Source organism: Pigmentiphaga sp. MLSB6-MA01 (assembly GCF_058793475.1).
This window is the reverse complement of the sequence record NZ_JBXAFV010000008.1, coordinates 1-217905: the sequence shown is the minus strand read 5'-3', so window position 1 is coordinate 217905 and position 217905 is coordinate 1. Positions and strand designations below refer to the sequence as shown.

Sequence of the window (217905 nt, the reverse complement as noted above, 5' to 3'; positions counted from 1 at the left end):
CTATGTCAAGCAGGCCGCGGCGCTGCACCAGCGGTCCGTCGACCATCTGGCGGCGCTAGACGATAACCACCGCCTGCGCCAGCTTCTTGCGGCCAATGGCATTGATCCGGAACTGCGGCCATGAGGTCCATTCACTTTTGGTTTTTGGGAAGGTCTGGCGCTTTCCATCCGTCATAGACTTTTTCAATGCGCGCAATGGCGTCGTAGCACGCTTTCCCATTGGCGGCATCAGTCCGCAACAGATCCAGACGTATTTGAAAGCGTGCATTACCTTCTGGAAGGTCAAAGCGCAAATCCGCTATCGACTGCGCAATGTCGAGGGCGTGGTCCATCGCGTTGCGCAGGTTGAACGCGCGATGTCCTATGTACGCGTAGGGGATTTCATGGAGAGGCATGGCGTCAATGGCGCTTATGCACGCCGCCAAAGCTCGCTTGCGCTCTCCAGCGTAGAGCCGGGCATTCTCGGTGAATCCCTTACTTTCCAGCTCCTTGAGCGTGTCAGCCAGAGTGATCTCAAACTGTCGAAATAACTCGACAACCGCTTCGAGCGATTGCTTTCGCCGTGCTGCCTCCTGGCGACGGGCCGCCTGAACCTGATGCAGGCCAATCCAGGCGGCGCCGGCAATCGCAACGATTGCACCAAGCGCTTGTACCCAAGCAGCCCAGTTGCCTGCGTTCGCGCCGAAATGGCTCACCAAGCGCTCGAAGATCCACGACAGAGCGATGACCGCCAGAAGTGCACCACACAAGTAAGCAATTCGGTCCAACACGTCGAAAACTTTCATCATTCTCCCCTTCGGACTGGATCGTATGCGAACTCCCGCGAGGTGTCAGCATGAGCACACGTCGATGTGTCGTTCCACTTGGTGGCGGGGCAGCGGTTCGACCCCAATGGGCAGTGGGCACAGGGCAAGCCGACCGTGCGCACTGCCAAAGGCCGGCCGGTCCTGGAAGCGCACGAGGTTTGTGTTGGAATCAATCTGAGCCTGCCGCGTGGCTTGTTCGTTCGGCCCGCGCTGCGCGCGAATCTTGTCGTGCCCGATGCGGCCGCGCCGATTCAGATCACGCCTGAGGTTGCATCAAACATTGTGGAAGTCGTGCGCGACCAGCTCGGCATCGTTCTGCATGTCCAGGCACCAGCATTGCCGGAGGATCAACTATGACTTTCAGTTTCATCGTGGGGGTGGTCGTGGGCGTGCTGTTTGGTGGCACGGTCGGCCTGGCGGTCGCCAGCCTCTGCGCAGCAGCCCGCGATATGGATGATGCCCGGCCCGAAGACGATAGGGCAGACACCGCCGCATTGGGCGCGCTGCGCGTTGGGGGGGTGACGGACGGGCGGAGCTACGCCGGCAGGCCCGCGGCCCCGCAGGAAGATGTGCCCAAGTATCGCGTGTTGCAACGAGGCGAAGTTATTCAGGCAGACGACGAATTCCTCTCTGATGACGGCGCGATGTGGCTGGGAGACTCCGCCGGTGTTTTTATCGGGATGCCGCATGCCTCAGGTGTTCTGAAAGGCGCGCGTCGGTGGATCGACGCTGCCCCCGCACCCCCGAACGGGGAGGCGAACATGCATGACCTAGCGCCGGCGATAAACCTGCGCTGCGAAAAAGCAGTCTGCGACACTTTTCTCGCTGCCGTCGGTTCGTGCTTCGCACGCGGCTCGAATGGCCTTGTCGTTGTGGGTAAGCCCAAGGTAGATCGAGAGAGCTACCACGCAAAGCCCGATCAGCAGTGCCCCCGCGATCAGTTTCGGTTTTTCCATGTCACGCCTCGCGCCCCTTCATTCGAATCGAGATGCTACAGCAACTGTCGCCGGCTCCTGGCCCTTGCGAGTAAGACGGAGGGAGCATGACCGAAGCACTGAAGCGCACTCGCCCCCTGCCGCGTGTCCGCAAGGCCTGGGGAACAAGCGCCAACGTGGACGGTGAAGTGCTCCAGTATCCCGAGGGCGAAATAGCTAGCTTCGGCGATGTCTGCTTTCGGGATGGATATCGGGCTGCCATGGACGCCGTGCGCGGTGCCATGAAGGGCCAGGGGATGGAGCTGGTGGAGTCCTACTCCGACCATCAGCGGCGAGAGGATGACGCCTGGGCCGAATACAACGCAGGCCGCGGGCCGCATCCGACGAGGCGGTAATGGCGCGCGAGTCCATCCAGATCGAGCAGGGCGAAGAATTGCAGTGCACGCGATGCCGCGAGTTTTGGCCCGCCGATGATGAATTTTTTAGCCGCACCAGCGACAACCGCGATGGGTTCAAGAGCTGGTGCAAGGCATGTTTGAACGGATACGACCGCGACTGCGCGGCGCAACGGAGATCCATGGAGGGAGCACGATGACCTACACCCTGGCCCAGCTCGAACTGTCGGCCGGTGCCTACTGCGAGATCGCAGACAAGCTGCGGGCCGCCGGCTACGAGCACGCCATCGGCGACGACGGCATGCTGGACATGACCGGCGTGGGCGTGACGTGCAGCGCGCCAACGGGCGATCCGTCGCCCGAATGCCACCCCACCGACATCTGCGCCGGCTGCCGGTGCAAGTTCGCGCGAAGGGGAAGGTGATGATGGCCCTTGCTCCAGATATCCCCGCAGGCTGCGAAATGACCCGGAACTGGGCCGTAACAGTACGGGCCGAGGGCGCCGACATCCTAACCATCTCGTCTGAGCACCTGGCTGGCGTTGCCGACATCGCGCCCTGGGCGTTCACGATCCGCGGGTGTGCGCGACACCTGGTGGCGTTCGTCGGTCCACAGACAATCGACATCGACGCCATCGCGCTCGACGTGGCCCGCGAAATCAAGAAGCTGGACCCGATCGCGATGCGCGGGGGGCATACGCAATATCTGGCCGCCATCCAGGACCTGGTGGCCGACGGCATCCGCGCCGTCCTATAAACCGAGGAAGGGAAATGAGCAACACCAGCCAGCACACCGAATCGCTCTTGAGGCTCGAACGAGTCATGGACCGTGTAGGCCTGGGGCGCACTTCCATCTATGACGAAGTGAAGGCGGGAACCTTCCCCAGGCCGGTCAAGCGGGGGAAGCGCTCCCTCTGGGTTGAGTCCGAGGTTGATGCCTGGATTGCCGGTGCGATCACCGAGTACCGAACCGGCAAGAATCCGTAGATGTCCGCTGACAGCCGCGACGCGGTGTACCCATGGAGCGGAAAAGACAAAGGCCTTAGACGGGTTGAAGCGTCTAAGGCCTTGATTTCATTGGTCGGGGCGGCGGGATTCGAACTCGCGACCCTCTGCTCCCAAAGCAGATGCGCTACCAGGCTGCGCTACGCCCCGACGGACCCGCATTGTACCTGATGCTCAACCCCTTCACGGCTCCGCCGGCCATTTCTTGAACGCGAACACCCAATAAGCCACGAGGTTCGCCACCGGGACCAGCAGCAGCAAGGCCCACCAGCCCGAATGGCCGGTGCGTTTCAGGACCTTGCCCGCCGGTACGCAAACGATGACCGCGTAAAGCAGGGCCACGACCACTTTCCAGATGATGTCCATGCATCTCCCCCGTGGGTGCCGGCCTGCCGGGCCGGAATGGCCGGCGCGCCAGGGTAATATCTTTCCATGCGGGCCGGGCCGCGTCCATCCGTCAGATGGGCGCGGCGGCAGATCGGCCAAGGAGAGCTTCATGAACGAACAAGGGACCCTGGATCGCCTGGAACCGGGGATGGTGATTCCTTACGGCGGCAATCGGTATACGCGGGTGGACGCGGAACTGGCGCGCGTTTTCGAGGCGGGCGACCGCCTGTTGGTGGCGCAGGAAAGCGGGGCGCTGCTGCGGATTCCCGGGCAGGTGGACGAGGTCGTCCGTGCCCGGGTGGGCGAAGCGCGCGCGGCTTTCGATGCGCTGGCGCAGGCGCGGCCGGGGGCGGTGGACCGGTTTTACGAGACGTTTGCCGACGCGCTGGAGCGCGACGAGGTCTGGCAGCAGGTGGTGGCGGCCAACGAGGAGGACGTGCGGCGCGCGCAGCAGCGCGGCCGTTCGACGACGCGGCTGAGGGTGTCGGACAAGATGCGCGCCGCGATGGTCGAGGGGCTGCGTGTCTGGCCCGGTCTGGCGGCGCAGGACGACCGGGTGCTGGGCAGGGTGGACCATGGCGACTGGCAGGTCGATGTGCTGCGGGTGCCGCTGGGCGTGGTGGCTTTCGTGTTCGAGGGCCGGCCGAACGTGCTGGTGGACGCCTGCGGTGTGCTGGCCAGCGGCAATACGGCGGTGCTGCGGATAGGCAGCGATGCGCTGGGTACGGCCAGCGCGCTGTTGCGTTGCGCGTTGCGGCCGTCGCTGGAGGCGGCGGGGCTGCCGCAGGGCGCGGTCAGCCTGGTGGAGGTCGAGGACCGCGCCGCGGGCTGGGCGATGTTCAGCGACAACCGGTTGGCGCTGGCGGTGGCGCGCGGCTCGGGCACGGCGGTGATGCAGTTGAGCAGCGTGGCGCGCCAGGCCGGCGTGCCGGTCAGCGCGCACGGTACGGGCGGCGCCTGGCTGGTGGCGGATACCAGCGCGGACGGCGAGCGTTTCGAGCGCGCGGTGCGCCATTCGCTGGACCGCAAGGTCTGCAATACGCTGAATGTATGTTGCATCGTGCGGGAGCGTGTGGCGGACCTGATGCCCCGTTTCCTGCGCGCCATCGACGAGGCGGGGGCGGCCTTGAGCGGGACGCCGCGCCTGCATGTCGCGCCTTCGGCCGAGTCCTTCGTGCCGGCGGAGCTGTTCCAGCGCCGCACGCTGGTCCGGCGCGCGGAAGGCGACCTGGACGAGCCCTATGCCAGCCCGTTGCCCGAAGCGCGGCTGGGGCAGGAGTGGGAGTGGGAAGAAACGCCGGAGCTGTCGCTGGTGGTGGTGGAGTCGGTGGACGAGGCGGTCGCCCTGTTCAACCGCTACAGCCCGCGCTTCGTGGCCAGCCTGATCGCCAGCGAGCCGCAGGCGCACCAGCGTTTCCGGCTGCGCATCGATGCGCCGTTCGTGGGCGATGGCTTCACGCGGTGGGTGGATGGCCAGTATGCGCTGGGCAAGCCGGAACTGGGGCTGTCGAACTGGGAGCACGGCCGCCTGCTGGGCCGCGGGGGCGTCCTGACGGGCGCCGATCTGGCCGCCGTGCGGCTGGTGGCCACGACCGCGCAGGAGCAGCACCGCTAGCTCCCGCCGTGTCCGGGACCGCCTATAGCGTAGGCAGCCGGGCGGCGGTATGCGCCGCCTCGGCGCGCAGCAGGGCCACCACTTCGCGCTGGCGCCTGCCCGAGAGGCGTTCGGTGACGGCGGCGACGCTGAGCGCGGCCACGGGGCGTCCGGCGGCATCGACGACCGCCACGCCCACCGCGCTGACCCCGGGGATGATCATGTCGCCGTTATAGCCGTATCCCAGCCTGCGCGAGGTGTCGACCATGCGCCGCATGGCCGCCGCGCGCTCGGCCGAGAAGCGGGCCAGGTAGGAGGTGCTGGCCGCCGATGCCGCCGCCGCTTCGTCGGCGGGCAGGCGGGCGAGGATGGCGGCGCCGCCGGCCGAGACGCACAAGGGACGGCGCGCGCCCACTTCCACGGTCAAGGCCTTGAGCGGATAGCCGCCCTCGCGGCGATCCACGCATACCGATTCGTGTCCGCTGCGGATGTTGAGAAAGGCCGTGTCGCCGGTGTCGGCGGCCAGCCGGTCGAGCGAAGGCCCGCCCACGGCCCGCCAGTCGTGGCGGGGAGCGGCGGCGACGCCGAACTCGAACGCCAGCCTGCCCAGCGTGTAGTGCTGGGTGTGGGGCAGGCGGGCCGCCATTTCTTCGCGCATGAGCGCGGCCAGGATACGGTGGACGGTGGCATGGTGCAGTTCGCAATAGTCGGCCAGTTCGGACAGCCTCCAGCCGGAGCGGCGGCTAGAGAGTGCCCGCAGGATGCGGAATGCACGTTCGAGCAACTGGGTGCCGGGAACGGGAACGTCGCCCGGGCCGTGCCCGCCGGTGGCAGGCGGTAGCCATCGTTTGTTCATGATGTAAACATCCAGCCTCTGCGAATGTTCATGAAAGACCGCTGGAAACCCATAATCCTCATCATCGTATTGAACCTGTCACGAGGATTTTTTCGAATCATGAACACATTGTCGCAGAGCGGGCCGGTGTCCCGCGATACCGGCATGCAGGACGAGCGGGCCGACGTGGTGGTGCTGGGGGCCGGGGCGGCGGGCGTATGCGCCGCGTTGGCCGCCGCCCGGGGGGGCGCGCGCACCGTCCTGGTCGACGCCGGGCCGATGCCGGGCGGCGAATTGCTGACCGGCATGGCGGTCGATGGCGCGTTGAACGCGCGGGGCGAGTGGATACTCGGCGGCGTCGGGCGCGCGCTGTTCGACGAGTGCGCGCGCCTGGGCGGCTACATCGGTCCGCTGAACGACTGGCGCCTGATCCACTACGTGTGCTTCGATCCCGAGGTGATGAAGCTCGCGGTGGCGCGGCTGCTGGCCCGGAGCGGCGTCGAACTGTGGCTGCAGAGCTTCATGACCGGCGTCGAACAGGAGGCGGGCGAGGTGCGGGCGGTGCGTGTCCAGAACAAGCACGGCACCGTCCGGCTGGCGGCTCCCGTGTTCATCGACGCATCGGGCGACGGCGACCTCGTCGCGCAGGCGGGCGGGACGTTCGACATTGGCGGGGAGGGCGGGGAGTTCCAGCCGCTGTCGCTGATGTTCCGCATGAGCGGCGTCGACACGCCGGCGCTGCTGCGCTTCGTGCGGGAGGCGCCGCGGCATTTCGCCCTGGGGGAGAGCGAGGCGATACGCGGCGGGAGAAGCGACGACGAGATTGCCCGGGCGTTGATCGAGCAGGCGCAGCCCACCGTGTTCATCAAGGGCGATGGTCCGCTGCTGGCGCAGGCCATCGACCAACAGCGCATGTATCCGACCGCGCTGATCATGATCCAGCCGACCTCGGCCGCGCGGCGCGAAGTCTGCCTGAACACCACGCGCATCGCCAACGTCAATGCCTTGCACACCCGTGAATTGGGGCGGGCCCTGGATACGCTGACCGGGCAGATCGAAACATGCGTGCGTTTCATGCGTGACAGCGTGCCGGGTTTCGGCGATGCGGTTTTTTCAGGCATGGCGCCGCGCATCGGCATTCGCGAGACCCGCCGCCTGCACGGCGAAGCCACCCTGTCGCGGGAGGACGTGCTGCGGGCCCGCAAGCGCGAGGACGGCATAGGCAAGGGCAGCCATCATGTCGATATCCACCAGGACGGCACCGGCCAGATCCGGATTCCGGTGGACGGCGGCGGATCGTACGACATCCCGTGGGGCTGCCTGTTGCCTGTCGGCCTGCGCAACGTGGCGCTGGCCGGCCGCTGCGTCTCGGCGGATCGCGCCGCGCACGGCTCGGTGCGTGTCATGGGGCCCTGCATGGCCATGGGCGAAGCGGCGGGTACGGCCGCGGCGCTGGTCCTGGCGCAGGAGGCGCGCGCGTTCCGGTCCTTGCCGGTATCGCGCCTGCGCGCCAGGCTGAAGGAAAACGGCGCCATTCTCGATGGCACGCATTGATCGACGCACGAACAGACCGGCGGACATGCCGGCGCGAGGGAGGAGTTCCGCATGAAGCAGACAATCGCATTCCGGTGGCGCCGGGGCCTGCTGGCCCTGGCCGCGGGCCTGGCCGCGCAGGCGGCGTGGAGCGCCGATTATCCGTCCGGCCCGATACGCATGATCGTTCCTTTCGGGGCGGGAGGGTTGACGGACATCCTGGCGCGCCTGATCGCCGAGAAGCTCGGAGAACAGCAGGGCTGGACGGTGGTCGTGGAGAACCGGCCGGGCGCGGGTGGCAACATCGGCGCCGAGGCGGTGGCGCGCAGCGCGCCCGACGGGCAGACCCTGCTGATGGGATCGATCGGGACCAATGCCACCAATCCCTTCGTCTACAAGAGCACCCGCTACGACCCGCAGAAGGATTTCGCCCCGGTCGCGATGGCCGGCGCCGGGACGCTGCTGCTGGTGGTCAATCCGCAACTGCCGGTACATGACATGAAGGAGCTGATCGCCTATGCCAAGGCCAATCCCGGCAAGCTGTCCTACGCGACCGGCGGGCAGGGCGCGTCGCAGCACCTGGCCGGGGAGTTGCTGCAGGCCATGGCCGGCATCCGCCTCCAGCACGTGCCCTACAAGGGCATCGCGCCCGCCATGCCCGACCTGTTCAGCGGGCGGGTGGACATGACCTTCGACATGGCGACGGTGCTGCCCTATGTCCAGCAGGGCAAGCTGCGGCCGATCGCGGTGGCCAACGCCAAGCGCTCGGTCTCGCTGCCCGACGTGCCGACCATCGCCGAGGCCGGGGTACCGGGCTATGCGGCCAGCGCCTGGTACGGCGTCTTCGCGCCGGCGCACACGTCCCCCGGAATCGTCCTGAAGCTGAACCAGGCCATCAACAAGATCGTGTCCTCGCCCGCGGTGCGGGATCGCCTGGTCACGCTGGGGGCCGAGCCCAATCCGATGTCGGTGGCCGAGTTCGGCGCTTTTACGAAGGCCGAGTCGGTCAAGTGGGAAAAAGTCCTGCGGCAGTTGAACCTGCAGCTCGACTAGGGCGTGGCCGCCGCAGGCTAGCCGCCAGCCACGCCCTGCGTATTGACGTACAGCGCGTAGATGGATGTGCTGGCGGCCATGAACAGGCGGTTGCGGTGCCGTCCGCCGAAGCACAGGTTGGCGCAGCGTTCCGGCAGCGCGATGTGGCCGATCGCCTCGCCGTCCGGCGCGAATACGCGCACGCCGTCCAGTTCCTCGCTGCCCATGCCCCAGCCGCACCACAGGTTGCCGTCCACGTCCACGCGCAGGCCGTCGGGGGTGCCGGGGCCGGCATCGATGGCGACGCGCCGGTTCGACAGCTTCCCGTCCGCCGCGACATCGAATGCCAGGATGCGGCGCGGCTTGGCGCGCGACTCCACCACGTACAGCACGGACTCGTCGGGCGAGAAGGCGAGGCCGTTGGGGCTGGCGATGTCGTCGGCCATCACCTCGGCCCGGCCGGTGTCCGGGTCGAGCCGATAGAGGTTGGCCGGCAATTCCTGCTCGGCCGGGAGGCCCTGGTAGTAGCCTGCGATGCCAAAAGGCGGATCCGAGAACCAGACCGTGCCGTCGGATCTGACGACGACGTCGTTGGGGGAGTTGAGCGGTTTGCCGTCGTGGCGGTCCATCAGCACGGTGACGGCGCCGTCGTGCCCGGTGCGGATCACCCGGCGGCCGCTGTGCTCGCAGGTGACGAGGCGGCCCTGCCGGTCGCGGGTCATGCCGTTGGCATGGCCGGACGGCGAGCGGAAGACGCTGACCGCGCCGGTGATCTCGTCCCAGCGCATGACCCGGTCATTGGGGATGTCGCTCCAGAGCAGGTAGCGGCCGTCGCCGAACCAGACCGGGCCTTCGTTCCAGCGGCAGCCGGTGGCCAGGCGCTCGACCGCGGCCGAGGGCAGCCGGTATTGTTCGAACCGGGCGTCGAACGCGCGGACGGCGGGGTCGGGATAGCGCTGCGATGCTTGCCACATGGTTGCTCCTGGCGGGGCGCGGGAACGCCCGGATCCCTCGATTGTCGATGATCGGGGCGCGGGCCGCCAGCCCGCCGGGGCGGTCCGCTAGGCGCGATGGCGGCGCCGGTCCAGCCACGCCGCCAGCTCGCCCACGATGCCGCGCCGGAAAGCCAGCACGCAGACGACGAAGATCAGGCCGGTCACGATGGTGACGGCATCCCCCAGGTTGCCGAACCAGCCGATGCCGGTCGTGTCCGCCAGCGCGGTGCCCCATTCGCCTATCTTGTTTTCGACCAGGACGATGATGAGCGCGCCCACCATGGGGCCGGTCAGGGTGCCCATGCCGCCCACCAGCGTCATGAGGATGACGAGGCCGGACATTTGCCAGACCACGTCGCTGAGCGTGGCCGAGATGAACACCACCGATTTCGTCGCGCCCGCCAGTCCGGTCAGCGCGGCGGACAGCACGAAGGCCAGCAGCTTGTAGCGGTTGACGTCGTAGCCCAGCGAGGTGGCGCGTGCCTCGTTATCGCGTATGGCTTTCAGGACCTGGCCGAAGGGCGATTGCACCGTGCGGTAGATCAGGAGGACGCCGAACAGGAAGATCGCCAGCACGACGTAGTACAGCGCCATGTCGTTGCCCAGGTCGATGTGGCCCAGCAGCGTGCCGCGCGGGATGGCCTGCAGTCCGTCCTCGCCGCCGGTGAAGGGGGCCTGAAGGTAGAAGAAATAGAGCATCTGCGCGATGGCCAGCGTGATCATCGCGAAATAGATGCCGCTGCGCCGGATGGCGAGCCCGCCCATGACCAGTCCGATCGCGGCGGCGACCGCCACGCCGAACAGGATGCCCAGTTCGGTGGGCAGTCCCCAGGTCTTGAGCGCGTAGCCGGTGGCATACGCCGCGCTGCCCAGGAAGGCGGCGTGCCCGAACGACAGCAGTCCGGTGTAGCCCAGCAGCAGGTTGAATGCGCAGGCGAAGAGGGCATAGCACATCAGCTTCATCGCGAAGATGGGATAGACGCCGAGGTAGGGCAGCACGCCCAGTCCCAGCGCGAGCGCCAGGCAGCCGGCGAGATGTCGGTTCATGTGGCTTTTCCAAACAGGCCAGCGGGCCGCGCGAGCAGCACGAGGGCCATCAGCACGAAGACGACGGTGTTCGACGCCTCGGGATAGAACACCTTGGTGAAGCCCTCGATCACGCCCAGGCCCAGCCCGGTCAGGATAGAGCCCATGATGGACCCCATGCCGCCGATGACCACCACCGCGAAGACGACGATGATCAGGTTCGAACCCATCAGCGGCGACACCTGCTGCACGGGCGCGGCCAGCACGCCGGCGAAGGCGGCCAGCGCGACGCCGAAAGCGTAGGTCAGCGTCACCATGAGCGGCACGTTGACGCCGAATGCTTCCACCAGGCGCGGGTTCTCGGTGCCGGCGCGCAGGTAGGCGCCCAGGCGCGTGCGCTCGATCACGTACCAGGTGGCCAGGCATACCGCCAGCGACGCCGCCACGACCCAGGCCCGGTAGTTGGGCAGGACCATGAAGCCCAGGTCGGTGGCGCCCTGCAGCAGGTCGGGCACGGGATAGGACTGCCCGGAGACCCCATAGAAGCTGCGGAACAGCCCCTCTATCAGCAGTGTCAGGCCGAAGGTCAGCAGCAGGCCGTAGACGTGGTCGAGCTTGTACAGCCAGCGCAGCATCGTGCGTTCGATCACGATGCCCAGCACCGCGACCGCCAGCGGCGCCAGCACCAGCATCCACCAATAGCCCAGCCCCAGGTACTGCAAGCCCAGCCAGGCCAGGAAGGCGCCGACCATGTACAAGGCCCCGTGCGCGAAGTTGATGACGTTGAGCAGGCCGAAGATGATGGCCAGCCCGAGCGACAGCACCGCGTAGAAGGAACCGTTGACGAGCCCGAGCAGCAACTGCCCGAGCATCGCCTGCAGCGGGACGCCAAAGATCGTCATGACTTCTTCAGCAACGGGCACTTGGATTCGGCGGGAGTGGTGTAGACCTTGTCGCCGGGCAGTTTCTGGGCCACCTTGTAGTAGTCCCAGGGGCCCTTGGATTCCTTGGGCGTCTTCACCTGGAACAGGTACATGTCGTAGATCATGCGTCCGTCCGCGCGCACGTAGCCGTCACGGGCGAACATGTCGTTGATCTTGTTCGACTTGAACCATTTCATGATGGTGTCGGGGTCGTCCGTGCCCGTGGTCTTGACCGCCTTCAGGTAGAAGGAAGCCGCCGAGTAGTCGGCCGCCTGCAGCGACGAGGGCTTGCGCTTGAGCTTCTGTTCGAACTTGGCGGCCCAGGCGCGCGACTCGTTGCTCTGGTCCCAGTACCAGCCGTCGGTCAGGTAGAGTCCTTGCGTGGCGTTCAGCCCCAGCGTGTGGATGTCGTTGATGAATACCAGCAGGCCGGCGATCTTCATGGTCTTGGTGACGCCGAACTCCGCCGCTGCCTTGGTGGCGTTGATGAAGTCGCCGCCGGCGTTCGCCATGCCCAGGATCTGCGCCTTGGAGGCCTGGGCCTGCAGCATGAAGGACGAGAAATCCGAGGCCGCGAGGGGGTGGCGGATCGACCCCACCACCGTGCCGCCGGCCGCCTTGACGACCGCGCTGGTGTCGGCTTCCAGCGAGTGGCCGAAGGCGTAGTCGGCGGTCAGGAAGAACCAGCTCTTGCCGCCCTGGGCCACCACGGCCGACCCGGTGCCCCGCGCCAGCGCGACGGTGTCATAGGCGTAGTGGACGATGTAGGGCGAGCAGTCTTCGTTGGTCAGGCGCGACGAGCCCGCGCCGATGACGATGTAGGGAATCTTTTTTTCGGTGGCCACCGTGGCCATCGCCAGCGCGGTGGAGGAGTTGGTGCCGCCTATCAGGAGATCCAGTCCCTGCTGGTCTATCCATTCGCGGGCGCGGGCCGACGCGATGTCGGGTTTGTTCTGGTGGTCGGCGTACAGGACCTCGATCTTCTTGCCGTTGATCTGGCCGCCGGCGTCGGCAACGGCCATGCGTATGGCCTCGGCCCCCGCCGGGCCGTCGATGTCGGCATAGACGCTCGATCCGTCTGTGATGAAGCCTATCTTGATGACATCGCCGGAAATCTTCGGCGCCTGCGCCAGCGTCGGCGCGGTGGATCCCAGGACCAGGCCGGCCGCGATGGCCGCTACTAGGGCTTGCTTCTTCATGCGCGTCTCCTAAGAGGTACTCCTCATACGCCAAGCAGCTCGTGCAGGGTGTCCTGCTTGGCGGCCAGATCCGACGATGCGAAGGCTTCGATCACGCGGCCGTGCTCCATCACATAGAAGCGGTCGGCCAGCGGCGCGGCGAAGCGGAAGTTCTGTTCCACCATGACGATGGTGTAGTTCCGGGCTTTCAGGGCGAGGATCATGCGCGCGAGGGCCTGTACGATGACCGGCGCCAGCCCCTCGGAGATCTCGTCCAGCAGCAGGAGGTCGGCGCCCGTGCGCAGTATCCGCGCCACCGCCAGCATTTGCTGCTCGCCACCGGACAGCCGGGTGCCGGGGGAATGCCGGCGCTCGCGCAGGTTGGGGAACATCTCGTAGATTTCCTCGACCGACATGGCCCGCTCGCCGGTGCCGCGCAGGGGCGGGGGCAGCATCAGGTTTTCTTCGCAGGACAACGAGGCGAAGATGCCGCGTTCCTCGGGGCAATAGCCCACCCCCAGGTGGGCGATGCGGTGGGTGGGCATGGAGATGGATTCCACGCCGCCTATGCGCACGGATCCCCGGCGCGCGCCGGTCAGCCCCAGGATGGCGCGCAGCGTGGTCGTGCGGCCCGCGCCGTTGCGGCCCAGCAGCGTGACGACCTCGCCGCGTGCTACGTCCAGGTCCACGCCGTGCAGGATATGCGATTCACCGTACCAGGCATGCAGGTTCCGGATTTCCAGGGCCGGAGCATGGCTCATGCATGGGCTCCCTGGAGTTCGCCTTCCACCGTGCCCATGTAGGCCTGCATCACCTCCGGGTTGCGCGACACGGCTTCGTAGGGGCCTTCGGCCAGTACCATCCCGCGCGCAAGGACCGTGATGGTGCTGGCGATGGAAGACACGACCTTCATGTTGTGCTCCACCATCAGGATGGTCCGGCCGGCGCTGACTTTCCTGATCAATTGCGTGACGCGGTCCACGTCCTCGTGGCCCATGCCTTGCGTGGGTTCGTCCAGCAGCATCAGCTCCGGCTCCATGGCGAGGGTCGTGGCGATTTCCAGGGAGCGCTTGCGTCCGTAGGGCAGTTCCACGGCCGGCGTGCCGGCGAACTCGGCCAGTCCCACTTCGTCCAGCAGTTCCATGGCACGCGGATTCAGGCGGTCCAGCAGCGAGACGCTGCGCCAGAACCGGAAGGTGCCGCCTTCGCGCCGCTGCAACCCGATGCGGACGTTTTCCAGCGCGGTCAGGTGCGGGAAGATGGCGGAGATCTGGAACGACCGGATGATGCCGCGCCGGGCGACCTGGGCCGGTGCCTCGCCGGTGATGTCGGTGCCGTTGAAAAAAATACGCCCGGAGGTGGGCGTCAGGAATTTCGTGAGCAGGTTGAAGCAGGTGGTCTTGCCGGCGCCGTTGGGACCGATGAGGGCATGGATGCTGCCGCGCGCGACGCGCAGGTTCACATCCTTGACTGCGTCGAATCCCTTGAAGGCCTTGCCGAGGTCCCGGGTTTCGAGGATGAGGTCACTCATGGTTTCCCGTATCAGGCTATGCCGCATGCGCCTGGTGCATTGTGTCGCAAATCCTTCTCTTGGGGGCCTAGGTGTTTGCCCGGAACAAATGGACGGGCGGCCGACAGCAAGGTGGTAAACTTCCGCGCTTCGGGGCGGCGGTAGCTCAATTGGATAGAGCACAGGCCTTCTAAGCCTGGGGTTACGGGTTCGATTCCTGTCCGCCGCGCCAGCCCTTCGTTTCCGTCGTCTGCAGCGGCGCGTCTTGTTTCTCTCCCCCGTTTTCTCTTCCTGTCGTTTCGACCCTCGAACCAGCGAGTAATAGCCCCAAGAGCCATCCGGGATGGAGACGGGTACGCTAGGTCCGCCCGGTGGTTGAACTTTCTCTACCGTGGCGTTGCCTCATGGGCGTATCGTCTGCAGGAGACTTCTATGTCAGAAGGCGCAGGAGAGCATTACAAGGGTTATTACATCCACACCGTGGCCCGTCCGGTCAACCATCCCAAGGGGGGCATGACATCCCTGTTCGAGGGAACCGCCACGGTATCGCTGGATCCGGGCTCGCAGTACCGGCCCATTCCCTCGGACCAGCACCTGGGCGAGGATCAGGTGTTCGGCACCGAGTTCGAAGCCCACCGCTATGCCGAGAAAGCCGCCCGGCGCTACATCGACAAGCTCGACAAAGGAAAGTAGCGCTCCGGCCGGACGCGTCACGCCCCATTTCTCTTGAAACGGCTGGCCAGGACTGGTGCCCTGGCCAGCCCGGACGCGTTGCCTGGACGTCTGCCCGGGCTACTGGCCGGACTTCTGTTGCTGGCCGGGCTTCTGCTGCTCGCCGGTCTGCGGCCGCTGCTGTTGTTGCTGTTGTTGTTGCTGCTGCTGGCCTTGTCCGCGCTGGCCTGGCTGCATGTCGGGACGCGGCGAGGTCGTTCCTTTCTGTCCAGGTTGATTGCCCGCTTGCTGCGGGCTCTGCTGCGGGTTCTGGGGGTGCTGGCCGGCCTGGGCGGGATGGCCGGAGGAAGGTTGCTTCGGTTGATTCATGAGCCTGCTCCTTGATTATGAATGCGGGGTAAGGGCTGAAAAGCCCGCCGGCGATGAGTGCGACACGCCGCTTTCATTTATCCGCAATTCCTGTTCCGCGCCCATCGAATCTCGACGGCATTATTGGAGAGGCCCGTGCATGTAATTATTGGATGGCGGGCTTGTAAATTCTTCTCGGCCGCAAATGCATGGGGACATTTTTCCCGTAGGTATTTTCCTTATGCGGGAAAACGATAGGATTGTGGGATTGATTTCATGAATTCTACGCGTTAACCCTGTCAAAATTGGTTGTGTTTGTCCACTTTGTTGCCGATGCGCCGCGCTATTTCTAGGAGTCCGGCGCGAAGGGGGGCATATCCCGCCATTTATGCCGGGGATATACGGGTAAAGAAAAATTCATATAGACGCCCGTTCTCCGCAATATGGTTGTATCCGAAGGAAACGAAAACGAGTTGACTCGCAGGGCGATGCGCCGCATAGTCATTTTCGAGGTGTCAGGCTAGGGTTCTACTCGGTTGGGTCGGCAAGTCGGCTTTCCATTTGGGCACGTCCCGTTCTTGATTCCGGTTAAGTGATTATCGCGGTACGCACATATTCAAAGAAGGAAATGCATCATGGCCACAGGCATCGTTAAATGGTTCAACGACGACAAGGGGTACGGATTCATCATGCCGGATGATGGGGGGAAGGATTTGTTCGCGCACTTCTCGGAAATCCAGGCTGACGGCCGCAAGACGCTGTACGAAAACCAGAAGGTGAGCTTCGAGGCCGTGCAGGGTCCGAAGGGCCCGCAGGCGTCCAAGATCCGCATCCTGTAGCCGATCCTCGTCCCCGCCTGGCAAAACGCCCCTGCACTGCAGGGGCGTTTTGTTTTTGGCCGTTTGCTAGTGGTTCGCCAGCGATGCGGACAGGCAATAAAAAATCCCCTGAAGCCGGCTTGGCCTGGGGATCGGTGCGGCGTCTTGGGCGGCGCCATGCCTGATGCGGGGTGGGGTGGCTGATGGGACTCGAACCCACGACAACCGGAATCACAATCCGGGACTCTACCAACTGAGCTACAGCCACCACTCGAAACGCCTCGCTTCACCAATGGCTTGGTGAAGCGAGACCGCTATTCTAGCGAATTTCTGGCGATTACGCGAATCGATCCCGCTGCTAGCGTTCCAGCCTGACCTCGAAGTAGGCCGAGTCGGTTTCGCCCAGCGCCGCGAAGCCTTCCTGGGCCGCCTTGGTGGCGGCGCGCTGCCAGCGCAGCGCCAGGGATCTGTCCTCGTCCGAAATCTCGTCCAGGGATTCTTCCGCCCAGTTCCAGGCTTTATAGGCGGCGGCGAGTCCTTCGCTGCCGCCCAGCGCTTTTTCGAGCGTGCGCGCATAGCGGCGTTCGGCCTGGAGCCGGAGTTCCTCGGGCAGGTGGGGGTAGTCTTGCAGCGTGACGGTATACATGGTTGTGGGCACACGTTACTGTATGTATGTACAGTATCCGACGAACATCATGACAAAATCAAGAGGTTCGTTCGTGCGCGCGTGCGTGGGACGAGCCGTTTCGCCCGGCGGTGTCCGGCAAAGCGCCCCGGCCGCACGTGGCCGGGGCGAAGGATCACGAGCTTCCGGGGCTCGCCCGTACCGGTCCCTCGTGGGAAATGTCCTGTGCCTGGACCTGCGCCGACGCCGCGCGGCGCCGCCGGTGGGCGTGGCTCAAGGCTCCCGCGGCCCGGGCTTCCGCGGAATCGAACTCGTGCGCGTTGCCGGACTGGTGGGCGGCGCGGCCCCCCTCGGCGGAAATGGCGCGCTGTTTCTGTGGATCCATGGCGGCAAAGCCCCGGGGGCGTTTCTGGCTCGTAAGCATAGGCATGAGGTCCTCCAAGATCAGGAATGGTTCGGCTGACGAGCCAGCCGGGTCGCAAGCGCCGTGCCAGCCCGGTCGGGCTGTGGCGGGGTGCCCGCGGCCGGGCCGGGGCCATTCCGGGCCCGGAGGGCGCGGGCAGGATTTACACGCGGTCCTGGAGATTCATGCATGCCGCCGGACGGACAGCGCCTGTGCCGGCGCGCGCCCGCGGCGGTGTCGGCTTCAGTGCTGCCCGGTCGTGTCGGACCCGGCTTCTTCGGTCTGGCACAGGGTGGCGATGACGTTCTGCCAGCCTTTCTTGAACGAGGGGTGGGCCTCGTTCAGGGTGGGTTCCACCTGCTGCGCGATGGCCTGCATCACCTGGCGCAGCTGTTCTGCGTTCGGGTGGGCCGAAATCAGCATGCTCACGACGTTCTGCAAGGCGGTGAGTTGTCCCTTCAGGAATTCGGGGTCGGTCACGTTGGCTCCTTCAACGGCTTGTTCTGGGGAATTTGCACGGCTCGGATCGAGTCCAACCGGCATGTTAACGGTTCCCCGTCCGGGGTGTTTCAACAAGGGTTTACGCCAACCTCGGGATAGGTAGATATCCCAGTATGGTGGCGCTGACATCAAGGCCCGGTTGGTCTACGATGGGCGCACGCTGGAGGGCCGTATTCATGGCAACAATGGTGATTGATCGTAAGAAGCTGGTGTGTTTTGTCGTAGCGGCCACTGACCCGGCCGGCGAACCGCGTTGGTGCGCGCTCAACGAAGATCGCGAGTGGCTGACCAACCTGGGCGCCGAACCCGCGGCCGCGGCCGAGAAGGCCGGCGTCTATTGCTGTAACCCCAGCCCCGATGTGCGGCGTGCCGCCGCCGAAGCCCTGGGGGTCGACCCAGGCGCGGAACTCGTCGTCCACCGATTATTCCAATCGTCGGACAGCGATGAGTGCGCCGAGGTCATCGCCCGCAAGGTCGCGCGACTGCACTAGCCGCATAGGCATGCCGGCTGGCCGCCTGGGTACGGGCGGCGGCCGTCCGGCCCGCGCCTCGATGCGTGCCGATTGGCCGTGCGTCTGGCCGGCCTTCGCGCACGGGGTGGATCCGTGCGTGGTGCCGATATTGCGCCGGCCGGCATTTCAGCTCGAGCGGCTTGGCGCTCCGGTCAGCACGCACTCGGCCACCGTGGGGGTGTCCCCCTCCAGCATGGCGCGCCCGCATTCCAGGTAGACCTTGAAGCCGCGCGGCAGCGTGTCCAGTGCCGCCTGTTCCGGGCATCTGCGCGCGCCGTCGCAGGCCGGGTCGGACTTGAGCCAGACCCGGACCGGATGCGCCGGATCCGCCGCTTTCAGATCGAGCCGCAGTTCACCGGTGTCCAGGGCATGGATCTTCTGCAGCCGTCCCGTGACGATGAAGGGCGCTTTCCGGTACTTTTCGAGCGCGCGTGGATCCCGGGCGGTGAAGTCGGCGTAGACCAGCTCCGCGTCGTAGCGGGGCGGTCCGTCGGCCGCCGCCGGCGTGGCGGGAGGAGGGGGATCCGGAGGGGACTTGGTGCAGGCGAGCAGGGAGACCAGCGCAAGGACGAGGAGCGGCAAGCGGCGATACATGAAGTGTCCTGAGGACGGGAAACGGGGCGTTTCCCGGAAGGCGCGCGTCCGCGTCGGAGGCGGCCTAGGGGGTAGTGTAAACGGTGGCGCGCGCCGGCGGCTTGCCGGAGGGGCTGGCCAATGGCGCGCCAGCGGACGTGCCGTTGGCGCGGGCGCGGCCGGCGGGCAGCATGGGCGCGACCTCGGGCCGGACTTCCGTCAGGCTGTTCTGCAGCATGTAGTCGTTCATTTCCTTCCAGCCGGTGAAGATGGCGGCCTTGGACATGTGCGGATTGAACGTATAGCAGTCTTCCAGCGCGCGGCCGGCCTGGCGGCAGGCGCTGCCTATGGCCCGCCCTTCGGAGTCCTTCCTGGCTTCGATCTGCGAGATGGGCTGCAGCCCCAGGTAGTCGCAGCCGGCCGCCGCCAGCAGCACGCACGCGGCCAGCAGCCGGCCCCCTGCGCGCAGCGCGAGGCGGACGGACGGGATGGCGGAAGGGCGGGGGAGGAAGGTTCGCGGACTCATGCACCGTTTATCGGATGCCGGACCGCCGAACTGTAGGGCGAACTCAATTTGCCCGCCGCGATGCCGATAAACGGGACATGACCGGCCATCTACCCTCCCATCTCCCCCCGGACGGCACGCCAGGCGACCTGACCGCCGAGGACCTGGATGCCCTGGCCCGCTCGCCCCTGTTCGCCGGCTGCACGGCCGGGCAACGCGACCTGGTCCGGGGGTTCGCCTTCGCCACCCACCTGGCGCACGGCGCGATCCTGCTGCAGCCGGGCGAGCCCAATCACCACGTCTACGTGCTGGTCGAAGGCCAGTTGGCAGCCTTCCTCGATGCCGAGCAGCAAAAGCGCGTGGCGCGTTTCGTGCCCGGCGACGGGCTGGGCGAGCACGCGCTGGTCGGGCCCGAGGGCGGGACCGTCTACGTGGCCGCGCAATGGCCCGCCCGGCTGGTCGCGCTGGAGGCCAGGCGGCTGCGTACCGTGATGGAAGCCGTGCCGCGCATCGCACTGAACGCGCTGGACATGCTGACCGCCCGGTTGAGGGCCGCCAACCTGCGCCACGACCCGCGGGAGACTACCGCCGGTATCGGTTTCATGGCCAGTCACGATGCCGTCACGGGGCTCTACAACCGCCGGTGGATGGCCACGGCCTATCCCGCCGAGCTGGCGCGCGCCGCGCACGACGGCGAACCCCTGTGCCTGGCGCTGATCGACGTCGACCGTTTCGATCGCCTGAATCAGGCGTTGGGCCGTGTTGCCGGCGATGCTATCCTGCGCCAGTTGGCCGATCTGACAAGGAATCTGCTGCCTTCGCTCGACATGCTGGCGCGGGCGGCCGGCGACCGCTTCGCCGTGCTCGTGCCGGCGTCGCTGTCCGAGACGCTCGCCATGTGCGAGCGCCTGCGCGCGAATGTCGGCGGGCGCCAGTTCGCGCTGCGGGGCAGCCTGGGCACGCAGATCACCTTGTCTATCGGCGTAGCCCCGGCGCAGGGGGATTTCGAGGCGACGCTCGCCAGGGCACAGGCGGCGCTGGCGCGCGCCAAGGAACGAGGCTGCAACACGGTCGAACCTCCGCCGGGCTGAATGGTTTTCTTCCGCAACCTCCGTGCCCCCAAGGAGCGCACCATGGATAGCCCGGGTACCGAATTCGACAGCCTCTTGCCGGCCCTGAGCCTGGACCGGCGCGGTTTCCTCACCACCACGCTGGCCGGCGGCTTCACGCTCGCCGCGGGGCCGGTCATGGCCCAGACGGTGGTCCGCACCGACACGGCCGGCCTGGTCGCGGGCGAGGTCAGGATACCCGTGCGCGACGGCGAGATTCCTGCCTACCGGGCGGTGCCGGCCGGCCGGAAGGATGCGCCGGTGGTGCTCGTGGTGCAGGAAATCTTCGGCGTGCATGAATACATCCGCGACGTCTGCCGCCGCTGGGCCAAGGCCGGCTATCTGGCGGTCGCGCCAGAGTTGTACGCGCGCCAGGGTGATCCGTCCAAGTACACCGAGATCGCCCGGCTGTCCGCGGAAGTCGTCGCCAAGGTACCCGACGACCAGGTCCTGGCCGATCTCGACGCCACCGCGCGCTGGGCCGCCGCGAACGGCGGCAGCCGCTCCCGGCTGGGGGTCACCGGCTTTTGCTGGGGGGGCCGCATCGTCTGGCTGTACGCGGCCCACAACCCCGCGGTGAAGGCTGGCGTGGCCTGGTACGGGAAGCTGGTCGGCAATCCCACGGCCCTGCAGCCGCTCAATCCCGTTGATGTCGCCGCGCAGGTGAAGGCCCCGGTGCTCGGTCTTTATGGCGGGCAGGATGGCGGCATTCCGCTGACGTCCATCAATGCCATGAAGGATGCCCTGGCCAAGGGCGGCCCGGCCGCCCGCGATTCGAGCTTCGTGCTGTTCCGCGATGCGCCTCACGGCTTCCACGCCGACTATCGGCCGAGCTATCGCGAGGCCGATGCGAAGGAAGGCTGGCGGCTGGCCCGGGATTGGTTCGCGCGGCACCTGTGAGCGCGCTACCCCCGGCATCCCGGCCGCAGGCGGGCCATCCGCCGCTGTGGCTGGTCCTGGACGCCTGTGTGTTGATGTCCAGCATCCTGCGGCCGCTGTTCCTCGATCTTGCCCAGTCCGGATGGTTCCGGCCGGTCTGGAGCGAGCGTATCGGACTTGAGTGGCGACGGAACGCGGCCCGTATCTGGGAGGTCGCGCCGGAGGTGCTGGACGAGGAATGGGCGGCCATGGGCCTTCGCTTTCCCGAGGCGAATGCCGGCGATGTCTCGGCCTACGAGGTCGGCCTGCACTATAGCGATCCCAAGGACCGCCACGTGGTCGCCGCGGGGCTGGCCAGCCGTGCCCGGAACGCATCGGCCGTGCGTCCGGAGGTATGTGTGCTGACCTGGAATCTGAAGGACTTCAACCGCTCGGAGCTGCGCCGCCTGGACGTGTCCGTCAGGGATCCGGACCGGCAGCTGGCGGCGTGGGCCGACGCGGACCGGCCAGGCCTCCTGGCCGCGCTACGGCGTCTGCCGGACTATGCCCGGGTCCTGGGGCGCGACGAATCATCGGCCGCCATCCTCAAGCGCGAACGCCTGTTCCGCACGGCACGCTTGCTGGCCGGCGACCTCGATTCGTAAAAAACCACGGAAGTTACGTATACTTCTGTTTCTGCAACTGAGTTTCACGAGCATCCCGTGACCTTACCCTACATCCTGCTCGCCACGCTGGCGAGCGGAGTCCTGTCGGTGGCCGTCGCCGGCTGGCTGGCCTTCCGGTATTTCGCCCGCTTCCTTCACCAGATGATCAGCTTTTCGGTCGGCGTGATGCTGTCGGTGGCGCTGCTTCACACGTTGCCCGAGGCGTTCGACTCCGAGGCCGACACGCGTGTGCTGTTCGCGCTGTTGCTGGCGGGCCTGCTGGGGTTCTTCATGCTGGAGAAGCTGGCGGTCCTGCGCCACAACCACCACCACGAGCACGACGGGCACGGGCATCCGCCCGGCCATGATGCCCACGAGGCGGGGCGGGGCGGGATGGCCGTGCTGGTGGGGGACGGGTTGCACAATTTCTGCGACGGCATCGTCATCGCCGCTGCCTTCCTGGCCGATCCCATGCTGGGGCTGCTGACCACGCTGACCATCGCCGCGCACGAGATTCCTCAGGAGCTGGGCGATTTCATCGTGTTGGTCAACGCCGGCTTCACCCGCAGGAAGGCGCTGTTGTTCAACGTGCTGTCGAGCATGATGGCCATCGTCGGCGGCCTGGTGGGCTACTACCTGCTGGCCGGTTCCCGGCAATGGGTGCCTTATGTGTTGACCCTGGCGGCCAGCAGCTTCATCTACATCGCGGTGGCGGACCTGATGCCGCAGATGCAGCGCCGCACCACGGTGCGCGAGAGCCTGCCGCAGTTCGTGCTGATCGTCGCGGGGGTGCTGGCGATCTTTGCCGTCAACTCCGTGTTTCACCGCCATGCCCATGGGCTGGCCGCCCGGCAGGCCGCCCCGGCGGTCACCGCGGCCGACCCCGGCGCCGCGCCGCCGCCGTCTGCGCCCTGAGTCCTTATTCCCGCGTGCCCGCGGCTTCCGGGGCGCCGCCTAAGGCCGGATCGGAAGCGGGGGCGTCGAGCACGCCCGGCGAAGCATAGGCGGCCGAGGCCACCAGGTGGCTGTTGATGCGGCGCAGATCGCGCAGTACGTCCAGGTGCAGGGCGCTGGTTTCCGTCGTGTCGATCCGGCCGCTGCGCAGGCGTTCGAAATGGGTTTGCGTGGCCTGGCCCTCCATGGTCCGGAAGGTTTCCTTTTCGGCCGCGAGCAGCCGTGCCGCGCGCGCATCGGCCGTCACGAACAGCGAGGCGGCTAGGCGCAGGTTGGCCTCCAGCCGGCCATGCATGTCATCGAGTTCGCGCCGCCCTTCGGGCGAGAAGGCGAGACCACGCTTGGTCAGCTTGCTGATGTCGTTCAGCAGGTTCTTGTCGACGACGTCGCCGGCGTGTTCCAGGTTGGTGATGAAGGTCAGGATCTCGCTGGAACGGCGCCTGTCCTCCTGGGTCAGTTCGTCGGCGTCCAGGCCTGCGACGTAGGTCTTGATCGCACCGTTCAGGCGATCGAGCACGTCGTCCAGGCGGCGTGCCTCGGCGATGCGCTTGCGGTCGCCGCTGGCGAGCGCCTGGCGCGAGTGATGCAGCATGGCTTGCAGGGTGTCCGCCATGCGCAGCGATTCGCGCGCCGCGTTGCCGAGCGCGACCACGGGCAGGTCGCGCGCGGCGCTGTCCAGGTACAGGGGCTGTCCCGGATCGGCGGCGGGGTTGGCCGGCAGCCAGCGGCGCAGCAGCGCGGCGTAGGGGGTCAGCAGCGGCAGGAAGAGCACCGCCAGCACCAGGTTGAAGGCCGTGTGGAAGTTGGCCACTGCGCGGGCGTTGTCTCCCGCCAACTGGGTCATCCAGGGATGGATGTGGTGCAGCAAGGCCAGTCCGATCAGGACGCCCACCACGCGGTTGAGCAGGTTGCCAACGGGCAGCCGGCGGGCCTGGGGGTCGTCCTTGGCGGAGCCTTCCAGCAGCGGGTTGATCGCCGTCCCCAGGTTCGCGCCCAGGACCAGCGCGAAGGCGACGCTGACGGGCAGCAGCCCCTGGGCGGAGAACGACATGACCAGGACGATGATCGCCACGCTGGAGTGCGCGGCCCAGGCCAGTACCGCGGCCAGCAGGATCGCCAGTCCGGGCTGGCCGGACAGCGCCTCCAGCGCCGAACGCAAGGCAGGCAGGTCGCGGTAGGGTTCGAGTTGCGCGAGCAGCAGGTGCAGGGATAGCAGCAGGAGGCCCAGGCCGATGAAGACCCGCCCCAGATCGCGCACGTGCGTGGCATTGCCGCGGCGGAACATGACCACGCCGACCAGCACCAGGATGGGCGCGATGCGGGCGATGTCGAACGACAGCACCTGGACGATGAGCGTGGTGCCGACGTTGGCGCCCAGCATGGCGGCCAGCGCGGGCACCAGGCCCACCAGGCCGTTGGCGGCGAAGCCCGCCACGATCAGGCCGGTGGCCGTGCTGCTTTGCAGGATGGCCGTCACGCCCAGGCCGGCGAAGAAGGCGTACACGCGGTTGCCCAGCGCCACGCCCAGCACGGTGCGCAGGCGCGGACCGAAGGCACGCTGGATGCCGGTCTGCACCATGTGCACGCCCCACAGCAACAGGGCCACGAAGCCGGCGACATCCAAGAGCGTGAGATAGGCGTTCATGGCGGTCAGCGGCCGTCCGCGGGCCGGTGCACGTCGTGGGTGACGAATGGATGGTCGGCGCCGGGTACTTCGAGCCAGGAGGGATGTTCAAGTGTCCGGCGTATGTCGGCCAGGCCTCCGCGCCAGCGCTCTTCCATCCCCAGCCGGCCGAACTGGAAGTCCTTGAAGGGAGCCTCGCATTTTTCGCCGCGGTAGATCAGGTGGAGCACGTTGATGCGCCGGTCGCTGGCAAGTTCGCGCGCCCGCTTCATCCAGGGTTCGCGGCCGTGCCCGGCCGGCATGTGCTTGAGCAGTTCCCGCAGCAGGCCGCGGTATTCCTGCACCTCGCGCATGTAGTCCGTCACCAGGCGAGTGCGGCTGGAATACTGGATATCCTTCTGGCGGATGGGCACTTCGCTCAGGTTGCCGGGCAACTGGCCGTGCGCGCTCCAGAGGTCGACCTGGAAGACCAGTGAATAGCGGCGCGGACTCGATTGCAGGATCTGGTAGAGCGGCGTGTTCGAGACGACGCCGCCGTCCCAGTAGTATTCGCCGTCGATCTCGACCGGCGCGAAGCCGGGGGGCAGGGCGGCCGAGGCCATGATGTGGTCGGCCGTCAGCGTCCGGGTCGTGTTGTCGAAATAGGCGAAGTTGCCGGTGCGGACGTTGACGGCGCCCACCGAGATGCGGGTCCCGCCGTTGTTGAGCCGGTCGAAGTCGACGAATTCCTCCAGCGTGCGCTTGAGCGGGGTGCTGTCGTAGACGCTGGCGGTGTTCGGGTCGTGCTGCGTGGGCCAGGACGGCACCAGCCTGGGCACGAAAAAACCGTTCTGGCCTTCCAGCACGGCGCGCCAGGCTTCCCAGGCGCTGAGCGCGGCGCCGGCCGGACCGGGAAGATGGGCCAGCGCATCGCGCAGCGCGTCGATCGGCGTGGGCGGCAAAAGCGGCGGGCGGCAGATGTGGTCCCAGAACCGCTGCAATTGTTCGACCCGGCGGTCGGGCGGATTGCCGGCGATGACGGCGGCGTTGATCGCGCCGATGGAAATGCCGGCGATCCAGTCCGGATGCAGCCCGGCCTCGGCCAGGCCTTCATAGACGCCGCCTTGGTAGGAGCCCAGTGCGCCGCCGCCCTGCAGGACGAGCGCGACGGTGTCGTAGCCGAGTTCGCCGCGCCGCGGCTGGGGGCTCACCATGCTGGGCGTGCGTCGGCGCGTAGGGGGGGCCACCATCTATTGCATGTACCAGCCGTGGCTGACGACGAACGACTGTCCGGTGAAGGCCGCGGTGGGGAAGGTCGCCAGGAACAGCACGGTCTGCGCGACGTCCTGCAGGGTGGTGAACTCGCCGTCCACGGTGTTGCCCAGCATGACTTTCTTGATCACTTCCTCTTCCGTGATGCCGAGTTCACGCGCCTGTTCGGGAATCTGCTTCTCGACCAGCGGCGTGCGCACGAAGCCGGGGCAGACCACGTGCGAGCGCACGTTGTGCCTGGCGCCTTCCTTGGCCAGGACGCGGGCGAGGCCGAGCAGCCCGTGCTTGGCGGTGACATAGGCCGATTTCAGCGGCGAGGCCTCGTGCGAATGCACCGAGCCGGTATAGATGACGATACCGCCGCGGTCGTCGCGGTACATGTGCTTGAGGGCGGCCTTGGTGGTCAGGAAGGCGCCGTCGACGTGGATGGCCATGACCTTCTTCCAGTCGGCGTAGGCGAACTGGTCGATGGGGTTGACGACCTGGATGCCGGCGTTGGACACCAGGATGTCGACGCTGCCGAAGGTATCGACCACTTGCTGGGTGCCGCGCTCGACCGCGGCCTCGTCGGTCACGTCGAAATCCACCGCCATGGCCTGGCAGCCCTTGAGCTTGAGCTCGTCGACGACTGCCTGAGCGGCCTTCAGGTTGATGTCCGCGATGGCGACGGCGGCGCCCGCCGCGGCCAGCGTGTCGGCGATTTCCTTGCCGATGCCGCTGGCGGCGCCGGTGACGAGAGCGACTTTTCCTTGGAGCTGCATATTGATCCCTTGATATGCGCGTGGGTGGGAAGCGGTCAGGCCATCAGGGCCGTGGCCAGCAATTGGTAGCTGCGGACCCGGTCCTCGTGGCGGTGTATCTGGGAGTTGATCATGACCTCGTCGGCCTGCGTGGCCCGCGCCAGCGCGCCGATCGAGCCGGCCAGCGCCTCGGGCGCGCCGATGTGGATGCGGGTGCGGTTGTACTGGCGCAGGGCTTCTTCGTCGGGCTGGTAGACGTAGGCCATGGCCTCCTCGACGCTGGGCAGCGGGGTGCGGGTACGGCCGCTGCGCGTGCGCATCATGCTGAGGTCGGCGGTGGAGGCCAGGCGCTCGGCTTCGTCGGCGGTGGGGGCGCAGACGGCCGAGACGGCCAGGATGGCGCGCGGTTCGTGGCCGAACGGCGAGGCGCGGAACTCTTGGCGATAGAGCCGCATCGCCGCATGGGCGTTCTCGGGCACGATGTGATGGGCGTAGGCGAAGCCGAAGCCGTTGGCGGCGGCCACGCGCGCGCCGAACAGGCTGGAGCCGAGTATCCAGATGGGCGGGCAGGGCACGCCCACGGGCGTGGCGCGCACCCGCGCATGGGGATGGTCGGACGGCATGACGTCTTTCAGGTAGCCGACCAGGTCGGCCAGTTGCTGCGGGAACTCGTCGGCATCGGCATGGCCGCGGCGCAGCGCGCTGGCGGTCACGGGGTCGGTGCCCGGCGCGCGTCCCAGGCCCAGGTCGATCCGGCCTGGAAACATGGCCTCGAGCACGCGGAAGGTCTCGGCCACCTTCAGCGGGCTGTGGTTGGGCAGCATGATGCCGCCCGACCCCACGCGCAGCCGGGTGGTGGCGCCGGCGATCCGGCAGATCAGCAATTCGGGCGCCGAGCACGCCAGCATGCCCGTGTTGTGGTGTTCGGCCAGCCAGTAGCGGTGGTAGCCCGCGGCCTCGGCCTGGCGCGCGAGGTCCACGCTGTTCGACAGCGCGTCGGTGGGCGTGTAGCCGGCGGGAATGGGGCTCAGATCAAGGACGGACAGCTTCAGGGACATGGGAGGAGAGGACGGCCGTTAACGCATCAAGTGTGAACCCGCCGGCGCTTTGCTGCAACCCAGCATGGCTGGCGGGGACGGTTCTTCGTGGCCCGGCACGCGGCGGCCGGGGGCTCAGGTCCGCCGCGCCAGCGCCAGGGTGCGCCAGGTCGAGACCAGGCCCGCGGCCGCGATCAGCACCATGCCGGCCCAGCCCACCATGTCGGGGTGATCGTCCCAGAACAGGTAGCCGAGCAGGACCGAGAACGGGATGGTGCTGTACTGGAGGACCGACGACAGGGCGGCCGATCCGCGGCTGAACGCCCGCGTCATCGCGAACTGCCCCAGCAGCCCGCTGATGCCGACGCCCAGCAGCGTGAACCAGCCATAGAGCGAGGGGGGCTGCCAGCCGGTGACCGAGGTGGCGACGCCGCCCGTCAGGCAGGATGACAGCGCGAAGAACAGCACGATGCGCCATTCGGGTTCGCCGGACTGTCCCAGCGAGCGCACCTGCATCACGGCGATCGCGGTCAGGCTGCCGGCGGTCAGGCCCAGGAGCGCCGCCAGCCACTGCGAGTGGTCCAGGGTGGGGCGCAGGATCGCGATCACGCCGATGAAGCCGATGACGACCGCCAGCGTGCGCAGCCGGTCGGTCAGGTCGTGCTGGCGCCATATCATCCAGCCGGCGATGAAGAGCGGCGAGGTGTAGTTGAGGGTGATCGCGGTCGCCAGCGGCAGCCGGCCCATGGCGAAGAACGACAGCCAGATCGATCCCACGCCGGCGACGTTGCGCATGATGTGCAGCCGCCAGGTCGGCGGGATCACGATGCGCCGGGTGGTCCAGGCCCAGGCCAGGATGCCCGCCGCCGTGGGCAGCCCGCGGAACAGGATGATCTGTCCCAGGCTGGCCTCTTCCGAGGCGAATTTCACGAACATGGCCATGATCGCGAACATCAGCGAAGCGAAGAGCATCCAGAGGGCTTGCATGGAGGGCGGAGGGCGATGAGGTGGCCCCGATTGTAGCCTTTGGGGTTAACCCCAGTATTCGCCTTGAAATCACCGTCCCGGCTACCATATAGCCCCAACCGGGAAACGGGTATCGTTCCTCTGGCCGTTCTGCGGCGGCCGGAGGGAACTTCCCGATGCCTGCTGCCGTCACATTCGGCGCCGCACGGGGCGGTTCCCGGCGGCCGTGGGGAAACCCCCGCCCCCGGACAAAACATCAAAGATTTTCGGAGCTTCTTGCCCTCATGAAACGCATCGTGCTCTTTCTGGCGACCAACGTCGCGGTCATGCTGGTCCTGACGGCGACGCTGAGCGTGCTTGGCGTCAACCGTTTCCTGACCGCCAACGGTCTGGACCTCCAGGCGCTGGCCATCTTTTCGCTCGTGGTCGGCTTCACCGGCTCCATCATCTCGCTCCTCATGAGCAAGCCGATGGCCAAGTGGAGCACCGGCGCCCGGGTCATCGATCCCAACGCGCCCAACGGCGCCGAGGAACAGTGGCTGGTCGACACCGTCCACCAATTGGCCGACCGCGCCGGCATCGGCCGCCCCGAAGTCGCCATCTACGAGGGCGAACCCAACGCCTTCGCCACCGGCGCCTTCAAGAACGACGCGCTGGTCGCGGTATCCACCGGCCTGCTGCGGGGCATGACCGAAGAAGAAGTCAGCGCCGTGCTCGGGCACGAAGTGGCGCACATCGCCAATGGCGACATGGTCACGCTGACCCTGATCCAGGGCGTGGTCAATACCTTCGTGGTATTCCTGGCGCGCGTCGTCGGCTACGTGGTCGACCGGATGGTGCTCAAGAACGAGCGCGGCGGCGGCATCGGCTATTTCGCCACGGTCATCGTCTGTGAACTCGTCTTCGGCATCCTGGCGTCCATCATCGTCGCCTGGTTCTCGCGCCTGCGCGAATACCGCGCCGACGCCGGTTCGGCCTATCTGCTGGGTTCGCGCGAACCCATGATCCGCGCCCTGTCCCGCCTGGGCGGCATGGAGCCCGGCGACCTGCCCAAGAGCTTCGAGGCCTCCGGCATCGCCGGCGGCGGCAAGGGCTTCGGCGCGTTGTTCGCCTCGCATCCGCCCATCGAGAACCGCATCCGCGCCTTGATGAACGCAAAGGGCTGAGGCCCCCTACGCGCTGGCGCGCGCCCCCTGGGGGGCGCGCGTCAGCGCGTAGGGGCGGACTTCACCCGGAGGTCGTTGCGGACGCTTTGGACGCCGTCCACGCCGCGGGTGATTTCCACGGCCCGGGTGGCCTGGGCCTGGGAGTCGACGAAGCCGGACAACTGGACGGTGCGGCGGAAGGTTTCGACATTGATGTCGAGTGCGCTGACGTCCTTGGCGGCGACCAGGGCCGCCTTGACCTTGGCGGTGATGGCGGCGTCGCTGGCGTATTCCCCCGCGGATTCCTGGGTGCGGGTTGCCGCGCAGCCTCCCATGACCGTGGCGGTACCGATGATGCCGGCGACGAGCAGGGTGCGAACGTTCATGATTTTTCTCCTTGAGCGTATATCATTTTCGGAACAGGCCGCTCAGCAGTGACAGGACCGCGAGCACGATGAAAATGAAGAACAATATCTTCGCGATCGATGCCGCGCCGGCGGCAATGCCGCCGAATCCCAAGACCGCCGCGATGATGGCGATGACGAAAAATACGACTGCATAATGCAGCATGCTTTTTCTCCCGTCTTTTTTACCGATGGCGAAAATCCGGCCTCATATGCATCCGGGCCTGATTCGTTTTAAAAGCTACGCGCCGGCTCCATGGCTGGCAAGGCGGCAGTGTGTGTATTTGTAATGGTGCGCATGCCGCCGGATCGCGATGTATTTTTTGCAGAGATGCCGATAAAGCCTCCAACTCCGCCGTGCGGGGCGGAGGTTTTCCGGCAGTTGAAAAAAGAAAAGCGCCCGGGAAGGGCGCTTTGACGGGCAGGCGGACAAAAGTTACGTCTTTACATATTTTCCGGCTCGTTCATGACCTTTCGATACCACTCGTGGAAATGCTGCATGCCGTCTTCCATGGGAGACTGGTAGGGGCCGACCTCGTTGGTGCCGCGTTCCATTAATGCCTTGCGGCCGGCGTCCATGCGTTCGGCGATTTCGTCGTCTTCGACAGCGGTTTCCATATAAGCGGCCTGCTGGGCTTCGACAAAATCCCGTTCGAAATGGACGATTTCCTCGGGATAATAGAATTCGACGATATTGACCGTTTCCTGCGGACTCTTGGGATAGAGCGTCGACAAAACCAGGGTGTGCGGATACAGCTCGATCATGTGGGTCGGAAAATGCGTGACCCAGATCGCCCCGAATTCCGGCGCGCTGCCATTGCGGTACGCCAGCAGGGCATCGTGCCAGCGCTGGTAGACGCCCGAGCCGGGGTGCGCCAGCGCGTTGTGCACGCCGACCCGCTGCAGGCTGTAGTAGTCGCCGAACTCCCAGCTCAGGTCGTCGCAGGTGACGAAGCGGCCCAGGCCGGGGTGGAACGGACCCACGTGGTAGTCCTCGAGATAAACCTCGATGAACGTCTTCCAGTTGTAGTTGCACTGGTGCACCTGCACCCGGTCCAGGACATAGTCGCTGAAGTCGAACTCGGGCCTGCCGTCCAGGGAGGCAAGCTCGGAGGCGATCCGGCGTCCGCCCGAGCGGGGCGCCTCGAACAGCGAGCCGTTCCATTCCTGCAGCGCGAATCGCTGCAGGTCCAGGCCGGGTGTTTCGCTGAACAGCGGCGCGCCGATAAGCTTGCCGCGGGCATCGTAGGTCCAGCGGTGCAGCGGGCAGACGATGTTGCCCGGGCGGCCGAGGTTGCCGCCGCAATGCGCGGCCTGCCGCTCACCGCCGGCCTGGTACTGGCCCAGCATGAGTGCCTGCCGGTGTCGGCATACGTTGGACAGCAGTTCGACACCGGACTGGTTGCGCACCAGCACACGGCCGTCGTTTTCCTGGATCAGGGTACGGTAATCCCCGACTTCGGGGACGCCTTTCTGGTGCCCCACGTAGATGGGGGCCTGGCCAAAGACGTTTTGCATTTCACGCGCGAAGCGCGCTTCATCGAAATAGGCACTGACTGGGAGCTGCGCTCGGCTCGCCGCCACGTGTGCCACGCGACCGATATCGGTCATGACTTCCCTCCGCGAGAGTTGTGAAGCCAGTCTCCCCGCTGCGAAACCGCCCCTTACGCGACCTGGAGCGGTGGTTGAACTTCGCAGAGGGTACTGGCGCGAAGAAAATGATCTGCCCGATCAAGCCGGGTATTGTACCCCGGACGGCGGGAGAAGTCCCCGCGCAGGCCCGGTCCGCCCCCGCCTGGGGCGGGGGCGGAATCCCGTCATCCCGTACAATTCCGGGTTCGATGCCGTGACGAGATCCAGGAGGCTTGATTGGCCGACAAATTCGTGAATGTTTCCGATGCGCAGGGCGATGCCCCCGCGCAGGCCCTGCCTCAGGACTTCGAGGCCGCGCTGGGCGAGCTCGAGGCGCTGGTGGCGATGATGGAGGACGGCTCCATGCCGCTCGAATCCTCGCTGGCCGCCTACCGGCGCGGCGTCGACCTCGTGCGGGTCTGCCAGGACAGGCTGGCGCGCGCCGAGCAGCAGGTCCGGGTTCTCGAGGGAGAGTTGCTGCGCCCCTTCGAAGAGGCCGGGGATTGATTTGATGGCTGGCAGTCGCGAAGATTTTTCCGCCTGGATGGCGGCGTGCGGGGTGCGCGCCGAACAGGTGTTGGCGCGCTTGTTGCCCGTCCAGGACATTGATCCGCGCACGCTGCATGGCGCCATGCGGTACGCGGTGCTGGGCGGCGGCAAGCGCGTGCGCCCCATGTTGACCTATGCCGCGGGCGAGGCCTGCGCGGCATCCGGCGCCGGGAGCGAGGCGGCGCTGGACGCCGCCGCCGCCGCGGTCGAATTGATCCATGCCTACTCCCTGGTGCATGACGACATGCCGTGCATGGACGACGACGTCCTGCGCCGCGGCCAGCCGACCGTGCACGTGGAGTTTGGCGAAGCCACCGCGCTGCTGGTGGGCGATGCCTTGCAGGCCCTGGCGTTCGAGGCCCTGGCGCGCATGCCGATCGCCCCCGGGCTGACCGTGCAGGCGGTGCAGGTGCTGGCCACCGCGGCCGGCAGCCTGGGCATGGCCGGAGGCCAGGCCATCGATCTGGCCAGCGTCGGCAAGCCGCTCGATCGGGACGAACTCGAAGCCATGCACCGGCTCAAGACAGGCGCGCTGCTGCGCGCCAGCACCGCCCTGGGCGGCATCGTGGTGGGCGCGAGTTCGGTCCAGCGCGCGGCGCTCGACGGCTACGCCCAGGCCGTGGGGCTGGCGTTCCAGGTGGTCGATGACATCCTCGATGTCACGGCGGATTCGGCGCGCCTGGGCAAGACGGCCGGCAAGGATGCGGCCGCCGACAAGCCGACCTATGTATCCATACTGGGCCTGGACGAGGCCCGGACCCTGGCGGAGCGCCTGCGCCAGGCCGCGCACGAGGCCATCGTTCCGCTGGGCGCGGGCGGTGCGCGCCTGGCCGCGCTGGCCGATTTCATCGTGCTGCGCGACCGCTGAACGGAGACTCCGAAACATGCCCACCGATATGCTCGACCGCATCGATTCTCCGGCCGACCTGAAAAAACTGGACCGCTGCCAATTGTCGGCGCTGGCCGATGAACTGCGCGCCTTCGTGCTGGAGTCGGTGTCCCGCACCGGCGGCCACCTGTCCTCGAACCTGGGCACGGTCGAACTGACCCTGGCCCTCCACTACGTCTTCAATACGCCCGACGATCGCATCGTCTGGGACGTGGGGCACCAGACCTATCCGCACAAGATCCTGACGGGACGGCGCGCCGGCATGGCGACCCTGCGGCAGCGGGACGGCATCTCGGGCTTTCCCCGGCGCAGCGAATCCGAATACGACGCTTTCGGCACCGCGCATTCGTCCACTTCCATCTCGGCCGCGCTGGGCATGGCCGCGGCCGCGCGCATCGAAGGTGTCGAGCGCAAGCATATCGCCGTGATCGGCGACGGCGCGATGTCGGCCGGCATGGCCTTCGAGGCCTTGAACAACGGCGGCGTCATGCCCGATGTCGACCTGCTGGTGATCCTGAACGACAACGACATGTCGATCTCGCCGCCGGTCGGCGCGCTGAATCGCTATCTCGCCCGCCTGATGTCGGGCAAGTTCTACGCCGCCGCGCGCAACGTGGGCAAGGCCGTGCTGTCGCACGTGCCGCCCGTGTTCGAACTGGCCCGCCGGATCGAAGAGCACGCCAAGGGCATGGTCACGCCCGCCACGATGTTCGAGGAGCTGGGCTTCAACTATGTCGGTCCCATCGACGGGCATGATCTCGACTCGCTGATCCCCACGCTGCAGAACATGCGCAATCTGTCCGGTCCGCGTTTCCTGCATGTCGTCACCCGCAAGGGGCAGGGATACAAGCTGGCCGAGGCCGACCCCGTCCTGTACCACGGCCCGGGCAAGTTCGACCCCGCGGTGGGCATCAGCAAGCCGTCCACGCCGCCCAGGAAAACGTTCACCCAGGTGTTCGGCGACTGGCTGTGCGACATGGCGGCCGAGGACGCGCGCCTGATCGGCATCACGCCGGCCATGCGCGAAGGCAGCGGCCTGGTGGAGTTCGAGCGGCGCTTTCCGGATCGCTATTTCGACGTAGGCATCGCCGAGCAGCATGCGGTGACCTTCGCCGGCGGCCTGGCCTGCGAGGGGCTCAAGCCGGTGGTCGCCATCTACTCGACTTTCCTGCAGCGGGGCTACGACCAGTTGATCCACGACGTCGCGCTCCAGGACCTGGATGTGACCTTCGCGCTCGACCGCGCCGGGCTCGTGGGCGCGGATGGCGCCACGCATGCCGGCAACTACGACATCGCCTTCGTGCGCTGCATCCCCAACATGGTGGTGGCCACGCCCTCGGACGAGGCCGAGTGCAGGCTGCTGCTGTCGACCTGTTATCAGCATCCCGGCCCCGCCGCCGTCCGCTATCCGCGTGGCGCGGGCACGGGGGCGGCGCCGGCGGCAGGCCTCGGTACCGTGGCCCTGGGCAAAGGGATCGTGCGGCGCGAGAGCGGCCGCACGGCCGGCGTCGCGATACTCGCGTTCGGCACACTGGCCGTTCCTGCCTTGCAGGCCGGGCAGGCGCTGGACGCCACGGTGGTGGACATGCGCTTCGTCAAGCCCATCGACCGCGAACTCATACTTGAACTGGCGGCCCGGCACGGGGCGCTGGTGACGGTGGAAGAAGGCAGCATCATGGGCGGGGCCGGCAGCGCCGTCTGCGAGGTACTGAACGACGCCGGCGTGACGGTGCCCGTGATGCAGCTCGGTCTGCCCGACCGCTTCATCGACCATGGCGACCAGGCCGCGCTGCTGGCGGGACTGGGGCTCGACGCGGCGGGTATCGAGCATTCGGTGCGCGGGCGTTTTCCCGAGCGGGTGAGTTGATGCCTGATACGGAAAGCGCGCGCTTTCCGTATCAGGCGCGCCACGCATGACCGAGGGTTAGCCCCGTAGGTGTCGCTTCCCGACAGGCGCAGAATTACTTTTGCTGAAGCGCTTTGCGAAGCGTTGCAATAGCGTCCAGTAAAGGTGATGTATAAGCGGTAGATATAACGCGCTGTCGTGGGGAGTATGCGTCAATGCCCGCACCTCTGAGATCCCCTAATCCGTCGGCGTCCTTGACGACGCTGCGCGAAATACTCGGCTACAACGTACGAGCGTTCCGAGTCGCGCAGAAGATGTCGCAGGAGCAGCTCGGATTCGCCGCCCATCTCGACCGGACCTTCGTCAGTCAGGTCGAGCGAGCGCGTGTCAACATCTCGGTCGACAACATCGAGAAGCTGGCCAAGGCGCTCGAACTCGAACCCGCGATGCTGTTCAAACGCCCCGTACTCTGACCGCCGGCGGGGCGTCCGTGGCGCTTTGCCGGCCATTCCGCCTCTTGTCCCGGCCAGCCATTTGGTAACCATTGTTGACCTCTTGAGCGGTCCAGGAGGCGGTACCCGATGCGGGCAGGCGCCTCGCCAGCCATGCCTTGCCGCCACGCTTGATTCCGGCTCGGGGAAATCACCGGCCATCGCCGAGGTATCGGGCCAGAATGGCGCCGGCCCGCCTGATGAGTATTTCCGCGATCTTGCGCGCCCAGCCTTCGCCGGGATCTTTCACCGACAGTCCATAGTTCAGCGTCGGTCCGTCGACGATCCGGCAGAACGTCAGATCTGCATTGCCGGCATGATTGTTGGCGGTGAACGGATCGCAAAGGGCCAATCCCAAGCCGGCGCCTGCCATCTGTAGCGCGGACTGGACGGAGCCTGTCTCCAGGGAAATGCTTGGCACGGTATTGTGCATTGCGCACATTTCCTGGAGTTTGTCGCGTGTCGTGAGGCCTGCCCGGACATTCACGAACGCGTGTCCGATCAAGTCTTCCACTTTCACCCGGCGGACATCCTTGAGAGGGTGGTTGCGCGGCATGCCGATCAGGTATTCCGCATCGAACAGCGGGGTTTGCACCGACCACGAGGCATCATGAGGCAGCGTTGCGAAGACGCAGTCGCAGGCCGCCCGGTTGGCCCACTGGGTGAGGCGATTCCTCTGGCGGATGTCCAGGTCGATGCGCAAGGAAGGAAACGCGTGCCGCATGTCCGCCATGACCTGCGGCATCAATCCGTGAGCCAGGTGGGATTGCACCAGCATGCGGATGGGGGCGCGCCGGCCGGCGGAAATGGTGCGGGCGCTTTCCCAGAGTCCCTCGACCTCCGCCAGGGCGCGATCGGCCTGTTCCAGGAACAGCAGTCCCGCGTCGGTGGGGACCAGCAGGCGGCCCGAACGGACCAGCAGCACCAGGCCCAACCGCCGTTGCAACGCGGCCAGCGCGCGGCTGGCCTGGGGCTGGCCCATGCCCAAGGCTTGCGCGGCGGCGGTTACCGTTCCCTCGCGGGCCGTCAGGCGAAAGAGATTCAGCGCGGTCAGGTCGGGATAGAGACTGCTCATGGCGCAACGCCTTGGGAAACGATCAATTCATGCTTTTTAAGCATGCTAACAGCGCAACATCGCATTGGATACATGAAACGTGCATGGATAGACTGGATCGCATCTTGTCTTCCAGGGTGCCGAACATGGGCCGTCCCATTTGCCGCCGAACCTTCTTCAAGCTTGGCGCCGTCGCGGCCGCGGCATTCGCCGCCGGGCCGGGACGCGCCCAGGGCGCGCCGGTTCGTATCGTGGTGCCATTCGCCCCGGGCGGAGGCAATGACATATTCGCCAGGCTTCTGGCGCCCGGCATTTCCCAGGCACTGAAAAGCCCGGCAATCGTGGACAACCGGGCCGGCGCGAGCGGAAACATCGGTGCCAGCTATGTCGCCCATGCCGCGCCAGACGGAAAGACGGTGCTCTATGCATCGTCATCGATCGTGATCAATCCTGCCGTGATGGGAAATATTCCGTTCGACGTGCGGCGCGATCTGGTGCCCGTCAGCCTGGCGGTTTCGCAGCCTTTGACCATGGTGGTCCGCCGCGATCTGGGCATCTCCAGTCTTTCCGAACTGCTGGCACGCATGCGCAGCCAGAAGATCAATCTCGCGTACGGAAATGCGAGCCTGGGATCGATATCGAACCTTACGCCCGAGATCCTGTTCCGGCGAGCCAATGTGAGCGCACTCAGCGTCCCCTACAAAGGCGCGGGGCAACTGATGACAGCGCTGCTCGGCGGCGAGGTGCAGGCTGCCTTCATGATCTATCCGGTAGCCAAGCCGTATCTGGAGAAAGGAGATCTGGTGGCGCTTGCCACGACCGGCCAGGGGCGCCTCAAGCAATTGCCGCGGATTCCCACGCTGGTGGAGGAGGGCTTCGCCGATCTGGTCGCGGACCAGTGGCACGGCGTTTTCATGCCGGCCGGGACGCCGGAAGCGCTCGCCGTCGAGTTCCAGGTGGCGCTCTCGTCCGCGCTTGAAGAGGCGGCGGTGCGCAGGCGGATGGATGACGAGGGGGCGGCGGTGATCGGCAGCGCGCCGAAAGCGTTCGCGGAGTATCTCGACAAGGAGCTGGCTCGCTGGCGCCAGATCGCCAGGGAAACCGGCATCAGGATCTCGGCCTGAGGTATTGCGAGAATGGGAAAGCAGCGGAAAAACCTGATCATTTTTCTTTCGGACAACCATGCCGGCGGACTGATGGGGTGTGCGGGACATCCCATCGTCAAGACGCCCAACCTGGACGGGCTCGCGTCGAGGGGGACATTGTTCCGGAAGGCCTATACCACCAGCCCCATTTGTTGCCCCGCCAGGGCGTCGCTGGCAACGGGCCGGTATCCCCATGAGACGGGATACTGGGACAATGTCCTGGCCTACGATGGCAAAACGCCATCGTGGATGCATCGCGCGCGCGATGCCGGCGTGACAGTCGCCTCGATCGGCAAACTGCATTATCGCGGCGGCGACGACTACGGCTTCACTCAGGAAATCCTGCCGATGCATTTGTACGGCGGCAAAGGCGCCATACGGAATCTGCTGCGTGGATACGACGATGAGCCCGGGAAGAAAGACTCGGCCTGGTACGACATGTATGCGCTGAGTTCGGGCGTGGGCGACACCAAGTACCAGGACTACGATCGGAAAATCACCGCGGCCGCCAAGGCATGGCTTGAAGAAATGGCAGGCAGCCGGAAGCCGTGGATTCTTCTGGTGTCATGGGTGAGCCCGCATCCTCCATTCACCGTGCCGCAGCGGTTGCTCGATCGCTACCCCTATCAGCACATGCCGCTTCCCGTCGGATGGCGGGGAGAGGGGTGGGCGGGGCATCCGGCCTATCGGCACATCCGGCGGCTCGAACAGATCCCGGATCTGATCGAGCCGGACGTGCTGCGGAAAATCTCGTCCGCTTACTTCGGCCTGATCACCCATCTCGACGAACAGATCGGCGAAGTCATGGATGCCGTTGGAAAGTATGCGCCCGCCGAAACGACCAATCTGCTCTACACCAGCGACCACGGCGAACTGTTCGGCTCCCACGGGTTGCTGGGCAAGCGGGTCTTCTACGAGCAGTCGGTGGCCGTGCCGATGATTCTGGCCGGCGCCGATGTGCCCGCGGGTCGCCGATCCGACCAGTTGGCTTGCCATGTCGACCTTTTCCCGACCGTACTCGAAGCGCTGGACATTCCGTTGTCCGCCGAAGATGCGGACTTGCCGGGCCGATCACTCTTCGCGCTCGCCAACCGAATGGCGGCCGGACCCGATGGCCGGCTCGTCTTCGCGGAGTTCCATGCGCACGGATCCGCGGCGGGGGCGTCCATGATCAGAGGCGAGCGATACAAGCTGATCTATCACGTCGGCATGCCCGTCCAGCTTTTCGATCTCGCGGTGGATCCGGACGAGACACGGGACGTGGCGCCTGATCCGGGCTATTCCGAGGTGTTGCGGTGCTTGTTGGATGCATTGAGGGAGCAGGGTAGGCCCGAGGCTATCGACGCGCGTGCAAAGGCCGACCAGCGACGACGGGTGGACGAATTGGGCGGCAGGGAGCAGGTGAGCAAGGGCGAGGCCATCTTGTTTTCTCCTCCGCCGGGTGAAGCGCTCGAGCCGCGGGCGAAGCCGCTGTAGTTTTCGATGCCCCTGTGTGATAGCCAACGTGAACACCGTCGCCATTCTGGGAGGAATGGGGCCTTTCGCCGGCGCCGACCTCCTTTCCAAATTCCTGTCCGCCTGCATCGACGAGATCATCGCGCGAGGCGGCAACGTGAACGACCAAGCCTTTCCCGCACACTACCTGTCGCAGTGGCCGCACCCGGATCGCACGAAAGCCCTGCTCGCGGGGAAGCCGGAGCAAGACCTCGTGTTGTCCAGCCTTTCGCAAAGCGTCAGCGCGTTGCAGACGCTCGATGTGCGCGCGATTGCCATCGCGTGCAATACCGCCCACGCCTGGCACCAGGAGCTCGCCGGGCGCCACGCCGGCGTCGAGTTGCTGCATATTGCCGAGGTGACCGCCCGGGCGGCGTGCCGGCTGGACGGGCGGCCCGTCGGTCTGCTGGCGACGGAGGGCACCTATCGCTCCCGCCTGTACAGCCCGTTTTTCGAATGCCAGGGCCTTGTCTGCATCGAGCCCGATGACGCTGAGTCGACGCTGCTGATGCAAGGTATTTATCGGGGGGTCAAGGCGGGGAACATGGCGCTGGGCCGGCGGTGCCTGTCGGAAGTCGTCGTCAGGATGCGAGACCGCACAGGCGTGGACAAGTTCGCCATGGCCTGTACGGAGATTCCGCTCGCGTTGTCCGGATTCCCGTTCGAGCGGGGGGTGGTGTTGATCGATCCGGCCGTAGAGCTTGGCACCGCGCTTGCGAAACGCGCCTATGCGTCTCGTGGCGCGTGCTGAAAATCCGCGGCGCGGATGATGTTCCATTTCCGGTCCTGAAAACACTCGTCCCGGAGGCGCCGCACGCCTACTTGCCCGCGCGGCTGCTTTGCGAACCCCGCAGGACACCGGTCCAGCGGGATATCTCACCCTCGACGAACTCTCGATGGCCAGCCGGCGTCTGCAAGTTTTCGCTAACGACCAGCGCGCCCAGTCGCTCCTGCTCGCTGACGAAATCACGGCTGGCCAGGATTTCCCTGAGCGTGCCATTGAGTTTCCCGCGGATTTCTGGCGGCGTGTTCCTGGGGGCGTAGAGTCCATGCCATATGGTCACGTTGAATCCCTTGAGACCGGATTCGTCCAGCGTCGGCAGCGCGTCGAGCTCCGGGGTCGGCACGCGCTTCAGCGAGGTGACCGCGAAGCCTTTGATTTTTCCTCCCTTGATTTGGTCCTGCGCGCCGATTGTCATGGTGCACAAGAGGTCGAGCTGGTTCCCCATCAGGTCTATCATCGCCGGGCCCGTCCCCTTGTAGGGGATGGTGGTCAGCTTTATGCCGAGTTTTTCCTGGAGCTGCAGGCCGCACAGGTCGGACGCGGAACCGGGGCCGCCATTGGCCAGGTTGACCTTGTCATGATTGCCCTTGAGCCATGACGTGAGTTCGTCGATGTTCTTCGGGGCGAGCGTGGGGCGGCCCACCAGCGTCATTGGCACTTCGTTGATCAGCCCCAGGTAATCGAAGGCCTCCAGGGTCTTGCGTTCCCACCCGGGGTAGAGGGCCGGCCAGGTTGCCATGCCCACGTGGACAAGCATCAAGGTGTAGCCATCAGGGCGGGCATTGGCCACCTTTCCCGCGCCGATGGTGCCGCCGGCTCCACCGATGTTCTCGACCACAACCGTCTGCCCCAGGCGCTGGCGCATGGCTTCGGACAGATCCCTGGCCAGTTTGTCCGTGGGGCCGCCCGCGGAGAACGGCACCAACAATGTGATGGGCCTGCTGGGAAAGGAGTCTGCCGCCGCGGCGGGCGAGACCGCATGGCCGCCAACCATGCCCATCGATAGCAAAGCGAAAAGTAAACTAGCAACTTGAGCCATCATCATTCCGTCCAATTGCTCATTCCAGGCGAATCCCGACCTTCTTCACGACGGCCGTCCATTGTTCGTTCTCGGCTGCGAGAAACCGGTCGAATTCCTTTCTGGAGATGTCCTGCACGTTCAACCCCTGGGCCGACAACTGCTCCCGGGACGTAGGATCGGCGAGAGCCTTGGAGACGGCGCCATGGATGATGTCCAGCACCTCAGGCGGCGTCGCCCTGGGGGCGACGATGCCGAACCAGTTTTCGACGTTGAAGCCCGCCACCCCTCCTTCCGCCAGTGTCGGCACATCCTCCATGACCGGAGAGCGAGCCGAGCCGCTGACACCGATGGCGCGCAGCTTGCCGCTCTTCACATAGGGAACCCCCGTCGTCATGTTCGCGAACATGGCGGGTACGTGTCCGCCGAGGAGGTCGACGATCGCGGGGGCTTCGCCGCGATAGGGAACGTGGTCGAGCTTGACCTCCAGCTTGCTTGCGAGGAGTTCCATGGCGAGGTGTGGAGGCGTGGCTATCCCTCCGGACGCATAGCTCCTGGTTGCGCCGGGTTTCTTCAACGCCTCCTTGAAATCATCCAGCGACTTCACCGGGGAGTCGGCGCGCACCAGAAGTACCAGCGGTGCGCTGCCTATCAGCGACACCGCGGCCAGGTCCTTGGCCGGATCGACCTGGGGATCTTTCATGGCCGGGGGAACCATCGCCAGGTTGCTGACGGATCCCATCATGAGCGTGTAGCCGTCCGGCCGGGATTTGGCCAGATCCCGCATGGCGATCATGCCGCTGGCGCCGGTACGGTTTTCCACGATGACTGACCAGCCTATCGTCTGCAGTCTCTGCGCGACGATCCGGGCCGCGTTGTCGACGCTGCCGCCCGCCGCGAATCCCACCAGCAAGGTGATGGGCTTTTCCGGATAGTTCCGGGTCGAAGATGCCGCGACGGCGGCTTCCGATAGCGCGCACGCCAGCAGCACCTGGCCTATCAGGAATCTTTTTTTCATTGGGTGCCTCCTCCTGTACAGCGATCTTTTCTTTTAAATGCAATCAAGACGATAAAAACTCGATGCGGTAAGGCTGAATAAACACTCTTTCTCGACGTCCGTTGCCCCGCTTGCCACCCGCTTGAACGCGTTCCACAGAACGCCATAGCTGCAGCTTGATTTCTCAACGGGAAAATTGCTTTCGAACATGCAACGCGAGGCGCCGAAGGCCTCTATGCACGTGTTGAAGTACGGCGACCAGAGCGCCGCCAGTTCATCGGAGCCCGGAGGCCGGGAACGCCGATAAAGTTCGAACCCGCCGAGCCGCATGCCCAGGCCGCCAAGCTTGACGAATACGTTCTCTCTTCTTGCGATATCCCGAATGCTTGCGTCCCACTCTTTCATCGCCCTGGCGCGTTGATTGGCGTAGGGGCCGATGCCGATCGGTCCGCCGCAATGGTTCAGCACGATCCGGCTTTCCGGGAAATGGTCGGCCAGGCTTGCCACTTCAGGGATCTGGGGGTGATAGACCCACGCATCGAAACCCAGTCCCGCCTCCGAGAGCATCCTGAAGCCTCTCCGGAACTCCGGACTTGCAAGCAGGCCCGGCGGCGGAATGGGGCCCGACACCCGCACATCGGGGCTATCGTGGCAAGCCGCGACCTGGCGCACCCCTTTCAGCCTGCCGCCGCCGGCGGTTCGGTGAGCCTGGAGCGCCTCGGCGAGCAACGCTTCCGGCAAACGCAAGTCGATGTTTGCCACGATGCCCGCGCAGAACCTGATCGGCCCGTAGTCGCCGCTGGCGGCCAGGGCTGCCATCCCGTTCGCGAACTCGGTTTCCCCCACGGTGCGCAGGTGTTCCGGGCCACCTTGCCGCCAGGATGCCCGGCTTTCCACGAAAACCGTGGAGATGACGTTGTGCCCCGAGCCCACGTCGCCAAGCAGATCATCAGGCATGTATCGCGGCGAACGTGACCGATCCCAGAGATGATGATGCGCATCGACGATGCGCCGGGCCGGGTCGATGACGTCTTCCCCGTGGCGTGCAAGCCATTCGGCATCGATCGAAGGATGCGCCGCCACGCCGGGATCGGCCGCGCGCATGATCAGGCGACCCGCCAGTTATCGACGATGTCCTCGTTGAGTTCGACGCCGATGCCCGGCCGTTCCGGCACGACCATGAAACCGTCTTCGAATATCTCGACCGGCTGCTTGAGCAGGTCGTGGCGCAGCGGATTCGGTTGATTCTTCGACCAATCGCTTTGCATGTATTCGAACATCAGGAAGTGCGGCAGGGCGACCGAGAACTGCAGCGTGGCGGCAAGGCACACGGCCGAGCAGCTTCCGGTGTGCGGTGCGTAGGGAATGTGGTTGGCCTGGAGCAGGGCGGCGATGCGCCGTGCTTCGGTGATGCCTCCGGTCCGGGATATGTTCGGCTGGAATATGTCCACGGCCTTTTTCGCGATGAACTCGCGCGCGCCGTACATCATGAAATCCGCTTCGCCAAGCGCGATGTTGATGTCGAGCGCCGCGGCGAGCGCCGCGTTGCCGTCGATGTTGTCAGGGCTGAGCGGCTCTTCGAACCAGTAGATGTCCAGGTCCTGCATGGCACGGCCGACGCGCAACGCGGTGCCGATGTCTTCGCCGTATGCGCAGTTCGCGTCGACCATCAGCTTCATCTCGTCGCCGACGTCTTCCCGGATCGCACGCACGAAATCGATATCCAGCTCCGGCCGCTCGAGGTTGCGGCCGATCTTGATCTTGATGGCTTTAAAGCCACGGGTCTTGTAGTCGCGCGCCTGAGCCAGGACCAGATCCATGTCCCGGAAACGGATGGACGACGCATATGCCCTGAGTTTCTCGTGGTGCCGGCCGCCGACCAGCTTGTACAGCGGAACGTCCAGCGTCTTGGCCGCCGCGTCCCAGATGGCGATGTCGAGCCCGCTCATGGCCTCGGTGTAGAAGCCCCGGGAATGGCCCCGGTTCATCATGGTTCCGTACATCAGCTCCCAGAGCGCCTCTCGATCCAATACATCCCGGCCGATCAGCATGGGGGCGATATCCCGGATGATGTCCCGGGTCGCGGTAGGCGCCAGCCGGACCATGCATTCGCCCACACCCTCGATGCCGAATTCGGTCTGGATGCGGACCAAGGTCGTTCGATAGCCGCTGAAGATCGTGTCCGCCAGGACCGAAGCATGGGGAATGCTTATCGGCGCGTCGATTTTCTCTTTCAATGGAACATAGAGGCTGATGGCCTCGATATTCGTTATGCGATTCTGCTTCACGCTTTGTCTCCTCCACTAAAACATGTTCTATAGAACGCTGAGCACCAGTTCCATGGCCGGCGTGACTTCCCGGTCACCTTCCACCGATTGCAGCGTGGAGACGATGCGCCCTCCGGCGCGCAGGATGTGGTTCTTCACGTGGTCTTCCACGGTGCTGGGATTGCATTCCCGGAAAAGCTGGACAATTTCCTTGTGTTCGGCCCAGGACGTCTTGAGGTGGTCTTCGAACGAAAGAGAAATGTGGCGATAACGGACGATGACCGGGCTCAGGTTGGTGAGCAGGTGCTTGATGCGTTTGTTGCCGGATCTCTCCAGGATCAGATCGTGGAACTGGCCGTTGAGCATCGCGGCCGCGTGCAATGCGTTCGTATCGACGATCCTGGCCCCGGCGTCGCAGATGTTTTCGAGCTCTGCCGCGAAGCCCTCGTCGACGTGCAGGGCGGCCAGCCGCGCGGCCATCCCTTCCAGGCTGGCGCGGGTGCAGTAAACATCTGCGAGATCGGCGGCCGTGGGCGAGTAAACCCGGACCCCGCCTTTTTCCGCCACCAATAGGCCGGTATCGACCAGACGCCTCACGGCATCCCGGACGGGGGTGCGGCTGACTTCAAGCTGTTCCGCCAACTGGACTTCGCCAATCGTCTCTCCTGCCCTCAGTTCGCCGCTGACGATCCGCTCTTTCAGGATGTCGTACACCCGGTCGTAGAGCGGCCGTTCGCCTTTGAGTGGCACGGATACCTTGTTTTTTTCTGGATTCATTTGTGTGTTCTTTGATGTATACATCAATGTGTTCAATCTTAGAGCCGATTTTTCGCCGTGTCAAAGCATCATTCGTAAGCGGGGAGGGCCTATGGGGGGGACAAGGTTCTCGAACCCCGGCGGCAGGTCGCCCGCATTCCTCCATGCCCGCCTCACCCGGCCGCTTGCGCCGGCGTGCCAGGCCCGACGGATCGATCGGTGACTGCGATCGGATGCTCCGGTTTGATCCGCTCTCGCAATAGCCGGCGGAACCGTGCCGCGCTGCGAAAGCGGTGTTTTCGGGTTTATCTGAATCCCGGTGGGGTTTTCAGGAAAATGGGCCTGCATTATCTCCAATCGTGCAATTGCCGGTATCGCTGAATTACCGCAACCCGCATCAAACAAGGCTCCGGGGATTTGTTCATATCGACTACCTAAAATGGGCGATAGCCCTGAAGCGGTTCGAGGATAGAATGTCCACGGGTTTTTCCCATGGTGTCGCTGCCTTTCGATTTGGCCGCATCTTTGGCAATCGTTTCCTTGAAAATATAATTTCCGTGGTTTTTATATAAAAGAGAATGCACCCGATGGCCGCGGCCACGTAGCGCTGCTTTTTTTGCCCGCAGGCTTTCGGGAGATGATCGTTTGATGAAAAGAAGAAATAAATTCATGCCAAGAATGGAAAGAAAAAAATCCCTGATCAGCTCGATGTTTCTCGCCCTGGCCCTGTTGGCAGGGTGTGGCAGCGGATCCAATACCGATGCCAGGCTCGAAATATCGTTGACGACGGAACCCAAGCCCGCCAACGATATCCATCAGGCGGTGCAACTGGAGTTGCAAGGCATCAGCAAGTTCCAGGTGGAATTGCTGGATGACCAGGGTAAAGCCCTGAATTTCCAGACGATCGACGTGCCCGCGGGCAGCAAGAGGGTCACGGCGACCTTTCCGGTGGCGAAGGAAGGTTCGTACCAGGTTCGAAGTTCAGCGTTCACGTCGAATGACGCCATGCTTGGAACCACCAGCCAGACTGTCCAGGTGCGGCCGGGAGTCAACCAGCTTGGCGTTGATACGTTGGGCTTGAGCAATCTCTACTACGCCAGCAACACGGATCTGCCGCAAACAAAAAGTGCCGCCGGCCTGGAGAAGTTCTTATCCTTCGACCAGCCTGGCATCGCGTTGCAAGCCTATTGTTTTTTTGGCTACCTGGAGGATGACAGCCAGAATCAGATGGCGTATTTCAGCCTGATCCAGCGGCTTGAACAGCAGATCGATCCTTCCGGCAGCGCCGAGGTCAGGTTGCCGTTCATCATGTCCGGAACAGGGATCAGCACTCCGGGCCTGGGCGGATTCCGCACGGGTGGAACATTGGGGGCCGCCCTGGTGGGCAACGCGATTGCGCTGACCCAGCCTTGGGATCTCAGCGTTACGTCTGAAAATGCCGTGGGAGCGGTCACCCCCAAGAATGAAACCAGGGCAAAGCTGGTTTCGGGCCGCTTTGGGCAAAAAGGGGCCCGCTACAAGATCCAGTCCCATGGCGCGGATAATCTTGGCAAGTTGATGACGACCGAAATTCTGGTGGAAGACACCATGGGCTTTGTCAGCGAGGGTTTCGGAGTCAATGCATTCTTGCCCAATTGGCTGTTGCCCGAGCAGGAAAAAGCCATTCGCAAGAATTTCGGGGGCTCGGTCGAGAAGTATCTGGCGGCTACCCAGAACCCGATGACCGGCCAGGGCTCCTATTACTATTCCGCGCCTTTTCTCAAGGTGATCACGTTCAAAGTGACCTATGACGAAAACGGCACCGTGGTTTCCCAGGGTACGGGTGGCCTGTTGTGGATGGATGTCGTATACCAGACCTTCGACGATGCGGCGACCGAGATCGTGAAGGATTCCACGTGGGCCTTTTTCATCATGCAGTTTCCAGAGCAGCAGAAGGCCATCATGACCACCCTGGTTGGAACCAAGGTCAGCGATTACCGTGTCAGTTCGCTATTCAGCATGGATGCGCCAAAGAATCCAAATGGCGTGCTGGAGCCGGAGCACCGCTGGAACCTGCAGGACATAGTCATGAAACCGATCGCCGGCAGTGAATGGAAAAGCCCGGATTCGGGGGAGATCTACTATACGAAATACAAGATCGTCCTGTCCGGCGAGCGTTCAGCCGATTTGACCGTCACCATGGCCTGGAATGACCAGGAAGTGAACGCCGGCTCCCGGTTTGTCTACGAAGGACTGGGGAATGTCACCGGTACGCTGGATGGTGAAGTGGTGAATGGCTCCGCCTGGCTCGAGATGCAGCCAATTGGCAAGCTCAACTAGGCTGCATGTCCTGCGTTCCAGGAAGGCCGGATAATACCTTCGGCTTTCCTGGCCGGTTTTCATGGGTGCTGTTACGAAGACGGCGGGCTGGGCGGGCGTTCAGTCCCTGAAATTCTCGAAGCCCAGGGGCAGGTCGGTCACGTCCTTCTTCAGCAGCGCGATGGCGCTTTGCAGGTCATCGCGCTTGGCGCCCTGCACGCGCACGGCGTCGCCCTGGATGCTGGACTGGACCTTCATCTTGCTGTTCTTGATCAGGGCCACGATCTTCTTGGCCGCGTCCTGCGGCACGCCGTTGCGCACGGTCAGTACCTGCTTGACCTTGTCGCCGCCCATTTTCTCGACCTTGCCATGATCGAGGAAGCGCACGTCCACGCTGCGCTTGGTCATCTTGTTCAGCAGCACGTCCCGCACCTGGTTCAGCTGGAAATCGCTGTCGGCATAGGCCGTGAGTTCCTTGTCGGTCTGTTCGACACGGGCGTCCGAGCCCTTGAAGTCGAAGCGGGTGGTGATTTCCTTGTTGGTCTGTTCGACGGCATTGCGCAGTTCGACCAGGTTGGGTTTGCAGACGACATCGAATGTAGGCATGGGTGAACTCCTTGCATGTGGCTTGCGGCCTATCTTGGAATAGAGGAATTGTAGTCAAGTAAGATGGCGGGGCCGCGGGAAATCCGTTCCGCGGCGCTTGTTCCCTGCCTGGTGCCCAGATTGGCTGTCGCTTCCGATTCCGGCGCTTGCGCGGGCCTCGTGCCCGGCGCCTGCGATCTTTCGTCTCTCAATACCCTGGGGCTGGCCAGTTCGGCGCCGGCCTGCGTCACGCTGCGCAGCCAGGACGATCTGCCGGCCCTGGCCGGCCTGGCGCGTTCTCACGGCGGTGGCGTCCTGGTGCTGGGAGGAGGGAGCAACCTGGTCCTGCCGCCCCGGGTGCGCGGCCTGGTGGCGCGGATGGCGCTGCGCGGCATCAGGCTGGCCGGCGAGGACGACCAGGCCCGCGTGGTCGAAGCCGCGGCGGGCGAGACCTGGCATGACCTGGTTACCTATTGTGTCGGGCGAAACTGGGGCGGGCTGGAAAACCTCGCGCTGATTCCCGGGACCGTCGGCGCCGCGCCGGTGCAGAACATAGGTGCCTATGGCGTGGAGCTGAGCGATCGCTTCGCCGGCCTGGTGGCCTATGACATGCTGCGCGACGCCTGGGTAGAGATGGACGCCGGCCAATGCGCGTTCGCTTACCGGGACAGTGTCTTCAAGCGCGAACCGGGACGTTGGGTCATTTCCGCCGTCCGGCTGAGGCTGCCCCGGCGGTGGACGCCCGTGCTGGACTATCCCGATCTGCGGCGGCACGAGGGCCTGGCCCGCTCGCCCACGGTGCGCGATGTCTACGAGGCGGTCTGCGCGATCCGCAGGGCCAAGCTGCCGGATCCCGCCGTACTGGGCAATGCCGGCAGTTTTTTCAAGAATCCCGTGGTGCCCGCCGTGCAGTACGACCGGTTGCGCGCGGATTTTCCCGGCCTGGTGGCGTATCCCCAGGAGGACGGCACGTACAAGCTGGCAGCGGGATGGCTGATCGACCAATGCGGCTGGAAGGGCCGCCGCATGGGGCCGGTGGGTGTGCACGAACGCCAGGCGCTGGTGCTTGTCAATCATGGCGGCGCCCGGTCTGGCGACGTGCTGGCGCTGGCGGAGGCGGTGCGGCGCGACGTGCGCGAACGCTACGGCCTGGAATTGGAGATCGAGCCGGTCGTGGTGCCCGGCATCGAGCCCGAGGTCCGTTCCTAGGCGGCTTCTTGCAGCGCGGCGTGCTGCCGGACGAAGCGCAGCAGCAGTTCGCGCGCCTCGGGCGCGGGCCGCAGGCGGGCGCTCAGCGCCGGGACGTCGAAGCCTTCCTCGCCCAGCCTGGGGCCGAAGTGCGTGAGATAGGTGCCCATGATCAGGGGGCAGAATTCCGGATGATATTGGCTGGAAATCACGCGATCGCCGTATTGCACGATCTGGTGCGCATCGTGTTCGGAGCGCGCCAGCACGGTGGCGCCGGCTGGCAGCTCCATCACGCTCTGCTGGTGGATCAGGTGCGCGGGAAAGCGCGAGGGCAGCCCCGCCAGCAGGGGGGATTCGCTGGCGGCGGGTAGCAGTTCGACCGTTTGCGTGCCCACTTCGCGGCCGCGCGGATGGAAGTCGACCCGGCCGCCCAGCGCGTGGGCCAGCAACTGGTGCCCGTAGCAGATGCCCAGGATGGGCAGGCCCAGGTCCACCGCCTGCCGTATCCAGCCGGCCGTGCGTTCGCTCCAGCCGGCCCGGTCGGTGACCATCGCGGGCGAGCCGGTGATGATGGCGGCGCGATAGCTGGAAGGGGGCCGCAGCTCGGCCCCCTGGTGCACGGCAACGACCTCGATATCCCCGGCGCGCAGCCCGGCCGCTTCGCGGATCATGCAACTGAAGGTGCCATGCCGGTGGGATACCGGTTCGGGCGGGAGCCCGGTCTGGATGATGGCCAGGGGTGGAAGGACGTTCTCGTTCATGGCGCTCGAAAAACAAATCGGCGGCCCGAAGGCCGCCGATGGCGGGTCAACGCCAGCCCGTTTCCGGGCTGGTGGCAGGCACGGGTTCGGCCGGCTGGGTCATCCGCGTTTGCGACGGGCGTTTTCCGCGATGCGCATGCGCAGGGCGTTCAGCTTGATGAAGCCGCCGGCGTCGGCCTGGTCGTAGGCGCCGCCGTCGTCGTCGAAGGTCGCGATGGTCTGGTCGAACAACGTGTTCTTCGAATCACGGGCGATGGTGTAGACGTTGCCCTTGTACAACTTCAGGCGCACCCATCCGTTCACGGCCTGCTGGGTGTGGTCGATCAGCACTTGCAGCGCCTTGCGCTCGGGGCTCCACCAGTAGCCGTTGTAGATCAGGCTGGCGTAGCGCGGCATCAGGTCGTCCTTGAGGTGGGCGACTTCGCGGTCCAGCGTGATGGATTCGATCGCGCGGTGGGCGCGCAGCATGATCGTGCCCCCCGGGGTTTCGTAGCAGCCGCGGGACTTCATGCCGACGTAGCGGTTTTCCACCAGGTCCAGGCGTCCGATGCCATGCTTGCCGCCCAGCTTGTTCAGCTCGGTCAGCACTTCGGCGGGCGTCATGCGCTTGCCGTCCAGGGCGACGATGTCGCCGTGCTCGAACTCGACGTCCAGGTACTCGGGGGCGTCGGGCGCGGCTTCCGGGGCCACGGTCCAGCGCCACATCGATTCCTCGGCCTCGGCCTTCGGATCTTCCAGGTGGCGGCCTTCGTAGCTGATGTGCAGCAGGTTGGCGTCCATGGAGTAGGGCGCGCCGCCTTGCTTGTGCTTCATCTCGATGGGGATGCCGGCCTGTTCGGCGTAGGCCAGCAGTTTCTCGCGCGAAAGCAGGTCCCATTCGCGCCACGGGGCGACGACCTTGATGCCCGGTTCGAGCGCGTAATAGCCCAGTTCGAAGCGGACCTGGTCATTGCCCTTGCCGGTGGCGCCGTGGGAGACGGCGTCGGCCTTGACCGCGCGCGCGATCTCGATCTGGCGCTTGGCGATCAGCGGCCGGGCAATGGACGTGCCCAGCAGGTACTCGCCTTCGTAGATGGTGTTCGCGCGGAACATCGGGAAGACGAAATCGCGGACGAATTCCTCGCGCAGGTCGTCGATGTAGATGTGTTCCGGCTTGATGCCGAACTTCAGGGCCTTGGCGCGCGCCGGCTCGAGCTCTTCACCCTGGCCGATGTCGGCGGTGAAGGTGACGATTTCGCACTGATACGTATCCTGAAGCCATTTCAGGATGACGGATGTGTCAAGGCCGCCCGAATAGGCTAGTACGACCTTCTTTACTTCGCTCATTGATGTTCCCAGGGCATGGACGGCCCGCGCGTGGCGGTGCGGCTTTCAGGCCGGTCTAGGTCACCGGGGATATGGGGGCGCACCCGGGGGCGCTCCGTGCCATACGCGCGGGATCGTGCAATCGCCCCCCGGCCTCACAAGGGCGATCTGCCATTGTACCACCCCTATGCCTTCGGGCGTAGGGAAGCCCACCCCCCGCACGCGTCAGCGGGCAGGGGGTGGGCTTGTCACAACCTGCCCAGGAGGAGGAACTCCATCAGGGCTTTCTGCACGTGCATGCGGTTCTCGGCTTCGTCCCAGACCACGCTCTGGGGGCCGTCGATGACCTCGGCGGTGACTTCCTCGCCGCGGTGGGCGGGCAGGCAGTGCATGAAGACCGCGCCGGGGTCGGCCACGGCCATCATGTCGCTGTCGACGCACCAGTCGGCGAAGGCGGTGCGGCGCTCTTCGTTTTCGGCTTCGAAGCCCATGCTGGTCCAGACGTCGGTCGTGACCAGGTGGGCGCCTTTGCAGGCTTCCATGGGGTCGGCGAACTGCTTGAGCCGTTCGGCGTCGACGACGCCGGCGCGTTCGGGTTCGAGTTCGTAGCCGGGCGGGGTCGAGACGTGGAGGTTGAAGTCCAGCAGCTCGGCGGCCTGCAGCCAGGTGTTGCACATGTTGTTGGAATCGCCCACCCAGGCCACGGTCTTGCCCTGGATCGAGCCGCAGTGTTCGATGTAGGTAAAGATGTCGGCCAGGATCTGGCAGGGGTGGAACTCGTTGGTCAGGCCGTTGATGATGGGCACGCGCGAATAGGCGGCGAAGCGCTCGATCTTGGTCTGTTCGAAGGTGCGGATCATGACCAGGTCGACCATCCGCGAGATGACCTGGGCCGAGTCCTCGACCGGCTCGGAGCGTCCGAGCTGGGAGTCGCCGGTGGTCAGGTGGATGACCGAGCCGCCCATCTGGTACATGCCGGCTTCGAACGACACGCGGGTGCGGGTGCTGGCTTTTTCGAACACCATCGCGAGCGTGCGGTCGCTCAGGGTGAAGTGCGGCTCGTAGTTCTTGAACTTGCGCTTGATCAGCGCGGCGCGGCTGAACAGGTATTCGATTTCCTCGCGCGCGAGGTCGTTGAACTGGAGGAAGTGGCGCAGCGCGGGGGAGGTCTTCGGATTTTGCTGGGGAGTTGCGGTCATGCGACGCCTCTGACAGAGAGTTGCCGAATCGGCGGGCGGTGCCGTGGCGCCGCGGGCCATCGACTCATCGGCTCGTTTCGCGGAAAGGATCAATGATACCCGAGGCATTGTTACAGGCGGCGGGGGCGCCAAGATGGTGCGCGATCGCGGCGGCGACGAGGGGAGCGTGGGTCCGCGCCAGATCGTGGTCCCCGCCGGGAACGATCTGTAGCCGGGCATGGGGAAGCAGCGATGCCAGGCGCTTCCCGACGGCCAGGGGGCTGATGGGGTCCTGGTCGCCCCAGAGCAGGAGCGTGGGGGCCGTGATCGAGGGGAGGCGCGCCGACAGATCTTCCTGCGGACCGGCGATCCAAGGGGCCGCCCCGGGGTAGGCCAGGAAATAATCGGTGCGCCAATCGGCTCCGCCGAGGTCCGCGACCGGGACGCCGCCCGAGGTGGCGGCGAGAACCAGGCGGTTGACCAGCGAGGGGGCCGCGAGCGCCAGCCGGATCGCGATCAGGCCGCCCATGGATTGCGCGACGATGTCGACCGGTTCGGTGATGTGCCGCAATGCCAGGCGGACGAGGTCGTCGATCCCGTTCACGTCGGGGTGGGGTGGCTCGTTTCCCAGTCCCGGCCACGCCAGCAGGATCCCTTCCGGTCCGAGGCGGCCGGAGACGGGTTTCCAGAACGAGGCGCTGCCCCCGGCTCCGGGCAGGAAGAGGATTTTGGCGGCGCGGGTCGTCATGAGAGTGGGGCGGAAATCGTGCCGCGCGCGTGCGCGCCGTTCAGTGTGCGGGTGGAGGACGGGCGGGTCGATAAGCTACAATGCCGAGCTTCTCTGGCGGGGGTGACCCTGCCCGTCGCGAGCCTTGCCGGGCCCTATCTGGTCTGCCGGGCCCGCGTCGAGTCCCGCCGCCGCGCGGGGCGGTCCGGCTGGTGCGTGCAACACGGGTGTGCGACGGACCGGGCTCAAGATCCATCGGGTTCACGAGACCCATTCACGGCGGACATGCTTCCGCAGACAACGGCGATGGCTGAAAGCGTCAGGCAGTTCATTATTCAGGGTATCACTTCCAGCGGCAGCAAGTTCCGCCCCAGCGACTGGGCCGAGCGCCTGGCTGGTGTCATGTCGCCTTTTCGGCCGAAGGGGAGCGTGGCGAGTCCCTTCACCTATTCCCCTTACGTCGTGCCCACCTTCATCGATGGCGTCAAGTGCGTGGTGGTGGACGAGCGGTTGCGGGCGCTCGAGCCCCTGGCCTGGCAGTTCGTGAGTGATTTCGCGCGCGACAACGATTTGCGCACGGTCGAGGCCTGCCTGATTCCCGATACGCCGCCCAGGCCTCGGCAGCCCTGAGCGGGCGGAGTCCGGTTGGCGGGGCGGGGCCATCTTTGCCATGCATGGACGAACAAAAGCCAGCTTGGCAGGTGGGTATCCTGCCAGGCTGGCGTCTTGCTCGCGCGCAGCGCCGGGCCGCGCTGCGGAATCAGATCAGGCCAGGGCCTTGACGGCGGCGGCCAGGCGGCTCTTGTGGCGAGCGGCCTTGTTCTTGTGAATGATCTTCTTGTCCGCGACGCGGTCGATGACGCTGGTGGCCTTCTGCAGCACTTCCGTGGCGGCGGTCTTGTCGCCAGCTTCCACGGCCTGGCGCACGCGCTTGATCGACGTGCGCAGCATCGAACGCAGGCTGGAGTTGTGCTTGTTGCGGACCACTGCTTGGCGGGCGCGCTTGCGTGCTTGGGCGGTATTAGCCATGAAAATTCCGTATCTGGTAGGGCGAAGTCACGACTTGCTATACGCGGCGGCAGGAGCTTCGCAAAGCCAAAGACTATAGCCCCAAATGACCGTAAAATCAAATACTTCGTGGTCGAGTCCCCGCAAAACCACGAGCAAGGCAACCATACTCGCGCGGTGCGCCGCGTACAAGGCCATCCATGAATTTGCTGCGCGCCGCGGCCACCATCAGTAGTTATACCCTGTTGTCCCGCATCACCGGCCTCGTGCGCGACGTGCTGATTGCCCGGGCATTCGGCGCCGGCAGCCTGACCGACGCGTTCTGGGTGGCTTTCCGCATCCCCAATCTGCTGCGGCGGCTGTTCGCCGAAGGCGCGTTTTCGCAGGCTTTCGTGCCCATCCTGGGAGAGGCCCGGAATCGCCATGCGCCCGAGGATACCCGCCGCCTGCTGGACCACGTGGCCTCGCTGCTGACCTTCGCGCTGATGGCGGTGACGGCGGCGGGCGTGATCGCGGCGCCCTGGGTGGTCAGCGCGATGGGCAGCGGGCTGCGGGGCGCGGAGCGCGTGGCCGACTTCCAGGCGGCGGTCTGGATGACCCGTGTGATGTTCCCCTACATATTGTGCATGTCGCTGGTGGCCTTCGCGTCCGGCGTGCTCAATACCTGGCGGCATTTCGGCGTGCCGGCGTTCACGCCCGTGCTGCTGAACCTGTCGATGATCGCCGCCAGCCTCTGGCTCGCCCCGCACCTGGACGTGCCCCTGTACGCCCTGGCGGTGGGCGTGATGGCCGGCGGCGTGGCGCAGCTGGCGATGCAGTTCGTCGCCCTGGCGCGGCTGGGCCTGTGTCCCCGCATCGGGCTGGGGCTGCGCGCGGCCTGGGCGGATCCCTATGTGCGGCGCATCCTGCGGCAGATGCTGCCGGCCATCGTGGGCGTCTCGGTGGCCCAGGTGTCGCTGCTGATCAACACCAATATCGCGACCTGGCTGGCCCCGGGCAGTGTCACCTGGCTGTCCTTCGCCGATCGCCTGATGGAGTTTCCGACCGCGCTGCTGGGCATTGCGCTCAGTACCGTGCTGCTGCCGAACCTGTCGCAGGCCCATGCCGCCGGCCAGGCCGAGGAATACAGCGCGCTGCTGGACTGGGGGCTGCGCCTGACGCTGTTGCTGGGCTTGCCTGCGTGCCTGGGGATGGCCTTGATGTCCAAGGCCCTGGTCAGCACGCTGTTCCATTACGGCGCCTTTACCGCCGCCGACGTCGACCAGACCCGGATGGCGGTGGTCGCCTACGCGGTGGGCCTGATCGGGCTCCTGTCCGTGAAAATCCTGGCGCCCGGGTTCTACGCCAGGCAAGATATCCGCACCCCGGTCAAGATCGCGCTGGTGGTGCTGGTGACCACGCAGTGCCTGAACCTGGTGTTCGTGCCGTGGCTGCATCATGCCGGGCTCGCGCTATCCATTGGCCTGGGCGCCTGCATCAACGCGCTGGCCCTGCTGGCCGGCCTGCGCCGTCGCGGCGTCTACCGGCCGCTGGCAGGATGGGGCGGCTTCCTGGCGCGGATGGCGGTGGCGCTGGTGGCCATGGGCATCGCGCTGTGGCTGGTGGAGCAGCGGGTCGACTGGCTGGGCCTGCAGTCCCACGCCTGGCTGCGCGTGGCGTTGCTGCTGGGATCCGTGGCCGGCGCCGCCGTGGTCTACTTCGGCGTACTGTTCGTGTTGGGCTTTCGGCCGCGTGATTTCCGGCGCCGGGCGGCGCCCGCCGGGACATAGGGACCACGGACAACCGGGAGTACCGATGCGATGCCTGACGCGCCCATCAACCGCACCAGCGAATTCCTGCCGCGCACCGCGTTCTGGATACGCGATCAGGCCACCTCGGTCGGGCAGCCGCCGCTGCACAAGCACGAGTATTTCCAGATCTATGTGAACCTGGCCGGCCGCACCGAGCACGTGCTGGGCGCGACGGTCCGGCCCATCCTGCCGGGCACGCTCAGTTTCATCATGCCGCTGCGCGTGCATTGCATCCGGCACGTCGAACCCGCGGAGTTCTTCGTCATCAATTTCCGCCGCGATTTCCTGCGGCCGGAGTCGCGCATGGACCTGCTGGAGCTGGAGGACGTGTCCATCGAGGAGATGCCCGAGCTCGCGCCGTTCCTGTACCAGGAGCACCTGGACTTCGAGCTCGGCGCGGACGAGTTGGCCGAGGTGCGTCGGTTGTGCCTGCGCATGCAGGCCGAGCACGGCCGGGGCGGCTTCTACGCCACCGAGTTCATCCGCGCGGACCTGTTCCGCCTGATCGGCCTGGCATGCCGCCGCCACCAGGACGATCTGCAGGCCCTGGCCCGGACCACGATGCTGCAAGGCAGCCGCCGGGCGTCGCTGGCCCGCGTGAGCCGCTTCATGAGGGAGCACCTGGCCGAGCCCATCACGCTGGCGGACGCGGCGGCTGCCGCCTATCTGTCGACCCATTACCTGGCGCACCTGCTCAAGCGGGAGACCGGCAGGACCTTTACCGAAATCCTGGCCGACCAGCGCATGGATCTCGCGTGCCGGATGCTGGTGGGGTCGCCGCGCCCGATCGCCGAGATCGCCGCCAGCGTGGGTTTTCCCGACGAGGCCTACTTCGCCCGCCGCTTCCGGCAACTGCGCGGCGTGACCCCCAGTGCCTATCGCAGCCAGGCCGCCGGCCGGGAGAGCCCGGCCGAGCGGGGCGAGGCCTGGCACGGCCCGTGATTTGTCCAAATTGTCGCCAATCCCGTCCATGGCCGGCGGTGGCCGCGGTTCCTATACTTTTCTTCATGCGCGGGGCGTGCGGGGGCATGCTGTCCGCGTCACCGGAAAAGGGAGGGCGCCATGTATCGACCGTTACGCCGGCTGGGGTTGGCAGCGTGCCTGTGGGCATGCGCGATGGGAGCCGCCGCCGCGGCCGATGCGGATTATCCGGCCCGTCCGGTCCGCATGGTGGTGCCCTATGTCGTGGGCGGCAGCACCGACCTGCTGGGCCGCCAGTTCGCGCAGCGGCTGAGCACCGTGCTGGGCCAGCAGGTCTTCGTCGAGAACCAGGGCGGAGCCGGCAGCACGATAGGCACGGCCACGGTGGCCCGGGCGCAGCCGGATGGCTACACCATCGGCCTGCTGGACACCGCTTTCGCCATCAATCCCAGCCTGTACGCCAAACTGCCGTATGACAGCCTGACGGACTTCGATTTCCTGTCGGTGATCGCCACGGCGACCGGCGTGCTGGTGGTCAATGCCAAGCGGGTCAAGGCCCGGACGCTGCAGGAACTGGTGGCCGAGGCCAAGGCCCGGCCGGACCAGCTCAGTTTCGCGTCCGCGGGCTCGGGCACGGTCGTTCATCTGCATGGCGAGACCTTCAAGACGGCCGCGGGCATCAAGCTGCTGCACGTGCCCTACAAAGGGGCGGGGCCGGCGATCGCCGACCTGCTGGGCGGGCAGGTGGACATGATGTTCAACCTGCCGGTGCTGGTCGCGCCGCAGGTCAAGAGTGGCGTGCTGGCTCCGATCGCGGTGACCGGCGACAGGCGTTCGCCGATGTTTCCCGATACGCCGTCTTTCGCCGAGGCCGGTTATCCGGGCGTCAATGCCGTGTCGCTGTGGGTGGTGGCCGCGCCCAAGGGGCTGCCCGCCGCCGTCCATGACAAGCTGGTGGCCGCCATTGGCCAGGCCATGGCCGGGCCGGAGATGCAGGCCCGGCTGGCCGAGAATTCGTTCGAACGCACGGTGGTGCCGTATCCGCAGAGCGTGGATTTCGTGCGCGAACAGATGGCCAAGTTCGCCGCGGCGGTGAAGGCTTCCGGCGCGACGGTCAACTGATGCGCATCGTCGATATCCTGGAAAGAACGGTCGCGCTGGAGTCGCGCCTGTCCAATGCCCGTTCCGATTTCAGCCAGATGACCGCCACGGTGGTGGCGGTGGTTTCCGATGTCATCCGGGATGGACGCCCCCTGACAGGGTTCGCGTTCAATTCCTTCGGCCGCTATGCCTGCGGCGAACAGATCCGCGACCGGATCGCGCCGCGTATCCTGGGCGCCGATCCGGACAGCCTGCTGGATGGCACGGGGCGTAATTTCGATCCCGCGGCGATCCTGGCTTGCGGACAGCGGCGGGAGCGGCGGGGCGGCTACGCGGAACGCGCCATTCCCATGGGCACGGTGGATGTGGCCGTGTGGGACCTGGTGGCCAAGGTGGAGGGCAAGCCGCTGCACGCCGTGCTGGCCGAGCGTCATGGCGGCGGCCGGGCGCGCACGCACGCACCGGTGTATGTCGGCGGCGGCTGGTATTTTCCGGGACAAACGTCGCGCGACCTGAAAGACGAGATGATCCGCTACCGCGACGCCGGCTACCGGATGGTGAAAATGAAGATCGGCGGCCTGTCGGTGGCCGAGGACTGCCGGCGCATCGAAGCGGTGCTGAGCGAGATGGGCGAGGGCCGGGCCCTGGCCGTGGACGCGAGCTGCGCGTTCGGCCGCGATGCCGCGCTGGACTACGCGCGCGCCATCGCGCCCTATGGCCTGCGCTGGTTTGAAGAGCCCTGCGACTTCATGGAGTACGGTATCTATGCGGACCTGGCCCGCGCCTACGAGGGGCCCCTGGCCACCGGCGAGAACATGGCTTGCGGCAAGGAGCTGGACCACTTCCTGTCCTACGCGGGCTTTCGTCCGGATCGCGACATCATCCAGCTCGATCCCCCGCTGTCCTTCGGCATCACCGAATACCTGAACGTGCTGGCGGTGGCCGGCAGGCACGGCTTTGCCCGTTCCGCGATGTATCCCCATGGCGGCAATCTGATGTGCCTGCATCTGGTCGGGGGCCTGGGGCTGGGAGGCTGCGAATCCTATCCGGATACGTTCGGGATCTTCAGCGGCTTCGGCGAGGAAGTCGCCATCGCCGACGGGCAGGCCGTCCTGCCGCAGTCGCCGGGCATAGGTTTCGAGCGCCAGCCCGGTTTGTACGCCGTGATGAAGGACATGGCGGGATACTGACACCAACGAAGGAGTGAAAATGAAGATCGGACGCATGGCCACGGTGGCCGGAGCGCATGTATGCGCGATCGACGGCGATCGTGTCGTCGACCTGGCGCTGGCGGCCTGTTCGGCCGGGCGGGAATGGATGGCGCCGCTGTTCCGCGACCTGCGGCTGTTCCTGGCGGCGGGCGACATGGCGTGCGAGGAGGCCGCCAGCCTGGCCGCGTCCGGGCCCGCCGTTCCGTTGGCATCGGTGCACCTGCTGGCCCCCATCGAACCGGGATCCAAGATCCTGGCGCACGTGGTCAATTATTTCGACCATGGCGCCGAGGGCAAGCTGACACCGCCCGAACAGCCGTTCTTCTTCACCAAGCTGCCCGGGACGGTGGTCGCCCCCGGCGACCCCATCTGCGGCCACGATTTTTCGAGCAAGGTGGATTACGAAGCGGAGCTGGCGGTCGTCATCGGCAGGGAAGGGCGCGATATCGCCGAAGAGGATGCCTACGCGCACGTGGCGGGATACACCGTTTGCAATGACGTGAGCTACCGCGAGCTGCAGGCCAACGAGGCGGCGCCGACCCTGACCGGCCGCTACGGCCAGAACTGGATACAGGGCAAGAGCCTGGACCGTTCCTGCCCGCTGGGGCCGGCCATCGCGCTGGCGCGGGACATTCCGCGGCCGTACCCGCTGCGCATCATGTGCCGGGTCAACGGCGAAGTCCGGCAGGATGCCTCCACCGAGCAGATGATCTTCAAGATCCCGGCGCTGGTCGCGTATATTTCGCGCGCGATGACGCTGCGGCCGGGCGACGTGATCGCCACCGGCACGCCCGCGGGCTGCGGCGTGGCCGACGGCCGCTATCTGCGGCCGGGCGATGTCGTGGAGTGCGAGATCGAGAAGGTGGGGAGCCTGCGCAACACGGTGATGGCGGCAAGCCGGGCCTGAGCGGCCCGGTTCCCGCCAGGGCGGGCGCCCCCCCCTCGCCAGGGCGGGCGCCCCCGCAAGGGGGGGCGCCGGCCGCTAGAGCAGCGGCACCAGCAGCAGTGCGACGAGGTTGACGATCTTGATGAGCGGGTTCACCGCGGGACCGGCCGTGTCCTTGTAGGGGTCGCCCACCGTGTCGCCGGTGACGGCGGCCTTGTGGGCCTCGGAGCCCTTGCCGCCGTGGTGGCCTTCCTCGATGTATTTCTTGGCGTTGTCCCAGGCGCCGCCACCGGTGCACATGGAGATGGCGACGAACAGCCCGGTGACGATGGCGCCCATCAGCATGCCGCCCACCGCCATGCGCGCCGCTTCGCCGCCCATCAGCAGGCCGATGATCACGGCCAGCACGATGGGCACCACCACCGGCAGCGCCGAGGGCACCATCATTTCCTTGATCGCGGCCTTGGTCAGCATGTCCACGGCCTTGCCGTACTCGGGCTTGGCGGTGCCTTCCATGATGCCGGGGATCTCGGCGAACTGGCGCCGGACCTCGACCACCACAGATCCCGCGGCGCGGCCCACGGCCTCCATCGCCATGGCCGCGAACAGGAAGGGGATCAGGCCGCCCACGAACAGGCCGATGATGACGGCCGGTTCGGCCAGCGAGAAATCGACGTTCTTGCCGAGGTGGTCGAGCGCGTGGGTGAAGTCGGCGAACAGCACCAGCGCCGCCAGGCCGGCCGATCCGATGGCGTAGCCCTTGGTGACGGCCTTGGTGGTGTTGCCGACCGCGTCCAGCGGATCGGTGATGTTGCGCACCGATTCCGGCATCTGCGCCATTTCGGCGATGCCGCCGGCGTTGTCGGTGATGGGGCCGTAGGCGTCCAGCGCGACGATGATGCCGGCCATGGACAGCATGGCGGTGGCCGCGACGGCGATGCCGTACAGGCCCGCCAGCGTGTAGGCGGCATAGATGGCCAGGCAGACCATGATCACGGGCGCGGCGGTGGACTTCATCGAGACCGCCAGGCCGGCGATGATGTTGGTGCCGTGACCGGTGGTCGAGGCCTGCGCCACGTAGCGCACCGGCTTGTATTCGGTGCCTGTGTAGTACTCGGTGATCCAGACGATCAGGCCGGTCAGCACCAGGCCCACCACGGTGCAGCCGTAGAGCCGGCCCAGGCTGTTGCCGTCGTCCAGCGGGGTGCCGGCGAAGACCCAGGCCGTCAGCGGATAGAACGCCACCAGCGCCAGGACGCCGGCCACCGCGAGGCCGCGGTAAAGCGCGGTCATGATGCGCTTGCCGGGACTGGCCTTGACCGCCATGCAGCCCAGGATGGACGCGATGATGGAGAAGCCGCCCAGGACCAGCGGGTAGATGACCGCCTGCAGCGGCGCCACCTCGATCACCAGCGAGCCTAGCAGCATGGTGGCGACGATGGTGACGGCATAGGTCTCGAACAGGTCCGCCGCCATGCCGGCGCAGTCGCCCACGTTGTCGCCCACGTTGTCGGCGATCACGGCGGGATTGCGCGGGTCGTCTTCGGGGATGCCGGCCTCGACCTTGCCCACCAGGTCGGCGCCCACGTCGGCGCCCTTGGTGAAGATGCCGCCGCCCAGGCGCGCGAAGATGGAAATCAGCGAGGAGCCGAAGGCCAGGCCGATCAGCGGCTGCAACTGCTCGTGCAGCCCGGCGCCGGCCGCGCCCGACAGGTTGGTGTCCAGCAATACCCAAAGCAGCACGGTGATGCCGGTCAGCCCCAGGCCCACCACCAGCATGCCGGTGATGGCGCCGCCGCGGAAGGCGACGGTCAGGGCTTCATTCAAGCCCCGTGTGGCCGCCTGGGCGGTGCGCACGTTGGCGCGCACCGAGACGTTCATGCCTATGAAGCCCGCGGCGCCGGAAAGCACGGCGCCCACTGCGAAGCCCAGCGCGCACGGCCAGCCCAGGCCGGGCACGAGGCCGATGACGACGAACAGCACCACGCCGACGATGGCGATGGTCGTGTACTGACGGGCGAGATAGGCTTGAGCGCCCTGCTGCACGGCCGTCGCGATTTCCACCATGCGGGTGTTCCCGCTTTCCTGCTTGAGTATCCAGAAGGTGGAAATCGCGCCGAACGCGACGGCCAGAAGGCCGCATACGAGCGCGAAGGACAGACCGGTTGCCATGCAACTCCTCCTTTTGTTCAACTACGAAAGTTTCAAAAACTACCGAGCAAACAAAAAACAGTGCAAGACATCTCCGCTCCAGGGCACCGCGGATCCGGCTTTGCCGGTCCCGCCAGTGCCGTCCCTTGAGGGGAGCGGCCATCGGCCGCCTGGGGAGGCTTCCCTTCCGGTCCGCCAGTGCCGCCCCTGGGGGGCGAGCGTCGGCGCGCAGGGGGACTCTATTTCAGTGCATCGAACAGGCGGGTCTTGATCTCTTCGACCGAGCCCACGCCCGAGATCTTGCGGTAGCGAGGCGCCTTCGCATCGCCGTCGGCCCACCGCGAGTAATAATCGACCAGCGGCCGGGTCTGCTGGCGATAGACTTCGAGACGCTTGCGCACGGTCTCTTCCTTGTCGTCGTCGCGCTGGACCAGCGGTTCGCCGGTAACGTCGTCGACGCCGGCGTTCTTGGGCGGATTGAAGCGCAGGTGATAGGTGCGGCCGCTGGCCAGGTGCACGCGGCGGCCGCTCATGCGTTCGATGATCTCTTCCTCGGGTACGTCCACTTCGATCACGAAGTCCAGCGGCACGCCGGCCGAGCGCAGCGCCTCGGCCTGGGGGATGGTGCGGGGAAATCCGTCGAACAGGTAGCCGTTGGCGCAGTCCGCTTCCTTCAGCCGGTCCTGGACGAGGCCGATGATGATGTCGTCGGAGACCAGTCCGCCAGCGTCCATGACTTTCTTGGCTTCGATGCCCAGGGGCGTGCCGGCCTTCACGGCGGCACGCAGCATGTCGCCGGTGGAAATCTGGGGAATGCCGTAGCGGTCCTTGAGGAACGCGGCCTGGGTGCCTTTGCCAGCGCCGGGCGCTCCGAGCAAGATTAGACGCATTGATGCTTCCTGATTGAGTTGGTGTTCTTGGCCTGCGGCACTGCCGGCGCACGCACCGCTGGCCCGGCCTGTCGGGGGCCGGGTCGCGAGCTTGCCGCCGGGATGGTGATGAAGGCCGATGCGCTGCGGCATGCGGTCGATGTCGGTATGCCGACCCCCCTGTGGCCGCATGTTTCAGGCACGAATGCCCCCAAACTTACCTCAAGCGCGCGGCGCCGGTCAAATCAGCCTTGGGCGGCTACCAGCCGGCGCACGAATTCCAGATCGGCGGCCGTGTCGACACCGGGCGCGGGGGCCTGCGGCGTGACGTGAACCTGGATGGCGTAGCCGTGCTCGAGCGCGCGCAACTGTTCGAGCGATTCCCATCGCTCCAGGCGACCCTGGGGCAGCGTGGGGAAGCGGCGCAGGAAGCCGACGCGATAGGCATAGAGGCCGATGTGGCGCAGGGCGGGCAGGCCGGGTGCGAAGATGCGTTCGCCGCCGGCCAGCGCATCGCGGGCCCAGGGGATGGGCGCGCGCGAAAAATACAGGGCATGGCCGTCGGCGCCGCAGACGACCTTGACGAAATTGGGATTGAACAGTTCGTCGGCGGTATCGATGGGGTGTGCCGCCGTGGCGATGGCGGCCGCGCTGTGGCGGTCCAGCGTCTGGGCCACATGGGCGACCAGCGCGGGATCGATCAGGGGTTCGTCGCCCTGGATGTTCACCACGATCTGCGTGTCGTCGAGTTCGAGCGCGTCGCAGGCTTCGGCCAGGCGGTCGGTGCCGGTCGGATGGTCGGCACGGGTCATCAGGCTGTCGAAGCCGTGGGCGCGGACGGCATCGCGGATGGCGGCGTCGTCCGTGGCCACGAGGATGCGGGAGGCGCCGCTGGCCTGGGCCTGCCGGGCGACGCGGACGATCATGGGGATGCCGCCGATGTCCGCCAGCATCTTGCCGGGCAGGCGCGTGGAGGCGGCGCGGGCCGGGATGATGGCGGTGAAATCGGCCGGGTCAGGCATGAGGCGTCCCGGCGGCAGGGGTTCCGGCCTCGTCCTGCCACGGCCGGGCCTCGGACTCGAGCATGACCGGAATGCCGTCGCGGATGGGGAAGCTCAGGCGGTCGGCGCGGCAGCCCAGGAGGCGCGCGGCGCGGTCGTGGCGCAGCGGGCCCTTGCAGAGCGGGCAGACCAGGATGTCAAGCAGACGTATGTCCATGGAGTCGGGTTTCCAGCCAATCGAAGAACGCGGGGTCGGACAAATGCGCCGAAACCGTGACGGCCCACACGCGCGGGTCGTCCACAGTCGGGCATTTTACGGCGTCCTTGTCGGTGACGAGTATGAGATCGGCCTCGATCGCCGCGAACGGCGAGTGAGCGTAGTCGTAATGGTCGGGCAGGCCCAGCGTGGTGTCCAGCCGTACGCCGGCGCGGCGCAGCGTGGCGAAAAAGCGGTCGGGGTTGCCGATGCCGGCCACCGCGGCGATGTGGGGCATCGAGGCCAGTTCCGCCAGGGGCAGCCGTTTGCCGTCGGCCAGGCGCCAGGCATGCTCGACGGCGAGATCCATATCGACGGTACGCACGTCATTGGGCGTGGCAGGCACCGGGCCAGGCACGCCGCCGCTGCGGTTCGTGACGATCGCGTCGACGCCGCGCAGGCGCGAGGCCGGCTCGCGCAGCGGGCCGGCGGGCAGCAACCGGCCGTTGCCGATGCCGCGTTCGTCCTGCACCACGATTTCCACGTCGCGGGCCAGCGCCAGATGCTGCAAGCCATCGTCGGACAGGATGACGTCGATATGAGGGTGCGCCGCCAGCAGCGCGCGGGCTGCGTCGGCGCGGCGTGGATGGACCGCCACCGGAACGTCCGCCTGGCGCGCGATCAACGCCGGTTCGTCGCCGAAGGCCGCGGGGTCCAGGTGGCCGCACCCCACGCGGGGGGCGGGGCCGGCCTGCACGCCGTAGCCGCGGCTGATCACGCCGGGGTGGCGGCCGCGTGCCCGCAGGGCGCGCGCCGCGGCCACGATGAACGGTGTCTTGCCCGTACCGCCGACATAGATGTTGCCGACCACGATGACCGGCACTCCCACCTGTTCGGCCCGCAGCCAGCCCGCCCCGTAGGCCAGGCGCTTGGCGGCAACCACGCCGGCGGCCAGCAGCGACAGGGGGGAAAGCAGCCACGATAGCCATCCGCCCGTTTGCCACTGGCGCTGCAGCGTGGTGCGCAGGGCGGCCCCGGGCTTCATCTGCCCGGTCCCGCGGGCGTGGCCTGCGTGGTGAATCCGATGCGGGAGATACCTGCCCGTCCCGCCGCTTCCATGGCCCGCACCACGGCCTGGTGGGTGGCCGCGGCATCCGCGTCGATCACCAACGAGAGATCTTCCCGTCCGGCCGCCGCCCTGCGCAGCGCCTCGGACAATTGGTCGGCGTCGGCGATGGGCAGCGCCTTGCCGTTGAGCGCGTAGCGGCCGTCCGCGGCGACGGTGACGGTCAGGCCCGTGGCCGGTTCGGCGGATTGGGCGCTGGCGTCGGGCAGGCGCACGGACAACTGGCTGAAGCGCGAGAAGGACGTGCTGGCGGCCAGGAAGATCAGGATGACCAGCAGGACGTCGATCAACGGGATCAGGTTGATGTCGGGTTCGTCGGTCCCGAGGTGGCGGCGGAAGTTCATCGGCGGGCGCTGGGGGGCGTCATTCGGCCTGCAGGGTGTCGGCCAGGCGGGCGGCCGCCCGTTCGAGGTCGTGCAGGCTGTCGTTGATACGGGCGCGGAAGTAGCGGTAGAAGATCATGGCAGGGATGGCGATGAAAATGCCCAGCCCGGTGTTGTACAGTGCGATCGATATGCCGTGCGCCAGTTGCGCGGGGTCGCTGCCGGCCGGCGCGTACGAACCGAAGATCTCGATCATGCCGACCACGGTGCCGAACAGGCCCATCAGGGGCGCCACCGCCGCGATGGTGCCGATGGCTCCGACGTAGCGGTTCAGGTTGTGCGCGACCGTCTCGCCCGATTGCTCGAGCGCATCCTTGAGCGCGGGGCGTGAGCGGTGGCTGTTGCGCAGTCCCGCGGCCAGGATGCGGCCCAGCGGCGAATCGGCTTCGAGCTTGCCCACGATCTCCGGGGTGATGCGCCGTTTCTGCACCAGGGCGAGTACGTCTTCCAGCAGCCGGGGCGGGGCGATCCGGCTTTTGCGCAGGGCGAGCAGGCGTTCGACGATGAGCGTCAGCGCGACGAACGAAGTGGCGATCAGCGGCCAGATGGGCCAGCCGGCCTCGCGGACGATGGCGAGCAAGAAACCTCTCCTTTTCGATGAAGGCGAGAATGTACGGGCGCGGGCGGGCGAGGGCAAGTCGCCGGACCGAAAGTATCCACAGAATCTGTGGATAATTATGTGTGTAACTCGGCGCGGGGCCATGAAATACGCGGTTCTTGCTAGGGTGCCCGCTTTTGATTCAGTGCTTGGTGAAGTTAAAAATCCAATCAAATCAATGGCTTATAAGAAAATAATGCCGTCTGTGACAGAGAAATTACTTGACAACCATAGTTTTCAAGCCTGTGGAAAGCTTCTTGCCTGGAAAGCCTCATGAACGCTGGTTTTGCGTCCGCACATGACGATTTTTCGCGGGGGATTCTTACTATCTCCCAGCTAAACCGCGCCGTGGCGGGTTTGTTGGAGCGCAGCATTCCCCTGGTGTGGGTGCGGGGCGAGGTATCGAATTTCACCGCGGCGGCCTCCGGCCATTGGTATTTCACGCTCAAGGATGGCGGCGCCGCCGCGCGCGGCGTCATGTTCCGGGGGCGCGCCATGCTGGTGGGCTTCACGCCGCGGGAAGGCGACCGCATCGAGGTCCGGGCCCGGGTGTCGCTGTACGAGCCGCGTGGCGACTACCAGTTGCAGGTCGAGGCCATGCGCCGGGCTGGCCAGGGCGATCTGTTCGAAGCCTTCCTGCGGCTGAAGGAAAAATTGTCGGCCGAAGGGCTGTTCGATCCCGCCCGCAAGCGCGCGCCCGTGGCCGTGCCGCGTGCGCTGGGCATCGTCACGTCGCTGCAGGCGGCGGCGCTGCGCGACGTGCTGACGGCGTTGGCGCGGCGGGTGCCGCATGCCAGGGTGGTGATCTATCCGGCCCCCGTCCAGGGAGACGAGGCCGGCCCGAGGCTGGCCCAGGCCATCGCGCTGGCCAACCAGCGCGCGGAGGTGGATACCCTGCTGCTGGTGCGGGGCGGCGGCAGCATCGAGGATTTGTGGGCGTTCAACCATGAAGGGCTGGCGCGGGCCATCGTCGCCAGCGCGATTCCCGTCATCAGCGGCGTTGGCCACGAGACCGACTTCACCATTGCCGATTTCGCCGCCGATCTGCGGGCACCCACGCCCACGGCCGCCGCCGAGATGGCCGGCCTGCCCCGCGAGCAGTGGCTGGCGCGCCTGCGCCAGGCGGCCCAGGAACTGCGGCGGGCCCAGCGGCGCCGTGTCGAACAGGCCGGGCAGCGGCTCGACCGCGCGGCGTCGCAACTGATTTCTCCGCGCGAACGGCTGGCGCGGCAGCAGGAACGGCTGGCCGTGCTGGTGCGCGGGCTGGGCGCGGCCTGGACCGGGGCGCAGCGCGACCGCGAGGCCGCGGCCGGATTGCTGCGGCAGCGCTTGATCGCCCAGTTGCCGGATCCCGCGGGGCTTTCGGCCCGGGTGGACGACCTGGCGCGGCGCGTGCGGCAGTGCCAGGCCTATCGGCTCGACCGCCTGCAGCAGCGGCTGGCCTCGCATGCCGCGCACCTGCGGGCGCTGGGGCCCGAGCAGACCCTGGCGCGCGGCTATGCCATCGTGCGTGACGATCAGGGCGGCATCGTGCGCCAGGCACGGAGCTTGCAAACGGGCGCCCGGCTCGACCTGAGCTTCGCGGAAGGTTCGGCCCGGGCGTCGGTGACGGCGATCGAGGCTGACCGCGGACTGGTGTGATGGCCAGTATCCAGGCGGTTGCCGGGGCATGACATGACTGTGTCGCCCCGGCGCGGTAACCTTGCGTCACGCGGGGACTTCCGGGCCAAGCGGCGCGCTTGCCGATAAAATGCCTCCGCAAACCTCCCAACCAGAAAGAAGCAGGAGCTCAGATGGAACACACTCTTCCGCAATTGCCGTACGCCCAGGACGCCTTGGCCCCGACCATTTCCAAGGAAACGCTGGAATACCACCACGGCAAGCACCACCAGACCTACGTCACCAATCTGAACAACCTCATCAAGGGCACGGAGTTCGAGAACGCCTCGCTCGAAGATATCGTCAAGAAGTCGTCCGGTGGCATCTACAACAACGCCGCCCAGCACTGGAACCACTCCTTCTACTGGAACTGCCTGACCCCCAAGAGCACGCCGCCCGCCGGCAAGCTGGCCGATGCCATCAATGCCAAGTGGGGCAGCTTCGACGCGTTCAAGGACACCTTCAACAAGCAGGCCGCCGCCAACTTCGGTTCGGGCTGGACCTGGCTGGTCAAGAAGGCCGACGGCTCGGTCGACATCGTCAACACCGGCGCCGCGGGCAACCCGCTGACCACGGGCGACACCCCGCTGCTGACCTGTGACGTGTGGGAGCACGCCTACTACATCGACTACCGCAATGCCCGCCCGAAGTACCTCGAGAGCTTCTGGGGCATCGTGAACTGGGAATTCGTGGCCAAGAACCTGGGCTGATTCCCGCCGCGGCCCCACGGGGCCGCCGCATGACGCGCGCTGTCGCAAGCTTGGGCTTGCACGCACAGCGCGCGTTTTTCATTGCTTTTCTTCCATGAAAGCTCGACGCTCAGTGCCCTGGCGCGACCAGGCCTCCATCACCGTGCGACGCAAGGGACGGCAGGTCCTGCGGGTATCGCGCAAGACCTTTCGCTACGCGCTCGTCCTGTGCGGGGCGGCGGTCGTGGCCTTGCTGTCGCTGGCGTTCGCCTGGCTGGCCGAGATCGCGCTCGAGTGGAATCGTCACTGGACCTCGGCCACGCCGTGGGCCGCGCTGGTGGTCATACCGCTGGCGATGGCGGGCCTGCGCTGGCTGACCTTGCGGCTCGCGCCGATGGCGCGCGGCAGCGGCATTCCCCAGGTCATCGCGGCCACCGCCATCCCGGTGCCCGTTGCCTCCGCGGGGCTGGTGTCCCTGAGGCAGGCGCTCTGGAAGATTCCGTTGACCGCGGCGGCGCTGCTGGCCGGCGCCTCGGTGGGGCGCGAAGGACCCTCGGTGCAGGTGGGCGCGGCGGCCATGCTGGCCTGGGGCCGGTTCTGGCAGGAGCGCATAGGCGTCAAGCTGGAGTTCCGGGCGAACGAACTGATAGCCGCGGGCGCCGCCGGGGGCCTGGCCGCGGCATTCAACACGCCGCTGGCCGGCGTGGTATTCGCCATCGAGGAACTGGGGCGGGATGCCGCGGTGCGTTGGAACCGCCTGGCGCTGTCCGGCGTGCTGGCGTCGGGTTTCATCGCGTTGGCCATCGCCGGCAACAATCCTTATTTCCATGCCGCTGCGGCGGCCGGGTTCGCCCAGGGGGCGTGGGGCTGGACCCTGGCCAGCGGCGTGTTGAACGGCGCCGTGGGCGGGCTGTTCGCCGCCACGCTGGTGCGGGGCGCGACAGGGCTGGTCCCCGGGCGGTGGCGTCCCTGGCTGCAGCGGCATCCAGTGCGGGTGGCCTTCCTGTGTGGGCTGGTCGTGGCGGTGCTGGGCTGCCTGACGGGCGGCGCCACCTATGGCACGGGCTATGAACAGACCGCCGCGCTGCTGAACGGGCATCCCGCCGAGAGCGCCTGGTTCGGGATCGCCAAGTGGGTGGCGACCGTGGCGTCGTACGTGTGCGGCATTCCGGGCGGCATCTTCACGCCGTCCCTGGCCATCGGCGCAGGCATGGGCGAGCACATCGTGCAGCTGGCCGGGCCTGCCGCCGATCCGCGCACGCTGGCGCTGGTGTCGATGGCGGCTTTTCTGGCGGCGGCTACCCAGGCGCCGATCACAGCCAGCGTGATCGTGATGGAGATGACGCGCAGCCAGGACCTGATGTTCCATCTGCTGATGGCCACGCTCGTCGCGTCGCTGGTGTCCCGGCAGTTTTGTCCGCGACCGTTCTACCACGCGATGGCGCTGCGCTTCCACAAGGAAGTCATGCACTCTCACCATCGGTCACCCTCCGGGCCGGCGGGTGCCGCGCCGCCAAGTGGTGCCCAAATGTAATTTTGTGAAGTGCATGCTTCACAATAGGCGGGCTCTCGCCCTCTAATAGCGGCTGCGGAAAGCACGTACGAAGGCGTGTCCGGGGGATTTCATGGCAGACAAGAAAAAGGCGGCCACCTGGGTCGCGGGCGTGGTATTGCTGGCAGCGGTCGCAGGCGGCGCATGGTGGGCGGGCAAGCAGTCTGGCGGCAGTGGAGGCGAGCCGCCAGCTTCCGAACTGGTCGGCAGCGCCGATCCCTTCACGCTGCTCGAATGCAGGACGCGACTGTTCGACGAGTCGCTGGCGCTGGCCGTGACGTTCTCGCAGCCGCTCGATCGCCGCCAGTCGCTGGGCAAGCTGCTGCAGGTAGTCGACCTGGGCGCGGCTTCCGGCGATGACGAGGCCGCCAAGACCCAAGGCAAGCCGCGGCCTGGCCAGGCCCTGCCCGAGGGCAAGCCGGTGGCGGGCGACTGGTCGCTGGGCGACAACCCGCGCGTTGCCTACTTCCCCTACATCCAACCCAACCGCCGCTATGCGATCGGCGTGGCAGAGTCCGTCAAGGGCGCGGGCGGGCAGGCGCTGCCCGAGGCTTTCGGCTGCGAAGTGGCCAGCGAAGCCATGCCGCCGTCCTTCTACTTCGCCAGCCGTGGCGTGGTCCTGCCCGCGGGCCAGAACGGCGGCCTGCCGGTGGTGACCGTCAACGCGCCGGAGGTCGACGTGCAGTTCCTGCGTATCGATCCGACGCAATTTCCCAGGTTCTTCGAGCAGGTCCTGGGCGTGCGCAGGCCCGTCGCCAAGACCGACCCGGACGCCGAGGAGGACAGCGACGAGGATGGCGACTGGCGCTACAGCGGCAACCGCAGCCTGAAGGGCACGGTGGGAAGCTGGGACCTGGACCGCCTGAAGGACGTGGCGCGCAGCGTCTATGCCGGCCGCTTCCTGACCGACGACAAGGCCAACCGCCGCCACGTCACCTTCCTGCCGGTCGAGGGCATCAAGGAACTGAAGGATCCCGGCATCTACGTGGCCGTCATGAGCCAGCCCGGGCGTTTCCGGGACGAGTACCAGGTCACCTATTTCTACGTCAGCGACATCGGCCTGCATTCGCGGCGCTACGCCGGCCAGCTCGATGCGTTCGCGACCTCGCTCAAGAGCGGCAAGGCGATGGACGACGTCGAGTTCGAACTGCTGGACGCGAATGCGAAGTCGCTGGGCCGTGCCAAGGCCGACGGGCAGGGGCGCGCCGTGTTCTCGGGCAGTTTCGAGGCCGCGCGCATCCTGCTGGCGCGCCGGGGCGCGGAACTGTCGGTGGTGGCGCTGGCCGAGCCCGCGCTGGACCTTTCCGAGTTCGACGTGGGCGGCTATCCGTCCCGCGACAACAAGCTGTTCGTCTATGCCGGCCGCGATCTGTATCGGCCGGGCGAGCGCTTCGACGTTTCCGTGCTGGTGCGCGACGCCGACGGTCGGGCGGTGCAGGCGGCGCCGGTCACGGCCACGCTGAAGCGGCCGGACGGCCGCACCGTGCGCACCGCCTTGTGGCGGCCCGACGCGCAGGTGCCGGGCTATGTCCGCCAGGCCATCGAACTGCCGGCCGACGCCCAGACGGGAACGTGGCTGCTGGAGGCGCGCCTGGACCCGGCGGCTCGCGCGGCCGATGCCTCGTGGAAGTTCCAGGTGGAAGAGTTCCTGCCCGAGCGCATGAAGCTGGACCTGGCCTCGCCCGAGGGAGTCCTGGCGGCCGGGCGGCCCCTGAATGTGAAGGTGCGGGGCGATTATCTGTATGGCGCGCCCGCGGCCGGCAACCGGCTGCTGGGCACGGTGTCCATCGATCGCGACCGCTATGCGCTGCCGCAGCAATGGCCGGGCTTCCTGTTCGGCGATTTCGCCGATGATGATCGCAAGCAGCGGCGCGACCTGGACGAGACCACCCTGGACGACAAGGGCGCGGCGGCGGTTGCCGTGCCGGTGGACGTGTCCGGCACCGCCTCGCCCATGAAGGTGAAGGCGAGCTTCAGCCTGCTGGAGTCCGGCGGCCGTCCCGTGGTGCGCTCGATCGAACGCAGTGTCTGGCCGGCGCCGGCCCTGATCGGCGCGCGCCCGCTGTTCGACCGCGATGTCGCGCGCGAAGGGACGATGGCCGAGTTCGAGGCGGTGCGCGTGGATCCGCAGGGCAAGGTGGTGCCGCTCAAGCAGGCGCAACTGCGTGTGTACCGCGAGGAGCGGGTGTACTACTGGCGCTTCGACGATCAGCGCGGCTGGAACAGCGGGTTCACCGAAACCGAGGAACTGGTCGAGTCGCGCGTGCTGGCGCTGCCCGAGCGCGTGAAGTTCGGCGTGCCGGTCAAGTGGGGGCGCTACCGGCTGGAACTGAGCGACCCGGAAAACGGCGACACGCTGCGCTACCGTTTCTATGCCGGCTGGGGAGCCCAGGACGCCGAGGAGATGGGCAATCGGCCGGACCGGGTACAGCTCAAGCTGGATCACGCGCCGGTGCGCGAGGGCGATACGGTCAAGCTTTCGATCACGCCACCCCACGACGGCGAGGCGCTGATCGCGGTCGAGGGCGGCACGATGCTGTGGAGCCGGCGCACCAGCGTGAAGGCGGCGGGGTCCACGGTCGAGATCCCCGTCGGCAAGGACTGGAGCCGCCACGACCTGTACGTGTCGGTCACGGTGTTCCGGCCGGGCAGCCAGGGCGACCGCGTCACGCCGGCGCGCGCGCTGGGACTGGTCTATCTGCCGTTGTCCCGCGACGACCGCAAGCTGGCGGTGGAACTGGCCGCGCCGCCCAAGGTGCTGCCGGAGAAGCGGACGACCGTGAAGGTCAAGGTGGGCAACGCGGGGCAGGGCCAGCAGGCGTACGTGACGCTGTCCGCGGTCGACGTGGGCATCCTGAACATCACGCGCTACGCGACGCCCGATCCCTTCGATTTCTTCTTCGGCAAGCATCGCTATGCGCCGGAGTTGCTGGACCTGTACGGCAAGCTGATCGAGAAGATGGAGGGCACGCAGGGCAGGCTGAAATGGGGCGGGGACGCCGCGATGCGCGACACCCGCAGCATGCCGGTCAAGGTGCGGCTGGTGGATCTGTTCAGCGGCCCGGTGCGGCTGGACGAGCAGGGCGAGGCGCAGATCCCGCTCGACCTGCCCGATTTCAACGGCACGCTGCGCCTGATGGCCTCGGCCTTCACGCCCGACCGCTTCGGCAATGCGCAGGCGGAGATGGTGGTGGCGGCGCCGGTGGTGGCCGAGCTGTCGACGCCGCGCTTCATCAGTCCCGGCGACGAAGCCGCGATCGCGCTGGACGTGACCAACCTGAGCGGCGCTCCGCAGACGCTGACGGTGAACCTGGAGGGCCTGGACCCCGTGCGGATACGCGGGGGGTCGCAAAGCGTGAGCCTGGCCAACCAGCAGCGCGCCACCCTGCGCTTCGTGGCCGAGGCGACGGGCGCCTACGGGCTGGGCCGGCTGCGGCTGACGGTCGACGGCGCGGGAGCGAACCCGATCCGCATCGTGCGTGAGTCGCTGTTGCAGGTCCAGCCGCCGGTCGCGGCGACGCGCGACGTGCGCCGTGTCAGGCTGGGGCAGGGCGAGAGCCTGAAACTGGAGTCCGGCTGGATCTCGAAGCTGTATCCGGACTCGGCCAGTGCCAGCGTGGCGATTTCCAACAAGCCGCCGTTCAACGTGAAGCGCCTGGTGCAGGGACTGCTGGACTATCCCTATGGATGCCTGGAGCAGACCGCCAGCGCGGCCTATCCGCACGTGTTCATCGGCGAGGACGAGGCCCGCGCCTGGGGGCTGACGCCGCGCACGCGGGCCGAGCGAGAACGCATGGTCGAAGGCGCGGTCGGCCGCATCGCCGGCATGCAGAAGGCTGGCGGCGGCTTCGCGCTGTGGGGTGACGGCGCCCAGGAGGTCTGGCTGTCGGCCTATGTGACGGGCTTCCTGCAGGACGCGCGCACGGCGGGTTTCAATGTGCCCGACCTGGTGTCGCGCCGCGCCTCTGACTGGCTGCTCGCCCAGTTGCAGCAATCGTCGGCCAATTTCCCCAGCCTGCCGCAGGACCTGCTGGCCCGGCTTGCCGCCGGCCCGGGCCAGCGGCTGCGCGACAGCGACTACAACCTGCTGCGCGACAGCCATCGCCGCTTCGCCGAACTGGCCAACGCGGCCTATGTCCTGGCCCGGGAGCAGAAGGCGCCGCTTTCCACGCTGCGGGTGCTCTACGACAACTACCAGGACCGGTCGAGGTCGCCGCTGCCGCTGGTGCACCTGGGCATCGCCCTGAAGCTCATGGGCGACGAGACGCGCGCGCGGTCGGCCTTCGACGAGGCGATGACGCGCGGCTACGGCATCGACGCCAATCGCTACGGCGGCTATGGCGAGTGGCTGGGCGACTACGGTTCGGCGCTGCGCGACTACGCGATGTCGTATGCGCTGATGATGCAGCACCAGATCGACCATCCGCGGCGCGAGGCCCTGCTGGGCGACGTGGCGGGCCGCCTGGGCAGCCGCAGCTATCTGTCCACCCAGGAGCAACTGGCGCTGTTCCTGGCCGCGCGGGCGGCGGGCGGCGTCGCGGGCGCGCAATGGACGGCGATGCTGCGCACGGCCCAGGGCGAGCAGCAACTCAGCTCGCGCGACACCGAGGCGCGCAGCTTCACTGCCGCGCAACTGGCCGGCGGGGTCGAGGTCGTCAACACACAGGCCGACCCGCTGTTCGTCGAGGTGGACGTGCAGGGCTATCCGCGCCAGGCCGAGGCGCCGCGCGCCTCGGGCGTCACGATTTCGCGCAACTGGTACGAGCCGGACGGGCGGCCCTGGAACGGCCGTCCGCTGCAGACCGGCGAAATGCTGATCGTCAAGCTGGATGTCGCTTCCGATCGCCGCATCGAGGATGCGCTGGTGGTGGACCGGGTGCCCGCGGGACTGGAGGTCGAGAACATGAACCTGAGCCAGGGGCCGGACATGGCGGACTGGAAGGTCGGCGGCGTGCAGGTGTCCGAGGCGCTGAACGACACGCGCATCAAGCATCGCGAGTATCGCGACGACCGCTATGTCGCGGCCGTGGGCATCCAGGGGCCGGTGACCGTGTTCTACCGCGTGCGGGTGGTCACGCCGGGCCGCTTCGTCGTGCCCGCGCCGGTGGTCGAGGACATGTACCGTCCCGAGATCCGCGCGGTGGGCGCGTCTTCCGGCCCGCTGGTGGTCAACGACCCGCGCGGAGGCGCGCGCTGAGGCGGCGCTGGGTCGCCGCGGCGGCGGCGGGAGCGGTCGCGCTGGGGGCGCTGTGGGCGGCGGACCGGATGCATCCGCTGCCGGCCCAGGCCCTTCGGCCGGCCGATGGCGGCCTCGTGGTCACGTCGGCCGACGGCAGCCCCTTGCGCGCCTATCCGAGCGAGGATGGCATCTGGCGCTATCCCGTCTCGCCCGAGGACGTGTCCCCGCTCTATCTCCAGGCGCTGCTGACCTACGAGGACCGCTGGTTCTACTGGCATTGGGGCATCAACCCCTACGCCATGGCGCGCGCCGCCTGGCAGTGGGCGAGCTCGGGCCGTATCGTCTCGGGCGGTTCGACCCTGACCATGCAGGTGGCGCGCATGATCGATCCGGCGCTGCGCGGCGCGCCGCGCGGCATGGGCGCCAAGCTGCGCCAGATGGCGCGGGCGGCGCAACTGGAATGGCATCTGTCCAAGCGCGACATCCTGACCCTGTACCTGAACCACGCGCCCATGGGCGGCATCGTGGAAGGGGTGGAGATGGCCAGCCGTTCCTACCTGGGCAAGCCGTCGCGCCAACTGAGCCATGCCGAGGCCGCGCTGTTGACAGCGTTGCCGCAGGCCCCGTCCCGGCTGCGTCCCGACCGTGCGCCCGAGGCGGCCCGGGCCGCGCGCGACAAGGTGCTCGCCCGCCTGGCCGAGCGCGGACGATGGAGCCCCGAGGTGGCCGCGGACGCACGCATCGAACGCGTGATCGCGCAGCCGCTGCGCGGCCACTGGCTGGCGCCGCTGGCAGCCGAACGGCTGCGGCAGCGGCCGCAGCAAGGGTCCATGGCCGCCCGGCGCGTGGTCCGTTCGACCCTGGATGCCGATTGGCAGTCCATCGTCGAAAACATGCTGCTGGACCGCGTGGACACGCTGCCGCCCAAAGTCTCCATGGCCGTACTCGTGATGGACAACGACAGCCTGGAGGCACGGGTCTACGCGGGGTCGGCCGATTTCTCGGACGCCCGCCGGGCGGCCCATGTGGACATGGTCCGTGGCGTGCGCTCGCCGGGCTCCACGCTCAAGCCCTTCCTGTACGCCATGGCGCTGGACGAGGGCATGATCCATTCCGAGAGCCTGCTGGTCGACGCGCCGCAGACATTCGGCGGCTACCGGCCGGGCAATTTCCAGGCGTCCTTCTCCGGCGCGGTCAGCGTGTCCGAGGCGTTGCAGCGTTCGCTCAACGTGCCCGCGGTCGACCTGCTCGACCGCATCGGTCCCGCGCGCTTCGCCTCGGCGCTGCGCGCGGGCGGACTGCGCCTGCGCATCCCGGCGGGCGCGGCGCCGAACCTGAGCCTGATCCTGGGCGGGGCCGGCACCACGCTGGAGGAACTGGTGGGCGCCTATCGTGCGCTGGCCCGTGGCGGCATGGCTGGCCGCGTCCGGCTGACCGCCGATGAGCCACGCATCGAGTCCCGCATCATGAGCGAGGGCGCGGCCTTCATCGTGCGCGACATCCTCGAAAGCGGCGGCCGGCCCGACCGGCCGTTCTACGCCGGCGGCCGCGGGCTGGCCTGGAAGACCGGCACGAGCTTCGGCTTTCGCGACGCCTGGGCCGTGGGCGTGACCGATACCTGGACGCTGGGGGTCTGGGTGGGCCGGCCCGACGGCACGCCCAATCCCGGCTTCTTCGGCGCCAACGTCGCCGCACCGTTGTTGCAGGACCTGGTGGCGGCGCTGCCGTCGGCGGTGCCCGTGCCCCGCGTGCCGCCCGCATCGGTGCGCGCCCAGTCCGTTTGCTGGCCGTTGGGCCTGCGGGCCGACAGCACGCCCGACGGCATGTGCCTGCAACGCCGCCAGGCCTGGTCGCTGGACGATGCCGTGCCGCCCACGCTGCCCGATCGCGGGACGCCGGGCGGCCTGGTGGAGACGGTCTGGGTCGATCCCCGTTCGGGGATGCGCACGGATCCGGGATGCCGCGTGCCGGGCACGCCCAGGCAGGCCGCGCGCTGGCCCCTGGCCCTGCAGCCATGGGCGGAGGCGGGCATGCTGCCGGGAACCGGCGCGGCGAACTGGCATCCCGCATGCGCGGCGGCCGCCCATGCGGGCGCCGGCGTGCGGCTGGAAGGCCTCGATGGGGGCGCCATCCTGCGCCCGGTGCCGGGGCGGGACCGGATCGACGTGCAATTGCGGGCGCTGGGGGGCGAGGGCGGGCTGTGGTGGATGGTGGATGGCAGGCCGGTCCGCCGCACCGACGGCGCAAGCCCGGTCTCCCTGCGTTTCACCGAAAACGGCGCGCATACGGTCACGGTGATGGACGAGGGCGGCCGTTACGACAGCGTGCGCGTCACCGTACGCGGGCTGCCCGCCGGATCGCGCTCGGAATGACGGCCGTGGCGGCTTATGATGACTCTGGCCTCTTGCCCCTCGTGCATAATCGATGTTTAATATTCGAACAATAGTTCGCGTATAGAACTTTTTGTTTTTGCAATCAGGTACGCCACCTGCGCCCGTCCCGGGCGGCAGGCATCGTGCGGAGACATACATGATCAACAAAATCGTGGCTTCGGTGGCCGAAGCGCTGGCCGGCGTCAAGGACGGCTCCACCATATTGGTAGGCGGCTTCGGTACCGCCGGTTTGCCCAATGCCCTGATCGACGGGCTGATCGAACAGGGTGCCAAGGATCTCGTGGTGGTGAACAACAACGCCGGCAATGGCTATACGGGCCTGGCCGCGTTGTTGCAGACCGGGCGCGTGCGCAAGGTGATCTGCTCGTTCCCGCGCCAGACCGACTCCTACGTGTTCGACGAGCTCTATCGCGCCAAGAAGATCGAGCTGGAACTCGTGCCCCAGGGGAACCTGGCCGAGCGCATCCGCGCCGCGGGCGCGGGCGTGGGCGCCTTCTACACGCCCACCGGCTTCGGCACGCTGCTGGCCGAAGGCAAGGAAACGCGGCACATCAACGGCCGCGACTACGTGCTGGAGTACCCCATCCACGGCGACGTGGCGCTGATCTCGGCCTATAAGGGCGATCGTTGGGGCAACCTGACCTATCGCAAGACGGCGCGCAACTTCGGGCCCATCATGGCGACCGCCGCCAGGATGGCCATCGCCCAGGTGCACGAAACCGTCGAACTGGGCGAGCTCGATCCGGAAGCGGTCGTGACGCCCGGCATTTTCGTCAAGCGCGTGGTGGCCGTCGGGGCCCAAGCCAACGCCCAACAGGCCGCCTGAGGAACACGCAGATGAACAAGATGAATCGAGACCAGATGGCCCAGCGCGTGGCGCGCGACATTCCAGAGGGCGCCTACGTCAACCTGGGCATCGGCCTGCCCACGCTGGTGGCCAACCACCTGCCGGCGGACCGCGAGGTCCTGCTGCACACCGAGAACGGCCTGCTGGGCATGGGGCCCGCGCCTGAGAAGGGCCAGGAGGACTGGGACCTGATCAACGCCGGCAAGCAGCCGGTGACCGCGCTGCCCGGCGCCGCTTATTTCCACCATGCCGATTCCTTCGCGATGATGCGCGGCGGCCACCTGGACATCTGCGTGCTGGGCGCCTTCCAGGTGTCGGTCAAGGGCGACCTGGCGAACTGGCACACCGGCGCGCCGGACGCCATCCCCGCCGTGGGCGGCGCGATGGACCTGGCCATCGGCGCCAAGCAGGTGTTCGTGATGATGGACCTGCTGACCAAGACGGGCTCCAGCAAGTTGGTGGAAACCTGCTCCTATCCCCTGACGGGGGTCGGCTGCGTGAGCCGTGTCTATTCCGACCTGGCCGTGTTCGACATCAAGAAAGATGGCGTCTACGCCAGCGACGTGGTCGACGGGCTGTCCTTCGACGAATTGCAGCGCCTGTGCGGCGTGCCGCTGCGCAAGGCCTGACGCCATGAACGCCTTCGTCTACAACGCCCATGCCGCCCGCGTGGTGTTCGGCGCGGGCTCGCTGCAGCACCTGGAGCGGGAGATCGGGTTGCTGGGCGCGCAACGGGCGCTGGTGTTGTCCACGCCGGGCCAGCGCAAGCTGGCCGAGCGCGTGGCGGCTTTGCTGGGGGCGAAGGCGGCGGGCATCTTCGACGGGGCGGTCATGCACGTGCCCATCGAGGCCGCCCGCCAGGCGCGCGACGAGGCGCGGCGGCTGGACGCCGATTGCGCCGTCGCCATTGGCGGCGGCTCCACGGTGGGACTGGGCAAGGCCATCGCGCTCGAATCCGGGCTGCCCATCCTGGCCATTCCCACCACCTACGCCGGCTCCGAGATGACGCCGATCTACGGCATCACCGAAGGCGGCTTGAAAAAGACAGGCAAGGACGCGCGGGTGCTGCCGCGTACCGTGATCTACGATCCCGAGCTGTCGACGGGACTGCCGGTGGGGCTGTCGGTGACCAGCGCGATGAACGCCATGGCGCATGCCGCCGAGGGCCTGTACGCGCAGGACAGCAATCCCATCATGTCGCTGATGGCGGAGGAAGGGCTGGCGGCCATCGCCCGCGCGCTGCCGGGCATCGTGCGGCAGGCCGGCGACATCGAGGCCCGCTCGCGGGCGCTGTATGGCGCCTGGCTGTGCGGCACCGTGCTGGGCAACGTCGGCATGGCCCTGCACCACAAGCTTTGCCACACGCTGGGCGGCAGCTTCAACCTGCCGCACGCCGAATGCCATACCATCGTGCTGCCGCATGCGATGGCCTACAACGCCCCGGCCGTGCCGGACGCCATGGCGCGCATCGCGCGCGCCATCGGCGCCCAGGACGCGGCGGCGGGGCTCTACGACCTTGCCCGCGACAACGGCGCGCCCGTTGCCCTGCGGGATCTCGGCATGCTGGAGGCCGATCTCGATCGCGCCGCCGACATCGCGGTGTCCAATCCCTATTGGAACCCGCGTCCCATCGAGCGCACGGCCATCCGCGCGCTATTGCAGAACGCCTGGGCGGGTGTACGCCCGGTCACCAACGTCAGTCGCAACCCCTAGAACAGCTTTATCCCCCATTCGAGACAGAACATGATTACACACGCCTTCATCTGCGACGCGATCCGTACCCCCATCGGCCGCTACGGCGGCGCCCTGGCATCGGTGCGCACCGACGACCTCGCGGCGATCCCGCTCAAGGCCCTGATGGAACGCAATCCCCGCCTGGACTGGGCCGCCGTCACCGACATCATCTTCGGCTGCGCCAACCAGGCCGGCGAGGACAACCGCAACGTCGCCCACATGGCCTCGCTGTTGGCCGGCCTGCCGCTGGAGCTGCCGGGATCGACCGTCAACCGCCTGTGCGGCTCGGGCCTGGACGCGGTCGGCACCGCCGCGCGCGCGATCAAGTCGGGCGAAGCCGGGTTGATGCTGGCCGGCGGCGTCGAGAGCATGAGCCGCGCCCCGTTCGTGATGGGCAAGGCCGAGTCGGCCTTCTCGCGCAGCGCGCAGATCCATGACACCACCATCGGCTGGCGCTTCGTCAACAAGCTGATGAAGCAGATGTATGGCGTGGACTCGATGCCCGAGACGGCCGAGAACGTCGCCACCGACTACAAGATCGAGCGCGAGGCCCAGGACCGCATGGCGCTGGCCAGCCAGGCCAAGGCCGCCGCGGCCCAGAAGTCCGGTGTCTTCGACGCCGAGATCACTCCGGTCACGATTCCCCAGCGGAAGGGCGACCCGGTCGTCGTGTCCAAGGACGAGCATCCGCGCGAGACCAGCATGGAAGCCCTGGGCCGTCTGAAGGGCGTGGTTCGTCCCGATGGCACGGTCACCGCCGGCAATGCCTCGGGGGTGAACGACGGTGCCTGCGCCCTGTTGCTGGCCAGCGAAGCCGAGGCGGGCCGCCATGGCCTGACGCCGCGCGCCCGCGTGGTGGGCATGGCCACCGCCGGCGTGCCGCCCCGCATCATGGGCATGGGTCCGGCTCCGGCCACTCGCAAGGTGCTGGCGCTGACCGGCCTGACGCTGGACCAGATCGACGTGATCGAGTTGAACGAGGCGTTCGCCGCGCAAGGCCTGGCGGTGCTGCGTGATCTCGGCCTGGCTGACGACGACGCGCGCGTGAACCCCAATGGCGGCGCGATCGCGCTGGGCCACCCGCTGGGCGCCAGCGGCGCGCGGCTGGCCACGACCGCGGTCAACCAGTTGCACCGCACTGGCGGCCGCTACGCGCTGTGCACGATGTGCATCGGCGTGGGCCAGGGCATTGCGGTGATTCTCGAACGGGTCTGATTCCCGGGCTCCGGCGCCGCCCCGGCGGCGCCCCGGCGGCGCCCGCCACCGATGCCCCGCGGTTCGCGCCCCGGGGCATCGTCGTTTTCGCGGCCTGCCCGGCGTTCAGCCCAGGATGCCCACGACGACACGGCCGGCGTAGCCGTGGGCCGGATTGCCTTTCATCGTGACGGTCTGCGCGGCGATCTCGGCCGGCGAGTTGTCGCCGAAGATCCCGTCTTTCGCAAGGCTGATGCGCGCGTAGGCATGCAGGCTGGATTCGTAGCCCCGCGCTTCGCCGTAGACCGCGCCGCAGGCATCCTGCGGCAGCACCAGCTGGGAGGTCAGGTATTTGCGGTCGTAGCGTGGAGCGCCGCCCGTGGTGGGGTAGACCTCCAGGTGCAGGTGCGGATAGCGTCCGGGGTAGCAGCCGGGGAAGATGGTCTGGAAGCTGACCTCGCCGTGGGCGTCGGCCACCTGCACGCCGCGCAGGAAGTCCTCGTCGCGCAGTTCGCGGGTGTACAGCGAATAGCCGCCGTCGCGCGTGCAATGCCATAGATAGACCGCGAGGCCGGGCAGCGGCGCGCAGCCGATGCTGACGTCGACCAGCCTGATCGTCAATTGCAGGGGGACGCCCTGGGCCGTGCCGCCGGCGCCGCCGAAGCTGCTGCGCAGGTCGCTGCGCATGACGCCGGACGAGGCCAGGACGTTGGCCGCGCTGCTGGTGGGGCCAGCGCCGTTGGCGGGATAGGGGCCGGCGGTTTCCTCGGGCAGCGCGATGCAGGCGCCCAGGGACGCGGCATCGCCGGCACGCGAGAGTCCTGGCAGGCCGAGAGCCGCCGCGCCAGCGCCCAGCATGCGGGCCATGGCGAGCCGGCGGGCCGGCGGGCGGGCCAGCCGGAGCAGGTCTCGTTGCAGTTCGGTCAGGGCAAGCGCCGGTTGCGGTTCTGTCATGGGTCTTCCATCTCGGGTCGCCGCGCCGGGCGAAGGGAGGGGGCAGAGGCCGCGCGTGGCGGCGCCGCTATGGTACTTCGGGGCGTCGGCCCGCGGTGTGTCCGTTTGGCAAGCAGACGCAACCGGGCTCAACTGGCCCACTTGCGATCGAAGTCCATCTTGCGGAAGTGCTCCACCATGAAGTCGATGAAAGTGCGCGTCTTGGCCGGCAGGTATTGCCGGTGCGGGTAGGCCAGATTGATGGTCAGGCGCGGCAGGTCCCAGTCGTCCAGCACCGGCACCAGCCGTCCGGCCACGATGTCGTCATAGATGATGTACTTGGGCTGGACCAGGATGCCCAGGCCCTCGCGCGCGGCGGCGCACAGCACTTGCCCGTCGTTGGCTTCCAGCACGCCCTTCACCGGCAGCACGCGGACGTCGTCCCCGCGCGAGAAGCGCAGCTCGTCGTAGCGGTTGGAATAGGTGTAGAGCAGCAATTGGTGGTTCGCCAGTTCGTCGATGGTGCGCGGCGTGCCATGGCGATGCAGGTAGCCGGGCGAGGCGGCCAGGATGCGCCGTGTCTCGGCCAGCCGCCGGATGGTCAGGTTGGAGTCCGATTCGTATTCGCGCGTGCGCACCGCCAGGTCGATGCCGTTGTCGATCAGGTCGTAGTAGCGGTTGGCCGTGATCACGTGGACGTTCACGTTGGGAAAGCGGCGGTTGTAGTCGGGCAGCAGCGGCGCGATGTGGCGCATCGCGAACGACAGCGACGAGGTCACGCGCAGGTCGCCCACGGGATTGAGCACCGTGGCGTTGACCGCCGATTCGGCCTCCTGCATTTCGCCCAGGATATTCTTGCTGCGCCGGTAGAACTCCTGCCCGACTTCGGTCAGGTAGAGGCGCCGCGTGTTGCGCTCCACCAGCCGGGCCGCCAGGCGTTGCTCCAGCGTGGCCAGGTGCCGGCTCGCGGCGGCGGTCGACAGGCCCGCGGCCTCGGCGGCGCGCGTCAGGCTGCCGAGCTCCGCGATGTGGACGAACAGCTCGAGTTCGCGCCAGCGGTCCATGTTCCTCCCTCGATTGTTAGCAGAATCGCAAAAGTGATTTCCGTTTGCCGGCGAGATGCCGGCGCCTTTCGCCTGGGTTGCGCACTTATAATCCGGAGCCTCACGACTATTCCGCCCAATCGGAGCCCTTCATGGCCATTATTTCGCAGGAAGCCCTGGACCAATTGTTCGTGTCCGCCCGCACGCAGAACGGCTGGCTGGACAAACCCGTGTCCGACGAGCAGCTCAGGCAAGTCTACGACATTGCGAAAATGGGGCCGACCTCGATGAACTGCCAGCCGATGCGCGTGGTGTTCCTGCGCACGCCGGAAGCCAAGGCGCGGCTGGTGCCCGCGCTCAGCCCGGGCAACCTGGACAAGGTCAAGGCCGCGCCGGTCACGGCCATCGTCGCCACCGACACGCGTTTCTATGAATTCATGCCGCAGATCTGGTTCCGTGAAGGCGCCAAGGAGATGTTCGAGGGCAATGCCGCGCTGGCCGCGGCCACGGCTGCCCGCAACGGCACGCTGCAGGGGGCTTATTTCATCATCGCCGCCCGCGCCATCGGCCTGGACTGCGGCCCGATGAGCGGCTTTGACATCGCCAAGGTCAATGCCGAGTTCTTCCCCGACGGCCGCCTGGCCGCCAATTTCATCTGCTCCCTGGGCTATGGCGACACGTCCAAGCTGTTCGATCGCCAGCCGCGCCTGTCCTTCGATCAGGTCGCCACGCTGCTCTGAGCGTTCCTGCCGCATCCGGTCCTGGCGCGTCGCGCCCGGACCGGATGGCCGCGGAGCGCCGTCTATTGCTGCTCGATGCCCGCCTTCTGCATGACCGCGCGCCACCGGTCGATCTCGGCCCCGACGTGGCTGGCCATCGCCTGCGGCGTGGAGGCCTGGGGCAGGCAGGCCGCCGCCAGTGTCTGCTTGCGGACGTTCTCGTCGGCCAGTACGCGGCGCACCGCCTGATTCATCTTGTCGACGACGGCGGTGGGCGTGCCGGCGGGAAACGCCAGTCCGTACCAGGTCGTCACGTCGTAGCCGGCCACGCCTGACTCCAGCGCCGTGGGCGTCTGGGGCAGGCCTTCATAGCGTTGCGGCGACGTCACCGCCAGCGGCTTCAGCTCGCCGGCGCGGATGTGGCCCAGCAGGGGCGAGGCCACGTCCACCAACAGTTCCACTTCGCCGCTCAGCACGGCGGCCACCGCGTTCGGCGTGCCCTTGTAGGGGACGTGGACGATGTCGATGCCGCTGACCTGGCGCAGCAGTTCGCCGGCGAAATGCTGCGTGCTGCCGATGCCGACGCTCGCGTAGTTCAGCTTGCCGGGCTGCGCCCTGGCCAGCTTCACCAGTCCGGCGATATCCGTGGCCGGGAAGTTCTTGCCTGCCGCCACGACCAGGGGCTGGGCGCACAGCATGGATGCCGGCGCGAAGTCCTTGACCGAGTCGAAGGGCAGCTTGCGGTAGATGGCGGCCGAGACCGCGTGGCCGTTGTTCATGACGAAGACCGTGTGGCCATCCGGGGCGGCGCGCGCCACGGTGCCCGCGGCCAGGGTGCCGCCGGCGCCGGGCTTGTTTTCCACCACGACGGGTTGGCCCAGGATCTCGGCCAGCGGCTGGGCCACCATCCGGGCGATGATGTCGGTGCCTCCGCCGGGCGCGAAGCCCACCATCAGGCGCACGGGCCGGCTGGGCCAGTCCTGGGCGGCCGCCGGCAGGGCCAGGGTCATGGCGAGCGCGCACAGCAGCGCGCCCGGCCGTTTCGGGTCGGTATGGAACATGGGTTGTCTCCTGTGTGGTGCTTCTTATTGTGGTTTGCCGCCTTCCCGCGGGTGGCGGCAACCTTGCCCGCGGGGCCTCAGGGCCGCGCGGACCCCGCCAGCCAGGCCTTGCCGCGGGCGTACAGCGCCTGGACTTCCTGGCCATGCAGGCCCGGCATGGTGGTCTTGACGTCCATGCCTATCTTGACCTGGAGATAGGCCAGGTGGCGGTAGCCCTCGGGGAAGCGGGCCAGCAGCGCCGCGTCCAGTTCCGGGCGGGCGGCCGGATCCACCGGGTCCATCCTGTCTTTTTCGTAGATGGGCTGGCGTTCGACCATGCCCCAACGGCCGCCGCGTTTTTCCAGGAAGTCGTAGAAGCGGCCGGTGCACACCACGTCGCACAGCACGGCGTCCACGGTGGCGCGTTGGGAAATGGTCATCTTGGTCTGGACGACGGCCCGGTCGCCCTCGCGGTCGATGGTCATGCCCCCCAGGAAGTGCAGGATGTTGACGCCGCGCTCCATGCCTTCCCGGCTTTGCCGGATGAATTCGGTGGCCGAGGCCTGGCACCAGGTCGCGTTCATGCGGCCGTCTTCGTGCCAGACGGTGGCGAAGCGCTCCCAGTCGCCCGCGTCGCGCCACAGCGCCCAGTTTTCCACCAATTCGCGTATGGCCAGCTTGTCTTGGTCGTACATGAGTCCTCCAGTCAGGGAAATCAGGGGGCGGACCCGGACGCCGGGTTCAGCACGAAGTCGAAGTCCAGGGTGTAGAAGGGCTGCGCGCTCGCGCCGCCGTCGGGCGTCGGGCCGGGTTCGTGCCGCACCCATTGCGCGATCAGCGACGAGCGCACGCCGAACACCGCGTCCGAATCCAGGTATTGGTCGCCGTCGCGGAACACGTGGGTGACCAGGGTCTCGTAGCCCTCGGCCCGTATCATGAAATGCAGGTGGGCGGGCCGCCAGGGATGGCGGCCCAGCGCGGCCAGCATGCGGCCGACCGGGCCGTCGTGGGGGATGGGGTAGGCTTCGGCCAGGATGGAACGGAAATGGAAACTGCCGTCGGGCGCGGAGTGGATGCGCCCCCGTCCCCGGTGGGTGGGGTCGTCGGGGTTCTGGACGTCGTAGAAGCCCTCGGCGTCCGCCTGCCAGACCTCCATTTCCGCGCCGGCGACCGGCGTGCCGTCCACGCCCCGGACCGTGCCGCGCACGAAGCAGGGGTCGCCCTTGGCGCCATTGGCGATGTCGTCGCCCAGTGCATAGTCGGGCGCGCCTTCGACGAAGAAGGGACCGAATACCGTGGCTTCGGTACAGGCGGGCGGCTTGCGGTGGTTCATCGCGGTCACCAGCGTCGACAGGCCGAGGGTATCGGACAGCAGGATGAACTCCTGCCGCTTGTCGTCGGTGATGTGTCCCGTGGCGGTCAGGAATTCGATGCCCGTGGCCCATTCCGCCTCGGTCAGTTTCACTTCTCGGGCAAATTCGTGCAGATGCTGCACGAGGCTGGTCATGATGACCTTCAGGCGGGCGTCCGGCGCCTGGGCGTGCCGGGCCAGCACGGCCTGGGTGATGGTGTCTTCGTTCAGATTGCGCAAGGCGGGGTCTCCTGGGGGCGTTCTTGTCTTCGGCCGGCCATGGGCGTGCTTCGGCCGGCTACTGTAGACGCGGCCGGTGGGGATTGAAATGGAAAAACCGGAAAAGAGTTTTCCGCCAGGCGCAAGGCTGGCCGGGGAGTGCCCCGAGAGGCGCCGGGCGGTGCCCGGACGGTGTCAGCGCGCGCCGGGGATCCCTTCGAGGCGCGAGCCGGCCTTCAGGCCGCGCTTGGCGAACCAGCCGCGCTCCATTTCCAGCGCGTAGCGGACGGGCTGGACAGCGCAGTGGCTGTTTTCCGTCCTGGGCGCCATGTCTTCGATATTCGCAATGGTGCCGTCATCGGCGATGAAGGCCACCGACAGCGGAATCAGCGTATTGCGCATCCACATGCACTGGGTGCCGGGCATCTCGAATATGAACAGCATGCCCTGGTTGGGCCCCAGTTGTTCGCGGAACATCAGGCCGCGTTCCCGGGTGGGCGGGGTATTGGCGACCTCGGCGTGGATGAGGTGCATGCCGGCCCGCAGTGTCTGTACGGGCAGGGTCGTCTGCGCCGAGGCGGCCTGTGCCAGGAGGGCGGCGGCAAGGCAGGAGCCCATGCGGGCGGCGAGGCGCGGCAGGAAGGAGCGTGTGCGGGTCATGACGTCGGCTGGGAGCGGAAAAAGGAAGGCGGGCGGCCACGGGGCGATGCCACCGCGGGAGGCTCCCGGCGAGCGTAGCATGATCGGGCCCACGGCAAGGCCAACGGCGCGGTGGACCGGCCAGGAAGGAGGGGGCGGGCCCGCCCGGCGGCGATGCCGGCGGACCGCGAGCAGATCGGGCCGTCTGGCCCGGGGGGTCAGGCCGCTTCGCTGATGTTCAGCGCTTGCTTGCCCTTGGGACCCTGGGCAGCCTCGAAGGTGACCTTCTGGCCTTCCTTCAGCGTCTTGAAGCCGTTCATCTGGATGGAGGAGAAATGGGCGAACAGGTCGTCGCCGCCGTCGTCGGGAGTGATGAACCCGAAACCCTTGGCATCATTGAACCACTTGACGGTTCCGCTACCCCTCTTGCCTTCGTTGATATCGCTGGACATGACGTAATGCCTTCTTGTAGTTGGTTACAACCATATGCGAGGCGCGCTCCCCCGGTGCCGTAGGCAGACGATTGCGCGCTTCGCAGGTGCGAGTTTTGGTGGGTTGACGATTTCCAGGGCTTGATAAATCAGGCTCCAGGCGCCAAATAATGGGAAAGATGTCGAGCTGCGTCAAGCTCGGGATGGCCCGGGCATATAGGAGTATGCTGATGGCTTGCGGGGCACTTTCAAGTGGATAGAATAGGCGCATGGGCACCGGGTTCGATTCTCAACCGGACCAGACAACGCTGGTTGAGCGGGAAGCGTCGAAAACCAAACCACCTCCGATGTTCACGGTGGTGTTGTTGAACGATGATTTCACGCCGATGGAGTTCGTTGTGCTGGTATTGGAGAAATTTTTCAGCAAGGGGCGCGAGCAGGCCACCCAGATCATGCTCAAGGTGCATCACGAGGGTCGCGGCGTCTGCGGGGTCTATCCGCGGGACATCGCCAGGACCAAGATTGACCAGGTGAGCCGTTTCTCGCGGCAGAACCAGCATCCGCTTCAGTGCATCATGGAGGAAGCGTGATTTCTCAAGAATTGGAAGTTAGCCTTCACATGGCGTTCGTCGAGGCCCGTCAGGCTCGGCACGAGTTCATCACGGTAGAGCATCTGCTGCTCTCGCTGCTCGACAATCCGTCGGCGGCCGAGGTGCTGCGCGCTTGCGCCGCCAACCTGGACGACCTGCGCCGCAATCTGCGCAACTTCGTCAACGACAACACGCCCGTGATCCCGGGTACGGAAGAAGCCGATACCCAGCCCACGCTGGGTTTCCAGCGCGTCATCCAGCGCGCGATCATGCACGTGCAGTCCACGGGCAACGGCAAGAAGGAAGTGGCCGGCTCCAACGTGCTGGTCGCCATCTTCGGCGAAAAGGATTCCCACGCGGTCTATTACCTGCACCAGCAGGGCATCACCCGCCTGGACGTGGTCAACTTCATGTCCCACGGCATCACCAAGCAGCCGCAGCTGGAGTCCCCCAGCACGCCCAAGGAGCCCGAGGCGGAAGCCGAGGCCGAGGCCAAGCAGTCGCCGCTGGACCAGTACACCCAGAACCTGAACGTGGCCGCCAAGGCCGGCAAGATCGACCCCCTGATCGGCCGCGACAGCGAGGTCGAACGGGTCATCCAGGTGCTGTGCCGGCGCCGCAAGAACAATCCGCTGCTGGTCGGCGAGGCCGGCGTGGGCAAGACCGCCATCGCCGAGGGCCTGGCCTGGCGCATCACGGAAGGCGCCGTGCCCGACGTGCTGGCCGACGCCTGCGTCTATTCCCTGGACATGGGCGCGCTGCTGGCGGGCACCAAGTACCGCGGCGACTTCGAGCAGCGCCTGAAGGCGGTGCTCAAGCAGCTCAAGGAAAGCCCCAAGGCGGTGCTGTTCATCGACGAGATCCATACGCTCATCGGCGCCGGCGCGGCGTCGGGCGGCACGCTGGACGCGTCCAACCTGCTCAAGCCGGCCCTGTCCTCGGGCCAGTTGAAATGCATAGGCGCGACCACGTATACCGAATACCGGGGCATCTTCGAGAAGGACCACGCGCTGTCGCGGCGCTTCCAGAAGATCGACGTCAACGAGCCCAGCGTCGAGCAGACCGTGCAGATCCTGCGCGGCCTCAAGCAGCGGTTCGAAGACCACCACAGCGTCAAGTATTCGTCGGCGGCGCTGTCGGCGGCGGCCGAACTGTCGGCCAAGTTCATCAATGACCGCCATTTGCCGGACAAGGCCATCGACGTCATCGACGAAGCCGGCGCGGCCCAGCGCATCCTGCCCAAGTCGCGGCAGAAGAAGGTCATCGGCAAGGCCGAGATCGAGGACATCGTCTCCAAGATCGCCCGGATCCCGCCGCAGTCCGTTTCCAGCGACGACCGCAGCAAGCTGGCCACGCTCGAACGCGACCTGAAGGCCGTGGTGTTCGGCCAGGATGCCGCCATCGATGCGTTGTCCGCGTCGATCAAGATGGCGCGCTCGGGGCTGGGCAAGCCCGACAAGCCCATCGGCGCCTTCCTGTTCTCGGGCCCCACCGGGGTCGGCAAGACGGAAGTGGCCAAGCAACTGGCTTTCATCCTGGGCATCGAGCTGCTGCGTTTCGACATGTCCGAGTACATGGAGCGCCACGCCGTGTCGCGCCTGATCGGCGCGCCGCCGGGATATGTCGGCTTCGACCAGGGCGGCCTCCTGACCGAGGCCATCACCAAGAAGCCGCACTGCGTGCTGCTGCTGGACGAGATCGAGAAGGCCCATCCCGAGGTCTTCAACATCCTTCTGCAGGTCATGGACCACGGAACACTGACGGACAACAACGGCCGCAAGGCGGATTTCCGCAACGTCATCGTCATCATGACGACCAACGCCGGTGCCGAAACCCTGCAGAAGAACGTGATCGGCTTCTCCGGCGCGCGCGAGCAGGGCGACGAGATGGCGGAAATCAAGCGCATGTTCACGCCCGAGTTCCGCAACCGCCTGGATTCGACCATTTCGTTCAAGGCCCTGAACGAAGAGATCATCCTGCGCGTGGTGGACAAGTTCCTGATGCAGCTGGAAGAGCAACTGCACGAGAAGCGCGTCGAGGTCATTTTCACCGATGCCTTGCGTGCCTACCTGGGCAAGAAGGGCTTCGATCCGTTGATGGGCGCGCGTCCCATGCAGCGCCTGATCCAGGACACGATCCGCCGGGCGCTGGCCGACGAACTGCTGTTCGGCAAGCTGGTCAGCGGCGGCAAGGTGACGGTGGACATCGTCGACGACGAGATCAAGCTCAACTTCGACGACACGCCGCCCAAGGCCGCGGCCCAGCCGGAGGTGGAACTGGCGGATTGACCCCCCGTATTTGACCCCCCCTACGCGCTTCGCGCGCCCCCCAGGGGGCGATGCGGGTGGACCGGCGGAGCCGGATCCACCGCATCCTGGGTCTTTGGGCCCCCGGCTGTCGGGGGCCTTTGTTGTTTGTGGGGGAGGGTTCTGGGGTGGGGGGTATCTATTAGGGTAAATCTGGGGTATGATTGCTGTACTGCACAAATCACGTCACCGTCCTGTCGGACATCGGCGTGGCCTTCATGCAGACGATCGGTAACCAAGTAGGTTGACCGAAAACTGCATCGTCTCTGACCTCGTTTTTCCCTTTGCGTTGCGCGCACGGTGATATCGGTCGGCGCCGATGATCCGTCCGGAGCGGCTGTGTCCGTCTCCGCTGCGTAGCGCCAGCTTTCCAGGCTCGATGAATCCGGCACCGTCTTTCGGCGGCGCCATGGTCCGCGTTTTTCGCGCGTCCGGGTATGTCCGGCGGGGGAAGGCTTGCGTTGCGCTATACGCAACGTAAGGAATGAACATGTCTTTCATTGAACTCGGTCTTGCCCCCGCCATTGTCGGTGCGCTGACCGAAGCCGGTTTCGCGGAGCCTACGCCGGTCCAGGCCCGGGCCATCCCGCTGGCGCTGGCAGGGCACGACCTGATGGTGTCGTCCCAGACCGGCAGCGGCAAGACCGCCGCCTTCATGCTGCCGGCACTGAACAAGCAGGTCGAGGCTTCGCCGCTGCGCTCGCCCGGCGTGCGCGTGCTGGTGCTGACCCCCACGCGCGAACTGGCTCAGCAGGTCTCGGATGCCACCCGTGTCTACGGCAAGGCGTTGAGCTGGCTGCGCACGACCACGGTCGTGGGCGGCATGCCCTATGGCGCCCAGCTGAAGGCGCTGTCGCGCCGCGTCGATGTGCTGGTCGCGACCCCTGGCCGCCTGCTGGACCACGTCCAGTCCGGCAAAGTGAATCTGTCCGAAGTCGAGGTGCTGGTGCTGGACGAGGCCGACCGCATGCTGGACATGGGCTTCATCGACGACATCGAGGCCATCGTGGCGCGCACGCCCGCCACCCGGCAGACGCTGTTGTTCTCGGCCACGCTGGACGGCTCGGTTGCCCGCATGGCCGCCAAGATGATGCGCGAGCCCCAGCGCATCGAGATCGCCAGCCAGAAGGAAAAGCACGCCAACATCACCCAGTCGCTGCTGTACGCGGACGACATGGAACACAAGATGCGCCTGCTGGACCACCTGCTGCGCGACGTCAACATCCAGCAAGCCATCGTCTTCACCTCGACCAAGCGCGCGGCTGACGAACTGGCCGATACGCTGGCCGACCAGGGCTTCGCCGCCGAGGCCCTGCACGGCGACATGAACCAGCGCCAGCGTACCCGCACGCTGGGCAACATGCAGCGCGGCCGGGTGCAGGTCCTCGTCGCCACGGATGTGGCGGCGCGGGGCATCGACGTGCAAGGCATCAGCCACGTGGTCAACTTCGACCTGCCCATGCAGGCCGAAGACTACGTGCACCGCATCGGCCGTACCGGCCGCGCGGGCCGCGACGGCCTGGCGTTCACGCTGGCCGCGCATGGCGAGCGCCACAAGGTCCGCTCCATCGAGCGCTATACCGACCAGAGCATCCCGGTCCAGGTCATTCCCGGACTCGAGCCGCAGCGTGCGCCGCGGCCCGGTTCCGACCGTCCGCGCCGCGGTGGTCCTGGCGGCCCCGGCGGCAAGCCGGGCTGGCGCCAGGGCGGCCGTAGCGGCTACCAGGGCCGCGACGGCGGCCAGCGGCAGCACGAAGGCCGTGGCCAATTCGAGCGCAGCCGCGACGAGCGTCCGGCCTTTGGCGACCGCCCGCGAGGCGACCGCCCGGAGCGCCGCCACGGCGAGCCGGCCCAGGGCCAGGGCGAGCGCCGGTACGAACCGCGCTTCCAGGACGACCGCCGCGAGCGTTCGCCCGAGGGCCAGGGCTATGCGGCCCGGCCGCGTGGCGATCGCCCTCAGGGCGAGCGCACCTGGGGCGATCGTCCCCAGCGCCCCGAGGGTGACCGCCGGGAACGTCCGGTCCAGGCGTGGGCGGATCGCCCCCGCGCGGCGGGTCCGGAAGGCGAGCGTCGCGAGGCCGCCCCCGCGCGCCGCTTCGACTCCCGTCGCCGCGCCGCCTGACGCCTGACGGCATCCCGCGCGGCGCCTGCCGCCGCGCGCCAGGGGCTTTGCCTCCGCGATCCCCTGGTTCCAACGCCCCCGACCTGCGGCTCAACGCCGCGCGCGGGGGCGTTTTCACGTCCGGGCATCGTGCGCTGTCGAGATCATTCGCCTTAAATTGATTTGAACTGAAATATTATTAAGAGATATGATTTGCCTTGGTATTGCCCGGGCAGCTCATGACTCGTTTTTTTCTCGCGGCGTGGACGGCGGTATGGTTGGCAGGCATCGCGCGCCCGGTGGGAGCGGCCGATGCCGGGGCCGGCGCCGCGGCCGAGCCCGACAGCCTGCAGCGCGCCGTCCAGGCCGGCAGGCTGCGCATCGGCTACGCGAACGAAGCGCCGTTCGCCTACATGGACAGCCGGGTGGGCAGGCTGACCGGCGAAGCGCCGGAGATCGCCCGCGTGGTGCTGGGGCGGCTGGGCATAGGCGAGGTCGAGGGCGTGCTGACCGAGTTCGGCGCCTTGATCCCCGGCCTGCTGGCCGGTCGTTTCGACATGATCGCCGCGGGCATGTACGTGCTGCCCGACAGGTGCCGCCAGGTCGCCTTTTCGAATCCTACCTACGGGGTGGGCGACGGTTTTCTCCAGCGCACGGACAATCCCCGCGAGCTGCACGGCTACGCGGACGCGGCGGCCGATCCGGCGGCCAGGGTGGGCGTGGTGGTCGGGGCGGTGCAGAACGACTACGCCGCGCGCGCGGGCGTTCCGCCGTCCCGGGTCGTGGTGTTTCCCGACGTGGTCAGCGCGGTCGAAGGCGTGGTGGCGGGGCGGGCGGATGTCTACGCCGCGACGGCCCTGACCCTGAATTACGTACTGGCCAAAGTGCCGGACTGGCAGATCGACAAGGTGGCCGGGTTCGTCCAGCCGACCGAGAACGGCGAGGTGGTGCGGGGGTATGGCGCGTTTGGTTTCCGCAAGGGCGATGTGGCGTTGCGCGAAGCCTTCGACCGCGAGTTGGGGCATTTCATCGGAGCGCCGGAGCACCAGCGCCTGGTCGAGCCTTTCGGCTTCACCGGGAACGAGCTGCCGGGCGACGTCACCGCGGCGCAACTGTGCGGGCAGGTTCCCGCCGCCGGGCCCGCACCGGCGCCCGATCCGCCATGACCGGCCTGGCGGATCTGTTGCCGCCCCTGTTGCGCGGCCTGTGGGTCACCTTGCAGCTCACCGCCGGCGCCGCCGCGCTGGCCGTGCCGGTGGCATTGCTGGCCGGCCTGGGGCGCATGTCGCGGCGGCCCTGTCTGTCGTGGCCCTCGGCCTGCTATGTGGAGGTGTTCCGCGGGACCTCGGCGCTGGTGCAATTGTTCTGGGTGTACTACGTGCTGCCGCTGCTGGGCCTGCGGCTGCCCGCGGTCTGGGCGGGCATCCTGGTGCTGGGCCTGCATACCGGCGCCTACGGGGCGGAAGTCGTGCGCGGCGCGCTCGCCAACGTGCCCAAGGGGCAGGCCGAGGCCGCGGTAGCGCTGAACATGACGCCGCGGGCCACGCTATGGCGCATCCTGGTGCCCCAGGCCGTGCCGCTGATGCTCCCGCCGGCCGGCAACCTGCTGATCGAGTTGCTGAAGAATACGGCGCTGGTGTCGTTGATCACCATCACCGACCTGACTTTCAGCGCGCAGTTGCTGCGCAGCGAGACCTTCCGCACGGTGGAGGTGTTCAGCGTCGCGCTGCTCATGTATTTTGCCGCCGCCCAGTTGCTGAACGGCGGCATGCGGCTGCTGGAGCGGCGCGCCGCGCGCCACCGGGGGAGGACATGACCACGGCCGCCGGACAGCCGCTGTTCGATTGGGACTATGCCCGCGCGGTGTTGCCCACGTTGCTGGACGGCCTGGCGGTCACCGTGCAGGCCACCCTGCTGGGCATGGGGCTGGCCGTATCGCTGGGCCTGGCGCTGGCGCTGATGCGGCGGGCGGCATTCCGGCCCCTGGCCTGGGCCTCGGCGCTGGTCATCGAGTTCGTGCGCAGCACGCCGCTGTTGATGCAGTTGTTCTTCCTGTTCTACGTGCTGCCGGTCACGGGCGTGCGGTTCTCGCCCCTGGCCACCGGCGTGTTGGGGCTGGGCGTGCACTACGCCGCCTATTGCGCCGAGGTGTACCGGGCCGGCCTGGAAAGTGTGCCGCGCGCCCAGTGGGAGGCGGCGCTGGCGCTCAATCTCGGCCGCTGGCGGACGCTGCGGGACGTCATCCTGCCCCAGGCGATCCCGCCCATCGTGCCGGCGCTGGGCAATTATTTCGTTGCCATGTTCAAGGACACGCCGCTGTTGTCGGCCATCACCGTGGTGGAGCTGCTTCAGGCCAGCAAGATCGCCGGCTCGGCCACGTTCCGCTATACCGAGCCGCTTACCCTGGTGGGGCTGATCTTCCTGGCGCTGAGCCTGGCGGCGGCCTGGGGCGTGAGGCGCCTGGGGGCCCGGCTGGGCTGAGTCCGGCCACCACATCGAGGAGAACGCATGAGCGCCAGTGTCACCCTGGAGAATGTCAGCAAGCGCTACGGCGACGTCGAGGTGCTGCGGGGCATCGACCTGTCCATCCCGGCCGGCCAGACGGTCGCGCTGATCGGTCCGTCGGGGTCGGGCAAGTCCACGCTGCTGCGCCTGCTGATGACGCTGGAGCGGCCCGATGCCGGCCGCATCCTGGTCGGCGGCGAGTCGATGTGGACCCGGCGGCGGGGCGGACAGGAGGTCCCGGCCAGCCCGGCCCACCTGCGCAAGGTCCGGGGCAGGATAGGCATGGTGTTCCAGCACTTCAATCTGTTTCCCCACATGACGGCGCTGGCCAATGTGGCCGAGGCGCCCCGGCACGTGCTGGGGCTGGGGCGGGACGAGGCCGAGCAGCGGGCGCGCGAGTACCTGGACATGGTGGGACTGGGGGACAAGCTGGACCAGTACCCCGGCAAGCTTTCCGGTGGCCAGAAACAGCGGGTCGGCATCGCCCGCGCGCTGGCCATGCGGCCCGAAGTCATGCTGTTCGACGAGGTGACCTCGGCGCTGGACCCGGAGCTGGTGGGGGGCGTGCTGGAGATCATGCGGGATTTGTCCATGCGGCGCACCATGACGATGATCATCGTGACGCACCAGATGCGGTTCGCCGAGCGCAGTTCGGACCGCACGCTGTTCTTCGAGGGAGGGCGCATCGTCGAGGACGGTCCGTCCGCGCAGGTATTCGGCCATCCCGCCGAGGCGCGCACGCGCCAATTCCTGGAGGCGGTCATCGAGGCCTGAGGCGGCAGGCCCCGATCGAGGCAACGAAGGGTAGACTATAGGAGCCCGGCGCCGTCCCTACGCGCCTCTTATCAGTCGGGAATCATCAGCCGCCATGCGTTGCCTGGTCATCGAAGACGAAGTCGATACTTCGCGTTATATCTGCAACGGCCTCAAGGAGGCCGGCCACGAAGTGGCGGCCTGCCGCGACAGCGCCGACGGGCTCAATCGCGCCATGACCGAAGCCTGGGATGTCATCATCCTGGACCGCATGTTGCCCAACGACGTGGACGGCCTGTCCATCCTGGCCACGCTGCGGGGCATAGGCAAGACCACGCCCGTGCTGATCCTCAGCGCGCTGGCGGGGTTGGACGAGCGGGTGCGCGGGCTGCGCGGCGGCTGCGACGACTACCTGACCAAGCCTTTCGCCTTCTCCGAACTGGCGGCGCGGGTCGAAGCCCTGTATCGCCGGGCCAGCGCGCGCGACGACGTGCGCGAGCTGCGCATCGCCAATCTCCGGGCCGACCTGACCAAGCGCACCGTCGAGCGCGACGGCAAGACCATCACGCTGCAGCCGCGCGAATTCCGCCTGCTGGTCTATCTGCTGCTGAACCAGGAGCAGGTCGTGACCCGGACCATGCTGCTGGAAGCGGTATGGGACTACCGTTTCGACCCGCAGACCAATGTGATCGACGTGCAGATCAGCCGCCTGCGCAACAAGATCGACAACGGCTTCTCGCCTCCCCTCATCCATACCGTGCGCGGGGTGGGGTACATGATCTCGGCGGCCCCGCGTTGAATGTGACCGAAGGCGACTATCCCGGCCGCCAGACCGGACCGCTGGCCTTCGTCCGGCGCCTGTGGCAGTCGGTCGCGTTCCGGCTCGCGCTGGGCTATGGCGTGTCGGTGGTGCTGTTCATGATGGTGCTGCTGTCTGTGCTGTACGTGCAGACCATCGGCGTGCTGCAAAACCGTATCGACCGGCAACTGGTGTCGGCCAGCCACCGGATGGCCAGCCATTTCGAGGCCTATGGACTGGGCCGGCTGGCCGACGACATCACCGAGACCCTGACCGATGGCGTCAATTCCGACACCGAGGTCTACCTGCTGGCGACCGCCGCGGGCAAGAAGGTGGCCGGCAATATCGCCGTTTCCCGCGACCTGCTCAAACCCACTTTCGGGATCGTGGAAAAGCAGGTGCTGCGGGACGGGCGCATCTCGTACAGCCGGTTTCGCACCGAGCTGCTGGCCGATGGTTCCATCCTGCTGGTCGGCCGCGACATGCGCGACCAGAAGGACCTCGAGCAACTGGTGGGCAACGCGCTGATGGCGGCGGCGGTGGTGTCGGTGCTGCTGGCCATCATCGGCGCCATCGTGTTCCGCGACCAGCTCGAAGACCGGGTCGGCGCGATCCGCCGTACCGCCGCGCAGATCGAGGCGGGCGACCTCACGCAGCGCATCCCGGTGTCGGGGAAGGACGACGAGTTCGCGCGCCTCAGCCACGACATCAACCTGATGCTGGACCGGATCGAGATCCTGATGGATGGCGTGCGGCACGTTTCCAACACCATTGCCCACAATCTGCGCACGCCGCTGTCGCGTATCCGCGCCAAGCTGGAAGTGGCCAGCCGCCCGGGCACGGACCCGGCGCAGGTGGCCCAGGCCACGACCTTCGCCATTCGCGAGATCGAAGAGCTCACCATCGTCTTCGACAAGCTGCTGCAGATCGCCGAGGCGGAGTCGGGCGCGCGGCGCCAGGCTTTCCAACCGGTATCCTTGAATGACATCGTTGCCGACGTGGTGGAGCTGTACGAGCCGGTGGCCGAGGAAAAGGGCGTGGAGCTGCGCGTGCGCACGGACGAGGACGTCATGGCGGCGGGCGACAGGGACTTGCTGGCCAGCGCGGTGGCCAATCTGCTGGACAATGCGATCAAGTACGCCGGCAGCCCCGCCCGCGTCACGGTCAGCACGCGGTGCGACGGCGACACCGTTTCGTTGGTGGTACAGGACAACGGGCCCGGCATTCAGGCCATCGAGCGGTCCAAGGTGGGGACCCGGTTCTTCCGGCTGAATCGCCGTGTTCCGGGTTACGGCCTGGGCCTGGCCAGCGTGACCGCCATCGCCAGTCTCCACAATGCGGCCCTGGACCTGGACGACGCCGCGCCCGGCCTGGTGGCCCGGATTACCCTGCCCAGGTTGGGTAACATGACGAAACGGTAATGTTTTGTACATAGCCTGCCTGCCCCCCGCTGGCTAACATCACGCGATTCGGATTTCGAGTTCGTCGTGCCGTGGGAAGCGTCGACGACCGAACCGGGCCGTAAAATCGTCAAAGGGTTCTCATGCCGCGTTTTGCCCGTTTTGTTGCTGTCACCTGTCTGCTTGCCCTTGCGGCCTGCTCGGACAAGCAAGAAGCTCCCCCCGCTCCCACCGAGAACGCCGCGCCGCTCGCGCCCGGCCAGGTCCGCGTCAAGCCCGCTTCCCTGCAATACATGGAAATCCAGGAAATGGGGACCCAGGGCACGGCGCACGTCGTCTGGGCGCCGGCCAGGGTGGCTTTCCGCGAGGGGCAGGTGGCCGAAGTGGTGGCGCCGGCATCCGGCCGCATTCTCCTGGTCCAGGCCCAGGTGGGCGACGTGGTCAAGGCGGGGACGCCGCTGGCGACGCTGTCCAGCCCGGACGCCTCGCGCGTGCGCGCCGACTACGCCAATGCCCAGGTCGAGCTGCGGGTGGCCCAGGCCGAAGCCAGGCGCCAGCGGCTGATGATGGAGAAGGGCATCGGCATCGAGGCCGAGCTGGTCGTGGCCGAGGCCAAACTGCAGGAGGCCCAGCACAACGCCGACGTGGCGTCGCGGGCCGCCAGCTTCCTGGGGGGCGGCGGCAGCGATACCCTGTTGCTGCGCTCGCCGCGCGCGGGCGTCGTCATCAACCGCAACACCACGCCTGGCGCGTCGGTGGGGCCCGATTCCGGATCGCTGTTCACCGTGGGCGACCCGACCGCGCTGTGGATCAATGCCGACGTCTTCGAAAGCGATCTCAGCACGATCGCCCAGGGTTCGCCGGTGCAGGTCGTGGTGCCTTCGCTCGACCGGCCGCTGGCGGGCAAGGTGTTGCGCGTGGGGGCGGCCCTGAATGCCCAGACCCGCCGCGGGCAGGTGTTCATCACGCTGGACGAGTCCAATCCCAATCTGCGCGCCGGCATGCTGGCCCGGGCCGGCATCCAGAGCCGCGCCACCGAGGGTTTGTCGGTGCCCGTGACAGCGGTGCTGATCAAGGACGGCCAGCGCTCCATCGTGTTCGTCCAGGTCTCGGACAATGTGTTCGAGGCGCGTACCGTCGCGCTGGGCCAGCCGTCCAACGGCTATATCCCCGTGTTGTCGGGCATCCGGCCGGGCGACAAGGTGGTGACCAAGGGCAGCCTGCTGCTCGACGGCGCCGCCAACCAGTTGCTGTAAGGATCCGCCATGCGTTCACTCATTGCGCTGGTGGTCCATCGCCGCCTGGTGGCGCTGACCGCCACGCTCATCGTCGCCGTCTACGGCGTCTATGCCTTCCTGAATACCGCCATCGAGGCCTATCCCGACGTCACCAACGTCCAGGTGGGCGTCATTTCGCTTGCGCCCGGCCTTGCGCCGGAAGAGGTCGAGCGGCAGGTGACGTTCCCGCTCGAACGGGCCCTGAACGGCACGCCCGGGCTGATGTCGCTGCGGTCCGAGAGCTATTTCGGGCTGTCGATGATCACCATGGTCTTCGACGACAAGACCAAGAGTTTCGACGCGCGGGTGCAGGTCACCCAGCGGTTGCCGTCGGCCGACCTGCCCAATGGCGTGACGCCGGAGATGGCGCCCGACAATACGCCGCTCGGCAAGATCTTCTATTACCGGCTCAACAGCGACCGCCACACGCTGGCGCAACTGCGTTCGGAGCAGGAATGGACCGTGGCCCGGGTCCTCAAGCAGATCCAGGGCGTGGCCGACGTGGTCAGCATGGGCGGCTTCGTCAAGGAGTTCCACATCGAGGTGGATCCGGCCAAGCTGATGGCGCACAACCTGACGCTGGATCAGGTGGTCGACGCCGTTTCGAAATCCAACCAGAACGTGGGCGGCGGATTGCTGCGCCGCGGCGAGCAGTCGCTGATCATCCGGGGCATCGGCCTGTTGCGCACGCCGCGCGATATCGAGACCATCGTGCTGGACGTGCACAACAACACGCCGGTCCGGGTCAAGGACGTGGCCCGCGTGGTGCAGTCCTATACGCCGCGGCAGGGTTCGGTGGGGATGAACGACGAGGACGACATCGTCGAGGGCATCGTGCTGCTCAAGCGCGACGAGAACCCCAGCAAGGTGCTGGACCAGGTCCACGCGAAGGTGGACCAGATCAACGCCCACATGCTGCCCACGGGCATGCGCATCGAACCGAGCTACGACCGGTCGCACCTGGTCGGCCATACGCTGCATACCGTCTATCACAACCTGCTGTTCGGCGCGACGCTGATCGTGGGCGTGCTGTGGCTGTTCCTGCGCAGCCTGCGCGGCTCGCTGATCGTGGCGGTGGTCATTCCCTTGTCGCTGCTGGTGGCGTTCGTCGGGCTGCATTTCCTGGGCATGCCGGCCAACCTCATCTCTATGGGCGCGATCGACTTCGGCATCATCGTCGACGGCGCGGTGGTGCTGACCGAGGCCATCATCCACAAGGCCAGGCTGCGAAAACCCGCCTCGCGCCGCGACATGTTCGAGCTGATCATCGAGGCCGCCATGTCGGTGGCCAAGCCGACGCTGTTCGCGATGGCCATCGTGATCGCGGCGCTGATCCCCGTGTTTTCGCTGGAAAGCATCGAGGGGCGCATCTTCCGTCCGCTGGCGATGACCTACACCTTCGCGCTGGTCGGCGCGCTGGTGTTCGCGTTGACGCTGGTGCCCGCGCTGTGCGCGCTGCTGCTGCGTCCCAAGGACGTGGTGGCGCCCGAGCCGGCGGTCTTCCTGCGCATGCATCACGCCTATTCCCGGTGGATCGCGCGGGTGCTGGAAAGCGGCCGCAACCGGCGCAAGGTGTTCGCCGTGGCGATGGTGGCGCTGCTGCTGGCCCTCTATGCCGGCTCGCACCTGGGGACCGAGTTCCTGCCGGAGCTGGACGAGGGCGATGCCTATGTGCTGGTGCAGATGCCGCCCTCGATTTCGCTGGAGAAAGGGCAGGAGCTGCTGCGCACCATACGCATGCGGCTGAAAGAGGTGCCCGAGGCCATTTCCGTCACGAGCGAGCAGGGGCGGCCGGAGGACGGTACCGATAACGAGACCATCAACGTCGCCAAGGTGCTGGTGCGGCTGAAGGAGCGCGCGCAGTGGCGCAAGGGCCTGAGCAAGGATGAGCTGGTGGCGCAGATGCGCCAGTCGCTGGCCGACATCCCGGGCGTGCAGTTCAACTTCGCCCAGCCCATCCGCGACAGCGTCGAGGAATCGACCTCGGGCGCGCGCGGCCATGTGGTGCTGAAGGTGTTCGGCACCGAGATCGAGACCATGCGCGGCATCCTGCAGCAGACCAAGGAGGCCGTCAGCCATATCGAAGGCGTGGTCGACCTGGATCTTTACCGCGACGCCCCGGCTCCGCAGTTGCACATCGAATTCAACCGCGACGCGCTGGCCCGCTACGGCATTTCCATGGAAGTGGCCGACACCGCGGTCGAGACCGCGCTGGCAGGCAAGGTGGTCACGACGGCCTGGGAAGGCGAGCGCAGCGTACCCGTGCGGGTGCGCCTGCCGTACGCGGACCGGATGGACGAGGCGCGCATACGCGAAATCCAGGTCTCCGCGCCCGACGGCACCTATGTGCCGCTGCACGCCTTGGCCAGCGTCAGCTTCAAGGTGGGCAACTCCTCGATCTTCCGCGAGGGCAACGCCCGCTACATGGCGCTGAAGTTCAACGTCCAGGGACGCGACATGGGCTCGGTCGTGAAGGACGCCATCGCCGCCTTCGAGAAGAATGTGAAGATGCCCGAGGGTTACATCGCCCAGTGGGGCGGCCAGTGGGAGAACCAGCAGCGGGCCTCGGAGCGCCTGAAGATCGTCGTGCCGCTGTCGCTGCTGGTGGTGTTCGTCCTGCTCTTCAGCGCCCTGGGCAGCGCCCGCAGCGCGAGCATCATCCTGCTGACCGCGCCGTTCGTGATGATAGGCGGCATCATCGCGCTGCACCTGACCGGCATCGACCTGTCCATCAGCGCGGCGATCGGCTTCATCGCGCTGCTGGGCCAGGTGGCCCTGGCCGGCCTGCTGGTCCTGAGCGCGGTCGAGAACCTGCGGCGCGAAGGCGTGGCACTGGTTCCCGCGCTGGTCGAGGGGGCCGCCGAGCGCATGCGCTCCATCCTGATGGTGGCGTTGCTGGGCCTGATCGGCCTTTTGCCCATGGCCTTGTCCACCGGGGTGGGCAGCGAGACCCAGCGGCCGTTCGCCTCCGTGGTGGTGGGGGGCATGGCGGTGCTGCCGCTGGTGGCGTTGTTCGTCCTGCCGGTGCTGTATGCCTGGCTGGGACCCCGGCGCATGCTGACCGCCGAGGAGCGCGACACGGCAACTATGGACAACGATAATGCGTAAGTATCTAGGTATCCTGCTGGTCGCGCTCTGCCTGCCGGCGGCGCGGGCCGCCGATCTTCCCGTGGCGCTGGGCACCGATGTGTCGCTGCCCCAGTTGCTGGAGCTGGTGAAGACCTCCAGTCCCGCGCTGCAGGCCGAGCGCACCCAGGTGGCCATGGCCGAGGCCGACCTGATGACGGCCCAGACTTTCTCCAACCCCAGCGTGGGCTACACCCACAAGCGCGGCGAGAAGGAAACCACCATCTCGCAGGACATTCCCATCTTCGGCCAGCGCGGGGCCCGGATCGAGAGCGCCAGGAGCGGGGTCGACGCGGCCCGGGCGCAACTGCGCCTGATCTATGCCCAGGCCTTGCAGGATGCGGCGCGGGACTTCATGTCGCTGCTGGTGTCGCAGGAACGGGAGAAGCGCTGGCTGGACGCCAAGGATGACCTGGAGGGGGCGTTCCGCATCGTGCAGGGCCAGGTCCAGGCGGGTGCCCGCAGCCGCTACGACCTGACCCGGCTCGAGGTGGAGCGCGCCTCGCTCGACGCGCAACTGGCCCAGGCCCAGGCCGAGACGCTGCAGGCGTCGGCCCGGGTGGCGGCCGCCGTGGGCGCGCCGGCGTGGCGGCCGCGCGCGGCCGGCTCCATCGTCTCGCACTGGACCGCCCTGAACTTCGACGCCATCTGGCCGCAGGCGCAGAACCGCCTGCCGACGGTGCGCGCGGCGCTGGCCCAGCAGGCCTTCGCCGAGAAGCAGCTGGAAGCCGAGCGGCGCCAGGCCTATCCCACGCCTACCTTCATGGTGGGCCGGCTGAACAACAGCGAAGGCCGCAGCACCGAGTACGGCGTGTCGGTAGCCATCCCGCTGTTCGATCGCAACCAGGGGCCCATCGCGCGCGCCGCCGCCGAGGCCGACGGCATGCGCCTGCGCAGCCGCGCCATCGTCGTGGCCGCGGAAAGCGAACTGCGCCGCGCCACCGAACAGCTCAACCGGCGCCAGCAACTGGCCGACCGCTTCGAGAAGGAAGGACTGTCCATGGTCCCGCAATTGCGGCAGATGGCGCAGGATTCCTACACGCTGGGCCGGGGCAGCATCCTCGACCTGGTCGATGCGATCCAGGCCGTGGCGGAGAAGAAAAACACCTACCTGGACCTGCTCGAAGCCGTGATGCAGGCGGAAGTCGATGTGCGCATCGCCTCGGGGGAACTGGGGGCGGACCTGCTCGAATGACCCGGGAGTGACCCGTCCGCCGGCCCCCCGGCGGCGTAAACTAGCGGACATGGCCGGCCCCGCCGCGTGGGTTTTTTCCGGCCGGTTCTCATTCCGGGGGTTCAAATGAAATCATGGGCATTGCGCGGCTTCCTGCTGGCCGGGCTGGCGCTGGCGTCGGCCGCGCGAGCGGACATCACCGTCGGCATCGACCTCGCCACCACCGGCCCGGCGGCGGCGATCGGCATTCCCTCCAAGAACGTGGTCATGATGTGGCCGCCCACGCTGGGCGGCCAGAAGGCCACCTACATCATCCTGGACGACGCGTCCGACCCCACCAACACCGTCACCAACGTGCGCAAGCTCACGTCCGAGCAGCACATCGACGTCCTGGTCGGCCCCAACACCACGCCGGCCGCGCTGGCGGTGCTGGACGTGATCGCCGAAAGCAGGACGCCCATGGTGGCCCTGGCGGCCAACGCCTCCATCATCGAGCCCCATGCCGACCCCAAGCGCAAATGGGCCTTCAAGATGCCGCAGAATGATTCGCTCATGGCCAGCGCCATCGTCGGGCACATGGTCCGGGCCGGGGTGAAGACGGTCGGCTTCATCGGTTTCAACGATTCCTACGGCGAGAGCTGGTGGAACGAGTTCTCGCCGCTGGCGCAGAAGGCCGGCATCAAGGTCGTCGCGAACGAACGGTACAACCGCACCGATACCTCGGTGACCGGGCAGGTGCTCAAGCTGATGGTGGCCAAGCCCGACGCCATCCTGGTGGCCGCGTCGTCCACCCCGGCGCTGCTGCCGCAGAAAACCCTGGTCGATCGCGGCTACCGGGGCAAGCTCTACCAGACGCACGGCATCGCCACGCCCGAGTTCCTGCGCCTGGGCGGCAAGGCCGTGGAGGGTACGCTGTTCCCGACCGGCCCAGGCGTGGTGGCGCACGGTCTACCCGCTTCGCACCCGGTCAAGAAGGTGGCGACCGAGTTCGTCGACCGCTATGAAGCCAGGTTCGGCGCCGGCTCGGTCACCCAGTTCGCGGGCGACGCCTGGGGCGCCTGGATGTTGCTGGACGACGCGGTGGGCCGCGCGCTGAAGACGGGCGCCAAGCCGGGCACGCCGGCGTTCCGCGCCGCGCTGCGCGACGCGATCGAGTCGACCTCCAACCTGACCGTGCCCAACGGCGTGCTGAACATTTCGGCCAGCGACCATCAGGGCTTCGACGAGCGCTCGCGCGTCATGGGCATCGTGCGCGACGGCAAGTTCGCCTACGAGGGCGAAGGCAGGAGCAAGTAGGCGCGGCAGGGAGCGGCGCCCGACCGCGCCGCTCGTCTAGGCCATCATGCAGTGAACCGCAGTTCCGGATGCAATCCCGCCCGTGCCGCCAACGTCAACAACATATCCAGGCTGAAATCCTCAACCTTGCCCTTGATCAGCCGAGAAACGCGCGGCTGGGTAATTCCAAGATGGCGAGCGGCCTCGGCCTGCGTCCAGCCTTGCTCTTTGAGACGCTGCGCCGTGCGAATCATCACCTCGGCGCGCAGCTTCATCACTTCGGCTTCAGCAGGATCGAAGCCCAGATCCATGAAGACGTTGCCGCTACCTTCGGTGATGGTGATGTCTTGCTTGTTCATTTCAGTGCTCCGATCAGTTTCCTGTAGCGGGCAGCCGCCAGGTCCAGATCCGGTTTCGGCGTTTTCTGGGGCTTTTTCTGGAAGGCGTGCAGCACGTAGATAGCGTTGGCGAACTTGGCGACGTAAATTACGCGGAAGGCGCCACTGGTATCCCGGTAACGTATTTCGTATGCTCCCGCACCCACACCGGGCAGGGGTTTGAAATCTGCTGGTTCTGCGCCGTACTGCACTGCCATTAGCTCAAGGCCCAACGCATGTCTCGCGTCCACGGGCATCTCGCGTAGATCCCTTTGGCTGGAATCAACGAACCTGAGAGGCTTCATAGTTCAAATTATGCTTGTACTTGCATAAATATGCGAATTCTTGAATGACCTGGAAGGCGGGTGCGCATCCCTGAGGGTGGAGTGTTCAGATATAGCGTCACATCGGAGTTTCTCAAAGTCAGACTAGGCTCAATAGAGCACTCTTTTTGGGAGGAGCGGATTTGAGATGGGCTTAGATATCCAATAATATTGTCGACAATAATAAAGCAGGCAATTATAGTGATCTGACATTCACCGATCCGAGGAGACGGCATGAGCTGGCGGGCGGAGGCGGACGAGATCCGGCGCAGGCGGGAGCTGGCGCGGGCATGCGGCGGCGAGGCGTCGGTGGCGCGCCAGCACGATGCCGGCAAGCTGACGGTGCGCGAACGCATCGACAAGCTGCTGGATGCCGGCTCGTTCCAGGAGGTGGGGCAACTGGCGGGGCGGGCGGTCTATACGGAAGGCAAGCTGGCCGGCTTCGAGCCCGCGCCCTATGTGATGGGACTGGGGCGCATCTCCGACCGGCCCGTGGCGGTGGGGGGCGAGGACTACACCATCCGCGCCGGTACCGGCTTCGGCAGCGACCGCCGCAAGGGCGGGCAGGGCGGCTTCGTCGAGGACCTGGCCTTTCACTACCGCATTCCGCTGGTGAACCTGATCGACGGCACCGGCGGTACCGTCAACACGGTCAAGCGCAAGGGCTATTCGGTCACGCCCGGCTACGGCCAGGACGGCTTCGAGCGCTCGGCCTCGCTGATGGGGATGGTACCCGTGGTGAGCGCGGTCATGGGCACGGTGGCGGGCGGCCCGGCGGGGCGCGCCATGCTGGCCCACTGGACCGTCATGGTGCGCGACAGCAGCCAGATCTTCGCCGCCGGCCCGCCGGTGGTCGAACGCGCCTTCGGCGTCAAGCTGCACAAGAACGACCTGGGCGGCGCCAAGATCGCCGCCGACACCGCCGGCACGATCGACAACGTGGCGCCGGACGAGGAAACCTGCCTGGCGCAGATCCGGCGTTTCCTGTCGTACATGCCGCAGAACGCCTGGGAACTGCCGCCCGTGCTCATGTCGGGTGATCCGGTGGACCGCTGCGAGGATGCGCTGGTCGACATCGTTCCCCGTTCCGAACGCCAGGCCTACAACATGAAGAAACTGGTGGGCATGGTCGTGGACCAGGGGTCGGAGTTCGAGATCCAGCCGGGTTTCGGCCGCGCCGTCATTACGATGCTCGCACGGATGAATGGCAAGGTCGTCGGCGTGGTGGCGAACAATCCCATGTTTGGCGGCATCGTCGACGTGAAGGCGGCGCGCAAGCAGACGCACTTCATCGACCTGTGCGATGCCTTCAACATCCCGCTGGTCTTCTTCGTGGACGTGCCGGGCCTTTTGATCGGGGTCGAATCGGAATCCGAGGCGATCATGCGCTTCGGCATCCAGCAGCGCTACGTGCTGGCGCAGGCCACGGTGCCGATCTACACGGTGTTGGTGCGCAAGTGCTTCGGGGTCGCGGGCGGCAGCGTGATCGACCGTTCCGGATTGAATTTCAAGATTGCCTGGCCGTCCGCCAGTTGGGGGTCGCTGCCCATCGAAGGGGGAGTCAAGGCGGCCTACCGCGCCGACATCCAGGGCGCCGCCGATCCGGCCGCGCGCGAAGCCGAGATCGAGGCCGAGCTGCGGGCGCTGTCTTCGCCGTTCCGCACTGCCGAGGCTTTCGCGGTGGAGGACCTGATCGACCCGCGCGAGACGCGGCCTTACCTGTGTCAGTTTATCGACGCCGCGCAGGGGCGGTTGCGGACCACGCTGGGGCCCAAGCTGCGCGCGGGAGTGCGCCCGTGACACCGGCGCGGCCGGCGCCGCCGGACACCAGCCGCGCCGCGGCGTTCCTGCAGGCCTTCGAAGAGGACCGCGGCACGCCCATCGCGTTCTGGTGGGTGTTCGCCGGGCCGTCCAATACGTTGACGCTGCCCGAGCAGATCGCGGCCAGCGTTGGCGACCGCATCATCTCGCATGCCATCGCTCCGGGCGAATGGATACGCGAACAGGAGATCGGCCAGCAGTTCGGCGTCAGCCGCAGCCCGGTGCGCGAAGCCATGCGCCTGCTGGAGCGCGAGGGCGTGGTGCGCATACACGCCCGGCGGGGTGCCCGGGCAACCTTCCTGGCGCAAAAGGAAATCAAGGACCTGTTCGAGGTCCGCGCCAGCCTGGTGCGGCTGGTCGGACGCCTGGCGGCCGGGCACCGTCCCGAACGCTTGCTGGAATTGCTGGAGATCGGCTTCGGCACCCTGCGCGAGACGGCCGAGGATCCGGACGCCGCGCGCCGCTACGGCGAGACCGCGGCCCAGATGACCCTGCTGTGCGCGGCGCTGTGCGGCAATGAACGCCTGTTTCCGCTGATCGCTTCGCTGTCCATGCAGATGCTGCGTTACACCAGCCTGGGGCTGAAGTCCCCGGAGCGGCGCCGCCGTTCCATCGTCCTGTGGCGCGGCGCCATCGATGCCATCCGGCGCGGCGATGCCGATGCCGCCGAACAGTTTTTCGCCAGTCGCCTGGAAGAGAACTGGCGGGAGATCCGCCGTTTGTTGGAGACCGAAGTGATCGCGTAGAACACATTCCCGTCAGGAGGGAAGCATGGAGACTATCTATCAGGGCCGCCGCCGCGCCATCGCCGCGCTGGGGACGGGCATGGGAGGATTGCTGCTGGGGGCGGCGGCACGGCCCACGTGGGCCGCCTGGCGGCCGGACCAGAACGTGGAGTTCGTCGTGCCGGCCGGGCCGGGCGGCGCGCTGGACCAGACCGGCCGGGCGATGAAGCAGTTCTACGACGAGAGCCATGTGCCGGGCGGCCGTGCCTTCCTGGTCACCAACAAGCCGGGCGCGAACGGCAAGATCGCCTTCGAGGTGCTGTTGCAGAAGCGCGCCGATCCGCATTATCTGTCGATCAATTCCCACGGCTACATTTCGAGCTACCTGACGGGCAACCTCGACATCCTGCCCCATCGGGACCTGACCCCCATCGCCGTGATCCAGGACGAATTCGTGGTGGCGGCGGTGCGTACGGAGTCGCCCGTACAGTCCGCGGCCGACCTGGTCGAGCGGCTGCGCAAGGATCCCACCAGCCAACGCATGGGCGTGGCCACCAGCATCGGCAACCACATCCACATCGGCACGGCCAAGGCGCTGGGCGCGGCGGGGGTGGACGTGCGCAAACTCGTGGTGGCGCCGTTCAAGTCCTCGGCCGAGTCCATGGTCGCGCTGGTGGGCGGCCACCTGGACGTGGTGGCCGCGACCACGCCCAACGTCATCGCGTTGAAGAAGGCGGGCAAGATCCGGGTGCTCGCGGTCAGCGCGGGCCAGCGGCTGGGCGGCCAGTTCGCCGACGTGCCGACGTGGAAGGAGCAGGGCATCGACTCGACGTTCAGTTCGGCCTTGGGCATCGTCGCCGCCAAAGGCATCTCCGAGGACCAGATCCAGTACTGGGAAGACATGTGCCGGAGCATGAGCCAGTCGCCGATGTGGGAGCAACTGGCCGAGACCAACCAGAGCCGGCCCAATTTCATGGGGCATCGCGACGCGGCGCGGTTCTACGAAGAGGAGTACCAGGGCATGCGCGAGATCGTCGCCAGGCTGGGCCTGCTGGGGGCGGGCAAATGAGCAATGCCAGGCTGACCGGGCATCCCGGCCCGCTGAGCGGCTACAAGGCGATCGAGATCTGCTCCACGGTGGCCGGCCCGGCCTGCGGGCGCATCCTGGCGGATTTCGGCGCGGACGTGATCAAGATCGAGCCGCCCGGCGGCGATCCGCTGCGCAACATGGGCAAGCACGTGGGCGACGTGTCGCTATACGCCGCCACGGCCTTGCGCAACAAGCGAGCGATGGTGATCGACCTGAAGAGCGATGAGGGCCGGGACCTGGTGCGGCGGCTGGCGGCCAAGACCGACGTGCTGGTCGAGAACTACCGGCCCGGCGTGATGGAGCGGCTGGGGCTGGGCTATGAGGACCTGTCGCGCGACAACCCGGGCCTGGTCATGGTGCGCATCAGCGGCTACGGCCAGACCGGTCCCTATCGGATGCGGCCCGGCTACGGCGCGATCTGCGAGGCCATGGCCGGCGTGCGCCACCTGACCGGCGATCCCGACCGGCCGCCGGCGCGCGTGGCGGTGGCCACGACCGACTACCTGTCGGCGGTCCATGCCGCGTTCGGCGCGGTCTCGGCGCTGCTGAACCGGACCCGCACGGGCAAGGGGCAGGTGGTGGACGTGGCGCTGTACGAGACGGCCTTCACGCAGATGGAAGTCTATGTGCCCGCCTTCAAGACACTGGACCTGATTCCCACGCGGGTGGGGCCCAACCTGCCCAACATGGCGCCCAACAGCCTGTATCCCACTCGTGACGGCGGCTATGTGCTGATCGCCGCCAACAGCAATCCCACCTTCGAGCGGCTGATCGCCGTCATGGGCCGACCCGACCTGATCGAGGACCCCCGCATGAGTTCGATCCGCGCGCGCGGATCGAACATCCCCTACTGCAACCGCGTCGTCAGCGAGTGGACGCTGCAGCACGACGGCAGTGAGATCGAGCGCATGCTGCTCGATGCGGAAGTGCCTGTGTCGCGGGTCTATACGATGGCCGACATCTTCGAGGATCCCCAGTTCGCGGCGCGCGGCATGTTGCCGGAGATCCCGCATCCCGAGCTGGGCTCGCTGCACCATCCCGGCATCGTGCCCAGGCTGAGCGACACCCCCGGACAGATCATGCATACCGGCCCGGACCTGGGCCAGGACACCCGGCAGGTGCTGGCCGATGAGTTGCGGTTGTCGCCGCGCGAGATCGATGCCCTGGTGGAGCGCGGTATCGTGGCCTGCGGCGCGCCCCGGGAACCGGCATGAGGAGCGGCCGCCATGTTCGATAAAGTATTGGTGGCCAATCGCGGCGCGGTCGCGGCCCGTGTGCTGCGCGCGCTCAAGCAGCTCGGCGTCCGGACCGTTGCCGTCTACTCCGAGGCGGATCGCGACCTGCCTTACCTGGCGTGGGCCGACGAGACCCGCGCGATCGGCCCGGCCGATGCGCGCGCCAGCTACCTGAACCAGGATGCGCTGCTTGCCGTGCTGGCCGAGACGGGGGCCGACGGCCTGCATCCCGGCTATGGATTCCTGTCCGAGAACGCCGGCTTCGCGCGCCGCGTGGCCGCGCAGGGCGCGGGTTTCATCGGACCGGGCGCGGACTGGATCGAGGCCATGGGCCACAAGACGCGGGCCCGGGATCTGATGGCCGCGCGCGGCATGCCGCTGGGGCCGAGCTCCGGGCTGTTGGACGACGACGCCCAGGCGACCCTCGCGGCCGCGCGGCGCATCGGCTATCCGGTGCTGGTCAAGCCCGCCGGCGGCGGAGGCGGCATCGGGATGCTGGCCGCCCATGACGACGCCCAGCTCCTGGCCGCCGTCGCGCAGGCGCGTTCCTTGTCCCAACGCAGCTTCGGCTGTGCCGACCTCTACCTGGAACGGCTGGTCGAGCGGCCCCGGCATATCGAGTTCCAGATGCTGGCCGACCGGCATGGCAACGTGCGTCATCTGTACGAGCGGGAATGCTCGGTCCAGCGGCGCCACCAGAAAGTCGTGGAGGAGGCGTCGGCGCCTGGCCTGCCGCGTGCCGCGCTGGATGCCGCGGCAGATCGCGTCACCGGCATCCTGGCCGACATGCGCTACGACGTGATCGGCACGGTCGAGACCCTGTACGACGGCGAGGGCGGCTTCAATTTCCTGGAGATGAACACCCGCCTGCAGGTCGAGCATGCGGTGACCGAAGCGGTCACCGGCATCGACCTCGTGCAGGCCCAGGTACGGCTGGCGTGGGGCGAGCGGCTCGATGCGGTGCTGCCGCCTGCGGTCGGCCTGAACGGCCATGCGATCGAGGCGCGCATCTATGCCGAGGATCCGGTGCGCTTCCTGCCTTCGCCGGGGCCGCTGGCCAAGCTGGAGTGGCCGTCCGGTCCCGGCATACGGGTGGAGACCGGCTATGCCCAGGGCAGCCGCGTCACGCCGTATTACGACCCCATGATCGCCAAGCTCATCGTGCATGCCGAGGACCGTCCCCGCGCGCTGGCGGCGCTCGAACGGGCCTTGCGCGCCACGGTGGTCGAAGGGGTCAAGACCAACATTCCGTTCGTCCTCGCGTTGCTGCGCAACGAACGGTTCGTCAACGCGGATATCGACACCGGCCTGGCGGCCGAGGTCGTGCGGGACATGAAGACGGCTGCCGCGGCGAACGCCGCGTGAGCCCGGCGGATATCGACAGGGGAGGCGCCATGGCGCGTATCGAAGTGCAATCGGAGATCACCGGTACCGTGTGGAAGGTGGAGACCTCGGTGGGGGCGAACGTGGAGGTGGAGGCGGCGCTGCTGATCGTGGAGTCCATGAAGATGGAGATTCCCGTCCCGGCGCCTGCTGCCGGGACGGTGCTGGAGCTGCGGGTGGGCGAGGGCGACCCGGTCGAGGAAGGCCAGGTCGTGGCCGTCATCGAGGGGTAGCGCCAGCCGCCAGGCGCAGCGCGTAGTCACGGACGTCGGCGGGCCAACCGCCCAGCAGCGCCGCGTAGCGCTCGCCGTCGCCCGCGAATAGCGCGCGCGCGGCTTCCTCGAACCCGGGCAGGTCACCCGCCATGGCGGACATGAAATGGTAGGCCGCTTCACGCGCGCGCCGCTGGCCGTCCTGGTCCGCGTGGGCGCGGCGCGCTTCCTCCACCAGCTTGCGCAGCGCCACCGAGGCGCCGCCCGGCTGGGCGTTCAGCCAGTCCCAGTGGCGGGGCAGCAGGGTGACTTCGCGCGCGACCACGCCCAGCCTGGGCCGCCCCTTGCCTCGGGGCGCCGCGGTTTCCTCGGCGGTCGCGGCCGCCTCGGGGGCGGCGCAAGGCATCGGGCCGAGGCGGGCCAGCACGTCGTGCTCGGAGCCCCGTGTGTCGATGTCGAAGGACTTCCCCGTGGCATCGTCGAAGATGAGAACGGGGGCGCCGCGCGGCGCGCGGTGGACGGCCAGCGCGACATCGCGAAGGGGGCCGCTCGCGAGCAGTCCATGGCCGTTGAAGGCGGTGCAGGTCAGGGCAGGCATGGCATTCACCACAAAAAAATAAAGTGATGCTAATTTACCCGGGTAAAAATAGAATTGCAATATTACCCGGGTAAATTTTTTGCCATGTGGAGATCTCGCGACGGCCGCTTCAGGTGTAGCCCGATGCGGCGGGATTGGCCGCGTCGCCGCGAGCCCGAGCCAGTTCCTGCCGTGTGCCCGCCTGGAGCAGCGCGCTGTCTTTTGCGATGGTGATGAAGCCGAATCCCTGGTCGGCGTATCGGCGGCCCGAGGCGCCGCCGGAACACTGGATGCCGGCCACGCGGCCATGGCGGCGGCAGGCCTGGAGGATGGCCGAGACCGCGTCGGCATGTTCCTTTTCCGGCTTGTCGAGGTCGGGCTCCAGTCCGAGACCCAGCGCCAGGTCGGCGGGCCCGACATAGATGCCGTCCAGGCCCGGCGTGGCGACGATGGCTTCCAGGTTGTCGAGCCCCCGGCGGCTTTCGATCATCACGAAACACATGGGCTCGTCGCCCAGCGTGGCGGTATCGCGCGCCTGGCGCACCAGCGCCGACCGGATGGGGCCGTAGGAACGGATGCCGGCGGGCGGGTAGCGGCAGGCGGCCACCGCGGCGGCCGCCTGGGCGGGCGTCTCGCACATCGGCACGATCACGGCCTGCGCGCCGGCGTCCAGCGCCTTGGCGATCATCCAGTCGGCCGAGGCCGGCACCCGTGTCACGGCAATGCCGCCGGCGCGTTCGATGGCGGTGAACATGGGCGTGACATCGGCATAGTCGATCAGGCCGTGCTGCTGGTCCACGCAGACGTAGTCCAGTCCCGTTGCCGCCATGAGTTCCGCGCCGAACATCGATGGCAGCGCGCACCATCCCCCGAAGACCGTCTTTCTTTCCGCGATGACCCTGCGCAGGACTTTGGACATGTTCGCCTCCATGCGTCATCGCAGCGCGACGACAAAAGTGGTTGACAAATGATCGTGCTCACAACAGACTAAAAGTGTATCCACTTTTTCGCGCAAGCGACAGCGATCCTTGCTCATGGCACATGTGCTGGCCCTTCGGGCCGGGCAGGGGAAAGGCTTGTCCGCTTGTTTTCTAACGGCGCGCGCAGGGGCGTCACCTGGAGCAGGCATGGGAAGGACATACGACATCGATCCCGACGATTACGTCCGCGAGAAACCGGGGCGGCAGTTCCTCGTCAGGACCGAGGCATATACCGATCGCGACGTCTTCGACCTGGAGATGCGCCGGGTCTTCGAGCGCACCTGGGTCTACGTGGGGCACGAGACCGAACTGCCGTCGGCGGGCAGCTTCAAGACCGCGCAGGTGGGCCGCCAGCCCATCGTCGTGGTGCGCGGCAAGGAGGGCGAACTGCATGCCTTCTTCAACCGCTGCGTGCATCGCGGCGCCGCGCTGCTGCGCGAGGCCGCGGGATGCGTGCAGGAGCTGCGCTGCCCTTATCACGGGTGGGTCTTCGATCTGTCGGGCAAGACTCGTCTCGTGTCCGAGCGCAACGATCCGGGCGGCTACGGGCCGGACTTCGAGCAGCCGGAGGGGCTGGAGCCGGTGCCGCGCCTGGGGTCCTATCGCGGCCTGGTCTTCGCCTCGCTCGATCCGGACATCGTGCCGCTGGAAACCTATCTCGGCAGCATGAAGCACATCATCGACGCGAAACTGGACCTGTCGCCCACCGGCCGCATCGCGATCGCCTCCACGCCCTATGTCTGCCGTTATCCCGGCAACTGGAAGCTGCAGGCCGAGAACATCGTCGATGCCTATCACTTCATGCACACCCATGGCGCCTTCGTAAAACTGCAGGCCAAGTTCGGGGACAGCACCGGCGACTTCGGCGTCCACAAGGGCCGGAGCACGCGCGAAATGCGGGAGCAGCGCTTTCGCGGGACTACCCGGTCGTGCCGGTACGGCCATGGTTTCGCGCAGGTTCCCGCCGCGGACACGGACGGCCTGCTCGATGGCGAGTTCGGGGACCTCTATCGTGGATTGCATGCGCAGCATGGGCAGGAGGCCTTCGAGCGCATCGCCGCCAAAGCCACTTCCACGGTCTTCCCCAGCATGGGGATGATCCACCAGCAGATCCGGGTCTGGCGTCCTATCTCCGTGGACGAGACCGAGGTGCTCATCTATCCGTATGAGCTGGAGGGCGCGCCGGATGCCTTCAACGCCGGCATGCTGCGCAGCCAGGAACGTTTCTACGGGCCGTCGGGTTTCGGCATGGTCGACGACACGGAGATCTTCGCCCGGGTATCGCAGGGCCTGCGCGCCGACCGCGTCGAATGGCTGCTGTTCGATCGCGGCATGGACACCGACGAGCAGACCGGGGAAGGCGACTATCGCGGCCTGCCTTCGAGCGAGGCGCCGCAGCGGGCGTTGTGGCGCGAATGGCGGCGCCTGATGGGGCAGGGGGCCTGAATCGCGATGAATGCATCGACCATGGACAGATCAATGCTGCAAGACATCTCCCAATTCGTCTTTCGGGAAGCGAAGCTGCTCGACGACAAGCAATACGAAGCCTGGCTGGCACTTTTCGACGACGACGGCCTGTACGTCGTGCCTCTGACCGAGGAACCGCGTCCGGGCAGGCAGGCGGACATCGTTAACGACAACAAGGCCGCTCGCGAGGAGCGCGTGCACCACCTCATGCACCACTGGTTTCCCGCCCAGCAGCCGCCCTCGCGCACGCGGCACTTCGTCTCCAATGTCATGGCCGAGGAGCGCGACGGACTGTGGCGGGTGTCGACCAGCCAGTTGATCTATGAGACCCGTGCCGGCGACTGGTTCCAGGTGGGGCTGGGCGAGGTGCGGCCCATCGTTGCCGGCGTGGACTACGCGCTGCGCGAAGTGGAGCGGGGATTCCGGATATGCGAGAAGCGCATCCGGTTGCTCGACATGGCCGGATGGCAGGCCAATCTGGCATTCATCTACTGACTGGAACGAGACATGAGATTGGTGAGATACGGCCTGGAAGGCCACGAACGCCCCGGCGCGCTGGATGCGCAGGGAGGCTTGCGCGATCTTTCCGGCCTGTTGGCGGATATCGATCCGCAGGTCCTGGCGCGAGGCCTGCCGGCCAGCCTGGGCGCGGTCGACGTGGAGCGGCTGCCCCGGGTCGAGGGCCGGCCGCGCCTGGGCGCGCCGCTGGCGCGGCCCGGCAAGATCGTCGCCATCGGCTTGAACTATTCCGATCACGCCGCGGAGGCCGGACTGCCCGAGCCCGCGGAACCCGTGATCTTCATGAAGGCGTCCTCGACCCTGTCGGGACCGTACGACGACGTGCCCCGGCCCGCCGGCGCGGAGAAGATGGACTGGGAGGTGGAACTGGGCATCGTGATCGGCGCGACGTGCCGGTCGGTGTCCGAAGACGACGCGCTCGGTCATGTGTTCGGCTACGTCGCCGTGAACGACCTGTCGGACCGCGCCTTCCAGCTGGAGCGCGGCGGACAGTGGGACAAGGGCAAGAACTTCGATCGTGCCTGCCCCATCGGCCCCTGGCTCGTGACCGCGGACGAAATCGGGGATCCCCAGACGCTGGACATCTGGCTTTCGGTCGATGGCCAGCGTGTGCAGGACAGCAATACCGGCAGGATGATTTTCGGCTGCCGGCATCTGGTCAGCTACGTTAGCCGGTTCATGACGCTGCTGCCCGGCGACCTGATCACCACCGGCACGCCGGCCGGCGTGGGGCTGGGCATGCAGCCGCCACGCTATCTGCGGGGTGGCGAGGTCCTGGAGCTGGGCATTTCCCGCCTTGGTTCGCAGAAGTACGCCATCACCCGTTGACCTGTCCACTGCAAAGGAGCGGTGCATGACTGCCATTTCGCCTACCGACGCTTTCCTGGACCAACTGGCCGGTTTCTGCGTCGAGGCCCGGACGTTCGATATCGACGACCACTGCAGGGAGTCGGCGCGGAAGATCGTACTCGATACTTTCGGCGTGGTACTGGGGGCGCTGGAACATCGCGCTTCACGCCGCGCGCGGCAATTCGCCGGGCGTTTTCCGGTCCCGGGCGGCGCGCGCCTCTGGGGCACGGGCGAGCGGGTGAACGCCGAGCACGCGGCCCTGCTCAATGGCGCGCCGCTGCGGGCCTACGACTTCAACGATTTTTACTTCGGGACGAAGGGCGGCGCCCATCCCAGCGATATCGTCACCGGCGTCATGGCTGTCGCGGAGGCGGAGGGGGCCGGCGGCCCGGCCGTGATCCGGGCGCTGTGCGTCGGCTACGAACTGATCGTGGCGATGAGCGATTGCCTGGATCCGGAGCGCGAGGGGTGGGACTACCCGTGCATCACCTCGTTGGGGGCGGTGGCCGCCGTGGCCGATCTGCTGGCGTTGGACCGGGCCCAGCTGCGCCATGCGTTTTCGATTGCCGTGAACGCGCACTATCCCTCGAACGAAGTGGAGTCGTCCGAGCCCGATGCCCATGGCGAACTGACCATGTGGAAGCGTTTCAACGGCAGCGACGGCGTTCGCCAGTCGGTCCAGGCATGCTATCTGGCCCTGTGCGGCGTGGAGGGCGTGGTGCGCCCCTTCGAGGGCCGCCACGGGTTTTTCGCGAAGCTGGGCGTCACGCGGGAGGAGGCCGGCGAGGCTTCGTCCCGGCTGGCGCGGATACGGCGCTTCGAAGGCATAGGCGCCGGCAGCTTCAAGCGCTGGCCCGTCGGCTCCCGGGGGCAGAGCGCGATCCAGTCGGCGTTGAGGGCGCGCGCGGCCCTGCTGGAGGGGGGGAGAACGCCGGACGTCATCGCGCATGTCAAGGTGCATGCCGATCCCGGTGTCTACGAACATCTGCACGCGATCCGGACGGACCCGTTCCAGCCGCGCACGCGCGAGGCCGCCGATCATTCGCTGGCCTACATCGTCGCGGCCGCGCTGACGAACGGCGAGATCGGTCCGCACAGTTTCGAGGCGCCGGCGCGCGATGCGCCCGCCCTGCGCGCCCTGCTGTCGGGCCGCGTCGAGATCCTGCGCGCGGCACGGCCATCGCCGTCCAATCTGCTTGCCGAAGTGATCCTGGAGGACGGCGACGGCCGGCTCTACCGCGGTGGCAGCGAACCCGCGCCCGGCACGGCCGGTGCCGCCATGCCGATCGGCACGCTGCTGCAGAAATTCCGGGAGAACGTCGGCGCGCAACGGTCGGCCGGCGCCGATACCCTGGCTGCCGCGATCATGGAGCTGGATGCGTGCCGGGACGTCGGGGCGTTGATCGACGCGACCATGATTCGCTGAAGGACCGCCTGCCGGGAGATCCGGGCCGGGTGGATGTGTGTGATGCCGTACAACGTGTTTCTTGAGAGGTGCTTGCCATGCTAGTGCGTATCGTCTCCAGGTTCGTCGTCCTGCTTTCCTGTCTGGCCGCGGCGGCGCCGGGCCTTGCGATGGATTTTCCCGCCAAGGCGGTGAGGTTCATCGTGCCGTTCACCCAGGGCACCGGGCCCGACCGATTGGCCCGCCTGGTGGCCGAAGACCTGGCCAGGCAATGGAAAGTGCCGGTGGTGGTGGAAAACCGGCTGGGCGCGTCCGGTCACGTCGGAGCCCAGGCCGTGGCGCAGGCGCCCGCGGATGGCTATGCCGTCGGCGTCATGGCGACCAATATCTCGGTCACGGCCCATTTGATGAAGTCGGATGCCTTCGTGCCCATGCGCGACCTCCAGCCGCTGCTGATCGCCGGCTATGGCGACATGACGCTGGTGGTGTCGGCCAAATCGCCGTTCAACACCCTGGGCGAGTTCCTGGACTATGCCAGGGCGAACAAGGGCAAGCTGGCATTCGCGAGCGCCGGCATGGGGTCGCCTTCCCATATCTTCCTGGCCCAGATGCAGCAGATGACGGGGACCGAGTTCCTCCACGTGCCCTACAAGGGAACGGCCCCGGCGGTGACCGACCTGATCGGCGGCCAGGTCGATGCCTTCTTCGTCGCCACGCATACCGTCAAGCCTTACCTGGCCTCCGGCCAACTGAAGGCGCTGGGCGTGGCGGCCCCGCAGCGCAACTCCCACGCGGCTGACATTCCGTCGTTCGGCGAACTGGGCGTGCCGGGATTCTCGACCGAGGCGTGGTACGGCTTCATGCTGCCCACGGGAGTGCCGGAGCCGGTCGCCGAGAAGCTGTACCGCGATATCCGTGCCAGCGTGGAACAGCCGCACGTGCGGAGCGAGCTCGACAAGTTCGGGCTGACCGTCCGGCCGTCCACCACGGCGCAGATGCGCGAGGTGGTCGATCGGGAGTTCCGCAGCTATGGCGAGGTCATCGCCAAGTACAACATCAAGATGCAGGAATAGAACCATGCAGGCAGACAAGCAATCTTTCCCGCCCGTGGCCGACGTGGCCGGCCTGTCGGTGCTGGTGCTGGGGGCCGGGGCCGGCGTGGGGCCCGCGGTGGTCCGGGGTTTCGAGGCGAACGGCGCCAGGGTGCACGCGAGCGATCTGACCGCCGAAGGGCAGGGAGGATCCCGCGTGCCTCCCCACGCCGTCGACGATGCCTCGGCCATCGCCGCCTTTCTGGACGGCTGCGAGGCCGCCAATGGTCCCCTGGACGTGGTCGCCTATGTGTCGCCGCCGGTGTCGGTGGGCAAGGCTCTCGACCTGGAGCACGAGGTCTATGGCCGGGTCCTCCGCGACGAGTTGCTGCTGCCCATCCTGCTGTTGCGCGAGGCGGCGCGGCGCATGGCCGGGCGGGGGTACGGGCGGCTGCTGTCGTTCTGCTCGATGTCGGGCAAGACCGGCGTTCATCCTGGCGTGAGTCCCTATGCGGCCGCGAAGGGGGGGCTGATCGCTTTCTCGCGTTCGCTGGCGGCGGAACTGGCGCCTTCGGGGGTGACCGTGAATGTCGTGGCGACGGCGCTGTTCGATGTGCAGGTCCACAAGACCGGCGAAGAACTCGCCCACGTCGTCAAGGGCATACCCGTGGGACGCGTCGGCCGTTCGCAGGAGGCCGCGGCGGCGGCGCTGTTCCTGGCGTCGCGCCAGTCCGGCTACATCACCGGCGAGACACTGAACATGTCCGGCGGCCGCTTCATGGATTGACGCGGGTCAGAGTGCGATCTGCAAGGCTTCCAGGGCATTCCGGATGCAGACGGGGGTGTAGCCGGGGTCGATGATGCCGATGGAGGCCGTGGCCGACCGCACGAGCTGGTGCGTGTTGATGCGCTGGGCCGCCCTGATGTCGCCGGTCTCGTAGGCCTGGAGCAGGCCGCCATGGTCCGCGCGGTCGTCGCCGAACAGCGAGGGCGAGGTCTGTTCCAGCGAAAAGCGGGCGCGCTCGGTGCGGTGCCAATACTCCTCGATCTTCTCGCAGAAGATCTTGCCGGCCGGGCGGTTGAGGATGGCGTGGAACTCCTCGTGCAGGGCGCGCCATTGCGAGGACACTTCGCCGTTCAGGCGCGACATCTTCTCCAGCACCTTGCGGCACGCGGCCAGATCGGCGCGCGTGAGCCGGCTGAAGGCGATCTGCGTGGCGACGGCCTGGCTGGCGATCCACAGGCCGTAGATCTGGTCGATTTCCTCGGCAGTGACCGGCGTCACCGTCATCCGGTACTTGAACCGCGCCTCGGCCAGGCCGTCTGCCTGGAGCATGCGTAGCGCTTCCCGCACCGGTGTCCGGCTGACGCCGTACTCCTGGGAGATGTGGACCTGGTTGAGTTCGTCGCCGGGGCGGATGCCGCCCTGGAAAATGCGCTTGCGCAGCGCTTCGTAGATGCGGACGGCTTCCAGGTCCGCGTCGGGCCGCGCCGGTCCGGCCTTGGTCGTGGATGCCATCTACATCAATGCTTGCCGGTGCTTCCGAACCCGCCCGCGCCGCGGTCGGATTCCGTGAAGTCGTCCACCACGTTGAAGCTGACCTGGGCCACCGGCACGATGATCATCTGCGCGAGACGTTCCATGGGCTGGAGCACGAAGGCTTCCTGCCCGCGGTTCCAGGTCGAGACCATCAACTGGCCCTGGTAGTCGGAGTCGATCAGTCCGACCAGGTTGCCCAGCACGATGCCGTGCTTGTGGCCCAGGCCCGAGCGGGGCAGGATCATCGCGGCGTAGCCGGGATCGGCGATGTGGATGGCCAGGCCGGTCGGCACCAGCACGGTCTGGCCGGGCTGGATGGTTTGCGGGGCTTCCAGGCAGGCGCGCAGGTCCAGGCCGGCGGATCCCGGGGTGGCGTAGGCGGGCAGGTAGTCGCGCATGCGCGCGTCGAGGATCTTCAGGTCTACGGATTTCATGCGTTGCGATGGGAGGAACGTTGATTGCGGTTGGGCGGCACGAAGGGCGGCAGCGTCGTGCCGGGAATGCCCTGTGCGCCGCGCAGCGTCTGGCGGCCCCGGCGGAACAGGGAGCGCGCGATGATGAACAGGATGATGGTGCGGACGATGTTGAAGGGTTCGAGCGGATCGTCGTCCATGAGCGCCGCGCCGATGCTGCTGGCGGCCAGCACGCCGAACAGCCCGCCCAGCAGGATCTGGACGGTGCCCTTGATCGCGCTGTTGCCCTGGGCCGCCAGCGTGGCGGGCGAGGCCGGCTCGCTGACGCCGGCCGGCATGTTGGCCGAGGGCGCGGCAGGCGCCGTGGGGGCGGACGGGATGCCCGTGCCGGAGCTGTACTGCTGGCCCGGGCTGCGCGTGTCCTTCTGCGCGCCCGGCAACCGCAGCGCGGGCCGGAAGCCGCCGGTGCCGGTCTTGAGCAGGCCTTGCTCTCCAGGCGTGCCGGCGCCGCGATTGACCATCTTGTCGATGTAGGCGGCGTAGTCGCCGTTGGGGGGTTCCGCGTCGAAAGGCATGACGGTCTTCCTCGGATCGTTCACGAGCCGGTGCGCCGGCCGATTTCTGTCACCAGCTGCCGCGCGGCCGCGAGCTTGGACAGGCGGGCCAGCGGATGTTCGCCGGCATCGTCGTACAGTACCAGGGTCGTGTCGTCGCGTCCCAGCGCGTCCTGGGCCAGGTTGCCCACCAGCAGCGGCACGCGTTTGCGCGCGCGCTTTTCGGTGGCGTGCCGGGCCAGGTCCTCGGTCTCGGCGGCGAAGCCCACGCAATAGGGCGGCCGCGGCAGGGCCGCGACGGTGCCCAGGATGTCGGGGTTCTGCACGAATTCCAGCGACGGCGGCCCGCCGTCGGTCTTCTTCAGCTTGCTGGCGCTGGCTTCCTTGACCCGCCAGTCCGCCACCGCGGCGACAGCCACGAAAATATCGGCATCCGGCACGCCCGCCATGACGGCAGCGAGCATGTCGCGGGCCGTCTGGACGTCTATCCGGCGCACCCCGCGCGGCGCGGCCAGCGCGGTGGGGCCGGACACCAGCATGACCTCGGCGCCGGCCTCGCGCGCCGCGCGCGCGATGGCATAGCCCATCTTCCCCGAGGACACGTTGGTCAATACCCGCACCGGGTCGATGGGCTCGGACGTGGGGCCGGCCGTGATCAGCACCCGCTTGCCGGCCAGCACCTTGGGCTGGAAGTGGGCGATCAGATCTTCAAGGATCTCGTGTGGTTCCAGCATGCGGCCGGAACCGACCTCGCCGCAGGCCTGGTCGCCTTCGGCCGGGCCCAGCAGCGTGACGCCGTCCGCGCGCAACTGGGCGGCATTGCGCTGGGTGGCCGGATTGGCCCACATCTCGCGGTTCATCGCCGGCACCACCAGCAGCGGGCAGGCGCGGGCCACGCACAGCGTGGTCAGCAGGTCGTCGGCCATGCCGTGCGCCAGTTTGGCCAGGAAGTCGGTGCTGGCGGGGGCGATCAGCACCGCGTCCGCCCCGCGCGTCAGGTTGATGTGCGCCATGTTGTTGGGCACGCGCGCATCCCACTGGTCCACGTAGACCGGCCGGCCCGACAGCGCCTGCATCGTGACCGGTGTGACGAAGTGCGTCGCGGCCTCGGTCATGACCACGTCCACCGTCGCGCCGCGCTCGGTCAGGCGCCGCACCAGCTCGCAGATCTTGTAGCAGGCGATGCCGCCGGTCATACCGAGGACGAGGCGCTTGTTGGCGAGGTCGGACATGGGGCCGGTAGGGGAGGGTTGGAATGATTCATTATACGGCCCCCCCTGTGCCGCTCCCGGCCGCGCGCGGCCACGTCCGCCCCGGATCGGGCTTTGCCGGTCCGCCAGCGCCGCCCCGTTGAGGGAGCGCCCGAGGGGCGTAGGGGATGGGCTTCCCCGGCGGCGCTTCCTTTCAGCGCGTGGGCTTCTTCTTTTTGATCTCGTCGAGGATCAGCAGCACCGCGCCCACCGTGATGGCCGAGTCCGCCAGGTTGAACGCCGGGAAGAACCAGTTGCCGTAGTGCACCAGCACGAAGTCGATGACGTGGCCGTGGATGAAGCGGTCGATCACGTTGCCCAGCGCGCCGCCCAGGATCAGGGTCAGGGCCCACGAGAACAGGCGCTGGTGGCCGGGGCGGGACAGCATCCAGACGATGAAGCCGGAGACGCCCAGCGCCAGGATGGTGAAGAACCAGCGCTGCCAGCCATCGGCGCCGGCCAGGAAGCTGAAGGCCGCGCCGCGGTTGTACAGCAGGGTGAGGTCCAGCACCGGCAGCAGGGGCAGCCGCTCGCCGTAGGCGAACAGTTTGTCCACCGCGACCTTGGTGATCTGGTCGGCGATGATGATGAGCGCGGCGATGGCCAGCCACCAGGCCAGCCGGGAACGCTGGGCAGGCGCGCCCATCAGGCGAACTCGCGCGGTTCGCCCGTGCCCTCGAGATTGGCGACGCAGCGGCCGCAGATCTCGGGCTGCCCGGGATCGATGCCCACGTCCTCGCGCCAGTGCCAGCAGCGCTCGCACTTCTTGTGGCCCGACGGGGCGACGTCGATCCGCAGTTCGCCCTCGGCGGCATGCAGGCCCACGCGCGAGACGATCAGCACGAAGCGCAGGTCGTCGGCCAGGCTGGCAAGCAGCGCGTAGTCGGAGGCCGGCGCGTGGATGTCGATTTCGGCTTGCAGCGAGGAGCCGATGCCGCCCGCCGCGCGGACTTCCTCCAGCTTCCTGGTGACTTCCCCGCGCAGGTGGCGCAGGCGGCTCCATTTCTCGAGCAGGGCCTCGGCGTCCGGCTGGGCCGGCACGGCGTGGAAGGTTTCCGTGAAGATGGTGAGCGCATCCTGCTTGACCAGCGCCCAGGCTTCCTCGGCGGTGAACGAGAGGATGGGCGCCATCAGCTTGAGCAGCGCCTGCGTGACGTGCCAGAGCGCGGTCTGCGCCGACCGCCGGGCCACGCTGCCGGGTGCGGTGGTGTAGAGGCGGTCCTTCAGGATGTCGAGGTAGAACGCGCCGAGGTCCTCGGAGCAGAAGGTCTGCAGCCGCGCCGTGGCCGGGTGGAATTCATAGCGGTCGTACAGTGCCGTGATCTCTTCCTGCAGGCGGGCCGTCATGGCCAGCGCATAGCGGTCGATCTCGAACATCCGGGCGTCGGGCACGGCCTGGGTGGCGATGTCGAAGTCGCTCAGGTTGGCCAGCAGGAAGCGCAGCGTGTTGCGGATGCGTCGATACGATTCCACCACGCGCTTGAGGATCTCGTCCGAGATCGACAACTCGCCCGAGTAGTCGGTGCTGGCGATCCACAGGCGAAGGATTTCGGCGCCCAGCGTGTCGGAAATCTTCTGCGGCGCCAGTGTGTTGCCGAGCGACTTGCTCATCTTGCGGCCCTGTCCGTCCACGGTGAAGCCGTGGGTGAGCAGGGCCTTGTAGGGCGGCGTGCCGTTCAGCATGCAACTGGTCAGCAGCGACGAGTGGAACCAGCCGCGGTGCTGGTCCGAGCCTTCCAGGTACAGATCGGCGGGCCAGGCGCCGTCGGCCGCGTGCGAGCCGCGCAGCACGGTCTGGTGGGTGGTGCCGGAGTCGAACCAGACGTCCAGCGTGTCGCGGTTCTTCTCGTACAGGTCGGCCTCGTCGCCCAGCAGTTCGCGCGGGTCGAGCGACTGCCAGGCTTCGATACCGTCTTTCTCGATGCGTTGGGCGACCTGCTCGATGAGTTCGGGCGTGCGCGGATGCAGTTCGCCGGTTTCCTTGTGCACGAAGAAGGCCATGGGAACACCCCATTGGCGCTGGCGCGACAGCGTCCAGTCGGGCCGGTTGGCGATCATGGCATGCAGCCGCGCCTTGCCCCAGGACGGATAGAAGCCGGTGGCCGCTATACCTTCCAGCGCGCGTTCGCGCAGCGTGCCGCCGCCTTCGGCGGGCAGGATGTCCATGCCGGCGAACCATTGGCTGGTCGCGCGGTAGATGATGGGGGTCTTGTGGCGCCAGCAGTGCATGTAGCTGTGACGCAGCTTCTCGACCTTGAGCAGCGTGCCGGCCTCCTCGAGCGTGGCGACGATCCGGGGATTGGCATCCCAGATGGTCAGGCCGCCGAACAGCGGCAGCGTCGAGGCATAACGGCCATCGCCCATGACCGGGCTGATGATGTCCGCGTCCGGCATGCCGTTGCTCTTGCAGGAGACGAAGTCCTCGATGCCGTAGGCCGGCGCCGAGTGCACGATGCCGGTACCGGTGTCCAGGGTCACGTAGTCGCCCAGGTAGACGGGCGAGAGCCGGTCGTAGCCCGGGTCCTTGCGGGCCAGCGGATGGTGGAAGGCGATGTGGTCCAGCGCCAGGCCCTTGCAGGTGGCGACGATCTCGCCTTCCAGGTCCCAGGCCTGCAGGCAGGTCTCGACGCGCTCGCGGGCGAGGATCAGCAGCGTGCCCCAGGCCTGAGGCGTCTTCACGCGCACCAGCGCGTAGTCGATCTCGGGGTGGACGTTCAGCGCCTGGTTGGAGGGGATGGTCCACGGCGTGGTGGTCCAGATGACGATGGCGCCTTCCTCGTCGATCGAAGGCAGTCCGAAGGCCTTGGCCAGCGCGGGGCGATTGGCGAAGGGGAAGGCCACGTCGATGGCGGGGTCGGTGCGGTCGGCGTACTCGACCTCGGCCTCGGCCAGCGCCGAGCCGCAGTCGAAACACCAGTTCACGGGCTTGAGGCCGCGGAAGACGAAGCCTTTTTCCAGGATGGCGCCCAGGGCACGCAGCTCGTCGGCTTCGTTGCGCGGGTTCATGGTCAGGTAGGGGTGGTCCCAGTCGCCCAGCACGCCCAGGCGTTTGAAGTCCTTGCGCTGCCGGTCGATCTGCTCGGTCGCGTAGGCACGCGCCTTGGCCTGCACCTCGGCCACCGGCAGCCCCTTGCCGTATTTCTTCTCGATCTGGATCTCGATGGGCATGCCGTGGCAGTCCCAGCCCGGTACGTAGGGCGCATCGAAGCCGGCCAGCGTGCGGCTCTTGACGATGATGTCCTTCAGGATCTTGTTGACCGCGTGCCCCAGGTGGATGTCGCCGTTGGCGTAGGGCGGGCCGTCATGCAGCACGAAGCGCGGCCGTCCGGCGCTGGCCGCGCGGATGGCCTGGTACAGGTGCTTCTCTTCCCAGGCCGCGACCCAGCCGGGCTCGCGCTTGGCGAGATCGCCGCGCATGGGGAACGGAGTATCGGGAAGATTGAGAGTTTTCTTGTAGTCCATGGAAACACAGGATTTTGCACATCAGCCCCGTCCGCGGGGCAGGCAAGCTTCACAAATATCGTGGGCCGGGCCGCCAGCTTGGCAGTACCCCAGGATGCGGTGGATCCGGCTCCGCCGGTCCACCCGCATCGCCCCCTGGGGGGGCGCGCGTCAGCGCGTAGGGGGGACCCCTAAATTCGATCCGTCGCGGAGGTGGCCAGGTCGGCCTGGCCCAGATGGCTGGACGCGAAATAAGCGCGAGCCTGGCGCGCGTCGTCCTCGATCGCCGCCTTCAAGGTCGGCAGATCGACGAATTTTTCTTCGTCGCGCAGTTTCTTCAGGAATTCCACCTGTACGAGTTTACCGTAAGCGTTGCCGCTGAAATCGAACACGTGGACTTCCAGCAGGACCCGGCCGCTGTCGTCCACCGTGGGGCGCACCCCCAGGCTGGCGACGCCGGGCAAGGGGTCGGGGGCCAGTCCGTGCACCTGCACCACGAAGATGCCGGACAGGGCCGGGCAGCGGCGCGAGACGCGCAGGTTCAGCGTGGGGAAACCCAGTGTGCGGCCCAGTTTCTGGCCGTGGATGACGTGGCCGCTGACGCTGTAGGGGTGGCCCAGCAGCTCGGCGGCGCGGTCCAGGTCGCCGACCGCCAGCGCGGTGCGGACGGCGGAACTGGAGATGCGCTGGCCCTGGTCGGTGACCGACTCCATGGATTCGACCTCGAAGCCGTGGCGCGCGGCGCTGGCGCGCAGCAGGGCGATGTCGCCGGTGCGGTGGGCGCCGAAACGGAAGTCGTCTCCCACCAGCAGCCACTTCACGTGCAGGCCTTCGATCAGCAACTGGTCGATGAAGGCCTGGGCCGGCATCGAGGCCAGGCGCGCGTTGAAACGCTCCACCACCACGTGCTGCATGCCGTAGCGGGCCAGCGCGCACAGCTCGTCGCGCAAGCCGGCGATGCGGGTGGGGGCCAGTTCGGGGCGTTTGTGCAGTTCGGCGAAGAATTCGCGGGGATGGGGCTCGAAGGTCATGACCGTCGGCACGAGTCCCCGGGCCCGGGCCGCTTCGCGCACCCGGGCCAGGATGGCCTGGTGGCCGCGGTGCACGCCGTCGAAATTGCCGATCGCCAGCGCGCACGGACGGCGCAGCGAAGGCGGCGGCAGGCCCCGGAAAATGCGCAGGGCGGACGGCGAAGCGGACGAGGCGGACGGATTCAAGCCGGTGGTAAAGCGGAAGCTGGGAGTCGAATTCTAGCTGCCCGGGGGCAGATCCTCGATTATAGGCGTGTCGCCGCCGGGCCGCGCGGCGCGCAGGTTGACCACCACGCCCTGCAGGTGGTCGCGCATGGCGTCGGCCGCCTCCCGATTGCGGCCGGCCTCGACCAGATCGAGGATGTGCAGGTGCTCCCGCGCCTGGCGGTAATAGCGCTGGCGGTCGACCATGGCGCGGTATACCAGCAGGCGGCGCACCCTGTTGACCCGTCGCAGCACGTCGCTGAAGAACGGGTTCTGCGACGCTTCGGCCAGGGTCTCGTGGAATTTCACCGCGTGTTCGTACAGTTCGTCGGCCGTCATGGTCTCGGCGCCGCCGGCCAGGATCTGGCCTTCCACTTCCCGCAGCCGGGCGGCCGCCTCGGGGCTGAGGTGAAAGCTTGGCTCCAGCAGGCTGGCCGGTTCGATCGCCAGCCGCAGGCTGTAGGTCTGTTCCAGCGACTCCGGCGTGCGCAGGATGGGCGAGAAGGTCCAGCCGTAGCCGATGCGCCGCTCCGCCCAGCCTTCGCGCGAAATCTTGCGCAGCAGCTCGCTCAGTTGCCGGTGCGTCAACTGGTAGGTCTGGCGCAGGTAGGTTTCGGTGACGCGGTCCTTGAGCTGGCCGCGCAGCCGGTCTTCGGCGATCTGGAAGTAGACGCGGGTCAGTTCCGGCTGGGTGCTCAGGCCGAGCTGTTCGGGGGCCGCCAGCTCGGCGTCGGAAAGGAAATAGCCGCGATTGGCCTCGTGGCGCAGCACGCCTTTGTCGGCCAGCAGTTGCAGGGCCTGGCTGACGGTCCATCGCGATACGCCGAAATGGTCTCCCAGCGACTGGGCCGTGAGGTGCGTGCCGGCCGACAGTCCCTGGGCGCTGGCGTGGGCGAGGATGCGGCCGGCCAGCTCGGGCACGACGGCTTTGCGGGATTCGCTGCGCGGACGTTGGGCGGTCGACATGTTCCGGAGTGGGGGCTGACAGCGTGTCGGAGAAAAGCAGGGGCTGCGCGCCGCGTGTGTGGCGCGCAGGTGAAATGTTAGCGGTTTTCCGCCGCGGCCTCGCCTCCATGTGGTTTTTCTTTATTGCAGGTTTGTGCATAAATATGCAATCATCGCTCCGACAGACAAAGACCGAGGCGGGGCCACGCACCCTGTCGCCCGAATGGCGCCCTGTCGCCGTTCCTCCAGGAGATACATCATGAGCATCCCCCTACGTACGATCCAAACCCTGTTCGCCGCGGCCGTGTTGACGGCAGGGGCCTCGGCCCATGCCCAGGCCTATCCCAGCCGGCCGGTGAGCCTGGTTACGCCCTTCCCGCCGGGTGGCGCGGCCGACGTCGTGATCCGCCTGATGGCCCAGGAACTGGGCAAGGAGATGGACGCGACATTCATCGTCGACAACCGCGCGGGCGCCGGTGGCGCCATCGGCACCAGCTATGTGGCGCGCGCCAATCCGGACGGCTATACCTTGCTGCTGACCTCGTCCAGCACGATGTCGATCAACCCGCACCTGACGGCCAAGCGGCCATACGACCCGTTCACCAGCTTCACGCCCATCTCCCTGGTCGGCTACGCCACCAACGAGCTGGTGGTGACGGGCACGCTGCCGTACAAGACCGTGGGCGATGTGATCGCGGCCGCCAAGGCCGCGCCGGGCAAGATCGCGTTCGGCTCCAACGGGGTCGGTACGCTCAGCCACCTGATGGGAGAGATGTTCATGCAGCAGGCGGGCGTGAAAATGCTGCATGTGCCGTACAAGGGCGCGGCGCCGGCGGTGGCCGACACGGCCGCGGGCCAGGTCTCGGTGCTGTTTTCCAACTACGCCAGCGTGGCGCCCATGGTGAAGGCGGGCAAGTTGAACGGCCTGGCCATCACCAGCCTGAAGCCGACGCCGCTCGCGCCGGGGCTGCCGACCATCGCGGAGTCCGGTCTGCCGGGCTTCGAGGCCAACCAGTGGTGGGGCCTGTGGGGACCCGCCGGCCTGCCCAAGGAAATCGTCGACAAGCTCAATGCCGCCGCGACCAAAGTCCTGACCAACCGCGACACCATCAAGCGCTTCAATGCGGAAGGGGTGGACCTGCTGAGCGGCACGCCGGCGGACCTGACGGCCTACCTGCGGGCCGACTACGATCGTTGGGGCGAGGTGGTCAAGGCCGCCGGCATCAAGCCCGAGTGAGTTTCCGCGCCATGCGCCCAGCCCTGTCCTTTTGCCTGAAGCCGTCATCATGAATCCTGCCCAGCCCCCGTCCATCGCCGTTACCCATGCGTTGGCGCAATTCGCCGCCGAACTCGAATGGGATGCGGTACCGCCGCCCGTCCAGGCCCTGATGCCGGTGCTGATGATCGATATGTTCCGCGCGGCGGCGGTCGGACGCGACAAACCGTGGACGAGCGCGACCAGGCAGGTTTTCGGTTCTGCCTCCGGCCCCGACTGCGCCAGTCTCCTGTACGCGGACGAGCGGGTCGAGGCCGGGCGCGCCGCTTTCATCAACGGTACGGCCGCGGGCGGCCTCGACTGGGACGACTCCCATGTGGCCGCCATCATTCATCCCGGCGTATGCATCTGGCCCGCGGCGCTGGCCGCGGCCGAGATCGCCGGCGCCAGCGGCCGCGAACTGCTGACCGCGGTGCTGGCGGGCTACGAGGTGGCCATCCGTGTCGGCATGTCGATCCAGCCCGAGCATTCGCTGCGCGGCTTCCAGGGAACGCCCACCTGCGGCGCGCTGGGCGCGGCCGTGGCCAGCGCGCGCCTGTTCCGGCTGCCGGCCGAGCGCCTGCGCGATGCGCTGGGCATTGCCGCTACTTTCGCCTGCGGCCTGTCGCAGTTCTTCGTGTCGGGGTCCGACATCAAGCGCTTCCATGCCGGCAAGGCGGCCGCCAATGGCATCGAGGCGGCGCTGTTGGCACGCGCAGGACTGACCGGTCCGCACGACGCGATCGAAGGCAGCCAGGGTTTCGGCCGGGCTTTCTCCGATCGCTTCGATCCTTCCACCGCGGTCAAGGACCTCGGCCGGCATTTCCCCACCGAATGGATCTCGCTCAAGCCGCATGCCGGCAGCGTGCGCATGCAGGCGGCGATCGAAGGCGCGGCGATGCTGGCGCGCGCGGGCGCGCGGATCGAACAGGTGGCGTCGATGGAACTGGGCGTGCACGGCGCGATGATGAGCAAACTGGCGGCCAACCGGCCGGTCGATTACCAGCAGGCGCAACTGAGCACGCCGTTCGCGGCGGCGATGGCCGTGGCGCTGGCGCCTGGCCGCGAGGGGCCGTTGACGCTGTCGGTCGACGATTTCGAACAATACCTGGACGACCCCGGCATCCGCGACCTGTCCGCGCGCACCCGGTGCGTGGTCGACACTCGGGTCGAGGCGTTGACGACCGCCGAGGCGGTGCCGGCGCGCGTCACCATCACGATGAAGGACGGCAGTCGGGTCGAGCAGTTCGTCGAGCATCCGAAGGGTTGTCCGCAGAATCCCATAACGGCCGACGAAGTCGTGCAGCGATTTGCCGCGATCGCGGCGCCGAGGTTCGGCGCCGGTCCGGTCGAGGCCTGGCTGGAACAGGCCCGCCACCCCGAGCGGCTGGCGTCGGTGGCGCCGCTGTTCTCCTTGCGTGGATGAAGCCGGAGCGATCATGAAGAAACCGACCCCGACCATGGAATTGGCATCATTCGCGGCCGCGCTGACCTATGAGCGGCTGCCGGCGTCGTCGCAGTCCGCCCTGTTCGAGTTCGCGCTCGATTACCTGCGTGTCGCCTCGCTGGGCGAGCGCATGTCCTGGAGCCGGTGGGCGCGCGATTACGTCAGGCAGACCGGTGGCCCGGGCGCGGCGCCGTTGTTGTTTTCCGACGGCCGCACGGACCCGGCCAGCGCGGCTTTCCTGAACACGGTCTATGCAGGAAGCATCGATGCCGACGATACCCACGTCGGTGCGATGCTGCATCCTGGCTGTATCGTCTTTTCGGCGGCTCTGGCCATCGGCCAGAGCCGGGGGCTCGCGGGGGACCGGGTTCTGGCGGCGGTGGCCGCGGGCTACGAGGCGATGATCCGCGTCGCGCTGTGCATCCAGCCCAGCCATTTCAAGCGAGGCTTCCAGAGCACGGCGACCTGCGGCGTATTCGGCTCCGCGGTCGCGGCGGCGGCATTGCTGTTCCCCGGCGATGCGCGCCGCATCGCCGAGACGATGGGGCTGGCCGCGTCGTTCAGCGGCGGACTGGTGCAGTTTTTCCATTCGGGATCGACGGTCAAGCGCATTCATGCCGCCCAGGCCGCGCGTTCCGGCGTGCATGCCGCCTTGCTGGCCGAGGCCGGTTTTTCGGGGCCGGTGGACATCCTGGAAGGGCAGGATGGCTTTGCCCGCGCGTATGCCGATCAGGTCGATTTCGCACCGTTGTCCGACCGGCTGGGCTCTTTCTACCGGATGACCGAGGTGTCGATCAAGCCGCATGCCTGCAGCGCACGCGTGTTGGCGGCGGTCGAGGCGGCGGTCGACCTGTGCCGTGAGCACGATCTCGTGGCCGGCGACATCGAGGCCATCACGCTGGGCATTCCGCGCGTCATCCAGGGCAGGCTGACCGGCAATGCGCCGGCCAGCCTGCAAGGCGCGCAGATGAGCGCGCCGTTCAGCGTGGCGCTGGCGATCCGCAAGCAGATCCGCAGCGAGGTGTATGCGCTGAACGTCGATGATTTCGAGGCCGGACTGGAAGATCCCATCGTGATGGGCCTGGCCGCCAAGGTCGCGTGCGTGATCGATGAAAAGGTCGAACATGCCAGTACCGCCGAATCGGTCGGGGCGCGCCTGACGCTGGCGCTGCGCGACGGCCGGCGCCTCAGCGGCTTTGTCGCCGCGCCGAAGGGCTCGGTATCTCGGCCGTATTCGCAAGAGGATCACGTGGCGCGCGCCCGGGCGGAACTGGCGCGGCGATATGCGCCGCCAGAGCTCGACCGGCTGGTCGATCAGGTGCGCGACTTGCCGCGGGCGGCCGATGTCGGCGTGCTGGCGCCGCCGCCCGGCGGGAGGCCGTAGGGAGCGGCGGCCGCCCGGGGGAGACGCCTCATGGCGAAAGTCTCCCCGCCGCTTCGGTGGGGAAGGGGCGTTTCAGGACAGCGCGGCCGGGCTGGCCACACGGCCGCTGGAAGTGATCTCTTGCAGCCAGTCGCAGAACGCGATGACGGCCGGCGATTGGTCGCCTGAGTCCTGGTACGTCGCGTAGTAGCCGGCATTGCGCCGCAATACGTGATCGAATGGCATGACCAGCCGGCCGTTGCGCAGCTCGTCATGCACGAAAGCCCGCTGCGTGATGGCGATGCCCATGCCGGCAAGCGCGGCTTCGACCATGACGCTCGCTTCTTCGAAATAGCGCTCCTTGTCCGGCGTAAAGCAATGGACACCGGCGCTCTCCAGCCAGTCCGACCAGTCGTGGCGTCGCATGCTGTGGTGCAGCAGCGGGGCGCCGCGCAAAACGTCGACCCCCGACCGGCCACTGCCGAGCAACTGCGGGCTGCAAACCGGTATGAGTTCGTCGGGCAGCAGCGGGACGCTATGGACATTGCGCCACTTGCCGTGGCCGTAGCGGATGCGTACGTCGGCGAAATCGTGTTCGAAACGGACGCGCTCATTGGCGGCGATCAGGCGCACCTCGATCTCGGGGTGCAGCAGGTGAAAGCGCGGCAGGTGCGGAATCAGCCAGTGGATCATGAAGGCCGTATAGGCGCGCACCGCCAACGTCGTGTGGGTGCGCTGCTCGACCAGGTCGTCGAGCGCGTCGCCCAGACGCGCGAACGCATCGGTGACCGCATGCGCGAACTGTTGGTTGACGCGATCGATCGCCAGGCTGCCGGGCAGGCGCTCGAACAGGGGAAAGCCCAGGTATTCCTCGAGCGTGCTGACCGAGCGGCTGACCGCGCCTTGCGTGACCGAGAGCTCTTCGGCCGCCTTGGTGAAGCTCAGATGCCTGGCGGTCGCCTCGAACGCCCGCAGGGGGTTCAGGGGCGGCAGGCGGCGGCGGGTTTTTGGCATGCGCGATTCGTCCATCTCGATTCCTGTTGGATCGCGCGCCCTTGGGCATTCGCGGGGCGCGTTTGCGAAGCGACGGTGTGCGCGGGCGTGGGGGCATGCGCCGGCGCATGAGCAGAGTTCGGGCTGCCCGGCCAAAAACTCGTTTGAATGCAGGGGTATCGGCCCGATACATTGCGCTTCGTACTATATCTCACCCCGGGGTCCGGGGGCCCGTTCAACATGAGCCAAGAAATTTCGATCACGCGCGACAGCCACGTGTCCACGTTGACGATGTGCCGGCCCCCGAACAATTTCATTGACGAGAGCCTGGCCGGCCAACTGGCGGACGCACTCGAATCGCTCGATCGCGATCCCGCCTGCCGCTGCGTCGTTCTTGCCGCGGAAGGCAAACACTTCTGCGCGGGTGCCGATCTGGCGGGACGCCTGGCGCGGGGCGACATCCAGGCGGCGGACACCTGCCGGCACCGTCCGCATTTGTACGACCATGGCGGCCGGCTGGCGGGCCTGCGCAAGCCGTTGGTGGCGGCGGTCCAGGGGGCCGCGGTCGGCGCGGGATTGGGTTTGGCGCTGTTGGCCGATTTCCGCGTCGCCTGCCCGCAGGCCCGGTTCAGCGCCAATTTCGCGCGCCAGGGTTATCACCCGGGTTTCGGCCTGACGTACACGCTGCCGCGATTGGTCGGCGTGCAGCATGCCGCATGGATGTTCTATTCCGGGGCTCGCGTGAGTGGCGACGACGCCCTGCGCATGGGGTTGATCGACCGGCTGGTGCCGGCCGACGCGCTGCTGGAGGCGGCACGGCAGATGGCCGCCGAGATCGCCCGCTCCGGACCGGCCGCGGTGCAGGAGACCCGGGCAAGCCTGCGCGGCGATTTCCACCTGCAATGCGTCGAGACGATGGCCAGGGAACGGGAAGTGCAGGATGCGCTGCGGCGGACCGACGACTATCGCGAGGGCGTGATCGCCATGAAGGAGCGCCGTGAACCCGTTTTCAGGGGGCGGTGAACGTATCGCCCCGCTTGCCGAGTTTTCTGTCGAACGTCCAGGAAGAGCATGACTACATCGAATGACATTATTCAGACCCGCATCGACGATCGCGGTGCCGCCGGCCGTGTCGCCTATGTCACGGTAAACAATCCAGAGCGGCGAAACACCCTGGGCATGCCGGGCAAGACCGCGATCGCCGAAACCTTTCGGCGGCTGGCCAAGGATGATGGGCTGAGGGTGGTGGTGATTACCGGCGCAGGCGATAAGTCGTTCATCGCGGGCGCCGACATTGCCGAGATGAGAGATCTCGGCGCCGACGAGGCGCTGCGGGAACACACGCTGACCCATGTCGCCAACGAATCGATCCGGGCGCTCCCGGTCCCGGTGATCGCCCGCGTCAACGGCTGGTGCCTGGGGTTCGGGATGGAGTTGGCGGCGGCCTGCGACATGCGCATCGGTGTCGATACGTCGAAATTCGGCATGCCGGAAGTCCGCGTCGGCATTCCCTCGGGGATGGAGGCAAATCTCCTGCCCGCCTTGATCGGCTGGGGCAAGACCATGGAGCTGGTCTTTACCGGCGACATCATCGACGCCCAGGAGGCCTATCGGATCGGCTTCCTGCAGAGATTGACCACATCCCCGGACCTGGACTCGGCCGTCGAAAAAATGGTGGGTTCCATCCTGCTGGGGGGCGCGCGTGCCATCCGGCTGCAAAAGCCGCTGACGCGCGATTGGGAACGGATGTCGGTCACCGACGGCATCTGGCAGGGCATCCGCGCCTGCGTGGCCGCGCGGGATACCGATGAACCGAGGCGCATGATGCAGGCATTCATGGACCGCAAGCACAACACGCCCACAACGAGGGGATGACGTCATGGATATGACCAAACTGCTGTCCGTGCTGTTGCCGGGCCTGCTCTGCGCGGCGTCTTTCGAAGCCGCGGCCCAGGCCTATCCGAGCCGGCCCATACGCCTGGTGGTGGGCTACGCGCCAGGCGGCGGCACCGATTCGCTGGCCCGGGTGTTCGCGGACAAGATTTCCCAGGGCCTGGGCCAGCCCGTCATCGTGGACAATCGTCCAGGGGCCGCGGGCAACATTGCCAGCGACTACGTCGTGCGCGCCGCGCCTGACGGCTATACGATCCTGATGGGAAACGTTGGCCCGATGGCGGTCAATCCCTATCTATACAAGTTGTCGTTCGATCCGATGCGCGACCTGGCGCCGGTCACGCTGCTGGCGACCGCGCCGCTGCTGGTGGTGGTCAATCCGAAACTCCCGGTGCAGACGTTGCAGGACCTGGTCGCCCTGGCTCGCCGGCAGCCCGGCAAGCTGAGCTATTCGTCGGCGGGAGTCGGATCGTCGAACCATCTTGCCGGAGCATTGTTCAACATCGAGGCGGGGACCGACATCGTCCATGTTCCCTACAAGGGCGCGGCGCCCGCCGTGACGGACTTGATCTCTGGCCAGGTACAACTGTCTTTCCAGACCCTGCCGTCGGTCGGGAGCAACGTGAAGGCCAACATGTTGCGGGCATTGGCGGTGACCAGCGCGACGCGGTCCTCCGTGTATCCCGACGTCCCGACCGCCGCCGAGGCCGGCCTGAACAATTTCGAGGTCAGCGCCTGGTATAGCATCGTCGTGCCGGCCGGCACGCCGCGTCCCATCATCGACCGTCTGCATGACGAGTTCGTCAAGGCGCTGAACCAGAAAGAGGTCGTCGAAAAGCTCCGGGCCGAGGGCGCGGTGCCGGCGGGAACCACGCCGGAACAGTTCGGCGAGTTCATGCGGGCCGAGTCCGGGAAATGGGGCCGGGTTGTCAAAATCTCTGGCATGAGGGCGGATTGAATGTATCTCCTGGAGCATGACGCCAAGTGGCTGCTCGAGTCGTCGTCGGTGAACGTGCCGCCCGGCGTGTTGCTGGAGCTGGGGGGCACCCTGGATTTGTCCTCGCTCCCCGATGGTCCGTGGATGGTCAAGGGGCAGGTCGCCGCGGGCGGCCGGGGCAAGGCGGGGTTGGTCAGGAAGGCGGCGACGGTGGAGGAGGTGGCGCGCTTGAGCGAAGCGATGTTCGGCACCTTGCTCAAGGGCAAGCGGGTCGAGGCCGTGCGCGTCGAACGACAGGTCGCCGCTGCGGCCGAGGTCTATATCGCCTTGATGGTGGACGCCGCGGCGGGCGGCGTGAGGGTGATCGTCTCGGAGCAGGGAGGCATGGAGATCGAGTCCGTTGCGCCGCGGGACCTGCGCTCGGAAACGGTGGCTGCCGACGCACCGGCGGTCGTTGCCTGCGTCGAGCGGCTGGTCCGGGGCATGGCGGCCGCCACGGCCGCGGCGCTGACGCAGGCGGCGCGAAAGCTGGCGGCGCTGTTTTTCCAGAGCGAAGCGTTGTTGGTCGAGATCAATCCGTTGTTCGTCATGGCGGACGGCGGTTGGGTCGCCGCCGACGCCAAGATCGTGACCGATGACAACGCGCTTGCCCGCCAGCCGGGGTTGCAGCAGTTGCTGGCCGCCCGCGCCGCGGCCTACCCCGAGGCCTGGCTCAAGCAGGAGCATGGCTTTGACTACGTCGTCGTCGATCCCGAAGGGCAGATCGGCCTGCTGACCACCGGCGCGGGTCTTTCCATGATGCTGATCGACGAGCTGCGCGCCGACGGGCTGCGTCCTTACAACTTTCTCGACATCCGCACGGGCGGCTTCCGTGGCGATCCGACGCGCCTCGTGTCGGTGCTGGGATGGCTCGGCGCGGCACCGTCGGTGAAGGCCGTCCTGATCAATATATTCGCCGGGATTACCGATCTGGGCGAGTTCGCCGCGCTGTTGCTCGATGCGCTCCGGCAGGCGCCCGCGCTGCGGGTGCCGATGGTCGCCAGGCTGGTCGGCACCAACCTGGAGGCCGCGCAAGTCCTGCTCGCGCAGGCGGGCATCCCCATCTATACCGAACTCGATCCGGCCATCGCACATCTGCGCAGACATCTCGAATCATGCTGATCAATCCACGCATAGACCATCGTACCCCCATCATCGTCTACGGCATGTCGGGGCGCGCGGGCAGCATGCACACCCGCTTGATGCGCCGCTACGGTACGCGCATCGTCGCGGGAGTGTCGTCCCGGCCAACGGCCGACGAGGTCGACGGCATCCCGCTGTTCGCCGACTGCCGGAGCGCCGTGGCGGCGACCGGCGCCAGCACCTGCGTGGCGTTTGTCGGGGCCTATCACCTGCTGAACGCGATCGAGGACATGGTAGCCAGCGGCATCCGCTATCTGGTGACGCCTACCGAAGGCCTGCCGGTGCACGATGCATTGCGCGCCAGGCAGTTGGCGGCCGCGGCGGGTGTCCTGTGGATAGGCGCGTCGACGCCGGGCATCGCCGTCGCGGGTGAGGCCAAGCTCGGTTTCCTGCCTGATGCCTCGCTGCTGCCGGGCCGGCTGGGGCTGATGTCGAAGTCCGGCACGCTGTCGTACGAGGCCGGCTACCGGCTTGCCCAGCGCGGCGTGGGAACCTCGGTATGGGTAGGGGTGGGCGGCGATCCGGTGAAGGGCCTGCGCTATGCCGACCTGGTGCCGTTCTACGCCGCGGACGAAGGCACGGACAGCCTGCTGATCATCGGCGAAATCGGCGGGCATGAAGAAGAGGAGCTTGCGGCGGCCCTGCTGAACCATGGCTTTGCCAAGCCGGTCTATGCGCTCATCGCCGGCCGCACGGCGCCGGAAGGTGTCGCGATGGGGCATGCGGGCGCGCTGGTACATGGCAGCCACGGTACCTTCCGGGCCAAGAAGGCGGCGTTGGAAGGCGCCGGCGTCGGCGTGTTCGACTCCCTGGCAAGCATGGTGGAGACAATCGCCGCGGCCGGCATTCCTTCGGACCGACCCTCGCGGCCCTAGTCGACCCGGATGTTCGCGGCCTTGACCAGCGCCTGGTACCGGGTCGTCTCGGCCTGCACGCGGGCGCCCAGGGCCTGGGGGGTGGATGCCTGTATCTGGAGCCCCTGTTCGGCCATGGGCTGGACGATCTGGGGTGCGCGCAGGGCTTGGGTGACCAGCGCTGACAGGCGTTGCAGGATGGCCGGCGGGAGTCCCGCGGGCGCCCACAGCCCGTACCAGGACACCATGTCGAACCCGGGCAGCCCGGACTCGGCCACGGTGGGGACGCCGGGCAATTGCGGGACCCGCTGTCCGCTGGTGACCGCCAGGGCCTTCAGCTTGCCCGCCCGGACCAGGGGGATCAGGGCCGGCATGGCCTCGATTCCGGCCGAGACGTGGTTGCCCGCGACGTCGTTGAGCATGGGGGCCGTGCCCTTGTAGGGCACGATCAGGAAGTCGAGCCCGGCTTCCCGCCGGATGGCTTCCTCGGCCAGGTGGCCCAGCGCGCCCACGGCCGGCGCTCCCAGCGAGTGCTTGCCGGGGTTGTCCCGCAGCAGGCGGGCGAAGCCGCTGAAATCGTCGACCGGCATGGATGGATTGGCCACCACCAGCATGGGCGTGGATCCCAGGTAGGAAACCGGCGTGAAGTCTTTCCGGACGTCGTAGGGGCTGTTGGTCGTGATGAGCGGATTGATCACGAACGTGGTGGCCTGCAGCAGCAGTGTCAGGCCGTCGGGCGGCGACTGCGCGACATGGTGGCTGCCGATCACGCCGCTTGCGCCCGCGCGGTTGTCCACGATGAACGCCACGCCGGCCTGGCTGGACAACTGCTGGGCCAGCAGCCGCGCGAGCTGGTCGACGGTGCCGCCAGGAGGGTAGGGCACGACGATGCGTACCGGCTTGTCGGGATAGTCGGCGGCCCTGAGCGGGGCGCCGCAGACAAGCATGAGAACCAGGGCCGGAATCCAGACTGCGTAGCGTTTCATGGGGGCCGCCTGTGCAGGTGAGGGGGGAGCGGATGATCTCGTGGGATGCCTGATTCTCTGGTTGTAAATGGTATTCGTCAACAAATTTATGTTGAATTGTTCAATTTTTCTGATGGTGTAGAGACCAGTAAATGAAGTCTTGTTTTTGTTTAATTGATTGATTTTAAATAAATTACTATGTCTTATTGTTCGTCTTCGTCATCAGTTTGAGGGTTGGAATGTTTTTGTAGAATACAAATTTATTGGTTGATATCATGAATGACCGATGCAGTGCGGATCCTCCGCGCGTCGCCATTCTGGAGAATCGATCGTGACCCTCGAACTTCCCGCGTTGGCAACACGGCACTACACCACCATGGTGGTTCCCTGGAACCCGCAGGGAGAGCTGGACGAGGCGGCCCTGCGCCGTCTCGTGCGCTACTTCGCCGGCCATCCCCGCTTTCGCGAGCGGGGCGGCATCATCGCCAATCCCGACGCGGGCGAGATCTACTACCTGACCCCGGCCGAGAAACGCCGGGTCCTCGAGATCACGCTGGAGGAGGTGGGAGGCGCTTTTCCCGTGATTGCCGGGGTGTTCGACATGACGACCGCGGGCTGCGTCAGGGAGGCCGGGATCGCCAAGGCGTGCGGCGCGAGCGGGGTGTTCCTGATGCCGCCGATCGGCACCGGGGATCTCCTGATCAGCTGGGACCCGGTGCGCTATCCCGAGTACTGGCTCGACCAGATCCAGGCTATCGACGCCGCGGTGGACCTGCCGATCATCACGCACCCGGTCACGGCCCGTTCACCCCAGTGGGGCATCGGCATCCCCGGGGAGACGGCGCGGCTCATCTGCGAGCGCGTGCCCAACGTCATCGGCTGGAAGATGACCTACAACTATGAAGGGATGCGCCGGATGTGGCGGATGCTGCGCGAACTGGAGCGGCCGGTATCCATCATGGCGGCCTCGGGCCACCTGTTCCACGAGTTCCTTTCGCACGATCTGCTGGATGGCTCGGTGTCGGGGTCATGGAACTATGCCCTGGAGCCGATGATGCAGCACATCGACTGCCACGAGGCGGGGGACCGGGAAGGCGAGCGCCGGATCTGGCGCGAGGGCGGATTGCTGGCGCTGCACGAGTACATCTATTCGGACTACGCGCGGCTGCACCTGCGCTACAAGCTCGCCACGTGGCTGCATGGCGTCATTCCCCACTACCGGATGCGGCCGCCGCTGCCCCGCCCCAAACAGGTCGAGATCGACACCATCCATGGCCTGTTGAAGGACTGCGGCATGGAGGTCATCGACGCCAGGCTCGCCAGGGCGGACTGACGGGGACGGTGGCCGCCGCTACTCGTTCCGGGCGGCCCGCCTGCGAGGGGCGGGGCGGGGTGGCGCGGCATCGGGCTGTGGCCCTTCCAGCGAGGCCCGGACGGCCTGGTAGGCGTCCAGGCGCTCGTCCAGGGTGTTGAGCATCAGGAAGAACAGCGAGACGTCCCGCTGCTTGTAGCCGGCGAAGGCCGCGGCCTGCACCCGGTCGAGTTCGGCGGCGACCAGCCGGTAGACGCGCGCGCCGTCGTCGGACAGCTTCAGGATGGCGAGCCGCTTGTCCCGTTCTTCGGCCACGCGTTCGATCAAGCCGCGTTTTTCCAGTTCCTGGGCAGCCCGAGAGATGAAGGCGCGGTCGAACGTCACCCAGCGGGTCAGGTCCGCCATGCGGGCGGGCTGGAACTTGGCGACGATGGCCAGGAGCTTCCATTGGTTGACGTTGAGTCCGGCATGCTGCTTGCAGATGCTTTCCATGACGCGCCGGATCGAGGCGTGTGTCCTGGCGATCTGGTAGGTCAGGGAGGCGTCCAGCCTGATTTCGTTCCACGCCTGCGTCATGAGGGGAAGCGCCGGATCGGGCGTGATGGGGAAAGCCACGTATCGTAGAGGATTCTCGTGGCGGTGACGAGTTTTCGCATCGGCATCGTTCCCCTGGCGTGCCGTTACAGGTTCGCCGAAACGAAGTCGAGGAAGGCGCGGGTCTTGGCGGGCATCAGCCGCGTCGCCGTCAGCGCGTAGGCGGACACCGGCGGGGCGCTCCAGTCGTCCAGCACGCGCACCAGGCGGCCTTCGCGCACGTCCTGCCGGCACAGTTCCTCGGGAAGGATGGCGAGACCGCCACCGGCCTGCACCACGTGGCGGATGATGCCGACGCTGTTGAACGACATGGTGCCGCCGACCACGACCTCGGCGCGCCGGCGGCCGCTGCGCAGCCGCCAGACGCCCTGGTTGCCGACGTGGTCGATGCGGGTGCCCAGCACGCAGGTGTGCGCCGACAGGTCCGCCGGCGCGGCCGGTTCGCCGTGCGCCGCCAGATAGGCCGGCGATGCGTAGACATACATCGGGATGTCGGCGAGCTTCCTGGCCGTCAGGCCGGAGTCGGCCGGTTCGCCGAAGCAGATCGCGATGTCGCAGTTTTCGCTGATGGGATCGACCGGCCGCATGGTGAAGTCGAAATCCATGTGCAGTTCCGGGTGTTTCGCGGCGAACGCGGGCAGGTTGTCGATCAGGCGCAAGGCGAAGCTGGTGGGGATCGCCACGCGCAGGTGTCCCTGTACGCGATGCCGGGCGCTGAGCAATTCGTCGTGGGTGGCTTCCAGTCCTTCGAGCAGCGCGCGGCACGACGCGAAATAGTTCATGCCTTCCTCGGTCAACTGGACGATGCGCGTGGAGCGCTTGAGCAGGCGCAGCCCCACGTCCCGCTCCAGCTCGCGGATGCGCCGCGAGACGGTGGACTTGGGCAGGTCCAGCGCGGTCGCCGCCTTGGTGAAACTCCTGGCCTTGGCGACTTCGACGAATACCGCGACATTGCGTAGCAGTTCGGGTTTCATCGGTGCTCCTGGATTGTGCCGTGGATGGAACAATTATTTCCAAAAGACCCGATTGAATCAACCCGCGGATTCGCCGACTATCTGCCCCATACCCATGGCCGCACGTAGACGGCGCACCAGGAGACATTCCATGAGTCCTCGCAGAGCGTTGTTCGCCCTGGCCGCGCTGGCGGCCGTGCTGCCGGCCGTGGCTTCGGCCCAGGCCTATCCCTCCCGCCTGGTGCGGATCGTCATCGGCGTTCCGCCCGCGGGCGTGCAGGACCTGCTGGCGCGCGGCGTGGCCGAGCGGCTGTCCAAGGCCTGGGGCCAACCGGTCATCGTCGAGAACCGGCCCGGCGCCACCGGCAGCATCGCCGGCAATCAGGTCGCCAAGGCCGAGCCGGACGGCTATTCCATCCTGATGAGCACGGCCAACAACATGGAGGCCGCGCCGCTGCTGCAGAAGAATCTCCCGTTCGACCCGGTCAAGGATTTCATCCCGGTAGTCGGCCTGGCGCAGGTCCGGTCGGTGGTCTCCATCAGCAACGGCATTGCCGCCAGCAACGTCAAGGAACTCGCCGCGCTGGCGCACAAGCAGCCGGGCACTTTCAATTACGGAAGCTGGGGGGTCGGCAGCGTCGCCCATCTCGATGCCGCCGCTTTCGCCAAGAGCATCGATGCCGAGTTCTCGCACATCCCCTACAAGGGCGGCAACGAACTCATGCTGGCGCTGGCTTCCAACCAGGTGCAGATGGCGGTGACCACGGTCAGCACCGCGTTGCCGTTGGCCAGGCAGGGCCGCATCAAGACGATCGCCTACACCGGCAACCAGCGCTCCAAGCTGCTGCCCGATGTTCCGACGCTGGGCGAGCTTGGCTATACCTTCGACCGTCCGAGCGGGGTGTTCTCGTTCTACCTGCCCGCGGGCACGCCCAGGGCGATCGTCGACAAGCTTGCCGAGGACACCGCCAGGATCGTCAACGCGCCGGCGTTCGCCGACGAGTTCCTCGACATCAATGGCATGGAGACTTATCCCTATCGCGGCGCCGAGCTGGCGAAGCAACTGGACGCCTCGCGCAAGAACTACCTGGCGCGCATGAAAGACCTCAAGATCGATTGAAGAGAGCATTTCCGCAATGAACCAACTTTCCGAATCCGCGATGCCATCGTCGTTGCGGGTCGCCGTCGACATCGGCGGCACGTTCACCGACCTGGCCGCGGTCGACCCGCGTACCGGCGAGCGCTGGTTCGCCAAGGCGTCGACCACGCCCGACGATCCGTCGCGCGGCATCCGCGACTGCCTGGCCAAGCTGGGCAGATCGCCCGAGGAGTTCGAGACTTTCGTGCATGGCACCACGCTGGTCATCAATGCGTGCCTGGAAAAGAAGGGGGCGCGGACGGCCCTGATCACCACCGACGGTTTTCGCGATGTCCTGGAGATCGGCCGGGGCAACCGCACCGAGTCTTTCAATTACCTGTTCAAGCGCCATGAACCCTTCGTGCCGCGCGAGTTCCGGCTCGAAGCGAACGAACGCATGGGCGCCGACGGCAAGGCGGTCGTGCCGCTCGACGAGGCGCAATTGCGCGAGGTGCTGGCAGAGGCCAGGCGCAAAGGCGCCGAGGCCATCGCCATCTGCTTCCTGCACTCCTATCGCAACCCCGAGCACGAACAGCGCGCGGCCGAGATCGCGGCCGAGTGCGGCGACTGGTTCGTCACGGCATCGCATACGCTGTCGCAGGAGTATCGCGAATACGAACGCACGTCCACCGTCGTGCTCAATGCCTTCGTCGGGCCCAAGGTCAGCACCTACCTGGGCAAGCTCGAGACGCTGCTGGGCGAAAGCGGCTTCAAGGGCAGGTTCTTCCTGATGGAGTCGAACGGCGGCGTGGCCGACGTCGCGACCGTCAAGCGCCTGCCCGTGCTGCTGATGGAGTCGGGGCCGGTCGGCGGCATTGCCGGCGCGATCAAGCTTGGCGAGAAACTGGGACGGCGCAACCTCATCACCTTCGACATGGGCGGCACGACGGCCAAGAGCGCGCTCGTGCAGGACGGGGTGGTCAGCTTCGATTCGCTGTATTACGTCGACGGATTCGAGCACGGCTATCCGTTGCAGACCTCGGTGGTGGACATGGTCGAGGTGGGCGCCGGCGGCGGCAGCATTGCGGCGATCGACGAACTGGGCGCGCTGCGCGTCGGACCGCGCAGCGCCGGGGCCTATCCCGGACCGGCGGCCTACGGCCTGGGCAACGAGCAGCCCACCGTCACCGACGCCAACATCGCGCTCGGGCGGCTGGATCCTTCGCGCTTTCTTGGCGGTGAGATGAAGATCGACGGCGACTTGTCGCTGAAGGCGCTCCAGACCCTGGGCGCGAAACTGGGCTACGACGCCCGCACGATGGCCGCGGGCATCATCCAGATCGCCAACGTGACGATGTCGGGCGCGTTGCGCCGCGTCTCGATCGAACGCGGCAAGGATCCGCGGGACTTCACCCTGGTGGCCTGCGGCGGCAACGGTCCGCTGCATGCCGCCGAACTGGCCGAGGAACTCGGCATCCGCAGCTTGCTGATCCCCAGCATGCCCGCGCATTTCTCGGCGTTCGGCATGCTGTACGCCGATGCCCGCTACGATGCCTCGCGTACCTGGACCTGCGATCTGCCCGAGGGCGGGGCGGAGGTTCCCGGCCTGGCCGGCGTGCTGCGCACGCTCGAGGAGGGCCTGGCCGGCACCGTGGCCGAGAAGCTCGGGTCGCCGCGCGAGGTGCGGTTCGAGAACTATGCCGAGATGCGCTATCGCGGCCAGGACCAGACGGTCAAGGTGCGGCTGCTGGACGACCTGAGCCCGGCGGCGCTCAAGCGCGGTTTCGACCAGATCTACGCGGAACGCTACGGCCACGTCAGTCCCATCGCGGTGCAGATCGTGTCGCTGCGCGTGAGCTGCCAGGCGGCGCTGGGGGACGGGCAGGACGCCAGCGTGCCGTCGGCGCGCGCGCACGAGGCCTCCGCCTCGCGCCAGGTCTATTCGACCAAGGCCGGCGCTTTCCAGGCCTATGCCGTGCACCGCCGCGGCGGCATGGCCCGTGGCGCGTCCTATCCGGGACCGTGCCTGGTCGAGGATCACGCGACCACCACGCACGTGCCGCAGGGGTGGGACGTCAGGCTGCTCGAGGACGACGTGCTGGAGATGACATGGAGCGAATGAGATCCGCGCGACACGGGCGCAGGGAACTGCCATGAAGATCGCCAAATACGGAAGCGGCCGTATCGCCGCCGTCGTCGGGGAACGGCTCGTCGATCTGAACCGTGCCCGCTCGGTCCAGTTGCGGGGGGCCGACAAGGGCGGGGTGCCGGCCGATCTGCTTGATTTCATCAAGGCGGGGCCGGCGGCGCTCGACGCGGCGTACGCGGCCGTGGACTTCGTGCTGGCCGACGGGCCGGCGCCACGCGCCACGGCGGACGGGCCGCTGGTCATGGACCTGGCGGCCACGCCATTGCTGGCCCCGCTGCCCAGCCTCGGCTCCAAGCTGATCTGCATGGGCCGCAACTTCGCCGGGCACAGCAAGGCGGCGCGGAAAGCCAATGCCGAACGCGCCGCGGCGGGCGACACGCGGCCGCAGATGCCGGCCAGTGCCCAGATTCCCAAGCGGCCGGCCGGATTCATCAAGTTCGCCGACACCGTGGTCGGGCCCGGCGCGCCGGTCGTCTACCCGTCGCGCACCCGCAAGCTGGACTACGAGGTCGAGATCGCGCTCATCGTCGGCACGCAGGGCAAGGACATCCCGCGCGAGCAGGCGATGCGCCACGCCTTCGGCTACACGGTGTTCTGCGACTACAGCGCGCGCGACCAGAACAGCGACCTCGAAGACATGAACTGGGTGCGGCATCACAAGAACTTCGATTGCGCCGCGTCGATGGGGCCATGGATCGTGACGGCCGACGAACCGCTGGATCCGCACGACGTGGCGATCCGCACCTGGGTCAACGGCGAGTTGCGGCAGGACGGCACCACGGCCGACATGATCTACGACTTCGCCCGCATCATCGAGTACTACTCGGTGGACCAGACGCTCTATCCCGGCGATCTGTTCGCTTCCGGCACGTGCGAAGGCACGGGCATGGAGAAGAAGGACGGTTCCTGGTTCCTGCGGCCCGGCGACCGCATCGAGTTCGAAATCCCCCAGATCGGGCGCTATGGCAACCCGATCGTCGCGAAACCTCCAACCGGGAGTCCCGCATGACCGCCATGCCCAAGCCGCGCGCCGTACCGGGTGCGCGCCGCGTCGACCCGATTACGCTCGAAGTCATCCGCTATTCGCTGGTGGCGATGATGGACGAGACCGAAGCCAACCTGACGCGCACCGCGTTTTCCACCATCATCCGCGAGTTCAAGGACTACAGCGTCGGCCTGGTGACGGCCAAGGGCGAGACCATCGCCCAGGGGCGCGGCAGCATCCCCTCGTTCGTGGCCGACCTGGGCACTCCCGTGCTCGACGGCGTGGCGATGTGGGGCGACGACCTGAGCGACGGCGACTACCTGATCAACAACCACGCGGGCGTCTGCGGCCAGCACCTGAACAACGTCGTGATGTATACGCCCATTTTCGACGGCGGGCGCATCATCGCCTTCTCGGCGCTGCGTACGCACTGGCCCGATGTCGGCGGCGGCTTCCAGGCGCGGCCGGCCACCGAGATCTACCAGGAAGGCATCCAGTTCCGCAACGCGAAGATCTACAAGAACGGCAAGATCGACGTCGAGCTCGAACGCATCATCCGCTACAACACCCGGCATTCGGACGAGACCTTCGGCGACCTGGAAGCGCAGGTCGCGGGTTGCCAGCTGGCCAAGCGCCGCTTCGAGGAATTGGTCGCGCGCTACGGCTGGGACCAGGTCGAGGCGGCGATCCACGAATGCTGGGACCAGTCCGAGCGCTATGTGCGCCAGCGGATCCGCCAGATCCCCAACGGCCGCTACTATGCCGAATCTTTCCTGGATGGCGACGGCATCACCGATGATTCGGTGCCTATCCGGGTCGCCCTGGTGGTCGAGGACGAAGACATCACCGTCGATCTCACCGGCATGCCGCCACAGGTGGCCGGGCCGTTGAATTCGGGGGCGACCGGTGGCGGCGAGAGCGCGGCCAAGGTCGCGTTCAAGGGAGCCGTGGCGCCTTTCCTGCTGCCCAACGAGGGCGAGTTCCGGCCGCTGAAGATCGCGCTCAAGCCCGGCACGCTGGTCAGCGCGTCGGAAGACGCGGCGATGGGGCTCTGGTCGACGCCGATCAAGACGATCATCGACGTGATCCTGAAGGCGTTCTCGCAGGCCATCCCGAACGAAATTCCGGCGGGCAACAACGCCCAGTACGGACGTGGCCGCGTGCGCGCACGATATGCCGGTACGCGCCAGTTCTGGCAGGGCGGTGGCAATACGCTGGGCGGCTGGGGCGCGCACCGGGGCGGCGACGGCCAGTCCGCGCTGCACACCACCACGCATGGCGACTGCCGGCGCGTGCCGATCGAGGTCGAGGAAAGCGAGGGCCTGGGCCTGGTCAGGCGCTTCGAGCTGGTGACCGATTCCGGCGGCGCCGGCCGCTGGCGCGGCGGGCTGGGGACCCGCATGGAGGTGGTGACGCCGACGCCTGCCATGGCCACGCTGGATTTCGACCGCAGCAAGTTTCCGCCCTGGGGCCTGTTCGGCGGCAAGGACGGCATGCCCGGCCACGGCGAAATCCACAAGCCGGGCGAGGAACGGCCCATCAGCGGGACGCGGGTGGCGGTGCAGGTGCCGGCCGGAACGAGGGTCTGCGCCGCCAACAACGGCGGCGGTGGCTGGGGCGACCCGCTGGAGCGCGAACTGCCGGCCGTCGAGTGGGACGTGCGGCAGGGCTATGTGTCGCGCGAGGCGGCGATCCGCGACTACGGGGTCGTATTCGGCGCCGATGGCGCGATCGACCCGCAGGCGACCGCGACGAACCGTGCCGCCCGCAAGGAGGCCGCCGCGGGCTGACGCCGATTCGGGCCAGCGCTCGTCCGGCGCCTGCCCGGTCGCGCCCTGGCCCGATGATACAATCCCCCGGTGAAAGCCTCTCATTTTTCCCCGGCCCGCCGGTGCCGTTTCGTCATCCTGATTTCCGGCCGCGGCAGCAACATGCAATCCATCACGCAGGCCTGCCGCGAACAAGGCTGGCCCGCCGAGGTGGCCGCCGTGATCGCCAACCGCGACCAGGCATCCGGACTCCAGTGGGCCGCCGGACACGGCATCCCCACTCGGGTCGTGCCCCATCGCGACCATCCCGACCGTGCCTCGTTCGACACCGCGCTGGCGCGCGAAATCGACGCCTTCGAGCCCGACTACGTGCTGCTGGCCGGTTTCATGCGCATTCTCACCGACGATTTCGTGCGGCATTATGCGGGCAGGCTGGTGAATATCCATCCGTCGCTGTTGCCGCTGTTCCCCGGCCTGGGCACGCACAGGCAAGCCCTGGAAGCGGGCGTGCGGGTGCACGGCTGCACCGTGCATTTCGTCACGCCGGTGCTGGATCATGGTCCCGTGATCGCCCAGGGCGTGGTGCCGGTGCGCGAAGGCGATACCGAGGACGCCCTGGCTGAACGCGTGCTGTCCATCGAGCACGTGGTCTATCCGGCGGTCGCGTCCTGGCTGGCGCACGGGCGGGTAGGCCTGGAAGACGGCAGGGTCACGGTGGACGGCGTGGCCGATCGCGTGTTCGGCCTGGCGCCGCGGGGGGCGGCAGTTTCGCGGGGAGACGAGGCATGACATCCGAACGTTCCAGTTCTTCATCCCGGCCGGCGGCCCAGGGCGCGCGGCGCCCTGGCGGCCAGCAGGCCGGTTCCGGGGCGCGCCGTGCCGCCCCGGCGGGCAAGAATCCCGTGGCGCAGCGCGTCGAGCAGGTGCGCTCCGCGCTGGGCGAGATCCTGCAATGGTCCGGTCCGGCCGACCAGGTGCTGTCCCGCTGGTTCCGCGAGCACCCCAAGCTCGGCGGGCGCGATCGCGGCATGGTGGCCGAGGCCGTCTACGACGTGCTGCGCCACCTGCGGCGCTACCGCAACGTGGCCGAGGGCGGACGGGGCGCGGCCACGCGCCGCCTGGCCATTCTGGGACTGGCGTCCACGCTGGGCCGGGACGGGATCCTGCCGGCGCTCGACGCCGACGAGGCGGACTGGCTGCGCCGCGTGTCCGCCATCGACCAGGCGGCGCTGCCGCGCGAGATCCGTCTCAGCATTCCCGACTGGCTGTCCGAGGCGCTGGCCATCGAAGAGGACAGCGACAGCCTGCTGGCCGCGCTCAACCGCGCCGCGCCGCTGGATATCCGCATCAATCCCATGAAGGCCGACCGCGAAACCATCCTGGCCGAGCTGCGGGCGGGCGTAGCGGCCGACATGGCGGAACCGACGCCGTATTCGCCGTTCGGCATCCGGCTGCAGGGCCGGCCGGCCCTGACCCGATGGGGACGTTTCGAGGACGGCAGCATCGAGGTCCAGGACGAGGGCAGCCAGTTGCTCGCGCTGCTGGTGGCGCCACGGCGCGGGGAAATGGTCATCGATTTCTGCGCCGGCGCCGGCGGCAAGACGCTGCTGCTGGGGGCATTGATGCGTTCGACCGGACGCTTGTATGCCCTGGATGTCTCGCATGCGCGGCTGGCGCGCTTCAAGCCCCGCCTGGCGCGCAGCGGACTGTCCAACGTCGTGCCGGTGGTGATCGCCAGCGAGAACGACGCCCGCGTCAAGCGCCTAGCGCGCAAGGCGCACCGGGTGCTGGTGGACGCGCCCTGCAGCGGGACCGGGACGCTGCGGCGCAATCCCGACCTGAAATGGCGCCAGAGTCCCGAAAGCGTGGCCGACCTGTGCGCGCTCCAGCGCAGCATCCTGGCGTCGGCGGCGCGCTGCGTGGCGCCCGGCGGACGGCTGGTCTACGCGACCTGCAGCATCCTGCGGGTCGAGAACGAAGGGCAGGTCGAGGCTTTCCTGGCTGCCCATCCCGAATTCGAACTGCTGTCCGCTCCCGAACTGCTGGCGGATCGGGCCGGAGGGCTGTCGCTGCCAGGGCCCTATCTGAAACTGCGCCCCGACGTGCATGGGACCGATGGTTTCTTTGCCGCGGTGTTTCAACGGCGCCACGCTCCGGCGGTTGTCCAGGCCGCCGAGGCCGAGGTCGAACTGCCGGAACCCGAGGCGGAGGCGGCGGGGCTGGGCGACGACATCGCGGTTCCGGACGGCGAGCCGGCCCAGGGCGAGGCGGCCGGGTCGGCGGATAATCCCGAGGGCGGGGATCGATAACCCTGTTATGGTTAGGGTTATCCCCCTCTTTGAAAAGAGTCGTCCCGGCCCAATATTCGCGTTATCGTGTCGGGCGCATGACAGAGGGCCGGATTCCGGCTTCTTCGTCATCCGGCCGCGGGTTTCCCCTGGGGAACTGCCGACGCCGTCCGATTTCTAAGACCTGGGTCCTGCTGGCCCTGACGGGCGGCCGGGATCGATGAGTTTCGTTTCTTCGAGGCGCGAGGCGCCTCCCGCGCCGGCATTGCCGCCGGCCTGCCTGTGAGGTGATATGGATTTTGTGCTTTCTTTCTTGTCCGATGGTCTGCTCGGCGCGTCGTGGTGGCAGATCGTCGCCTTCACCCTGATAGTCACCCATATCACCATCCTCGGCGTCACGATCTACCTGCATCGCAGCCAGGCCCACCGTGGGCTGGACATGCATCCGGCGGTGGCGCATTTCTTCCGCTTCTGGCTGTGGCTGACCACTGGCATGGTCACCAAGGAGTGGGTGGCCATCCACCGCAAGCACCACGCCCGCTGCGAACGTGAAGGGGATCCCCATTCGCCCATGGTCTATGGCATCGGCAAGGTGTTCTTCCAGGGCGCCGAGCTGTACCGCGACGAGGCGCAGAACCGCGAAACGCTGGAAAAATTCGGCCACGGCACGCCCAACGACTGGGTCGAGCGCAACGTCTATTCCCGCTTCGGCTGGCAGGGCGTGGGGCTGATGATGGTGATCGACGTCGCGCTGTTCGGTGCGGTCGGCCTGACCGTGTGGGCGGTGCAGATGATCTGGATCCCGTTCTGGGCGGCCGGCGTGGTCAACGGCATCGGCCATTTCTGGGGTTATCGCAACTACGCCAGCCCGGATGCCAGCCGCAACGTCTTCCCCTGGGGCATCGTCATCGGCGGCGAGGAACTGCACAACAACCACCACGCCTACGCATCGTCGGCGCGGTTCTCCAACAAGTGGTACGAGTTCGACATCGGCTGGGGCTATATCCGTGCCCTGGAGATCCTGCGCCTGGCCAAGGTCAAGAAGGTCGCGCCCAAGGTGCGGCTGGCGCATGGCAAGCCGGTCGACCTGGAAACCTTGCAGGCCGTGATCACGCACCGCTACGAGATCATGGCGCGCTATGCCGACCTGCTCAAGCATGCCTGCCGCGACGAGATCACCCGCTTGAAGGCGGCCAAGGAATCCCACCTGCAGTGGAAGCTGCTGCGGCGTTCCAAGGCCCTGCTGCATCGTGCCGACGACGAGTCGCTTCCCGATTCGCACCGGTCCGCGCTGAACACCGTACTGGCCGACCATCGTTCGCTGGCCATCCTGGTCGAGATGCGGCGTGAACTGGTCGCCATCTGGGAGCGGTCCAGCGCCTCCAGCGAACAACTGCTGCGCGACCTGCAGGACTGGTGCAACCGCGCCCAGCAAAGCGGCATCGCGCGGCTCGAGGAGTTCTCGGCCAGGCTGCGCAGCTACGCGACCTGAGCGCAACGGGTTGGAGAAAGAAAAAGGAGCCCCGGGCTCCTTTTTCTTTGGGGGGACGAAGGCGCCGGCGGCTCAGTCCCGGGCTGGTCCGCCGGTTTTCCGTGCGTGGCCGCTCAGCTCGGCGCCGGCGTTGGGGGCCAGCTCGCGGCACGGGGTCACGGCCAGCATGCCCAGGAGGCCCATGGCGGCAAACGCCAGGGTGAAGTCCGTCAGTTGCACGGCCGCGTGGCCCAACGCGCGCATCGAGGTGTCCAGCACCAGCGCGGCCAGGCCGATGCCCAGCGCCGCCGTCATCTGCTGGTTGGTGCTGGCCAGGCTGGTCGCCGCGCTCATGCGGGGTGGCGGCACGTCGGCGTAGACAATGGTGCCGTAGGCATTGAATTGCAGCGAGCGCGCCAGGCCGCCCAGGAGCAGCAGCAGGTAGATCGCCGCCAGCGGCCATTCCGGCCGGAACGCGCCGCACAGGCCCAGCAGCATCGCCGACAGCAGGCCGTTCCAGATCATCACCCGACGGTAGCCGAAGGCCCGCAGGAAGCGCACCGAGATCGCCTTCATCACCAGGCCGCCGACGGCGCCGGCAAAGGTGATGGCGCCGCTCTCGGCGGCCGACAGGCCGAAGCCCAGTTGCAGCATCAGCGGCATCAGGAAGGGGAAGGAGCCGTAGGCGACCCGGTACAGGAAGCCGCCGCGCATCGCCACGCGAAAGGTGGGGATGCGCATCAGGCTGAAGTCCAGGACCGGATCGGCGTGCCGGCGGCTGTGCCACGCGTAGGCCAGCGCGCAGCCGGCCGCCGCGGCCAGCAGGAGCAGCGCGGTCGGGGACAGCCCGCCATGGCCCAGTCCTTCCAGGCCCACGATCAGGCAGGCCAGGAGGGCGGCCGCCAGGACGAAGCCCAGGTAATCGAACGACGAGGGCGGCGCGTCGCTGCGGATGTCGGGGATGTAGGTGGTGGCGAGGGCGATGCCGGCCAGTCCGATGGGGACGTTGATGAAGAAGATCCAGTGCCAGGACAGATAGGTGGTCAGGAAACCACCGATCAAGGGCCCGACGGCCGGGCCTATCATCGCGGGAAACAGCACCCAGGACATGGCCGAGATCAGTTGGGATTTTTCCACCGTGCGCAGCAGCACCAGCCGGCCGACCGGCACCATCATCGCGCCGCTGGCGCCCTGCAGCAGCCGCGCGCCTATCAGCCACGGCAGGTTCTGCGCGAGGCCGCACAGCACGGAGCTGACGACGAACAGCATGATCGCGCCGCGGAAGGTGTTGCGCGTGCCGAAGCGGTCGGCGATCTTGCCGCTGATGGGGATGAAGGCCGCCAGGCTCAACAGATAGGCGGTCATGGCGAAGTTCATGCGGACCGGGTCGGTGCCCAGGGACTGCGCCATGGCCGGCAAGGCGGTCGAGATGATGGTGGAGTCCAGTTGCTCCATGAAGAACGCGCTGGCGACGATCAACGCGATGATCCGGTAGCTGCCCTGGCGGGACGAGGCATGACCCATGAAGCCGTGGTCTCTGTGCAATGGGTGGGACGCCCGCGCGGCGGGCCGGCGGGGAAGCGGTGCGGCTCCTGCCGCGCAAGCCCGCGATTTTAGTCTTTCGCGCGTGGGGGCGCTGGTCCGCCGCTTGCTAGGGCACGAGGGAGGCCCATCGATCCCTTTTCCACGCACGTGTCCCATGCGCGTGCGCCCCAGGGTGAGGAACTGATCCCCGGGGTGGTGCGTGCGCGGGAGGAAGTGGATGCGGTCGTTGGCCCTTGTCCATGCCATCGCCGGGAGAAGAATCATCATGCTGAAAAGTGAACGGATGTCATTGAGCCGAAGCGAACGATCCTGGCTGCCGTGGTGGGGCAGGACAGGGAAGATCGCCATGGGCTGGTCCACCTGGCTCAACCGCGACCGCTACGCGGCTACCGAGGCGGGATTCGAAGGCATCGCGCAAACACGTGTCGCCATCCTGAAAAACTGGGCGGATCACTTGTGGGCGCAACTCGATGCCGCGGCCGGGCAACTGGCGCATGGGTTTCCGGTGGCGCGGTCCTCGTGGTTGGCTGACAGGCAGGCCATGGCCGCCGATTTCTCCGAGCTTTTCGTCATCGATGCCCAGGGCCGGGTGTTGGCCTCGACCGCGCCGTCGCGCATCGACGCGACGGACCTGTTGCCGGCGGCCGTGGCCGCCGGATTGCGGCAGCCCTTTCTGCATGGCCCGTACAGCGATCCGGTCACCGCGGCATTGCTGCCGTCCACCTCGCGTTTCCACGACGCGGTCACGCTGATGTTCTACCAGCCCATCATGCGGGACGGGGTGGCCGTGGGTGCCCTGTGCGGGCGCGTACCCAACGACGTGCTGGGCGATCTCATCCAGCGCGAAGCCGGGCATGTCTTTCGCGAATCGGGCGACAACTACGTCTTCATGGTCGAATCGTGCTTCGATCCGGCCGTCAGGCCGGGTACGGCGCTGTCGCGCTCGCGTTTCGAGGATTCCACCTTTTCCCATGGCGACAATCTCAAGCAGGGCGTGCGTACGCCGTTCGGCGTGGTCAGCGTGCGCGGGCATACCGAGCTGGAGTTGCTGTTCACCGATCCCGCGACCGGACAGTTGCACCCGGGCGTGCGGGAGACCATACGCAACCGCGAGAATCTGTTCGTCACCTATCCCGGCTATTCGGACTATCGGCATGTGCCGGTCATCGGCAAGGGCGTGACGTTCACGCTGGCGGGGTCGCCCGATACCTGGGGCATGATGTGCGAGGGCGACCTGGAAGAGGTCTATCGCTATCGCAGTATCGGATTCGGCCTGATGCGCCTGCATGGCCTGGCCATGGGGTCGACGGTGGCCGTGGTGCTGGCGCTGGAGTTTGCCGGGACGCAACTGCCGGCAGCGTGGTCGATCGTGGCGGCCACGGCATGGGCGATGGCGGCTACCGTTGTCTTTCACCGGTATGGCATCCGTCCGGTGTCCGAACGCATCCGCGGCACTACCGCGGTCATCCGCGCCATTGCCGAGGGAGGCGGCAACCTGCGCCAGCGGCTGCCCGTGCCGGACGGCCGCGTCGACGAGACCACCACGGTGGCCAAGTGGGTCAACAGCTTCATCGATGTCCTCGATCACACCATCGGCCGGGTGGTCAGCACGACCGACGAAATCAGCCGCTCCAATGAGTCTCTGCAGCAGAAAAGCCGGAGCAGCGCGGCGGCTTCGCACGAGATGGTGGCCGCGACCCAGGCCATGCTGGAATCCTTGGGGCAGCAGCGCGCGGAAATCGACGCCGCGACGCAGAACGCTCGTTCGATGCAGGAGGTGGTCAGCGTCGAACGGGCCAGGGCCGCGCAGCAGTTCGACATTCTTCAGGCGCGCGTGGGGTTGATCCGCGAGTCGGTGGGAGCGTCGGCCGACCGCATCGTGCAGCTCGACACCAGCACGACCGAGATCGGCCGCGTGGTTACCATGATCGCCGCGATCGCCCGCCAGACCAATCTGCTTTCGCTCAACGCCGCCATCGAGGCGGCTCGCGCAGGCGAGGCAGGACGTGGTTTTGCCGTGGTGGCCGAGGAGGTGCGCAAGCTTGCCGACGGCACCGCCAGGGCCACGGCCGAGATCGACGCGATGATCAGCAAGGTGCAGCAGGAAGCCAAGGAATCGGTGCGGATGATGGAGTCCGGGCTGGAGCAGATGGAGGAGGGCTTCCGCCTGGCCGCCGGGACGGCCGCCGACCGTGGCGAGATGGACGGAGTCATGGACAGGATGTTCGACACCATCGGCCAGATTGCCCAGGGGGCCCGCCTGAGCGGCCAGCAGATCGATCGCATGAGGCTGGCCGCGCAGGTCATGCGCCAGGCCATCGAAGAGGCGGGGCACTCGACCGAGCAGACGCGCTTTTCGACGGCCAAGTTGCACAAGTTGGTGGGCGCTTTCAAGGTTACGGTGTGAAGCCGCCGGCCGTGGAGCGCCGAGGGGCGGTGCGAAGCGCCTTCTAGCGTGAACCGGCCGGGGTGGCGGCGGCGTAGCCGCGCACGGCGTCGATCAGCGCGCGCACGCATGCCGGCAGCGCCTCCAGCTTGCGCACCAGCATGTCGCGTTCGCGCACCGCCCACGGTTCGTCCAGCGCGACGATCTCCAGCCGCATGGTCCGCTGGTGCCGCCGAGCCGCCGATTCCGGGAGGACGCCTATGCCCACGCCTGCTTCCACCATGCGGCAGACGGCCTCGAAGCCCGATACCTGGATGCGCAGCGTGAGCGTCGTCCCGCGGTTTTCCACCTGTTCGCGCAGGAAGTTCAGCATGGTGCTTCCCTCGTGCAGGCTGACGTGGGGGAATTGCAGTGTGTCGTCCAGCGTGACTTGCTTGCGTCCGGCCAGGGGGTGGCCCACGGGTACCGCCAGCGCCAGGCGGTCGGTGCTGAAGTGCAGCCGCTGCAGGCCCGGCGCGACGATGGGGCCGGCGGTAATGCCCAGGTCGGTGGAGCCGTCCATGACGCCCCGGATGATGTCCCGTGTCAGCCGCTCTTGCAGATCGACCGTGACGCCTGGCCGGTCGGCCAGGAAGCGGGCCAGGATTTCGGGCATGAACTCGGTCACCGCCGTGGTGTTGGCATAAATGCGGATATGGCCGGTCGAACCGGCGCCGCCGTCGGAGAATTCGCTTTTCAGGAAATCGACCTGGCGCATGACCGCGCGGGCGTGCTCCAGCAACCTGACGCCCGCGGGTGTCAGTTCCACGCCGCGGCTGTTGCGGTACAAGAGCCGCGCTTCCAGCTGGGTTTCCAGTGCCTTGATGCGAGTGCTGGCCGCAGCCAGCGACAAATGGGCGCGGCGGGCGCCCTGGGTCAGGCTGGGGCCTTCGGCCACGTGGATGAAAAGGCGCAGGTCGGCCAGATCGAAGTGCATGGCGTGCGTCGAGGGAAAGTCCGCATTCTACGGCGGCTCTTCTGTTTTTGCGAAGGCAGGGTCGGAAAAACGCAAATTTACAGAAGGCCGCGGCGCGCGCATGCTGGCGTCCGCAATGCAAGGACAGGAGACTCGTCAGTGACCAGGGATACCCCCATCGAGCCCGGCGACTGGACCGGGCGCACCGAGACAAGCACGGACCAGATCAGCCACGGCCTGGCCCGGCGCATCGGCGCCACGCTGGGGCAGCCGGTCCCGCATCCGGGCGCCGGATTGCCGGAGTTGTGGCATTGGGCGTATTTCCAGGAGCCCGTCGAGGCCGGCGGGCTGGGCGCCGATGGCCACCCGGCCCGTGGCGGTTTCCTGCCGCCCGCAGCGGGCCGCCACCGCATGTGGGCTGGCGGCAGGCTGGAATTCATCCATCCGCTGGCGGTGGGCGAGGACGCACGCCGTACCTCGACCATCCTGTCGGTGGCAGAAAAAACCGGACGCACCGGTGCCCTGCTGTTCGTGACCGTCCAGCATGAATACCTGCAGCGTGGCCGCGTAGCCGTGCGCGAGGAGCAGGACATCGTCTACCGCGAGCCGTCCCCGCCGCGCGCGGCCGACCCCGGGCCTTTGCCGCCGGCCGGATGGTCGGAGGCCATCGTTCCCACCTCGACCATGCTGTTCCGGTATTCGGCGGTGACCTTCAACGGCCATCGCATCCACTACGACTGGCCCTACGCTACCGCCGAAGAAGGGTACGCCGGCCTGGTGGTGCACGGTCCGCTCATCGCGACGCTACTGGTGGGAGCCTTCGTGCGCGCCCATCCGTCGCTGCGGCCGACGCATTTTTCGTACCGGGGCGTGCGGCCGCTGATCGCCCCCACGCCCTTCGAGGCGGCGGGGCGGATGGCGGACAACGGAGTGGCCCAGGTCTGGGCCGGCAATGCGCAGGGCGTCATCCAGCGCGGCGAGCTGCGCTACGAGCCCAGGTGAACCACGACGGCCCGGGCACGGACACGGGCCGCGGACGATAGAAGCATACACATCGGAGACCGCATGGAAGAGTACGACGACATTCGCCAGGGCGTGCGCGCGCTGTGCGCCCACTATGACGCCGCCTACTGGCGCGGGATCGACGAGGTCCGGGGCTTTCCCGAAGACTTCGTCCGCGCGCTGACCGAAGCCGGATGGCTGGGCGCCATGATCCCCGCCGAGTACGGCGGATCCGGCCTGGGGCTGTCCGAGGCCTCGGTGATCCTGGAAGAGGTCAACCGCTGCGGCGGCAACTCGGGCACCGTGCATGGGCAGATGTACAACCTGTTCACGCTGGTGCGGCATGGATCGCAGGCCCAGAAGGATCATTTCCTGCCGCGCCTAGCCAGCGGCGAACTGCGCCTGCAATCCATGGGGGTGACCGAGCCGACCACCGGCACCGACACGACCCGGATCAAGACCACCGCCGTGCGGCGCGGCGACCGCTACGTCGTCAACGGGCAGAAGGTCTGGATCTCGCGCGTGCAGCACTCGGATCTGATGATCCTGCTGGCCCGCACCACACCCCTGGCCGACGTCGCCAAGAAGACCGAGGGCATGTCGATCTTCCTGGTCGACCTGCGCCAGGCCATCGGCCATGGGATGGAGGTGCGCCCCATCGCCAACATGGTCAACCACGAAACCAATGAGCTGTTCTTCGACAACCTGGAACTGCCGGTCGACAGCCTGATCGGCGAGGAAGGCAAGGGCTTTCGCTATATCCTGGATGGACTGAATGCCGAGCGCACGCTGATCGCCGCCGAGTGCATCGGCGACGGTCGCTGGTTTATCGAGCGCGCGCGCAGCTATGCCCGCGAGCGGGAAGTGTTCGGCCGCCCGATCGGGCAGAACCAGGGGGTGCAATTCCCGATCGCCGAGGCCCACATCGAGGTCGAGGCCGCCGATCTGATGCGCTGGCGAGCCTGCCGCGAATATGACGGCGGCGTGCACGCGGGCGCCAGCGCCAACATGGCCAAGTACCTGGCCGCCAAGGCCTCATGGGAAGCCGCCAACGTCTGCCTGCAGACGCACGGCGGTTTCGGCTTCGCCTGCGAATACGACGTCGAACGCAAGTTCCGCGAGACCCGCCTCTATCAGGTGGCGCCGATCTCGACCAATCTCATTCTTTCCTACGTGGCCGAGCACCTGCTGGGGCTGCCGCGTTCTTTCTGAGGCATGTCCATGGACAAGATCAGTCTCGCGCGGGAAAGCGCCACCGGCGCGCTGTGCGAATTCGTGGCGGCGCTGCGTGTCGAGGATCTGCCCGCGCCGTTGGTGGACCGGACCGAAGACCTGTTCCTGGACTGGGTGGCTTCGGCACTGGCCGGCAAGGGCGGGCATCCCGTGCCGCTGTTCGAGCGCTATGCCGCCGCGATGGGGCCGGCGCACGGACGCTGTGTCATCCTGACCAATCGCCGGACCACGTCGGCGCATTTCGCCGCGCTGGTCAACGGCGCCGCTTCGCACCTGGTCGAGCAGGATGACCTCCACAACAGTTCGGTGCTGCATCCGGCCACCGTGGTGTTTCCGGCGGTCTTCGCCGCGGCGCAGGACCTGGGCAAGTCGGGCAGCGAGTTGCTGCTGGCCGCGGTGGCCGGCTACGAGGCCGGCGTGCGCATCGGCGAATTCCTGGGGCGGTCGCACTACCGGGTCTTTCATACCACGGGCACCGTGGGGACGCTTGCGGCCGCGGCCGGCGTGGCCAAGCTGCTGGGGCAGGACGCGCGGACGCTGGCGCATACGCTGGGGTCGGCGGGAACGCAGGCTTCGGGGTTGTGGGAGTTCCTGCGCGAGGCGGCGGATTCCAAGCAGCTCCATACCGGCCAGGCGGCCGCGAATGGCCTCCTGGCCGCCTACCTGGCGCAGGACGGCCTGACCGGCGCGCACGGCGTGCTCGAGGGCCGGCAGGGCATGGCGGCGGGCATGTCCTCGGACGCGGACCCGGGCCGGCTGAGCGATCGCCTGGGGCAGCGCTGGGCCACGCTCGAGACATCGTTCAAGTTCCATGCCTCGTGCCGCCACACCCATCCGGCCGCCGATGCGCTGCTGCACCTGATGCGGACCGAAGGCATCGCCCATGGCGACATCGCATCCATCCGCGCCCGGGTGCACCGTGCGGCCATCGACGTGCTGGGCAATGTGGATGAACCGGGCACCGTGCACCAGGCCAAGTTCTCCATGGGGGCGGTGCTGGGGCTGATCGCGGTCCATGGCCGCGCCGGCCTGGAGGAATTCCGCGACCATGCGCTGACCGATCCCGCGGTGGCGGACATCCGGCGGCGCACGACCATGGTGCTGGACGACGAGGTCGACCGCGCCTATCCCGCCCGCTGGCTGGGGCGGGTCGAGGTGGAGACGCGCGACGGCCGGCGCCTGGCGGCCGCCATCGACAGTCCCAAGGGCGACCCCGACAACACCTTGTCGCGCCCCGAACTGGAAACCAAGCTGCGGCGCCTGGCGGCCTTCTCCGGCGCCGCGACGCCGGCGCAGATCGATGCCTGGATCCCGCGTCTGTGGAGCCTGCGGCACGCGCGCGACCTGTCCGATTTTCTGCCGGAGGCTTCATGAGCGCACCCGCCCGACCACCTGAAGGGCGCGCGTCCTCCCACGGGGAGGATGCCGCGCGGCGACAGGAGGGGAATCCCGTGCCCGTATCCCTTTCGCCCGCGGCGCCGCGTCCGTTGGACGGCATCACCGTGCTGAGCCTGGAGCACGCGATCGCGGCGCCGTTCTGCACGCGCCAACTGGCTGATCTGGGCGCGCGCGTCATCAAGATCGAGCGCCCCGGGACGGGGGATTTCGCGCGCGGCTACGACGAGCGCGTCCGAGGGTTGTCCTCTCATTTCGTCTGGACCAACCGGTCGAAGGAAAGCCTGGCGCTGGACCTGAAGCAGGACGGCGCGCGCGAGGTGGTGGAGCGGTTGCTGCCCCGCGTGGATGTGCTGGTGCAGAACCTGGCGCCCGGCGCCGCCGACAGGCTGGGGCTGTCGTTCGAGGCGCTGCACGCGCGCCATCCGGGGCTGATCGTCTGCGATATTTCCGGCTATGGCGACAGCGGTCCGTATCGCGACAAGAAGGCCTACGACCTGCTGATACAGAGCGAAGGCGGCTTCCTGTCGGTCACGGGCACGCCGGACGAGCCTTCCAAGGCGGGGGCCTCGGTGGCCGACATCGCTGCCGGCATGTACGCCTATTCCAACATCCTGGCCGCGCTGCTGCTGCGGGCCACGACGGGCAAGGGCAGCCGAGTCGACGTGTCGATGCTGGAGAGCATGGTCGAGTGGATGGGCTATCCCATGTACTACGCGTTCGACGGCGCGCCGCCGCCGCCGCGCTCGGGCGCCTCGCACGCGACCATCTATCCCTATGGGCCATTTCCCGCCGGCGATGGCGGCATCGTGATGCTCGGCCTGCAGAACGAACGCGAATGGCGCGTGTTCTGCGAACGGGTGCTGGGGCGGGCGGAGCTGGCCGGCGATCCCCGTTTCGATGCCAATTCGCGGCGCACCGAGCATCGGTCCGCGTTGCGCGAGATCATCGTGGAAGTGTTCGCCGGCATGACCGCCGACCAGGTCATGGCGGCGCTGGACGAGGCCCAGATCGCCAATGCGCGCGTCAACGACATGGCCGGGGTCTGGTCCCACCCGCAACTGGCGGCCCGCCAGCGCTGGACCCGGGTGGGCAGCCCCGCCGGTACGCTGCCCGCGCTGCTGCCGCCGGGCAGCGGCGGAGCCTATGACGCCCGGATGGATTCCATTCCGGCGCTGGGTGAGCATACCGCTGCCATCCTGGCCGAGCTCGGCTATGGCGAGCAGGATGTCGAGGCCTTGCGTGCCGCCGGGGCGGTGGGGGCATGAAGCGCGTGCGTTCCGCGCTGTTCGTGCCGGGTGATCGTCCCGAGCGGCTGCCCAAGGCCCTGGCCAGCGGCGCGGATGTCGTCATCGTGGATCTGGAGGACGCGGTCGAGCCCGATGCCAAGGCGGCTGCGCGCGAGGCCGTGGCGGCGTCGCTGGCCAGGTGCCAGGACCGGAGGGTCGCGGTGCGCATCAATGCGGTCCGCACGCCTTATTTCGATGCGGACATCGCGCTGTGCGCCGGTAGCCCGGCGGTGGCGGCGGTCATGCTGCCCAAGGCGGAAACCGCGGCGGACGTGGCCCGCGCGGCGGCAGCGGGCCGGCCCGTGTGGCCGCTGATCGAAAGCGCGCGCGGCGTGCTGGCGCTGGAAGCGATCGCCGGCGCGCCGGGGGTGGGGCGCCTGGTGTTCGGCAGCCTGGATTTCGCGCTGGATGTGGGGCTGGACGTGGAATCGGCCTCTGGCCGGGCGGTGCTGGACGATGCCCGGCACCGATTGCTGCTCCACGCGCGCGCGGCGGACCTGCCCGCGCCGCTCGATGGCGTGCACCAGAAGCTGGACGATATCGAGGGTTTGCGCGCCGAGGCGGCGCGGGCGCGCGGGGCGGGGATGGGCGGCATGCTGTGCGTGCATCCCGCGCAGGTCGCCGTGGTCAACGACACCTTCAGCCCTTCGCAAGCGGAGCTGGCCTGGGCCCGCGGCGTGGTCCGGGCCGCCGAGGGGCAGCGGGGCGCGTTCCGGCTGGAGGGAAGGATGGTGGATGCGCCGGTGCTGGAGCGGGCCCGGCGGACGATCGCGGCATCGGAAGGGACGTAGGACGGCCGCTCTTGCCGCGGACAAAGAAAAACCCCGCCAAGGCGGGGTTTTTCCTGGACACCGGCGGAGCCGGCGCAACCGAGCCGATTACTTCAGCTTGGTTTCCTTGTAGTCCACGTGCTTGCGCGCGACCGGATCGAACTTCTTGATCAGCATCTTTTCCGGGGTGGTGCGCTTGTTCTTGGTCGTGGTGTAGAAGTGCCCGGTTCCAGCGGTGGACTCGAGCTTGATCTTTTCGCGAATACCCTTGGTGGCCATGGTGTGCTCCTGTGGATCCGGGGATTAGGCGGCTTCGCCGCGAGCGCGCAGATCGGCCAGGACGGCTTCGATGCCGTTCTTGTCGATGGTGCGCAGGGCGTTCGTGCTGACGCGCAGGCGAACCCAGCGGTTTTCGCTTTCGACCCAGAACCGGCGGGATTGCAGGTTCGGCAGGAAGCGGCGCTTGGTCTTGTTGTTGGCGTGGGAAACGTTGTTGCCCACGATCGGACCCTTACCGGTTACTTGACATACTCGTGCCATGGCGACACCTCTTCTACTATTTCGTGAATTCGGGAGACGGATCCGGGGGGCCGGCGATGCCGGACGGTGCCCCGAATTTCTGGCGCGGCTTGGCGGGATGGAGGCCGACCCGGTCCGCACGGATTCTCAAGGCGCCCCGGCGCGTAGCCAGAATGCGTTGAAAACGTGCGCTGAAAACCACGTCGATCAGCGCTAAAAAAGCGCCTTGGACTAGATTTTCCCCCGGGCGAGAGCTCTCGCGGGCCAAAGACAACGCCGTAAAGCTCGCAAGAGTAGCACGAAACCCGTCGTTTTTTCAACTCGTTGTTTATGGCACGGCATGTCCGCCCCGGGACGGGAGGGGTTATACCACCCCGCGCTCGGCCAGCGACGTCGTCTGTCCGCCCGCCACGATGATGTGGTCGAGCAGGCGTATGTCCACCAGCGCGAGCGCGGCGCGGACGTGGCGGGTGAGGTGTTCGTCGGCCTGGCTGGGTTCGGCGTTGCCCGACGGGTGGTTGTGGGCGAGGATGACCGAGGCGGCGTGGTGATGCAGCGCGGCGCGGACGATTTCGCGTGGGTAGACGGTGGCCTGGGACAGGGTGCCCTGGGACAGCATTTCGCTGGTGATGAGGCGGTTGCGCGCGTCCAGGTACAGCGCCAGGCAGCATTCGATGCGGCGGTGGGCCAGCGTGGCGGCGCAGTAGCGGCGCACGTCGTCGGCCCGGGACAGCGCGTCGCCGCGGTGGATGTCCTCGGCCAGTTCGCGCCGGGCGAGTTCCAGGATGGCCTGTAATTGCCCGGCCTTGACGTCTCCCAGGCCCGGCACGCCCCGCAGTTCCTCGCGCGAAGCGCCGAACAGGCCCCGCAGGCCGCCGAATTGCGCCAGAAGGCGTCGGCCCAGCTCGAGCGCGTTGCAGCCGCGCGTGCCGGTGCGCAACAGCACGGCCAGCAGTTCGGCATCGGTCAGCACGGCGGGACCGTGGCGCTGCAGGCGCTCGCGGGGACGTTCTTCGGGGGGCAGGGCGGCCTGGAGAGTGGGGAGGGCGGTCGGCATGGCGGCGGGACAGGTAAAATCAGTGCTTTGGCGCACAGCATCGACACGGTGACACACTTTGGCTGCATCTTCTTCCTCCACGCCCCTTCATGTCCGTGAGGACTCCTACGTAACCCTGCACTACCGCATTTCGCTGGCTTCGGGCGAGGGCGCGGGTGGCGTGTTCGTCGATACCTTCACCGGCCGTCCGGCCACGCTGCAACTGGGCATCGGCCAGTGGGCGCCCGGCATGGAGGCGGCACTGGTCGGCCACGGCGAAGGCGAGAGCTTCAGTTTCACCCTCGCTCCCGCGCAGGCCTATGGCGACCGCAATCCGGAGCTGCTCCAGCGCGTGACCCTGGCGATGCTGCGCGAGCATGCGGGCGACGAGACCTTCGCGCCGGGCGACCTGGTCGAGTTCGCCGCCCCCAACGGCGGGCGGTATTCGGGCGTGTTCAAGGAGCAGGGCGAGGACTACGCCCTGTTCGATTTCAATCATCCGCTGGCCGGCTCGGCCCTGAAGGTGGATGTATCCATACTTGGAGTGATGTGATGGCGCAGGCGCCCATGGAAGTGGTCCTGGCCCAGCCGCGCGGCTTTTGCGCCGGCGTCGACCGGGCCATCGAGATCGTCGAACGGGCGCTCCAGATCTATGGCGCGCCCATCTACGTGCGCCACGAGATCGTCCACAACCGCTACGTGGTCGAGGACCTGCGCGCCAAGGGCGCCGTCTTCATCCAGGAACTGGACGAGGCGCCGGTCGGCGCGACGGTGGTGTTCTCGGCCCACGGCGTATCCAAGGCGGTGCGTGGCGAGGCCGAACAGCGCGGCCTGCGGGTGTACGACGCCACCTGTCCCCTGGTGACCAAGGTCCATGTCGAGGTAGCCAAGATGCGGGCCGCCGGCAACGAGATCGTCATGATCGGCCACAAGGGGCACCCTGAAGTGGAGGGCACGCTGGGCCAGTCCGAGGCCGGCATGTATCTGGTCGAGACGGTCGAGGATGTGGCCGCGCTGGTCGTGGCCGATCCGGAGAGGCTCGCCTACGTGACCCAGACCACGCTGTCGGTGGACGACGCGGCGCAGGTCGCGGCCGCGCTCAAGGGCCGGTTTCCGAATATTTCCGAGCCCAAGAAGAGCGACATCTGCTACGCCACGCAGAACCGCCAGGATGCTGTCAAGGTGATGGCGCCCGAGTGCGACCTGGTGCTGGTGGTGGGCAGCGTCAACAGCTCCAATTCCAATCGGCTGCGCGAGGTGGCCGAGCGCAAGGGCGTGTCCGCCTATCTGATCGACGGCGCCGCCGATATCGATCCTGCCTGGCTGGAAGGGCGCCGCCGGGTGGGCGTCACGGCCGGCGCCTCGGCGCCCGATGTGCTGGTGCAGCAGGTCATCGCCCGCCTGAAGGAACTGGGCGCGGCGTCGGTGCGCACCCTGGCGGGCGCCGAGGAAGGCATCGCCTTCCCGCTGCCCAGGGGCTTGTCCAAGAACGTCCGCCTGTAGTCCTACGGAGCCTTCATGCGTCTCTATGGTTATTTCCGCAGTTCCGCCGCGTATCGCGTGCGCATCGCGCTGGCCTTGAAAGGGCTGCCGTACGACTATCTCGCGGTGCACTTGCTCAAGGATGGCGGCCAGCAGCTGCAGCCCGATTTCCGTCGCCTGAGCCCAGCCGCCCTGGTGCCGGTGCTGGAAGACGACGGTCATGTCCTGACCCAGTCGCTGGCCATCATCGAATACCTGGAGGAGACGCGTCCGCAGCCCGCGCTGCTGCCGGCCAGCCCGGCCGAGCGTGCCCGCGTGCGGGCGCTGGCGCTGAACATTGCCTGCGACATCCATCCGCTGAACAATCTGCGCGTGCTGAAGTACCTGAAGAGCCCGTTGGGCGTGGACCAGCAGGGGCGCGACGAATGGTACCGGCACTGGGTGGAGGGCGGCCTGGCCGCGCTCGAACGCATGCTGGCCGACTCGCCCTCGACGGGATTGTGCTGCCATGGCGACCAGCCGACGCTGGCCGACCTGTGCCTGGTGCCGCAGGTCTACAACGCCCGCCGCCTGAAGTCGGACCTGGGCGCCATGCCGACCGTGCTGCGCATCGCCGACCATTGCGCGGCGCTGCCCGCGTTCCAGGCCGCCCATCCCGATGCGCAGCCGGATGCGGAGTAGCATTTGAATACGCGCGCAAAATTTTGCTAGAATAGCGGGCTAGCTTGAAGTACGCGCTTTTTGGGCCTTGAAGGCCTGGACTCTTGGGTCCTGGGGCGGCTTCACAAAGCTTGCGCCGGCATAGCTCAGTTGGTAGAGCAGCGCATTCGTAATGCGAAGGTCGGGGGTTCGACTCCTCTTGCCGGCACCATCAAAAAAAGGGGCTGCCTATCGGGCAGCCCCTTTTCCTTTGCCGTTCCGGTAAGTCTTCACGGCGGTGTCCCCTCGTCGTCCGGGTCATTCATGTTCTTCAGGTCGCGGGTCAGCTGCCCGACCTTGTTCGCGATGGCGCGAAGTTCCGCCGGTGGCAGGACCATGTGCGCGGCCAGTCGGAACAGGTACAGATGCGTGAACAAGGCGGGGATCGTCTCGTCCGTCCAGCCTGACCAGACATCTTGAAGCGAGGAGGCGTCCGGCCGGGGCGGGTGGCCCTGGGAGTCGGGCGTGGATCTGCCTGCGTCGTGTGGCCGCTTCATGCCCGTGGCCGTGCCGTGGTCGTCCGGACGGGGGTCAGGCAGTGCCGGCAGGCCTGCGCGGCGGGGGAAACGTAGCGCTCGCATTGTTCGCAAAGCGTGCCGCCGCAGCGGGCGATTTTCGCCATGCGCCGCGACCGGCGCCGGTTCCTGATGAAAATTGTGGTGCATATACCACATATTAGGACAAGCAAAGCCGTAAAAAGAAGATCCATTTGTCCCTCAAATCGGAGTTTGTCGAGAGCAGGGATAATATCCACATTTTGTTACGGCGGGTTTCATTTCGAGGGTGGCTCGCCCCCGGAATGGGGAGATATTCGTGCGATTCCGCCCGATGCGCGCCGCAAGCTTGATCCAGGTCAAGCCTGGCCCGGCCGGGGCGGGCTCGCGCCAGCGGGGTCGTGGCACGATAGGTCTTCCCCCAACAATGGAATGCCAGCATGGGTACCGATACTTGCAGCATCTTGCTTGCCACCGATTTGAGTGCCCGCGGCGACCGGGCCCTGGACCGTGCGATCGACATCGCCCGCCAGCGACGCTGCAAACTCGTCGTGCTCCACGTCATCGAAGAATCGCCGCTGGTCGAGCGGCTGATGGCGCGTGGCAACCGCGAAGCGGACAAGGAGGCGGCCGAGAGCGCCCTGCGCGACATCGTGGGCGAGGTGGACGTGCCGATGGAGCTGGTGCTGGAGACGGGCAACCCCGTCGATGTGATCCAGCGCACCGCGCGTGGCCGGCAGTGCGACCTGATCGTGACCGGCGTGGCCCGTGACGAGACGCTGGGCCGGCTGCTGCTGGGATCGACCGTCGAAAAACTGGCGCGTGAGTCGACGCTGCCCATACTGATCGTGAAGAAGCGGCCACATCGTCCCTACCGGCATGTCGTCGCGGCCACGGATTTTTCCGAGGGCTCCCGGCAGGCGATGAACGCGGCGAGGGCTTTCTTCCCCAGTGCGCAAATGACGCTGTTCCACGCCTACCCCACACTGAAGGCCGATCCGGACCAGGATGAGGTCGAGGCGGCGCGCCGGGCGGCCGAGCGCCTGGCCGATGGCTTCATCGCCAATAACCTGCCGCAGGCGGGGCAGGCCGGCACGCGGCTGGTCCTGCAGCATGGCATGCCCGAGGGCGCGGTGCCGGACTATGCGCGCAACCATCCCACCGATCTGCTGGTGGTGGGTACGCATGGCTTGACGGGGCTGCTGCGGACCGCCATCGGCAGCGTGGCGGAGCGGCTGGTCTATCTGACGCCCTGCGATGCCTTGATCGTGCGTACGATGGAACATTGAGGCAAGGCGGCGGGCCGGAATCGCGGTTTCGGCATGCCGTCGTCGTTACCTAACTGCGAATAAGTCGCATTTGTGATATCGTAGCAATCTTCACGGTCAGCTACGCGATTCATTCGAATGAGTGCCACCTTGCATTGGAATACGCCGGCCCCCCTCGGGCTGCGCGTCGGCGCCGGCGTCGCGGTGGCGCTTCTCCATGTGGCAGTGGTTGGCGCGATACTGGCGGCCAACACCGAGCCGCAGGTGGCCAAGCCGGTCGAGACGGTCGAGGTAAGGTTCGTCGAAATCGCGCCCCAGGTCCAGGTGGCCGCCGCGCCGCCCGCGCCCACGCCGCCCGCCCCGAAGCCCGAACCCAAGCCAGTCCCGCCCAAGCCCGTCCCCAAGCCCGCTCCCAAGCCGCCGCCTCCCAAGCCGGCCCCCCCGCCGCCCGAACCCGCTCCTCCTTCCGAAACCGCCTTGTCGCAGCCCGCGCCGGAGCCGGCCCCCGCGCCAGCGCCCGCGCCGGCCGCGACGCAGCCGGCCAGCGGTAGGCCCGAGCCGTCCGACCGCACGGCGGCGCCGCAGGCGCCGGTCTCCAACGAGCCGCGTCAGGTGGGTTCCATTGATTACCTCGGCGCTCCGCCCGAGCCGGTGTACCCCAGGACTTCGATACGTCTGTCCGAAGAGGGCAGTGTCCTGATCCGGATACGCGTGAACGCCAGCGGGCGGGTGGAAAAGGCGACGGTGGAGAAGTCCTCGGGATTCTCCCGGCTGGACGAGGCGGGGCTGGAAGCCGCTGCACGTGGCCGTTTCAAGCCCTACACCGAGAACGGCGTGGCGCTCGTCAGGGAAACCCTTATACCGTTCAATTTCTATATTCGCAGGAAATGACATGACCGAGACCCCGAGCCTGGGCTTTGCCCACTTCGTCTCTCAGACCGATGGTCTGGGCAAGGCGCTGTTCTTCATCCTGGTACTGATGTCGCTCGCGACCTGGTACCTGATCGTCGTCAAGGCCTTTGCGAACATGCGTTCGCGGCGGCAGGGCGAAACCTTCCTGCAGCATTTCTGGAACGCGACCTCGCTCGAGGCCGTGGACCGGGAAATCACCACGCATGGCGCCAACGATCCGTTCTCGCACCTGACCAGCCACGCCCTCTATGCCCGCCAGCATCATGCGAAGTTCGGCGCGGCCAAGCTGGAAGAAGCGGGTTCGCAGTCCGATTTCGTCACGCGTACCATGCGCAAGGTCATCGACGAGGAAACCTCCAAGCTCGAGAATGGCCTGACGCTGCTGGCCTCGGTGGGGTCGACCGCTCCTTTCGTCGGGTTGTTCGGCACGGTCTGGGGCGTCTATCACGCGCTTGTCTCCATCGGCCAGGGCGGCGCGGCCACCATCGACCGCATCGCCGGCCCGGTGGGCGAGGCGCTGATCATGACCGGCCTGGGCCTGGCCGTCGCCATTCCCGCGGTGCTGGCCTACAACTTCTTCACGCGCAGCAACCGCGTGCTGCTGGCGCGCCTGGATGCCTTCGCCCACGACCTGTTCGCATTCCTGACCACCGGCCAGCAGATCGTCACGGACAGCAACGTGCGCGCGCTGAAGGCCAAGGCGAGCGAATAAGACTAGGAGTCTTCCATGGCTTTCGGCAGTTTCAACAGCGGTCGCGGGGCGGGAGCGCCGCAATCCGAGATCAACATGGTGCCGCTCATCGACGTGATGCTGGTGCTGCTGGTCATCTTCATCATCACGGCGCCGCTGCTGTCCCATGCGGTGCGCATCGACGTGCCGCAGGCGACCTCGTCACCGGTCGATTCCGATCCGGCCAAGATCGACCTGGCGATCGACGCCAGCGGCAAGGTGTTCTGGAACGATGCGCCGGTCGAGCTGGACGACCTGCCCGGCCGTTTCGCCAGCGTGTCCAAGGACACGCCGCAGCCCGAGCTGCACCTGCGGGCCGACAAGAACACCCGCTACGAGGTGCTGGCGCAGGTCATGGCCGACGCGTCCCGCTCGGGATTGAAGCGCATCGGCTTTGTCAGCACGCCGGAGGCCCCGCCGGCGGCCAGGTAAGGGAATGGCGGAAGTCCGGCGCCGTGGGGCCTAGCTTTCATCGGCGCGTGGGTTTACCCTAGCGGCTTTCCCCTTCTCGCCGCGCCGGTTCGCCGGCGTTTTGTCATATGCGTGTATTGGTCATCGAAGACGACGCCACCCTGGGGGGCGCCCTGGCTGAGTTCCTGGGCGACCAGGGCTACGCCGTCGATCTCGTTTCCAGCGGCGAACGCGCCTCGGCCGCGCTGTCCGGCCAGGGCTACGACCTCGTGCTGCTCGACCTCAATTTGCCGGGCGAGGACGGCCTGACGGTGCTGCGGCGGCTGCGGGCCAACGAAAATCAGGTACCGGTACTGATCCTGACCGCACGGGATGCGCTGGAAGACCGGGTCGCCGGCCTGGACGCCGGCGCCGACGACTACGTCACCAAGCCTTTCGAGTTGCCGGAGCTGGCGGCGCGCGTGCGGGCGCAGGTCCGGCGGCGCGCGGGCCAGGTCAATCCGATCATGGAGGTCGGGGCCCTGAGCTTCGATACGATCGGCCGCGAACTGCGGGTCGGCGGCGAGCGCGTGGCGTTGTCGGTACGCGAGCTGTCGGTGCTGGAAATGCTGATGGCGCGCGCCGGCCGTGTCGTGACCAAGCGGCAGATCGTCAATTCGCTGTCGGCCTGGGATGCCGACTTCAGCGAGAACGCCGTCGAGGTCTATGTCTATCGCCTGCGCAAGCGGCTGGAAAAGGCCGGGGTCAGCATCCAGACCGTGCGCGGATTCGGCTATCTGCTGGAGTCCGATGCCGTCGCGCCATGACGCCCCGCAGGCCCCGGCGAACCGGGGCCTGCACCGGCGTTCCCTGGCCTGGCATCTGCTGGTGCGGCTGTTGCCGGCCGTGCTGCTGCTGGCCACCATGGACAGCGTCATCACGTATGTCCTGACCCGCAAGCTCAATACCCAGTCCCACGACCGCGCGCTGATCGATACCACCCGCGCGCTGGCGCGCCAGGTCGTCATGACGTCGCTGGGACCGCAGCTCGATCCGTCCTGGAACACCACCCGCTTCCTGACCACGGACCCCGACGAGCGGACGTATTTCCGCATCAGCGTCGACGGCGAGATCATCGCGGGAACGGCGGTCTTGCCTTCGCCGCCGATGGCGGGCGATCAGGAAAGCGCGGAGGATGACGCCGTCGAGCCCCCCACGCTGCTCGATCGCATCAACAAGGCCGAGCCGACGATCTACGATCCGCTCGTGGAAGGCTTGCCGGTGCGCGCGGTGGCCTTGAATTTCAGCTTCGACGATTATCTGATCGAAGTGGCGATGGCCGAGACGCTCAATACCCGGGGCCGGTTCATCGAAGAGATCCTGTCGGTGCTCATCGCGGGCCAACTGTTGCTGATCGCGTTGCTGGGTTTTGTCATCGTCACCGCCGTGCGCTCGGGGCTGGAGTCGGTCAGCAAGCTGTCGGACGAGATCGAGAGCCGCAGCATCGACGACCTGCAGCCCATAGGCGGCGACGACGTGCCGAGCGAGCTGACGCCGCTCATTGCCAAGACCAATTCTCTGCTGGGTCGGCTGGACGAGGCGGTGGCGGCGCAGCGCCGCTTCATCGGCCATGCGGCGCACCAGTTGCGTACGCCGCTCAGCGGTCTGAAGCTGGAGTCGGAGTTGATGCTGTTGCGGCCGTTGCCCGACGACGTGCGCCAGCGCGCCGAGCGGATCAAGGCAGCCGCCGACCGGATGATCCGCGTCGGGGAGCAATTGCTGGTGCTGGCGCGCGTCGATGCGAGCGCGCGGCCGCGCGATGCCTTCACCCGCATCGACCTGACCGAGCTGACGCGCGAGTGTGGTGCGCGCTGGATTCCCGCGGCCCGCCTTGCCCAGGTCGAGATCGTGCTGGTTGCGCCGGACGAGCCGGTCTGGGTCGATGGCGATGCGGTGCTGCTCGATCAGTTGTTGGGCAATCTGGTGGACAACGCCATCCGCTATCACGGCGGACCTGGGCAGATCGTGCTGCGCGTGAACGACTCACCGCCCAGCCTGGCCGTCGAGGACGACGGTCCGGGTATCGCGCTGGAGGATCGGGCGCGGGTTTTCGACGCCTTCTACCGGGCGAAGAATTCGCTGGCCGGCGGCTCGGGCCTGGGGCTGGCCATCGTCAAGGAGATTGCCGAGGCGCACGGCGCGCATTGGGATCTGCGCAGCCGTCCCGAGTTCGATGGCACCCGCATCAGCCTGGTGTTCCCCGGGCCGCGTATCGGCGCCGACCTGAGCCGGATGCGGCGCGCGCCGCGGCAGCCGGACTGGTAGGCCCCGGCGGGCCGTTCCCGTCAGCGTATGACGGCGGTCTTGAAGTAGGGCACGGCAATGCCCACGATGCGTTCCATCGGGCCGGCCAGCACGCCGAAGGTCAGCCACAATAGCAACAGGCCCGCCAGCAGCGTGACCGCGAAGCCGAGGTTGAAGATGTTGAGCTGCGGCGCGCTGCGCGAAACGAAGCCCAGCGCGATGTTGATGGACAGGACCGCCGCCAGTACCGGCAGCGCGATCTGCAGGCCGCCCGCGAAGACGACGGTGCCCAGGTTGGCCAGCCGCATCCAGTCCAGGTTGTCCAGCGGGTGCGGCGAGACCGGGATGATGCGGAAACTGTCGCCCAGGGTCAGCAGCAGCGTCAGGTGGCCGTCGGTGGCCAGGAAGGCGAGCATGGCCGACAGCATCAGGAAGTTGGCCAGCAGCGGTGAGGGCGCGCCACGTTGAGGGTCCAGGAATGACGCGAACCCCAGGCCCATCTGCAGCCCCACCAGATCGCCCGCCAGTTCGAAGGCGGCGAACACCGCGCGCAGGCCGAAGCCCATGGCCGCGCCGACGATGATCTGCTGCAGGAGCAGCAGCAGGCCGGTTCCGGAGAACGCATCCACGGGCGAGGCCGGCACGGCCGGGGCCACCAGCAGGGAGATCAGCAGCGCCAGGCCGATCTTGGCGCGATGGGGCACGGCGCGGTGTCCGAACACCGGCGCGGTCTGCACCAGCGCCAGGGTGCGCACGAAAGGCCACAGCAACGCCGCGATCGCGGCGTGGAGGTCGGCGTCGGTGAAGCTGATCACGGGCGCGGCGGGGCTCAGCCGAGCATGAAGGGGATGTTCTCGAACAGCCGCCGGATGTAGTCGGTCATCATCGACAGCATCCAGGGGCCCGCGATCAGGGCCGCGGCGAAGATGGCGACCAGCTTGGGCACGAAGGACAGGGTCATTTCGTTGATCTGGGTCGCCGCTTGCAGCACGCTGATGATCAGCCCCACCACCAGGGCCGACAGCAGCAGCGGCGCGGCAAGGTAGATGGCGATCTGCACTGCCTCCTGGGCCAGGGTCAGGATGCCGGCGGTACTGTTCATGCGAGGCCCTCGGAGAGGTGCGCGGGATGCGGGGGATGGCGTGTCATCGGAAGCTGGCGACCAGGCTGCCGATCAGCAGGTTCCAGCCGTCGGCCAGGACGAAGAGCATGAGCTTGAAGGGCAGCGAGATCAGTACCGGCGAGAGCATCATCATGCCCATGGACATCAACACGCTGGAAACGACCAGATCAATGACCAGGAAGGGCAGGAAGACCATGAAACCGATCTGGAACGCCGTTTTCAGTTCGCTGGTCACGAAGGCGGGCACCACCACGCGCAGCGGCAACTGGGCAGCCTCGGACACCGGCGGGGTGCCGGCCAGGCGCATGAACAGCGCGAGGTCGGACTCCCGGGTCTGCCTGAGCATGAAGTCCTTCATCGGCGCCTGGCCCTTGTCCAGCGCCTCGCGGAAGTCGATCTGCTTGCTGTCGAAGGGCTGGTAGGCCTCGGTATAGACCCGGTCGAAGGTGGGCGTCATGATGAACAGGGTCATGAACAGGGCCAGCCCGATCAGCACCATGTTCGGCGGGGATCCCTGCAGGCCCAGCGCGCTGCGCAGCAGCGAGAGCACGATGATGAGGCGCGTGAAGCTGGTCATCATCAGCAGCACCGCGGGCAGGAAGCTCAGGGCCGACAGTACCAGCAGCGTTTGCAGCGACAGCGACCAGGTGGTGCCGCCGCCGGGGCCGGGGCTGCTGGTCAGGGCGGGGATGCCGGCTTCCTGCGCATGGACGCCGCTCGCGGCCAGCAGCAGGAGCGCGGCGAGGGGGAGGAACAGCGCGCGCATCATTATTGTTTGCCGAAGCGGGCGAGAAGCGTGCGGAAGTCGGGCAGCGGGGCGGCCTGGGCGGATTCAGGGAGCGGGGCGTCGTCAGGCCTTGGCAGGACCGCCAGCGGCCGGACGTTGCCGGCCGAGACGCCGGCGACGATCCATTGGTCCGCGACCTCGACCAGCACCACGCGTTCGCGCGGCCCGACCATCAACTGGCCGCGCAGCCGCAGCGGGTTGGCGCCGCTGGCCTGGGGGCGCTGCACGCGCCGCAGCAGCCAGGCGCAGGCCATGATCAAGGCCAGGACGGCGGCCAGCGCCAGCACGGTTTGCAGGGTGGAACCGGGAGAAATCATGGGAGGCTAGCGGTTGAGGCGGCGCAGTCGTTCGGACGGCGTCACGATGTCGGTCAGCCGGATGCCGAACTTGTCGTTGACCACGACCACCTCGCCCTGGGCGATCAGGCAGCCGTTGACCATCACGTCCATGGGCTCGCCGGCCAGGCCGTCGAGTTCCACCACCGATCCCTGCGCCAGTTGCAGGATCTGCTTGATGGGGATGCGGGTGCGGCCAAGCTCCACGGTCAGGGTGACCGGGATGTCCATGATGATCTCGATGTCGTTGACCGTCCTGGACGTCTCGCCGCCGGGGGTGAACTGCTCGAACAGTTCGTCGGCGGGGCGCGCGGCGGCGCTGGCCTGCGATTGCTCGGCCAGCGCGGCGGCCCAGTCGTCGTCGGCGGTGGCGCCGGGCGACTCGGGCAGGTGTTCAGGATCCGCTTCCATTCTCTTCTCCTAACTGGTTTTCCGATTGCAGGGTGGCCAGCACCTTGCCGATGCGGATCGCGTATTGCCCGTTGCTGACGCCGATCTTGCAGTCGAATATGGGCACGCCGTCGACATAGGCCGGCAGCGTGGGAGCGATGTCGATCGGGATGACATCGCCCTTCTGCATGTTCAGCAGGTCGCGCAACACCAGTTCGCTCTGGGCCAGATTGACCACCATCTCGACGTCCGCCAGCTGGATCTGCCTGGACAACATGCGCAGCCAGCGCTTGTCGGGTTCCATCTGGTCGCCCTGGACCGGGCTGTACAGCGCATCGCGGATGGGTTCGACCGACGCGTACGGAAAGCAGATGTGCAGGTCGCCGCCGGACGATCCGAATTCGATCGAGAACGTGGAGCAGACGACGATCTCGGATGGTGTGGCGATGTTGGCGAACTGCGTATGCATTTCGGCGCGCTGGTATTCGAAGTGCATGGGATGGACGGCGGCCCACGCCTTGGCGTATTCGTCCAGCACCACCGCCAGCATGCGCTGGATGATGCGCTGCTCGGTGGCGGTGAAGTCGCGCCCTTCGACCCGGGTGTGGTAGCGGCCGTCGCCGCCGAACAGGTTGTCGATGACCGAGAACACCAGCCGCGGCTCGAAGATGAACAGGGCATTGCCGCGCAAGGGTTTGAGCGAGACGATGTTCAGGTTGGTCGGGACGACGATGTTGCGCAGGAACTCGCTGTACTTGACCAGCCGCACCGGACCGACCGATACCTCGGGATTGCGCCGCAGGAAGTTGAACAGCCCCACGCGCAGCAGGCGGCCGAAGCGGTCGTGGATGATCTCGAGCGACGGCATGCGGCCGCGCACGATGCGTTCCTGCTTGGCCAGGTTGTACGGACGTATGCCGGCGGGCTCTTCTTCCTTGGGAAGATCGTCGTGCTCGCCCGTAACGCCCCGCAGCAGGGCGTCGACTTCGTCTTGCGACAGGAATTCACCGGCCATCGCGGGGGCTCCGGGCGGCGTCGTGGGGAGGCTTCATGGGCGTCACGGCGCAACGGGACCTACTGGATCACGAAACTGGAGAAATGCGCGGCGTAGACATTGGTGCGGAACTCGGGCGCAATGTATTTCCGGGCAATGTCGACGATCTGCGCGGCCAGGGTCTGCTTGCCCTTCAGGCTGAGCAGTTCTTCGGCCGTCTTGGAGCTCAACAGCAGCAGGATCTCGCTGCGGATGGGCGGAATGACCGCGTTCAGGGCGGCACCCGCCTTGGCGTCGCCCACTTCGATCACCACCCCCACCTGCGCGAAGCGGTCGTGGTCGCGTTCGGCCAGGTTGGCCGTGAACAGGTCCAGGGCAGTGAAAACGTGCTTGCCCGAGCTCGGGGACGTGGCGGGGGCCGGCGGGGTGGGGGATCCGGGTTGGGACGGGTCGTCTTCCTGCTGCAATCCGGGATAGCTGTAGGTCTCGAAATTGGCCAGTTGCTTGTTGTGGACGAGCAGCAGCGCGGCCATGGCCGCGATCACGACCAGCAGTACGAGTCCGCCCAGTACGAACAGCCAGGTGCGGGTGCGTTTCACAGGAACAATGGCCTCGGCCATGAACAACATCTCCGGAGTCGATGGAAAAAGGCAGCGAACTGCCCCGAGGTTGGATTATCAGGAAACGGGTGGGTATCGATCGGTGGAAAAGCAGGGGAAATCCTGTGGTTGACTGCCTGGACGCGCGCCGGCGAAGGTTGCCGCCGGTCTCATGCGTACAGGTCGACCATGCCGTTGCCCACGGCGCGGGGCCGGACGGTGTCGCCGGCCGTGCCGGTGCCGGCGGCCGGCCCCGTGGCTTCGGCGGATGCCCCGCGGTCCCGCGGCGCCTCGCGTTCGGCGAATTGCCGCGCCGCCAGGAAGCCGCTCTGCTGCTCGCTGCCCACCGAGGCCTGTCCGAGGCTCAGGCCATGGGTGGCCAGCACGTCCTTGAGGCCGGACAGCGAGCTTTCCAGCATTTGGCGCGTCGATTCGTGGTTGCTGCCGAACACCACGCTGGCCGCTTCGCCGTCCAGGCGCAGGTGGATCGTGATCGGGCCCAGCGCCTCGGGGTCGACGCGCAACTGCGCGGTCTGCAAGTGGCCCGCGGCCATCCAGCGCAGGGCCGTGTCGATGCGGTCCTGCAGCGCGCCCGCATGCAGCGGAACCGGCGCCCCGGGGACCGTCGGCGCCTCGCCCCGCGCGGCGGGCGCTGTCGAATGATGGGATGGCGGGGCGCTGACCGGTACCGTGGAGGACGCCTGCAGCACCCCCGAGGGGTCGGCGGACGCGTCTCGCGCCGCCGGTTCCGCGGCCTCGGGTTGCGGTGCCGCCGGCACCTGGGCGCGGGACGTGGCGAAAATCCGCTCCCCGCGCCGGCCGGCCGCGTCCGGGGCCATGCCGGGGACGGGGATGGCGGAGTCGGGGCGCGCCGCCACGCCAGCGGCCGGATTCGTCGCGAGAGCGGGAGCATCCTGCTCCGCCAAGCCAGGAAATGGCGAGGCCGAAGCCGGTTTCTCCGTGGAGGCAAGCGCGGCGGCCGGCGCGAGCGCGCCGCTGGCATCCGGCGCGGCATCCGGCGCGAGGGCGCTGCCCGCCAGCGGCTGCGTCGCGGTGGGCGGTGCGAGGTAGCTCGCCCACTGCGACAGCCAGGGCAGGTCCGGCACGATCGCGGGAGCATCGGCGTCCTGGCCGCCGGAGGCTTCGGCGTCAGCCGCTTCGGCATCTTCCCGGGGGTCTGTCCGGGCTGGGGCCAGGGCCTGGGCCGCGGCCGCCAGCAGGCCCTCGAAAGATTGGTCCGCCGGTGTGCCGTCGCCCGGCACCGGCGAGGGCGGTGCGGGCGGAACCACGGCCTGGGCGAACGGGACAGGCAGCGCATTCATATCGCGTATCCGGTCGAGGTGCCGAAGTGCCGGCGGCTGGCGAATTCATCGATCTGCTTCTGCTGGCGCCTGGCCTCGGTCGACTCCTGCCGGTGGGTCTCCCGCTGGGCGAGGATCTCCAGGGACTTGAGTTTGCGTTCCTCGTCGAAGAACAGCCCCCGGGTCGCGTCCAGGTGTCCGGCGCAGCGCTCGACCTCCTGCGCCTGCTGCGCGACCGCCTCGCTCAATTGCTGGATGAAGCGCGCGTAGTTGCCGACCAGGGTGCCGTCCAGTCCGATGCCCGTCTGGTTGCGCATGCGTGATTCATAGTCCGACCGGTAGTTTTCGATCAACACCAGACGTTCCCGGGCGCGCGAGTGCGCCGCGGCGGCCAGGGCGAACTCCTGGGCCGCCTTGTTCTTGCGGCCTTCGGCAAGTTCGATCAACGTGGCGAGCGTGGTGGTGGACGTCATGGCGGGCCTCTGGGGCGGGTCAGTTGCCGCCGCCGAAGTGTTCGGCGATGGCGGTCATCAAGGTCAGGCTGTCGGCATAGGGCGCGCGGGCCTGCATGTCCTGCTGCAGGAAATTGCCGATGCTCGCATGCGCGGCGATGGCCTGGTCGAGTTCCGGGTCCGTGCCTGGCACGTAGGCCCCGACCTGGATCAGGTCGCGCGAGCGCTGATAGCGGGAAAACAGCTTCTTCAGGGTGCGGGCATGGCGCTGCTGCTCGGCGCCGACGATGTTGTGCATGGCTCGCGAGATCGATTGCTCGACGTCGATCGCCGGATAGTGGCCGGTGTCGGCCAGCGCCCGGTTGAGCACGATGTGGCCGTCCAGGATGGCGCGGGCCGAATCGGCGATCGGGTCCTGCTGGTCGTCGCCTTCGGTCAGCACCGTGTAGAAGGCGGTGATCGACCCGGCGCCGTGCGTGCCGTTGCCGGCGCGCTCGACCAGCGCGGGCAGCTTGGCGAAGACGGACGGCGGATAGCCCTTGGTGGCCGGCGGTTCGCCGATGGCCAGCGCGATTTCCCGCTGGGCCATCGCGTAGCGCGTGAGCGAGTCCATGATCAGCAGCACGTTCTTGCCCTGGTCGCGGAAATGCTCGGCCAGCGCCGTGGCGTAGGCGGCCCCCTGCAAACGCATCAGCGGCGCGGCATCGGCGGGCGCGGCGACGACGACCGACCGCGCCAGTCCTTCCGGCCCGAGAATGTGGTCGATGAATTCCTTGACCTCGCGGCCGCGTTCGCCGATCAGGCCCACCACGGTCACGTCGGCCTCGGTGTAGCGCGCCATCATGCCCAGCAGCACGCTCTTGCCGACGCCCGAGCCCGCGAACAGGCCCATGCGCTGTCCGCGTCCCACCGTCAGCATGGCATTGATGGCGCGGACCCCGACGTCCAGGGGGCGTTCGATGGGCTGGCGCTCGATGGGGTTGACCGGCCGCGCGGCCAGCGGGGCGCGCTGCGCGGACGTGATCGGGCCCAGGCGGTCGAGCGGGCGCCCGGCGCCGTCCACCACGCGTCCCAGCAGCGCGTCGCCCACGGGCAGGTGTTTGGTGACTTCCTCCGCCGCCGAGTTCTGCCCGGCCGCTTCGTCGCCTGGCGGATAGACGGGGGCGGGACGCTGCGGTTCCAGCGGCATGACCAGTGAGCCCGCCGTCAGGCCGTGCACCTCGCTGGAGGGCATCAGGAACAGGCGTTCGCCGTTGAAGCCGACCACTTCCGCCTCGGCGGCGCGGTCATGTGCCTGGATGATCCGGCAAGTGCTGCCCACGGGCAGCTTCAGGCCCACGGCCTCCATGACCAGGCCGGCCACGCGGGTCAGGCGGCCCGCCGCCGCCACGGGCGCCGCCGTCCGCACCCGGGCGGTGCAGCCCTCGACGAAGCGGGCCAGGCTGGCTGTGGCGTCATGCACGGTCGTCGCTCCAGGGGCCATCCTGGCCCAGCGCGGCCAGGGTTCGCTTCCAGCGCGTGGCCAGCGTCGCGTCGATGTCCGACTGCTGGGTGGCGATCCGGCAGCCGCCGGCTTCGATGCCGGTATCCTCGACGATCTTCCATTGCCCCAGTTCGAGTTCCTCGCCCAGGTGGGCGCGCACCAGTTGCACGTCGGACGGGTGCAGCAGCAACTGCCTGCCGGTCTCGCCGCCGATGAGCTGGTTGAAGGCGTCCCGCACCACGGCCAGGATCATGTTGTTGTCCTGGGCGAGTTCGCGCCGGACGACCTGGCGCGCGAGCTCGATGGCCAGTTCCAGCAGGCGGGGGGCCAGTTCGGTCTCGAAGCGGTCGAACACGGCCGAGGCGGCGCGCGCCATCGTCCGCAATTGCTCGGCCTCGCGGCGGGCCGCGGCGCTGCCATGGTCGTAGCCCGCGGCATAGCCTTCGTCGAATGCCGCCGTCTTGATGCGCTCGGCCTCGGCCGGATCCACGGTCGGGACCGGAGCGGGGGGCGGTGGTGCCGTGCCGGCCGCGGCGGAGTCCGGCGCGGCGGTTTCCCGCCGGATGGCTTCCCCGTGCGGGCGGCGTTCGGCCTCTTGCCGCGCGGCGAGCAGCGCCGCCTCGATGGCGCGTTGTTCCTCGGGTGTCTGCGGCCGGCGCCGGGCTTCGTCCTGCATGGACGGATCGCCGAAGGTGTCCAGGCGCCAGACCGGCAGGTGCCGGCCTTCGTCTGCGCGCAGGATGCGGCGGGCGCCCGGCAGCGGCTCAGACATATTGCTCCTCGCCCATGCCGTTGATCGCCAGGTCGCCGGATTCGGTCAGCCGGCGCGCGACCTTCAGGATTTCCTTCTGCTGCGCCTCGACCTCGGAGATCTTGACCGGGCCGCGCACGTCCAGGTCTTCGCGCAGCTGCTGCGCGGCGCGGGCCGGCATGCAGCGGAACACCTTGGCCCGCAGCTCGGTGCTGGCCCCCTTGAGCGCGAGGATGAGGGAGTCGGGCGTGATTTCGCGCAGCAGGAGCTGCATGCCGCGGTCGTCGGCGTCGATGAGGTTCTCGAAAGTGAACATTTCATCGACGATGCGCTGCGCCAGTTCCGTGTCGACCTGCTTGACGATGGACAGGATCTGGTGCTCGGACGACGAACCCACGTAGTTGAGGATGTCGGCGGCGGTCTTGACTCCGCCCAGCTTGCGGCGCTTGATCTGTTCGTTGCCCGACAGCATCTTCAGCAGCACGTCGTTCAGCTCGCGCAGCGCGGCCGGCTGGATGCCGTCCAGCGTGGCGATGCGCAGCAGGACGTCGGCGCGCACGCGTTCGGTCAGGTAATTGATCACGGCGGCGGACTGGTCCGCCTCCAGGTGCACCAGGATCGATGCGATGATCTGGGGGTGCTCGTGGCGGATCAGCTCGGCCACGCTGGCCGGGTCCATCCACTTCAGGCTCTCGATGCCCGAGGTGTCGCCGGTGTGCAGGATGCGGTCCAGCAGGAATCCTGCCTTGTCCGCGCCCAGCGCCTTGGTCAGCACGCTGCGCAGATAGGCGTCGGCATCGGCGCCCAGCCCCGTGTGCGCACCGATGTCCGTCTGGAAGCGCTGGATCACCTGATCCATGGCTTCGCGCGCGATCCCCTGCATGCCCGCCATCGCGGTACCCAGCTTCTGCACCTCGCGCGGCGAGAGGTACTTCAGCACCTCGGCCGCCTCTTCCTCCCCCAGCGACAACAACAGGATCGCCCCATCGGCAACCCCCTGGTCGGGTTCGGTATTCGCTACGTTCATCATTGGCATATCAGTTCGCTGCAACCGCCGGCGGCCCGCGACAGCCCCGGCGCTACAACCCAAGACAAGAGACCTGGACCCTGGATGCGGCGGACCCGGCTTGGCCGGTCCAGCCGCATCGCCTCCTGGGGGACGCGCGAAGCGCGTAGGTGGGGGTTACACATCATTCACCCATTGCCGGATCACCGTGGCGACGACCTGCGGGTTCTCCCGGGCGAAGCGGCGGACCTTCTCCAGCGGCTCTTCCGGCTGAGCCTCGGCGGCGTCGGCCTCGGCCTCGGCGTCGACCATCATCGCGGGGCCGGCGGTGGAGAAGACGGGCTCGGGCGGCGGCGGGGGCGTCGTCAACTGCTTGATGGCCGGACGTATCACGCCGATGATCAGGTACAGCACCGCGAGCGCGAGGATCAGCGCCACGCCTATGTCGCGTGTCAGGTTGATGAATTCCGGCTGCTGCCAGAACGCCGGCTCGGCGGGGGTTTCCGCGGCCGATTCGTTGAACGGGATGCTGATGACCGAGACGGAGTCGCGGCGCTGCGCATCGAATCCGACGGCTTCGTTGACCAGGGCCTTGATCTGGGCCAGTTCGGCATCGCTGAGCGGCGTACTGACGGTCTGACCCTTGACCACGCTGGTGCGGTGGTTGACGACCACGGCGGCCGACAGGCGCTTGACGCGGCCCACGGGCTCGCGCACGTAGCGCACGGTCTTGTCGAGTTCGTAGTTGGTGGTGTCCGCCCGTTTCACGTTCTGGGCGGGGGGGCGGGCCGGCGTGCCCGGCGCGGGCGGGTTGGTGGCGGCGCCGCCGGTGGTGGGGGCGATCGCGACTCCCGGCGGCGTATTGCTGAGCGTACCGGGTACGCCGCCGTCCATGCCCGATGCCGGTTCGTGCGACTCCGAACTCTGCCGGCTGCGTATGGCCGCCTGGTCGGGCGAGGCGCCATTGGGGCGGTAGGTTTCGTCGGTTTGTTCGTGCCGGCTGAAATCCAGGTCGATCGCGACCTGCGCGCGCAGGTTCTGGGCGCCCACGATGGGCGAGATCAGTTCGGAGATGCGCCGGGTGTACTGGCGCTCCAGCGTGCGCAGGTATTCGAGCTGCGTGGCGTCCAGGCCGTTCGGGTCGGTGTCGTTGGCCGACAGCAGCGTGCCGGTCTGGTCCACCACGCTGACGGCTCCCGGCGCCAGTTCCGGAACCGAGGAGGAGACCAGGTGGACGATGCCGGCGACCTGGCCGCGTTCGAGTACGCGGCCGGGCAGCATCTGCACCAGCACGGACGCGGTGGGCCGGTTCTGTTCCCGCATGAAGATGCTGGGCTTGGGGATGGCGAGGTGGACCCGCGCGCTCTTGACGGTGCCCAGGCTCTGGATGGAGCGGGCCAGTTCGCCTTCCAGCGCGCGCTGGTAGTTGACCTGTTCCTGGAACTGGGTGAGGCCCAGGCGGCTGTTGTCCATCAGCTCGAAACCGACGTTGCCTGCGCGGGGCAGCCCCTGCGAGGCCAGGCGCAGCCGCACTTCGTGGACCTGGGCGGGCGGAACCAGGATGACGCTGCCGCCATCGGCGACCCGGTAGGGAATTTTCTGCTGCTGCAGCGCGGCAACGATGGTGCCGCCGTCCTGGTCGGAGAGGCCGCTGAACAGGACGCGGTACTCCGGGTCGCGGCCCCACAGCAGCGCGGCGACCACGATGGCCACGAGCATGGGGATGCCGATCAGCAAGGCGAGCCGGTGACGCGTGGACAGCCTGCCGAACGCTTCCAGGAGCTTGTTACCGCGTGGCGCCCCGGCGGCGGGTGGGTTCTGCGTGTCGTCGGCCATGTAGTGAAGCGGGGCTTTGAATACCAAATAAGGAGAGGGGGCGCCAGAGCAGCCCATTTCCCAGGGCTTGTATTATTTGATGCAGGATGTCACGGCCAAGGAGGGAATAGACGGGTTTTGCCCCGGTACTTCCCGGTCTGGATCCTTCCCGCCGCGGCTACCATTGCAGTCTCCGCAGAATTGCCCACGGGAAACCGCATATGGACCGCATCCAGGACGTGCTCGCTTCTTCCGCCGGGCAGACCGGCATGACGCGCGCGGCGCAGATGTTGTCGCGGCCCGACGCCCTGATGGGCGGCGGCGCGGCCGCCGGCGCGGCACCGGCTTCGTTCGCCAACGTGCTGGTCGACGCGATCCAGGGCGTGCAGCGCGCCCAGTCCGAGGCCGCCGCCGTCCAGGGTGCCTATCAGCAGGGCGATCCCGAAGTCGGCCTGGAAACCACGATGATCGCCATGAACAAGGCCAGCTTGTCTTTCCAGATGCTGGCCCAGGCGCGCAACCGCGTGATCGCGGCCTACAACGAAGTCATGAACATGCAGGTCTGAGCCGGACCCCGGTTTCAACCCGCCGGGCGTCCCTCCGGACCGGTGCCGGCTTCCTCGTCCTGCCTGTACACCCATGCCAGCACTTCCGCTACCGCCGCGTAGAGCGGCGGCGGAATGCGGGCATCCAGGTCCACTTTCATCAGCAGGTCGATCAGCTCGCGCGAGCTGTGCACGAACACGCCTGCTTCCTTGGCGCGGCGCAGGATCTCCTCGGCGATCGCGCCGCTGCCCTTGGCCACCACGATGGGCGTCTTGCGCTCCTTTTCGTAGCGCAGCGCTACCGCCTGGATGCGCTTGGGGTCGAGCGGGCCGTCGGGGAGCGGGTCGGTGGAGGGCAGGGTCATGTCCGGGCCGGCGATCGGGACGCCGTGGCGATCTTGAGGTCGGACATGCGCAGGCCCTGGCTGTCCAGCGCCTGCTGCAGGTCCAGGCCCCCGGCGGTGAGCCGGGCCTGCAGGTCGCGCAGGCGTTGGCCGCGTAGTGTCCGGGTATCGGGCTGGATGGCGATGCGGGTGTCGGCGCCGTTGACCGCCACTTCCACCTGCATCGTGCCCAGGTGGCGCGTCTGGACCGAGATGCGGACGCGCCACGCCAGCGGCAGGTCGGCGTCGGCGGCCTTGCCGTCGTCCGGTTCGATTTCCAGGGTGAAGGGTTGTTCGGCCCACGAGCCTTGCAGGAACAGGCGGCCGCTGGCCAGCGCCGCGATCTGGTCGTGCACGATCTGGCGCACGTCGGGCGGAATGGCGGCCAGTGCCGCCTGCAGGCCCTTGGCCGCGCTCTGTTCGGGCGTGGCGGGCTCGGCCGCGGGCATGGGGGAGCCGGCCGGCGGGGTGGGGGCGCGAGCCTGGGGGCCGGGCGAGAGCGCTGCCTGCGGCTCGGCGCGCAGCGCCTCGAGGGGCAGGCGTCCCTCGCGCCACTCCTGCAGATGGGCTTCGTAGAACAGCCCGGATTGCTGCACGGCCTGCCGGATCTGGCGCGCGGCCTCATCGGGCAGCGTGCCGGCCGGAATGCGCAGGGCGTCCAGGGGCACGCTGCGTTGCAGGCCGCCGGTTTCGTCGACCAGCGCCAGCAGCAGGCGGGCCGATCCGCTCAGCAAGACCTTGGTATCGCCGGTTTCGAGCTTGAGCTCGGCCAGCGAGGGCATCGGGACCGGCGATACGCCGCGTACCATGCGCGTGGCCATGTCCGGGGAGGCGGCCTCGGCGTCGGGGGTGGCGGGCGCGGGGAGCGCCTGCCCGCGCCCGCCGCCGTCCCCGGGGGAGCGTGGTCCGCCGATCCGGCCATCCTCCTGGCCGTGCAGGAAGGTGCGGTCGTCCAGCAGCCGCAGCACCAGTGTCACGCCAGGGCTCAAGGGTTGGCGGGTATTGACCAGGTAAGGCTTGCCGGCGATGTTGACCAGCGCTTCGGTGTCGCTGTTGGCCTGGAGTACCGTCGCCCGCACCAGCCCGTGAGGCAGTCCCGCCGAGCCGGGCGGGCGGGCGCCGCCGCTCAGGCCGCTGGCGCCGGAGACGTTGAGCAGGCGAGCCAGCACGGCCTCGCGGGCATCCTCGCGATAGCGCTCCCAGCTTTGCGTGGGGGCGATGGCGCTGACCGGCTGCGTCTGGCGGGTATCCGCTACCAAGCGCGGTCTCCAAATAGTGCGGGGCTATGCATGGGGTTCTGTCCGATGGCGCCTTCCTGGGCGGGCGGCGTCACGCCCGCGGGGCAGGGGCGCCTGCCCTTTCAGCGGTACATCTGCGCGCCGAAGAGGTGGCGGCGGGGCCGCAGTATCTGCTCCAGCTCCTTCATCCACGGCTCGGCAATGTCCCGGGTGGCGGCATCGTTGGCAAGGATCTCGCGTATCAGGTGCATGCAGGTTTCGCGTTCGGCGGGCGGGCAGGTCTCGATGGGGCGCAGGCGCAATTGTCCCACGAGCCCGGCGCAGTCCGACTCGCTGGCCGTGACGGCGTCCCAGTCGCCCCGGCGCGCCGCGGCCAGCATCGCGCGGCTGATCTCGGCCAGCTGGCCGTAGAGCGCGGCCAGCCCGGCGGGTGCTGGCGCCATGCCGGAATCCTCGCTTGCCATGGTCAGGCAGCCACCTGGCTGTCGGATTGGATCGACGCCCAGGCGTCACGCAACCCGTCGAGCAAACGGACGCTTTCCATGATGGGAGCCGGATCGTTGTCGATCCCGGCCTGCATCGTGCGCCGGAGCATATAGTCGTACAGGGCGTTCAACTGGCCGGCCAGATCGCCGCCGGCCTTGTGGTCCAGGCTGGCGCGCAGGCCTTCGTCGATGATGCGGGTGGCGCGGGAAAGCGCGCGTGTCTTGCCCAGGGGGTCGCCGGCCTCGATGCAGCCGATGGCCTTGCGCAGCGACTCCAGCGCGCCGTCGTAGAGCATCAGAATCAGCGCGTGAGGACTGGAGCCGGAGACTCCGGTCTCGACTCCGACGCTGACATAGGCCCTGGCCCCGAAATTCCCGAATCCCGACACGTGCGACTCCTGCTGAACGCGTAGCGGCATGCCGCTTGCACGGCAGCCCTGACGGATTTAACGACTAGGTGTGATGGACCTAAAGCGGGAATTGGCGTGGCAAAACCGATGAGTTCCCGCTTGCGTGCCGGCGGCGTTACTTGTTGAGGTTCTTCAGCGCCTCGATCTGCTGGGTCAGGAAGCTGCCCGTGTTGTTGAGCTGGGTCAGCATCGAATCGAGCGCGGTGAACTGCCGGCGGTAGCGCGCCTCGATCTGTTCCAGCCGGTTGCTCATCTGGTTCTGCTGGGTTTCCAGCGTCTTGATCGTGCTCTTCAGTCCGTCGGTGCGGCCATCGATCACGCCCTTGCTGTCGGTATAAGGCGACAGTTGCGCGGTGAAGCGCTCGACCAGGCTTTGCGTGCCTTCGCCGAACGGCTGGGGCGTGAACAGCCTGGAAACGGCGCCCGGGTCCGCGGTCATGGCCTTGTTGAACTTGTCGGTGTCCAGCGTCAACGCGCCGTCCTGGTCGAAGCCCACGCCCAGCGAGGCCAGCGTCGTGTAGGGGCCGGTGGCGCCCTGCATGGGAGAGAAGATCTCATTGCGCATGCGCGCCGTCAGGTCGCGGACCAGGCCGTCGCCCGCCAGCGGTCCCGTGGCGCCGGCCTTGCCCCGGGTTTCGCTGGGCGCGTTGGCCGACAGCGCGGCCGCGACGTTCAGGAAGGCGTTGTAGGCGGTGACCAGCGATTGCAGCGCCGCCGCGCCGCCGCTGGCCGAGGGATTGGTGGCGATCGTGGTGGTGCCGGATTTCTGCAGGGTGATCGTGATGCCGTCGAGCACCGAAGTCACCGTGTTGGTGGCGCTGGTGACTTCCATGCCGTCCAGTTTGAACAGCGCATCGGCGCCTGCCTGCAGTTGGCTCATGCCGGTGGGCGATCCGCCGCTGGCGTAGGGCGGGGCGGTGGCGGGGTCGTAGGCGAAGCGGTCCAGCGACTGGCTGCCGCCCGTCCCCGAGTCCGAACTGGTGACCTGGAACGCGTTGGCCGCGCCGGTGGTGCTGGACGCGAGCACCAGCCGGGATCCGCTGCTATCGGTGACCAGCGAGGCGGTGACGCCCATTTCCGCCTTGTTGATGGCGTCGCGCAGGCCGGACAGGGTGTTGTTGGTGGCGTCGATGACGACGGATTTGGCTTCGGCCTCGCCGGCGACGAAGCTGCCGTTCTCGACTTTGCCCAGCGTGATGGTCAGGGTGCCCGTGTTCAGCTGCGCATCGTTGGCCAGTGCGCCGCTGACGGCTTTCTCGGCCTGGGCCAGCGAGGTGACGTCGAGTTTGTGGCTGATCTTGCCGGCCTTGTTGTCGGCCGTGATGAAGGCCACCGACGAGTCCGACGAACTGCCGACCAGTCCGGTGAATTTTTCCGGCGTCAGGCCCGCTGCGGCCGTCAGGAGCGACGACAGCGAGCTCTTGAGCTGGCCCAGGGCCGAAATCTTGGTCTGGGCCGAGGTGGCCTGGGCCTGGAGCTTGGTGAGCGGCACTTTCTCGGCCGCCATCAGGTTGCTCAACAGGGTGGACAGTTCGAGGCCGGAGCCCACGCCGAGGGCGGATCCTACGCTAGCCATGGAGTTCTCCTGGTATCGGGTTGTGGGGGGGCTCAGGCCTTGCGGCTGAGCAGCGCGCCCTTGATCTGGTCCAGCGAGCGGCTGAGGGCCAAGGCTTCCTCGGAGGGGATCTGCCGGATCACGTCCTGGGTATCGCCGTCCACCACCTTGACGACGACCTTGCCGCTGTCATCGTCGATGCTGAAGGTCAGGTTGTGGGCCGCCAGCGGGACGAAGCGGTTGAACGCATCGACCGCGGCCCGCAGTTCCCCCACATCCGGCACCTGCGCGGTGGCGGGCAGCGACGGGTCGAGCAGGTTGGTCGAGCCAGCGGGCGCGATGGGCCGGGCGGTCGACGCGGCGGCGGCCGGCGAGGCGCGCAGGTCGACGGCGGTGTCGATGGCATGGATGCTCATGAATGTTCCGTGGCGATAGGGGGGGCGATACGTGGATTAACGGGCCGGGGGAGGGAAACTTGAGGGGGGGGCGGGAGGAGGGCCGCCCGGGATAAAAAAATCCCCACCCGGCCCGAGGCGGGGTGGGGACGTCCCGCCGGAGGAAGTCCGGCGGAGATGCCGCGGTGCTTAGCCGCGGAGCAGCGTCAGCACGTTGTTGGGCAGCGAGTTGGCTTGCGCCAGCATCGCGGTGCCGGCCTGCTGCAGGATCTGGCCGCGCGTGAGCGAGGCGGTTTCCGAGGCGAAGTCGGCGTCCTGGATGCGGCTGCGCGACGAGGACAGGTTCTCCGAGGTGGTTTCCAGGCTGGAGACGACCGAGGTGAAGCGGTTCTGGATCGCACCCAGCGAGGCACGCGCGTCGCTGACGGTGGACAGCGCGGCGTCCAGGGCGGACAGGGCGTTGGAGGCGCCGGCGACGGTCGAGATGTCGATGGCGTTCAGGGCGGTGCCGGTCTGGGTGATCGTGCCGGCCAGCGTGAAGGCGCCGGTGCTGCTGATGGAGCCGGTCACGCCCGTGGGGGCCTTGTACGAGACGTTCAGCGAGGCGCCCGTGGTGCCGGCGGAGGCCAGGCCGAAGTCGGACAGGGTGGAGGCGACGGCGGTACCCAGCGTGAGGGCGCCGATCGTGATGTTGCGGCCGTCGGCGGCTTCGAGCTTCAGGCCGGAGCCGGTGTCGACGGCGCGCACGCCGGTGGTGGCCGATTGCGCGTTGATCGCGGTCAGGGCGGTTTCGCGGTTGGTCGCGGCGTTGGTGGTGGCGGTCAGGTTGATCGTCAGGCCGTTCAGCGTGAAGCTGGCCGTGCCGGCGGTCGTGGTCGTGACGGTCGAGGTGCCGTTGGCTTGCGTGGCGTTCGCGGTGACGTTCAGGCCGGCGATGCCTTGCGTGTTCATGGCATTGGCGATGGCCTTGGCGTCGTTGGCGATGTTGCCCAGGGCGAACGTGCCGGCGGAGCCAAACGTGACGGACTGTGCCGCGGCGGTGTCGCTGGCGGTGCCGATCGACAGGTTGGTCGCGTTGAAGCCGTTGTACCGGCCCAGCGTCGAGGCCTTGGCGTCGGCGATGTTGTTGATGGTGATGGTCTGGCCGGCATTGGCGCCGACCTGGAATTTCTGGGCGGCGAACGAGCCGTCCAGCAGCTTGGTGCCGTTGAAATCGGTGTCGCGGGCGACGCGGTCGATTTCGGCGGTCAGCTCGGCCACTTCCTTCTGCAGCGAGGCGCGGTCATCGGCCGAGTTGGTCGAGTTGGACGACTGCACGGCCAGCGTGCGGATGCGCTGCAGGTTGGTGCCGATCTGGCTCAGCGCGCCTTCGGCGGTCTGCGCCAGCGAGATGCCGTCGTTGGCGTTGCGCACGGCCTGGTTCAGGCCGTTGATCTGCGTGCTCATGCGCTCGGAAATGGCCAGGCCGGCGGCGTCGTCCTTGGCGCTGTTGATGCGCAGGCCGGTCGACAGGCGCTGCAGGGCGGTGTTGACGGCGCTCTGCGAGCTGTTCAGGTTGCGCTGCGCGTTCAGCGAAGCGATGTTGGTGTTGATGACTTGTGCCATGACCTATCTCCGTGAGGGTGAGTCACATGGTGTTTCAAGGAGGGGCCCTGGGGGCCCGACGATGCATCCGCGGCTGGAGGTCCTTCCGCAATTGCGCCAGGGCCATCGCAGGCTGCATGAAGTGCCAGCGTGGCCGCGTTGAGGCAATTAACGGGGGGGCGATTTGAAAACTTTAGGCGGAGAGGGCGGTTTGGCGGAAAAAAATACCGCTAAAGTTTCTCCGTGGCAGTCCGATTGTGGGCGCAGCCGGGGCGGACGTCAGGCCGGCGTTTCCAGCGTGAAGTAGAAGGTCGCGCCTTGCCCGGGGGCGCTTTCCGCCCAGATCTGTCCGCCGTGGCGGTTGATGATGCGGCGGACGGTGGCCAGGCCGATGCCCGTGCCGGGAAAGTCGCTGGCGCGGTGGAAGCGCTGGAAGGCGCCGAACATGCGTTCGGCGTTCTGCGCGTCGAAGCCGGCGCCGTTGTCGCGGACGAAATAGATGGTGCTGTTGCCGCGCAGCAGGCTGCCGAACTGGATGTGTGCCTCGGCGCGGCCGCCGGTGAATTTCCAGGCATTGCCCAGCAGGTTGTCGAGCACGATGCGCATCAGGCCGGCATCGCATTCGGCCAGGGCCGAGGCGGGCAGGTCTTCCTCCACCCGGCGTCCGGGCTGGCCGCCGCGCAGGTCTGCCAGGACCCCGTGCGCGATGGCGGCCAGGTCCACCCGGGTCCTGAGCAGGCTGCTCTGGTTGATGCGTGCAAGCTGCAGCAGATCGCCGATCAGGTCTTCCATGCGCCCCGCGTTGTCCACGATGTGCTGCAGGTGCTTGGCGTCGGTTTCGCCCAGATGGCTGGCGAGGCCGCGCTCGAGCAGGCCGGCGAAGCCCGCGATCTGCCGCAGCGGCGCGCGCAGATCGTGGGAGACGGAATACGAAAAGGCTTCCAGTTCTTCGTTGATCACGCTCAGCAGGTGGGTGCGCTGCGCGACCCGCTTCTCCAGTTCGCTCTGGATGCGGCGGGCCGCCTCCTGTTGTTCCATGTGCTGCGTGATGTCCTGCGCGTAGCCGGAGACGGCGATCGACTCGCCCTCGTCGTTGCACAGGCAGCTCAGCTGGATCTCGAACCATCTCGGCTCGCCGTCCACCGTCCAGATCTGTTCGAAGCGCTTGCGGGTGCGGGATTCGAGCAACTGCCGATGGCGCAGCGCATGGACGCGCGCGATCGAGGGGGGCATGGTTTCTTCCATGGTCCGGCCCAGGCAATCGGCGGCCCGGGGGATGCCGAGCAGCCTGGCGTAGGCCGCGGAGACGTACCGGTACCGGCCGTCCCGGTCGACGACCCAGGTGGCGGCGGGAAGCGATTCCAGCGCGGCTTCCAGCAATGCATGGTTGTTTCCGGCCATGGCTGCAGTCTGCTGGATGGGTGGAATCGCGTTTCGCATTTGCGTGTATAAATGAAACAACTGATACAGAATTTGTAAGAAATATTCTTACACGCGGAGTGTACCTAAGCAGACGTGAAATCCAGCGGGGTTCCGATGTCAATATGGTAACAAGTGTCTAATAATTTACATATTGAATTGGTTCCTGTGTCGGAAGAAAAAGCCGTCCAGGACGCTTGTCTTACATCCCGCTAGCGGGGTTTTCCTCAAAGGAATCGCGATGACTCAAGTTTGCGACGTGGTCGATCTGGACGTATCGGCTCCCTTGGCCGAATCTTCCCCCATGTCAAGGCTGAGCGAGGAAATCCGCGATGCCAACCTGACCTATCTGATGCTTGCGCAGCAGATGTTGCGCGTGGATCGCGCCGAGGCGCTCTACCGCCTCGGCATCACGAGCGAGGTGGCTGACATCCTTTCCTCGCTGACGACCGCCCAGTTGCTCAAGATCGCCGGCTCCAGCATGCTGCTCGCCCGGTTCCGCTTCGACGACTCGCTGGTCTGGAATCTGCTGTCCTCGCCCAAGCGCGATGACGTTTCGCCCCGTATCCATGCGGCCATCCTGATGGCCGGCCGGACCGCCGCGATGGCCGCTTCCTGAGTCCTGGCCATGTATCGTCGCAGTATCCGGGGGCCGCATGGCGCGAGCTAAAAGCGTCCTGTCCGAGGCGCGCCAGATCGAGATCGCATCCGAACTGATCCGCCTGGACGCCCGCCTGCAGGTGCTGGAGGCGGAGGTGCAACTGTCGCGCGAGCGTCTGTTGCGCCTGTATCGCGAGATCCGCGGGAAATCGCCGCCCAAGGGCATGTTGCCGTTTTCCACCGATTGGTTCATGACCTGGCAGCCCAACGTCCACGCCTCGCTGTTCATGAACGTCCACCGCCATCAGATCGGCCTGGACGACGCGACGGCGGTCGAGGCGCTGATCCGCGCCTACCGGCTGTACCGCGAGCAGGTGGGGCAGTTGGGGCTGCCCGAGGTCCTGTCGATCACGCGGGCCTGGCGCCTGACGCGGTTCTTCGATGCCGGCATGCTGGGAATGACGGCCTGCACGCGTTGCGGCGGCGAGTTCGTCACCCATACCTTCGAGTTGGCGCATCAATACGTCTGTGGCCTGTGCCACATGCCATCCCGCGCCGGCAAGACCCGGCGTCCGGCGAAGGCGGAGCCGGCCGGGGCGGCGCCCCGCTGACCCGGGCCGGCCCGGGAAGCTTCCGCTCTCAAGTTTTGTCTTTACCGGTCGAAAACCCGTTCATGGCTTCGCGCAATGTGCCAACGAAGCCCGATTGCCCCACGCACGTCAGTCCCCCAGATTCCTGGCAGGCAGGCTCCCGATGCCAATATCGAGTCCCTGCCCAGACCCGGGATGCGGAGGATCCGGCTCCGCCGGTCCTCCCGCATCGCCCCCTGGGGGGCGCGCGAAGCGCGTAGGGGGGGACCTCATCCACATGCTCGTCATCATCGGCTACATCATCGTTGGGGCGTCAGTGCTGGGCGGATACGCCATGCATGGCGGCTCGCTGGGCGCGCTGTTCCAGCCGTTCGAACTGATCATCATCGCTGGCGCGGCTTTCGGCGCGTTCGTGTGCGGCAATTCCAGCAAGGTGGTGCGGGCGACGCTGCGGGCATTGCCGACCACGCTGCACGGCTCGCGCTTCACCAAGCAGCGCTACCTCGACATGCTGGCGCTGCTGTACGAAATCCTCAACCGGGTGCGGCGCGAGGGCCTGATGTCCATCGAGGCCGACGTTGAAGAGCCCTACAACAGCCCGCTGTTCCAGAAATATCCCGCGCTGCTGGCCGACGGGCACCTGGTCGAGTTCGTGACGGACTACCTGCGGCTCATGGTCAGCGGAAACCTGAATCCGCTGGAGCTGGAAGCCCTGATGGACCAGGAAATCGACACCCACCACCAGGAAGCCAGCGTGCCGGCGCACGCCATCCAGCGCATTGCCGACGGGCTGCCGGCCTTCGGCATCGTCGCCGCGGTGATGGGCGTGGTCAACGTGATGGGGTCGGTGGGCGAGCCGCCGGCCGTGCTCGGTGCCAAGATCGGCGCGGCGCTGGTCGGTACCTTCGTCGGCATCCTGCTCGCCTACGGCATCGTCGGGCCGCTGGCCTCGGTGCTGGAGCAGAAGGTGAGCGAAAGCAGCAAGCAGCTCGAATGCATCAAGGTCGCCCTGCTGGCGAGCCTGAACGGCTATGCGCCCGCGCTGGCCGTCGAGTTCGGACGCAAGGTGCTGTTCTCGACCGAACGCCCCACGTTCGGCGAGCTGGAAGACACGGTGCGGGGCAGGTCCGCCGCGTGACGGCAGGGTAGGGAGTCTCGATCATGGCAGGCAAGGACGGCGTAGTGCCGATCATCATCCGGCGGTCCCGCAAGCGGGCCGGCAAGCCCCATGGCGCCGGCATGTGGAAGATCGCCTATGCCGACTTCGTCACCGCCATGATGGCCTTCTTCCTGCTGATGTGGCTGCTGACGACCTCGGCCCAGGCCGACCTGGATGGCATTTCCGAATATTTCCGTACGCCGCTGCGCGTGGCGGTCACGTCGGGTAGCGTGGCGGGCGATCCGGTCAGCGTGCTGACGGGTGGCCAGCACCTGAGTCCCCGCGTCACGCCCCAGCGCCGCGCCAGCGACGACGAGCAGGAAGCCCGCGAGCGCCGCAAGCTCGAGGGCCTGAAGTCCGAGCTCGAGAGCCTGATCTTCACCCAGCCCACGCTGACGCAGTTCAAGGACCAGATCCTGCTGGATTTCACCGACGAGGGGCTGCGGATCCAGATCGTGGACGAGAAGAACCGGCCCATGTTCGATACCGGCAAGACCGTGCTGAAGGACTACAGCCGCGTCATCCTGGACGAGCTGGCCCGCGTGCTGAACGGCGTCGAGAACAAGATATCGATTTCCGGCCATACCGATTCGGCGCCCTATGCCGGCGGCACTGGCGGCTACAGCAACTGGGAACTGTCCGCCGACCGCGCCAATGCCGCGCGGCGCGAGATGCTCACCGCCGGCATGCAGGAAGGCAAGGCGCTGCGCGTGGTGGGTCTGTCGGATTCCGTGCCGTTCAACCGTGCCGACGTGAAGGCGGCCGAGAACCGGCGCATCAGCATCGTGGTGTTGAACAGGCGCAGCGAGGAGTTTCTCAAGAAAGGCGGCGTTTATGTCGATGTACCCGCCATTCCTGGCAGGTTGAACGACGGGACGCCGCTGCGGGTGTCCGTTCTCGAATCGCAATGATCACTGAGCCGGCTTGGACCGGCCGGTATGGAGGATGCTATGGGTGCCGGTGACAATCGGTTGATGGAAATGGTGGACGAGAAGGCCCGGCTGGCCGGTTCGAACAAGATGGAGCTGCTGCTGTTCTCGCTGGGCGGCAGCGAGGTCTTCGGCATCAACGTGTTCAAGGTGCGCGAGGTCTGCGAGACGATTCCGATCACCAGGACGCCGAACGTGCCGCGCGGGGTGGAGGGCATCATTTCGCTGCGCGGCGCGATCCTGCCCGTCATCGATCTGGCCACCTCCATCAACATGCAGGTCGAGACGCCGCGCACCAAGCTGCTGATCACCGAGTTCTCCAGCCATACGCAGGCTTTCCTGGTGGCCGACGTGGACCGCATCGTGCGCATCGACTGGGACAAGGTCAAGTCGCCGCAGTCCATGCCTTCGAACAACACCTCGTTCATGACGGCGCTGACCGAGCTGGCCGACGGCAAGCTGGTGTCCATCCTGGACGTCGAGCAGATCCTGGCCTCGGTCATAGGCGAGGACAAGATTCCGTCCGAGATCCAGCAGGTCGACGCCGAAATCAAGGCAAATGTGTTCTTCGCCGACGATTCCTCGCTGGCGCGCAAGAAGATCACGGAAGTGCTGGACCGCATGGGGTTGCCGCACCAGCACGCCACGAACGGCGCCGACGCCTGGGACAAGCTCCGGGGCATCGCGGCGCGGGCCGACGCCGAGAAGCTGCCGCTGGACCTGATGCTGGGAATGATCCTGGTCGATGCCGAGATGCCCGAGATGGACGGCTACGTGCTGACCCGCCACATCAAGTCCGATCCCCGTTTCGCGAAGATTCCCGTCGTGATGCATTCATCGCTGTCATCGGTCGCGAACAAGAAGCTCGGGCAGCAGGTGGGCGTCGATGCCTATGTCGCGAAATTCCACCCCTCGGAACTGGCTAGTATGATCGCCGCTCAACTCACACATATCAAGGCCAGAAAGGGAGCAAATGAAGCCTGACGATTTGAAGTTCCTTATCGTCGACGATTTTTCGACGATGCGGCGCATCGTCCGCAATCTCCTGAAGGAACTCGGCTACAACAACGCCGACGAGGCCGAGGACGGCCAGATAGCATTGAGCAAGCTGCGCAGCGGCCTGTTCAATTTCGTGGTCAGCGACATCAACATGCCGAACATGAACGGCTTCGAGCTGCTGCGCGAGATCCGCGCCGACGACCAGCTCAAGAAGCTGCCGGTGCTGTTGGTGACCGCCGAAGCCAAGAAGGAAGACATCGTGCTGGCCGCCCAGATCGGGGCGAACGGCTACATCGTCAAGCCCTTCACCAAGGCGACGCTGGAAGAAAAGCTGACCAAGATCGTGCAGAAAATGAACGGGAGCACGTAATGGCCCATACCGGCGATACCGAAGACCTCGAAGCGCTGTTCGACCAGATTTCGTCCGAAACCCTGGCTCGGCTCGATGCCGAACCGGCAGCCGACGCGGCTCCGGCCGCGGCGGCCGCCGTGAGCGAGGACGAGGCCGCGGCCGATCAGTCGCCGGAGTTCTACCAGCGGGTCGGCATGCTGACCCGGCAATTGCACGATGCGCTGCGCGAGCTGGGCTACCACCAGAAAGTGGAGCAGGCCGTGCACTCGCTGCCCGATACGCGCCAGCGCCTGGATTACATCGCGCGGCTGACCGGCCAGGCCGCCGAGCGCGCCTTGTCCAATGTCGAGAAAGGCCAGGAGATCCAGGAGGGCGTGGAAAAGGAAGGCGCGCGCCTGAGCGGGCAGTGGCGCGAGCTGTACGGCCGCCGGCTGGGCGTGGACGATTTCAAGCGGGTGGCGGCCGAGACCAGCGCGTTCCTCGATCGGACGCAGGACGATGCGCGGGCCACCCAGGCGCTGCTGACCGACATCATGATGGCCCAGGACTTCCACGACCTGACCGGCCAGGTCATCCAGAAAGTGCTCAAGCTCGCCCAGAATTTCGAGGACGAGCTGGTCAAGCTGCTGATCGAGAGCACGCCTCCCGAGAAGCGCAACGCCGCGCACAGCGAATGGATGAATGGTCCCGTCATCGACGCGTCCAGCCGCGACGACGTGGTGGCCAACCAGGCGCAGGTCGACGATCTGCTGGAAAGCCTGGGTTTTTGAGCGAGGACACGAGTGTCAGCCTTCTCCGACATGCAGGACCTGCTTGCCGACTTCCTGACGGAGGCCTCCGACCTGCTCGACGACGTCGATATCGGCCTGGTCGAACTGGAACAGCGTCCCGATGACGCCGGCCTGCTCAACCAGGTGTTCCGGGGTTTCCATACCGTCAAGGGCGGAGCCGGGTTTCTCGAGGCGACGCCGCTGGTGGAGCTGTGCCACCGGGGCGAAAACCTGCTGGACCTGCTGCGGGGTGGTTCGCTGCGCATCACGCCGGAAACGATGGACGTGATCCTGGCGGCGACGGGCGAAGTGCGGCGCATGTTCTCGGAAATGGAGCGCGGCGCGATGCCCGAGCCGGCTCCCGCCGGGTTGCTTGCCGCGCTGGAGGCCGCCGCCAAGGGCGAGACCGTCGATACCAGCATGTTGACGGTGGAGTCCGTGCCCGCCGACGGCTCGCGTGTGCCCGCCCACGCGGCGGCGCCGGTGTCCGGACCGGCGGCGCGTACGGGCGCCGAGCCGGACTGGCTGGGCTACTACCGCGCCGCGTTCGGCGATCCGCCCGGAATGCATGCCGACGAGCCCGGCGCCGCGCCCGCGGCCGCGGCACCGGGGGTGCCGCCATCGTCGCGGCCCTATCGCCCCGAGATGCTGGCCCCCATGGGCGGTGCGCCGGTCATCGCCAAGGATGCGACGATCCGCGTGGACACGACGCGTTTCGACCAGATACTGAACTTGTCGGGCGAGATCGGCCTGACCAAGAACCGCCTGTCCTGCCTGCGCGATGCGCTGCTGGGCGCCAGCCGCCGGGACGACGCGGCGGCCGAGACGCTGGATGCGGTCTTCAGCCAACTCGACACGCTGGTGTCCGACCTGCAGTCGGCCGTCATGATGGCGCGCATGCAACCGGTCGGCAGGGTGTTCCAGAAGTACTCGCGCCTGGCCCGCGACCTGGCCCGCCAGCTGGGCAAGGACGTGGAGCTGAATATCACCGGCGGCGAGACCGAGGTCGACAAGACCATCCTGGACGAACTCAACGATCCGCTGGTGCACCTGATACGCAACGCTGTCGATCATGGCGTCGAAACCATGGTCGAGCGCCGTTCGGTCGGCAAGCCCGCGCGTGGCACGGTCCACCTGTCGGCCCGCCAGACGGGTGACTCCATCGTGATCGAAGTGTCGGACGACGGCCGCGGCATGGATCCCGAAGTCATCCGCCGCAAGGCCATCGAGAAGGGCGTCATCAGCGCGGAGGATGCCGCCGTGCTGGACAACGCCCATTGCCTGCAACTGATCTTCCTGCCGGGATTCTCCACCCGCAGCGAGGTCAGCGACCTGTCGGGGCGCGGTGTGGGCATGGATGTGGTCAAGACCAACATCGAGAAGCTCAAGGGGCAGATCGACATCCAGTCTTCGCCGGGCATGGGGTCGCACATCGTGATCTCGCTGCCCCTGACCCTGGCCATCCTGCCGGTGCTGATGCTCAAGCTGGTCGACCAGCCCTATGCGATCCCCCTGTCCGTGGTGCGCGAGATCATTCCGCTGCGCCAGGAGGAGATGCACACCGTGGGCAGCAACCAGGCCCTGACCATACGTGGAGAGATCCTGCCCGTCATCGACCTGGCGGTCCTGCTCGGGCGCCAGCGCGAGGAGCCGCCGTCGCTCGCCGTCGTCCTGGCTTATGGCGACCGCCAACTCGTGCTGGGCGTGGACGGCTTCATCGGCCAGGACGAAGTCATGATCAAGCCGCTGGAGGGCATCCATCCCAAGGGCGTGGCCGGCGCGACCCTGTCCGGCGATGGCACGCTCGTGCTGGTGCTCGAGATGAAGCAACTGCTGGAAGGGGTGTTTTGACGTTCCCCGCGCGCTGAACGGCCAGCCTCCTGGTATTCGGCTCGGACGCCGAGGGCTAAGGGTCCTCGGAGCAGTTGCTCTTTCCGGCGCCTGTTTCGGGCTTTGTCCGGGCAGGCCTTCGCGATAATCCATACGCCTACATGGCTGGGACTGCGTGCGCGCGTCCGGCCGGCGTAAGGCCGCCGGAGCGCGGATGCCGCGCCGGCGTTCGTCGATATCCGGAATACCGTGGCAGATAACCAGGAAAGCGGCCAGGAAAAAACCCTGGCGCCATCCCAGCGGCGGCTGGACCAGGCCCGCGAGGAAGGGCGTGTCGCGCGTTCGCGCGACCTGTCGGGCGCGGTGGCGACCTTCGCCTGCGTGGCGGCGCTGGCCTTGGCGGGGGCGGGCATCGCCGATCGTGCGATGACCTGGATGAGGACGGCCTTCGCCACGGCGGCGGGCACGGCCGCCACGAGTCGCGACGATGCCATGCTGCTCAAGTCGCTGAACGAGGTGCTGGCCGATGCGTTGCTGGCCATCTCGCCCGTCCTGGCGGCTGGCATGGCCGCTGGCATCCTGGGGTCGATCGGGTTGGGCGGGCTGGTGCTGTCCGGCAAGGCGCTCGGTCCCGATTTCAGCCGGCTGTCTCCGCTCAAGGGCTTTGGCCGCATCTTCTCGTTGGCCGGGCTGGGCGAGCTGGGCAAGTCCATCCTGAAGGTGCTGGTACTGGGCGGTGTGGCTGGCCTGCTGGTCTGGCACGGCGCCCAGAGCTGGCTGGCGCTGGTTCTGCCGTCGCCTCCGCGGGCGCTGGCCGAGCTGGCCGGGATGTTGTCCAGCCATGCGCTGGTGCTGGCCGGCGCGCTGTTCGTCATCGCGGCGGCGGATGTGCCGCTGCAATGGTGGAATCACCACAAGAACCTGCGCATGACCTTCGAAGAGGCCAGGCAGGAAAACAAGGAAACCGAGGGCGATCCCCATGTGAAGGGGCGGATCCGTCAGTTGCAGCGCGATCGGGCGCGCTCGCGCATGATGCAGGCGGTGCCGGCGGCCGACGTGGTGGTGACCAACCCGACCCACTACGCCGTCGCGCTCAAGTACGACGACCAGCGGATGGGCGCGCCGCGCGTGGTTGCCAAGGGAACCGATGGCGTTGCCGCGCGCATCCGCGAACTGGCCACCCAGCACAAGGTCGCCGTGCTGGAGAGCCCCCGCCTTGCCCGTGCCCTGCACCGCCACGCCGATATCGACCAGGAGGTCCCCGTGGCGCTGTATCGCGCGGTGGCCCAGGTGCTGGCCCACGTCTATCAGTTGCGGGCCTACGTGTCCGGACCGCCGCCCGAACTGCAGCCGGTCGAGATTCCCGCCGGATGGGATCCGCTGGACGATGCGCCGCTGCGCCGCGGAGGTCGGGCATGAGCGGCCGCAGCCTCAAGCTGGGCGGGCTGGAGTTCAATTCGGCGCAGTTGCGCGAACTGGGCATGCCGGCCTTCATCCTGCTTGTGCTGGGGATGATGCTGCTGCCCCTGCCGCCGCTCATGCTGGACCTGCTGTTCACCTTCAATATCGCCATCTCGCTGCTGGTGCTGATGGTGGCCACCTATACGAAACGTCCGCTGGACTTCGCGGTTTTCCCCAGCGTGATCCTGGTCACCACGCTCCTGCGCCTGTCGCTGAACGTAGCCTCCACGCGCGTGGTGCTGCTGCACGGCCACAACGGGCCCGACGCCGCGGGCAAGGTGATCGAGGCCTTCGGGCAGTTCCTGGTGGGCGGCAACTTCGCCGTGGGCGTGGTCGTGTTCCTGGTGCTGGTCATCATCAACTTCGTCGTGGTCACCAAGGGCGCGGGCCGCATCGCCGAGGTCTCGGCCCGCTTCACCCTGGACGCGATGCCGGGCAAGCAGATGGCGATCGACGCCGACCTGAACGCCGGCCTGGTCGACGAAGCCACCGCCCGCAAGCGCCGTACCGATGTGGCGCAGGAGGCCGATTTCTATGGCGCGATGGACGGCGCGTCCAAGTTCGTGCGCGGTGACGCCATCGCCGGGATCCTGATCCTGTTCGTGAACATCATCGGCGGGCTGCTGATCGGCGTGGGCCAGCACGACCTGAGTTTCTCGGAAGCCGGGCGCGCCTACGTGCTGCTGTCCATCGGCGACGGACTGGTGGCGCAGGTGCCGGCGTTGCTCGTATCCATCGCCGCCGGCCTGATCGTGTCGCGAGTGGGCGAGGGCGAGGACATCGGCACCGAGGTGGGCAAGCAACTGCTGGGCACGCCGCAGGCGATCGCGTTGTCGGCCGCGATCATCGGCATGCTGGGCCTGGTGCCGGGCATGCCCAATCTCGCGTTCCTGACGCTGTCGGCGGGCCTGGGCTGGCTGTCCTGGTACGTGGCGCGGCGGCGCAGGCGCCAGGCCGAGCACGCGGCCGCGCCGCCGGTGGCCGAGGAGCCCCCGGAAGCACAGGAAGCCAGCTGGGACGACGTCACCCAGGTCGATACGGTGGGGCTGGAGGTCGGCTACCGGCTGATTCCGCTGGTGGACAAGACGGGCGATGGCGATCTGCTCAAGCGCATCAAGGCCCTGCGCAAGAAGTTTGCCCAGGACGTCGGTTTCCTGCCGGCGGCGGTGCATATTCGCGACAACCTCGAACTGCGTCCGGGCGGCTACCGCATCACGCTCAAGGGCGTGGCGATCGGCGAGGGCGAGGTGCAGACCGGCGGTTTTCTCGCCATCAACCCGGGCCGGGTGACCCGCGAGATACCGGGCTCGCCCACGCGCGACCCGGCCTTCGGGCTGCCGGCATTGTGGATCGAGTCCACCGCGCGCGAGGCGGCGCAGGCCGCCGGCTATACGGTGGTCGACATCGGCACGGTCATCGCCACCCATCTTTCCCATCTCCTGCACAACCATGCCGCCGACCTGCTGGGCCGCGCCGAGCTGCAGGCGCTGTGTGACCACTTCACGCGCGGCACGCCCAAGCTGCTGGAAGACCTGGTGCCCAAGCTGATATCGATGGCCACCCTGCAAAGGGTCCTGCAATCCCTGCTGGACGAAGGCGTGCACATCCGCGATTTCGGCACCATCGTCGAGACCTTGTCCGAGCACGCGGTCCAGACCCAGGATCCCGTCGATCTGGTCGGCGCGGTGCGGGTTGCGCTGGGCCGCGCGATCACCCAGGGTATTTTCGGCGCCAATGGCGAGGTCGACGTGCTGGCGCTGGATCCCGAACTGGAGCGCATTCTCCAGACCATCAGTTCCAAGGCGGGTGAAATCGGCGCCATCGAACCCGGCCTGGCCGAACGCCTGCTGAGCGACGCCTCCGCCGCGGTCGAGAAGATGGATGCCGTGGGCAAGCCCGCCGCGCTGCTCGTTCCCGACCGCCTGCGCCTGGCGCTGGCGCGGTTTTTCCGCCGTTCCGTGCCGCGCCTGAAGGTGCTGGCGCACTCCGAGATTCCCGAATCGCGCCTGATCCGCGTCGCGTTGACGCTGGGAGGGCGCTGAGCATGTTTTCCTTTTCTAGCCTCCAGGTGTCCACCCCATGAAGTTCCGCAAATTCATCGCTGCCTCCACGCGGGATTGCTTGCGCATGATGCGCGAGGCGCTGGGAGCCGATGCCATGATCGTGTCGACCCGCCGCACCACGGCGGGTGTCGAGGTGGTCGGCATCCGGGCGCAGGACATGCCCATGGCCGACGAGGTCGCGGGCGAGACCGCCAGTGCTTCCGCGCCGGTGGCCGAGGCGCCCCGGGAAGCGCCGGCGGGCCCGCCAGCCCTGTGGGACGACATGGAAGACGAGTCCGTGCGCCTGTCGCCGGCGGCTCGTGTGCTGGCGTTGCAAGACGAGACGGCCGAGCGTCCGGCCCCGGCCGTTCCGGTGCCGGTGGAAGCGGCGCCGCCGCGCGCCGAATGGCCGCGCCTGCAGGAGGGCCAGATTCCGCATCTCGTGCGCGCGGGCGGCGATTATGCCGATCCGGCGCATGCCATGGCGGTGGCGGCGGCCGAGGACGGTACCGACAAGCCGGTGCTGCGCCTGGGCGCAAGCCGGCCGGTGGCCGACAAGCGGACGCCTCGCGCCAACGGACCGGCCAGGCCGGTCGAGCGCGCGGCCCGTCCAGCGGCGTCCGCGGCGCCTTCCGTTCCCCCCTCGTCTGCCCCGGTGGCGGCCAGGCTGGATGAACAGGACCGGGCCGAGCTGGCGAGCCGGGTGGCCGATCCCATCGTCAGCGAGATGCGTTCCATGCGCGACTGGCTGGCGCATCAGATGGACGCGATGGCCTGGCGCGACAGCACCCAGCGTCATCCGCTGCGCCGCGAACTGTGGCGGCGCATGGTCGATTGCGGCTTCACGCCGGAGCTGGCGCGCAGCGTCGCCTCGCGCCTGCCGGCCACGCGGGGCGTGGACGAGGTGGACCGGTGGCTGGCCGAGGTCCTGGTCCGGAATCTGGCCTGCGTTCCCGCTGAAGCCAGCATCGTGGCGGAGGGCGGGCGCTATGCGATCGTCGGACCGACCGGCGTGGGCAAGACGACCACCACCGCCAAGCTCGCGGCCCATTGCGTGGTCAGGTATGGCACCGCCGCGCTGGGCTTGATCTCGACCGACCAGCATCGCATCGGCGCGGTGGACCAGCTCCACACGTTCGGCCGCATGCTCGGGGTGGAGGTCTACGCCGCGAAGGGCGCGAGTGATCTCGATGTCCTGCTGGCCAGCATGGCGGACCGGAAGCTGGTCCTGATCGACACGGCGGGCGTGAGCCAGCGCGATACGCACATGGCGCGGCACCTGCAATCGATCTCTGGCGAAGGCGTCAAGCGGCTGCTGGTGATGCCCGGGGGTTCGCATGCCGAGCAGGCGGAAGATATCGTGAGCGGCTATTCGGCCGGCGGGCTGGCGGGCATGGTGGTGTCCAAGCTGGACGAAGCCGTGCGCCTGGGCGGTGTGCTGGACGCGGCCATCCGCCACCGCGTGCCGCTGCACTATATGACCAACGGACAGCGCGTGCCCGAGGATATCCATGTCGCCAACGCGCGGCTGCTGGTGCATCGGGCGCTGCGCGTACGCAATGCGCCGGTGTTCGCGCTGCAGGCCGAGGAGCTCGACTGGGCGTGCGAGGCCTCGATGGCGCCGTACGCGGAATCCGCCGCGCCGCAGCCGGCGCAGGCCTGAGCATGGATCCGGTGCGTCTCCATCCCGATTTTTCCCCGCGAGAGATGAATGTATACGCGTGAAGGAACCCTGGCGCGCGAGACGAATGTCGAGCAGTACGTGCCGATGGTGCGCCGCATGGCCCACCACATGGTGGCGCGGCTGCCCGCCAGCGTGCAGATCGAGGACCTGATGCAGGCCGGCATGCTGGGCCTGCTGGATGCGCTCGGCCGCTTCGAGGAGGGGCTGGGCGCGCAGTTCGAGACCTATGCGACCCAGCGCATACGTGGCGCGATGCTGGACGAGCTGCGCCGGGGAGACTGGCTGCCGCGCAGTGTGCGGCAGGTCCAGCGCAAGATCGAGGCGGCGATGCATCGCGGCGAGCACAAGCTGGGTCGATCGCCGACCGATACTGAAATGGCGGTCGAGCTGGGTGTGGAGCTGATCGAATATCAGCAGATGCTGGCCGACGCCCGGGGCGTGCAACTGTTCTACTACGAGGACATGGACAGCGGCGAGGATGCCGACGACTACCTGGATCGGCACATGCCGGCGGACGGGGCGGCCGATCCGCAGGCGAAGTTGTCGGACCGCCGTTTCCGCGAGGCCGTGGTCAACGGCATCGAGCGCCTGCCCGAGCGCGAGAAACTGGTGATGGGCATGTACTACGAGCAGGACATGAACTTCAAGGAGATCGCCGCGGTGCTGGGGGTGACCGAGTCCCGGATCTGCCAGTTGCATTCGCAGGCGGTGTCCCGGCTGCGCACGCGTCTCAAGGAGTGGGGTCGCTAGCCGCCGGCCTGGGCGGGATCAGCGGGACAACTGGCCGGTGGGGGAATACGACAGATCGGCGCCGCTGATGCGCGCCAGGGCCGCGTAGCGGGCCGAGGCCGAGACGGTGTTGAGCGTGGACAGTTCCGCGCCGATCTTGAGTGGCTGCGCCGCGGCGGCCAGGCGTTCGCGCCAGATCTGCCGGACTTCCGGCTGGGCCGATTGCAGGCCGGGCAGGGCGTGGGGAATGGCGCGCTGCACGTCCAGCACGCGCAGGCTCAGGTCCTGGGTGGCGGCATCGATGCGCTGGGTGTCCGAGCCGGCAACGGCTTCCGCCAGCGCCTTGCCGGCGGCGGAGCAGCGTTCGATGATCAGGGAAAATTCCTCGGGCGTCATGGCTGGCGCGACAGGCCGCTTTCGATTTCCAGCAGGCGATCGGCGACGACCTCGGCGTTCACGGTGAATTCGCCGTTGCGGATGGCCTGCTTGATGCGTTCGACGTTTTCGGCATTGAACGGGGCCTCTCCCGCCGGCAACTGGCTGGTGGCCAGCGCCGACAACTGGACCCGGTCGAGCTCCGACCCCCCGGCGGGCGCCGGAGCCGGCGCGGCGGGGCGGGCTTCCGAGCCGTTGGCGGGCCGGGAAACCTTGATCGAATCGGGACCCTTTTGGGTGATCTTCACGTTGACTCCATCTTGCTGCCGCTGTGGAGTGGTCGCGCCATCCCCGGCAGATGAGGCAATTATCGGCGCCTGCGTGCCGAACTTTAGCATCGGCGCTGCGGACGCGGGAGCATTGCGCTACAGGATGTAAACGCCGCCTGCTAGAGATTGACCTCGATTTCCCTGTCCTCGCGCAGGACGCCGGCAACCGTGCGGCCGGAGTCGAGCTGGACGCGCGCCGACTGGCCGGGACTGGCCGGGTGCAGCATCCTGCCGGTGGCCTTGATGACGAAGCCCGGGCCGTTCAGGACCACCTGTACGGGGTCGCCCGGTCCGAGGTGGGCGCGCGACTGGACCGCGGAGGGTGGGATGGGTTCACCCGCCCTGAGCGGGCGCGTGACCGTCGAGCCTTCGAGCTGGCGTGGATCGGTGGCGACGCCGCGGGGCCAGGCGGCCATATTCACCTCGGCCAGCGACCAGTCGCTTTCGCGCAGCACGGTTCCAGCGGGCAGGGGGCGGCTGGGAACGGGCACCGGCACGAGCAGCGCGACTTCGGCGGGGATGCGGATCTGCCAGGGCTGGTGCGCGCAGCGCAGGCCGATCGATGTCTTGCCGGTCGGCCGTCCGCCGGCGGGCAGGAATACCTGCGGCGCGCAGGGGGCCTGGGCGATGCGTTCGGCGGCCTGGTCCTGGATGTGGATGTCGAGGCGGCCGCCCAGCGTGGATGCCGCCGGGGCGGCGCGTGCCTCCAGCAACTGCCGGCCGCGTTCGAGCAGCTCGGCGGCGGGCGCGGCGGCCCGGGCGGGAGACTGGGCCAGGGCAGCCAGCAGGAGCGTCGCGGCGGTCGCGCAGCCGGACCGTTTCATGGAGCGGAGTCTCCGGGGTTCTCGAGGGACGCCACACTCTATCGCGCCCCAGGCGGGAGGAAGGTGAAAACAAGGATGAAAAAGAGGTCCTACTCCGCCTTTGTTCATGGCAGGGAATCCGAATAATGGCGAGACCTGCGAAAAGGCTTGGCGCCCGCACGCAAGTACAGGAGGTCATGTGATCAGCCGTATCGGCGACGAACTGATGTTCAACGCGCAAGCCCTGGAGCTGCGAGCCCGCCGCCAGGAGGTCCTGGCGGCGAACCTGGCCAATGCAGAGACGCCCAATTACAAGTCGCGGGACTTCGATTTCGGCACCGCGCTGCGGGCCGCCACGGGTGCGCCGGGGCCGGATGCCGCGTCCGCGCCGCTGCGGATGGCGGCCACGGACAACCGCCATTTGCGGGGCGACGCGGGCGATGGCTTGCCGGTGGCGTTGAAGTACCGCACGCCCGCGCAGGCTTCCATCGACGGCAATACCGTCGATCCCGACCTGGAACGCACCCGGTTCGCCGACAACGCGCTGCGCTACGACGCCGCGCTGCGCATGCTGAACGGGCAGATCCAGACGCTCCAGCGCGCCATCCAGAGCAACTGAACGAGGCTGCATCACCATGTCCATGAACAAGGCATTCGAGATCGCCGGCTCGGCGCTGACCGCCAACAGCCAGCGCCTGAACGCGGTGGCCAGCAACCTCGCCAACGCCGAGAGTGTCAGCGGGCCGGACGGCCAGGTCTACCAGGGCCGCAAGGTGGTGTTCGAGTCCTATCTCGTCCCCGGCGCCACGGGGGGCGGCAACGGCGTGCGCGTGCGCGAAGTGCTGACCGACCCCTCGCCGCCCAAGCGCATCTACGATCCGAAGCATCCCATGGCCGACGCCGAGGGCTACCTCAGCATGCCCAACGTCGAGGTGGTCGATGAAATGGTCGACATGATCGCCGCCTCGCGCGCCTACCAGACCAATGTCGAGGTCATGAACACCGCCAAGACCTTGATGCAGAAAACCCTGACCCTGGGTACCTAGCCCCAGACGCCGGGCCGCCCTGGAAACGGGCGCCCTCTCGCAAGGAACCCGCATGGCCGTTTCCAACGTCAACAGCAATACCGGTACCAATGCCACGGGCAACTCCCTGGCCGCATCATCCGCGGAAGAGTTGTCCAACCGCTTCCTGACCATGCTGACCGCGCAGATGCGCAACCAGGATCCGCTGAACCCGCTCGACAACGCCGAGCTGACCTCGCAGCTCGCCCAGATCAGCACGGTCACGGGCATCAGCCAGCTCAACACCACCATGCAGTGGCTGGGCTACAGCATGGGCAGCCTGCAGGCCACCCAGGCGGCGTCGCTGATCGGCCGCAAGGTCATGCTGTCGGGCGACGGGCTGACCCTGGCCGACGGCAAGGCCGAGGGCGGCTACGTGCTCAGCATTCCGGTCGAAAGCGCCGAACTGGTGGTCAAGGACGCGGACGGCGTCGAGGTGGCGCGCAAGAAGCTGACCGATGTCGAGGCCGGCGTGCATACCTTCACCTGGGACGGCAAGAATGCGAAGGGCGATACGCTGCCCGACGGCGACTACAAGTTCGAAGTGCAGGTCGGCGAGGGCACCAAGGTGGGCGCGGCGCCGCCGCTGAGCGTGACCCAGATCACCTCGGTGCGGCCGTCCTCGGGCTCGACCACGGTTGTCGACGCCAAGGGCAACCTCGTCAACCTGTCCGACGTCTACCAGGTCTGGTAGCGCCCTGCATTCCGCCTCGATTTCCCGGATACCGAACCAGATAGTGCAAGGAACCCTGTGATGAGCTTCCAACAGGCATTGAGCGGCCTGAACGCCGCCGGCAAGAACCTCGACGTGATCGGCAACAACGTCGCCAACGCCAATACCGTGGGCTTCAAGGCCGCGCGTGCCGAATTCGCCGACGTCTACGCATCGACGGTGCTCGGCACCTATTCCAACAACATCGGCATCGGAACCAAGCTCAATTCCGTCACGCAACTGTTCACCCAGGGGGCGATCTCGGTCACCTCCAATCCATTCGACGTCGCGATCTCGGGAGAAGGTTTCTTCCGCATGGACAACGCGGGGTCCATCGTCTACTCGCGCAATGGCCAGTTCCACCTGGATGCCAACGGCTATGTGGTCAACGCCAACGGCCTGCGCCTGACGGGCTATGTCGCCGATGCGAACGGCAACATCAACACCGCCCAGCCGCAGCCGCTGAAACTGACCGTCAGCTCCATCGAGGCGCGAGGCACCTCAGAGGTCACGCAGGGCGCGGTGCTCGATTCCCGCGCCGAGGCGATCGACCGCACCGCCAAGCCGTTCAGCCCCGACGACTCCAGTACCTATACCCACGCCACGTCCATCGCGGTCTATGACTCGCTGGGCAACACGCACACCCTGTCCACGTTCTATGCGAAGCGCGGGCCGGGCCAGTGGGAGGTCTATACCGCGCTGAACGGCAAGGTGACCAATACCGATGCCGACGGCGACGGCTCCCTGGACGGCGCTCCGCTGGTGTTCGATGCGTCGGGCAAGATCGACCTGGCCGCCTCGCACAATGGCGTGTTCCAGGTCGACGTGGATGCCGCGACGCTGGGAACCGGCGCGACCGCGCTGAGCATCAGCTACAACATGGCGTCCACCTCGCAGACCGGCCAGGCGTTCAGCAACGAACTGCAGCGCCAGGACGGCTACACCTCCGGCCGCCTGACCAGCTTCACCATCGACGAGAACGGCATCCTGAAGGCGAACTACTCCAACCAGCAATCGCGGGCACAGGGGCAGATCACGCTGGTGTCCTTCGTCAACCCGCAGGGCCTGGTCTCGGCCGGCAGCAACAACTTCCTGGAAACCATCCTGTCCGGCGGCCCGCGCATCGGCGTGCCCGGCTCGAGCAACTTCGGCACCGTGACCTCCGGCGCGCTGGAAGATGCCAACGTCGACCTGACCGGCGAGCTGGTGAACATGATCACCGCCCAGCGGGTCTACCAGGCCAACGCGCAAACGATCAAGACGCAGGACTCGCTGATGCAGACCCTGGTCAACATGCGCTGATGGACAGAGCCCTTTACATTGCCGCGACCGGCGCCCGTGAATTGATGCGGCGCCAGGACGTGCAGACCAACAACCTGTCGAACGCGCTGACGCCGGGATTCCGCGCCGAGATCGCGGCCCAGCGGACGGCACCGGTCGTGGGCGGCCCGGGTTTGCGGACGCGGGCCTATGCGGTCGAGTCGACGCCGGGGGCCGACATGTCGGCCGGCGCGATGATGGCGACCGGCCGCGAGCTGGATGTCGCGATCCAGGGCGATGGCTGGTTCGCCGTGCGCACGGCCGATGGCGGCGAGGCCTATACCCGCGCCGGCGGTTTCCAGACCACGGCCGACGGCATGCTGGTCGACCCCTCGGGGCGCCCGGTGCTGGATCCCAATGGCGAACCTGTCCTGATCCCGCCCGACACCAAGGTGCAGGTCAATACCGACGGGTCGATCTCCTCGATTCCCGAGGTCGACCGGGTGCAGGCGGCGCAGATCGCGAACCTCAAGCTGGTGAATCCTCCGGGGAATACGCTGGCGCGCGGCGCGGACGGCCTTTTCCGCCTGCGCCAGGGCGGGATCGCGCCGGCGGCCGAGGGCGTGCGCGTGGCGGGCGGCATGCTCGAAGGCAGCAACGTCAACGCGGTGGAGACCATGGTCGGCATGATCGCCGCGGCGCGTCACTACGACGTGCAGATACAGCTCATGCAGAACACCGACCAGAACCAGCGGTCGGCCACGCAGATATTGAGCATGAGTTGACCCCCGGGCTTGGCCCGGCGGTAATGGAATTTTGCGTAGTGCGGCGCATGCCGCGATAAGGATCAAGCATCATGATGCGTTCTCTCTGGATCGCGAAGACCGGCCTGGATGCGCAGCAGACCCAGCTGGACGTCATCTCGAACAACCTCGCCAACGTCAGCACCAACGGCTACAAGCGTTCGCGCGCGGTGTTCGAGGATCTGCTCTACCAGACCATGCGTCCGGCGGGTACGCAGACCACGCAGCAGAACCAGGTGCCCGCGGGGCTCACGCTGGGAACCGGTTCGCGGCCCGTGGCCACGGTACGCAACTATTCGCAGGGCGCCCTGCAGCAGACCAGCAGCAGTTTCGACCTGTCGGTCAACGGCGCCGGCTTCTTCCAGGTGCAATTGCCCGACGGCACGCTGGCCTACACGCGCGACGGCAGCTTCCAGATCGACAGCCAGGGGCAGCTCGTGACCAACAACGGCCTGGTCATCGATCCGGGCATCGTGGTGCCGGAAGGTGTCAAGGAAGTCGCCATCGGGCAGGACGGCGTGGTGACGGCGACGGTGGCGGGCCAGACCCAGCCGGTCCAGTTGGGCCAGCTTCAACTGGCCACCTTCATCAACCCGCCGGGCCTGCAGCCGCTGGGCCAGAATCTGTTCGGCGAGACCGCGGCCTCGGGCGTGCCGGTGGTCAACGTGCCCGGGCTGAACGGCGCCGGGCTGATCAACCAGGGCTACGTCGAGGCCTCCAACGTCAACGTGGTCGAGGAACTGGTCGGCATGATCCAGACCCAGCGCGCGTACGAGATCAATTCGCGCGCCATCACCACCGCCGACCAGATGCTCCAGCGCATCTCGCAGCTCTGAGGAAGGCCGGGATGACGCAAGCGTTCCGGCCGCGTGTCCGTGGCGCCAGGGCCTGCGCCGGGATGGCGATCCTGGCGGGGTTGGCCGCATGCGCCACGCCCAAGGTCGACATCGACGGGCCGACCACGGCCCGGCCGCTGGATCCGGTGGCCTACAACGCGAATCGCCGGCCCACCGGCGGCATATTCGGGGCGGCGCCCGGCTATCGTCCGCTATTCGAGGACGTGCGGGCACGCAACATCGGCGACACGCTGGTCGTGCGCCTGGAAGAACACATCAACTCGTCCCAGCGCAACAACACCTCGGCGCAGCGGACGGCATCGGCCTCGGCGGGGATCCCGTCCATCAACAAGCTGCCCGGTTCCGGCCTCCTGCGCGGCCTGGGCGTGCAGGGCGAGAGCGAGAACCGCTTCAACGCCCGCGGCGAGACCGGCGCGTCCAACATCCTGTCGGGCACGATCACGGTGACCGTGGTCGAGGTGCTGTCCAATGGCAACATGCGGGTCTCGGGTGAAAAGCAGATCGGCACCAATCGCGAGACCGAGCGCGTCCGCTTCTCCGGCGTGGTGAATCCGACTCACATCGTGGGCGGCAACTCGGTCAGCTCGACCCAGGTCGCCGATGCCCGCATCGAATACCGGGGACAGGGGGCGATCGACGAGGCCCAGACGGTGGGCTGGCTGTCGCGCTTCTTCTACTCGTTCCTGCCGTTCTGAGCGTGCGCATCATGAACCGTCATCCGTTCTCCGCCGCCTGCCGGTGCCTGGTCCTGGCGCTGCTGGGCGCGCTGTTCGTCCCCGCCACCCAGGCCGCCCGGGTCAAGGATCTGGCCAATGTCCAGGGCGTGCGCCACAACCAGTTGGTGGGCTACGGCCTGGTCGTGGGCCTGGACGGCACGGGCGACCAGACCACGCAGACGCCGTTCACGACCCAGTCGCTGATGTCCATGCTGTCCAACCTGGGCATCAACGTGCCTCCCGGCACGCGGCTTCAGCTCAAGAACGTCGCGGCGGTGATGGTGACCACCATGCTGCCGCCGTTTTCCCAGCCCGGCCAGCAGGTCGACGTGACGGTCAGCTCCATGGGCAACGCCAAGTCCCTGCGGGGCGGCACGCTGCTGCTGACGCCGCTCAAGGGGCTGGACGGGCAGGTCTATGCCATGGCGCAGGGCAGCGTATCGGTCGGCGGGGCCGGCGCGTCGGCGGCGGGCAGCCGGGCGCAGATCAACCATTTGAGCGCGGGCCGTATTCCGGCCGGCGCCACGGTCGAGCGTGACGTGCCGACACCGTTCTCGGATGATGGCGCCCTGAGGCTGGAACTGACCACGGCCGATTTTTCTACGGCGCGCTCGATGGTGGAAACCATCAACCGCCGCATCGGCCCCGGCACGGCGACCGCGCTCGACGGCCGGGTCATCGAATTGCGCGCGCCGTCGTCTCCCGATGCCCGGGTCGCCTTCATGGCCCAGATCGAGGACCTGGAGGTGGCCGGCAGCCGCGCGCCGGCGCGGGTCGTCATCAACGCGCGCACCGGCTCGGTCGTCATGAACCAGAGCGTGCGCCTGGCGCCGGTGGCCGTCGCCCATGGCAACCTCAGCGTCACGGTCAGCACGGCGCCCGTGATCAGCCAGCCGGCGCCTTTCTCGGGCGGACAGACCGTGGTGGCCGAGCGCGCCGACATCGAGATCAAGCAGAGCGGCGGCGCCATCGTCCACCTGGACGGTGGCGCGCAACTGGCGGAAGTGGTCAAGGCGCTCAACCTGCTGGGCGCCACGCCCCAGGACCTCATTTCCATCCTGCAGGCGCTCAAGACCGCGGGTGCCCTGACCGCCGAACTGGAGATCATCTGATGAGCAAGATGGACAGTGCGATGCAGCGGGGCGGCATGGCGATCGACGCCCGGTCGCTGGAAAACCTGAAGCTGCAGGCCCGCCGCGACCAGGCCGGGACCGTCAGGCAGGCCGCCCGCCAGTTCGAGGCGCAGTTCGCCCAGATGCTGCTGTCGCAGATGCGGCAGTCGTCGATGGCGGGCGACGGTCCGCTGGCCCAGGCCTTGAACAGTCCCGCCTCGCAGACCTGGCGGGGCATGCTGGACCAGCAGATGGCGCAGAAGCTGGCGGGCGTGGCGGAGGCGGGCGGCCACGGCCCGGCGCATAGCGGCCTGGGGCTGGCCGACATGCTGGAGAAGCAATTGACCCGCAGCACCGTGTCGCCGGAGTCCTTGCGCCGGGCCGGGCTCCCCTTGTCGATGTCCACGCTGGAACTGGCCCGCGGCCGGGCCGTGGGGACGCCCGCCACCGCGACCAGCGGCATGATAGGCGGCCTGGACGCCGCGGCGCTGGCAGGGGAGGCGGGTGCCACGCGCCGCATCCAGAATGGCAGGTTCGGTGGCCAGGCCGCGTATGCGCCGCCCGCGGCGGCCAATGCCAATATCAAGGCCAGGCCGGCGGCCGAAGTGCGCGCCACACCTTCGTCCGCGGAGGAGACAAGGGCCGAATTCCTGGGCAAGTTCCTGCCCGCCGCCAAACGGGCGGAGGCCGCGACGGGTATTCCCGCCGCCTATATCCTGGGCCAGGCCGCCCTGGAGTCCGGCTGGGGGCGGCGCGAGATCCGCGGCGCCCAGGGTGAGCCCAGCCACAATCTGTTCGGGATCAAGGCGACGGGCTGGGACGGCCGCACCGTGCGCACCCGCACGACCGAATACCGCAACGGGGCGCCGGAGCGCGTGACCGCCGAGTTCCGCGCCTACGACTCCTACGAACAGGCTTTCGAGGACTATGCGCGCCTGCTGGCGTCGAATCCCCGCTATGCCAAGGTGCTGCAATCGGCCGGCAACGCGGAGCAGTTCGCGCAGGGATTGCAGCGGGCCGGCTACGCGACCGACCCCAGGTATGCCGAGAAGCTGGGCAGCACCATCCGGCGCGCCATGCAGATCGTCGTCTAGCGGCGGTTCGTTCCAGTCCGGGCCGGGCGCCGCGGACAGGCTCAAGCTTGGGCGCCGGCGTCCGTTAAGTGATACATCAGCCGTGCGTGGCGCAGCCGCGCACGCCAGGCAGGCCGCATGAGACCATGACCACGAATATCGCCAACATCGCATTGACCGGATTGCGCGCCGCCCAGGCCGGGCTGGCCGTCACCGCCAACAACATCTCCAACCAGGGGACGCCCGGGTATTCGCGCCAGCAGGTGGTGCTGCAGTCGGCCATGTCGAACTTCAGCGGCAGCGGCTATTTCGGGCTGGGCGTGGACGTCGTCACGGTCCAGCGGGCCTATAGCGATTTCCTGGCCGGCCAGGCCAGCCAGTCGGCGTCGACGCTGAGCTATCTCGCCACCTATTCGGACCGGATGGGGGGCCTGATCAACCGCCTCGGGTCGGTGGATACCGGGATCAACCAGAGCCTGAACGCCCTGTACACCGCCATCGGCAGCTTCAGCCAGAACCCTTCCGAGACCGCGTCGCGGCAGGCCGCGCTTGCGGCGGCGCAATCGACGGCGGCGCGTTTCCGCGCCATCAGCGAAGACCTGTCCACCCTGAGCCAAGGCATCGACAACCAGGCAAGCGCCACGGTCGGGCAGATCAACCAGCTGGTGCAGAGCATCGCTTCCTACAATGCCAAGATCGGCGAGGCCTATGCCACCGGCCATGGCCAGGCGCCCAACAACCTTCTGGACCAGCGCGACGTGCTGGTGCGCGAGCTGGGCAAGCTCACGGGCATCACCACGAGTACCCAGGGTACGAGCGTCAACATCTATCTGACCAATGGCCAGCCGCTGGTCATGGAGCAGGTGGCCGCGCAACTGCGGATCGACACCCGGGATCCGAACTCGCCCACGGGCAGCAGCCTGTCGCTGACCGTCGGCAGCCATACCATGCAGCTCAACCAGCGCGACGTCGACGGCGGCCAGCTGGGGGCGTTGCTCCAGTTCCGCGACAACGAGCTGGCCCATGCCCAGTCCGAACTGGGGCGCCTGGCGATCGCCATGGCGGCGGCCTACAACCAGCAGCAGCAATTCGGCCTGGACAGCGCCGGCCAGCCGGGACAGGCCCTGTTCCGCATCGGCAATCCCGTGGCCGTGGGCGAACGGGGCAATACCGGCGATGCGCGGCTGGCGGTGGGGATCGCCGATACGCGGTCGCTGACCGGCAGCGACTACCAACTGACACGGGTAGGCAGCGAATATGTGCTGACCCGCCTGGACGATGGCACCGAACTGGGGCCGTTCTCGTCGCTGCCGCAGCATGTCGACGGCCTGGCCATCGCCCTGGCCGACGGCGACCTGGCCGACGGCGATACGTTCACGATCAAGGTCGCCAGCCAGGCCGCGGCCGGCGTCGAGGTGATGCTGGGGGACCCCGGCAAGCTGGCCGCCGCCGCGCCCATGGGCCTGGAGACCGCGGGTACCAACACCGGCACCGCCCAGGCGTCGCGGTTGCGCTCGGCCGCGTCGGCCAGTCCGGACTACGCCACGTCGGTCACCGTCCGGTTCACTTCCGCCACCGGCTACGAGCTTCTGGGCGATGATGGCGCGGTCCTGTCGACGGGCACCTTGCAGCCGCCGCAGCAGACGGTTGCGTACAACGGCTGGGCCTTCGACCTGGCCGGCATCCCGGCGGCGGGGGACGCCATCACGGTCAAGGCCGACCCCGGCGCCCCCGCGGGCGACAACCGCAACGCGCTGGCCATGGCCGCGCTGGGCACCACCAGGATCGCGGGGGGCAGTACGCTGACCGATGCCTACGCCGGGCTCATTTCCCAGGTTGGGACGCGCGCGGCCTCGCTGAACATCAGCAAGGCCGCGCAACAGACCGCCTACGACCAGGCGGTAGCCAGCGAACAGTCGCTGTCGGGCGTGAATCTCGACGAAGAGGGAGCCAGCCTGTTGCGCTACCAGCAGGCCTACGCGGCCGCCGGCAAGGTGCTGGGCATGTCATCCGAGCTGTTCGACCAGTTGCTTGCCGCCATCCATTGACACGAGGCCCACGGAACGCCATGAGAGTCAGCACCAACCAGTTCTACGACAGCAGCATCCGGGCCATCAACAGCCAGCAGAGCGCGCTGCTGCAGGTCTCGCAGCAATTGTCCGCCCAGCGCAAGCTCCTCAGCCCGTCCGACGACCCGGTCGCGGCCGGCCGCGAGGTGGCGCTGGACGCCACGCTCAAGGCCAATGAGCAGATGCTGAAGAACCAGTCGGATGCCAAGGGGGTGCTGGAAGGCACCGAGAACTATCTCGTGGAAGCCGGCAATGTCCTGCAACAGGCGCTGACCCGCATCGTGCAGGCGGGCGGAGGCGGGTTGAACGAGGAAAACCGGCAATCCATCCTGGCCGACCTCAAGGGGCTGCGCGACCAGTTGATGAGCGTCGCCAATACCCAGGACGAGAACGGCAACTACATCTTCGCCGGCTACAAGCGCGACAGCCAGCCCTTCGTGCGCAACGCCTCGGGCGTGGTCTACCAGGGCGATGCAGGCGTGCGCCAGAGCCAGATCGGCCCCAATCGGGTGATCGATGTCAGCTTCAGCGGCAACTACCTGTTTGGCGACATCCCCACCGGCCGGAACGGGCTGGAAGCCAGCGCCGGCGTCGCCAATACCGGCAGCGCCACGCTGACCTCCAGCACGGTCACCGACCGCCAGGCCTGGTCGGCCGCGGCGGCGTATGGTCCATACGCCATCGAGTTCGGCGCCGGTGGCGCCTATACCGTCACGGACAAGGACGGGGCCGAGGTCGGCACGGGCACGCTGGGGGAAGGCCAGGCGATCGAGATCGCCGGCATACAGATTGGTTTCAGCGGGCACCCGGCCGAAGGCGATACGTTGAGCTTCGGCGCGTCGCGCTCGCAAAGCGTGTTCGATACGCTGGACCAGGCCATCGCGGCGCTCGGCCAGCCTGCTTCCGAGACCGAGTCGGTCTCCCGCGCCAACGCCCTGTACGAGGCCAACCTGAACGTGAACGCGGCCCTGAACCGGCTGCTCGAAGCGCGTTCGTCCATCGGCAGCCGCCTGACCGAGGTCGAGGCGGCCACCAGCGCGGGCGAAGTCCGCAGCGACCAGATCACCGGAGAGATCTCCCGGGTGGTGGGGTCCGATCTCGAGACCATGACCGAATTGACCGGGGAATTGGCCAAACGCACGTACACTGTGCAAGCTGCGCAGCAGACTTATACGCAGATCGCCCGGATGTCGATATTCAACTATCTGTAAACAGGAAGGATCCGGCAGCGGACGGACGCAATGGAGCTGCCGGCGCGTTCACCTGGCCTTACCGGATGCTTCATGTCGCAGGAACCGTTCAATATCCTCGTCGTCGACGACGAGCCGCTCAACCTGGAAATCATTTCCGAGCATCTGTCCGACCCGCGCTACCGGCTCCGGTGCGTGCAGGACGGTATCCAGGCGTGGGACGTACTGCAAGAGGCGGGCGCCGACCATGACCTGATCGTGCTCGACCGGATGATGCCCGGGCTGGACGGCATCGAATTACTGACCCGTATCCGCGCGGACCGCCGCCTGGCCGACATCCCGGTCATCATGCAGACCGCTGCGTCGCGCCCGGCGGATGTGCTCGAGGGCATACACCGGGGTGCCTACTACTACCTGACCAAGCCGTACGAGCACGACATGCTGATCGCGGTCGTCAGCGCGGCCATCGAGTTCCGCGCGCGGCAGAAGGGCCTGCGCCGGCGTCTGTCGGACGTACATGACGTCTTCGCCCACATGAGGCAGGCCAGCTTCGGCTTCGTGTCCCTGGTCGAAGCCCGGCAGCTCGCGTTCTTCCTGGCCAAGCTGTGCCCCGCGCCGGAAGTGGCGGTGATCGGCCTGGCCGAGTTGATGGTCAACGCCGTCGAGCATGGCAACCTGGAAATCGGTTTCGTCGACAAGGGCCGCCTGAGCATGGAAGGCCGGTGGGCAGCGGAAATCCAGCGCAGGCTGTCCTTGCTTCCCTACAGTGACCGCATCGCCAGTGTCAGCTTCGAACGCGAACCCGACCGCATCCGTTTCCGCATCAAGGACCAGGGCCCCGGCTTCGACTGGCGGACCTACCTGGAAATCTCCCCCGACCGTGCCTTCGACATGCACGGCCGCGGCATCGCCATGGCCCGCGCCCTGACCTTCAAGGACCTGACCTACACCGACAACGGCCGCGAGGTCGTCGGGACCATAGAAACCCCCTAGGCTGCATCGACATTCATGAATGTCTGGGATCGGGTTTTTAAACCGTCCTTGACCGGTGGGGTGGGGTGGGGCGGCCCGCCCCACCCCAC

General features: G+C 67.4%; 220 protein-coding genes, 4 tRNA genes and 2 pseudogenes (1 of these 226 only partly in view). 128 read left to right on the top strand and 98 right to left on the bottom strand.

All coding sequences use genetic code 11. The features are described from left to right. Nucleotides 1-124, top strand: the 3' portion of a protein-coding gene (locus tag AC1Q6E_RS15335) for a hypothetical protein (protein WP_492573051.1). The gene continues 113 nt to the left of window position 1, outside the view; 124 of the gene's 237 nt are visible here — the last part of the coding sequence; its start codon lies off the left edge, out of view; the stop codon is at nt 122-124. A 7-nt stretch (nt 125-131) separates the two neighbouring features. On the opposite strand, the gene AC1Q6E_RS15330 is transcribed toward AC1Q6E_RS15335, so the two are convergent. Beyond that, nucleotides 132-785, bottom strand: a complete 654-nt coding sequence (locus tag AC1Q6E_RS15330) for a hypothetical protein (protein ID WP_492573050.1) — start codon at nt 783-785, stop codon at nt 132-134. 66 nt (nt 786-851) lie between these two features. Between AC1Q6E_RS15330 and AC1Q6E_RS15325 the strand changes: the two genes are divergently transcribed. From AC1Q6E_RS15325 to AC1Q6E_RS15300, 6 genes are all read left to right on the top strand, one after another. Then, on the top strand, nt 852-1163 hold the full coding sequence (locus AC1Q6E_RS15325; RefSeq protein ID WP_492573049.1) for a hypothetical protein: 312 nt from the start codon (nt 852-854) through the stop codon (nt 1161-1163). Beyond that, nucleotides 1160-1852, top strand: a complete 693-nt coding sequence (locus AC1Q6E_RS15320) for a hypothetical protein (protein WP_492573048.1) — start codon at nt 1160-1162, stop codon at nt 1850-1852. Before AC1Q6E_RS15325 ends, AC1Q6E_RS15320 begins: the two co-directional genes overlap by 4 nt. Then, nucleotides 1849-2136 carry a hypothetical protein gene (locus AC1Q6E_RS15315; protein ID WP_492573047.1) on the top strand — a complete coding sequence of 96 codons (288 nt, stop codon included), beginning with the start codon at nt 1849-1851 and terminating at the stop codon, nt 2134-2136. Before AC1Q6E_RS15320 ends, AC1Q6E_RS15315 begins: the two co-directional genes overlap by 4 nt. Before the next feature lie 196 nt (nt 2137-2332). Next, on the top strand, nt 2333-2560 hold the full coding sequence (locus AC1Q6E_RS15310) for a hypothetical protein (protein ID WP_492573046.1): 228 nt from the start codon (nt 2333-2335) through the stop codon (nt 2558-2560). Further along, the gene (locus AC1Q6E_RS15305) at nt 2560-2892 is read left to right on the top strand and encodes a hypothetical protein (protein ID WP_492573045.1); all 333 of its coding nucleotides are present in this window, start codon (nt 2560-2562) and stop codon (nt 2890-2892) included. The genes AC1Q6E_RS15310 and AC1Q6E_RS15305 overlap by 1 nt, the downstream gene beginning before the upstream one ends. A gap of 14 nt (nt 2893-2906) precedes the next feature. After that, a complete protein-coding gene (locus tag AC1Q6E_RS15300) occupies nt 2907-3122 on the top strand; it encodes a helix-turn-helix transcriptional regulator (RefSeq protein WP_279820871.1) in 216 nt (71 codons plus the stop codon). Nucleotides 3123-3213: 91 nt separating this feature from the next. Here AC1Q6E_RS15300 and AC1Q6E_RS15295 read toward each other — a convergent pair. Both AC1Q6E_RS15295 and AC1Q6E_RS15290 read right to left on the bottom strand, forming a co-directional pair. Beyond that, nucleotides 3214-3290, bottom strand: a tRNA-Pro gene (locus tag AC1Q6E_RS15295). A 33-nt stretch (nt 3291-3323) separates the two neighbouring features. Continuing rightward, complete coding sequence (locus AC1Q6E_RS15290; RefSeq protein WP_152800119.1) at nt 3324-3506, bottom strand: DUF805 domain-containing protein; 183 nt, start codon at nt 3504-3506, stop codon at nt 3324-3326. 130 nt (nt 3507-3636) lie between these two features. Here AC1Q6E_RS15290 and AC1Q6E_RS15285 point away from each other — a divergent pair, with 130 nt between their 5' ends. Beyond that, nucleotides 3637-5142 carry an aldehyde dehydrogenase family protein gene (locus tag AC1Q6E_RS15285; RefSeq protein ID WP_492573044.1) on the top strand — a complete coding sequence of 502 codons (1506 nt, stop codon included), beginning with the start codon at nt 3637-3639 and terminating at the stop codon, nt 5140-5142. A gap of 22 nt (nt 5143-5164) precedes the next feature. Here AC1Q6E_RS15285 and AC1Q6E_RS15280 read toward each other — a convergent pair whose 3' ends face one another. Beyond that, nucleotides 5165-5977, bottom strand: coding sequence for an IclR family transcriptional regulator (locus tag AC1Q6E_RS15280; protein WP_152800114.1), 813 nt, complete (start codon nt 5975-5977; stop codon nt 5165-5167). A gap of 99 nt (nt 5978-6076) precedes the next feature. Here AC1Q6E_RS15280 and AC1Q6E_RS15275 point away from each other — a divergent pair, with 99 nt between their 5' ends. Together AC1Q6E_RS15275 and AC1Q6E_RS15270 are read left to right on the top strand one after the other, a co-directional pair. Further along, on the top strand, nt 6077-7510 hold the full coding sequence (locus AC1Q6E_RS15275) for an FAD-dependent oxidoreductase (RefSeq protein WP_492573043.1): 1434 nt from the start codon (nt 6077-6079) through the stop codon (nt 7508-7510). Nucleotides 7511-7561: 51 nt separating this feature from the next. Beyond that, nucleotides 7562-8542, top strand: a complete 981-nt coding sequence (locus AC1Q6E_RS15270; RefSeq protein WP_492573042.1) for a Bug family tripartite tricarboxylate transporter substrate binding protein — start codon at nt 7562-7564, stop codon at nt 8540-8542. A 17-nt stretch (nt 8543-8559) separates the two neighbouring features. Here the strand turns inward: AC1Q6E_RS15270 and AC1Q6E_RS15265 are convergent, their stop codons facing one another. From AC1Q6E_RS15265 to AC1Q6E_RS15240, 6 genes are all read right to left on the bottom strand, one after another. Then, on the bottom strand, nt 8560-9495 hold the full coding sequence (locus tag AC1Q6E_RS15265; protein WP_492573041.1) for an SMP-30/gluconolactonase/LRE family protein: 936 nt from the start codon (nt 9493-9495) through the stop codon (nt 8560-8562). 87 nt (nt 9496-9582) lie between these two features. Next, nucleotides 9583-10563, bottom strand: a complete 981-nt coding sequence (locus AC1Q6E_RS15260; protein WP_152793440.1) for a branched-chain amino acid ABC transporter permease — start codon at nt 10561-10563, stop codon at nt 9583-9585. Continuing rightward, on the bottom strand, nt 10560-11444 hold the full coding sequence (locus AC1Q6E_RS15255) for a branched-chain amino acid ABC transporter permease (RefSeq protein WP_152793439.1): 885 nt from the start codon (nt 11442-11444) through the stop codon (nt 10560-10562). The genes AC1Q6E_RS15260 and AC1Q6E_RS15255 overlap by 4 nt, the downstream gene beginning before the upstream one ends. After that, nucleotides 11441-12664, bottom strand: coding sequence for an ABC transporter substrate-binding protein (locus AC1Q6E_RS15250; RefSeq protein ID WP_152793438.1), 1224 nt, complete (start codon nt 12662-12664; stop codon nt 11441-11443). The genes AC1Q6E_RS15255 and AC1Q6E_RS15250 overlap by 4 nt, the downstream gene beginning before the upstream one ends. A 23-nt stretch (nt 12665-12687) precedes the next feature. After that, nucleotides 12688-13404 (bottom strand): ABC transporter ATP-binding protein, encoded by a 717-nt coding sequence (locus AC1Q6E_RS15245; RefSeq protein ID WP_152793437.1) that lies wholly within the window; start codon nt 13402-13404, stop codon nt 12688-12690. Next, nucleotides 13401-14174 carry an ABC transporter ATP-binding protein gene (locus AC1Q6E_RS15240; protein ID WP_492573040.1) on the bottom strand — a complete coding sequence of 258 codons (774 nt, stop codon included), beginning with the start codon at nt 14172-14174 and terminating at the stop codon, nt 13401-13403. The genes AC1Q6E_RS15245 and AC1Q6E_RS15240 overlap by 4 nt, the downstream gene beginning before the upstream one ends. Before the next feature lie 134 nt (nt 14175-14308). Between AC1Q6E_RS15240 and AC1Q6E_RS15235 the strand changes: the two genes are divergently transcribed. Next, a tRNA-Arg gene (locus AC1Q6E_RS15235) sits at nt 14309-14385 on the top strand. Between the two features lie 200 nt (nt 14386-14585). Then, complete coding sequence (locus AC1Q6E_RS15230; RefSeq protein ID WP_152793435.1) at nt 14586-14846, top strand: hypothetical protein; 261 nt, start codon at nt 14586-14588, stop codon at nt 14844-14846. Between the two features lie 99 nt (nt 14847-14945). Here the strand turns inward: AC1Q6E_RS15230 and AC1Q6E_RS15225 are convergent, their stop codons facing one another. Then, nucleotides 14946-15194 carry a hypothetical protein gene (locus tag AC1Q6E_RS15225; RefSeq protein WP_492573039.1) on the bottom strand — a complete coding sequence of 83 codons (249 nt, stop codon included), beginning with the start codon at nt 15192-15194 and terminating at the stop codon, nt 14946-14948. A 614-nt stretch (nt 15195-15808) separates the two neighbouring features. On the opposite strand from AC1Q6E_RS15225, the gene AC1Q6E_RS15220 reads away from it, so the two are divergent. Beyond that, nucleotides 15809-16012 (top strand): cold-shock protein, encoded by a 204-nt coding sequence (locus AC1Q6E_RS15220; protein ID WP_152793433.1) that lies wholly within the window; start codon nt 15809-15811, stop codon nt 16010-16012. A 171-nt stretch (nt 16013-16183) separates the two neighbouring features. Here AC1Q6E_RS15220 and AC1Q6E_RS15215 read toward each other — a convergent pair. From AC1Q6E_RS15215 to AC1Q6E_RS15200, 4 genes are all read right to left on the bottom strand, one after another. Continuing rightward, nucleotides 16184-16259, bottom strand: a tRNA-His gene (locus tag AC1Q6E_RS15215). A gap of 90 nt (nt 16260-16349) precedes the next feature. Then, complete coding sequence (locus tag AC1Q6E_RS15210; RefSeq protein WP_152793383.1) at nt 16350-16637, bottom strand: hypothetical protein; 288 nt, start codon at nt 16635-16637, stop codon at nt 16350-16352. Nucleotides 16638-16791: 154 nt separating this feature from the next. After that, a complete protein-coding gene (locus tag AC1Q6E_RS15205) occupies nt 16792-17046 on the bottom strand; it encodes a KGG domain-containing protein (protein WP_492573038.1) in 255 nt (84 codons plus the stop codon). 216 nt (nt 17047-17262) lie between these two features. Next, nucleotides 17263-17499, bottom strand: a complete 237-nt coding sequence (locus AC1Q6E_RS15200) for a hypothetical protein (protein WP_152793381.1) — start codon at nt 17497-17499, stop codon at nt 17263-17265. A 197-nt stretch (nt 17500-17696) separates the two neighbouring features. Here AC1Q6E_RS15200 and AC1Q6E_RS15195 point away from each other — a divergent pair, with 197 nt between their 5' ends. Next, nucleotides 17697-18011 (top strand): hypothetical protein, encoded by a 315-nt coding sequence (locus AC1Q6E_RS15195; protein ID WP_152793380.1) that lies wholly within the window; start codon nt 17697-17699, stop codon nt 18009-18011. A gap of 147 nt (nt 18012-18158) precedes the next feature. On the opposite strand, the gene AC1Q6E_RS15190 is transcribed toward AC1Q6E_RS15195, so the two are convergent. Further along, entirely contained in the window at nt 18159-18626 is a 468-nt protein-coding gene (locus AC1Q6E_RS15190) for a hypothetical protein (protein WP_492573037.1), read from the bottom strand. 64 nt (nt 18627-18690) lie between these two features. After that, nucleotides 18691-19131 (bottom strand): hypothetical protein, encoded by a 441-nt coding sequence (locus AC1Q6E_RS15185; protein ID WP_152793378.1) that lies wholly within the window; start codon nt 19129-19131, stop codon nt 18691-18693. Between the two features lie 77 nt (nt 19132-19208). Between AC1Q6E_RS15185 and AC1Q6E_RS15180 the strand changes: the two genes are divergently transcribed. The 4 genes from AC1Q6E_RS15180 (at nt 19209) to AC1Q6E_RS15165 (ending at nt 22657) form a co-directional block, all read left to right on the top strand. Further along, nucleotides 19209-20201, top strand: a complete 993-nt coding sequence (locus tag AC1Q6E_RS15180; RefSeq protein WP_492573036.1) for a GGDEF domain-containing protein — start codon at nt 19209-19211, stop codon at nt 20199-20201. Nucleotides 20202-20243: 42 nt separating this feature from the next. Further along, nucleotides 20244-21119 (top strand): dienelactone hydrolase family protein, encoded by an 876-nt coding sequence (locus AC1Q6E_RS15175; protein WP_152793376.1) that lies wholly within the window; start codon nt 20244-20246, stop codon nt 21117-21119. Between the two features lie 74 nt (nt 21120-21193). Next, the gene (locus AC1Q6E_RS15170) at nt 21194-21742 is read left to right on the top strand and encodes a PIN domain-containing protein (RefSeq protein WP_152794650.1); all 549 of its coding nucleotides are present in this window, start codon (nt 21194-21196) and stop codon (nt 21740-21742) included. 57 nt (nt 21743-21799) lie between these two features. Beyond that, complete coding sequence (locus AC1Q6E_RS15165; RefSeq protein ID WP_492573035.1) at nt 21800-22657, top strand: ZIP family metal transporter; 858 nt, start codon at nt 21800-21802, stop codon at nt 22655-22657. 4 nt (nt 22658-22661) lie between these two features. On the opposite strand, the gene AC1Q6E_RS15160 is transcribed toward AC1Q6E_RS15165, so the two are convergent. The 5 genes from AC1Q6E_RS15160 to AC1Q6E_RS15140 all read right to left on the bottom strand — a co-directional run bounded on the left by AC1Q6E_RS15160 (nt 22662) and on the right by AC1Q6E_RS15140 (nt 28335). Further along, complete coding sequence (locus tag AC1Q6E_RS15160) at nt 22662-24341, bottom strand: Na/Pi cotransporter family protein (RefSeq protein ID WP_152793375.1); 1680 nt, start codon at nt 24339-24341, stop codon at nt 22662-22664. 5 nt (nt 24342-24346) lie between these two features. Next, nucleotides 24347-25513 carry a patatin-like phospholipase family protein gene (locus tag AC1Q6E_RS15155; protein ID WP_492573034.1) on the bottom strand — a complete coding sequence of 389 codons (1167 nt, stop codon included), beginning with the start codon at nt 25511-25513 and terminating at the stop codon, nt 24347-24349. Between the two features lie 36 nt (nt 25514-25549). Continuing rightward, a complete protein-coding gene (locus tag AC1Q6E_RS15150) occupies nt 25550-26332 on the bottom strand; it encodes a 3-hydroxybutyrate dehydrogenase (RefSeq protein ID WP_152793373.1) in 783 nt (260 codons plus the stop codon). 35 nt (nt 26333-26367) lie between these two features. Next, nucleotides 26368-27369, bottom strand: coding sequence for an LLM class flavin-dependent oxidoreductase (locus AC1Q6E_RS15145; protein WP_152793372.1), 1002 nt, complete (start codon nt 27367-27369; stop codon nt 26368-26370). A 114-nt stretch (nt 27370-27483) separates the two neighbouring features. Continuing rightward, nucleotides 27484-28335 carry a DMT family transporter gene (locus AC1Q6E_RS15140; protein WP_492573033.1) on the bottom strand — a complete coding sequence of 284 codons (852 nt, stop codon included), beginning with the start codon at nt 28333-28335 and terminating at the stop codon, nt 27484-27486. 263 nt (nt 28336-28598) lie between these two features. Here AC1Q6E_RS15140 and htpX point away from each other — a divergent pair, with 263 nt between their 5' ends. Further along, entirely contained in the window at nt 28599-29480 is an 882-nt protein-coding gene (gene htpX / locus AC1Q6E_RS15135) for a protease HtpX (RefSeq protein ID WP_492573032.1), read from the top strand. A 41-nt stretch (nt 29481-29521) separates the two neighbouring features. Here the strand turns inward: htpX and AC1Q6E_RS15130 are convergent, their stop codons facing one another. From AC1Q6E_RS15130 to AC1Q6E_RS15120, 3 genes are all read right to left on the bottom strand, one after another. Next, nucleotides 29522-29845 carry a BON domain-containing protein gene (locus tag AC1Q6E_RS15130; protein WP_492573031.1) on the bottom strand — a complete coding sequence of 108 codons (324 nt, stop codon included), beginning with the start codon at nt 29843-29845 and terminating at the stop codon, nt 29522-29524. 22 nt (nt 29846-29867) lie between these two features. After that, a complete protein-coding gene (locus AC1Q6E_RS15125; RefSeq protein WP_087780828.1) occupies nt 29868-30029 on the bottom strand; it encodes a DUF1328 domain-containing protein in 162 nt (53 codons plus the stop codon). 278 nt (nt 30030-30307) lie between these two features. After that, nucleotides 30308-31474 (bottom strand): aromatic ring-hydroxylating oxygenase subunit alpha, encoded by a 1167-nt coding sequence (locus AC1Q6E_RS15120; protein ID WP_152793368.1) that lies wholly within the window; start codon nt 31472-31474, stop codon nt 30308-30310. A 258-nt stretch (nt 31475-31732) separates the two neighbouring features. Between AC1Q6E_RS15120 and AC1Q6E_RS15115 the strand changes: the two genes are divergently transcribed. From AC1Q6E_RS15115 to AC1Q6E_RS15100, 4 genes are all read left to right on the top strand, one after another. Then, nucleotides 31733-32002 carry an exodeoxyribonuclease VII small subunit gene (locus tag AC1Q6E_RS15115; protein WP_152793367.1) on the top strand — a complete coding sequence of 90 codons (270 nt, stop codon included), beginning with the start codon at nt 31733-31735 and terminating at the stop codon, nt 32000-32002. 4 nt (nt 32003-32006) lie between these two features. After that, a complete protein-coding gene (locus AC1Q6E_RS15110) occupies nt 32007-32912 on the top strand; it encodes a polyprenyl synthetase family protein (protein ID WP_492573030.1) in 906 nt (301 codons plus the stop codon). A 16-nt stretch (nt 32913-32928) separates the two neighbouring features. Next, nucleotides 32929-34800 carry a 1-deoxy-D-xylulose-5-phosphate synthase gene (gene dxs / locus AC1Q6E_RS15105; protein ID WP_492573029.1) on the top strand — a complete coding sequence of 624 codons (1872 nt, stop codon included), beginning with the start codon at nt 32929-32931 and terminating at the stop codon, nt 34798-34800. 194 nt (nt 34801-34994) lie between these two features. Continuing rightward, nucleotides 34995-35252 carry a helix-turn-helix domain-containing protein gene (locus AC1Q6E_RS15100; protein ID WP_152793364.1) on the top strand — a complete coding sequence of 86 codons (258 nt, stop codon included), beginning with the start codon at nt 34995-34997 and terminating at the stop codon, nt 35250-35252. A 169-nt stretch (nt 35253-35421) separates the two neighbouring features. Here the strand turns inward: AC1Q6E_RS15100 and AC1Q6E_RS15095 are convergent, their stop codons facing one another. Further along, on the bottom strand, nt 35422-36345 hold the full coding sequence (locus AC1Q6E_RS15095) for a LysR family transcriptional regulator (protein ID WP_152793363.1): 924 nt from the start codon (nt 36343-36345) through the stop codon (nt 35422-35424). Nucleotides 36346-36428: 83 nt separating this feature from the next. Here AC1Q6E_RS15095 and AC1Q6E_RS15090 point away from each other — a divergent pair, with 83 nt between their 5' ends. The 3 genes from AC1Q6E_RS15090 to AC1Q6E_RS15080 are packed head-to-tail and all read left to right on the top strand — an operon-like array spanning nt 36429 to nt 39714. Further along, nucleotides 36429-37448 carry a Bug family tripartite tricarboxylate transporter substrate binding protein gene (locus AC1Q6E_RS15090; protein ID WP_492573028.1) on the top strand — a complete coding sequence of 340 codons (1020 nt, stop codon included), beginning with the start codon at nt 36429-36431 and terminating at the stop codon, nt 37446-37448. Nucleotides 37449-37460: 12 nt separating this feature from the next. Next, complete coding sequence (locus tag AC1Q6E_RS15085; protein ID WP_492573027.1) at nt 37461-38945, top strand: sulfatase family protein; 1485 nt, start codon at nt 37461-37463, stop codon at nt 38943-38945. A 28-nt stretch (nt 38946-38973) separates the two neighbouring features. Next, nucleotides 38974-39714, top strand: a complete 741-nt coding sequence (locus AC1Q6E_RS15080; protein WP_492573026.1) for an aspartate/glutamate racemase family protein — start codon at nt 38974-38976, stop codon at nt 39712-39714. 67 nt (nt 39715-39781) lie between these two features. On the opposite strand, the gene AC1Q6E_RS15075 is transcribed toward AC1Q6E_RS15080, so the two are convergent. The 6 genes from AC1Q6E_RS15075 to AC1Q6E_RS15050 form a co-directional block, all read right to left on the bottom strand. Continuing rightward, the gene (locus AC1Q6E_RS15075) at nt 39782-40786 is read right to left on the bottom strand and encodes a tripartite tricarboxylate transporter substrate-binding protein (protein WP_492573071.1); all 1005 of its coding nucleotides are present in this window, start codon (nt 40784-40786) and stop codon (nt 39782-39784) included. Between the two features lie 19 nt (nt 40787-40805). Continuing rightward, complete coding sequence (locus tag AC1Q6E_RS15070) at nt 40806-41783, bottom strand: tripartite tricarboxylate transporter substrate binding protein (RefSeq protein ID WP_152793360.1); 978 nt, start codon at nt 41781-41783, stop codon at nt 40806-40808. A gap of 33 nt (nt 41784-41816) precedes the next feature. Further along, nucleotides 41817-42866, bottom strand: a complete 1050-nt coding sequence (locus tag AC1Q6E_RS15065; protein WP_492573025.1) for an amidohydrolase family protein — start codon at nt 42864-42866, stop codon at nt 41817-41819. Between the two features lie 2 nt (nt 42867-42868). After that, nucleotides 42869-44050: a mandelate racemase/muconate lactonizing enzyme family protein gene (locus tag AC1Q6E_RS15060; protein ID WP_152793358.1), complete on the bottom strand. Its 1182-nt coding sequence runs from the start codon at nt 44048-44050 to the stop codon at nt 42869-42871. A gap of 27 nt (nt 44051-44077) precedes the next feature. Further along, on the bottom strand, nt 44078-44806 hold the full coding sequence (locus AC1Q6E_RS15055) for a GntR family transcriptional regulator (RefSeq protein WP_492573024.1): 729 nt from the start codon (nt 44804-44806) through the stop codon (nt 44078-44080). A gap of 413 nt (nt 44807-45219) precedes the next feature. Beyond that, complete coding sequence (locus tag AC1Q6E_RS15050) at nt 45220-45582, bottom strand: hypothetical protein (RefSeq protein WP_152793356.1); 363 nt, start codon at nt 45580-45582, stop codon at nt 45220-45222. Between AC1Q6E_RS15050 and AC1Q6E_RS15045 the strand changes: the two genes are divergently transcribed. Further along, on the top strand, nt 45566-47104 hold the full coding sequence (locus AC1Q6E_RS15045; RefSeq protein WP_152793355.1) for a lipocalin family protein: 1539 nt from the start codon (nt 45566-45568) through the stop codon (nt 47102-47104). The two genes, AC1Q6E_RS15050 and AC1Q6E_RS15045, sit on opposite strands and share 17 nt — an antisense overlap. 99 nt (nt 47105-47203) lie before the next feature. Here the strand turns inward: AC1Q6E_RS15045 and AC1Q6E_RS15040 are convergent, their stop codons facing one another. After that, nucleotides 47204-47689: a YajQ family cyclic di-GMP-binding protein gene (locus tag AC1Q6E_RS15040; RefSeq protein WP_152793354.1), complete on the bottom strand. Its 486-nt coding sequence runs from the start codon at nt 47687-47689 to the stop codon at nt 47204-47206. Between the two features lie 111 nt (nt 47690-47800). On the opposite strand from AC1Q6E_RS15040, the gene murB reads away from it, so the two are divergent. Beyond that, entirely contained in the window at nt 47801-48877 is a 1077-nt protein-coding gene (gene murB / locus AC1Q6E_RS15035; RefSeq protein ID WP_492573023.1) for a UDP-N-acetylmuramate dehydrogenase, read from the top strand. On the opposite strand, the gene AC1Q6E_RS15030 is transcribed toward murB, so the two are convergent. From AC1Q6E_RS15030 to AC1Q6E_RS15015, 4 genes are all read right to left on the bottom strand, one after another. Continuing rightward, nucleotides 48874-49617 (bottom strand): glutamine amidotransferase, encoded by a 744-nt coding sequence (locus tag AC1Q6E_RS15030; protein WP_152793352.1) that lies wholly within the window; start codon nt 49615-49617, stop codon nt 48874-48876. The genes murB and AC1Q6E_RS15030 overlap by 4 nt on opposite strands. Before the next feature lie 99 nt (nt 49618-49716). Then, nucleotides 49717-50943, bottom strand: a complete 1227-nt coding sequence (locus tag AC1Q6E_RS15025) for an argininosuccinate synthase (protein ID WP_152793351.1) — start codon at nt 50941-50943, stop codon at nt 49717-49719. 227 nt (nt 50944-51170) lie between these two features. Beyond that, nucleotides 51171-52121, bottom strand: coding sequence for an ornithine carbamoyltransferase (gene argF / locus AC1Q6E_RS15020; protein WP_152793350.1), 951 nt, complete (start codon nt 52119-52121; stop codon nt 51171-51173). Nucleotides 52122-52185: 64 nt separating this feature from the next. After that, nucleotides 52186-52848, bottom strand: a complete 663-nt coding sequence (locus tag AC1Q6E_RS15015; RefSeq protein WP_152793349.1) for an alpha/beta fold hydrolase — start codon at nt 52846-52848, stop codon at nt 52186-52188. A 285-nt stretch (nt 52849-53133) separates the two neighbouring features. Between AC1Q6E_RS15015 and AC1Q6E_RS15010 the strand changes: the two genes are divergently transcribed. Further along, on the top strand, nt 53134-53457 hold the full coding sequence (locus AC1Q6E_RS15010; protein WP_152793348.1) for a DUF3579 domain-containing protein: 324 nt from the start codon (nt 53134-53136) through the stop codon (nt 53455-53457). A 135-nt stretch (nt 53458-53592) separates the two neighbouring features. On the opposite strand, the gene rpsT is transcribed toward AC1Q6E_RS15010, so the two are convergent. Beyond that, nucleotides 53593-53856: a 30S ribosomal protein S20 gene (gene rpsT / locus AC1Q6E_RS15005; protein ID WP_124690358.1), complete on the bottom strand. Its 264-nt coding sequence runs from the start codon at nt 53854-53856 to the stop codon at nt 53593-53595. Nucleotides 53857-54035: 179 nt separating this feature from the next. On the opposite strand from rpsT, the gene murJ reads away from it, so the two are divergent. The 5 genes from murJ to AC1Q6E_RS14980 all read left to right on the top strand — a co-directional run bounded on the left by murJ (nt 54036) and on the right by AC1Q6E_RS14980 (nt 59765). Continuing rightward, nucleotides 54036-55604, top strand: a complete 1569-nt coding sequence (gene murJ, locus AC1Q6E_RS15000; protein ID WP_492573022.1) for a murein biosynthesis integral membrane protein MurJ — start codon at nt 54036-54038, stop codon at nt 55602-55604. A 30-nt stretch (nt 55605-55634) separates the two neighbouring features. Further along, entirely contained in the window at nt 55635-56567 is a 933-nt protein-coding gene (locus AC1Q6E_RS14995) for an AraC family transcriptional regulator (protein WP_152793346.1), read from the top strand. Nucleotides 56568-56687: 120 nt separating this feature from the next. After that, nucleotides 56688-57668, top strand: coding sequence for a tripartite tricarboxylate transporter substrate binding protein (locus AC1Q6E_RS14990; protein WP_152793345.1), 981 nt, complete (start codon nt 56688-56690; stop codon nt 57666-57668). Further along, on the top strand, nt 57668-58837 hold the full coding sequence (locus AC1Q6E_RS14985; protein ID WP_296556336.1) for an enolase C-terminal domain-like protein: 1170 nt from the start codon (nt 57668-57670) through the stop codon (nt 58835-58837). The genes AC1Q6E_RS14990 and AC1Q6E_RS14985 overlap by 1 nt, the downstream gene beginning before the upstream one ends. A gap of 19 nt (nt 58838-58856) precedes the next feature. Then, on the top strand, nt 58857-59765 hold the full coding sequence (locus AC1Q6E_RS14980) for a fumarylacetoacetate hydrolase family protein (RefSeq protein ID WP_492573021.1): 909 nt from the start codon (nt 58857-58859) through the stop codon (nt 59763-59765). A 75-nt stretch (nt 59766-59840) separates the two neighbouring features. On the opposite strand, the gene AC1Q6E_RS14975 is transcribed toward AC1Q6E_RS14980, so the two are convergent. From AC1Q6E_RS14975 to AC1Q6E_RS14945, 7 genes are all read right to left on the bottom strand, one after another. Beyond that, the gene (locus AC1Q6E_RS14975) at nt 59841-61916 is read right to left on the bottom strand and encodes a sodium-translocating pyrophosphatase (protein WP_152793342.1); all 2076 of its coding nucleotides are present in this window, start codon (nt 61914-61916) and stop codon (nt 59841-59843) included. 218 nt (nt 61917-62134) lie between these two features. Beyond that, the gene (gene adk, locus AC1Q6E_RS14970; RefSeq protein WP_492573020.1) at nt 62135-62785 is read right to left on the bottom strand and encodes an adenylate kinase; all 651 of its coding nucleotides are present in this window, start codon (nt 62783-62785) and stop codon (nt 62135-62137) included. A 224-nt stretch (nt 62786-63009) separates the two neighbouring features. Next, on the bottom strand, nt 63010-63786 hold the full coding sequence (kdsB, locus tag AC1Q6E_RS14965; protein WP_152793340.1) for a 3-deoxy-manno-octulosonate cytidylyltransferase: 777 nt from the start codon (nt 63784-63786) through the stop codon (nt 63010-63012). Further along, nucleotides 63779-63982, bottom strand: coding sequence for a Trm112 family protein (locus tag AC1Q6E_RS14960; protein WP_296556346.1), 204 nt, complete (start codon nt 63980-63982; stop codon nt 63779-63781). The genes kdsB and AC1Q6E_RS14960 overlap by 8 nt, the downstream gene beginning before the upstream one ends. Beyond that, nucleotides 63963-65006 carry a tetraacyldisaccharide 4'-kinase gene (gene lpxK, locus AC1Q6E_RS14955; RefSeq protein ID WP_152793338.1) on the bottom strand — a complete coding sequence of 348 codons (1044 nt, stop codon included), beginning with the start codon at nt 65004-65006 and terminating at the stop codon, nt 63963-63965. The genes AC1Q6E_RS14960 and lpxK overlap by 20 nt, the downstream gene beginning before the upstream one ends. Further along, nucleotides 65003-65431, bottom strand: coding sequence for an ExbD/TolR family protein (locus AC1Q6E_RS14950; protein ID WP_152793337.1), 429 nt, complete (start codon nt 65429-65431; stop codon nt 65003-65005). The genes lpxK and AC1Q6E_RS14950 overlap by 4 nt, the downstream gene beginning before the upstream one ends. 19 nt (nt 65432-65450) lie before the next feature. Continuing rightward, entirely contained in the window at nt 65451-66050 is a 600-nt protein-coding gene (locus AC1Q6E_RS14945) for a MotA/TolQ/ExbB proton channel family protein (protein WP_296556349.1), read from the bottom strand. A gap of 121 nt (nt 66051-66171) precedes the next feature. Between AC1Q6E_RS14945 and AC1Q6E_RS14940 the strand changes: the two genes are divergently transcribed. The 10 genes from AC1Q6E_RS14940 to pcaF all read left to right on the top strand — a co-directional run bounded on the left by AC1Q6E_RS14940 (nt 66172) and on the right by pcaF (nt 81336). Next, nucleotides 66172-66345, top strand: a complete 174-nt coding sequence (locus tag AC1Q6E_RS14940) for a hypothetical protein (RefSeq protein ID WP_296556351.1) — start codon at nt 66172-66174, stop codon at nt 66343-66345. Next, nucleotides 66342-67709: an exodeoxyribonuclease VII large subunit gene (xseA, locus tag AC1Q6E_RS14935; protein WP_152793335.1), complete on the top strand. Its 1368-nt coding sequence runs from the start codon at nt 66342-66344 to the stop codon at nt 67707-67709. The genes AC1Q6E_RS14940 and xseA overlap by 4 nt, the downstream gene beginning before the upstream one ends. Before the next feature lie 152 nt (nt 67710-67861). Beyond that, on the top strand, nt 67862-68437 hold the full coding sequence (locus AC1Q6E_RS14930; protein WP_152793334.1) for a superoxide dismutase: 576 nt from the start codon (nt 67862-67864) through the stop codon (nt 68435-68437). Nucleotides 68438-68531: 94 nt separating this feature from the next. Continuing rightward, entirely contained in the window at nt 68532-69950 is a 1419-nt protein-coding gene (locus AC1Q6E_RS14925) for a chloride channel protein (protein WP_152793333.1), read from the top strand. Nucleotides 69951-70041: 91 nt separating this feature from the next. After that, a complete protein-coding gene (locus tag AC1Q6E_RS14920) occupies nt 70042-75165 on the top strand; it encodes an alpha-2-macroglobulin family protein (protein WP_492573019.1) in 5124 nt (1707 codons plus the stop codon). A gap of 68 nt (nt 75166-75233) precedes the next feature. Beyond that, nucleotides 75234-77519: a penicillin-binding protein 1C gene (pbpC, locus tag AC1Q6E_RS14915; RefSeq protein ID WP_296556357.1), complete on the top strand. Its 2286-nt coding sequence runs from the start codon at nt 75234-75236 to the stop codon at nt 77517-77519. 157 nt (nt 77520-77676) lie between these two features. Further along, a complete protein-coding gene (locus tag AC1Q6E_RS14910) occupies nt 77677-78366 on the top strand; it encodes a 3-oxoacid CoA-transferase subunit A (protein WP_087839637.1) in 690 nt (229 codons plus the stop codon). Between the two features lie 11 nt (nt 78367-78377). Next, nucleotides 78378-79016 (top strand): 3-oxoacid CoA-transferase subunit B, encoded by a 639-nt coding sequence (locus tag AC1Q6E_RS14905; RefSeq protein WP_152793330.1) that lies wholly within the window; start codon nt 78378-78380, stop codon nt 79014-79016. A gap of 4 nt (nt 79017-79020) precedes the next feature. Beyond that, the gene (locus tag AC1Q6E_RS14900) at nt 79021-80100 is read left to right on the top strand and encodes a maleylacetate reductase (protein ID WP_492573018.1); all 1080 of its coding nucleotides are present in this window, start codon (nt 79021-79023) and stop codon (nt 80098-80100) included. A gap of 30 nt (nt 80101-80130) precedes the next feature. Continuing rightward, entirely contained in the window at nt 80131-81336 is a 1206-nt protein-coding gene (pcaF, locus tag AC1Q6E_RS14895) for a 3-oxoadipyl-CoA thiolase (protein WP_492573017.1), read from the top strand. Nucleotides 81337-81441: 105 nt separating this feature from the next. On the opposite strand, the gene AC1Q6E_RS14890 is transcribed toward pcaF, so the two are convergent. Both AC1Q6E_RS14890 and AC1Q6E_RS14885 read right to left on the bottom strand, forming a co-directional pair. Next, nucleotides 81442-82269 carry a dioxygenase family protein gene (locus AC1Q6E_RS14890; protein WP_492573016.1) on the bottom strand — a complete coding sequence of 276 codons (828 nt, stop codon included), beginning with the start codon at nt 82267-82269 and terminating at the stop codon, nt 81442-81444. Between the two features lie 128 nt (nt 82270-82397). Continuing rightward, a complete protein-coding gene (locus AC1Q6E_RS14885) occupies nt 82398-83312 on the bottom strand; it encodes a LysR family transcriptional regulator (protein ID WP_152793327.1) in 915 nt (304 codons plus the stop codon). 131 nt (nt 83313-83443) lie between these two features. Between AC1Q6E_RS14885 and AC1Q6E_RS14880 the strand changes: the two genes are divergently transcribed. Further along, nucleotides 83444-84031, top strand: coding sequence for a malonic semialdehyde reductase (locus tag AC1Q6E_RS14880; protein ID WP_152793326.1), 588 nt, complete (start codon nt 83444-83446; stop codon nt 84029-84031). A gap of 62 nt (nt 84032-84093) precedes the next feature. Here the strand turns inward: AC1Q6E_RS14880 and AC1Q6E_RS14875 are convergent, their stop codons facing one another. The 5 genes from AC1Q6E_RS14875 to AC1Q6E_RS14855 form a co-directional block, all read right to left on the bottom strand. Further along, nucleotides 84094-85071 carry a Bug family tripartite tricarboxylate transporter substrate binding protein gene (locus AC1Q6E_RS14875; protein WP_152793325.1) on the bottom strand — a complete coding sequence of 326 codons (978 nt, stop codon included), beginning with the start codon at nt 85069-85071 and terminating at the stop codon, nt 84094-84096. Nucleotides 85072-85148: 77 nt separating this feature from the next. Beyond that, on the bottom strand, nt 85149-85745 hold the full coding sequence (locus AC1Q6E_RS14870) for a nuclear transport factor 2 family protein (RefSeq protein WP_152793324.1): 597 nt from the start codon (nt 85743-85745) through the stop codon (nt 85149-85151). 20 nt (nt 85746-85765) lie between these two features. Further along, the gene (locus tag AC1Q6E_RS14865; protein ID WP_492573015.1) at nt 85766-86641 is read right to left on the bottom strand and encodes an intradiol ring-cleavage dioxygenase; all 876 of its coding nucleotides are present in this window, start codon (nt 86639-86641) and stop codon (nt 85766-85768) included. A 174-nt stretch (nt 86642-86815) separates the two neighbouring features. Next, nucleotides 86816-87280 (bottom strand): DUF192 domain-containing protein, encoded by a 465-nt coding sequence (locus tag AC1Q6E_RS14860; RefSeq protein WP_152793322.1) that lies wholly within the window; start codon nt 87278-87280, stop codon nt 86816-86818. 197 nt (nt 87281-87477) lie between these two features. Continuing rightward, on the bottom strand, nt 87478-87711 hold the full coding sequence (locus tag AC1Q6E_RS14855) for a cold-shock protein (RefSeq protein WP_124690330.1): 234 nt from the start codon (nt 87709-87711) through the stop codon (nt 87478-87480). A gap of 248 nt (nt 87712-87959) precedes the next feature. Between AC1Q6E_RS14855 and clpS the strand changes: the two genes are divergently transcribed. The 13 genes from clpS to AC1Q6E_RS14790 all read left to right on the top strand — a co-directional run bounded on the left by clpS (nt 87960) and on the right by AC1Q6E_RS14790 (nt 105017). Further along, nucleotides 87960-88280, top strand: a complete 321-nt coding sequence (gene clpS, locus AC1Q6E_RS14850) for an ATP-dependent Clp protease adapter ClpS (RefSeq protein WP_152793321.1) — start codon at nt 87960-87962, stop codon at nt 88278-88280. Continuing rightward, nucleotides 88277-90568 carry an ATP-dependent Clp protease ATP-binding subunit ClpA gene (clpA, locus tag AC1Q6E_RS14845; protein WP_492573014.1) on the top strand — a complete coding sequence of 764 codons (2292 nt, stop codon included), beginning with the start codon at nt 88277-88279 and terminating at the stop codon, nt 90566-90568. The genes clpS and clpA overlap by 4 nt, the downstream gene beginning before the upstream one ends. Nucleotides 90569-91076: 508 nt before the next feature. After that, nucleotides 91077-92708: a DEAD/DEAH box helicase gene (locus AC1Q6E_RS14840; protein WP_152797471.1), complete on the top strand. Its 1632-nt coding sequence runs from the start codon at nt 91077-91079 to the stop codon at nt 92706-92708. 218 nt (nt 92709-92926) lie between these two features. After that, entirely contained in the window at nt 92927-93853 is a 927-nt protein-coding gene (ehuB, locus tag AC1Q6E_RS14835) for an ectoine/hydroxyectoine ABC transporter substrate-binding protein EhuB (protein ID WP_492573013.1), read from the top strand. Beyond that, nucleotides 93850-94503, top strand: a complete 654-nt coding sequence (gene ehuC, locus AC1Q6E_RS14830) for an ectoine/hydroxyectoine ABC transporter permease subunit EhuC (protein ID WP_152797469.1) — start codon at nt 93850-93852, stop codon at nt 94501-94503. Before ehuB ends, ehuC begins: the two co-directional genes overlap by 4 nt. Then, nucleotides 94500-95168, top strand: coding sequence for an ectoine/hydroxyectoine ABC transporter permease subunit EhuD (ehuD, locus tag AC1Q6E_RS14825; RefSeq protein WP_152797468.1), 669 nt, complete (start codon nt 94500-94502; stop codon nt 95166-95168). The genes ehuC and ehuD overlap by 4 nt, the downstream gene beginning before the upstream one ends. 27 nt (nt 95169-95195) lie before the next feature. Next, nucleotides 95196-95966, top strand: a complete 771-nt coding sequence (gene ehuA, locus AC1Q6E_RS14820; protein ID WP_492573012.1) for an ectoine/hydroxyectoine ABC transporter ATP-binding protein EhuA — start codon at nt 95196-95198, stop codon at nt 95964-95966. 94 nt (nt 95967-96060) lie between these two features. Continuing rightward, on the top strand, nt 96061-96744 hold the full coding sequence (locus AC1Q6E_RS14815; RefSeq protein WP_152797466.1) for a response regulator transcription factor: 684 nt from the start codon (nt 96061-96063) through the stop codon (nt 96742-96744). 2 nt (nt 96745-96746) lie between these two features. Next, entirely contained in the window at nt 96747-98165 is a 1419-nt protein-coding gene (locus tag AC1Q6E_RS14810; RefSeq protein ID WP_296559228.1) for a sensor histidine kinase, read from the top strand. Nucleotides 98166-98287: 122 nt separating this feature from the next. After that, nucleotides 98288-99400: an efflux RND transporter periplasmic adaptor subunit gene (locus tag AC1Q6E_RS14805; RefSeq protein WP_152797465.1), complete on the top strand. Its 1113-nt coding sequence runs from the start codon at nt 98288-98290 to the stop codon at nt 99398-99400. A 9-nt stretch (nt 99401-99409) separates the two neighbouring features. Continuing rightward, a complete protein-coding gene (locus tag AC1Q6E_RS14800) occupies nt 99410-102529 on the top strand; it encodes an efflux RND transporter permease subunit (RefSeq protein ID WP_152797464.1) in 3120 nt (1039 codons plus the stop codon). After that, the gene (locus tag AC1Q6E_RS14795; RefSeq protein WP_152797463.1) at nt 102522-103742 is read left to right on the top strand and encodes a TolC family protein; all 1221 of its coding nucleotides are present in this window, start codon (nt 102522-102524) and stop codon (nt 103740-103742) included. Before AC1Q6E_RS14800 ends, AC1Q6E_RS14795 begins: the two co-directional genes overlap by 8 nt. Nucleotides 103743-103847: 105 nt before the next feature. Continuing rightward, a complete protein-coding gene (locus tag AC1Q6E_RS14790; RefSeq protein WP_152797462.1) occupies nt 103848-105017 on the top strand; it encodes an ABC transporter substrate-binding protein in 1170 nt (389 codons plus the stop codon). A gap of 44 nt (nt 105018-105061) precedes the next feature. On the opposite strand, the gene AC1Q6E_RS14785 is transcribed toward AC1Q6E_RS14790, so the two are convergent. Together AC1Q6E_RS14785 and AC1Q6E_RS14780 are read right to left on the bottom strand one after the other, a co-directional pair. Further along, nucleotides 105062-105355, bottom strand: coding sequence for a helix-turn-helix transcriptional regulator (locus tag AC1Q6E_RS14785; protein ID WP_152797461.1), 294 nt, complete (start codon nt 105353-105355; stop codon nt 105062-105064). Further along, the gene (locus AC1Q6E_RS14780; RefSeq protein ID WP_492573011.1) at nt 105352-105678 is read right to left on the bottom strand and encodes a type II toxin-antitoxin system RelE/ParE family toxin; all 327 of its coding nucleotides are present in this window, start codon (nt 105676-105678) and stop codon (nt 105352-105354) included. The genes AC1Q6E_RS14785 and AC1Q6E_RS14780 overlap by 4 nt, the downstream gene beginning before the upstream one ends. A gap of 252 nt (nt 105679-105930) precedes the next feature. Between AC1Q6E_RS14780 and AC1Q6E_RS14775 the strand changes: the two genes are divergently transcribed. The 6 genes from AC1Q6E_RS14775 to AC1Q6E_RS14750 are packed head-to-tail and all read left to right on the top strand — an operon-like array spanning nt 105931 to nt 112183. After that, nucleotides 105931-107496 carry a carboxyl transferase domain-containing protein gene (locus tag AC1Q6E_RS14775; protein WP_152797460.1) on the top strand — a complete coding sequence of 522 codons (1566 nt, stop codon included), beginning with the start codon at nt 105931-105933 and terminating at the stop codon, nt 107494-107496. Then, nucleotides 107493-108263, top strand: coding sequence for a GntR family transcriptional regulator (locus tag AC1Q6E_RS14770; protein ID WP_152797459.1), 771 nt, complete (start codon nt 107493-107495; stop codon nt 108261-108263). The genes AC1Q6E_RS14775 and AC1Q6E_RS14770 overlap by 4 nt, the downstream gene beginning before the upstream one ends. 25 nt (nt 108264-108288) lie before the next feature. Further along, entirely contained in the window at nt 108289-109311 is a 1023-nt protein-coding gene (locus AC1Q6E_RS14765; RefSeq protein WP_152797458.1) for a tripartite tricarboxylate transporter substrate binding protein, read from the top strand. Then, on the top strand, nt 109308-110546 hold the full coding sequence (locus AC1Q6E_RS14760; RefSeq protein ID WP_492573010.1) for a CaiB/BaiF CoA transferase family protein: 1239 nt from the start codon (nt 109308-109310) through the stop codon (nt 110544-110546). The genes AC1Q6E_RS14765 and AC1Q6E_RS14760 overlap by 4 nt, the downstream gene beginning before the upstream one ends. Before the next feature lie 12 nt (nt 110547-110558). Continuing rightward, a complete protein-coding gene (locus AC1Q6E_RS14755; protein WP_152797456.1) occupies nt 110559-111932 on the top strand; it encodes an acetyl-CoA carboxylase biotin carboxylase subunit in 1374 nt (457 codons plus the stop codon). Between the two features lie 29 nt (nt 111933-111961). After that, nucleotides 111962-112183: an acyl-CoA carboxylase biotin carboxyl carrier protein subunit gene (locus AC1Q6E_RS14750; protein WP_152797455.1), complete on the top strand. Its 222-nt coding sequence runs from the start codon at nt 111962-111964 to the stop codon at nt 112181-112183. Here AC1Q6E_RS14750 and AC1Q6E_RS14745 read toward each other — a convergent pair. Then, on the bottom strand, nt 112170-112760 hold the full coding sequence (locus tag AC1Q6E_RS14745) for a DUF2239 family protein (protein ID WP_152797454.1): 591 nt from the start codon (nt 112758-112760) through the stop codon (nt 112170-112172). The two genes, AC1Q6E_RS14750 and AC1Q6E_RS14745, sit on opposite strands and share 14 nt — an antisense overlap. Nucleotides 112761-112869: 109 nt before the next feature. Continuing rightward, on the bottom strand, nt 112870-113658 hold the full coding sequence (locus AC1Q6E_RS14740) for an HpcH/HpaI aldolase family protein (RefSeq protein ID WP_296559179.1): 789 nt from the start codon (nt 113656-113658) through the stop codon (nt 112870-112872). A gap of 208 nt (nt 113659-113866) precedes the next feature. On the opposite strand from AC1Q6E_RS14740, the gene AC1Q6E_RS14735 reads away from it, so the two are divergent. From AC1Q6E_RS14735 to AC1Q6E_RS14710, 6 genes are all read left to right on the top strand, one after another. Further along, nucleotides 113867-115165, top strand: a complete 1299-nt coding sequence (locus AC1Q6E_RS14735) for an aromatic ring-hydroxylating oxygenase subunit alpha (RefSeq protein ID WP_492573009.1) — start codon at nt 113867-113869, stop codon at nt 115163-115165. Between the two features lie 33 nt (nt 115166-115198). Further along, the gene (locus AC1Q6E_RS14730) at nt 115199-115681 is read left to right on the top strand and encodes an aromatic-ring-hydroxylating dioxygenase subunit beta (protein ID WP_296559182.1); all 483 of its coding nucleotides are present in this window, start codon (nt 115199-115201) and stop codon (nt 115679-115681) included. Between the two features lie 12 nt (nt 115682-115693). Next, nucleotides 115694-116533 carry a fumarylacetoacetate hydrolase family protein gene (locus AC1Q6E_RS14725; protein WP_296559184.1) on the top strand — a complete coding sequence of 280 codons (840 nt, stop codon included), beginning with the start codon at nt 115694-115696 and terminating at the stop codon, nt 116531-116533. A 25-nt stretch (nt 116534-116558) separates the two neighbouring features. Next, complete coding sequence (locus tag AC1Q6E_RS14720) at nt 116559-117980, top strand: MmgE/PrpD family protein (protein ID WP_296559186.1); 1422 nt, start codon at nt 116559-116561, stop codon at nt 117978-117980. 77 nt (nt 117981-118057) lie between these two features. Next, on the top strand, nt 118058-119032 hold the full coding sequence (locus AC1Q6E_RS14715; RefSeq protein WP_152797448.1) for a Bug family tripartite tricarboxylate transporter substrate binding protein: 975 nt from the start codon (nt 118058-118060) through the stop codon (nt 119030-119032). A gap of 4 nt (nt 119033-119036) precedes the next feature. Further along, nucleotides 119037-119777, top strand: a complete 741-nt coding sequence (locus tag AC1Q6E_RS14710; protein ID WP_152797447.1) for an SDR family NAD(P)-dependent oxidoreductase — start codon at nt 119037-119039, stop codon at nt 119775-119777. 6 nt (nt 119778-119783) lie between these two features. On the opposite strand, the gene AC1Q6E_RS14705 is transcribed toward AC1Q6E_RS14710, so the two are convergent. From AC1Q6E_RS14705 to AC1Q6E_RS14670, 8 genes are all read right to left on the bottom strand, one after another. Beyond that, nucleotides 119784-120509 (bottom strand): GntR family transcriptional regulator, encoded by a 726-nt coding sequence (locus tag AC1Q6E_RS14705; RefSeq protein WP_152797446.1) that lies wholly within the window; start codon nt 120507-120509, stop codon nt 119784-119786. Nucleotides 120510-120514: 5 nt separating this feature from the next. Next, nucleotides 120515-120964 carry a dUTP diphosphatase gene (dut, locus tag AC1Q6E_RS14700; RefSeq protein ID WP_124690302.1) on the bottom strand — a complete coding sequence of 150 codons (450 nt, stop codon included), beginning with the start codon at nt 120962-120964 and terminating at the stop codon, nt 120515-120517. Continuing rightward, nucleotides 120961-121518 (bottom strand): phage holin family protein, encoded by a 558-nt coding sequence (locus tag AC1Q6E_RS14695; protein ID WP_152797445.1) that lies wholly within the window; start codon nt 121516-121518, stop codon nt 120961-120963. The genes dut and AC1Q6E_RS14695 overlap by 4 nt, the downstream gene beginning before the upstream one ends. 20 nt (nt 121519-121538) lie before the next feature. Further along, nucleotides 121539-122729 (bottom strand): bifunctional phosphopantothenoylcysteine decarboxylase/phosphopantothenate--cysteine ligase CoaBC, encoded by a 1191-nt coding sequence (gene coaBC, locus AC1Q6E_RS14690; protein WP_296559192.1) that lies wholly within the window; start codon nt 122727-122729, stop codon nt 121539-121541. A gap of 172 nt (nt 122730-122901) precedes the next feature. Beyond that, nucleotides 122902-123396 (bottom strand): signal peptidase II, encoded by a 495-nt coding sequence (gene lspA / locus AC1Q6E_RS14685; RefSeq protein ID WP_492573070.1) that lies wholly within the window; start codon nt 123394-123396, stop codon nt 122902-122904. After that, nucleotides 123393-126209, bottom strand: a complete 2817-nt coding sequence (gene ileS / locus AC1Q6E_RS14680; protein ID WP_492573008.1) for an isoleucine--tRNA ligase — start codon at nt 126207-126209, stop codon at nt 123393-123395. The genes lspA and ileS overlap by 4 nt, the downstream gene beginning before the upstream one ends. Before the next feature lie 170 nt (nt 126210-126379). Further along, entirely contained in the window at nt 126380-127405 is a 1026-nt protein-coding gene (locus AC1Q6E_RS14675) for a bifunctional riboflavin kinase/FAD synthetase (RefSeq protein WP_296559222.1), read from the bottom strand. 33 nt (nt 127406-127438) lie between these two features. After that, nucleotides 127439-128389 (bottom strand): GntR family transcriptional regulator, encoded by a 951-nt coding sequence (locus tag AC1Q6E_RS14670; RefSeq protein ID WP_152797441.1) that lies wholly within the window; start codon nt 128387-128389, stop codon nt 127439-127441. Nucleotides 128390-128627: 238 nt separating this feature from the next. On the opposite strand from AC1Q6E_RS14670, the gene AC1Q6E_RS14665 reads away from it, so the two are divergent. Genes AC1Q6E_RS14665 through AC1Q6E_RS14655 form a run of 3 tightly spaced genes read left to right on the top strand, consistent with a single transcriptional unit; the run spans nt 128628 to nt 132454 of the window. After that, complete coding sequence (locus tag AC1Q6E_RS14665; RefSeq protein ID WP_296559225.1) at nt 128628-129605, top strand: Bug family tripartite tricarboxylate transporter substrate binding protein; 978 nt, start codon at nt 128628-128630, stop codon at nt 129603-129605. 49 nt (nt 129606-129654) lie between these two features. Beyond that, the gene (locus AC1Q6E_RS14660) at nt 129655-131049 is read left to right on the top strand and encodes an MmgE/PrpD family protein (protein WP_492573007.1); all 1395 of its coding nucleotides are present in this window, start codon (nt 129655-129657) and stop codon (nt 131047-131049) included. 13 nt (nt 131050-131062) lie between these two features. Then, nucleotides 131063-132454, top strand: coding sequence for an MmgE/PrpD family protein (locus AC1Q6E_RS14655; RefSeq protein WP_492573006.1), 1392 nt, complete (start codon nt 131063-131065; stop codon nt 132452-132454). 72 nt (nt 132455-132526) lie between these two features. On the opposite strand, the gene gcvA is transcribed toward AC1Q6E_RS14655, so the two are convergent. Next, nucleotides 132527-133447, bottom strand: a complete 921-nt coding sequence (gcvA, locus tag AC1Q6E_RS14650; protein ID WP_492573005.1) for a transcriptional regulator GcvA — start codon at nt 133445-133447, stop codon at nt 132527-132529. Nucleotides 133448-133666: 219 nt separating this feature from the next. Between gcvA and AC1Q6E_RS14645 the strand changes: the two genes are divergently transcribed. The 5 genes from AC1Q6E_RS14645 to AC1Q6E_RS14625 are packed head-to-tail and all read left to right on the top strand — an operon-like array spanning nt 133667 to nt 138313. Beyond that, on the top strand, nt 133667-134449 hold the full coding sequence (locus AC1Q6E_RS14645) for an enoyl-CoA hydratase/isomerase family protein (protein WP_492573004.1): 783 nt from the start codon (nt 133667-133669) through the stop codon (nt 134447-134449). Nucleotides 134450-134497: 48 nt separating this feature from the next. Continuing rightward, nucleotides 134498-135301: an enoyl-CoA hydratase-related protein gene (locus AC1Q6E_RS14640; RefSeq protein ID WP_492573003.1), complete on the top strand. Its 804-nt coding sequence runs from the start codon at nt 134498-134500 to the stop codon at nt 135299-135301. 4 nt (nt 135302-135305) lie between these two features. Continuing rightward, nucleotides 135306-136277, top strand: coding sequence for a Bug family tripartite tricarboxylate transporter substrate binding protein (locus tag AC1Q6E_RS14635; RefSeq protein WP_492573002.1), 972 nt, complete (start codon nt 135306-135308; stop codon nt 136275-136277). After that, nucleotides 136278-137417, top strand: coding sequence for an ATP-grasp domain-containing protein (locus AC1Q6E_RS14630; protein WP_152797433.1), 1140 nt, complete (start codon nt 136278-136280; stop codon nt 137415-137417). Then, a complete protein-coding gene (locus tag AC1Q6E_RS14625) occupies nt 137411-138313 on the top strand; it encodes a succinate--CoA ligase subunit alpha (protein WP_492573001.1) in 903 nt (300 codons plus the stop codon). Before AC1Q6E_RS14630 ends, AC1Q6E_RS14625 begins: the two co-directional genes overlap by 7 nt. Here AC1Q6E_RS14625 and AC1Q6E_RS14620 read toward each other — a convergent pair. Continuing rightward, complete coding sequence (locus AC1Q6E_RS14620; protein WP_492573000.1) at nt 138310-139278, bottom strand: Bug family tripartite tricarboxylate transporter substrate binding protein; 969 nt, start codon at nt 139276-139278, stop codon at nt 138310-138312. The genes AC1Q6E_RS14625 and AC1Q6E_RS14620 overlap by 4 nt on opposite strands. A gap of 310 nt (nt 139279-139588) precedes the next feature. Here AC1Q6E_RS14620 and AC1Q6E_RS14615 point away from each other — a divergent pair, with 310 nt between their 5' ends. Then, nucleotides 139589-140590: a dihydrodipicolinate synthase family protein gene (locus AC1Q6E_RS14615; protein WP_492572999.1), complete on the top strand. Its 1002-nt coding sequence runs from the start codon at nt 139589-139591 to the stop codon at nt 140588-140590. Nucleotides 140591-140608: 18 nt separating this feature from the next. On the opposite strand, the gene AC1Q6E_RS14610 is transcribed toward AC1Q6E_RS14615, so the two are convergent. Together AC1Q6E_RS14610 and AC1Q6E_RS14605 are read right to left on the bottom strand one after the other, a co-directional pair. After that, nucleotides 140609-141184, bottom strand: a complete 576-nt coding sequence (locus AC1Q6E_RS14610; protein WP_492572998.1) for a MarR family winged helix-turn-helix transcriptional regulator — start codon at nt 141182-141184, stop codon at nt 140609-140611. 65 nt (nt 141185-141249) lie between these two features. Next, the gene (locus tag AC1Q6E_RS14605; RefSeq protein WP_152797428.1) at nt 141250-142137 is read right to left on the bottom strand and encodes a LysR family transcriptional regulator; all 888 of its coding nucleotides are present in this window, start codon (nt 142135-142137) and stop codon (nt 141250-141252) included. Nucleotides 142138-142267: 130 nt separating this feature from the next. On the opposite strand from AC1Q6E_RS14605, the gene AC1Q6E_RS14600 reads away from it, so the two are divergent. The 7 genes from AC1Q6E_RS14600 (at nt 142268) to AC1Q6E_RS14570 (ending at nt 151877) form a co-directional block, all read left to right on the top strand. After that, entirely contained in the window at nt 142268-143236 is a 969-nt protein-coding gene (locus tag AC1Q6E_RS14600; RefSeq protein ID WP_296557633.1) for a Bug family tripartite tricarboxylate transporter substrate binding protein, read from the top strand. 16 nt (nt 143237-143252) lie between these two features. Beyond that, complete coding sequence (locus AC1Q6E_RS14595) at nt 143253-145316, top strand: hydantoinase/oxoprolinase family protein (protein WP_152797426.1); 2064 nt, start codon at nt 143253-143255, stop codon at nt 145314-145316. 31 nt (nt 145317-145347) lie between these two features. Beyond that, the gene (locus tag AC1Q6E_RS14590) at nt 145348-146352 is read left to right on the top strand and encodes a fumarylacetoacetate hydrolase family protein (RefSeq protein WP_492572997.1); all 1005 of its coding nucleotides are present in this window, start codon (nt 145348-145350) and stop codon (nt 146350-146352) included. After that, nucleotides 146349-148118: a hydantoinase B/oxoprolinase family protein gene (locus AC1Q6E_RS14585; RefSeq protein WP_492572996.1), complete on the top strand. Its 1770-nt coding sequence runs from the start codon at nt 146349-146351 to the stop codon at nt 148116-148118. Before AC1Q6E_RS14590 ends, AC1Q6E_RS14585 begins: the two co-directional genes overlap by 4 nt. Before the next feature lie 141 nt (nt 148119-148259). Beyond that, the gene (gene purN, locus AC1Q6E_RS14580; protein WP_492573069.1) at nt 148260-148886 is read left to right on the top strand and encodes a phosphoribosylglycinamide formyltransferase; all 627 of its coding nucleotides are present in this window, start codon (nt 148260-148262) and stop codon (nt 148884-148886) included. Then, the gene (locus AC1Q6E_RS14575) at nt 148883-150406 is read left to right on the top strand and encodes an RsmB/NOP family class I SAM-dependent RNA methyltransferase (protein WP_492572995.1); all 1524 of its coding nucleotides are present in this window, start codon (nt 148883-148885) and stop codon (nt 150404-150406) included. The genes purN and AC1Q6E_RS14575 overlap by 4 nt, the downstream gene beginning before the upstream one ends. 271 nt (nt 150407-150677) lie before the next feature. After that, a complete protein-coding gene (locus AC1Q6E_RS14570) occupies nt 150678-151877 on the top strand; it encodes a DesA family fatty acid desaturase (protein WP_152797422.1) in 1200 nt (399 codons plus the stop codon). Nucleotides 151878-151949: 72 nt separating this feature from the next. On the opposite strand, the gene AC1Q6E_RS14565 is transcribed toward AC1Q6E_RS14570, so the two are convergent. Next, nucleotides 151950-153380, bottom strand: a complete 1431-nt coding sequence (locus tag AC1Q6E_RS14565) for an MFS transporter (RefSeq protein WP_152797421.1) — start codon at nt 153378-153380, stop codon at nt 151950-151952. A 286-nt stretch (nt 153381-153666) separates the two neighbouring features. Between AC1Q6E_RS14565 and AC1Q6E_RS14560 the strand changes: the two genes are divergently transcribed. Then, entirely contained in the window at nt 153667-155808 is a 2142-nt protein-coding gene (locus AC1Q6E_RS14560) for a methyl-accepting chemotaxis protein (protein WP_492572994.1), read from the top strand. A gap of 43 nt (nt 155809-155851) precedes the next feature. On the opposite strand, the gene AC1Q6E_RS14555 is transcribed toward AC1Q6E_RS14560, so the two are convergent. Then, nucleotides 155852-156763, bottom strand: a complete 912-nt coding sequence (locus AC1Q6E_RS14555; RefSeq protein ID WP_296557621.1) for a LysR family transcriptional regulator — start codon at nt 156761-156763, stop codon at nt 155852-155854. Nucleotides 156764-156901: 138 nt separating this feature from the next. Here AC1Q6E_RS14555 and AC1Q6E_RS14550 point away from each other — a divergent pair, with 138 nt between their 5' ends. From AC1Q6E_RS14550 to AC1Q6E_RS14530, 5 genes are all read left to right on the top strand, one after another. Next, nucleotides 156902-157744, top strand: coding sequence for an HTD2 family dehydratase (locus AC1Q6E_RS14550; RefSeq protein ID WP_492572993.1), 843 nt, complete (start codon nt 156902-156904; stop codon nt 157742-157744). Nucleotides 157745-157807: 63 nt separating this feature from the next. Next, nucleotides 157808-158956 carry an acyl-CoA dehydrogenase family protein gene (locus AC1Q6E_RS14545; RefSeq protein WP_152797418.1) on the top strand — a complete coding sequence of 383 codons (1149 nt, stop codon included), beginning with the start codon at nt 157808-157810 and terminating at the stop codon, nt 158954-158956. A 9-nt stretch (nt 158957-158965) separates the two neighbouring features. Further along, the gene (locus tag AC1Q6E_RS14540) at nt 158966-160351 is read left to right on the top strand and encodes an MmgE/PrpD family protein (protein ID WP_152797417.1); all 1386 of its coding nucleotides are present in this window, start codon (nt 158966-158968) and stop codon (nt 160349-160351) included. A 77-nt stretch (nt 160352-160428) separates the two neighbouring features. Next, nucleotides 160429-161640: a CaiB/BaiF CoA transferase family protein gene (locus tag AC1Q6E_RS14535; protein ID WP_296557615.1), complete on the top strand. Its 1212-nt coding sequence runs from the start codon at nt 160429-160431 to the stop codon at nt 161638-161640. Next, on the top strand, nt 161637-162452 hold the full coding sequence (locus AC1Q6E_RS14530; protein WP_492572992.1) for an HpcH/HpaI aldolase/citrate lyase family protein: 816 nt from the start codon (nt 161637-161639) through the stop codon (nt 162450-162452). Before AC1Q6E_RS14535 ends, AC1Q6E_RS14530 begins: the two co-directional genes overlap by 4 nt. Nucleotides 162453-162539: 87 nt before the next feature. Here AC1Q6E_RS14530 and rpmG read toward each other — a convergent pair whose 3' ends face one another. From rpmG to radC, 3 genes are all read right to left on the bottom strand, one after another. Continuing rightward, the gene (rpmG, locus tag AC1Q6E_RS14525) at nt 162540-162710 is read right to left on the bottom strand and encodes a 50S ribosomal protein L33 (RefSeq protein ID WP_124690269.1); all 171 of its coding nucleotides are present in this window, start codon (nt 162708-162710) and stop codon (nt 162540-162542) included. A gap of 24 nt (nt 162711-162734) precedes the next feature. Beyond that, nucleotides 162735-162971: a 50S ribosomal protein L28 gene (rpmB, locus tag AC1Q6E_RS14520; RefSeq protein WP_152797414.1), complete on the bottom strand. Its 237-nt coding sequence runs from the start codon at nt 162969-162971 to the stop codon at nt 162735-162737. Nucleotides 162972-163314: 343 nt separating this feature from the next. Then, entirely contained in the window at nt 163315-164007 is a 693-nt protein-coding gene (gene radC, locus AC1Q6E_RS14515; RefSeq protein ID WP_152797413.1) for a RadC family protein, read from the bottom strand. Nucleotides 164008-164065: 58 nt separating this feature from the next. Here radC and AC1Q6E_RS14510 point away from each other — a divergent pair, with 58 nt between their 5' ends. The 4 genes from AC1Q6E_RS14510 (at nt 164066) to AC1Q6E_RS14495 (ending at nt 166339) form a co-directional block, all read left to right on the top strand. Beyond that, the gene (locus AC1Q6E_RS14510) at nt 164066-164539 is read left to right on the top strand and encodes an FKBP-type peptidyl-prolyl cis-trans isomerase (protein ID WP_492572991.1); all 474 of its coding nucleotides are present in this window, start codon (nt 164066-164068) and stop codon (nt 164537-164539) included. Then, a complete protein-coding gene (gene ispH / locus AC1Q6E_RS14505; RefSeq protein ID WP_152797411.1) occupies nt 164539-165489 on the top strand; it encodes a 4-hydroxy-3-methylbut-2-enyl diphosphate reductase in 951 nt (316 codons plus the stop codon). The genes AC1Q6E_RS14510 and ispH overlap by 1 nt, the downstream gene beginning before the upstream one ends. A gap of 15 nt (nt 165490-165504) precedes the next feature. Next, nucleotides 165505-166149: a maleylacetoacetate isomerase gene (maiA, locus tag AC1Q6E_RS14500; RefSeq protein ID WP_152797410.1), complete on the top strand. Its 645-nt coding sequence runs from the start codon at nt 165505-165507 to the stop codon at nt 166147-166149. A 114-nt stretch (nt 166150-166263) separates the two neighbouring features. Continuing rightward, nucleotides 166264-166339: transfer RNA gene (locus AC1Q6E_RS14495), tRNA-Thr, on the top strand. A 58-nt stretch (nt 166340-166397) separates the two neighbouring features. Here the strand turns inward: AC1Q6E_RS14495 and AC1Q6E_RS14490 are convergent. Beyond that, nucleotides 166398-166544 carry a hypothetical protein gene (locus AC1Q6E_RS14490; protein WP_296557604.1) on the bottom strand — a complete coding sequence of 49 codons (147 nt, stop codon included), beginning with the start codon at nt 166542-166544 and terminating at the stop codon, nt 166398-166400. A 557-nt stretch (nt 166545-167101) separates the two neighbouring features. Between AC1Q6E_RS14490 and AC1Q6E_RS14485 the strand changes: the two genes are divergently transcribed. From AC1Q6E_RS14485 to AC1Q6E_RS14455, 7 genes and pseudogenes are all read left to right on the top strand, one after another. Then, entirely contained in the window at nt 167102-167950 is an 849-nt protein-coding gene (locus AC1Q6E_RS14485) for a universal stress protein (RefSeq protein WP_152797397.1), read from the top strand. 117 nt (nt 167951-168067) lie between these two features. Next, nucleotides 168068-168820, top strand: coding sequence for an energy transducer TonB (locus tag AC1Q6E_RS14480; protein WP_492572990.1), 753 nt, complete (start codon nt 168068-168070; stop codon nt 168818-168820). Between the two features lies 1 nt (nt 168821). Continuing rightward, nucleotides 168822-169553, top strand: a complete 732-nt coding sequence (locus AC1Q6E_RS14475; protein ID WP_152796157.1) for a MotA/TolQ/ExbB proton channel family protein — start codon at nt 168822-168824, stop codon at nt 169551-169553. Between the two features lie 15 nt (nt 169554-169568). Next, a complete protein-coding gene (locus AC1Q6E_RS14470; protein ID WP_152796155.1) occupies nt 169569-170003 on the top strand; it encodes an ExbD/TolR family protein in 435 nt (144 codons plus the stop codon). 107 nt (nt 170004-170110) lie between these two features. Next, entirely contained in the window at nt 170111-170788 is a 678-nt protein-coding gene (locus tag AC1Q6E_RS14465) for a response regulator (RefSeq protein ID WP_152796153.1), read from the top strand. Beyond that, nucleotides 170688-171329: pseudogene (locus tag AC1Q6E_RS14460) on the top strand (sensor histidine kinase N-terminal domain-containing protein); the annotation flags it as partial. The gene AC1Q6E_RS14465 and the pseudogene AC1Q6E_RS14460, both read left to right, overlap by 101 nt. After that, a pseudogene (locus AC1Q6E_RS14455) lies at nt 171330-172286 on the top strand (sensor histidine kinase); the annotation flags it as partial. It lies immediately after the preceding pseudogene. Nucleotides 172287-172306: 20 nt separating this feature from the next. Here AC1Q6E_RS14455 and fliR read toward each other — a convergent pair. The 13 genes from fliR to fliF form a co-directional block, all read right to left on the bottom strand. Further along, on the bottom strand, nt 172307-173080 hold the full coding sequence (gene fliR, locus AC1Q6E_RS14450) for a flagellar biosynthetic protein FliR (protein ID WP_492572989.1): 774 nt from the start codon (nt 173078-173080) through the stop codon (nt 172307-172309). 14 nt (nt 173081-173094) lie between these two features. Beyond that, a complete protein-coding gene (fliQ, locus tag AC1Q6E_RS14445) occupies nt 173095-173367 on the bottom strand; it encodes a flagellar biosynthesis protein FliQ (protein ID WP_087839561.1) in 273 nt (90 codons plus the stop codon). Between the two features lie 43 nt (nt 173368-173410). After that, a complete protein-coding gene (gene fliP / locus AC1Q6E_RS14440; RefSeq protein WP_296557656.1) occupies nt 173411-174154 on the bottom strand; it encodes a flagellar type III secretion system pore protein FliP in 744 nt (247 codons plus the stop codon). Between the two features lie 2 nt (nt 174155-174156). Next, the gene (gene fliO / locus AC1Q6E_RS14435; RefSeq protein WP_152796147.1) at nt 174157-174492 is read right to left on the bottom strand and encodes a flagellar biosynthetic protein FliO; all 336 of its coding nucleotides are present in this window, start codon (nt 174490-174492) and stop codon (nt 174157-174159) included. A gap of 6 nt (nt 174493-174498) precedes the next feature. After that, nucleotides 174499-174921 carry a flagellar motor switch protein FliN gene (gene fliN, locus AC1Q6E_RS14430; protein WP_152796145.1) on the bottom strand — a complete coding sequence of 141 codons (423 nt, stop codon included), beginning with the start codon at nt 174919-174921 and terminating at the stop codon, nt 174499-174501. Further along, a complete protein-coding gene (gene fliM, locus AC1Q6E_RS14425; protein WP_152796143.1) occupies nt 174905-175915 on the bottom strand; it encodes a flagellar motor switch protein FliM in 1011 nt (336 codons plus the stop codon). Before fliM ends, fliN begins: the two co-directional genes overlap by 17 nt. Nucleotides 175916-175974: 59 nt before the next feature. Further along, complete coding sequence (locus tag AC1Q6E_RS14420) at nt 175975-176514, bottom strand: flagellar basal body-associated FliL family protein (protein WP_296557584.1); 540 nt, start codon at nt 176512-176514, stop codon at nt 175975-175977. 149 nt (nt 176515-176663) lie between these two features. Next, nucleotides 176664-177815, bottom strand: coding sequence for a flagellar hook-length control protein FliK (locus AC1Q6E_RS14415; RefSeq protein WP_492572988.1), 1152 nt, complete (start codon nt 177813-177815; stop codon nt 176664-176666). Beyond that, the gene (gene fliJ / locus AC1Q6E_RS14410) at nt 177812-178267 is read right to left on the bottom strand and encodes a flagellar export protein FliJ (RefSeq protein ID WP_152794358.1); all 456 of its coding nucleotides are present in this window, start codon (nt 178265-178267) and stop codon (nt 177812-177814) included. The genes AC1Q6E_RS14415 and fliJ overlap by 4 nt, the downstream gene beginning before the upstream one ends. A 19-nt stretch (nt 178268-178286) precedes the next feature. Beyond that, nucleotides 178287-179729, bottom strand: coding sequence for a flagellar protein export ATPase FliI (gene fliI, locus AC1Q6E_RS14405; protein ID WP_492572987.1), 1443 nt, complete (start codon nt 179727-179729; stop codon nt 178287-178289). Next, nucleotides 179701-180501: a flagellar assembly protein FliH gene (locus tag AC1Q6E_RS14400; protein ID WP_492572986.1), complete on the bottom strand. Its 801-nt coding sequence runs from the start codon at nt 180499-180501 to the stop codon at nt 179701-179703. Before AC1Q6E_RS14400 ends, fliI begins: the two co-directional genes overlap by 29 nt. Next, a complete protein-coding gene (gene fliG, locus AC1Q6E_RS14395) occupies nt 180494-181510 on the bottom strand; it encodes a flagellar motor switch protein FliG (RefSeq protein ID WP_296557575.1) in 1017 nt (338 codons plus the stop codon). Before fliG ends, AC1Q6E_RS14400 begins: the two co-directional genes overlap by 8 nt. A 153-nt stretch (nt 181511-181663) precedes the next feature. Then, nucleotides 181664-183322 (bottom strand): flagellar basal-body MS-ring/collar protein FliF, encoded by a 1659-nt coding sequence (fliF, locus tag AC1Q6E_RS14390; RefSeq protein ID WP_492572985.1) that lies wholly within the window; start codon nt 183320-183322, stop codon nt 181664-181666. 200 nt (nt 183323-183522) lie between these two features. Between fliF and fliE the strand changes: the two genes are divergently transcribed. Then, nucleotides 183523-183867, top strand: a complete 345-nt coding sequence (gene fliE, locus AC1Q6E_RS14385) for a flagellar hook-basal body complex protein FliE (protein ID WP_152792326.1) — start codon at nt 183523-183525, stop codon at nt 183865-183867. 14 nt (nt 183868-183881) lie between these two features. On the opposite strand, the gene AC1Q6E_RS14380 is transcribed toward fliE, so the two are convergent. The 8 genes from AC1Q6E_RS14380 to AC1Q6E_RS14345 form a co-directional block, all read right to left on the bottom strand. Then, nucleotides 183882-184211, bottom strand: coding sequence for an EscU/YscU/HrcU family type III secretion system export apparatus switch protein (locus AC1Q6E_RS14380; RefSeq protein WP_152792327.1), 330 nt, complete (start codon nt 184209-184211; stop codon nt 183882-183884). Further along, nucleotides 184208-185488 (bottom strand): hypothetical protein, encoded by a 1281-nt coding sequence (locus AC1Q6E_RS14375; RefSeq protein ID WP_492572984.1) that lies wholly within the window; start codon nt 185486-185488, stop codon nt 184208-184210. The genes AC1Q6E_RS14380 and AC1Q6E_RS14375 overlap by 4 nt, the downstream gene beginning before the upstream one ends. A gap of 101 nt (nt 185489-185589) precedes the next feature. Beyond that, the gene (locus tag AC1Q6E_RS14370; protein WP_296557568.1) at nt 185590-185910 is read right to left on the bottom strand and encodes a flagellar protein FliT; all 321 of its coding nucleotides are present in this window, start codon (nt 185908-185910) and stop codon (nt 185590-185592) included. Nucleotides 185911-185933: 23 nt separating this feature from the next. Further along, entirely contained in the window at nt 185934-186371 is a 438-nt protein-coding gene (fliS, locus tag AC1Q6E_RS14365; RefSeq protein WP_152792335.1) for a flagellar export chaperone FliS, read from the bottom strand. Nucleotides 186372-186477: 106 nt separating this feature from the next. After that, nucleotides 186478-187938: a flagellar filament capping protein FliD gene (gene fliD / locus AC1Q6E_RS14360; protein ID WP_296557564.1), complete on the bottom strand. Its 1461-nt coding sequence runs from the start codon at nt 187936-187938 to the stop codon at nt 186478-186480. A gap of 32 nt (nt 187939-187970) precedes the next feature. Continuing rightward, nucleotides 187971-188333, bottom strand: coding sequence for a flagellar protein FlaG (locus AC1Q6E_RS14355; protein WP_296557562.1), 363 nt, complete (start codon nt 188331-188333; stop codon nt 187971-187973). A gap of 168 nt (nt 188334-188501) precedes the next feature. Then, nucleotides 188502-189917 (bottom strand): flagellin N-terminal helical domain-containing protein, encoded by a 1416-nt coding sequence (locus AC1Q6E_RS14350; protein ID WP_492572983.1) that lies wholly within the window; start codon nt 189915-189917, stop codon nt 188502-188504. A gap of 258 nt (nt 189918-190175) precedes the next feature. Then, a complete protein-coding gene (locus AC1Q6E_RS14345) occupies nt 190176-191297 on the bottom strand; it encodes a sensor histidine kinase (RefSeq protein ID WP_296557559.1) in 1122 nt (373 codons plus the stop codon). 322 nt (nt 191298-191619) lie between these two features. Between AC1Q6E_RS14345 and flhD the strand changes: the two genes are divergently transcribed. From flhD to AC1Q6E_RS14285, 12 genes are all read left to right on the top strand, one after another. Next, on the top strand, nt 191620-191934 hold the full coding sequence (flhD, locus tag AC1Q6E_RS14340; RefSeq protein WP_152794468.1) for a flagellar transcriptional regulator FlhD: 315 nt from the start codon (nt 191620-191622) through the stop codon (nt 191932-191934). A gap of 37 nt (nt 191935-191971) precedes the next feature. After that, nucleotides 191972-192526, top strand: a complete 555-nt coding sequence (gene flhC, locus AC1Q6E_RS14335; RefSeq protein ID WP_152792596.1) for a flagellar transcriptional regulator FlhC — start codon at nt 191972-191974, stop codon at nt 192524-192526. A 256-nt stretch (nt 192527-192782) separates the two neighbouring features. After that, the gene (motA, locus tag AC1Q6E_RS14330) at nt 192783-193643 is read left to right on the top strand and encodes a flagellar motor stator protein MotA (protein WP_152792597.1); all 861 of its coding nucleotides are present in this window, start codon (nt 192783-192785) and stop codon (nt 193641-193643) included. Nucleotides 193644-193666: 23 nt separating this feature from the next. Next, nucleotides 193667-194575 carry a flagellar motor protein MotB gene (gene motB, locus AC1Q6E_RS14325; protein ID WP_152792598.1) on the top strand — a complete coding sequence of 303 codons (909 nt, stop codon included), beginning with the start codon at nt 193667-193669 and terminating at the stop codon, nt 194573-194575. A gap of 39 nt (nt 194576-194614) precedes the next feature. Next, complete coding sequence (locus tag AC1Q6E_RS14320) at nt 194615-195577, top strand: chemotaxis protein (RefSeq protein WP_152792599.1); 963 nt, start codon at nt 194615-194617, stop codon at nt 195575-195577. Continuing rightward, a complete protein-coding gene (gene cheY / locus AC1Q6E_RS14315; RefSeq protein ID WP_152792600.1) occupies nt 195567-195962 on the top strand; it encodes a chemotaxis response regulator CheY in 396 nt (131 codons plus the stop codon). The genes AC1Q6E_RS14320 and cheY overlap by 11 nt, the downstream gene beginning before the upstream one ends. Beyond that, on the top strand, nt 195962-196714 hold the full coding sequence (locus AC1Q6E_RS14310) for a protein phosphatase CheZ (RefSeq protein WP_152792601.1): 753 nt from the start codon (nt 195962-195964) through the stop codon (nt 196712-196714). The genes cheY and AC1Q6E_RS14310 overlap by 1 nt, the downstream gene beginning before the upstream one ends. A gap of 12 nt (nt 196715-196726) precedes the next feature. Further along, nucleotides 196727-198565 (top strand): chemotaxis protein CheA, encoded by a 1839-nt coding sequence (locus AC1Q6E_RS14305; RefSeq protein WP_492572982.1) that lies wholly within the window; start codon nt 196727-196729, stop codon nt 198563-198565. Nucleotides 198566-198793: 228 nt separating this feature from the next. Then, nucleotides 198794-199963 (top strand): flagellar biosynthesis protein FlhB, encoded by a 1170-nt coding sequence (gene flhB / locus AC1Q6E_RS14300; RefSeq protein ID WP_296557549.1) that lies wholly within the window; start codon nt 198794-198796, stop codon nt 199961-199963. After that, nucleotides 199960-202047, top strand: coding sequence for a flagellar biosynthesis protein FlhA (gene flhA / locus AC1Q6E_RS14295; RefSeq protein ID WP_296557548.1), 2088 nt, complete (start codon nt 199960-199962; stop codon nt 202045-202047). Before flhB ends, flhA begins: the two co-directional genes overlap by 4 nt. Nucleotides 202048-202084: 37 nt before the next feature. Further along, nucleotides 202085-203710: a flagellar biosynthesis GTPase FlhF gene (flhF, locus tag AC1Q6E_RS14290; protein ID WP_492572981.1), complete on the top strand. Its 1626-nt coding sequence runs from the start codon at nt 202085-202087 to the stop codon at nt 203708-203710. Between the two features lie 48 nt (nt 203711-203758). Next, on the top strand, nt 203759-204481 hold the full coding sequence (locus tag AC1Q6E_RS14285) for an RNA polymerase sigma factor FliA (protein ID WP_152792604.1): 723 nt from the start codon (nt 203759-203761) through the stop codon (nt 204479-204481). An 18-nt stretch (nt 204482-204499) separates the two neighbouring features. Here AC1Q6E_RS14285 and AC1Q6E_RS14280 read toward each other — a convergent pair whose 3' ends face one another. From AC1Q6E_RS14280 to flgA, 3 genes are all read right to left on the bottom strand, one after another. Then, on the bottom strand, nt 204500-204856 hold the full coding sequence (locus AC1Q6E_RS14280; RefSeq protein ID WP_152792605.1) for a hypothetical protein: 357 nt from the start codon (nt 204854-204856) through the stop codon (nt 204500-204502). Then, nucleotides 204853-205143 (bottom strand): flagellar biosynthesis anti-sigma factor FlgM, encoded by a 291-nt coding sequence (gene flgM, locus AC1Q6E_RS14275; RefSeq protein WP_296557543.1) that lies wholly within the window; start codon nt 205141-205143, stop codon nt 204853-204855. Before flgM ends, AC1Q6E_RS14280 begins: the two co-directional genes overlap by 4 nt. 140 nt (nt 205144-205283) lie before the next feature. After that, nucleotides 205284-205988: a flagellar basal body P-ring formation chaperone FlgA gene (gene flgA, locus AC1Q6E_RS14270; RefSeq protein ID WP_296557536.1), complete on the bottom strand. Its 705-nt coding sequence runs from the start codon at nt 205986-205988 to the stop codon at nt 205284-205286. A gap of 178 nt (nt 205989-206166) precedes the next feature. Here flgA and flgB point away from each other — a divergent pair, with 178 nt between their 5' ends. From flgB to AC1Q6E_RS14210, 12 genes are all read left to right on the top strand, one after another. Beyond that, the gene (flgB, locus tag AC1Q6E_RS14265; RefSeq protein ID WP_492572980.1) at nt 206167-206586 is read left to right on the top strand and encodes a flagellar basal body rod protein FlgB; all 420 of its coding nucleotides are present in this window, start codon (nt 206167-206169) and stop codon (nt 206584-206586) included. A 16-nt stretch (nt 206587-206602) separates the two neighbouring features. Next, nucleotides 206603-207013, top strand: a complete 411-nt coding sequence (gene flgC, locus AC1Q6E_RS14260) for a flagellar basal body rod protein FlgC (protein WP_296557532.1) — start codon at nt 206603-206605, stop codon at nt 207011-207013. A 52-nt stretch (nt 207014-207065) separates the two neighbouring features. Next, nucleotides 207066-207725, top strand: coding sequence for a flagellar hook assembly protein FlgD (locus AC1Q6E_RS14255; RefSeq protein ID WP_152792610.1), 660 nt, complete (start codon nt 207066-207068; stop codon nt 207723-207725). A 60-nt stretch (nt 207726-207785) separates the two neighbouring features. After that, a complete protein-coding gene (gene flgE / locus AC1Q6E_RS14250; RefSeq protein WP_492572979.1) occupies nt 207786-209045 on the top strand; it encodes a flagellar hook protein FlgE in 1260 nt (419 codons plus the stop codon). Beyond that, complete coding sequence (gene flgF / locus AC1Q6E_RS14245) at nt 209045-209788, top strand: flagellar basal-body rod protein FlgF (protein WP_152792612.1); 744 nt, start codon at nt 209045-209047, stop codon at nt 209786-209788. The genes flgE and flgF overlap by 1 nt, the downstream gene beginning before the upstream one ends. Before the next feature lie 71 nt (nt 209789-209859). Further along, nucleotides 209860-210642 (top strand): flagellar basal-body rod protein FlgG, encoded by a 783-nt coding sequence (gene flgG, locus AC1Q6E_RS14240; protein WP_130361673.1) that lies wholly within the window; start codon nt 209860-209862, stop codon nt 210640-210642. A gap of 11 nt (nt 210643-210653) precedes the next feature. Then, nucleotides 210654-211358, top strand: coding sequence for a flagellar basal body L-ring protein FlgH (locus tag AC1Q6E_RS14235; RefSeq protein ID WP_152792613.1), 705 nt, complete (start codon nt 210654-210656; stop codon nt 211356-211358). A gap of 11 nt (nt 211359-211369) precedes the next feature. Then, nucleotides 211370-212491 carry a flagellar basal body P-ring protein FlgI gene (locus AC1Q6E_RS14230; protein WP_492572976.1) on the top strand — a complete coding sequence of 374 codons (1122 nt, stop codon included), beginning with the start codon at nt 211370-211372 and terminating at the stop codon, nt 212489-212491. Further along, on the top strand, nt 212491-213585 hold the full coding sequence (flgJ, locus tag AC1Q6E_RS14225; protein ID WP_492572975.1) for a flagellar assembly peptidoglycan hydrolase FlgJ: 1095 nt from the start codon (nt 212491-212493) through the stop codon (nt 213583-213585). Before AC1Q6E_RS14230 ends, flgJ begins: the two co-directional genes overlap by 1 nt. Nucleotides 213586-213710: 125 nt before the next feature. Further along, nucleotides 213711-215612, top strand: coding sequence for a flagellar hook-associated protein FlgK (gene flgK, locus AC1Q6E_RS14220; protein ID WP_152792616.1), 1902 nt, complete (start codon nt 213711-213713; stop codon nt 215610-215612). Between the two features lie 20 nt (nt 215613-215632). After that, on the top strand, nt 215633-216844 hold the full coding sequence (gene flgL, locus AC1Q6E_RS14215) for a flagellar hook-associated protein FlgL (RefSeq protein ID WP_296557510.1): 1212 nt from the start codon (nt 215633-215635) through the stop codon (nt 216842-216844). Nucleotides 216845-216916: 72 nt separating this feature from the next. Further along, nucleotides 216917-217816: an ATP-binding response regulator gene (locus AC1Q6E_RS14210; RefSeq protein ID WP_152792618.1), complete on the top strand. Its 900-nt coding sequence runs from the start codon at nt 216917-216919 to the stop codon at nt 217814-217816. The last annotated feature ends 89 nt before the right edge of the window (nt 217817-217905 follow it).

Excerpts from the sequence above, each read along its gene's own strand:
- AC1Q6E_RS15330 (WP_492573050.1), bottom strand. The coding sequence starts at position 785 with ATGAAAGTTTTCGACGTGTTGGACCGAATTGCTTACTTGTGTGGTGCA.
- AC1Q6E_RS15320 (WP_492573048.1), top strand. The coding sequence starts at position 1,160 with ATGACTTTCAGTTTCATCGTGGGGGTGGTCGTGGGCGTGCTGTTTGGT.
- AC1Q6E_RS15315 (WP_492573047.1), top strand. The coding sequence starts at position 1,849 with ATGACCGAAGCACTGAAGCGCACTCGCCCCCTGCCGCGTGTCCGCAAG.
- AC1Q6E_RS15310 (WP_492573046.1), top strand. The coding sequence starts at position 2,333 with ATGACCTACACCCTGGCCCAGCTCGAACTGTCGGCCGGTGCCTACTGC.
- AC1Q6E_RS15305 (WP_492573045.1), top strand. The coding sequence starts at position 2,560 with ATGATGGCCCTTGCTCCAGATATCCCCGCAGGCTGCGAAATGACCCGG.
- AC1Q6E_RS15300 (WP_279820871.1), top strand. The coding sequence starts at position 2,907 with ATGAGCAACACCAGCCAGCACACCGAATCGCTCTTGAGGCTCGAACGA.
- AC1Q6E_RS15290 (WP_152800119.1), bottom strand. The coding sequence starts at position 3,506 with ATGGACATCATCTGGAAAGTGGTCGTGGCCCTGCTTTACGCGGTCATC.
- AC1Q6E_RS15285 (WP_492573044.1), top strand. The coding sequence starts at position 3,637 with ATGAACGAACAAGGGACCCTGGATCGCCTGGAACCGGGGATGGTGATT.
- AC1Q6E_RS15280 (WP_152800114.1), bottom strand. The coding sequence starts at position 5,977 with ATGAACAAACGATGGCTACCGCCTGCCACCGGCGGGCACGGCCCGGGC.
- AC1Q6E_RS15275 (WP_492573043.1), top strand. The coding sequence starts at position 6,077 with ATGAACACATTGTCGCAGAGCGGGCCGGTGTCCCGCGATACCGGCATG.
- AC1Q6E_RS15270 (WP_492573042.1), top strand. The coding sequence starts at position 7,562 with ATGAAGCAGACAATCGCATTCCGGTGGCGCCGGGGCCTGCTGGCCCTG.
- AC1Q6E_RS15265 (WP_492573041.1), bottom strand. The coding sequence starts at position 9,495 with ATGTGGCAAGCATCGCAGCGCTATCCCGACCCCGCCGTCCGCGCGTTC.
- AC1Q6E_RS15260 (WP_152793440.1), bottom strand. The coding sequence starts at position 10,563 with ATGAACCGACATCTCGCCGGCTGCCTGGCGCTCGCGCTGGGACTGGGC.
- AC1Q6E_RS15255 (WP_152793439.1), bottom strand. The coding sequence starts at position 11,444 with ATGACGATCTTTGGCGTCCCGCTGCAGGCGATGCTCGGGCAGTTGCTG.
- AC1Q6E_RS15250 (WP_152793438.1), bottom strand. The coding sequence starts at position 12,664 with ATGAAGAAGCAAGCCCTAGTAGCGGCCATCGCGGCCGGCCTGGTCCTG.
- AC1Q6E_RS15245 (WP_152793437.1), bottom strand. The coding sequence starts at position 13,404 with ATGAGCCATGCTCCGGCCCTGGAAATCCGGAACCTGCATGCCTGGTAC.
- AC1Q6E_RS15240 (WP_492573040.1), bottom strand. The coding sequence starts at position 14,174 with ATGAGTGACCTCATCCTCGAAACCCGGGACCTCGGCAAGGCCTTCAAG.
- AC1Q6E_RS15230 (WP_152793435.1), top strand. The coding sequence starts at position 14,586 with ATGTCAGAAGGCGCAGGAGAGCATTACAAGGGTTATTACATCCACACC.
- AC1Q6E_RS15225 (WP_492573039.1), bottom strand. The coding sequence starts at position 15,194 with ATGAATCAACCGAAGCAACCTTCCTCCGGCCATCCCGCCCAGGCCGGC.
- AC1Q6E_RS15220 (WP_152793433.1), top strand. The coding sequence starts at position 15,809 with ATGGCCACAGGCATCGTTAAATGGTTCAACGACGACAAGGGGTACGGA.
- AC1Q6E_RS15210 (WP_152793383.1), bottom strand. The coding sequence starts at position 16,637 with ATGTATACCGTCACGCTGCAAGACTACCCCCACCTGCCCGAGGAACTC.
- AC1Q6E_RS15205 (WP_492573038.1), bottom strand. The coding sequence starts at position 17,046 with ATGCCTATGCTTACGAGCCAGAAACGCCCCCGGGGCTTTGCCGCCATG.
- AC1Q6E_RS15195 (WP_152793380.1), top strand. The coding sequence starts at position 17,697 with ATGGCAACAATGGTGATTGATCGTAAGAAGCTGGTGTGTTTTGTCGTA.
- AC1Q6E_RS15190 (WP_492573037.1), bottom strand. The coding sequence starts at position 18,626 with ATGTATCGCCGCTTGCCGCTCCTCGTCCTTGCGCTGGTCTCCCTGCTC.
- AC1Q6E_RS15185 (WP_152793378.1), bottom strand. The coding sequence starts at position 19,131 with ATGAGTCCGCGAACCTTCCTCCCCCGCCCTTCCGCCATCCCGTCCGTC.
- AC1Q6E_RS15180 (WP_492573036.1), top strand. The coding sequence starts at position 19,209 with ATGACCGGCCATCTACCCTCCCATCTCCCCCCGGACGGCACGCCAGGC.
- AC1Q6E_RS15175 (WP_152793376.1), top strand. The coding sequence starts at position 20,244 with ATGGATAGCCCGGGTACCGAATTCGACAGCCTCTTGCCGGCCCTGAGC.
- AC1Q6E_RS15170 (WP_152794650.1), top strand. The coding sequence starts at position 21,194 with ATGTCCAGCATCCTGCGGCCGCTGTTCCTCGATCTTGCCCAGTCCGGA.
- AC1Q6E_RS15160 (WP_152793375.1), bottom strand. The coding sequence starts at position 24,341 with ATGAACGCCTATCTCACGCTCTTGGATGTCGCCGGCTTCGTGGCCCTG.
- AC1Q6E_RS15155 (WP_492573034.1), bottom strand. The coding sequence starts at position 25,513 with ATGGTGAGCCCCCAGCCGCGGCGCGGCGAACTCGGCTACGACACCGTC.
- AC1Q6E_RS15150 (WP_152793373.1), bottom strand. The coding sequence starts at position 26,332 with ATGCAGCTCCAAGGAAAAGTCGCTCTCGTCACCGGCGCCGCCAGCGGC.
- AC1Q6E_RS15145 (WP_152793372.1), bottom strand. The coding sequence starts at position 27,369 with ATGTCCCTGAAGCTGTCCGTCCTTGATCTGAGCCCCATTCCCGCCGGC.
- AC1Q6E_RS15140 (WP_492573033.1), bottom strand. The coding sequence starts at position 28,335 with ATGCAAGCCCTCTGGATGCTCTTCGCTTCGCTGATGTTCGCGATCATG.
- htpX (WP_492573032.1), top strand. The coding sequence starts at position 28,599 with ATGAAACGCATCGTGCTCTTTCTGGCGACCAACGTCGCGGTCATGCTG.
- AC1Q6E_RS15130 (WP_492573031.1), bottom strand. The coding sequence starts at position 29,845 with ATGAACGTTCGCACCCTGCTCGTCGCCGGCATCATCGGTACCGCCACG.
- AC1Q6E_RS15125 (WP_087780828.1), bottom strand. The coding sequence starts at position 30,029 with ATGCTGCATTATGCAGTCGTATTTTTCGTCATCGCCATCATCGCGGCG.
- AC1Q6E_RS15120 (WP_152793368.1), bottom strand. The coding sequence starts at position 31,474 with ATGACCGATATCGGTCGCGTGGCACACGTGGCGGCGAGCCGAGCGCAG.
- AC1Q6E_RS15110 (WP_492573030.1), top strand. The coding sequence starts at position 32,007 with ATGGCTGGCAGTCGCGAAGATTTTTCCGCCTGGATGGCGGCGTGCGGG.
- dxs (WP_492573029.1), top strand. The coding sequence starts at position 32,929 with ATGCCCACCGATATGCTCGACCGCATCGATTCTCCGGCCGACCTGAAA.
- AC1Q6E_RS15100 (WP_152793364.1), top strand. The coding sequence starts at position 34,995 with ATGCCCGCACCTCTGAGATCCCCTAATCCGTCGGCGTCCTTGACGACG.
- AC1Q6E_RS15095 (WP_152793363.1), bottom strand. The coding sequence starts at position 36,345 with ATGAGCAGTCTCTATCCCGACCTGACCGCGCTGAATCTCTTTCGCCTG.
- AC1Q6E_RS15090 (WP_492573028.1), top strand. The coding sequence starts at position 36,429 with ATGGATAGACTGGATCGCATCTTGTCTTCCAGGGTGCCGAACATGGGC.
- AC1Q6E_RS15085 (WP_492573027.1), top strand. The coding sequence starts at position 37,461 with ATGGGAAAGCAGCGGAAAAACCTGATCATTTTTCTTTCGGACAACCAT.
- AC1Q6E_RS15075 (WP_492573071.1), bottom strand. The coding sequence starts at position 40,786 with ATGGCTCAAGTTGCTAGTTTACTTTTCGCTTTGCTATCGATGGGCATG.
- AC1Q6E_RS15070 (WP_152793360.1), bottom strand. The coding sequence starts at position 41,783 with ATGAAAAAAAGATTCCTGATAGGCCAGGTGCTGCTGGCGTGCGCGCTA.
- AC1Q6E_RS15065 (WP_492573025.1), bottom strand. The coding sequence starts at position 42,866 with ATGCGCGCGGCCGATCCCGGCGTGGCGGCGCATCCTTCGATCGATGCC.
- AC1Q6E_RS15055 (WP_492573024.1), bottom strand. The coding sequence starts at position 44,806 with ATGAATCCAGAAAAAAACAAGGTATCCGTGCCACTCAAAGGCGAACGG.
- AC1Q6E_RS15040 (WP_152793354.1), bottom strand. The coding sequence starts at position 47,689 with ATGCCTACATTCGATGTCGTCTGCAAACCCAACCTGGTCGAACTGCGC.
- AC1Q6E_RS15030 (WP_152793352.1), bottom strand. The coding sequence starts at position 49,617 with ATGAACGAGAACGTCCTTCCACCCCTGGCCATCATCCAGACCGGGCTC.
- AC1Q6E_RS15025 (WP_152793351.1), bottom strand. The coding sequence starts at position 50,943 with ATGAGCGAAGTAAAGAAGGTCGTACTAGCCTATTCGGGCGGCCTTGAC.
- argF (WP_152793350.1), bottom strand. The coding sequence starts at position 52,121 with ATGACCGCAACTCCCCAGCAAAATCCGAAGACCTCCCCCGCGCTGCGC.
- AC1Q6E_RS15015 (WP_152793349.1), bottom strand. The coding sequence starts at position 52,848 with ATGACGACCCGCGCCGCCAAAATCCTCTTCCTGCCCGGAGCCGGGGGC.
- AC1Q6E_RS15010 (WP_152793348.1), top strand. The coding sequence starts at position 53,134 with ATGGCTGAAAGCGTCAGGCAGTTCATTATTCAGGGTATCACTTCCAGC.
- rpsT (WP_124690358.1), bottom strand. The coding sequence starts at position 53,856 with ATGGCTAATACCGCCCAAGCACGCAAGCGCGCCCGCCAAGCAGTGGTC.
- murJ (WP_492573022.1), top strand. The coding sequence starts at position 54,036 with ATGAATTTGCTGCGCGCCGCGGCCACCATCAGTAGTTATACCCTGTTG.
- AC1Q6E_RS14995 (WP_152793346.1), top strand. The coding sequence starts at position 55,635 with ATGCCTGACGCGCCCATCAACCGCACCAGCGAATTCCTGCCGCGCACC.
- AC1Q6E_RS14990 (WP_152793345.1), top strand. The coding sequence starts at position 56,688 with ATGTATCGACCGTTACGCCGGCTGGGGTTGGCAGCGTGCCTGTGGGCA.
- AC1Q6E_RS14985 (WP_296556336.1), top strand. The coding sequence starts at position 57,668 with ATGCGCATCGTCGATATCCTGGAAAGAACGGTCGCGCTGGAGTCGCGC.
- AC1Q6E_RS14980 (WP_492573021.1), top strand. The coding sequence starts at position 58,857 with ATGAAGATCGGACGCATGGCCACGGTGGCCGGAGCGCATGTATGCGCG.
- AC1Q6E_RS14975 (WP_152793342.1), bottom strand. The coding sequence starts at position 61,916 with ATGGCAACCGGTCTGTCCTTCGCGCTCGTATGCGGCCTTCTGGCCGTC.
- adk (WP_492573020.1), bottom strand. The coding sequence starts at position 62,785 with ATGCGTCTAATCTTGCTCGGAGCGCCCGGCGCTGGCAAAGGCACCCAG.
- kdsB (WP_152793340.1), bottom strand. The coding sequence starts at position 63,786 with ATGCCTGACCCGGCCGATTTCACCGCCATCATCCCGGCCCGCGCCGCC.
- AC1Q6E_RS14960 (WP_296556346.1), bottom strand. The coding sequence starts at position 63,982 with ATGGACATACGTCTGCTTGACATCCTGGTCTGCCCGCTCTGCAAGGGC.
- lpxK (WP_152793338.1), bottom strand. The coding sequence starts at position 65,006 with ATGAAGCCCGGGGCCGCCCTGCGCACCACGCTGCAGCGCCAGTGGCAA.
- AC1Q6E_RS14950 (WP_152793337.1), bottom strand. The coding sequence starts at position 65,431 with ATGAACTTCCGCCGCCACCTCGGGACCGACGAACCCGACATCAACCTG.
- AC1Q6E_RS14940 (WP_296556351.1), top strand. The coding sequence starts at position 66,172 with ATGAAATACGCGGTTCTTGCTAGGGTGCCCGCTTTTGATTCAGTGCTT.
- xseA (WP_152793335.1), top strand. The coding sequence starts at position 66,342 with ATGAACGCTGGTTTTGCGTCCGCACATGACGATTTTTCGCGGGGGATT.
- AC1Q6E_RS14930 (WP_152793334.1), top strand. The coding sequence starts at position 67,862 with ATGGAACACACTCTTCCGCAATTGCCGTACGCCCAGGACGCCTTGGCC.
- AC1Q6E_RS14925 (WP_152793333.1), top strand. The coding sequence starts at position 68,532 with ATGAAAGCTCGACGCTCAGTGCCCTGGCGCGACCAGGCCTCCATCACC.
- AC1Q6E_RS14920 (WP_492573019.1), top strand. The coding sequence starts at position 70,042 with ATGGCAGACAAGAAAAAGGCGGCCACCTGGGTCGCGGGCGTGGTATTG.
- pbpC (WP_296556357.1), top strand. The coding sequence starts at position 75,234 with ATGCATCCGCTGCCGGCCCAGGCCCTTCGGCCGGCCGATGGCGGCCTC.
- AC1Q6E_RS14910 (WP_087839637.1), top strand. The coding sequence starts at position 77,677 with ATGATCAACAAAATCGTGGCTTCGGTGGCCGAAGCGCTGGCCGGCGTC.
- AC1Q6E_RS14905 (WP_152793330.1), top strand. The coding sequence starts at position 78,378 with ATGAACAAGATGAATCGAGACCAGATGGCCCAGCGCGTGGCGCGCGAC.
- AC1Q6E_RS14900 (WP_492573018.1), top strand. The coding sequence starts at position 79,021 with ATGAACGCCTTCGTCTACAACGCCCATGCCGCCCGCGTGGTGTTCGGC.
- pcaF (WP_492573017.1), top strand. The coding sequence starts at position 80,131 with ATGATTACACACGCCTTCATCTGCGACGCGATCCGTACCCCCATCGGC.
- AC1Q6E_RS14890 (WP_492573016.1), bottom strand. The coding sequence starts at position 82,269 with ATGACAGAACCGCAACCGGCGCTTGCCCTGACCGAACTGCAACGAGAC.
- AC1Q6E_RS14885 (WP_152793327.1), bottom strand. The coding sequence starts at position 83,312 with ATGGACCGCTGGCGCGAACTCGAGCTGTTCGTCCACATCGCGGAGCTC.
- AC1Q6E_RS14880 (WP_152793326.1), top strand. The coding sequence starts at position 83,444 with ATGGCCATTATTTCGCAGGAAGCCCTGGACCAATTGTTCGTGTCCGCC.
- AC1Q6E_RS14875 (WP_152793325.1), bottom strand. The coding sequence starts at position 85,071 with ATGTTCCATACCGACCCGAAACGGCCGGGCGCGCTGCTGTGCGCGCTC.
- AC1Q6E_RS14870 (WP_152793324.1), bottom strand. The coding sequence starts at position 85,745 with ATGTACGACCAAGACAAGCTGGCCATACGCGAATTGGTGGAAAACTGG.
- AC1Q6E_RS14860 (WP_152793322.1), bottom strand. The coding sequence starts at position 87,280 with ATGACCCGCACACGCTCCTTCCTGCCGCGCCTCGCCGCCCGCATGGGC.
- AC1Q6E_RS14855 (WP_124690330.1), bottom strand. The coding sequence starts at position 87,711 with ATGTCCAGCGATATCAACGAAGGCAAGAGGGGTAGCGGAACCGTCAAG.
- clpS (WP_152793321.1), top strand. The coding sequence starts at position 87,960 with ATGGGCACCGGGTTCGATTCTCAACCGGACCAGACAACGCTGGTTGAG.
- AC1Q6E_RS14840 (WP_152797471.1), top strand. The coding sequence starts at position 91,077 with ATGTCTTTCATTGAACTCGGTCTTGCCCCCGCCATTGTCGGTGCGCTG.
- ehuB (WP_492573013.1), top strand. The coding sequence starts at position 92,927 with ATGACTCGTTTTTTTCTCGCGGCGTGGACGGCGGTATGGTTGGCAGGC.
- ehuC (WP_152797469.1), top strand. The coding sequence starts at position 93,850 with ATGACCGGCCTGGCGGATCTGTTGCCGCCCCTGTTGCGCGGCCTGTGG.
- ehuD (WP_152797468.1), top strand. The coding sequence starts at position 94,500 with ATGACCACGGCCGCCGGACAGCCGCTGTTCGATTGGGACTATGCCCGC.
- ehuA (WP_492573012.1), top strand. The coding sequence starts at position 95,196 with ATGAGCGCCAGTGTCACCCTGGAGAATGTCAGCAAGCGCTACGGCGAC.
- AC1Q6E_RS14815 (WP_152797466.1), top strand. The coding sequence starts at position 96,061 with ATGCGTTGCCTGGTCATCGAAGACGAAGTCGATACTTCGCGTTATATC.
- AC1Q6E_RS14805 (WP_152797465.1), top strand. The coding sequence starts at position 98,288 with ATGCCGCGTTTTGCCCGTTTTGTTGCTGTCACCTGTCTGCTTGCCCTT.
- AC1Q6E_RS14800 (WP_152797464.1), top strand. The coding sequence starts at position 99,410 with ATGCGTTCACTCATTGCGCTGGTGGTCCATCGCCGCCTGGTGGCGCTG.
- AC1Q6E_RS14795 (WP_152797463.1), top strand. The coding sequence starts at position 102,522 with ATGCGTAAGTATCTAGGTATCCTGCTGGTCGCGCTCTGCCTGCCGGCG.
- AC1Q6E_RS14790 (WP_152797462.1), top strand. The coding sequence starts at position 103,848 with ATGAAATCATGGGCATTGCGCGGCTTCCTGCTGGCCGGGCTGGCGCTG.
- AC1Q6E_RS14785 (WP_152797461.1), bottom strand. The coding sequence starts at position 105,355 with ATGAACAAGCAAGACATCACCATCACCGAAGGTAGCGGCAACGTCTTC.
- AC1Q6E_RS14780 (WP_492573011.1), bottom strand. The coding sequence starts at position 105,678 with ATGAAGCCTCTCAGGTTCGTTGATTCCAGCCAAAGGGATCTACGCGAG.
- AC1Q6E_RS14775 (WP_152797460.1), top strand. The coding sequence starts at position 105,931 with ATGAGCTGGCGGGCGGAGGCGGACGAGATCCGGCGCAGGCGGGAGCTG.
- AC1Q6E_RS14765 (WP_152797458.1), top strand. The coding sequence starts at position 108,289 with ATGGAGACTATCTATCAGGGCCGCCGCCGCGCCATCGCCGCGCTGGGG.
- AC1Q6E_RS14760 (WP_492573010.1), top strand. The coding sequence starts at position 109,308 with ATGAGCAATGCCAGGCTGACCGGGCATCCCGGCCCGCTGAGCGGCTAC.
- AC1Q6E_RS14755 (WP_152797456.1), top strand. The coding sequence starts at position 110,559 with ATGTTCGATAAAGTATTGGTGGCCAATCGCGGCGCGGTCGCGGCCCGT.
- AC1Q6E_RS14750 (WP_152797455.1), top strand. The coding sequence starts at position 111,962 with ATGGCGCGTATCGAAGTGCAATCGGAGATCACCGGTACCGTGTGGAAG.
- AC1Q6E_RS14745 (WP_152797454.1), bottom strand. The coding sequence starts at position 112,760 with ATGCCTGCCCTGACCTGCACCGCCTTCAACGGCCATGGACTGCTCGCG.
- AC1Q6E_RS14740 (WP_296559179.1), bottom strand. The coding sequence starts at position 113,658 with ATGTCCAAAGTCCTGCGCAGGGTCATCGCGGAAAGAAAGACGGTCTTC.
- AC1Q6E_RS14735 (WP_492573009.1), top strand. The coding sequence starts at position 113,867 with ATGGGAAGGACATACGACATCGATCCCGACGATTACGTCCGCGAGAAA.
- AC1Q6E_RS14730 (WP_296559182.1), top strand. The coding sequence starts at position 115,199 with ATGCTGCAAGACATCTCCCAATTCGTCTTTCGGGAAGCGAAGCTGCTC.
- AC1Q6E_RS14725 (WP_296559184.1), top strand. The coding sequence starts at position 115,694 with ATGAGATTGGTGAGATACGGCCTGGAAGGCCACGAACGCCCCGGCGCG.
- AC1Q6E_RS14720 (WP_296559186.1), top strand. The coding sequence starts at position 116,559 with ATGACTGCCATTTCGCCTACCGACGCTTTCCTGGACCAACTGGCCGGT.
- AC1Q6E_RS14715 (WP_152797448.1), top strand. The coding sequence starts at position 118,058 with ATGCTAGTGCGTATCGTCTCCAGGTTCGTCGTCCTGCTTTCCTGTCTG.
- AC1Q6E_RS14710 (WP_152797447.1), top strand. The coding sequence starts at position 119,037 with ATGCAGGCAGACAAGCAATCTTTCCCGCCCGTGGCCGACGTGGCCGGC.
- AC1Q6E_RS14705 (WP_152797446.1), bottom strand. The coding sequence starts at position 120,509 with ATGGCATCCACGACCAAGGCCGGACCGGCGCGGCCCGACGCGGACCTG.
- dut (WP_124690302.1), bottom strand. The coding sequence starts at position 120,964 with ATGAAATCCGTAGACCTGAAGATCCTCGACGCGCGCATGCGCGACTAC.
- AC1Q6E_RS14695 (WP_152797445.1), bottom strand. The coding sequence starts at position 121,518 with ATGCCTTTCGACGCGGAACCCCCCAACGGCGACTACGCCGCCTACATC.
- coaBC (WP_296559192.1), bottom strand. The coding sequence starts at position 122,729 with ATGTCCGACCTCGCCAACAAGCGCCTCGTCCTCGGTATGACCGGCGGC.
- ileS (WP_492573008.1), bottom strand. The coding sequence starts at position 126,209 with ATGGACTACAAGAAAACTCTCAATCTTCCCGATACTCCGTTCCCCATG.
- AC1Q6E_RS14670 (WP_152797441.1), bottom strand. The coding sequence starts at position 128,389 with ATGTCGACCGCCCAACGTCCGCGCAGCGAATCCCGCAAAGCCGTCGTG.
- AC1Q6E_RS14665 (WP_296559225.1), top strand. The coding sequence starts at position 128,628 with ATGAGCATCCCCCTACGTACGATCCAAACCCTGTTCGCCGCGGCCGTG.
- AC1Q6E_RS14660 (WP_492573007.1), top strand. The coding sequence starts at position 129,655 with ATGAATCCTGCCCAGCCCCCGTCCATCGCCGTTACCCATGCGTTGGCG.
- AC1Q6E_RS14655 (WP_492573006.1), top strand. The coding sequence starts at position 131,063 with ATGAAGAAACCGACCCCGACCATGGAATTGGCATCATTCGCGGCCGCG.
- gcvA (WP_492573005.1), bottom strand. The coding sequence starts at position 133,447 with ATGCCAAAAACCCGCCGCCGCCTGCCGCCCCTGAACCCCCTGCGGGCG.
- AC1Q6E_RS14645 (WP_492573004.1), top strand. The coding sequence starts at position 133,667 with ATGAGCCAAGAAATTTCGATCACGCGCGACAGCCACGTGTCCACGTTG.
- AC1Q6E_RS14640 (WP_492573003.1), top strand. The coding sequence starts at position 134,498 with ATGACTACATCGAATGACATTATTCAGACCCGCATCGACGATCGCGGT.
- AC1Q6E_RS14635 (WP_492573002.1), top strand. The coding sequence starts at position 135,306 with ATGGATATGACCAAACTGCTGTCCGTGCTGTTGCCGGGCCTGCTCTGC.
- AC1Q6E_RS14630 (WP_152797433.1), top strand. The coding sequence starts at position 136,278 with ATGTATCTCCTGGAGCATGACGCCAAGTGGCTGCTCGAGTCGTCGTCG.
- AC1Q6E_RS14625 (WP_492573001.1), top strand. The coding sequence starts at position 137,411 with ATGCTGATCAATCCACGCATAGACCATCGTACCCCCATCATCGTCTAC.
- AC1Q6E_RS14620 (WP_492573000.1), bottom strand. The coding sequence starts at position 139,278 with ATGAAACGCTACGCAGTCTGGATTCCGGCCCTGGTTCTCATGCTTGTC.
- AC1Q6E_RS14605 (WP_152797428.1), bottom strand. The coding sequence starts at position 142,137 with ATGAAACCCGAACTGCTACGCAATGTCGCGGTATTCGTCGAAGTCGCC.
- AC1Q6E_RS14600 (WP_296557633.1), top strand. The coding sequence starts at position 142,268 with ATGAGTCCTCGCAGAGCGTTGTTCGCCCTGGCCGCGCTGGCGGCCGTG.
- AC1Q6E_RS14595 (WP_152797426.1), top strand. The coding sequence starts at position 143,253 with ATGAACCAACTTTCCGAATCCGCGATGCCATCGTCGTTGCGGGTCGCC.
- AC1Q6E_RS14590 (WP_492572997.1), top strand. The coding sequence starts at position 145,348 with ATGAAGATCGCCAAATACGGAAGCGGCCGTATCGCCGCCGTCGTCGGG.
- AC1Q6E_RS14585 (WP_492572996.1), top strand. The coding sequence starts at position 146,349 with ATGACCGCCATGCCCAAGCCGCGCGCCGTACCGGGTGCGCGCCGCGTC.
- purN (WP_492573069.1), top strand. The coding sequence starts at position 148,260 with ATGCAATCCATCACGCAGGCCTGCCGCGAACAAGGCTGGCCCGCCGAG.
- AC1Q6E_RS14575 (WP_492572995.1), top strand. The coding sequence starts at position 148,883 with ATGACATCCGAACGTTCCAGTTCTTCATCCCGGCCGGCGGCCCAGGGC.
- AC1Q6E_RS14570 (WP_152797422.1), top strand. The coding sequence starts at position 150,678 with ATGGATTTTGTGCTTTCTTTCTTGTCCGATGGTCTGCTCGGCGCGTCG.
- AC1Q6E_RS14565 (WP_152797421.1), bottom strand. The coding sequence starts at position 153,380 with ATGGGTCATGCCTCGTCCCGCCAGGGCAGCTACCGGATCATCGCGTTG.
- AC1Q6E_RS14560 (WP_492572994.1), top strand. The coding sequence starts at position 153,667 with ATGCTGAAAAGTGAACGGATGTCATTGAGCCGAAGCGAACGATCCTGG.
- AC1Q6E_RS14555 (WP_296557621.1), bottom strand. The coding sequence starts at position 156,763 with ATGCACTTCGATCTGGCCGACCTGCGCCTTTTCATCCACGTGGCCGAA.
- AC1Q6E_RS14545 (WP_152797418.1), top strand. The coding sequence starts at position 157,808 with ATGGAAGAGTACGACGACATTCGCCAGGGCGTGCGCGCGCTGTGCGCC.
- AC1Q6E_RS14540 (WP_152797417.1), top strand. The coding sequence starts at position 158,966 with ATGGACAAGATCAGTCTCGCGCGGGAAAGCGCCACCGGCGCGCTGTGC.
- AC1Q6E_RS14530 (WP_492572992.1), top strand. The coding sequence starts at position 161,637 with ATGAAGCGCGTGCGTTCCGCGCTGTTCGTGCCGGGTGATCGTCCCGAG.
- rpmG (WP_124690269.1), bottom strand. The coding sequence starts at position 162,710 with ATGGCCACCAAGGGTATTCGCGAAAAGATCAAGCTCGAGTCCACCGCT.
- rpmB (WP_152797414.1), bottom strand. The coding sequence starts at position 162,971 with ATGGCACGAGTATGTCAAGTAACCGGTAAGGGTCCGATCGTGGGCAAC.
- radC (WP_152797413.1), bottom strand. The coding sequence starts at position 164,007 with ATGCCGACCGCCCTCCCCACTCTCCAGGCCGCCCTGCCCCCCGAAGAA.
- ispH (WP_152797411.1), top strand. The coding sequence starts at position 164,539 with ATGGCGCAGGCGCCCATGGAAGTGGTCCTGGCCCAGCCGCGCGGCTTT.
- maiA (WP_152797410.1), top strand. The coding sequence starts at position 165,505 with ATGCGTCTCTATGGTTATTTCCGCAGTTCCGCCGCGTATCGCGTGCGC.
- AC1Q6E_RS14485 (WP_152797397.1), top strand. The coding sequence starts at position 167,102 with ATGGGTACCGATACTTGCAGCATCTTGCTTGCCACCGATTTGAGTGCC.
- AC1Q6E_RS14480 (WP_492572990.1), top strand. The coding sequence starts at position 168,068 with ATGAGTGCCACCTTGCATTGGAATACGCCGGCCCCCCTCGGGCTGCGC.
- AC1Q6E_RS14475 (WP_152796157.1), top strand. The coding sequence starts at position 168,822 with ATGACCGAGACCCCGAGCCTGGGCTTTGCCCACTTCGTCTCTCAGACC.
- AC1Q6E_RS14470 (WP_152796155.1), top strand. The coding sequence starts at position 169,569 with ATGGCTTTCGGCAGTTTCAACAGCGGTCGCGGGGCGGGAGCGCCGCAA.
- AC1Q6E_RS14465 (WP_152796153.1), top strand. The coding sequence starts at position 170,111 with ATGCGTGTATTGGTCATCGAAGACGACGCCACCCTGGGGGGCGCCCTG.
- fliQ (WP_087839561.1), bottom strand. The coding sequence starts at position 173,367 with ATGAACAGTACCGCCGGCATCCTGACCCTGGCCCAGGAGGCAGTGCAG.
- fliP (WP_296557656.1), bottom strand. The coding sequence starts at position 174,154 with ATGCGCGCGCTGTTCCTCCCCCTCGCCGCGCTCCTGCTGCTGGCCGCG.
- fliO (WP_152796147.1), bottom strand. The coding sequence starts at position 174,492 with ATGATTTCTCCCGGTTCCACCCTGCAAACCGTGCTGGCGCTGGCCGCC.
- fliN (WP_152796145.1), bottom strand. The coding sequence starts at position 174,921 with ATGGAAGCGGATCCTGAACACCTGCCCGAGTCGCCCGGCGCCACCGCC.
- fliM (WP_152796143.1), bottom strand. The coding sequence starts at position 175,915 with ATGGCCGGTGAATTCCTGTCGCAAGACGAAGTCGACGCCCTGCTGCGG.
- AC1Q6E_RS14420 (WP_296557584.1), bottom strand. The coding sequence starts at position 176,514 with ATGGCCGAGGCCATTGTTCCTGTGAAACGCACCCGCACCTGGCTGTTC.
- AC1Q6E_RS14415 (WP_492572988.1), bottom strand. The coding sequence starts at position 177,815 with ATGAATGCGCTGCCTGTCCCGTTCGCCCAGGCCGTGGTTCCGCCCGCA.
- fliJ (WP_152794358.1), bottom strand. The coding sequence starts at position 178,267 with ATGACGTCCACCACCACGCTCGCCACGTTGATCGAACTTGCCGAAGGC.
- fliI (WP_492572987.1), bottom strand. The coding sequence starts at position 179,729 with ATGGCCCCTGGAGCGACGACCGTGCATGACGCCACAGCCAGCCTGGCC.
- AC1Q6E_RS14400 (WP_492572986.1), bottom strand. The coding sequence starts at position 180,501 with ATGTCTGAGCCGCTGCCGGGCGCCCGCCGCATCCTGCGCGCAGACGAA.
- fliG (WP_296557575.1), bottom strand. The coding sequence starts at position 181,510 with ATGATGAACGTAGCGAATACCGAACCCGACCAGGGGGTTGCCGATGGG.
- fliF (WP_492572985.1), bottom strand. The coding sequence starts at position 183,322 with ATGGCCGACGACACGCAGAACCCACCCGCCGCCGGGGCGCCACGCGGT.
- fliE (WP_152792326.1), top strand. The coding sequence starts at position 183,523 with ATGGACCGCATCCAGGACGTGCTCGCTTCTTCCGCCGGGCAGACCGGC.
- AC1Q6E_RS14380 (WP_152792327.1), bottom strand. The coding sequence starts at position 184,211 with ATGACCCTGCCCTCCACCGACCCGCTCCCCGACGGCCCGCTCGACCCC.
- AC1Q6E_RS14370 (WP_296557568.1), bottom strand. The coding sequence starts at position 185,910 with ATGGCGCCAGCACCCGCCGGGCTGGCCGCGCTCTACGGCCAGCTGGCC.
- fliS (WP_152792335.1), bottom strand. The coding sequence starts at position 186,371 with ATGCCGCTACGCGTTCAGCAGGAGTCGCACGTGTCGGGATTCGGGAAT.
- fliD (WP_296557564.1), bottom strand. The coding sequence starts at position 187,938 with ATGGCTAGCGTAGGATCCGCCCTCGGCGTGGGCTCCGGCCTCGAACTG.
- AC1Q6E_RS14355 (WP_296557562.1), bottom strand. The coding sequence starts at position 188,333 with ATGAGCATCCATGCCATCGACACCGCCGTCGACCTGCGCGCCTCGCCG.
- AC1Q6E_RS14350 (WP_492572983.1), bottom strand. The coding sequence starts at position 189,917 with ATGGCACAAGTCATCAACACCAACATCGCTTCGCTGAACGCGCAGCGC.
- AC1Q6E_RS14345 (WP_296557559.1), bottom strand. The coding sequence starts at position 191,297 with ATGGCCGGAAACAACCATGCATTGCTGGAAGCCGCGCTGGAATCGCTT.
- flhD (WP_152794468.1), top strand. The coding sequence starts at position 191,620 with ATGTCAAGGCTGAGCGAGGAAATCCGCGATGCCAACCTGACCTATCTG.
- flhC (WP_152792596.1), top strand. The coding sequence starts at position 191,972 with ATGGCGCGAGCTAAAAGCGTCCTGTCCGAGGCGCGCCAGATCGAGATC.
- motA (WP_152792597.1), top strand. The coding sequence starts at position 192,783 with ATGCTCGTCATCATCGGCTACATCATCGTTGGGGCGTCAGTGCTGGGC.
- motB (WP_152792598.1), top strand. The coding sequence starts at position 193,667 with ATGGCAGGCAAGGACGGCGTAGTGCCGATCATCATCCGGCGGTCCCGC.
- AC1Q6E_RS14320 (WP_152792599.1), top strand. The coding sequence starts at position 194,615 with ATGGGTGCCGGTGACAATCGGTTGATGGAAATGGTGGACGAGAAGGCC.
- cheY (WP_152792600.1), top strand. The coding sequence starts at position 195,567 with ATGAAGCCTGACGATTTGAAGTTCCTTATCGTCGACGATTTTTCGACG.
- AC1Q6E_RS14310 (WP_152792601.1), top strand. The coding sequence starts at position 195,962 with ATGGCCCATACCGGCGATACCGAAGACCTCGAAGCGCTGTTCGACCAG.
- flhA (WP_296557548.1), top strand. The coding sequence starts at position 199,960 with ATGAGCGGCCGCAGCCTCAAGCTGGGCGGGCTGGAGTTCAATTCGGCG.
- flhF (WP_492572981.1), top strand. The coding sequence starts at position 202,085 with ATGAAGTTCCGCAAATTCATCGCTGCCTCCACGCGGGATTGCTTGCGC.
- AC1Q6E_RS14285 (WP_152792604.1), top strand. The coding sequence starts at position 203,759 with ATGTATACGCGTGAAGGAACCCTGGCGCGCGAGACGAATGTCGAGCAG.
- AC1Q6E_RS14280 (WP_152792605.1), bottom strand. The coding sequence starts at position 204,856 with ATGACGCCCGAGGAATTTTCCCTGATCATCGAACGCTGCTCCGCCGCC.
- flgA (WP_296557536.1), bottom strand. The coding sequence starts at position 205,988 with ATGAAACGGTCCGGCTGCGCGACCGCCGCGACGCTCCTGCTGGCTGCC.
- flgC (WP_296557532.1), top strand. The coding sequence starts at position 206,603 with ATGTCCATGAACAAGGCATTCGAGATCGCCGGCTCGGCGCTGACCGCC.
- AC1Q6E_RS14255 (WP_152792610.1), top strand. The coding sequence starts at position 207,066 with ATGGCCGTTTCCAACGTCAACAGCAATACCGGTACCAATGCCACGGGC.
- flgE (WP_492572979.1), top strand. The coding sequence starts at position 207,786 with ATGAGCTTCCAACAGGCATTGAGCGGCCTGAACGCCGCCGGCAAGAAC.
- flgF (WP_152792612.1), top strand. The coding sequence starts at position 209,045 with ATGGACAGAGCCCTTTACATTGCCGCGACCGGCGCCCGTGAATTGATG.
- flgG (WP_130361673.1), top strand. The coding sequence starts at position 209,860 with ATGATGCGTTCTCTCTGGATCGCGAAGACCGGCCTGGATGCGCAGCAG.
- AC1Q6E_RS14235 (WP_152792613.1), top strand. The coding sequence starts at position 210,654 with ATGACGCAAGCGTTCCGGCCGCGTGTCCGTGGCGCCAGGGCCTGCGCC.
- AC1Q6E_RS14230 (WP_492572976.1), top strand. The coding sequence starts at position 211,370 with ATGAACCGTCATCCGTTCTCCGCCGCCTGCCGGTGCCTGGTCCTGGCG.
- flgJ (WP_492572975.1), top strand. The coding sequence starts at position 212,491 with ATGAGCAAGATGGACAGTGCGATGCAGCGGGGCGGCATGGCGATCGAC.
- flgK (WP_152792616.1), top strand. The coding sequence starts at position 213,711 with ATGACCACGAATATCGCCAACATCGCATTGACCGGATTGCGCGCCGCC.
- flgL (WP_296557510.1), top strand. The coding sequence starts at position 215,633 with ATGAGAGTCAGCACCAACCAGTTCTACGACAGCAGCATCCGGGCCATC.
- AC1Q6E_RS14210 (WP_152792618.1), top strand. The coding sequence starts at position 216,917 with ATGTCGCAGGAACCGTTCAATATCCTCGTCGTCGACGACGAGCCGCTC.